This is a genomic window from Lentzea pudingi (assembly GCF_014646255.1).
In the GTDB taxonomy this organism is placed as follows: Bacteria; Actinomycetota; Actinomycetes; order Mycobacteriales; family Pseudonocardiaceae; genus Lentzea; species Lentzea pudingi.
In genome coordinates this window covers 1-230,686 of the sequence record NZ_BMNC01000008.1, presented here as the reverse complement: position 1 = coordinate 230,686, position 230,686 = coordinate 1, and the positions used below count along the sequence as shown (strand labels likewise).

General features: G+C 70.0%; 183 protein-coding genes and 1 pseudogene (1 of these 184 cut by a window edge). 93 read left to right on the top strand and 91 right to left on the bottom strand.

Going from position 1 to position 230,686, the window contains the following annotated elements:
* The 6 genes in view from IEY88_RS27495 to IEY88_RS27470 are tightly spaced (at most 8 nt apart) and all read left to right on the top strand, a layout consistent with a single transcriptional unit that may run on beyond the window.
* Positions 1-450, top strand: the 3' end of a protein-coding gene (locus IEY88_RS27495; RefSeq protein ID WP_189157739.1) for a hypothetical protein. 666 nt of this gene lie to the left of the window's left edge; the window shows 450 of its 1,116 coding nt (coding positions 667-1,116); the start codon falls outside the window, past its left edge; the stop codon is at positions 448-450.
* Positions 447-749 carry a hypothetical protein gene (locus tag IEY88_RS27490; protein ID WP_189157738.1) on the top strand — a complete coding sequence of 101 codons (303 nt, stop codon included), beginning with the start codon at positions 447-449 and terminating at the stop codon, positions 747-749. Before IEY88_RS27495 ends, IEY88_RS27490 begins: the two co-directional genes overlap by 4 nt.
* Complete coding sequence (locus IEY88_RS27485) at positions 746-1,369, top strand: ESX secretion-associated protein EspG (RefSeq protein WP_308426017.1); 624 nt, start codon at positions 746-748, stop codon at positions 1,367-1,369. The genes IEY88_RS27490 and IEY88_RS27485 overlap by 4 nt, the downstream gene beginning before the upstream one ends.
* Before the next feature lie 8 nt (positions 1,370-1,377).
* Positions 1,378-1,722 (top strand): YbaB/EbfC family nucleoid-associated protein, encoded by a 345-nt coding sequence (locus IEY88_RS27480; protein WP_189157737.1) that lies wholly within the window; start codon positions 1,378-1,380, stop codon positions 1,720-1,722.
* The gene (locus IEY88_RS27475; RefSeq protein ID WP_189157736.1) at positions 1,719-2,018 is read left to right on the top strand and encodes a type VII secretion target; all 300 of its coding nucleotides are present in this window, start codon (positions 1,719-1,721) and stop codon (positions 2,016-2,018) included. Before IEY88_RS27480 ends, IEY88_RS27475 begins: the two co-directional genes overlap by 4 nt.
* Positions 2,015-2,830 carry a hypothetical protein gene (locus tag IEY88_RS27470; protein WP_189157735.1) on the top strand — a complete coding sequence of 272 codons (816 nt, stop codon included), beginning with the start codon at positions 2,015-2,017 and terminating at the stop codon, positions 2,828-2,830. Before IEY88_RS27475 ends, IEY88_RS27470 begins: the two co-directional genes overlap by 4 nt.
* On the opposite strand, the gene sucD is transcribed toward IEY88_RS27470, so the two are convergent.
* Both sucD and sucC read right to left on the bottom strand, forming a co-directional pair.
* Positions 2,831-3,709: a succinate--CoA ligase subunit alpha gene (sucD, locus tag IEY88_RS27465; protein WP_189157734.1), complete on the bottom strand. Its 879-nt coding sequence runs from the start codon at positions 3,707-3,709 to the stop codon at positions 2,831-2,833.
* On the bottom strand, positions 3,709-4,809 hold the full coding sequence (sucC, locus tag IEY88_RS27460) for an ADP-forming succinate--CoA ligase subunit beta (protein WP_189157733.1): 1,101 nt from the start codon (positions 4,807-4,809) through the stop codon (positions 3,709-3,711). Before sucC ends, sucD begins: the two co-directional genes overlap by 1 nt.
* Positions 4,810-4,935: 126 nt before the next feature.
* Between sucC and IEY88_RS27455 the strand changes: the two genes are divergently transcribed.
* The 6 genes from IEY88_RS27455 (at position 4,936) to IEY88_RS27430 (ending at position 13,181) form a co-directional block, all read left to right on the top strand.
* The gene (locus tag IEY88_RS27455) at positions 4,936-6,633 is read left to right on the top strand and encodes a thiamine pyrophosphate-binding protein (RefSeq protein ID WP_189157732.1); all 1,698 of its coding nucleotides are present in this window, start codon (positions 4,936-4,938) and stop codon (positions 6,631-6,633) included.
* Positions 6,634-6,643: 10 nt separating this feature from the next.
* Positions 6,644-7,873, top strand: a complete 1,230-nt coding sequence (gene frc, locus IEY88_RS27450; RefSeq protein WP_189157731.1) for a formyl-CoA transferase — start codon at positions 6,644-6,646, stop codon at positions 7,871-7,873.
* A 21-nt stretch (positions 7,874-7,894) separates the two neighbouring features.
* Positions 7,895-10,042: an acetate--CoA ligase family protein gene (locus IEY88_RS27445; protein ID WP_189157730.1), complete on the top strand. Its 2,148-nt coding sequence runs from the start codon at positions 7,895-7,897 to the stop codon at positions 10,040-10,042.
* 155 nt (positions 10,043-10,197) lie between these two features.
* On the top strand, positions 10,198-11,691 hold the full coding sequence (locus tag IEY88_RS27440) for an Nramp family divalent metal transporter (RefSeq protein ID WP_229693813.1): 1,494 nt from the start codon (positions 10,198-10,200) through the stop codon (positions 11,689-11,691).
* 1 nt (position 11,692) lies between these two features.
* Entirely contained in the window at positions 11,693-12,139 is a 447-nt protein-coding gene (locus IEY88_RS27435) for a hypothetical protein (RefSeq protein WP_189157728.1), read from the top strand.
* Between the two features lie 25 nt (positions 12,140-12,164).
* Positions 12,165-13,181 (top strand): TerC family protein, encoded by a 1,017-nt coding sequence (locus IEY88_RS27430; RefSeq protein ID WP_229693828.1) that lies wholly within the window; start codon positions 12,165-12,167, stop codon positions 13,179-13,181.
* On the opposite strand, the gene IEY88_RS27425 is transcribed toward IEY88_RS27430, so the two are convergent.
* Together IEY88_RS27425 and IEY88_RS27420 are read right to left on the bottom strand one after the other, a co-directional pair.
* Positions 13,172-13,357 carry a hypothetical protein gene (locus IEY88_RS27425; RefSeq protein WP_189157726.1) on the bottom strand — a complete coding sequence of 62 codons (186 nt, stop codon included), beginning with the start codon at positions 13,355-13,357 and terminating at the stop codon, positions 13,172-13,174. The genes IEY88_RS27430 and IEY88_RS27425 overlap by 10 nt on opposite strands.
* 258 nt (positions 13,358-13,615) lie before the next feature.
* Positions 13,616-14,341 carry a GntR family transcriptional regulator gene (locus IEY88_RS27420; RefSeq protein ID WP_189157725.1) on the bottom strand — a complete coding sequence of 242 codons (726 nt, stop codon included), beginning with the start codon at positions 14,339-14,341 and terminating at the stop codon, positions 13,616-13,618.
* A gap of 111 nt (positions 14,342-14,452) precedes the next feature.
* Between IEY88_RS27420 and IEY88_RS27415 the strand changes: the two genes are divergently transcribed.
* The gene (locus IEY88_RS27415; RefSeq protein WP_189157724.1) at positions 14,453-15,430 is read left to right on the top strand and encodes a 2-dehydropantoate 2-reductase; all 978 of its coding nucleotides are present in this window, start codon (positions 14,453-14,455) and stop codon (positions 15,428-15,430) included.
* Between the two features lie 151 nt (positions 15,431-15,581).
* Here IEY88_RS27415 and IEY88_RS27410 read toward each other — a convergent pair whose 3' ends face one another.
* Positions 15,582-16,226 (bottom strand): hypothetical protein, encoded by a 645-nt coding sequence (locus IEY88_RS27410; RefSeq protein WP_189157723.1) that lies wholly within the window; start codon positions 16,224-16,226, stop codon positions 15,582-15,584.
* Positions 16,227-16,371: 145 nt separating this feature from the next.
* Between IEY88_RS27410 and IEY88_RS27405 the strand changes: the two genes are divergently transcribed.
* The 5 genes from IEY88_RS27405 to IEY88_RS27385 are packed head-to-tail and all read left to right on the top strand — an operon-like array spanning position 16,372 to position 23,534.
* A complete protein-coding gene (locus IEY88_RS27405; RefSeq protein WP_189157722.1) occupies positions 16,372-18,297 on the top strand; it encodes a molybdopterin oxidoreductase family protein in 1,926 nt (641 codons plus the stop codon).
* Positions 18,298-20,067, top strand: coding sequence for an NAD(P)H-dependent oxidoreductase subunit E (locus IEY88_RS27400; RefSeq protein ID WP_189157721.1), 1,770 nt, complete (start codon positions 18,298-18,300; stop codon positions 20,065-20,067).
* On the top strand, positions 20,064-20,987 hold the full coding sequence (locus IEY88_RS27395; RefSeq protein WP_189157720.1) for a 2Fe-2S iron-sulfur cluster-binding protein: 924 nt from the start codon (positions 20,064-20,066) through the stop codon (positions 20,985-20,987). Before IEY88_RS27400 ends, IEY88_RS27395 begins: the two co-directional genes overlap by 4 nt.
* Before the next feature lie 22 nt (positions 20,988-21,009).
* On the top strand, positions 21,010-22,551 hold the full coding sequence (locus IEY88_RS27390) for an aldehyde dehydrogenase family protein (protein ID WP_189157719.1): 1,542 nt from the start codon (positions 21,010-21,012) through the stop codon (positions 22,549-22,551).
* Positions 22,548-23,534: an acyl-CoA dehydrogenase family protein gene (locus tag IEY88_RS27385; protein WP_189157718.1), complete on the top strand. Its 987-nt coding sequence runs from the start codon at positions 22,548-22,550 to the stop codon at positions 23,532-23,534. Before IEY88_RS27390 ends, IEY88_RS27385 begins: the two co-directional genes overlap by 4 nt.
* Here IEY88_RS27385 and IEY88_RS27380 read toward each other — a convergent pair.
* The 9 genes from IEY88_RS27380 to IEY88_RS27340 form a co-directional block, all read right to left on the bottom strand.
* Positions 23,520-25,019, bottom strand: coding sequence for a thiopeptide-type bacteriocin biosynthesis protein (locus IEY88_RS27380; protein ID WP_189157717.1), 1,500 nt, complete (start codon positions 25,017-25,019; stop codon positions 23,520-23,522). The genes IEY88_RS27385 and IEY88_RS27380 overlap by 15 nt on opposite strands.
* Before the next feature lie 18 nt (positions 25,020-25,037).
* On the bottom strand, positions 25,038-26,540 hold the full coding sequence (locus IEY88_RS27375) for a YcaO-like family protein (RefSeq protein WP_189157716.1): 1,503 nt from the start codon (positions 26,538-26,540) through the stop codon (positions 25,038-25,040).
* Positions 26,537-28,093 carry a hypothetical protein gene (locus IEY88_RS27370; RefSeq protein WP_189157715.1) on the bottom strand — a complete coding sequence of 519 codons (1,557 nt, stop codon included), beginning with the start codon at positions 28,091-28,093 and terminating at the stop codon, positions 26,537-26,539. Before IEY88_RS27370 ends, IEY88_RS27375 begins: the two co-directional genes overlap by 4 nt.
* Positions 28,090-29,169 (bottom strand): lantibiotic dehydratase C-terminal domain-containing protein, encoded by a 1,080-nt coding sequence (locus tag IEY88_RS27365; RefSeq protein ID WP_189157714.1) that lies wholly within the window; start codon positions 29,167-29,169, stop codon positions 28,090-28,092. The genes IEY88_RS27370 and IEY88_RS27365 overlap by 4 nt, the downstream gene beginning before the upstream one ends.
* Positions 29,166-31,583: a lantibiotic dehydratase gene (locus IEY88_RS27360; RefSeq protein WP_189157713.1), complete on the bottom strand. Its 2,418-nt coding sequence runs from the start codon at positions 31,581-31,583 to the stop codon at positions 29,166-29,168. The genes IEY88_RS27365 and IEY88_RS27360 overlap by 4 nt, the downstream gene beginning before the upstream one ends.
* On the bottom strand, positions 31,580-31,753 hold the full coding sequence (locus IEY88_RS27355) for a thiazolylpeptide-type bacteriocin (RefSeq protein WP_189157712.1): 174 nt from the start codon (positions 31,751-31,753) through the stop codon (positions 31,580-31,582). The genes IEY88_RS27360 and IEY88_RS27355 overlap by 4 nt, the downstream gene beginning before the upstream one ends.
* A 105-nt stretch (positions 31,754-31,858) precedes the next feature.
* Positions 31,859-34,543: an AfsR/SARP family transcriptional regulator gene (locus IEY88_RS27350; protein ID WP_189157711.1), complete on the bottom strand. Its 2,685-nt coding sequence runs from the start codon at positions 34,541-34,543 to the stop codon at positions 31,859-31,861.
* 302 nt (positions 34,544-34,845) lie between these two features.
* Entirely contained in the window at positions 34,846-35,469 is a 624-nt protein-coding gene (locus IEY88_RS27345) for a TetR/AcrR family transcriptional regulator (RefSeq protein WP_189157710.1), read from the bottom strand.
* Positions 35,470-35,478: 9 nt separating this feature from the next.
* A complete protein-coding gene (locus IEY88_RS27340; protein WP_189157709.1) occupies positions 35,479-37,800 on the bottom strand; it encodes a glycoside hydrolase family 3 protein in 2,322 nt (773 codons plus the stop codon).
* A 134-nt stretch (positions 37,801-37,934) separates the two neighbouring features.
* On the opposite strand from IEY88_RS27340, the gene IEY88_RS27335 reads away from it, so the two are divergent.
* Positions 37,935-38,642 (top strand): AfsR/SARP family transcriptional regulator, encoded by a 708-nt coding sequence (locus IEY88_RS27335; protein ID WP_189157708.1) that lies wholly within the window; start codon positions 37,935-37,937, stop codon positions 38,640-38,642.
* A 214-nt stretch (positions 38,643-38,856) separates the two neighbouring features.
* On the opposite strand, the gene IEY88_RS27330 is transcribed toward IEY88_RS27335, so the two are convergent.
* The 5 genes from IEY88_RS27330 to IEY88_RS27310 form a co-directional block, all read right to left on the bottom strand.
* Entirely contained in the window at positions 38,857-41,100 is a 2,244-nt protein-coding gene (locus IEY88_RS27330) for a hypothetical protein (protein ID WP_189157707.1), read from the bottom strand.
* A 136-nt stretch (positions 41,101-41,236) separates the two neighbouring features.
* On the bottom strand, positions 41,237-41,809 hold the full coding sequence (locus IEY88_RS27325) for a hypothetical protein (RefSeq protein ID WP_308426016.1): 573 nt from the start codon (positions 41,807-41,809) through the stop codon (positions 41,237-41,239).
* A complete protein-coding gene (locus IEY88_RS27320) occupies positions 41,796-43,391 on the bottom strand; it encodes a VWA domain-containing protein (RefSeq protein WP_189157706.1) in 1,596 nt (531 codons plus the stop codon). The genes IEY88_RS27325 and IEY88_RS27320 overlap by 14 nt, the downstream gene beginning before the upstream one ends.
* 31 nt (positions 43,392-43,422) lie before the next feature.
* Positions 43,423-44,553 carry a toxic anion resistance protein gene (locus tag IEY88_RS27315; RefSeq protein ID WP_189157705.1) on the bottom strand — a complete coding sequence of 377 codons (1,131 nt, stop codon included), beginning with the start codon at positions 44,551-44,553 and terminating at the stop codon, positions 43,423-43,425.
* A gap of 1 nt (position 44,554) precedes the next feature.
* Positions 44,555-45,622 (bottom strand): hypothetical protein, encoded by a 1,068-nt coding sequence (locus IEY88_RS27310; protein ID WP_189157704.1) that lies wholly within the window; start codon positions 45,620-45,622, stop codon positions 44,555-44,557.
* A gap of 170 nt (positions 45,623-45,792) precedes the next feature.
* Between IEY88_RS27310 and IEY88_RS27305 the strand changes: the two genes are divergently transcribed.
* Entirely contained in the window at positions 45,793-46,125 is a 333-nt protein-coding gene (locus IEY88_RS27305) for a YciI family protein (protein ID WP_189157703.1), read from the top strand.
* 111 nt (positions 46,126-46,236) lie between these two features.
* Here IEY88_RS27305 and IEY88_RS27300 read toward each other — a convergent pair whose 3' ends face one another.
* The 9 genes from IEY88_RS27300 to IEY88_RS27260 all read right to left on the bottom strand — a co-directional run bounded on the left by IEY88_RS27300 (position 46,237) and on the right by IEY88_RS27260 (position 57,511).
* Complete coding sequence (locus IEY88_RS27300) at positions 46,237-47,928, bottom strand: ABC transporter ATP-binding protein (protein ID WP_229693812.1); 1,692 nt, start codon at positions 47,926-47,928, stop codon at positions 46,237-46,239.
* Entirely contained in the window at positions 47,925-49,727 is a 1,803-nt protein-coding gene (locus tag IEY88_RS27295) for an ABC transporter ATP-binding protein (protein WP_189157702.1), read from the bottom strand. The genes IEY88_RS27300 and IEY88_RS27295 overlap by 4 nt, the downstream gene beginning before the upstream one ends.
* A gap of 43 nt (positions 49,728-49,770) precedes the next feature.
* On the bottom strand, positions 49,771-50,799 hold the full coding sequence (locus tag IEY88_RS27290; protein WP_189157701.1) for an iron-siderophore ABC transporter substrate-binding protein: 1,029 nt from the start codon (positions 50,797-50,799) through the stop codon (positions 49,771-49,773).
* A gap of 88 nt (positions 50,800-50,887) precedes the next feature.
* Positions 50,888-51,721 (bottom strand): ABC transporter ATP-binding protein, encoded by an 834-nt coding sequence (locus IEY88_RS27285; RefSeq protein ID WP_189157700.1) that lies wholly within the window; start codon positions 51,719-51,721, stop codon positions 50,888-50,890.
* A gap of 29 nt (positions 51,722-51,750) precedes the next feature.
* On the bottom strand, positions 51,751-52,806 hold the full coding sequence (locus tag IEY88_RS27280; RefSeq protein ID WP_189157699.1) for a FecCD family ABC transporter permease: 1,056 nt from the start codon (positions 52,804-52,806) through the stop codon (positions 51,751-51,753).
* Complete coding sequence (locus IEY88_RS27275) at positions 52,803-53,852, bottom strand: FecCD family ABC transporter permease (protein ID WP_189157827.1); 1,050 nt, start codon at positions 53,850-53,852, stop codon at positions 52,803-52,805. Before IEY88_RS27275 ends, IEY88_RS27280 begins: the two co-directional genes overlap by 4 nt.
* A 52-nt stretch (positions 53,853-53,904) precedes the next feature.
* Positions 53,905-54,348 carry a hypothetical protein gene (locus IEY88_RS27270; RefSeq protein WP_189157698.1) on the bottom strand — a complete coding sequence of 148 codons (444 nt, stop codon included), beginning with the start codon at positions 54,346-54,348 and terminating at the stop codon, positions 53,905-53,907.
* A gap of 78 nt (positions 54,349-54,426) precedes the next feature.
* Positions 54,427-57,111, bottom strand: coding sequence for an AfsR/SARP family transcriptional regulator (locus IEY88_RS27265; RefSeq protein WP_189157697.1), 2,685 nt, complete (start codon positions 57,109-57,111; stop codon positions 54,427-54,429).
* A 13-nt stretch (positions 57,112-57,124) separates the two neighbouring features.
* Positions 57,125-57,511 (bottom strand): hypothetical protein, encoded by a 387-nt coding sequence (locus tag IEY88_RS27260; RefSeq protein WP_189157696.1) that lies wholly within the window; start codon positions 57,509-57,511, stop codon positions 57,125-57,127.
* Positions 57,512-57,664: 153 nt separating this feature from the next.
* Here IEY88_RS27260 and IEY88_RS27255 point away from each other — a divergent pair, with 153 nt between their 5' ends.
* The 10 genes from IEY88_RS27255 (at position 57,665) to IEY88_RS27210 (ending at position 67,730) form a co-directional block, all read left to right on the top strand.
* Positions 57,665-58,357, top strand: coding sequence for a PH domain-containing protein (locus IEY88_RS27255; protein WP_189157695.1), 693 nt, complete (start codon positions 57,665-57,667; stop codon positions 58,355-58,357).
* Positions 58,358-58,584: 227 nt separating this feature from the next.
* Positions 58,585-59,466, top strand: coding sequence for a cellulose binding domain-containing protein (locus tag IEY88_RS27250; RefSeq protein WP_189157694.1), 882 nt, complete (start codon positions 58,585-58,587; stop codon positions 59,464-59,466).
* A 72-nt stretch (positions 59,467-59,538) separates the two neighbouring features.
* Positions 59,539-59,991, top strand: a complete 453-nt coding sequence (locus tag IEY88_RS27245; RefSeq protein WP_189157693.1) for a hypothetical protein — start codon at positions 59,539-59,541, stop codon at positions 59,989-59,991.
* 210 nt (positions 59,992-60,201) lie between these two features.
* Positions 60,202-61,125 carry a carbohydrate ABC transporter permease gene (locus IEY88_RS27240; RefSeq protein WP_189157692.1) on the top strand — a complete coding sequence of 308 codons (924 nt, stop codon included), beginning with the start codon at positions 60,202-60,204 and terminating at the stop codon, positions 61,123-61,125.
* Complete coding sequence (locus tag IEY88_RS27235) at positions 61,115-61,948, top strand: carbohydrate ABC transporter permease (RefSeq protein ID WP_189157691.1); 834 nt, start codon at positions 61,115-61,117, stop codon at positions 61,946-61,948. The genes IEY88_RS27240 and IEY88_RS27235 overlap by 11 nt, the downstream gene beginning before the upstream one ends.
* Positions 61,949-61,963: 15 nt before the next feature.
* The gene (locus IEY88_RS27230; protein ID WP_189157690.1) at positions 61,964-63,274 is read left to right on the top strand and encodes an ABC transporter substrate-binding protein; all 1,311 of its coding nucleotides are present in this window, start codon (positions 61,964-61,966) and stop codon (positions 63,272-63,274) included.
* Positions 63,271-64,353 (top strand): Gfo/Idh/MocA family protein, encoded by a 1,083-nt coding sequence (locus tag IEY88_RS27225; RefSeq protein WP_189157689.1) that lies wholly within the window; start codon positions 63,271-63,273, stop codon positions 64,351-64,353. The genes IEY88_RS27230 and IEY88_RS27225 overlap by 4 nt, the downstream gene beginning before the upstream one ends.
* Positions 64,335-65,216 carry a DUF6807 domain-containing protein gene (locus tag IEY88_RS27220; RefSeq protein ID WP_189157688.1) on the top strand — a complete coding sequence of 294 codons (882 nt, stop codon included), beginning with the start codon at positions 64,335-64,337 and terminating at the stop codon, positions 65,214-65,216. Before IEY88_RS27225 ends, IEY88_RS27220 begins: the two co-directional genes overlap by 19 nt.
* Positions 65,213-65,881: a cupin domain-containing protein gene (locus tag IEY88_RS27215; protein WP_189157687.1), complete on the top strand. Its 669-nt coding sequence runs from the start codon at positions 65,213-65,215 to the stop codon at positions 65,879-65,881. Before IEY88_RS27220 ends, IEY88_RS27215 begins: the two co-directional genes overlap by 4 nt.
* Before the next feature lie 64 nt (positions 65,882-65,945).
* Positions 65,946-67,730: a rhamnogalacturonan lyase gene (locus IEY88_RS27210; protein ID WP_189157686.1), complete on the top strand. Its 1,785-nt coding sequence runs from the start codon at positions 65,946-65,948 to the stop codon at positions 67,728-67,730.
* Between the two features lie 158 nt (positions 67,731-67,888).
* Here IEY88_RS27210 and IEY88_RS27205 read toward each other — a convergent pair whose 3' ends face one another.
* On the bottom strand, positions 67,889-70,915 hold the full coding sequence (locus IEY88_RS27205) for a ricin-type beta-trefoil lectin domain protein (RefSeq protein WP_229693811.1): 3,027 nt from the start codon (positions 70,913-70,915) through the stop codon (positions 67,889-67,891).
* On the opposite strand from IEY88_RS27205, the gene IEY88_RS44460 reads away from it, so the two are divergent.
* The 3 genes from IEY88_RS44460 (at position 70,878) to IEY88_RS27195 (ending at position 76,862) form a co-directional block, all read left to right on the top strand.
* A complete protein-coding gene (locus tag IEY88_RS44460) occupies positions 70,878-71,333 on the top strand; it encodes a hypothetical protein (RefSeq protein ID WP_229693810.1) in 456 nt (151 codons plus the stop codon). The genes IEY88_RS27205 and IEY88_RS44460 overlap by 38 nt on opposite strands.
* A gap of 30 nt (positions 71,334-71,363) precedes the next feature.
* Positions 71,364-73,631, top strand: a complete 2,268-nt coding sequence (locus IEY88_RS27200; RefSeq protein WP_189157684.1) for a cellulase family glycosylhydrolase — start codon at positions 71,364-71,366, stop codon at positions 73,629-73,631.
* A 138-nt stretch (positions 73,632-73,769) separates the two neighbouring features.
* Positions 73,770-76,862 carry a family 78 glycoside hydrolase catalytic domain gene (locus IEY88_RS27195; protein ID WP_229693809.1) on the top strand — a complete coding sequence of 1,031 codons (3,093 nt, stop codon included), beginning with the start codon at positions 73,770-73,772 and terminating at the stop codon, positions 76,860-76,862.
* 42 nt (positions 76,863-76,904) lie between these two features.
* Here IEY88_RS27195 and IEY88_RS27190 read toward each other — a convergent pair whose 3' ends face one another.
* The 10 genes from IEY88_RS27190 to IEY88_RS27145 form a co-directional block, all read right to left on the bottom strand.
* Positions 76,905-78,383 carry a family 43 glycosylhydrolase gene (locus IEY88_RS27190; protein WP_229693808.1) on the bottom strand — a complete coding sequence of 493 codons (1,479 nt, stop codon included), beginning with the start codon at positions 78,381-78,383 and terminating at the stop codon, positions 76,905-76,907.
* Positions 78,384-78,552: 169 nt separating this feature from the next.
* Positions 78,553-79,773, bottom strand: a complete 1,221-nt coding sequence (locus tag IEY88_RS27185; protein ID WP_189157683.1) for an SGNH/GDSL hydrolase family protein — start codon at positions 79,771-79,773, stop codon at positions 78,553-78,555.
* A 104-nt stretch (positions 79,774-79,877) separates the two neighbouring features.
* A complete protein-coding gene (locus IEY88_RS27180; RefSeq protein ID WP_189157682.1) occupies positions 79,878-81,176 on the bottom strand; it encodes a rhamnulokinase in 1,299 nt (432 codons plus the stop codon).
* Complete coding sequence (locus IEY88_RS27175; RefSeq protein ID WP_229693807.1) at positions 81,173-83,197, bottom strand: bifunctional aldolase/short-chain dehydrogenase; 2,025 nt, start codon at positions 83,195-83,197, stop codon at positions 81,173-81,175. Before IEY88_RS27175 ends, IEY88_RS27180 begins: the two co-directional genes overlap by 4 nt.
* Positions 83,197-84,351, bottom strand: a complete 1,155-nt coding sequence (rhaI, locus tag IEY88_RS27170) for an L-rhamnose isomerase (RefSeq protein WP_189157680.1) — start codon at positions 84,349-84,351, stop codon at positions 83,197-83,199. The genes IEY88_RS27175 and rhaI overlap by 1 nt, the downstream gene beginning before the upstream one ends.
* A gap of 17 nt (positions 84,352-84,368) precedes the next feature.
* Positions 84,369-84,680: an L-rhamnose mutarotase gene (locus IEY88_RS27165; protein ID WP_189157679.1), complete on the bottom strand. Its 312-nt coding sequence runs from the start codon at positions 84,678-84,680 to the stop codon at positions 84,369-84,371.
* A gap of 1 nt (position 84,681) precedes the next feature.
* A complete protein-coding gene (rhaS, locus tag IEY88_RS27160; RefSeq protein ID WP_229693806.1) occupies positions 84,682-85,743 on the bottom strand; it encodes a rhamnose ABC transporter substrate-binding protein in 1,062 nt (353 codons plus the stop codon).
* The gene (locus IEY88_RS27155) at positions 85,740-86,699 is read right to left on the bottom strand and encodes an ABC transporter permease (RefSeq protein ID WP_189157678.1); all 960 of its coding nucleotides are present in this window, start codon (positions 86,697-86,699) and stop codon (positions 85,740-85,742) included. Before IEY88_RS27155 ends, rhaS begins: the two co-directional genes overlap by 4 nt.
* Positions 86,692-87,726 (bottom strand): ABC transporter permease, encoded by a 1,035-nt coding sequence (locus IEY88_RS27150; protein WP_189157677.1) that lies wholly within the window; start codon positions 87,724-87,726, stop codon positions 86,692-86,694. Before IEY88_RS27150 ends, IEY88_RS27155 begins: the two co-directional genes overlap by 8 nt.
* 130 nt (positions 87,727-87,856) lie before the next feature.
* On the bottom strand, positions 87,857-89,374 hold the full coding sequence (locus IEY88_RS27145) for a sugar ABC transporter ATP-binding protein (RefSeq protein ID WP_189157823.1): 1,518 nt from the start codon (positions 89,372-89,374) through the stop codon (positions 87,857-87,859).
* Between the two features lie 108 nt (positions 89,375-89,482).
* On the opposite strand from IEY88_RS27145, the gene IEY88_RS27140 reads away from it, so the two are divergent.
* Complete coding sequence (locus IEY88_RS27140) at positions 89,483-90,496, top strand: LacI family DNA-binding transcriptional regulator (RefSeq protein WP_229693804.1); 1,014 nt, start codon at positions 89,483-89,485, stop codon at positions 90,494-90,496.
* Here IEY88_RS27140 and IEY88_RS27135 read toward each other — a convergent pair whose 3' ends face one another.
* Together IEY88_RS27135 and IEY88_RS27130 are read right to left on the bottom strand one after the other, a co-directional pair.
* Positions 90,497-90,907, bottom strand: a complete 411-nt coding sequence (locus tag IEY88_RS27135; protein ID WP_189157676.1) for a hypothetical protein — start codon at positions 90,905-90,907, stop codon at positions 90,497-90,499.
* A 51-nt stretch (positions 90,908-90,958) separates the two neighbouring features.
* Positions 90,959-91,777, bottom strand: a complete 819-nt coding sequence (locus IEY88_RS27130) for a S1 family peptidase (protein WP_189157675.1) — start codon at positions 91,775-91,777, stop codon at positions 90,959-90,961.
* Positions 91,778-91,942: 165 nt separating this feature from the next.
* Between IEY88_RS27130 and IEY88_RS27125 the strand changes: the two genes are divergently transcribed.
* The gene (locus tag IEY88_RS27125) at positions 91,943-93,112 is read left to right on the top strand and encodes a serine/threonine-protein kinase (protein ID WP_189157674.1); all 1,170 of its coding nucleotides are present in this window, start codon (positions 91,943-91,945) and stop codon (positions 93,110-93,112) included.
* 3 nt (positions 93,113-93,115) lie between these two features.
* Here IEY88_RS27125 and IEY88_RS27120 read toward each other — a convergent pair whose 3' ends face one another.
* The 3 genes from IEY88_RS27120 to IEY88_RS27110 all read right to left on the bottom strand — a co-directional run bounded on the left by IEY88_RS27120 (position 93,116) and on the right by IEY88_RS27110 (position 97,501).
* Positions 93,116-94,111: a TerC family protein gene (locus IEY88_RS27120; protein WP_189157673.1), complete on the bottom strand. Its 996-nt coding sequence runs from the start codon at positions 94,109-94,111 to the stop codon at positions 93,116-93,118.
* Between the two features lie 65 nt (positions 94,112-94,176).
* Entirely contained in the window at positions 94,177-96,477 is a 2,301-nt protein-coding gene (locus tag IEY88_RS27115; protein ID WP_189157672.1) for a beta-glucosidase family protein, read from the bottom strand.
* Positions 96,478-96,487: 10 nt separating this feature from the next.
* Positions 96,488-97,501 (bottom strand): LacI family DNA-binding transcriptional regulator, encoded by a 1,014-nt coding sequence (locus IEY88_RS27110; protein ID WP_189157671.1) that lies wholly within the window; start codon positions 97,499-97,501, stop codon positions 96,488-96,490.
* Positions 97,502-97,624: 123 nt separating this feature from the next.
* On the opposite strand from IEY88_RS27110, the gene IEY88_RS27105 reads away from it, so the two are divergent.
* From IEY88_RS27105 to IEY88_RS27085, 5 genes are read left to right on the top strand one after another with little or no spacing between them, the layout of a single operon-like run.
* Positions 97,625-98,902: an ABC transporter substrate-binding protein gene (locus tag IEY88_RS27105; protein WP_189157670.1), complete on the top strand. Its 1,278-nt coding sequence runs from the start codon at positions 97,625-97,627 to the stop codon at positions 98,900-98,902.
* The gene (locus IEY88_RS27100; protein WP_189157669.1) at positions 98,902-99,873 is read left to right on the top strand and encodes a carbohydrate ABC transporter permease; all 972 of its coding nucleotides are present in this window, start codon (positions 98,902-98,904) and stop codon (positions 99,871-99,873) included. Before IEY88_RS27105 ends, IEY88_RS27100 begins: the two co-directional genes overlap by 1 nt.
* Before the next feature lies 1 nt (position 99,874).
* Positions 99,875-100,690 (top strand): carbohydrate ABC transporter permease, encoded by an 816-nt coding sequence (locus IEY88_RS27095; RefSeq protein WP_189157668.1) that lies wholly within the window; start codon positions 99,875-99,877, stop codon positions 100,688-100,690.
* On the top strand, positions 100,687-101,688 hold the full coding sequence (locus tag IEY88_RS27090; RefSeq protein ID WP_189157667.1) for an endo-1,4-beta-xylanase: 1,002 nt from the start codon (positions 100,687-100,689) through the stop codon (positions 101,686-101,688). Before IEY88_RS27095 ends, IEY88_RS27090 begins: the two co-directional genes overlap by 4 nt.
* A 13-nt stretch (positions 101,689-101,701) precedes the next feature.
* Positions 101,702-103,246 (top strand): glycoside hydrolase family 43 protein, encoded by a 1,545-nt coding sequence (locus IEY88_RS27085; protein ID WP_189157666.1) that lies wholly within the window; start codon positions 101,702-101,704, stop codon positions 103,244-103,246.
* 72 nt (positions 103,247-103,318) lie between these two features.
* Here IEY88_RS27085 and IEY88_RS27080 read toward each other — a convergent pair whose 3' ends face one another.
* From IEY88_RS27080 to IEY88_RS27065, 4 genes are all read right to left on the bottom strand, one after another.
* Positions 103,319-103,807, bottom strand: a complete 489-nt coding sequence (locus tag IEY88_RS27080; RefSeq protein WP_189157665.1) for a roadblock/LC7 domain-containing protein — start codon at positions 103,805-103,807, stop codon at positions 103,319-103,321.
* A gap of 5 nt (positions 103,808-103,812) precedes the next feature.
* On the bottom strand, positions 103,813-104,187 hold the full coding sequence (locus IEY88_RS27075) for a hypothetical protein (protein WP_189157664.1): 375 nt from the start codon (positions 104,185-104,187) through the stop codon (positions 103,813-103,815).
* A gap of 385 nt (positions 104,188-104,572) precedes the next feature.
* Entirely contained in the window at positions 104,573-105,463 is an 891-nt protein-coding gene (locus IEY88_RS27070; protein ID WP_189157663.1) for a cellulose-binding domain-containing protein, read from the bottom strand.
* Between the two features lie 180 nt (positions 105,464-105,643).
* Positions 105,644-106,645 (bottom strand): LacI family DNA-binding transcriptional regulator, encoded by a 1,002-nt coding sequence (locus IEY88_RS27065; RefSeq protein ID WP_189157662.1) that lies wholly within the window; start codon positions 106,643-106,645, stop codon positions 105,644-105,646.
* Between the two features lie 202 nt (positions 106,646-106,847).
* Here IEY88_RS27065 and IEY88_RS27060 point away from each other — a divergent pair, with 202 nt between their 5' ends.
* Together IEY88_RS27060 and IEY88_RS27055 are read left to right on the top strand one after the other, a co-directional pair.
* A complete protein-coding gene (locus IEY88_RS27060) occupies positions 106,848-107,870 on the top strand; it encodes a LacI family DNA-binding transcriptional regulator (RefSeq protein ID WP_189157661.1) in 1,023 nt (340 codons plus the stop codon).
* 19 nt (positions 107,871-107,889) lie between these two features.
* Entirely contained in the window at positions 107,890-108,582 is a 693-nt protein-coding gene (locus tag IEY88_RS27055; protein WP_189157660.1) for a glycoside hydrolase family 12 protein, read from the top strand.
* On the opposite strand, the gene IEY88_RS27050 is transcribed toward IEY88_RS27055, so the two are convergent.
* Both IEY88_RS27050 and IEY88_RS27045 read right to left on the bottom strand, forming a co-directional pair.
* Positions 108,579-109,538: an acetylxylan esterase gene (locus tag IEY88_RS27050; RefSeq protein ID WP_189157659.1), complete on the bottom strand. Its 960-nt coding sequence runs from the start codon at positions 109,536-109,538 to the stop codon at positions 108,579-108,581. The genes IEY88_RS27055 and IEY88_RS27050 overlap by 4 nt on opposite strands.
* Before the next feature lie 11 nt (positions 109,539-109,549).
* Positions 109,550-112,315, bottom strand: coding sequence for a glycoside hydrolase family 3 protein (locus IEY88_RS27045; RefSeq protein WP_229693803.1), 2,766 nt, complete (start codon positions 112,313-112,315; stop codon positions 109,550-109,552).
* Positions 112,316-112,475: 160 nt separating this feature from the next.
* On the opposite strand from IEY88_RS27045, the gene IEY88_RS27040 reads away from it, so the two are divergent.
* The 8 genes from IEY88_RS27040 to IEY88_RS27005 are packed head-to-tail and all read left to right on the top strand — an operon-like array spanning position 112,476 to position 123,620.
* On the top strand, positions 112,476-114,158 hold the full coding sequence (locus IEY88_RS27040) for a type 2 periplasmic-binding domain-containing protein (RefSeq protein ID WP_189157657.1): 1,683 nt from the start codon (positions 112,476-112,478) through the stop codon (positions 114,156-114,158).
* Entirely contained in the window at positions 114,155-115,111 is a 957-nt protein-coding gene (locus IEY88_RS27035; protein WP_229693802.1) for an ABC transporter permease, read from the top strand. Before IEY88_RS27040 ends, IEY88_RS27035 begins: the two co-directional genes overlap by 4 nt.
* A complete protein-coding gene (locus tag IEY88_RS27030) occupies positions 115,108-116,079 on the top strand; it encodes a carbohydrate ABC transporter permease (RefSeq protein ID WP_189157656.1) in 972 nt (323 codons plus the stop codon). Before IEY88_RS27035 ends, IEY88_RS27030 begins: the two co-directional genes overlap by 4 nt.
* A 4-nt stretch (positions 116,080-116,083) precedes the next feature.
* On the top strand, positions 116,084-117,106 hold the full coding sequence (locus IEY88_RS27025; protein WP_189157655.1) for a LacI family DNA-binding transcriptional regulator: 1,023 nt from the start codon (positions 116,084-116,086) through the stop codon (positions 117,104-117,106).
* A gap of 15 nt (positions 117,107-117,121) precedes the next feature.
* Positions 117,122-119,155 (top strand): glycoside hydrolase family 31 protein, encoded by a 2,034-nt coding sequence (locus tag IEY88_RS27020; RefSeq protein ID WP_189157654.1) that lies wholly within the window; start codon positions 117,122-117,124, stop codon positions 119,153-119,155.
* A complete protein-coding gene (locus IEY88_RS27015) occupies positions 119,152-121,104 on the top strand; it encodes a beta-galactosidase (RefSeq protein ID WP_229693801.1) in 1,953 nt (650 codons plus the stop codon). The genes IEY88_RS27020 and IEY88_RS27015 overlap by 4 nt, the downstream gene beginning before the upstream one ends.
* Positions 121,101-122,540 (top strand): glycoside hydrolase family 43 protein, encoded by a 1,440-nt coding sequence (locus tag IEY88_RS27010; protein WP_189157653.1) that lies wholly within the window; start codon positions 121,101-121,103, stop codon positions 122,538-122,540. The genes IEY88_RS27015 and IEY88_RS27010 overlap by 4 nt, the downstream gene beginning before the upstream one ends.
* Before the next feature lie 12 nt (positions 122,541-122,552).
* Positions 122,553-123,620 (top strand): SGNH/GDSL hydrolase family protein, encoded by a 1,068-nt coding sequence (locus IEY88_RS27005; RefSeq protein ID WP_189157652.1) that lies wholly within the window; start codon positions 122,553-122,555, stop codon positions 123,618-123,620.
* Between the two features lies 1 nt (position 123,621).
* On the opposite strand, the gene IEY88_RS27000 is transcribed toward IEY88_RS27005, so the two are convergent.
* Positions 123,622-124,047 carry a nitroreductase family deazaflavin-dependent oxidoreductase gene (locus IEY88_RS27000; RefSeq protein WP_189157819.1) on the bottom strand — a complete coding sequence of 142 codons (426 nt, stop codon included), beginning with the start codon at positions 124,045-124,047 and terminating at the stop codon, positions 123,622-123,624.
* Between the two features lie 224 nt (positions 124,048-124,271).
* Here IEY88_RS27000 and IEY88_RS26995 point away from each other — a divergent pair, with 224 nt between their 5' ends.
* Genes IEY88_RS26995 through IEY88_RS26985 form a run of 3 tightly spaced genes read left to right on the top strand, consistent with a single transcriptional unit; the run spans position 124,272 to position 126,534 of the window.
* On the top strand, positions 124,272-124,724 hold the full coding sequence (locus IEY88_RS26995) for a hypothetical protein (protein WP_189157651.1): 453 nt from the start codon (positions 124,272-124,274) through the stop codon (positions 124,722-124,724).
* A gap of 32 nt (positions 124,725-124,756) precedes the next feature.
* A complete protein-coding gene (locus tag IEY88_RS26990; RefSeq protein WP_189157650.1) occupies positions 124,757-125,893 on the top strand; it encodes a sensor histidine kinase in 1,137 nt (378 codons plus the stop codon).
* Positions 125,893-126,534 (top strand): response regulator, encoded by a 642-nt coding sequence (locus IEY88_RS26985; RefSeq protein WP_189157649.1) that lies wholly within the window; start codon positions 125,893-125,895, stop codon positions 126,532-126,534. The genes IEY88_RS26990 and IEY88_RS26985 overlap by 1 nt, the downstream gene beginning before the upstream one ends.
* Here the strand turns inward: IEY88_RS26985 and IEY88_RS26980 are convergent.
* From IEY88_RS26980 to IEY88_RS26955, 6 genes are all read right to left on the bottom strand, one after another.
* Entirely contained in the window at positions 126,527-126,976 is a 450-nt protein-coding gene (locus tag IEY88_RS26980; protein WP_189157648.1) for an RDD family protein, read from the bottom strand. The genes IEY88_RS26985 and IEY88_RS26980 overlap by 8 nt on opposite strands.
* Positions 126,977-127,069: 93 nt before the next feature.
* Positions 127,070-127,891 carry an expansin EXLX1 family cellulose-binding protein gene (locus IEY88_RS26975; protein WP_189157647.1) on the bottom strand — a complete coding sequence of 274 codons (822 nt, stop codon included), beginning with the start codon at positions 127,889-127,891 and terminating at the stop codon, positions 127,070-127,072.
* A complete protein-coding gene (gene yjfF / locus IEY88_RS26970) occupies positions 127,888-128,850 on the bottom strand; it encodes a galactofuranose ABC transporter, permease protein YjfF (protein WP_189157646.1) in 963 nt (320 codons plus the stop codon). Before yjfF ends, IEY88_RS26975 begins: the two co-directional genes overlap by 4 nt.
* Positions 128,847-129,827, bottom strand: a complete 981-nt coding sequence (locus IEY88_RS26965; RefSeq protein WP_189157645.1) for an ABC transporter permease — start codon at positions 129,825-129,827, stop codon at positions 128,847-128,849. The genes yjfF and IEY88_RS26965 overlap by 4 nt, the downstream gene beginning before the upstream one ends.
* Positions 129,824-131,359 carry a sugar ABC transporter ATP-binding protein gene (locus tag IEY88_RS26960; protein WP_189157644.1) on the bottom strand — a complete coding sequence of 512 codons (1,536 nt, stop codon included), beginning with the start codon at positions 131,357-131,359 and terminating at the stop codon, positions 129,824-129,826. The genes IEY88_RS26965 and IEY88_RS26960 overlap by 4 nt, the downstream gene beginning before the upstream one ends.
* A 146-nt stretch (positions 131,360-131,505) precedes the next feature.
* Positions 131,506-132,480: an ABC transporter substrate-binding protein gene (locus IEY88_RS26955; protein WP_373294196.1), complete on the bottom strand. Its 975-nt coding sequence runs from the start codon at positions 132,478-132,480 to the stop codon at positions 131,506-131,508.
* A 155-nt stretch (positions 132,481-132,635) separates the two neighbouring features.
* Here IEY88_RS26955 and IEY88_RS26950 point away from each other — a divergent pair, with 155 nt between their 5' ends.
* From IEY88_RS26950 to araA, 6 genes are all read left to right on the top strand, one after another.
* Positions 132,636-135,104 (top strand): alpha-L-arabinofuranosidase family protein, encoded by a 2,469-nt coding sequence (locus IEY88_RS26950; protein WP_229693800.1) that lies wholly within the window; start codon positions 132,636-132,638, stop codon positions 135,102-135,104.
* Positions 135,101-136,537 carry a family 43 glycosylhydrolase gene (locus tag IEY88_RS26945; protein ID WP_189157642.1) on the top strand — a complete coding sequence of 479 codons (1,437 nt, stop codon included), beginning with the start codon at positions 135,101-135,103 and terminating at the stop codon, positions 136,535-136,537. Before IEY88_RS26950 ends, IEY88_RS26945 begins: the two co-directional genes overlap by 4 nt.
* 108 nt (positions 136,538-136,645) lie before the next feature.
* Positions 136,646-137,632 carry a LacI family DNA-binding transcriptional regulator gene (locus IEY88_RS26940; RefSeq protein WP_189157817.1) on the top strand — a complete coding sequence of 329 codons (987 nt, stop codon included), beginning with the start codon at positions 136,646-136,648 and terminating at the stop codon, positions 137,630-137,632.
* Between the two features lie 1,006 nt (positions 137,633-138,638).
* Positions 138,639-140,312 carry a ribulokinase gene (gene araB, locus IEY88_RS26935; RefSeq protein WP_189157816.1) on the top strand — a complete coding sequence of 558 codons (1,674 nt, stop codon included), beginning with the start codon at positions 138,639-138,641 and terminating at the stop codon, positions 140,310-140,312.
* Complete coding sequence (locus tag IEY88_RS26930; protein ID WP_189157641.1) at positions 140,312-140,965, top strand: L-ribulose-5-phosphate 4-epimerase; 654 nt, start codon at positions 140,312-140,314, stop codon at positions 140,963-140,965. Before araB ends, IEY88_RS26930 begins: the two co-directional genes overlap by 1 nt.
* A 17-nt stretch (positions 140,966-140,982) precedes the next feature.
* Positions 140,983-142,485 (top strand): L-arabinose isomerase, encoded by a 1,503-nt coding sequence (gene araA, locus IEY88_RS26925; protein ID WP_189157640.1) that lies wholly within the window; start codon positions 140,983-140,985, stop codon positions 142,483-142,485.
* Here the strand turns inward: araA and IEY88_RS26920 are convergent.
* Positions 142,455-143,282 carry an alpha/beta fold hydrolase gene (locus tag IEY88_RS26920; RefSeq protein ID WP_189157639.1) on the bottom strand — a complete coding sequence of 276 codons (828 nt, stop codon included), beginning with the start codon at positions 143,280-143,282 and terminating at the stop codon, positions 142,455-142,457. The two genes, araA and IEY88_RS26920, sit on opposite strands and share 31 nt — an antisense overlap.
* A gap of 193 nt (positions 143,283-143,475) precedes the next feature.
* On the opposite strand from IEY88_RS26920, the gene IEY88_RS26915 reads away from it, so the two are divergent.
* The 3 genes from IEY88_RS26915 to IEY88_RS26905 all read left to right on the top strand — a co-directional run bounded on the left by IEY88_RS26915 (position 143,476) and on the right by IEY88_RS26905 (position 147,242).
* On the top strand, positions 143,476-144,207 hold the full coding sequence (locus IEY88_RS26915; protein WP_229693799.1) for a hypothetical protein: 732 nt from the start codon (positions 143,476-143,478) through the stop codon (positions 144,205-144,207).
* Positions 144,208-144,362: 155 nt separating this feature from the next.
* On the top strand, positions 144,363-146,324 hold the full coding sequence (locus IEY88_RS26910) for an RICIN domain-containing protein (RefSeq protein ID WP_189157637.1): 1,962 nt from the start codon (positions 144,363-144,365) through the stop codon (positions 146,322-146,324).
* Positions 146,325-146,330: 6 nt separating this feature from the next.
* Complete coding sequence (locus IEY88_RS26905) at positions 146,331-147,242, top strand: cellulose binding domain-containing protein (RefSeq protein WP_189157636.1); 912 nt, start codon at positions 146,331-146,333, stop codon at positions 147,240-147,242.
* On the opposite strand, the gene IEY88_RS26900 is transcribed toward IEY88_RS26905, so the two are convergent.
* Positions 147,243-148,226, bottom strand: a complete 984-nt coding sequence (locus IEY88_RS26900) for a LacI family DNA-binding transcriptional regulator (protein WP_189157635.1) — start codon at positions 148,224-148,226, stop codon at positions 147,243-147,245.
* Positions 148,227-148,300: 74 nt separating this feature from the next.
* Between IEY88_RS26900 and IEY88_RS26895 the strand changes: the two genes are divergently transcribed.
* The 6 genes from IEY88_RS26895 to IEY88_RS26865 all read left to right on the top strand — a co-directional run bounded on the left by IEY88_RS26895 (position 148,301) and on the right by IEY88_RS26865 (position 156,226).
* Positions 148,301-149,473, top strand: coding sequence for an MFS transporter (locus tag IEY88_RS26895; protein ID WP_189157634.1), 1,173 nt, complete (start codon positions 148,301-148,303; stop codon positions 149,471-149,473).
* 406 nt (positions 149,474-149,879) lie between these two features.
* Positions 149,880-152,057: a pectinesterase family protein gene (locus tag IEY88_RS44455; protein ID WP_229693798.1), complete on the top strand. Its 2,178-nt coding sequence runs from the start codon at positions 149,880-149,882 to the stop codon at positions 152,055-152,057.
* Positions 152,054-152,929, top strand: coding sequence for a carbohydrate ABC transporter permease (locus tag IEY88_RS26880; RefSeq protein WP_229693797.1), 876 nt, complete (start codon positions 152,054-152,056; stop codon positions 152,927-152,929). The genes IEY88_RS44455 and IEY88_RS26880 overlap by 4 nt, the downstream gene beginning before the upstream one ends.
* Positions 152,926-153,807, top strand: a complete 882-nt coding sequence (locus IEY88_RS26875; RefSeq protein ID WP_189157633.1) for a carbohydrate ABC transporter permease — start codon at positions 152,926-152,928, stop codon at positions 153,805-153,807. Before IEY88_RS26880 ends, IEY88_RS26875 begins: the two co-directional genes overlap by 4 nt.
* A gap of 8 nt (positions 153,808-153,815) precedes the next feature.
* Positions 153,816-155,084 (top strand): ABC transporter substrate-binding protein, encoded by a 1,269-nt coding sequence (locus IEY88_RS26870; RefSeq protein WP_189157632.1) that lies wholly within the window; start codon positions 153,816-153,818, stop codon positions 155,082-155,084.
* The gene (locus IEY88_RS26865; protein WP_189157631.1) at positions 155,081-156,226 is read left to right on the top strand and encodes an enolase C-terminal domain-like protein; all 1,146 of its coding nucleotides are present in this window, start codon (positions 155,081-155,083) and stop codon (positions 156,224-156,226) included. The genes IEY88_RS26870 and IEY88_RS26865 overlap by 4 nt, the downstream gene beginning before the upstream one ends.
* Before the next feature lie 33 nt (positions 156,227-156,259).
* Here IEY88_RS26865 and IEY88_RS26860 read toward each other — a convergent pair whose 3' ends face one another.
* The gene (locus IEY88_RS26860; protein WP_189157630.1) at positions 156,260-157,024 is read right to left on the bottom strand and encodes a pectate lyase; all 765 of its coding nucleotides are present in this window, start codon (positions 157,022-157,024) and stop codon (positions 156,260-156,262) included.
* A 194-nt stretch (positions 157,025-157,218) separates the two neighbouring features.
* On the opposite strand from IEY88_RS26860, the gene IEY88_RS26855 reads away from it, so the two are divergent.
* The 7 genes from IEY88_RS26855 (at position 157,219) to mmuM (ending at position 167,052) form a co-directional block, all read left to right on the top strand.
* On the top strand, positions 157,219-158,130 hold the full coding sequence (locus IEY88_RS26855) for a pectate lyase family protein (RefSeq protein ID WP_229693796.1): 912 nt from the start codon (positions 157,219-157,221) through the stop codon (positions 158,128-158,130).
* Positions 158,131-158,373: 243 nt separating this feature from the next.
* Entirely contained in the window at positions 158,374-161,250 is a 2,877-nt protein-coding gene (locus tag IEY88_RS26850) for a glycoside hydrolase family 48 protein (RefSeq protein WP_189157628.1), read from the top strand.
* An 11-nt stretch (positions 161,251-161,261) separates the two neighbouring features.
* Positions 161,262-162,536: a lytic polysaccharide monooxygenase gene (locus tag IEY88_RS26845; RefSeq protein WP_189157627.1), complete on the top strand. Its 1,275-nt coding sequence runs from the start codon at positions 161,262-161,264 to the stop codon at positions 162,534-162,536.
* Entirely contained in the window at positions 162,521-162,988 is a 468-nt protein-coding gene (locus tag IEY88_RS26840; RefSeq protein WP_189157626.1) for a hypothetical protein, read from the top strand. Before IEY88_RS26845 ends, IEY88_RS26840 begins: the two co-directional genes overlap by 16 nt.
* Before the next feature lie 20 nt (positions 162,989-163,008).
* Positions 163,009-164,745 (top strand): glycoside hydrolase family 6 protein, encoded by a 1,737-nt coding sequence (locus tag IEY88_RS26835; protein WP_189157625.1) that lies wholly within the window; start codon positions 163,009-163,011, stop codon positions 164,743-164,745.
* 233 nt (positions 164,746-164,978) lie between these two features.
* Positions 164,979-166,001 (top strand): LacI family DNA-binding transcriptional regulator, encoded by a 1,023-nt coding sequence (locus IEY88_RS26830; RefSeq protein WP_229693795.1) that lies wholly within the window; start codon positions 164,979-164,981, stop codon positions 165,999-166,001.
* A gap of 142 nt (positions 166,002-166,143) precedes the next feature.
* Entirely contained in the window at positions 166,144-167,052 is a 909-nt protein-coding gene (mmuM, locus tag IEY88_RS26825) for a homocysteine S-methyltransferase (protein ID WP_268241267.1), read from the top strand.
* Positions 167,053-167,224: 172 nt separating this feature from the next.
* Here the strand turns inward: mmuM and IEY88_RS26820 are convergent, their stop codons facing one another.
* The 3 genes from IEY88_RS26820 to IEY88_RS26810 all read right to left on the bottom strand — a co-directional run bounded on the left by IEY88_RS26820 (position 167,225) and on the right by IEY88_RS26810 (position 171,341).
* Positions 167,225-168,493: a CE1 family esterase gene (locus IEY88_RS26820; RefSeq protein ID WP_189157623.1), complete on the bottom strand. Its 1,269-nt coding sequence runs from the start codon at positions 168,491-168,493 to the stop codon at positions 167,225-167,227.
* A gap of 35 nt (positions 168,494-168,528) precedes the next feature.
* A complete protein-coding gene (locus tag IEY88_RS26815; RefSeq protein WP_229693794.1) occupies positions 168,529-169,854 on the bottom strand; it encodes an extracellular catalytic domain type 1 short-chain-length polyhydroxyalkanoate depolymerase in 1,326 nt (441 codons plus the stop codon).
* Between the two features lie 116 nt (positions 169,855-169,970).
* Positions 169,971-171,341 (bottom strand): endo-1,4-beta-xylanase, encoded by a 1,371-nt coding sequence (locus IEY88_RS26810; protein WP_189157622.1) that lies wholly within the window; start codon positions 171,339-171,341, stop codon positions 169,971-169,973.
* A gap of 473 nt (positions 171,342-171,814) precedes the next feature.
* On the opposite strand from IEY88_RS26810, the gene IEY88_RS26805 reads away from it, so the two are divergent.
* The 5 genes from IEY88_RS26805 to IEY88_RS26785 all read left to right on the top strand — a co-directional run bounded on the left by IEY88_RS26805 (position 171,815) and on the right by IEY88_RS26785 (position 179,543).
* Complete coding sequence (locus IEY88_RS26805) at positions 171,815-173,143, top strand: glycoside hydrolase family 6 protein (RefSeq protein WP_189157621.1); 1,329 nt, start codon at positions 171,815-171,817, stop codon at positions 173,141-173,143.
* A gap of 159 nt (positions 173,144-173,302) precedes the next feature.
* Positions 173,303-174,307, top strand: coding sequence for a LacI family DNA-binding transcriptional regulator (locus tag IEY88_RS26800; RefSeq protein WP_189157620.1), 1,005 nt, complete (start codon positions 173,303-173,305; stop codon positions 174,305-174,307).
* 176 nt (positions 174,308-174,483) lie between these two features.
* Positions 174,484-175,923 (top strand): glycoside hydrolase family 62 protein, encoded by a 1,440-nt coding sequence (locus IEY88_RS26795; RefSeq protein ID WP_189157619.1) that lies wholly within the window; start codon positions 174,484-174,486, stop codon positions 175,921-175,923.
* Between the two features lie 63 nt (positions 175,924-175,986).
* The gene (locus IEY88_RS26790) at positions 175,987-177,612 is read left to right on the top strand and encodes a glycoside hydrolase family 27 protein (RefSeq protein WP_189157618.1); all 1,626 of its coding nucleotides are present in this window, start codon (positions 175,987-175,989) and stop codon (positions 177,610-177,612) included.
* On the top strand, positions 177,609-179,543 hold the full coding sequence (locus IEY88_RS26785) for a family 43 glycosylhydrolase (protein ID WP_189157617.1): 1,935 nt from the start codon (positions 177,609-177,611) through the stop codon (positions 179,541-179,543). The genes IEY88_RS26790 and IEY88_RS26785 overlap by 4 nt, the downstream gene beginning before the upstream one ends.
* Here IEY88_RS26785 and IEY88_RS26780 read toward each other — a convergent pair.
* The 10 genes from IEY88_RS26780 to IEY88_RS26735 form a co-directional block, all read right to left on the bottom strand.
* The gene (locus IEY88_RS26780; protein WP_189157616.1) at positions 179,530-179,736 is read right to left on the bottom strand and encodes a sigma factor-like helix-turn-helix DNA-binding protein; all 207 of its coding nucleotides are present in this window, start codon (positions 179,734-179,736) and stop codon (positions 179,530-179,532) included. The two genes, IEY88_RS26785 and IEY88_RS26780, sit on opposite strands and share 14 nt — an antisense overlap.
* Positions 179,733-181,244 carry an AMP-binding protein gene (locus tag IEY88_RS26775; protein WP_189157615.1) on the bottom strand — a complete coding sequence of 504 codons (1,512 nt, stop codon included), beginning with the start codon at positions 181,242-181,244 and terminating at the stop codon, positions 179,733-179,735. Before IEY88_RS26775 ends, IEY88_RS26780 begins: the two co-directional genes overlap by 4 nt.
* Before the next feature lie 241 nt (positions 181,245-181,485).
* The gene (locus IEY88_RS45565) at positions 181,486-181,638 is read right to left on the bottom strand and encodes a hypothetical protein (protein ID WP_189157614.1); all 153 of its coding nucleotides are present in this window, start codon (positions 181,636-181,638) and stop codon (positions 181,486-181,488) included.
* 151 nt (positions 181,639-181,789) lie between these two features.
* Positions 181,790-182,875 (bottom strand): aldose epimerase family protein, encoded by a 1,086-nt coding sequence (locus IEY88_RS26765; protein ID WP_189157613.1) that lies wholly within the window; start codon positions 182,873-182,875, stop codon positions 181,790-181,792.
* 13 nt (positions 182,876-182,888) lie between these two features.
* Entirely contained in the window at positions 182,889-185,963 is a 3,075-nt protein-coding gene (locus tag IEY88_RS26760; RefSeq protein ID WP_189157612.1) for a family 43 glycosylhydrolase, read from the bottom strand.
* Between the two features lie 37 nt (positions 185,964-186,000).
* Positions 186,001-187,215, bottom strand: a complete 1,215-nt coding sequence (gene mmsB, locus IEY88_RS26755) for a multiple monosaccharide ABC transporter permease (RefSeq protein ID WP_189157611.1) — start codon at positions 187,213-187,215, stop codon at positions 186,001-186,003.
* Entirely contained in the window at positions 187,212-188,717 is a 1,506-nt protein-coding gene (gene mmsA / locus IEY88_RS26750) for a multiple monosaccharide ABC transporter ATP-binding protein (RefSeq protein WP_308426018.1), read from the bottom strand. Before mmsA ends, mmsB begins: the two co-directional genes overlap by 4 nt.
* Positions 188,718-188,744: 27 nt before the next feature.
* Positions 188,745-189,830, bottom strand: a complete 1,086-nt coding sequence (gene chvE / locus IEY88_RS26745; protein ID WP_189157609.1) for a multiple monosaccharide ABC transporter substrate-binding protein — start codon at positions 189,828-189,830, stop codon at positions 188,745-188,747.
* Between the two features lie 598 nt (positions 189,831-190,428).
* Complete coding sequence (locus IEY88_RS26740) at positions 190,429-192,996, bottom strand: glycoside hydrolase family 9 protein (RefSeq protein ID WP_189157608.1); 2,568 nt, start codon at positions 192,994-192,996, stop codon at positions 190,429-190,431.
* Positions 192,997-193,129: 133 nt separating this feature from the next.
* On the bottom strand, positions 193,130-193,729 hold the full coding sequence (locus IEY88_RS26735; protein WP_229693792.1) for a TetR/AcrR family transcriptional regulator: 600 nt from the start codon (positions 193,727-193,729) through the stop codon (positions 193,130-193,132).
* A gap of 86 nt (positions 193,730-193,815) precedes the next feature.
* On the opposite strand from IEY88_RS26735, the gene IEY88_RS26730 reads away from it, so the two are divergent.
* Complete coding sequence (locus IEY88_RS26730) at positions 193,816-194,373, top strand: NAD(P)H-dependent oxidoreductase (RefSeq protein ID WP_189157607.1); 558 nt, start codon at positions 193,816-193,818, stop codon at positions 194,371-194,373.
* A gap of 15 nt (positions 194,374-194,388) precedes the next feature.
* Here IEY88_RS26730 and IEY88_RS26725 read toward each other — a convergent pair whose 3' ends face one another.
* From IEY88_RS26725 to IEY88_RS26690, 8 genes are all read right to left on the bottom strand, one after another.
* Complete coding sequence (locus IEY88_RS26725) at positions 194,389-194,700, bottom strand: hypothetical protein (protein ID WP_189157606.1); 312 nt, start codon at positions 194,698-194,700, stop codon at positions 194,389-194,391.
* A gap of 96 nt (positions 194,701-194,796) precedes the next feature.
* A complete protein-coding gene (locus IEY88_RS26720; protein WP_189157605.1) occupies positions 194,797-195,819 on the bottom strand; it encodes a LacI family DNA-binding transcriptional regulator in 1,023 nt (340 codons plus the stop codon).
* Complete coding sequence (locus IEY88_RS26715) at positions 195,816-197,192, bottom strand: GH1 family beta-glucosidase (protein WP_189157604.1); 1,377 nt, start codon at positions 197,190-197,192, stop codon at positions 195,816-195,818. Before IEY88_RS26715 ends, IEY88_RS26720 begins: the two co-directional genes overlap by 4 nt.
* Positions 197,193-197,194: 2 nt before the next feature.
* A complete protein-coding gene (locus IEY88_RS26710) occupies positions 197,195-198,010 on the bottom strand; it encodes a carbohydrate ABC transporter permease (protein ID WP_189157603.1) in 816 nt (271 codons plus the stop codon).
* Positions 198,007-198,891 carry a carbohydrate ABC transporter permease gene (locus tag IEY88_RS26705; RefSeq protein WP_189157810.1) on the bottom strand — a complete coding sequence of 295 codons (885 nt, stop codon included), beginning with the start codon at positions 198,889-198,891 and terminating at the stop codon, positions 198,007-198,009. Before IEY88_RS26705 ends, IEY88_RS26710 begins: the two co-directional genes overlap by 4 nt.
* Positions 198,892-198,965: 74 nt before the next feature.
* Positions 198,966-200,246 carry an ABC transporter substrate-binding protein gene (locus IEY88_RS26700; RefSeq protein WP_189157602.1) on the bottom strand — a complete coding sequence of 427 codons (1,281 nt, stop codon included), beginning with the start codon at positions 200,244-200,246 and terminating at the stop codon, positions 198,966-198,968.
* Between the two features lie 504 nt (positions 200,247-200,750).
* Complete coding sequence (locus IEY88_RS26695) at positions 200,751-201,773, bottom strand: LacI family DNA-binding transcriptional regulator (protein WP_229693791.1); 1,023 nt, start codon at positions 201,771-201,773, stop codon at positions 200,751-200,753.
* A 137-nt stretch (positions 201,774-201,910) separates the two neighbouring features.
* Positions 201,911-204,562: a glycoside hydrolase family 9 protein gene (locus IEY88_RS26690; protein ID WP_229693790.1), complete on the bottom strand. Its 2,652-nt coding sequence runs from the start codon at positions 204,560-204,562 to the stop codon at positions 201,911-201,913.
* Between the two features lie 192 nt (positions 204,563-204,754).
* On the opposite strand from IEY88_RS26690, the gene IEY88_RS26685 reads away from it, so the two are divergent.
* A complete protein-coding gene (locus IEY88_RS26685) occupies positions 204,755-206,806 on the top strand; it encodes a cellulase family glycosylhydrolase (RefSeq protein ID WP_189157600.1) in 2,052 nt (683 codons plus the stop codon).
* Here the strand turns inward: IEY88_RS26685 and IEY88_RS26680 are convergent.
* Complete coding sequence (locus IEY88_RS26680; RefSeq protein ID WP_189157599.1) at positions 206,790-207,752, bottom strand: alpha/beta hydrolase; 963 nt, start codon at positions 207,750-207,752, stop codon at positions 206,790-206,792. The two genes, IEY88_RS26685 and IEY88_RS26680, sit on opposite strands and share 17 nt — an antisense overlap.
* A 98-nt stretch (positions 207,753-207,850) precedes the next feature.
* Between IEY88_RS26680 and IEY88_RS26675 the strand changes: the two genes are divergently transcribed.
* Positions 207,851-208,837: a helix-turn-helix domain-containing protein gene (locus tag IEY88_RS26675; protein ID WP_189157598.1), complete on the top strand. Its 987-nt coding sequence runs from the start codon at positions 207,851-207,853 to the stop codon at positions 208,835-208,837.
* A complete protein-coding gene (locus IEY88_RS26670; protein WP_189157597.1) occupies positions 208,834-209,619 on the top strand; it encodes a GNAT family N-acetyltransferase in 786 nt (261 codons plus the stop codon). Before IEY88_RS26675 ends, IEY88_RS26670 begins: the two co-directional genes overlap by 4 nt.
* Here the strand turns inward: IEY88_RS26670 and IEY88_RS26665 are convergent.
* Positions 209,609-210,280 carry a TetR/AcrR family transcriptional regulator gene (locus IEY88_RS26665; RefSeq protein ID WP_229693789.1) on the bottom strand — a complete coding sequence of 224 codons (672 nt, stop codon included), beginning with the start codon at positions 210,278-210,280 and terminating at the stop codon, positions 209,609-209,611. The two genes, IEY88_RS26670 and IEY88_RS26665, sit on opposite strands and share 11 nt — an antisense overlap.
* 118 nt (positions 210,281-210,398) lie before the next feature.
* Here IEY88_RS26665 and IEY88_RS26660 point away from each other — a divergent pair, with 118 nt between their 5' ends.
* On the top strand, positions 210,399-211,709 hold the full coding sequence (locus IEY88_RS26660; RefSeq protein ID WP_189157807.1) for an MFS transporter: 1,311 nt from the start codon (positions 210,399-210,401) through the stop codon (positions 211,707-211,709).
* Here the strand turns inward: IEY88_RS26660 and IEY88_RS26655 are convergent.
* The 3 genes from IEY88_RS26655 to IEY88_RS26645 form a co-directional block, all read right to left on the bottom strand.
* The gene (locus tag IEY88_RS26655; RefSeq protein WP_189157596.1) at positions 211,702-212,649 is read right to left on the bottom strand and encodes an alpha/beta fold hydrolase; all 948 of its coding nucleotides are present in this window, start codon (positions 212,647-212,649) and stop codon (positions 211,702-211,704) included. The two genes, IEY88_RS26660 and IEY88_RS26655, sit on opposite strands and share 8 nt — an antisense overlap.
* Positions 212,650-212,718: 69 nt before the next feature.
* Positions 212,719-213,192 (bottom strand): GNAT family N-acetyltransferase, encoded by a 474-nt coding sequence (locus IEY88_RS26650; protein WP_189157595.1) that lies wholly within the window; start codon positions 213,190-213,192, stop codon positions 212,719-212,721.
* A complete protein-coding gene (locus IEY88_RS26645) occupies positions 213,189-214,040 on the bottom strand; it encodes an NAD(+)/NADH kinase (protein ID WP_189157594.1) in 852 nt (283 codons plus the stop codon). The genes IEY88_RS26650 and IEY88_RS26645 overlap by 4 nt, the downstream gene beginning before the upstream one ends.
* Before the next feature lie 167 nt (positions 214,041-214,207).
* Between IEY88_RS26645 and IEY88_RS26640 the strand changes: the two genes are divergently transcribed.
* Genes IEY88_RS26640 through IEY88_RS26625 form a run of 4 tightly spaced genes read left to right on the top strand, consistent with a single transcriptional unit; the run spans position 214,208 to position 217,852 of the window.
* Entirely contained in the window at positions 214,208-214,825 is a 618-nt protein-coding gene (locus IEY88_RS26640; RefSeq protein WP_189157593.1) for a M15 family metallopeptidase, read from the top strand.
* Positions 214,810-215,913 (top strand): alanine racemase, encoded by a 1,104-nt coding sequence (gene alr, locus IEY88_RS26635; RefSeq protein WP_229693788.1) that lies wholly within the window; start codon positions 214,810-214,812, stop codon positions 215,911-215,913. The genes IEY88_RS26640 and alr overlap by 16 nt, the downstream gene beginning before the upstream one ends.
* Entirely contained in the window at positions 215,910-216,863 is a 954-nt protein-coding gene (locus IEY88_RS26630) for a D-alanine--D-alanine ligase family protein (protein WP_189157592.1), read from the top strand. Before alr ends, IEY88_RS26630 begins: the two co-directional genes overlap by 4 nt.
* On the top strand, positions 216,860-217,852 hold the full coding sequence (locus IEY88_RS26625; RefSeq protein ID WP_189157591.1) for an acyltransferase family protein: 993 nt from the start codon (positions 216,860-216,862) through the stop codon (positions 217,850-217,852). The genes IEY88_RS26630 and IEY88_RS26625 overlap by 4 nt, the downstream gene beginning before the upstream one ends.
* A 151-nt stretch (positions 217,853-218,003) precedes the next feature.
* Here the strand turns inward: IEY88_RS26625 and IEY88_RS26620 are convergent, their stop codons facing one another.
* From IEY88_RS26620 to IEY88_RS26610, 3 genes are read right to left on the bottom strand one after another with little or no spacing between them, the layout of a single operon-like run.
* Entirely contained in the window at positions 218,004-221,534 is a 3,531-nt protein-coding gene (locus IEY88_RS26620) for an nSTAND1 domain-containing NTPase (protein WP_189157590.1), read from the bottom strand.
* Positions 221,535-221,569: 35 nt separating this feature from the next.
* On the bottom strand, positions 221,570-222,691 hold the full coding sequence (locus IEY88_RS26615; RefSeq protein ID WP_189157589.1) for an ArgE/DapE family deacylase: 1,122 nt from the start codon (positions 222,689-222,691) through the stop codon (positions 221,570-221,572).
* Positions 222,688-223,665, bottom strand: a complete 978-nt coding sequence (locus IEY88_RS26610; protein WP_229693787.1) for a pyridoxal-phosphate dependent enzyme — start codon at positions 223,663-223,665, stop codon at positions 222,688-222,690. The genes IEY88_RS26615 and IEY88_RS26610 overlap by 4 nt, the downstream gene beginning before the upstream one ends.
* A gap of 88 nt (positions 223,666-223,753) precedes the next feature.
* On the opposite strand from IEY88_RS26610, the gene IEY88_RS26605 reads away from it, so the two are divergent.
* The 4 genes and pseudogenes from IEY88_RS26605 to IEY88_RS26590 form a co-directional block, all read left to right on the top strand.
* Positions 223,754-223,984 carry a hypothetical protein gene (locus IEY88_RS26605; protein ID WP_189157587.1) on the top strand — a complete coding sequence of 77 codons (231 nt, stop codon included), beginning with the start codon at positions 223,754-223,756 and terminating at the stop codon, positions 223,982-223,984.
* A 217-nt stretch (positions 223,985-224,201) separates the two neighbouring features.
* Complete coding sequence (locus IEY88_RS26600) at positions 224,202-225,308, top strand: hypothetical protein (RefSeq protein ID WP_189157586.1); 1,107 nt, start codon at positions 224,202-224,204, stop codon at positions 225,306-225,308.
* A gap of 75 nt (positions 225,309-225,383) precedes the next feature.
* On the top strand, positions 225,384-227,378 hold the full coding sequence (ligA, locus tag IEY88_RS26595; RefSeq protein WP_189157585.1) for an NAD-dependent DNA ligase LigA: 1,995 nt from the start codon (positions 225,384-225,386) through the stop codon (positions 227,376-227,378).
* Positions 227,379-229,159: 1,781 nt separating this feature from the next.
* A pseudogene (locus tag IEY88_RS26590) lies at positions 229,160-229,411 on the top strand (glycoside hydrolase family 88 protein); the annotation flags it as partial.
* A gap of 139 nt (positions 229,412-229,550) precedes the next feature.
* On the opposite strand, the gene IEY88_RS26585 reads toward IEY88_RS26590, so the two are convergent.
* Together IEY88_RS26585 and IEY88_RS26580 are read right to left on the bottom strand one after the other, a co-directional pair.
* The gene (locus IEY88_RS26585) at positions 229,551-230,474 is read right to left on the bottom strand and encodes a peptidoglycan-binding protein (protein WP_229693785.1); all 924 of its coding nucleotides are present in this window, start codon (positions 230,472-230,474) and stop codon (positions 229,551-229,553) included.
* Positions 230,475-230,484: 10 nt separating this feature from the next.
* A complete protein-coding gene (locus IEY88_RS26580; protein WP_308426014.1) occupies positions 230,485-230,604 on the bottom strand; it encodes a LuxR C-terminal-related transcriptional regulator in 120 nt (39 codons plus the stop codon).
* Positions 230,605-230,686: the final 82 nt, after the last annotated feature.

Below are 230,686 nucleotides of genomic sequence, written 5' to 3'. Positions count from 1 at the left end.
GGCCGGATCATCGACGACGCCCGCGGCGCCGTCCCGCAGGCTGCCGCACCGCGCGGCGCCACCTCGCAGGCGGCTGTCGCACCCCGCGCCACCTCGGCGACGGTGAAGACACCCAGCTCGGGTGGCGTGCCCTGGCAACGACTCGTGAGCGGCGGCTCCACATCCACGCGTGGCCCGGTGGCCAGCACGACCGCCCCGGTGAGCCAGCAGCTCACGCCAGGGATGCGTGCCGGGGTGATGTTCGGCCAGCACGGCGCAATCACCGCGACCGGCTCCCTCACCGCAGAAGGCCGTCCCTCGGCCCAGAACAACGCGATGGGCGCACCACCGGCGAGTGGCGCGCGCAAGGACGAGGACCAGGAGCACGAGAACCAGATGCCCACGCTCGACCACGACCTGTTCGCGGTGACCGAGCGGGTGTCTCCGGCCGTGATCGGGGAGGAGCAGTGACCGGCTACGAGGTGTCGCCCGACGGGTTGCGGGAGCGGGTCAGGTCCCTGAGCAGGCTCGCCGAGCAGACCGCCGCCCTGGTGGCGACGGCGAGCAGGCTGGCGGAGCGGCAGCCGTTGCTCGGCACCGCGCCGCCCGCCCAGGACCTGTCGCGGCGGCTCAAGGACGCCGGGTCGGGGCTCGCCGGTGAGGTGGGTGCCGCCGAACGTGAGGTGCGCGAGTTCCGGCAGTTGCTCGCGGAGATCGAGTCGACCTACACCGAGACCGACGCCGAGCAGGCGCGGAAGGTGGGCCGGTGATCGCCTTCGACCTGGTGGAGATGGACCTGCTCGCCACGCACGCCGGGGTGCGCTGGCCGTTCCCGCTGCGGGTGCCGTCGTTCGGCAAGCGCGCGGACGAACGCGCGGCGCTGCTCTCCGAGGCGGGCCACGGGTTGCAGGCGCGGGGACTCGCGGCATCGCACGGGCCGACCGGCATGGCCGCCGCACTGGTCACGGCGCTGCACGAGCACACCGTCGTGGTCGACCTCGTCGTGCCCGGAACGGGCGCGGTCGCGATGGTCTACGGCGACGACGCGCTCGTGTGCACGCAGACCGGGAGCACGGTACGGGTCGCGCACGTCGAGGCGGAGACGCTCGGCGACGAGTTGGCGGCGTTGGTGCCGCAGGTCAGGGCCGCGCAGCTGATGCCGATCACCCTGCCGCCCGGCGCCGGGCTCGACCTGGAGGTCACCGGGCAGGGGCAGGCGGGCGTGGTCAGGGGCGGGCGGCGACAGGAAGTGTCCTGGTTGGACAGTGCGGGCGGACGGGTCAGGGTCGACGTCGGGGAGGACGGCTGGGTCAGCGTCAACCCGGTGCGGCACCACGACCTGGTCCGTGCGATCGGTGAGCTCGCCGCGGTCGCGCGAGCCTGGAGGTAGGGGGAGAAGTGGATCCAGCACAGTGGCTGGCGGACTACCAGGAACGACTGGAGCGCGTCGCGTACAGCGCGCGGTCGGCGAGCGCGAGCCTGGCCGAGGTGGGCGCGACGGCGACCTCGCCGCGCGGTGAGGTGACCGTGACGGTGAACGCGGGCGGCGTGCTCGGCGACGTCGCGCTGACGCCGGCGGCGCGCAGGCTCGACGTCGACACGCTCGCGATGCTGATCGTCAGCACCGCGCGGGAGGCGCAACGGCTGGCGAGCGCCCGCATGACCGAGGTGATGGCCGACTACCTCGGCGAGAGCGACGCGCTGCACCAGATCACGAGGCACCTGCCGGAGGCCGTGCGATGAGCTTCACCGCCGACCACGAGCAGTTGCGCCGGCACGCGAAGACCCTGACCGGGTACGCCGACCGGTTGTCCGGCACCGGGTCCCGGCTGCCCGACCAGGTGGGCGAGAGGTCGCTCGGCTCGTTCGCCCAGTTCCTCAGTTCCGGCCTGAGCGGCCCGATGGGCGAGACGATGGGCGCGTTCGCCCACATCGCGTCCACGATGGACAAAGTAGGTGAGGGCATGCGGCAGACGGCCGAGAACTACCAGCGCACCGACGAGCGCAACGCCGAGGACATCACGGGAGCGGGCCGATGACCGCCGCGTTGCTCGACCAGCTCCGCGCCACGACGAATGCCATCACGAACGGTGAGTGGCTGTCGCCGGACCTGGCCCAGACCCCGAAGGCGCCGCTGGGCGAGCTGGGTTCGAACGGGAAACCGTTGCAGGCCCTGGACAGTGCGGGCGTCGGCTTCCTCACGCCCATGATCTCGTTCCTGGAAGAGCCGCTGAACCAGCTCAAGGGCGATCCGGACGGCGTCCAGCGGGGCGCGGGGGAGTTCCGCGACGCGAGCACGGCCGCGACCGCCCTCGCCGGTGAGTACGGCGAGAAGGCGGGCAGCGAGACCGACGGCTGGACCGGCGACAGCGCGGCCGAGTACGCCAAGACCGGCAAGGAGCTCGTCGACGGCGTGCTGTCGGTCGCCGAGACCGCGCTGACCAACGCCACCGCGCTGATCAAGGCGGGCGAGGTCGTCGCCCAGGTCGTCGCCGAGGTGACGCGGCTGATCACCGAGGCGGTCGGCAAGATCGTGCCGATCATGACCCAGGCGATCGCGACGGCGGCCGCCACGTTCGGGCAGAGCATCGCCGTGGCGATCCCGCAGTGCGTCCAGCTCGCCGTCGAGTGCGGTGCCCAGATCGCGGCCAAGCTCGGCGAACTGCTGGCGAGCGGCGAGAACCTGATCAAACTGGTCGAGGGCGCGCAGGCCGTGCTGAAGATCGTGAAGCAGGCCATGTCGATGATCGGCGACAAGGCTTCGGGCAACGCCGAACTGCCGACCGTCTCGGCCCGCACGGACACGGGCCGAGACAGCGAGGCGTTGCCGACCCTCACACCGGCCGGCTGACTAGCTGGTCAGGATCGCCCTGGCCAGGGCCGCGGTCTCCGACGGCGTCTTGCCGACCCTGATCCCGACCGCCTCCATGGCCTGCTTCTTGGCCTCCGCCGTGCCCGAGGACCCCGAGACGATGGCGCCCGCGTGGCCCATCGTCTTGCCCTCGGGCGCGGTGAAGCCGGCGACGTAGCCGACCACGGGCTTGGACACGTTGTCCCGCACGAACTCCGCCGCGCGTTCCTCCGCGTCGCCGCCGATCTCGCCGATCATCACGATCAGCTCGGTCTCGGGGTCCGCCTCGAACGCCTCGATCGCGTCGATGTGCGTGGTGCCGACGATCGGGTCGCCGCCGATGCCGACGCACGTGGTGAAGCCGAAGTCCTTCAGCTCGTGCATCAGCTGGTACGTCAGCGTTCCCGACTTCGACACCAGGCCGATCGAGCCGGGCTTGGTGATGTCCGACGGGATGATGCCCGCGTTGGACTTGCCGGGGCTGATGATGCCGGGGCAGTTCGGTCCGATGATCCGGGTCTGCCTGCCCTGGGCGTGCGCCCAGAACCGTGCCGTGTCGTGGACCGGGACGCCTTCCGTGATCACCACGGCCAGGCCGATCGACGCGTCGATCGCCTCGATCACCGCGTCACCGGTGAAGGCGGGCGGGACGAAGAGCACCGACACGTTCGCGCCGGTCGCGTCCATCGCCTCGGTGACCGTGCCGAACACCGGCAGCGTCACGTCGTCGAAGTCCACGGACGTGCCCGCCTTGCGGGCGTTGACACCGCCGACGACCTGCGTGCCGGCCGCGAGCATGCGACGGGTGTGCTTGACACCCTCCGCTCCCGTCATGCCCTGCACGACCACGCGGCTGTTCTCGTCGAGGAAGATCGCCATCAGGACTCCTTGCCAGCGAGAGCGGCGGCACGGCCCGCCGCGTCGTCCATCGTGTGCGCCACGGTGATCAGCGGGTGTCGTGCCTCGTCGAGGATGCGGTGGCCCGCGTCGGCGTTGTTGCCGTCGAGCCGGACGACCAGCGGCTTGTCCGCGCGGTCACCCAGCATGCCAAGGGCCTGCACGATCCCGTTGGCCACCGCGTCGCACGCGGTGATGCCGCCGAAGACGTTCACGAACACGCTGCGCACCGACGGGTCCGACAGGATGACGTCGAGGCCGTCGGCCATCACCTGGGCCGAGGCGCCTCCGCCGATGTCGAGGAAGTTCGCGGGTGCGGCACCGGCCAGCGCGACGACGTCCAATGTGGACATGACGAGCCCAGCGCCGTTGCCGATGACACCGACGCTGCCGTCGAGCTTGACGTAGTTCAGTCCCTTCTCGGCGGCCCGCACCTCCAGCGGATCACCCGAAGCGTCGTCTGTGGGACGAGAGTGCCGGAACGACGCGTTGTCGTCCAGCGTCACTTTGCCGTCCAGCGCGACGATCCGGCCGTCCTTGGTGCGTGCCAACGGGTTGACCTCGACCAGCGTGGCGTCCTCGGAGACGAAGACCTTCCACAGGGCGGAAGCGATCTCGTTGACCTGTGCAGCAATTTCCGGTGGGAACACCGCTGATGCGTCGAAGGCCGAAGCTGGCATCCGGGTGATGGAGTCCGCCATCTCCTCGATCTCCATGCCGCCGGTGGCCGAGGCCATGCCGATGAACGTCCTGTTGGCACGGTCGAGCAGGAACGACAGGTAGTACTCCTCGGCGATCTCGCTCGCCTCGGTGACCAGGACCTTGTGCACGGTGTGGCCCTTGATGTCCATCCCCAGGATGGCCGTGGCGGCAGCGAAAGCTTCGTCGGGCGACGAAGCGAGCTTGATGCCACCGGCCTTGCCGCGCCCGCCGGTCTTCACCTGTGCCTTCACGACGACAGTGCCGCCGAGTTCCGCGGCTGCCTCGCGCGCGGACTCAGGAGTGTCCGCCACGAGACCACGCGGAACGGGCACCCCGTGCCGCTCGAAGAGGTCCCGCGCCTCGTGTTCGAAAAGATCCACCGTCTACGTCCTCTCGCCGAAAACTTGCGGCCATCTATGGACATCCGGTTGGTAGCGGAGTAACGATATGCCTACCTCATACGGTATGCAATCTACAGTCGAAGCGCCAAGGGGAGCTGATCGCCGATGACGAGTTCCGCGGAGCCGGAGTCGATTCCTGAGTCCATCTCTGGTGGCCACCTGGTGGCGAAGGCCCTCAAAGCCGAGGGCGTCGACACCATCTTCACGCTGTGCGGCGGGCACATCATCGACATCTACGACGGCTGCGTGGACGAGGGCATCGCCGTCATCGACGTCCGGCACGAACAGGTCGCGGCCCACGCGGCCGACGGCTACGCGCGGATCACCGGCAAACCCGGTTGTGCCGTCGTCACCGCCGGGCCGGGCACCACGGACGCCGTCACAGGCGTCGCGAACGCGTTCCGCGCGGAGAGCCCGATGCTGCTGATCGGCGGCCAGGGTGCGTTGAGCCAGCACAAGATGGGCTCACTGCAGGACCTCCCGCACGTCGACATGATGACGCCGATCACCAAGTTCGCGGCGAACGTCCCGCACACCGCCCGCATCGCGGACATGGTGTCGATGGCGTTCCGCGAGGCCAACGCCGGCGCGCCCGGCCCGTCGTTCCTGGAGATCCCGCGCGACGTCCTCGACGCCAAGGTGCCGGTGAGCACCGCCCGAGTACCGGAGGCGGGCCACTACCGCGCGTCCACGCGCAGCGTCGGTGACCCGGCGGACATCGAGAAGCTCGCGGACCTGCTGGTGCACGCCCGCAAGCCCGCGATCCTGCTCGGCAGCCAGGTGTGGACGACGCGGGCCACGGACTCCGCGATCGACCTCGTCCGAACCCTCAACATCCCCGCCTACATGAACGGCGCCGGCCGCGGCACCCTCCCGCCCGGCGACCCGCACCACTTCCAGCTGTCGCGCCGCTACGCCTTCGACAACGCCGACGTCATCGTGATCGTCGGTACCCCGTTCGACTTCCGGATGGGCTACGGGCGCAGGCTGTCCGCGAACGCGACCGTCGTCCAGATCGACCTCGACTACCGCACCGTCGGCAAGAACCGGGACGTCGACCTCGGCATCGTCGGTGACGCCGACCTGGTCCTGTCCAGCGTCGCGCAGGCCGCGTCGGGCCGCGAGGACAACGGCGCGATGGGCCGCAAGGTGTGGCTGGAGGAACTGCAGGCGGTCGAGGAGAAGGCCCGGCAGAAGCGCCTGGAGCACCTGCGCTCCGAGGACATGCCGATCCACCCGTACCGGCTGGTGAGCGAGATCAACGACTTCCTCACCGAGGACTCCATCTACATCGGCGACGGCGGCGACGTCGTCACGTTCTCCGGCCAGGTCGTGCAACCGAAGTCGCCGGGCCACTGGATGGACCCCGGTCCACTCGGGACGCTCGGCGTCGGCATCCCGTTCGTGCTGGCCGCGAAACTGGCCAGGCCGGACAAGGAGGTCGTGGCCCTGTTCGGTGACGGCGCGTTCTCCCTCACCGGCTGGGACTTCGAGACTTTGGTCCGTTACAACCTGCCGTTCGTCGGCATCGTCGGCAACAACTCGTCGATGAACCAGATCCGCTACGGCCAGGCCGCCAAGTACGGGCTGGAGCGCGAGCGCGTCGGCAACACGCTCGGCGACGTCAAGTACGACCAGTTCGCCAAGATGCTCGGCGGCTACGGCGAGGAAGTGCGCGACCCCAAGGACATCGGGCCGGCGCTGCGGCGCGCCCGCGAGTCCGGCAAGCCCTCGCTGATCAACGTGTGGATCGACCCCGACGTGTACGCGCCCGGAACCATGAACCAGACGATGTACAAGTAGGTGAGCTGAGATGGCCAAAGCCCTGGAGGGCGTCAAAGTCCTCGACATGACGCACGTGCAGTCCGGACCGTCGTCGACCCAGCTGCTCGCCTGGCTGGGCGCGGACGTCATCAAGCTGGAGACCCCCGGCAAGGGGGACATCACCCGCGGCCAGCTGCGTGATCTGCCCGAAGTGGACAGTCTCTACTTCACGATGCTCAACTGCAACAAGCGGAGCATCACCCTCAACATGAAGTCGCCCGAGGGCAAAGAGGTCTTCGAGAAGCTCATCGGCGACGTCGACGTCCTCGTCGAGAACTTCGGTCCCGGCGTGGTCGAGCGGTTCGGCTACCCGTGGGAGAAGCTGCAGGAGCTCAACGACCGGCTCGTCTACGCGTCGATCAAGGGCTTCGGGCCCGGCCGCTACGCCGACTTCAAGGCGTACGAGGTGATCGCGCAGGCGATGGGCGGCTCGATGAGCACCACCGGGTTCGAGGACGGTCCGCCGCTCGCCACGGGCGCGCAGATCGGCGACTCGGGCACCGGTATCCACCTGGTGGCCGCGATCCTGGCCGCGCTGTACCAACGGACCAACACCGGACGCGGGCAGCGCGTCCAGGTCGCGATGCAGGACGCGGTGCTCAACTTGTGCCGGGTGAAGCTGCGCGACCAGCAGCGCCTCACCCACGGGCCGCTGGGGGAGTACCCGAACGAGCAGTTCTCCGACGAGGTGCCCCGCTCCGGCAACGCGTCCGGTGGTGGCCAGCCCGGCTGGGCGGTGCGCTGCGCCCCCGGCGGCCCCAACGACTACATCTACGTGATCATCCAGCCCGTCGGCTGGGCCCCGCTGACCGAGCTGATCGGCAGGCCCGAACTCGCCGAGGACCCGGCGTGGGCCACGCCCGAGGTCCGGCTCTCCAAGCTGGACAAGGCGTTCGCCTTGATCGAGGAGTGGACGGAGAAGCACACCAAGTGGGAGGTAATGGACAAGCTCAACGCCCACAACATCCCGTGCGGACCCATCCTGTCCACCAAGGAGATCATCGAGGACGAGACGCTGGCCGAACTGGGCACCGTGGTCGAGGTCGAACACCCCGAGCGCGGCACGTTCAAGACGGTCGGCAACCCGCTCAAGCTCTCGGACAGCACCGTCCAGATCCAGCGTCCGCCGTTGCTCGGTGAGCACAACGACGAGGTTCTCGGAGCACTCGGCTACAGCGCGGACCGACTGGCCGGACTGCGCGCCGCCGGCGTCATCTAATCCTTAAGGGAGAAGAAACCAATGCCGGACAACGGCTACGACCGCGCCGCGGTCGAGAACGTACTCGCGAAGGTGCGGGCCGAGGGACGATCCTCCCTCACCGCACCGGAGGGCAAGCGGGTCTGCGACGCCTACGGGATCGCGACCCCGGCCGAGGCGCTGGCGAAGTCGTCGGAGGGCGCCGTCGCGTTCGCCGAGGAGATCGGCTACCCGGTCGTGCTCAAGATCGTCTCACCGGACATCCTGCACAAGACCGAGGCCGGCGGCGTGCTCGTGGGGCTGCGCAACGCCTCCGAGGTCGCCGAGGGCTACCGCACGATCATCCACAACGCCGGGAACTACAAGGCGGACGCGGACGTCACCGGCGTCCAGGTCCAGCAGCAGCTGCCGACCGGGAAAGAGGTCCACGAGGTCATCGTGGGCGCCACCACCGACGAGACGTTCGGCAAGATCGTCGCGTTCGGTCTCGGCGGCATCCTGGTCGAGGTGCTCAAGGACGTCACGTTCCGGCTGGCGCCCACCAGCGCGTCCGGGGCCCTCTCCATGGTCAACGGCATCGCGGCCGCGGAGATCCTGCACGGTGTGCGTGGCGCGCAGGGCGTCGACGCGGACAAGCTCGCCGACCTGATCCACCGCGTGTCGGACCTGGTCACGGACTTCCCGCAGCTCGCCGAGGTCGACCTCAACCCCGTGCTGGCCACACCACAAGGGGCTACCGCGGTCGACGTCCGCATCCTGGTGGACGAGGACGCCGCCAAGGAGCCGCACCGGTTCACGCAGGACGAGATCCTCGCCTCGATGAACCGGATCATGAAGCCGTCCGCCGTAGCCGTGATCGGTGCCTCGAACGAAGAGGGCAAGATCGGCAACTCGGTGATGAAGAACCTCGTCAACGGCGGCTACCAGGGCGAGATCTACCCGATCAACCCCAAGGCGGACGAGATCCTCGACCGCAAGGCGTTCGCGAGCATCGCCGACGTGCCGGGAGAGATCGACGTCGCCGTGTTCGCCATCCCGGCCAAGTTCGTGCCGGCCGCGCTGGAGGAGGTCGGCAAGAAGGGCGTCGGCGGCGCGATCATGATCCCGTCCGGCTTCGGCGAGACGGGCAACATCGAGCTGCAGAACGAGATCGTGGCGATCGCGCGCAAGCACGGCGTCCGCATCCTCGGACCGAACATCTACGGCTACTACTACACGCCCGAGAACCTGAGCGCGACGTTCTGCACGCCGTACGACGTCAAGGGCGGGGTTGCTCTCACGTCGCAAAGTGGCGGAATCGGCATGGCGATCCTCGGATTCAGCCGTTCCGCGGGCATGGGCGTCTCGTCCATCGTGGGTGTGGGCAACAAGGCCGACATCGACGAGGACGACCTGCTGACGTTCTTCGAGTCGGACCCGAACACCCAGCTCGTCGCGATGCACCTGGAGGACCTCAAGGACGGCCGGTCCTTCGCCGAGACCGCGAAACGCGTCTCGGCCAAGAAACCGGTCGTGGTGCTCAAGGCCGGGCGGACCGACCAGGGCGCCAAGGCCGCGAGCTCGCACACCGGCGCGCTCGCCGGCAACGACCGGGTCTACGACGACATCCTCAGGCAGAGCGGCGTGATCCGCGCACCCGGCCTGAACGACCTGCTGGAGTACGCGCGCGGAATCCCGCTGCTGGCAACGCCCCAGGGCGAGAACGTCGTGATCATCACGGGTGCGGGCGGCTCGGGCGTGCTGCTCTCGGACGCCTGTGTGGACAACGGGTTGTCGTTGATGAGCATCCCGGACGACCTGGACGCGGCGTTCCGGAAGTTCATCCCACCCTTCGGCGCGGCGGGCAACCCCGTCGACATCACCGGCGGCGAACCGCCCTCGACGTACCGGAACACGATCGCACTCGGTCTCGCCGACGAGCGCATCCACTCGTTGATCCTGGGCTACTGGCACACCATCGTCACGCCGCCGATGGTGTTCGCGAAGCTCGTGGTCGACGTCGTGGAGGAGTACCGGGCGAACGGCATCCACAAACCGGTCGTCGCCTCCCTCGCGGGTGACGTGCAGGTAGAGGAAGCGAGCGAATATCTCTACCGCCATGGGGTGGTTGCTTATCCGTACACAACGGAGAAGCCTGTCGCAGTACTGGGCGCGAAGTACCGGTGGGCCCGTGCTGCAGGCTTGCTGTAGTTGAGTCGTATTTGGTCGTGGCCTTGGGAGAGGCCACGACCATTTTGCGGCAGTACCAAGGAGAGATGGCCCGTCCGCGACCGTGCACACGCCCACGGTCGCGAACCCGCCAGGGAGGTCAACGAAGACAGCCGGTCCTCTGGAGGTTGTTAACCGTGGATGATCCAAATCTGGCCGCTCGCACGGAAACCAGTTCGCCCCCTGAGAAGGAGCGGTTCTGGCCCGCGGGCAAGCTGGAAGCGATGCCCATCAGGAAACTCCCCGACGCACCACCGTCGATCCACCTGCTCGGTCCCACGGTGTTCCTGGTGGCTCTTGGCGTGGGCATGGGCGAGTCCTACATGTGGCCCCGCCTGGTGCTGGTCTTCGGGCCGGACATCAGGTGGCTCTTCCTGATCGGCGTGACGCTGCAGGCCGTCGTCATGCTCGAGATGGCGCGGTACGCGATGGCGACGGGGGAGAGCATCTTCTTCGGCGCCGCACGCGTGTTCAAACCGATCATGTGGTTCTTCTTCGTGGTGGCCATCCTCGTCTACATCTGGCCAGGTCACCTGTCGGCAGGAGCGGCGGCTCTGGAGAAGATCACCGGCATACCCTGGACGGTGTCGGCCTGCGTGGGCCTGATCCTCGTCGGGGTGCTGTTCAGCCTCGCGAAGGTCATCTACAACCTGCTCGAGAACCTGCTGTCCATCCTCATCGGACTGCTGGTCGTCAGCACGGCCGTGGTGGCGGCGATGGTCGGCACCTGGGGCGACCTGACGAGCACGGTGTCCGGCATGTTCCAGTTCGGGTACTTCCCGGCCCAGGCCATGTCACCGGAGTGGTTCCCGATCATCGTCGGCTCGATCGCGTTCGCCGGCCCGTCCGGCATGCAGCAGATGTGGTACACGCTGCACCTGCGCGACAGCGGGGCCGGCATGGGCGCGCACATCCCGAAGGTCCGCGGGCTGCGGCACGCGGGCGACGAGGAGAAGATGCCCAGCCGCGGCTTCATGTTCGACACCGACGACAAGGCGGAGCTCGCGAAGTGGAAGGGCTGGCGGCGCTGGGTGACGTTCGACGCGCTGTTGCTCTTCTGGGGCATCACGATGCTCGTCACGGTTTCTTTCACGGTCCTCGCGCAGTCGGCTTCGAGGACCTCGCCGGACGTCAAGAACCTCATCGAGTCCGGTGAACGCGAGGCCGCGCTGAACGCCATGTCGGACGCCTTCGCGTCGGCCGGCGGTCCGGTGCTGGGCGGGGTGTTCCTCGGCTTCATCGCGTTGATCGGCCTCAACGCCACGCTCGGCCTGTTCGACTCGTTCTCGCGCGGCCAGGCGGACATGACCTACCACTTCGTCAAGGGCGCGAAGAAGTTCCGCATGTCGCACCTCTACGCGGGATTCCTCTGGGGTGTCATCACCTTCGGCATCCTGATCCTGCTGTTCGGACCGGCCGACGGACCGGGCGCGATCCTCGACGTGCTCGCGTTCCTGTCGACGTTCGCCATGGGCGCCTACTGCGTGGTGCTCCTGCTGGTGAACAACCGGATGCTGCCCAAACCCATCCGCCCCAAGCTGATCACGAACGTCATCATCGGCTTCGGCGCGGTGTTCTACCTGGGCATGCTGTTCTTCAGCCTCGTCAAGTTCGGCGTGGTGGTGGGCTGACATGCCGATCCGCGAAGGATTTCTGAAGGAAGCGGTCCCCGGCGCGTTCGTCGGGCTGGCCGCCGGGCTCATCGCGGGAGGGCTGGCCGCGCTCGTGGGCCAGCCGCTCGGGTGGGCGTTCGTCACGACCGTGGCGCTCGGACTGCCGCTGGGCGCGTTCGGCGGAGGTTTCAGCCTGCTGGTGGCAGCGGGCCGGCTCCCGGCCGGGCGGTTCGCTCCCGTCGCCCTCTATTGGCTCCTGGCGTTCCCACTGGCCAGGCTGATCCACGAGACCACCGTGGGCCTCGTGCTCGCCGGTCAGGTCCGGCTGCCCTCGGACCTGACCGGTTTCCTCGCCTACCAAGGGATCGTGAGCCTCGGCTGGGCCATCGGTTTCCTGTGGCTGCACGAGCGCATCGCGATGCGCCTGCGACTGCGACATCGCTTGGGAGCCACCGCCTCCCGCTGACCTTCCGCCGAAGGAGCCAAGGATGTTGGATCTTCCCGTCTGGGTGTGGATCGCGACGATGGGCGGTATCGCCGCCATCATCGCGTTCGACTTCTACCTGGTGGTGCGCAAGCCGCACGAACCGTCGTTCCGCGAGTCGTTGTACTGGGTGCTCTTCTACGTCGGCCTGGCCGTCCTGTTCGGACTCGGCGTCACGGTGTTCGCCGGGCCCGGCCACGGCGGTGAGTTCTTCGCCGGCTGGATCACCGAGTACTCGCTGAGCGTCGACAACCTGTTCGTGTTCGTGATCATCATGGCCCGGTTCGCGGTGCCGAGGGAGTACCGGCAGAAGGTGCTCATCGTCGGCATCGTCCTGGCGCTGTTCCTGCGGGCCATCTTCATCGCCGCCGGAGCACAGGCGATCGCGCGGTTCGACTGGCTGTTCTACTTCTTCGGCGCTTTCCTGATCTTCACCGCGTGGAAGCTGCTGAAGCAGGACGAGACCGAGGAGGCCGACGTCCCGGAGAACGCCGCGTTGCGCGCGGTGAAGAGGTTCCTGCCGGCGACGACGGTCTACCACGGTGCTTCGCTGACGACGCGCGTCGACGGCAAGCGGGTGGTCACGCCGATGCTCATCGTGATGGTCGCGGTGGGCACCACGGACCTGCTGTTCGCGGTCGACTCGATCCCGGCGATCTTCGGGCTCACCAAGGAGCCGTACCTGGTGCTGACCGCCAACGCGTTCGCGCTGATGGGCCTGCGCCAGCTCTTCTTCCTGGTGGGTGGTCTCCTGGACCGCCTGGTGCACCTGAGCAAGGGCCTCGCGGTGGTGCTCGCGTTCATCGGGTTCAAGCTCATCTTCGAGGCGATGCACCACCACGGTGTCTCGTGGGCCCCGGAGATCCCGATCGTGGTGTCCCTCGGGGTCATCGTCGTGACGCTCGCCGTCACGACGGTCTGGAGCCTGCACACCTCACGCCGGGCTGCCCTGTCCGCCGTGGAGGATGCCGAGAGTGCGCGCAGGAGCGAGGAAGACGCTCCGGTGAAGGACTCTCAGCCGTGAATCGTGTGGCCTTCGGCGTCCTTGCGGAGCGTCTTGGCCACGGCCGCCTGGGCCTCGGCGTCCTTGCGCTGTTCCGTCAGCGCGGTGGACAGCCCGAGGCCCAGCGCGCGGCCGTCCGCGGAGAAACCCTCGCGCGGCTGGGTGAGCGAGCGTGCGAAGTCCTTGAAGCGGGACATGGCTTTCCTTCTTTCGCGATCGATGGTGGCGCGCGGCTGCCCGGAAGGCTCTGCCGCGCGGGAGGAACAGGGTGCGGCCGGGGTCGTGTCCGGCGGATACCCATCAGGGCACCCACCGGGAAACCTCTCGCGGGTCTCCGTTGACCCCGCCCTGTCTCCATTCAGCATACTGCGTTTTGTATGCAATCAGCCGTCATCGTGTCGCGGATCACCCGTATGGTACCAAATGACCGATTTGGGTGATCTGAAGGTAAGGGGTCAGTCGCTCTCCGTGGTGCTTTCGGGCGTCTTGCGGTCGTGGTAGGTCTGGCGGGTCTGCTCCGCGTGGTTGTGCATGACCTCGCCGGCCCGCTCCACGTCGCCCTCGGCGATGGCCGTGACCAGCTCGGCGTGCTCGTTCCACGAGTCGCGGCTGCGCGGGCGGGCGATCGGCGTGTAGTACCAGCGCACTCGGCGGTCGACCAGGCCGATCATCTCGGACAGGACCTTGTTGCGGCCGATCGTCGCGACGGCCGCGTGCAGGTCGGCGTTCGCCTTGACCAGGCGCTCGACGTTCGCGGTGACCAGGGCCTCCTCGCCGGCCTTCTGCAGCTTCCTGAGAAGCTTCACGTCGGCCGCGGTGGCGTGTTCGGCGGCGAGCTTGGCCGAGTAGGTCTCCAGCACGCTGCGCACCGCGAGCAACTGGTCGGCCTCCTCCTCGGTCGGGGTGTGCACGAAGGCGCCCTGGGCGGGACGCAGGTCGACCCAGCCGTCGGTCTGCAGCCGCTGCAGTGCCTCGCGCACCGGTTGCCTGCTCACGCCCAGGTACTCGGCCAGCTCGGCCTCGACCAGGTGCTGGCCGGGGGCGAGGGTGCGGTTGACGATCAGCTCGAGCAAGGCGTCGTAGACGGCCTGTCGCAGCGGTGCGGGGCGTTCGACCCGGCGGGTCGCCGCGGCGCTGAGAGAGCCGCGGGGCGCCCGGCGGCCACTGGGCAAAGAGGTCATGCCGGACAGAATACAGCTTTTCGTATGCAAAAAGCACTTCTAGAGAATTATCCGTGTCGTACGTATACTGTATGCAATCTCTCCTCGGAGAGCGGCAGAGCGGGGCGTGCTATGAAGATCGCTGTTCTCGGAGCCGGGGCGATCGGTGCCTACGTCGGTGCGGCTTTGCACCGTGCGGGCGTGGAAGTCCACCTGATCGCGCGTGGAGCCCATCTCGCCGCACTGCGCGAGCACGGCGTGCGGGTGCTGAGCCCCCGCGGTGATTTCACCGCCCGTCCACATGCGACCTCCGATCCCGCCGAGGTGGGCGAGGTCGACTACGTTTTCCTCGGTCTGAAGGCGTACTCGTACGCGTCGGCAGGCGATCTGCTGGCACCGCTGACGGGCCCGGACACCGCGGTGATCGCGGCGCAGAACGGGATCCCGTGGTGGTACTTCCACGGCATGACCGGGCATCCCCTTGAAGGACAACGGATCGAGGCCGTGGACCCCGGCGGGTCCGTCACCGCCGTGCTGCCCATGGAACGGGCGATCGGCTGCGTCGTCTACTGCTCGACCGAGATCGAGTCACCGGGCGTGATCCGGCACCTGGAGGGCACGCGCTTCTCGATCGGCGAGCCCGACCGGTCGATCTCCCCGCGCTGCGTCGCGCTGAGCGAGGCGATGATCGCGGGCGGCCTGAAGTGCCCGGTGGAGAAGGACGTCCGCGAGGACATCTGGATCAAGCTCATGGGCAACGTCGCGTTCAACCCGCTGAGCGCGCTGACCCGCGCGACCATGGCCGAGATCTGCGACCACGACGACAGCCGCGACCTGGTGGCCCAGATGATGGCGGAGACCCTGACCATCGCACGGGCCGCGGGCTGCGACCCGAAGATCTCCATCGACAAGCGCATCGACGGCGCCCGCCGCGTCGGGCACCACAAGACGTCGATGCTGCAGGACCTCGAGGCCGGCAAGAGGCTGGAGATCGACGCGATCATCGCCGCGGTGGTGGAGATCGCGTCGCTGACCCGAGTGCCGGCACCGACGTTGCGGCACGTCTACGCGGCGATCGACCTGCTGTCGCGCACGTCGCTGGTGTCCTGAGCCGTTGCGGCGACGGCTGGAGGCCCGTGTCCCAGCCGTCGCTGTCGGCGGCGATCAGCAAGCTCGTACGCGAGCCTGGGCGCTTCCGGTGGGAGCACACCGGGATGCCGTCCTGCAGGCGACGCCGCGGTCGGTCGAAGAGCAGGTTCGATCAGGGGCGCGGCCACACCCGCACGGCCAAGACCACTGAACTGCTCGCGTCGTACGAGGCCAAGGATGAGCTCTTCACGCGCAGCCAGCCGATCTGACCGCTGGACGTGGCGAAGCAGAGCTGCTGCCCGATGGTCGACGGGATGGTCGGGCCGCCGGTGTTCTTCCCGCCGACGACGGCTTTGGTGCACCGCTCCTGGGCCTTGTCCTCGTGGCCGCTGTCCGCGGCGAACCCGCTTCCGCTCGGGTACAGCAGGTTGAACCGGGTCAGGTGGAGGTCGATCTCGCCGGTGGGGCCCTCGGCGTCCTTGGCCGAGGTGTCGTTCCCGTCGACGTCCACGCCGGTCTCGCGGGTCAGCGTGACCTCCTTGGTCCGCACGCCGTCCGGGGGAGTCCTGGTCCCGCTCGACGTGGGCGCCGCTGTTCCGGTCGGCTGCCCGTCCGTCGCGACGAGCTTCCACACCGCGAACCCGACGACCAGGGTCATCACCACGCCGAGGACGACGCCGAACGCGGGCAGGCTGATCGTGGTGGTGCGGGTGTTGCCCATGTTCGCGCCGCCGTGGATCTGACCGGCCTGGTAGACGGTTCCGGAGCCCTGCGCGCGTGCCTCGTTGGTGGACTGCGAGCCGTCTGGTCCGGTCATGTCCCGCCCTTGTCATCGCCTCTGCCTGATCAGAGTTGCGATCGCGGTTCGGGCCCGAAGCGTTTCACCGCCTTCGAAAGAACCCGCGTCAGGGACTAGCGCATACCGCAGATTGCATACAGTATGTAGCTAGGAGGTGCAGACGATGAGCAGGCGGAAGAAGACCGAGCCCTACGTGCGGCTGACCCAGCCACTGGTGCGTGACGCGGGAGTCCTGCGGCCGGCCACCTGGGACGAGGCGCTGGACAAGGCAGCAGAGGGCTTCCGCAGGAACGTGGCCAGCGGGGGCCCGGACGCGTTCGGCATGTTCTCCTGTGCGCGGGCCACCAACGAGATGAACTACATGGCCCAGAAGTTCACCAGGGCCGTGATCGGGACGAACAACGTCGACAGCTGCAACCGCACCTGTCACGCGCCGAGCGTGGCCGGGCTGGCCAAGGTGTTCGGCAGTGGTGGCGGAACCTCCTCCTATCAGGAGATCGAGGACGCCGACCTGATCGTCCTGTGGGGCTCGAACGCGCGGGAGGCGCACCCGATCTTCTTCCAGCACGTGCTGAAGGCGGTCAACAAGGGCGCGAAGCTGTACGTGGTCGACCCGCGGCTGACCAGCACGGGCAAGTGGGCGCACGGGTGGTTGCGGCTCAAGGTCGGCACGGACATCCCGCTGGCGCACGCCATCGCGCGGGAGATCATCGCCTCGAACCTCACGAACATGTCGTTCGTCGAGCGGGCGACCGAGGGCTTCCAGGAGTTCGTGAAGGCCGTCGAGCCGTGGACGCTGCCGGTCGCCGAGCTGGAGACCGGTGTGCCGGCCGAGCTGATCCGCGAGCTCGCGCACGCCTACGCCAAGGCGGACCGCGGTCAGCTCAGCTGGACGCTCGGCATCACCGAGCACCACAACGGCACGAACAACGTGCTGAGCCTCATCAACCTGTCGCTGCTGACCGGTCAGGTCGGGCGGTACGGCGCGGGGCTGAACCCGTTGCGCGGGCAGAACAACGTGCAGGGCGGCGGCGACATGGGCGCCATCCCCGACCGGTTGCCCGGTTTCCAGGACATCACCGATCCCGGCGTCGCCAAGAAGTTCAACGACGCGTGGGGCTCGAACTTCAAGGCCACCAAGGGCTGGAACCTCACCCAGATGCTCGAGGCGATGGAACGCGGTGACATGACCACCGTGTACATCATCGGCGAGAACCCGGTGCAGTCCGAGGCCGACTGCGAGCACACGATCAAACGACTGTCCAACTTGGACCACGTCGTGGTGCAGGACATCTTCCTCACCAAGACCGCGCAGCTCGCGCACGTCGTGCTGCCCGCGGCCGCGGCCTGGTGCGAGACCGACGGCACGTTCACGAACAGCGAGCGCCGGGTCCAGCGCGTCAGAAAAGCTCTCACCCCACCGGAGGGCGCACGCGACGACATCGAGATCATGGGAGAGATCGCGACCAGGCTCGGCGCGGACTGGCAGCACAAGACCGGCCAGGACGTGTGGGACGAGCTGCGCAGCCTGTCGCCGATCCACACCGGCATGACCTACGACCGGCTCGAGAAGCTCGGCGGCATCCAGTGGCCGTGCCCGGACGAGGACTCCCTCGAACCCAGCTTCCTGCACGGCAGGCTGTGGGAGGAGGACCCGGTCAAGCGCGGCATGCCCGCCACGTTCTCGCCGGTGCCGCACAGCCCGCCCGTCGACGAGCTGACCGAGGAGTTCCCGTTCCGCCTCACGACCGGGCGGCGGCTCGACTCCTACAACACCGGCGTGCAGTCGGCCGGGTTCGAGTCGCCGTTGCGCATCGGCGAGACGCTCGACCTGTGCCCGCAGGACGCCGAGGCGCTCGGGGTCGCCGCGGGTGAGGAAGTGCGGATCACGAGCAGGCGCGGGCAGATCCAGGCGCCGGTGCGGATCGACGACGGACTGACGCCGGGCCTGGTGTTCATGACGTTCCACTTCCCGGACGAGATCGACGTCAACGTGCTCACGATCGAGGCGACCTGCCCGATCGCGGGAACGGCGGAGTACAAGGCCGCGGCAATCCGCATCGAGAAGCTTCCGGTGAAGGTGGGCTGAGTGGATCTCAAACTGCTCGACGTCGAGCCGTCCGAGGCCGAACGCGTCGTCGTCGACCTGTTCACGGGGCTGGGGCGGGACCAGCTGCTGCCCGCCCTGCACGCGGTCAACGACAGGGTCGGCTGGATCAGCCAGGGCGCGCTGAACCACATCTGCCGCGTCCTGCACATCCCTCCGGCCGAGGCGTACGGGGTGGCGAGCTTCTACTCGCTGTTCTCGTTGTCCGAACGACCGGCGAAGGTCGTGCACGTCTGCGTCGACCTGGCCTGCCAGGTCAACGGCGCGAAGTCGTTGTGCGACAGGCTGACCAGCGAGCTCGGCCCGGCCGGCGCGAGGAGCGGGTGGTTGCGCAGCCCGTGTCTCGGGGTGTGTGAGAAGGCTCCTGTCGCGCTCGCGTTCGAGGCGGGGGAGGTGGCGAAGGAGCAGCTCCTGGCGCCCACCACCGCCGAGGAGGTGATCGCGGTGGCGGCCGCCGATCCCTCCCATGTGGACGGTGGGCGCGCGGAGGTGCCGCAGGCCGGTGCGGCCGGTCTGCGGTTGTTGAAACGGGTTGGTGCCGTCGACCCGGAGTCGCTCGACGACTACCGGGCGACGGGCGGCTACGCGGCGTTGCGGACGGCTCTCCTCCTGGGGCCCTCCGGGGTGATTCGCGAGGTCACCGACGCCAAGCTGATGGGCCGCGGCGGTGCGGCGTTCCCGACGGGACGCAAGTGGGACGCGGCCGCCCGCCAGCCCGTTCGACCGCATTACCTGGTGTGCAACGCGGACGAGAGCGAGCCCGGCACGTTCAAGGACCGCCTGCTCATGGAGGGCGACCCGTACGCGGTGATCGAGTCGATGACGATCGCCGGGTTCGCGGCCGGCTGCTCACGCGGCTACCTCTACCTGCGCGGCGAGTACCCGAGGGCACTGCACCTGCTGCGCAACGCCATCGCCCGCGCTCGTGAACGGAACTTCCTGGGCGACAACATCATGGGCCACGAGGGGTTCTCGTTCGAGATCGAGATCCGGCGCGGCGCGGGTGCCTACATCTGCGGCGAGGAAACGGCGATCTTCAACTCGATCGAGGGCTTCCGCGGTGAGCCGCGGTCGAAGCCGCCGTTCCCGGTGGAGTCGGGGCTCTTCGGCAAACCGACGGTGGTCAACAACGTGGAGACGCTGGTCAACGTGCCGGTCATCCTCACGGAGGGGTGCGAGGCCTACACCGGCATCGGCACCTCCGGTTCCACCGGCCCGAAGCTCTTCTGCCTGTCTGGCAACGTCAGTCGTCCGGGCGTGTACGAGGTGCCGTTCGGCACCACGCTCGGGGAGCTCCTCGACCTGGCGGGTGGCGTGCCTCCAGGCCGGGAGCTGCGAGCGGTACTGCTCGGCGGGGCGGCAGGCGGGTTCGTCCGCCCGGACGAGCTCGACCTGCCGCTCACCATGGAGGACGCGCGCGCCGCGAACACGACGCTCGGGTCCGGCGTGGTGCTGGTGCTCGACGACACGGCCGACCTCGGCGCCTTCCTGTTGCGCATCGCCGCGTTCTTCCGAGACGAGTCGTGCGGGCAGTGCGTGCCGTGCCGGATCGGCACCGTGCGCCAGGAGGAGGCGATGGCCCGCTTGGTGGGCAAGCGCCCGCTGAGCACCAGTGCCGAGGACCTCCAGCTGTTGAAGGAGGTCGGGCAGGTGATGCGGGACTCGTCCATCTGCGGTCTGGGCCAGACCGCTTGGAACGCCATCGAATCGGCCCTGTACCGGCTCGGCTACGCGGAGGAGGCGGCGTCATGACCATCGTCGAGATCGGCCTGCCGAAGCGTCTGGTCGAGCTGACGCTGGACGGCGAGTCCGTGCGCGTGCCGGAGGGTGCGACGATCCTGGACGCCTGTACGGCACAAGGTAAATCCATCCCGACGCTGTGCTACGGCGACACCCTGAAGCCCGCAAACGCTTGCCGCGTCTGCATGGTGGAGGTCGAGGGATCACGGACGCTCGTGCCCTCGTGCTCGCGCAAGGTCGAGCCGGGCATGGTCGTGAAGACGGCCTCCGAGCGCACGAACCACAGCCGCAAGCTGGTGCTGGAACTTCTCGGGTCCGCCACGGACCTCTCCACCACGCCGCACGTGGACGAGTGGATGTCCGCGTGCGGTGCCGACCCCTCCCGCTTCGGCCCGCCGGCACCGCCGTCGGCCGACCGGGACGACCGCCACCCCGGCGAGCACGAGGAACCGGACGGCCAGACGGCCGCCACCGTGCGGCAGCCGAACAAAGTGGACAATCCGCTCTACGTCCGCGACCTGGGCAAGTGCATCATGTGTTACAAGTGCGTGGACGCGTGTGGCGACCAGTGGCAGAACACCTTCGCGATCTCGGTGGCCGGCCGCGGCTTCGACTCGCGGATCTCCACGGAGTTCTCCACGCCGTTGCCCGAAAGCGCTTGCGTCTACTGCGGCAACTGCATCGAGGTTTGTCCCACGGGGGCGCTGAGCTTCAAGCGCGAGCACGACAAGCGCGAGGACGGCACCTGGGACGAAGAGGCCCAGACGCAGACCACGACCATCTGCACGTTCTGCGGTGTCGGGTGCAACCTCACCCTGCACGTGCAGGACAACGAGATCGTGAAGGTCACGTCTCCGCACGAGAGCACGGTCACGCACGGAAACCTGTGCATCAAGGGCCGCTTCGGCTGGCAGCACGTGCAGAACCGCTGATCGACAGGGAAGGGCGCTGGAGATGTCGCTGATCCTCAAGCCCGGCACGTCGTGGCACGACGTGTACTCGCAGTGCGTGAAGGCCGCACCCGAAGCGTTCCACGACGACCGGCTGCTCAACCACTTCGGTGGCGGGTGGAGCCGTTCCGGCGAGCCGATGCCCGCCACCAGCCCGGTCGACGGCTCCACCATCGCGGGCCCGCCCTTCCTCGACTTCGACGTCGCGGGACGGGCGGTGGTCGCGGCCGTCGACCAGCACATCGAGTGGGGCAACGTGCCCCTGGCGGAACGCAAGGCCCGTGTGTCGGAGGTCCTGGACGCCCTCACCGAACACCGCGACCTGCTGTCGTTGCTGCTGGTGTGGGAGATCGGCAAGCCGTGGCGGCTCGCCACGGCCGACGTCGACCGCTGCATCGAGGGTGTGCGCTGGTACGTCGAGGAGATCGACTCGATGCTGGCGGGCCGTGCGCCGCTGAACGGCCCGGTCAGCAACATCGCCTCCTGGAACTACCCGATGAGCGTGCTGATGCACGCGATGCTGGTGCAGGCGCTGGCGGGCAACGCGGTCATCGCCAAGGCACCGACGGACGGCGGCGTGAGCTGCCTGACGCTGGCGACCGCGCTGGCGGTGCGGTCGGGACTGCCGTTGACGCTCGTGTCCGGAAGCGGGTCGGAGCTCGCACCGGTGCTGGTCGGGTCCTCGTTCCTGGGGTGTGTGTCCTTTGTGGGCGGTCGTGACGTCGGCAGTTCCATTGCCACTCGCCTGGTCGACTCGAACCGCCGGCACGTCCTGGAGCAGGAGGGCCTGAACTGCTGGGGTGTCTGGGAGACCGACTCCTGGGACATGCTCGGCACGCAGATCCGCAAGGCGTTCGACTACGGCAAGCAGCGCTGCACCGCCTATCCGCGGTACGTCGTGCAGCGGTCGCTGTTCGACAGGTTCCTCAGCGTCTACCTGCCCGCCGTGCGCGAGGTGAGGTTCGGGCACCCGCTCGCCGTCGCCTCGCCCGGCGACGAACTGCCCGAGCTGGACTTCGGGCCGTTGATCAACGACGCGAAGGCCAAGGAGCTCGACGACGTCGTGGACGAGGCGATCCGGGCGGGCGGCGTGCCGCTGTACCGGGGATCGGTGGACTCGGGCCGGTTCCTGCCGGGCCAGCAGACCGCCGCCTACCTGGCGCCGGTCGCGATCCTCGACCCGCCGCGCTCGTCGGTGCTGCACCACGCCGAGCCGTTCGGGCCGGTCGACACGATCGTCCTGGTCGACACCGAGGCCGAGCTGCTGGCCGCGATGAACGCCTCGAACGGCGCCCTGGTCGCGTCCCTGGCGTGTGACGACGAGGCGACCGCGCGTCGGCTGAGCGAGGACGTGCAGGCGTTCAAGGTCGGCATCAACAAGCCTCGGTCGCGGGGTGACCGGGACGAGGTGTTCGGCGGCCGTGGTGCCTCGTGGCGCGGCGCGTTCGTGGGAGGTTCGTTGCTGGTGCACGCCGTCACCGAGGGCCCGCCGGACGAACGCCCGTACGGCAACTTCCCCTCCTATTCGCTCTACCCACCCACGTGACGTACCGGGCGGACCTGCTCCGCGTCGTGCAGACCGTGGTGGCGCCGAACGCCGCGGACGTCGACCAGCACTCCAGGTTCCCGCGCGCCGCCCTGAACGCCCTCGGCGCGCGCGGCCTGCTCGGCATGACGATCTCCCGCACTGTCGGCGGGGGAGGCCAGGACGTCCGGTCGGCCGGGCGCGTGGTCGAGGAGGTCGCTCGAGTGTGCGCCGCAACGGCTTCGGTGTTGCGGTCGCACTACTCCGCGGCCGCCGTGCTGGACCGCTCCGGCCCGCACTGGCTGCGGACGGAGATCGCGGCGGGCCGGCACCTGTCGACGCTCGCGGCCTTCGGGTCGTCCGGCGAGATGTCGTCCCACGGTGACGTCGTGCAGGTGCGGGCGCGCAAGAGCTGGGTGATCGCGGCCGGCGAGGCGGACAGCTACGTCTGGTCGTGCGGCTCGGCGCTGTGGCTCGTTCCCGCTGAGGCACCCGGGTTGCTCGTGCCGGCCGACCACGCCGGGATGGGTCTGCGGGGGACCGTCGCCACGTGTGTGGAGGCGGATCCCGTGCGGGTGCCGGCGTCCAACCGGCTGTGGTCGGAGGAGCTGGCGTTCCCGTGGTTCATGGTGCTGGGGGCCGCGGTGTCGCTGGGGCTGATGGAGGGCGCGGTGGCGGCGGCGGTCGGGCACCTCGGCGGCGGTGATCCGCGCACCCGGTCCGACCTGGCCCGGATGCGGTTGCGGACCGACGCGGTCAGGGTGCTGTACAACGACACGCTGTCCGCGGTGACGTGGCATCCGGAACGGTCCGCGGACCGGGTGCGGCTGCTCGCGGTCACCGCGACCGAGGCCGCCGTCGCGGTGACGGACCTGGCGATGAAGGTGTGCGGTGACGCGGCGTTCCGCCGTGACCTCGGCATCGAGCGCCGGTTCCGGGACGCGCGGGCGGCGGCCGCGATCGAGCCGACGGTCGAGGAGCTGCTGGAGTCAGTCGAGATTTGAGGCCAGCGGCAGGAAGTAGACGAGAGCGTCGTCCACGCCGTCGAGCCCGATGACGTCGTGGGCGATGTCGTCGTAGAACCCGCCGACCAGCCCGGTGCGGATGCCCAGGTTCGCCGCCGTCACGGTGAGGTTCTGGGCGAGATGTCCGGCCTCGGTGAACGCGAACCTGAGCGCGCGCAGGCCGTAGGTCTGCCGCAGTGAGCCGATCCTGATGTACAGGGCCAGGACGGCGGGGGTGCCGGAGAGTTCGGTCGTGCCGGGGCCGAACCACATCGAGGTCGCCTCCAGGTCCCCGATCGGCGGTGCCTCGCCGAACCAGGTGAGGGCGCGCTCGACCTCGTTGACCTCGTACCGGCCTCTCGCCAGGCCGTCGACGTTCAGCGCGATGAGCCTGATCCTGGCGCAGTACTGGGCACCGGCACTCGGGTACGGCCATCTGCCGTCCTTGGGGGACATCGAGTTCCACAGCAGGGTGCCGAGCTGTTCGGCGTTCAGGTCGCCGGTGAGATCACGGCTGGTCCTGCGAGCTCTCAGCGTATCCGTGTCCACTGTGGAGGGCAGCGAGGTGGTCGCGGGCCACTGCGGCCTGGCCGGTGCGTTCTTGCGGGGGAGCTGGTCGTCGAAGCCCGGCAGGAACTTGCTGGCCTCCAGGTAACGGCGGTCCGGCGCGGTCTCGCCGTCGTCGTGGAAGTCCGTCAGGCCGTGGGGGGACATGGCGGCGGCCGCGGTCGTCCAGCAGATCATGCGCTCTTCGTTGGGGGTGATGCCCATGCGGTTGAGCAGCATGTGCAGCTGCGAGGCCCAGACGTGCGGCAGCCAGACGTCCAGGTGCTGCTTGGCCTCGTTGATCGTGCTGCGCCAGTGGGCGACGGCGCCGCGCGGCTCGCGGTGCCAGCGGGCGGCGAGGTCGCGGCCGCGTTTGGCGAGCAGCTGGTTGGCGGCGTGCTGGGAGCCGATGGTGGGTACGGGTGCCTGCTCCTGGACGTTGCGCCAGCCGGAACCGAGGCTGCGCAACCAGCTCGCGGCCTGCGGCAGGTTCAGGTCGAGCGCCTTCGCCGTGGCGATCGTGAGGTCGATCGCGGCGGTCAGTCTCGCGCTGTCCGTGTGGGTCGCTTTGAGCACGGCGACGGCGACCTCTGTGCTGTGGCAGAAGACTTTCTCGGCGATCGGCAGAGCCTGCGGGCCGCCGTACCGTTCTGTCTCCGGGACGTACTCGACCTCGCGGACGTCGCCGTGCGGGAGCCAGTCCGGGTCGCCTTCCTCGTACTCGAAGTCCTGGGCCGTGATGAGTTCTCGCAGCTGCACTTCGAGCTTGTCGGCGTTCCGCGCGTTCTTGATCCTGACCCGCAGGTGGGGACCGGTTTCCCAGTAGCGCAGGAAGTACCACTCGTGGCCGGCCATCGCGGGGGCCAGCGACTCGGCGACGAACGTGTCGAGGTCCGCTCGGTTCCAGTTCACCCTGCAGTGCAGGCCGGTCCAGGTCACAGCTGCTCCAACGGTGGTTCAGGGGAACGGGTGGGGGTGCCCGGCCCGGAGGTTCAGGCGGGGCAGGCCGGTCCGGCGGTGCAGGTGGCCGAACGTCATGGGCAGCGTGCCCGGCACGACGACCTTGGCGGAGTGCAGGCCCAGGGTGTTCACCGTGTGCGGATCGGACTGGTCGACCGCGATGAGCTCCAGGTCCTTCGCGGCCAGGTCTTGGGTGTAGCGGTCGAGCAACTCGCGCAGGTCGGTGTGGGTTCGCTGGTCGGGCAGGGCCTGGAGTGGCTCTTCGCTGACCAGGTTCGCGTACCGCTCCCTCGCCTCCGGCAGGGTGTTGACCGCGACGTGGTCGTCCATGCTCCTGACCTGCGCCGGGTCTTCGAAGAGCTGGAGGAGGCGTTCTCTGCTGTAGTTCTCGGGGTTTTCCCTTGCACGGTCAGCGAAGGCCTCGACGTCCACAGCCACCTCGACCGCGGCCGACTGCAACGCCTTCGTCGGGTCCGGGCTGGCGCCGGCGGCGAAGAACGCCTGGGGCAGGCCGGGTCTGGTGGTCCTGGCCAGGGTCAGCACGGCGGGGATGCCCAGGTCGTTGGTGGCGTTGAGGAACAGCAGTTCGTAGCCGAGCTCCGCGAGCCGGTCGGCGAGGTGGTGCAGCAACCGGTCCGCTGGGAGCTTGATCCTGGTCAGCGGTGTCTGGCCGTACCAGGCCATCAGGAACGCGTCGCGCTCCGCCACCTCGAACAGGCCGTGCAGCACGGCCTCGGTCAGGCTGTTGCCGAGCCCGCAGCCGTTGGACGTCTCGTGGACGAACCGCTGTTCCGGAGGTGTGTACGCGGCCCAGTACGCGACCTGCTCCGGCACGAGGATCGGCTTTTCGCGGGTGTACGACCAGCCTTCCGCCCAGCGCATCCTCAGGCCCGGGTGGTAGGTGTCGCCGAAGTCGTTGAGGCCCAGGCGTTCCGGATCGAGAGCTTCCGGTCCCAGTTCGGCGAACGAGGCTTCGTGTGTCGCAGGGCGGCGTGGGCGCATGCCGTTGAGGCGTTCGATCGCCTCGAAGATGGCGACGCGCTCGGCCTGCTCGAACGACGTGGTGCGGCCGTAACCGGCGGTGTGGGAGTCGAGTTCGGCGGTGACCGTGGCGAGCGGCAGGTTTCCCGTGCGGTACAGCGCGGTGATCGGTCCGTGCCGGAAGTCGACCACGGCGTCCTTCAACGCCGCGGTCTTGTTCGGGGTGCGGAGTTCTCCGTTGGGGGTCTTGGTGTTCTCGTGGGGTTCCGCGGCCGGGGCGCAGCAGGTGCCGGGCCTGATCCGGTGGGTGGACACGAGGCCGAGATCGGTGCGGATCGCGATCACGGTGTCGTGCTCGTGGTTTTCGAGTGCGGCGACCAGGGGCCGGAAGGCCGGTGCTGTGAGGCCTTTCAGCTGTGCGTTCGGTGGCGCTTCGGCGAGCCGTGCGGTCTCCGCGCAGCCGACGCAGACGTTCGCGGCAGGACCGACGAGGGTGAGCCCGCCGTCGTGCCGGATCATCGGTACGCCCTGAGGCCGGCGGCGCGGAGTTCGGGGTCGAGTTCGACCGGCCTGATCCGGACGCCCGGCAGCCTCGTGATCGCTTGCTGGAACCGTTCTTCGCGGTCTCGCACGTCGGCGGGCCAATGCCACTGCCTGGTAACCCAGTCCGGCTGGGCGGTCCTCCGGTGCGGGACGGCGCCGTTGAGGTGGGCGGTGCCGGCGCGACCCGCCTGGGCGTACCCGGTGGCGGCGAGCGCGGCGAACGCCACCGCGTCGGCGGCCGTCGCCTCGACCGCCCACGCGAGCACACTCCGGCCGTTGCTGATCTCGGCCTTGTAGACGCCCTGGGCCAGGCGTTCGGTCCGGACCACCGCGGGGACGTCGAAGCGCGCGGTCAGCGCCTTCCACCACCTGTGGGCCGTGGGATCGCTGGTCCACTCGTGGGCGTCTGGTTCGCCCCGGTGATGCCGGGCGGCCAGACGCAGGGCGGCGCCGCGGGCGTGGGTGTCGTCGATGCCGATCACGCCGTCGGACTTGAGGGCGTTCAGCGCGGCGTTGAGGCGGGCGGTGTCCGCCGTGGTGCCGATGCCCAGGGCGTCGCCCGAGGTGGCGAGGTTGGCCGGGACCTGGGGGAGGGGGCCGAACTCCGGGGTGTCGACCGGGCCCAGTTCGGTGTCGGTGAGGGCGTCGAGGGCCTGCCACGGGTCTGCGGCTGGCTCGCCGTGCAGGAGCGGGTGGTAGGTGGCGCTCAACGGGGTGGGGCGGGCCACCAGGACCATCGGGTAGGTGGTCGTGAGTTCGGCGGCCGGGTCTGGCAGGTCCGCGACGGCGCACACGAGGCGGTGGACGGCGGCGGATCCGATGAGGGTGGCCAGGATGTCGGGTGGGTTGCCGGTGACGCCGAGCCGTGCGGCGGTGCGCGTAGTGACTTCAGTGTTGAGTGAAAGAAGAGATTGTGCCGGTGGGAGCACGAAGCCGACTTCCGTGCCGCAACCGGCTACGACGACCAGGTCGCCTGCGGAGACGAGGAGTTCCTGGTCGCGGGGGAGGAAGGCGCGCTCAGAGGGTGTCGGCGCCGCCGCAGCGCTCGGCCGCTTGACCGCCGGCCTTGCCGCCCCAGCGCTCGGCCGCTCGACCGCCAGCCCCACCGCTTCCGCCGCCCTGGCAGCCGCGTCTCCCAACACCCCGTGCCCCGACACCACAACGGCGGCCGCGCGCAACCGCCGCCACGCCTCCACCGGTTCCGCGGCCGCCGACTCCAACCAGGCAGCCACCTCCGGCGGCGGCGCGTCCTCACCCCACGCCGCCATCTCCACCAGCATGTCGTGCTCCCACAACTGCTCCAGGATCAACTCGACCGCCGCCCGCACCGCGTCAGGCGTCCCTTCCGGCACTCCCAGCGAGGCGCGCGGAACCCCTGCCTCCAACTGCGGCGCGAGCCGTTGCCACACCTTCCACAGGCCGGACCCGCCGGAGAACGTGCAGCTGGAAGCCCAGCCGCGCAGGTGCAGTCCGTCGGCGGTCCGGGTGGCCTGGACGACCGGGCGCAGCCGCACGAGCATGCGCGTCACCCGACCTTCGGCAGTGCGGCGAACTGGTCGGCCCACGTCGTGCCGAGGACCTGTTGTGCGGCGTTGGCCAGGAGGTGGGCTGCGGCGTAGCGCTCCATCGGGGTGACGTCGCAGATCGCTAGAAGTTGGTAGAGGACGTTGGTGCCGACGCGGTAGACGGCCATCGCCCTGGCGATCGCGGGGTCGGACAGGTCAACGGTCCACATGGCGTTGTGGAACTCGGAGAACTTCGTGCGTTCGCCGTAGTTGTAACGGCGGATCGCGCTCTCGTCGCCGATCTCGTAGGCGCGTTCGCCGTGGCGGGGGTTGGGGTCCGCAGTGAGCAGGCCGGCGTCGTAGCGTTCCTGGGCGGTGAGGCGCAGGGCGATGGTCCAGGTCTGCCAGGCCGCTTCGAGGTGGGTGGTGGGGTGGCCCTGGGCCACCCGTTCCACCAGGGTGCAGGCGGCGGAGGCGTTTGCGGTCCAGATCGAGTCCAGCTTGGACCGAACGACACCATCTGGATCGCTGGCCAGCAAGAAGTCTTCGACGTGCGAGACGAACGAGTGGTAACCGTACTGCAGGCCGCCTGGGTAGCGGCTGGCGTGGACGGCCATCGCGGTCAGGGCAAGGGTTGCTCGGGGCACCGAGAAGGAATGGCGCAACGCCGGAACGCCCAGGCGGAGACCCTCAGCGCGTACGGCGATGTGTGCCTCGGGCAGGAGCGAGGCCAACCGTGTGTCGTCGGTCGGCTCGATGCGCACGGAGTTGTTGGGGTGGAACGGGGTGAACGGCGGCAGGAGCAGCTCGGCCACGGCCGCAGACTCGGCGTGGGCGAGCAGCTCGGCGTTCGATAGTTCCACTGTGGACGGATGAGCGGCCAGGTAGGAGCGGAGCAACGTGGCCACCAGCAGCGCCGCTGTCGACGAGGACGCACCGGACAGCACGAGCCGGACGTGCGGGCCGTGCAGCCAGTGGCGTTCGACGTGGCCCACGACGTCGGGGAACGTGGCCTCGGCGGCGGCCAGCGCCGGGAGCACGCCGTCGCGCAGCAGCGGGGCCTTGATCGGGTCGTGGTAGTAGCAGACGACGTCGGTCATCCGGCCCTCCGGTAGGTCTCCGCCACGATCTCCAGCACCTGCCCGGACGGCACCGGCAGTGCCTCGGTGAGCCGGACGTGGTCGCCGTAGCGAGTCGTCAGGCGTGGCAGGCAACGCAGGTGCAGAGCATTGGTGAGGTCGGCGTACTGCGGTTTCGGGCCGTTCACGCGCGCCTCGAAGTCCTCGCGGGACGTGATCACGCCGCCCATGCCCGCGAACAGCGCCGCCGGCACGCCGTAGCGGGCGCGGAGTGCGGTCGCACCGGCCACCGAGGAGAACGCCTCCTGCAACACGGTCGCGGGGAAGTCCCAGTATCGCCGGCCGAGCACGACGTCGCGGTAGCGCAGCCGGTCGGCGATCCGCACGTCGCCGACGGACGAGACGGGTTGCAGCGGCGAGAGATCGGCCGCGCCGCAGGAGAGGTCGGCATGCAGGGCGGCGGAGCGGTCGGGCAGCGAGATCGGCATGAGGTAGCCGAGGTACAGCACGTCCAGCAGGGCTCCGCTGTCCCGGCGCCGCAGCCGCAGCTCGTCGTTCTCCTGGTCGTGGACCACTTCCAGCGCGTCGGGCGTGTAGTCGGCCCAGTGCGGGTCCTCGCCGATCTCCGCCCGCCCGAGCAGCGGGTGCAGGTTCGGGTTGAAGCCCTGCACCGGCCGGTACTCCGCGAACCCGCGTGGGAACACACCGTCCAAAGTGGCCCGGACGGTCGCGTAGGCCTCGGGTGGCAGCAGGTCGAGGAACCGGCCGGGGAAACGGCCGAACCCGTCGTAGACGTGGTTGACCACGAGACCGTCGGGCGACGGCTGGGCGAAGAACGAGTACGAGACCGGCCGGGTCTTCATCCACGCGGGCAGCAGATCCGCAGCCGCGGTGACCACCTCGTCGGTGATCACGCCGTCCTGCATCAGGTCGGCGACCTGCGCGCGGCTCGCCCCGAGACCACCGGTCGGCGCACCGGACATGGCCTCGTGCAACACCGGCGCGCACTCGGCGAGGCGGGCGGTCCCGCCGCGACCGAACGCCGTGACGAACAGGTCGCGCGAGTGCCGCCGGATCGCGAGGTGGCGGTCGAACAGCATCAGCAATGGGGTGAGCCCGGCCAGCGACCGCACGCCGTCGTACCCGTGTGCCCGGCCGAGCCGGACCGGTTGGGGCAGCACGACGTCCTCGCTCAACGGCGTCATGCCGCCCAGGTCCGTCCCGACGACGGAACCCAGCTCCTCCCACGCCGCGAACAGGGCGGCGAGCGCGGCAGGCCGGCCGGACGCGTCGATCTCGGCGAACGCCAGGGTGTCGCGGTGGATCGAGACGACCCGGTCGGCGAGCTCGGCACGTCCGGTGTCGCGCAGCCACGAAACCAGCGCGGGACAGGCCATGGGGTCCTGCGGGTCGACCGGCAGCACCGGTACGAGCAGCTTGATGTCGAGCAGCAACGCGACGTAGTGCTGCGCGCGGTCGGACTCGCCGTCGGGCAGCCGGGTCGCGAGCGCGCTGGCGAGCTCGGCGGGGCTGATGCCCTTGGGGTTGGCGCCGGTGAGGCCGACGAGGAACTGCAGCGGCGCGCTCGACGCCAGCTCCACGTCCTCCTGGATGCCGACATACGCGCGCAATGGCCCGCGGGCGGGGACGTCGCGGCGGAACTTCATCTGGCCGCCGTCTAGGTGCACGTCGGGCGCGAGACGGTGCGGGTGGTCGAAGAGGTGCGCGCGGTCGGCGAGCAGGGCCGCGATCAGCCGCGACAGCAACACCTGGTTGACGCGCGTGACGGCGACCGGTGTGCCCCAGTCGGGCGTGAGCGCGTCGGGGGACCAGGTGGCCCAGCCGACCGCCGCGTACCAGGACAGCGGACTGGTCTTCGACGTCGCGCGCAGGGCGTAGCGCAGCACGGTCGGTTCGGCCTTGCGGGAGCGCTTGTCCCCGGAGCCGGCCCGCGCGAGTCCCTGCCACAGATCGCGTCCGCTGAACACGGCCGCCTTCCGCACGGCCTCGGTGCCGCACAACGAGGAGAGCACCTCACGTTCGGCGGCCAGCGCCTCCGGCAGGAGCCGTTCGACCTCCGCGGTCAGGGCCTCCCGCTGGTCCATCGCGGACAGCCACTCGCCGAGTTGCGGGAACCGCCGCACCAGCGAGTCGGCCTCGGCACGCAGTGAAGGGCGGGGCGACCGTCCGTTGTGGACGTCGCGACGCAACGGCAGCACGACCGTGCGGTGGTAGGAGTCGGTGTGCGTGCCCGCGCTGTCGTGCAACAGGTCGGTCACCGGGCCGGTCAGCGTCACCAGCGAGGCCTCGACCGCCGCCAGCGCCTCCACCGCCCGCCGGAACGGCGCCGCCGTCGCAGCGCCGTCCGGGTGCGGCAGGGCCGCCAGGCGCACGAGTGCGTATGGCGCTGCTTCTCCCTGCACGCGACCGCTCATGCCTGCTGGACGGGAGGCTGGGTACAACTGCTGCACGACGAGCTGCCGCACGAGCACGACGAGGCGCCACCGGAAGCTCCGGACTCCGGCAACGCGACCGAGTCGCGCAGGGACGTGACCGCCAGGTCGCCGAGCTCGAGGTCGTCAGGGTCGAACGAGAGATCCTTCATGCCGTGTCCTCACGTCTTCAGTTGTCGTGAACTCGCCCGAGGGCTGTTCGAAACAGGCTGAACAAGCGCGATACGGCACGGATCGCGCTTTGCTTGATCGGACGGTCAGAGCCGTGAACGGACCTCGTCGGCCTTGGGCTCGCCCAGTTCCTCGAACAACGTCACCGACTCCAGCCAGCACTTCTCGGCTCCACGGCGGTCACCGAGCCCGTCCAGTGCCAGCCCCAGGTTGTCGAGCGACTCCGCCTGCCCGTAGAGGTCGCCGATCGCCCGGAACGTCTCCAGCGCCCGGTCGATGAACGACACGGCCTCGGGGAAGTCGAGCAGCCCCCGGTACACCTCGCCGATGTTGTTGAGCAGGATCGCCTCGCTGTACGGGTCCTTGATGTCCTTGCGGATCTCCAGCGACCGCAGGTACCGCGCCAGCGCGACGTCGAACCGGCCCGCGTCGGCGTGCAGCAGGGCGATGTTGTTCAGCGTCACGGCTTCCGTGTGCAGGTCGCCCAGTTCGCGCGCGATCTCGGCGCACTGCTCGTAGCACGCCAGCGCGTCCTCGGGCCGCCCCTGCGTCATGTGGACGATGCCGAGGTTGTTGAGGGCGGGGACCTGGCGCGACCTGTCCCCGGTCGCGCGGAAGATCGCGAGCGCCTGCCGGTTGCACTCGATCGACTCGTCGTGCCGCCGGACCTCGCGCAGCGCGATGCCGAGCGTGATCAGCATCCGGCCCTCGGCGCTGCGGTCACCGACCGATCGTGCGGCGGCCAGCGCGACGCCGTGGGTGTCGATCCAGTCGGCCCAGTGCTTGCGCAGGTTGAAGAAGTCCCACAGGCATTGAGCGAGGCTCCAGGACTGTTCCGGCAGGTCGTGCTCGGCGGCGTCGCGGATCGCGGCGACGAGGTTCGCGCGTTCGGTGTCGCACCACAGCAGGGCCGCGTCCCGATCGGCGAACTCGCGCGGGTGCACGGCCGGGTCCGCGGGACCGATCTCCAGTTTGCGCTGGGGATTGAGCTGTTGCGCGCTGCGCCACGACGTCTGCACGTACCAGTCGAGCACCCGGCGGCGCGCCAACGCGCGGGCCGGCGGCGGTTCGGCGGCCATGACCTGTTCGACGGCGTACGCGCGCAGCAGGTCGTGCAGGCCGTAGCGGCCGGGAGTGTGTTGCTGCAACAGGTGTTCGTCGAGCAGCGTCTCCAGGAGGTCGCCCGCCTCGTACGCGGTCAGCCCGGCGAGTGCGGCGGCCGAGTCGGCGGTGACGTCCTCCCCGGGGTGGAGTCCGAGGAGTCGAAACAGACGCCTCTGGTTGTCGGGCAACGCCTGGTACGAGAGGTCGAACACGCCCCGAGTGCCGAGACCGCCTCCCCGTTCGAGGCGGTCCACCAGGTCCTGTGTCGTCCACTGTGGACGGCGAGCCAGGCGTTTCGCGGCGAGTGCGACGGCGATCGGCAGGTGCCCGCACAGCTCCGCGATCCGGTGCGCGGCCGCACGGTCGGCCTTCACCCGGTCTTCACCGGCGATCCGGGCGAGCAACGCCAGTGCCTCGTCCGGCGTGAAGACGTCGAGGAACACCGACCTCACGCCGTCGAGCCGCAGCAGCGTGCGGCGGCTGGTGATCAGCACCATGCACGTGGAGCTGCCGGGCAGCAACGGCCGCACCTGGTCCTCGCCGGCGGCGTTGTCGAGCAGCACCAACGCGCGCGTGCCCGTCAGCCGGTCGCGGTAGAGCGCCGCCCGTTCCTCCAACGACTCCGGGATCTGCGCACCGGGCACGCCCAGCAGCCGCAGGAAGCTCTCCAGCACCGCGGACGGCTCCGCGGGCAGCTCGTCGGCGTCGAACCCGTGCAGATCGGCCCACAGTTGCACGTCCGGGTAACGCCGAACGAGCCGGTGCGCCGCTCTGACCGCCAGCTTCGTCTTGCCCACCCCGGCCATGCCCTCGATCGCGGAGATCACGACCGTGGTCTGCGGCCCCGGTTCGCACAGCTTGCGCAGCTCGGACTCGCGCCCGGTGAACTCGGCGATGTCCATCGGCAGCTGCCGGTGCGCGTTCAAAGCCGCGGGCGAGGGCACCCGGCTTTCGAGGATCACCTGCTGCAGCTGGCGCAACCGCGCGCCGGGCTCGACGCCGACCTGCTCGACCATGTGCCTGCGGGCCGTCGCGTAGGTCTCGAGCGCCTCGCCGCGGCGGCCGGAGCGGTCCAGCGCCAGCATCAGCTGCGCCCACAGCTCCTCGCGCAACGGGTGCAGCGCCGACTCCCGCCGCAACCGGTCGATCACGTCGTCGAACCGGCCGAGCTCCAGCGACGCCCTGGCGAACCGCTCGACGGCCGTGAGCCTGCGCTCCTGGATGCGGGTGAACTCCGCGCGCAGCAACGGTCCCGCGTTCAGCTCGGCCGTCGGGATGCCGTGCCACCGCGCCAGCGCCTGGCCGAACAGGTCGGCCGCGGCCTCCGTGTCACCGTCCGAGAGCGCGGTCTCGCCGTCGCGCACCAGCTGGTCGAACGAGTCGAGATCCAGTTCGCCGGGCTCGACCCGGAGCTGGTAGCCGTGGCCAGGACGGGTCATCAGCCGGTCGCCGAGCACCTTGCGCAACCCGGCGACGTACGTGCGGAGGTTCGACTCCGGCGACACCGGCGGTGAATCCCACACCGCCTCCGTCAGCTGTGCGACGCTGACCGCCTCGTTGGAGTGCAACAACAGCATGGTGAGCACCGCGCGCTGCCGGGGTCCGCCCAGCTCCAGCAATGTGCCCGTCCGCCGTACCGCCAGCGAGCCGAGCAGCAGGAACTCCACAGGTAGATCGCTCCTCGATGATCCAGGCATTGGGTGCACAGCCATACTCGCGCACTTCCTGACGGTCTGTGCACGGCCTGGGCGAAATCTGTGCACGCCCCCTGACATCTTTGTGGCAGATCCGGTACCTGCGCCGCTGGCCCGAGGAACTCACGGGAGTGGGGGTCGGCGCAGTTGCCGGATCTGGTTCCCCCAGAACCCGGCCGGCGTGTGAAAGTCACCGCACACGTCGGCCACCTTTCGCAAGACCGGTGGCCCGGGCGGGTCCCCCAGACTGATTCCCGGGCCACCACCTTGCGACCTCAGCGCCCCCAGCGGGCGCGCAGAACTTGGGTGAACACCTCGAACTCGGCCGTCATCGACACCTCGTCCGGTTGGAGCAGCCACTGCTGCTGCAACCCGTCGATCACCGCGATCGTCGTGCGCACCACCGAACCGACCGGGGCGTCCGCCGCGATCTCGCCTCGTTCCTGGCCCGTGCGCACCGCTTCGGTCAGCCACCGCCGCAGTCCGCTGTAGTGCTGGAGAACCCACGCGTGCGCGGGGTGGGCGGTCTCGGTGGCCTCCGCGGCCAGCCGCACGAACAGCCCGACCAGATGGGGACGGGCCGAGTTGCGCGCGATCAGGGCGGCCAGCGCGTCGAACGCCGCCCACCCCAGCGGCGGACCCCCGCCACCGGCCAGGAAGTCGCCGTCCTGCCGGTCGCGTTCCTCGAGCACCGCCGTCAGCAGGGCCGCCTTGCTGGGGAAGTGGTGCAGCAGACCGGACTGCGAGAGCCCGGTCCTGGCCGCCACGGCCGCGACCGACGTGCCCTTGAAGCCCGTCAGCGCGAACAGTTCCGTCGCGACGGCCACCGCTCTGGCCCTGGACTCCTCACCGGAGACGTCCACCCGCGACCTGGTCCGATACCTCGGCGGGACCGACACCGCGTCACCTCACTCCTGATCAGCGGGCAGGGTAACGCGGACGTCGCCGAGCCCGCGGGCGATCAGCACGTCACCGGTGACCGGGTGCCAGCCGTCCGACCACGAGCGTTGGGCCCGCGGGTCGCACCGGACCTCGACTCGCACGGTCTCGCCCGCGGGGACCTCGACGGTGGCCCAGCCGACGAGACGGACCGTCTCGTCTCGCGGCCGCAGGTAGACCTGGACGACCTCCTTGCCTGCCCGGCCGCCGGTGTTGGCGACCTCGACCGACACCGTGCCGATCACGCCGTCCGCGGAGGAACGCGTTGCGGCGCGGTACTCCCACGTCGTGTAGCCGAGGCCGTGACCGAACCAGAACAACGGCTCGGTCTGAGCGCGGTAACCGAAGGCGGTTCCCTCGGCGTACACCAGTTCACCGTTGGCGGGAACGAGGTTCAGCGCGTCGGCGTCGGCGCGCGGGAACGTCGTCACGAGGCGCCCGGCGGGTTCGATGTGGCCGAGCAGAGCGGCCGCCACGGCGTCACCGGCCTCCTGGCCCGGCAGCCCGGCCCACAGCACGGCGTCGACCTGCGCGAGCCACGGCATGAGGATCGGCGTCGCGGCGTTCACCACGACGACGGTGCGTTTCGCAGCCGCCGCCACTGCCGCGACCAGTGCGTCCTGCTCGCCGGGCAACGCGAGCGTGGTCTTGTCGAAGCCCTCGGTCTCCTGTTCCTCGGTGAGCCCGACGACCACGACCGCCACGTCGGCCTCGCGCGCGGCCCGGACCGCTCCGCCGATCGCGTCGGCGGGGGCGCGGGGGACCGGCTGGGTGATCAGGCCGACCAGCGCGCTGGCCTCGCGCACGCGGGCGGTGATCCGGTCGCCCGGCGACAGCAGCACCTCGGCCGTCCAGTGCGGCGGCTTGAGCAGAGCCTCCTCGACGATGCCGCCGGCCCAGGCCAGAAACGTGGCGTGCCGGCGCCCCGCGACGTCGATCGTCCAGTCCCCGAACCCGCGCACGCCGATCAGCACGCGCGCCGGTTCGTCCAGCACGACCTCGCCGGACACCTCGATCGAAGCGGCACCCTGCGCCCAGCCGCCGTACGCCGCGAGCTCGGCGATCTCCATGTCCCGCGTCGCCAGCACCTCGCCGTTGGCGTCGTACGTCGTGGCGCGGACGTCCTTCAGCACACCGGGGCCGGGTGCGGCGTACCGCAGCCGGACCTCCACACCGTCCACAACGGACACCGCGTCGCCCAGCTGCGAGGTCAGGCCGTCCGCGATGCTGATCACGTGCGGCGGGCGCACTCCTGCCGAACCACCGCCCTGCGCCACCGTGTCGATCGCGTGGCGGCCGATCAGGGCGATCTTCGAGTGCTGGAGGGGGAGGACTCCGGAGTTCTTCAGCACGGTCATACCGCCCGCCGCGAACCTCCGCAGCTGCTCGCGGCGAGCCGGGCTGTCCGGCGCGGGCAGGTCCCGAGGCCAGGCACGCTCGGGGAACGCCCCCGTCCGTGACGCGAGGAGCAGCAACCGGGCCAGGTGGTCGTCGATGGTCGACTCCGCGACCTCGCCCGCCCGCACGGCCGCGACCAGCCTGTCCTCCCACGGCCCACCGGGCCCGGGCATCGCCAGGTCGAGGCCGCCGTTCGCGCTCCCGGCCGTGGACTTCGTGGCGAACCAGTCCGACATGACCAGGCCGTCGAACCCCCACTCGCCCTTCAGCACGCTCTGGACCAGTTCGGTGTGCTCGGTCGCCGGGACGCCGTTGACGTTGTTGTAGGCAGCCATGATCGCCCACGGCGCGGAGTCCTCGACCACGATCTCGAACGGCAGCAGGTAGACCTCGCGCAAGGTCTTCTCGTCGACCACCATGCTCGCCGTACGTCGTTCGGTCTCGGACTCGTTGGCCACGTAGTGCTTCGGCGTGGCCGCGATCCCCTTGTCCTGCAGGCCCCGCACGTAGGCGGCCGCGATCACGCCGGTCAGCAGCGGATCCTCGCTGTAGGCCTCGAACAGCCGGCCACCGAATGCTGTGCGGTGCAGGTTGATCGTCGGGCCGAGCACGACGTGGACCTGTTGTGCCGCCGCCTCGTCCGCCAGCACCTCGCCGACCTCGCGGGCCAGCGCCGTGTTCCAGTGCTGGGCGAGCAACGTCGCGTTCGGCAGCACGCACGCGATCGTGCCGCCCCTGAGCTCGGCGCCGCGGACACCGGTCGGTCCGTCGGACAGCTTCAGCGACGCCAGCCCGATCTCCGGCTCCGGGTGCAGCGCGAACAGTGCGGAACCGGTCAGCAGCCGGACCTTCCGCGCGAGGTCCAGGCGGGCGATCGCCTTCTCGATGTCCATGTCTTCGAGCAGACCACACACCGACCAAGTACTCGGTCGGTATATCTCGCTGTTGCATTTCGGTTACCTGGCCGTGATGTGACGCCGCGTGGCACACCCGTGGCACGCCTCTTCTTGTGTCCAAGGGGAGGGGAATGGTGATGAAGATCGAGGTGCGGCTGCTGGGGCCGCTGGAGGTCCGCGGGCCGGACGGGCCGGTGCACTTCATGGGGGCGCGGCGGCGGGCCGTGTTCGCGTTGCTGGCGTTGAGAACCGGCCGTCTGGTGTCGAGATCGGCGCTCGTCGACGGCCTGTGGGGTGAGGACGTGCCGCCGACGGGCACCAAGACTCTGCAGGGCCACGTGGCGAAGGTCCGCCGGGCGCTGGAACTGGCCGGCGCGGACGGCGTCGTGCTGACCCGCGAACCCGGCTACCTGCTCGACGTCACGCAGGTCGTCGTCGACGTCGAGGAGTTCGACGAGCACCTGCGGCGCGGCCGGTACGCGGAGGCACTGGCGCTGCACCGCGGCGATCCGCTGGCGGACTGCCCGGTCGAGGGCTGGGCGGGCGCGGAGATCGCGCGGCTGCGGGAGGCGCTGGCGTTCGCGGAGGAGAACCACGCGGCCGGGCTGTGCCTGGACGGCCGCTACGCCGAGGCGATCGCGCAGCTCGAACGGCTCGTCGCGCTCTACCCGTTGCGGGAGTCGTTGTGGGAGCTGCTGATGGAGGCCCAGCACCGGGCGGGACGGGCCGGAGACGCGTTGCGGACGTATCGAAGGGTGCGGGCGTTGCTGGTGGAGGAGTTCGGGATGGAGCCGGGGTCCGCGTTGCGACGCAGGGAGGCGGCGGTGCTGGCGGGGTGACGTGGTGGTGGGGAGCACCGCGACCCGTGTCGGGGGTGCGCGCCGCGGTGCTTCCCGGTGTCCGGTCAGTGCGTCCCCCTCGGGCGCACTGACCAGGGGTGGGTCGTGGCTCGCCCTGGGGGGTGCGTGGCACGACCCGGTCTGGACTGGACTCCCCTTGCCCGCAATCCTGCGCGTCCGCGGTGGTGAAACGGCGGCCGTGCGGTGGTCAAGATCAGCCGGGCTTGTACGAACAGCGGTAGCCCGTCGTCACGGCGTCGCGCAGCGCGTCGGCGGTGGGCTGCTCGGTCGCCGCGATCGTGTCGATGGCGCGGCGGATCGCCTTGCGCACGGCGGTTCTGGCGCGTTCGGCAGGACCCGCGAAGTTCCGGCCGCGACCGCCCATGCCGGTCTCGCGTTCGAGGTGGCTGAGCAACGCCTCCAACTCCGCCTCCAGACGTGGCGTCGGGTTGTCGTCCAGCCGGGCGCGCAGGTCGCGGATGCGGGTGAGGTAGGCGGCACGGGCGACGGGGTCGAGCAGCGGCTGGTTGCCGCTGTCCTCGCCGCCGACGAGTTCCAGCGCGGGGATCTCGGTGCCCGGGGCGGCCACCAGCCGGGCCAGGTAGCGCATGCCGACCAGGTCCTCGACGCGGGTTTCCTTGCCGTGGTGGGAAACGACCCACCACACGTTCTCCTTGCGGATCAGGATCCGGCCCGCCAAGCCGTCGCGGGCCTGTGCCCACGTCGCCGCGCGTGCGGTCATGCCGATCGTGTTGGCGTCGTTGATGGCCACGTCGTACAGCGCCCTGCCGCGCTCACCGCCGGCCGTGGCCGCGAGGGTGGCGCGGGCGTAGGCGGTCATCGGCAGGTTGCCGAGCCGGATGTTGGTCGTGACGGCGCGTTCGAGGTGTCCGGTGGCGAGCGCGGCGTCGCCGAACGTCGTGGCGGCGATGCCCAGCAGCAGTTCGGTCGAGCCGAAGCAGACGATCGCGGTCGCGGGCACCACCGGCAGCGCGGCGAACGGTTCGAGCAGCCGGTAGGCCTCGCGGGCGATGTCCGCCTCGCCCAGCGCCGCGGCCACGTGCACCACGCAGAACATGCATGTGATCCAGGTGCTCGACAACGGCACGGCCGTGAGTCCGTTGATGGTCAGCCGGTGCAACGCCGACCGCGCGCGATCCCGTTGCCCCGCCTCGAGCGCCAGCAGCGCAAGCGCCGCCTCGAAGCTGAACTCCAGGTCCGGCAACGTGGGGGAGTGCGTGACCTGCTCGGCCAGGTCGACCAGTTCGCCGCCGCGGCCCTGCAGCCACCGGATCGCGAACAGGTGCGTGCTGTGGAACGTCTCCGCGTCCACGTCACCGGCTTCGAGCCCGATCCGCAGGCACGCCGACGACTTCTGCTCCGCCTCCGCGAACCGGCCCGCGCGGATCGTCCGCATCACGTCCATCGCGGCGTGGAAGAAGATCAGCCCCGGGTGGTTCGCGGCCCGTCTCGCCAGCTCCACCTGCGACCGTTCCGCGTGCGGGTCGCCCAGGCAGAACAGGTCCATCGTGCGACGGCACACACCGCTGAGCGCCAACAGGTCCAGCCCCGCCGCCGACGCCACGGAGATCAGCTCCTCGGCCAGGGCCAGCCGGAGTGCCGTGTGCTCCGGCGACCACAGGGCATGGTGCGCCAGCGACAGGGCCTCGGCCAGGGTCAGCTGGTCGCCGGTCTTCCTGGCCTGGCGCAAGGCTTCCAGCACGCTCTCGGTCTCGCGCCGGTCGTAGGCGTGCTCGGCCACGAGCCTCGTGGCCAGCCTGGTGCGCAACGGATCGGGCGGGTGCGCGGCCAGTGCCTCGCGGATGCGGGCGACGGCCAGCGCGCGGTCGGCCCGGCCCCGGTACTTGTTGACCCACATGCCAGGCAGGCCGAGCGCCGCTTCCGGGTCGCCTTCGCGTGCCGCCTGGTCGAGCAGGTCGCGCGCCTCGGTGATCCGGCCCTCGGTGAGGGCGGTGTGCGCCTGCGAGACGAGACGTCTCGTCTCACCTTGGTCCACATCCGGCTCAGGCGAGACGAGACGTCTCGTCTCGGCTGGATTCCTGCAGGTGACAACGATGACCACGGGGAGCCGGTGGGCGCGGGCAGCCACGGACCGGGTCAGCTGGAACGTGTCCTCGCCGGCCAGGTCCACGTCGTCGACCAGGATCAACGCGGGCGTCCCCGCCAGTGCGTCGGCGACCTTCTGCGCGCAGGCCTCCGGTTCGGCGTCGAGCGCCGACGCGTCCCCGCCCAGCCCGGCCAGGACCGCGTGCCAGGGCCAGTATGGCGGTGCGTCCGCGCGGCAGCCGACCCAGGTGACGGCGAACCCGTGCGCGCGGGCGAGTTCCGCCGCCCGGACCAGGTGTCGCGTCCGTTCGGCGCCCGGTGGCGCGGTGACCGCGACGAGTTGCCCAGAGCCCAGTTTCGCCTGCTCGAACGCCGACTCCGGCAACCGCACAGCTTCACCCTCGAATGCACTTCTCCAGCCAGGACTGGGAAAACCTAGCGGAGGGCGCAGACCGGCACGTACGCGGTCGACACGCATTTATGGGTGAAGGTTCGCGAACAGCGGATCGGGGTGGTCCGCTGGGGCATCAGGCCTGACCGCGGTCCTCCAGGTAACGGGTGTGGTCGGCCTGGCGTTGCGCGTCGGCCGCGTGGAACCGTTCCGCGGTGCGCACGGCGTCGGCGTGCAGCAAGTCCAGCTGCCGCACCAGTTCCGCGCCCGATCCCCGTGCGGCGGCGTACCACCACGGCAGGTTCAGGTAGGTCTGGACGGACAGCGGCAGGTCCGTGCCGACGAGCCTGGTGACGGCGTGCAACGCGTCCGGGTCGGCGCGCAGTGCGCGGGGGCGGTCCAGCATGCCGCGCAGGACCTCGGCGATGTCCGCGAACCTCGGCGCGACCTCGTCCGGGACGCGGAAACCCCGCACCCGTTCGACCAACGCGTCGAGCTCGGACCGCAGCGCGCCGGCCTCCTCCTCGGGGTCGGATACCAAAGTGATCCGCTCGGGTGGTGCGGCCAGGGCGCCTGCTGCGTAGAGGCCGACGACGACCACGATCCAGTACGACCCGGCCAGGCCGGCGAAGTGCAGACCCAGGCCGACCAGGCCGCCCGCGCACCCGGCCAGGTTCTTCCAGGAGGCCAGGTACCTACTGATAACCACGGATCTCCTTGAAGGCGGCGGAGAGCGAGCGGCTGCGGGCGTCGAACACCTTGCCGCCGCTCATCTTCGCGACCTGGTCCATCTCGGCGGTGGCGCTCTCGCCGAACAGCACCGGGAAGATCGGGATGCCCTTCAGGTTCGGCGGGAGTGACTGGTGGAACAGCTGGAAGTCGGTCACGTCCTCGCTACCGGTGTTCTCGCCGTCGGTCATCAGCACGATCGACGTGAACCGGTCGGGGTCGGCGTCGATCTGCTGGCGCAGCACGTCGTAGCCACCGCGCAGGCTGCTGTAGATGGCCGTGCCGCCGGCCGCGTCGAGTGACGTGGCGGTGGCGCGGATCTGGTCGAGCACCGGCTGCGGGTCGTCCTGCGGCACCTCGTACTTCAACGGTGGCCGCGCGCTGCTGTTGAACGGCAGCAACGTGACCTGCTCGCGGCCGTGGAACCGGCTGAACTTCCCGGCCAGGGAGGAGTCGGCGCCGGTGAGCCCGACCAGCGCCTGGCGCAGGCCGTCGATCCGGTCGCCCTGCATCGAGCCGGACGTGTCGAGCACGTAGAGCGTGCGGGACGGGCGGCGCAGCTGGTCGAAGTACGTGGTGATCAGACCGTCCACAGCGGACTGGCTGCCGGGGAACGGGAGTTCCACGAGGTCCTTCACCGCGAACTTGCCGTCAAGCGGCACCTGCGGCACGGCGGGGCGGCGGTGCGTGGTCTCCATGATCCTGCGCTGGACGTCCGCGCTCCTGAGGTGGTCGGAGAGCTTCTGGTGCGCCTCGCGGGCCTCCGAGGACGCCGACGTGAGCAGCGTGAGCGGGTAGTCCGCGGTCACCACGCCGTCGCTCGGGTAGACCAGTGTCAGCGGTTCGGGCGACGACAGCAGCACCGACTCGTAGTTGATCAGACCGTCCACTGTGGCGCCGGGGTCCCTGGCCCGTCGCTGGTAGGCCTCGGACAGCCACCCGGACGACCCCGCGGACAGCGTCTGGGCCGAGAAGAACTGCTTGAGCTGCGGCGCGACCGCGTCGATCCTGGCCGCGTCCAGTGCCGAGCCCGACCCGGACAACGCCGCCGCGACGCCGACCAGCGCGGAGAAGCCGGAGTTGGAGGCGGACGGGTCGGTCATGCCGTAGGTGAACCTCCGCGCGCCCGCGGCCTCGGCGATCTCCGCCCAGCCGACGCGCTTGGTGTCCCAGCCCAGTTCCTTCACCTTCGCGGCGGGCAGCCCGAGCACGACGGGGGAGGACATCACCTTCGTCGGTGTGCCGAGGCGTTTCTGGGCCTCCGGCACGAGTTCGAGGTAGCGGTTGGAGGAGAACCAGACGGCGTCGAAGCCCTGTTCGGCGGTGCCGCTCGCGACCTTCTCGGCACCCTCGATGGTGCCGGTGAAGCTGAACTTCACGGAGATGCCGGTGGCACGCGCGGCCTCGTCGAGGATCGGCTGCAGGTCGGCGAGCTCGCTGCCGGCGAGGACGCGGAGGGTGCCGGGCGTGGCGTCGCCGACCGGTCTGGCGGGGTCGGCTTCGTCGGAACATCCCGCCAGCAGTGCCAGAGCGGCGACCGCGGGGAGGAGGCGGCGGATCATGCGGGCTCCTTGGTGGGGCGGTGGCGGCGGTTCACGACTGCTCCCCGGTCTCCCGCACACGGCTCAGGTGGTCGTGAGCGCGGCGGATCTCGGCGTCCAGCGCGGACACCGTGCTGGACATGGAGTCGGCCGCGCGGGCCTTGAACGTGTCGACGGCGTCGATCGCCGCGTAGATCTGGTCGAACGAGGTCCGCACGGCGTCGATGCCGACGGCGGGTTCCGTAGCGAGGCGCTCGATGTCCTTGCCCTGCAACGACATCAGTGCGGCGTTCGAGCGAAGCAGGGAGTCGGTCAGGCCGCGCACGGCGTCGACCTGGTCGATCACCTCGCGTTGCCCGGCCAGTGCCGCCGCGACGGTCACGCCGATCCGCAACGCCGTGACGGTCGTGCTCACGGCCCGTTCGACGCCCTTGATCAGCTCGTCGTTGTTGCGGCGCACGACGTCCAGCGCCAGATAGCCCTGCGCGCACACCGCGAGCTGGGTCAGCAGGTCCTGATGCCGTTGCCGCAACGAGAAGAGCACGTCGGCGCGCAAAGCCCGGGCGCGCTCGGGTTCGGCCAGGTCGAGGATCGCGACCTGCCGTTCGACGGCCTCGTCCATCTCCGCGGCGAGCGCGGCGTCGCGGGACAGCGCCGTCATCACGTCCCACAGGCGCCGCCGCTCGCCCTTGATGGCGGCGTTGTCGCGCCTCAACGCGTCCTGGCCGGACCGCAGCTTCAGCACGATCCGGTTGAGCGGCTCGTCGGCCGCGCGCAGCCGGGCCAGCAGTCCGCGCGCCGCGTTGCCTCCCGGGAGGAACCCGAGGATCTTGCGGCCGGTCAGCCTGCTCAGGTCCTGCGGATCGAGTGCGCGCACCGACCGCCGCAGCTCGGTCAGGCTCGCCGAGACCGGGACGGGCGACGACACCGACGCGAGCGTGCGGTCGAGCAACCGGCCCGCGATCTGCGCGGCCACCCGCATCTCCGCCTCGCCGAGCACCAGGGCGTCGTCCACGATCCGGCCGAAGTCGGGCGAACGCGGGTCGACGGCACCCAGCGCGGCGACGAACTCCTCGGCGCGCGAGGACAACTCCGCCCTGTCGGTGACGGGAATCAGGCCGGCGGCGCGGTCGACCGGCACGGGCTCGACGGGGTCCGGTGGCGTCAGCACGAAGTCGGTCATGTCAGTACTGCTTCGCGATCGCCTCGAGCATCCGCTCCAGCGTCTCGTGCGCGGGCGGTTCGACCACGTCCACGATCGTCTGCGGCACAGGCAGGTTCTTCTCCCTGACGATGTCGTTGAAGTGCTTGGGATCGGCGGTGCGGAACCCGAACGTCGCCGCGAGCCGCCCGAGTTCGGCGTCGCTCTGCAGCAGCTGCCCGACCCGGTCTCCCGCCTCGCGCAACGGCACCAAGGTGTGCTTGGACAACACCGTCGGCGCCGGGTAGAGCAGCTTCATGTCCGGCCGGACCGACGAGTCGCCGCGCACCACCCGGTCCGCGAACTGCGCCTCGTACGCGAGCACCAGCGGCGTCTTGCCCATCCCCGCGGACAGGTAGTCCTCGAACGGTCCCTCGGTGCTGCTCTGCGTATAACCCTGGTCCAGGAACAACTTCGACACCGCGGGCAACACCTTGCCCTCGGCGTCCGGCGACGACACCACCCCGCCGTTGGCGACGAACGACGTGATCGCCAGGTACATCGCCGCCGAGTTCGAGTCACGCGGATCGGTCGTGGTGACGAGCAGGTTCTTGCGGGCGGGATAGGCCGTGTTGCCCGGCAGCTGGTCCCACCGCGTCCCCTTGGCCGCGAGCTCCAGGTACGCCTGCACGTCGAACGTCGGGTAACCCGGCCCGGACCTGACCACGCCGGCCTTCGTCAGCAGGTCGACGACCGGGTCGAACGTGGCGATCACCATCGGCGACGAGAACGGCGCGTACGTCCGCGCGGCCTTGCGGTCGCGCTGGATCTTCTCCGCCGCGGGAGCCGACGACGGGAACGCGAAGTCGTACGGGGTCAGGTCCGTCGCCGTCACGATCTGCCGCGACCCGGCCGGATCCACCTCGACCTCCACCCCGTGCCGCGCGAACACGTCCTTCACCCGCTGGTCGGCGAAGAAGGCGAGCTTCTCCGAGCCGATCACCCCGCGCACGGTCTGGAGCTGGGCCTGTTCGCCCTGCTCCAGGACGATCGCGGTCACCACGCCCACCAGGAGCACCACCGCCAGACCGATGCCGAGCGCTCTCTTCACTGTCCACCTCTGCCGGAAAACCTTGTCGAGGACCAGATCCTTCGTCACTTCGACGCCTTTTCCAGGCGGCTGGAAGCAAGCGCGAGGTGAACTCTCGGTGAACGCGCCGATGAGTTCCGGACGCGCCCGGAGTCGGTACCACGGCAAGGGCCGGACAGAGGAGGTTCGCGATGAAGTTCGTGACGATCGGCTACGGAGAACGTGCGGGCTACGACGCCACGGATCAGGCGGTTCGCGACGAAGCGCACGCCCACGACGCACGGTTGCGGGCCGCCGGCGTGGAGATGGGCATCGCGGGAGCGCCGGTGCAGGTGCGCAACACCGGAGGTGACGGAACGAAGGTGGAGGAAGGCGCGTTCATGACGTCCGCGCTGCCGGTCGCGGGGTTCGCGGTCGTCGAAGCCGAGTCGCTGGAGGAAGCCGTGCGCATGGTGGCCGGGACCCCGTGCGCGGTCGCGAACGGAGTCGTCGAGGTGTGGCCGCTTCAGTCAGCCCAGGGGTGACCGGTCGCCCGCGGACCACTTGTGGCCGAACGGATCCGTGAAGCCGTCCTGCCGGTGTGCCTTGGGCACCTCGTGCCGGATCAGCTCGCGGACCGCCACGCCACCCGAACCTCATCGGGCCACCGCCAGCTGGTAGGCGGCGTCACGGCCGAGCAGGTCGCGGTGCGTGCCCTCGGACGTGACCACGCCGCCGTCCAGCACGACCACCCGGTCGGCCACGTCGAGCAGCGCCGGGCTGCTGGTGATCACGATCGTCGTGCGGCCTCGCCGCAACGTGGTGATGTTGCGGGCGATGAGCTGTTCGGTGACGGCGTCGACGGCCGTCGTCGGGTCGTGCAGCACCAGGATCTCCGGGTCCGCGGCCAGAGCCCGTGCGAGGGACAAGCGCTGCCGCTGCCCGCCGGACAGGTTCGCGCCGCGGTCGCGCACGGCGTGGTCGAGGCCGTCGGAGTGCAGGGCGACCACGTCGGTCAGCATCGCGGCGGCCACGGCCTCGTCCACCAGCGAGCTGGTGCCCGCGGGATCGACGTTGTCCCGCAACGTTCCCGCGAACACCTCGTGGTGCGACGGGTTGACCAGCAGGTGGGTCCGCACGCTCTCGATCGCGAGCGACGCCACCTCCTGCTCGCCCACCCGGACGACGCCCTGGTACGAAGCCGGTGGCACCTCGACGGAGAGCACGGCGGCCAGGTCGGCGGCGGCCTGCGGCTGGTACGCGGCAACGGCCACGAACTCACCGGGCCGCACCGAGAACGTCAGGTCCCGCAACGTTCCGTGCGTGACACCGGAGACCTCGAGACCGCTCTCCGACACGACCCCGTCCGTGCCGGGCGTCATCCGCGCGGGCGCGGCCAGGACGAGCGCCATCCGTTCCGCGGAGGCCCGCGCGATCATCAAGTACTTGGGCATCTCCGAGAACAGCTTCAACGGCTCGATGAGGAACTGCGCCAGCCCGACCACCACCACGAGCTGGCCGATGGTGATCTCGCCCCGGAACGTCAGCAGGCCCGCCCACAACGTCACCGCCGCCGCCAGCACCGAGTTCAGCGCCAGCCCCAGCCCGGCGTAGACGCCGTTGACCCGCGCCACGACGATCGACTGCCGCTTCGCCTCGGTGCTCACCCGGCGGTAGGCCTGGAAGGCCGCGTGGCTGCCACCGAACCCGTGCAGCGGCCTCAGGCCGGCGATCAGGTCGGACACCTTCGCCCCGGCCCGCGCGACCATCGCCTGCTGCGCCTGGGTGTTCGCGCCGATCCGCCGGGACATCACGCCCAGCACGGTCAGGATCGCCGCGGTGCCGGCGAACACCAGCACACCCAGGGGCACGCTGATCACCGCCAGCACGACACCGGTGATGACCACCGACACCAGCGAGCTGACCAGCAGCGGCACCACCTCGACGACGTTCGCGGTCTGGTCGGCGTCCTCGGTGGCGATCGTGAGGACCTCTCCGGACTTCAGGCCGGTCTCGCGCGCCACCGGCTGCAGGCCGCGGTCCGCGACCTCGACCCGCCACCGGTGCGCCTCGGTCGTGGTCGCCTTCTGCAGGATGCGCCCGCCGAACCGCCACGAGTACGACACCGCGGCCATGACGAGCCCGAGCGCGAGCAACGCCAGCCCGAGCGAACTGAGCCGCCCGCCGCGCAGCGCGTACTCGACGATCACGCCGAGCAGGACCGGCACGGCGGTCTCGGCGGCCTGGTAGCACCCCAGCAGCAGGGTGCTGGCCGCCATGGCGCCGCGGTTGCGGCGCAAGGTGATCCGCAGGATCTCCCTGCCGGTGCGGACTTCGGTGTTCGTCACCGTGGCACGCAATCGGTGTGGGCGGTTCCGAACCGCCAAGCGGCCCACAGAGCGGCGTAACGCCCGCCCAGCGCCACCAGTTCCTCGTGGGTTCCCTGTTCCAGCACGCGACCCGAGTTGAGGACGGCGATCCGGTCCGCGGCGACCGCCTGGGTCAGGCGGTGTGCGACCAGCAGGGTGGTGCGGCCCCGGCAGGCCGCGAGCGCGGCTCGTTCCAGCGCGGCGGCACCCTGGCTGCCCGCCTCGGCCGTCGACTCGTCCAGCACGACGACGGGGGAGCGGCCGAGCACCAGGCGGGCCAGCGCGATCTGGGCGACCTTGGTCGCGTCGAGGCGCTCGCCACCCTCGCCGACCTCGGTCCGCAGGCCGGAGGGCAACGCCTCGACCCACGTGTCCGCGCCGACGGTGCGCAAGGCGTCCATCAACTCGTCGTCGGTCGCGTCCGGTGCGGCCAGGCGGAGGTCCTCGGCCAGCGGTCCGGCGAAGACGTGGGCCTCCTGGGTCAGGATGCTGACCAGCGCGCGGGCGCCCGCCTCGTCCAGGTCGGCGAGGTCGTGGGATCCGATGCGCACGGATCCGGTCAGCGGGGTGCCGGTGCCGGCGACCAGGGCCGCCAGCGTCGTCTTGCCCGCTCCGGTCGCGCCCACCAGCGCGAGGGACGTTCCGGCGGGGATCTCCAGGTCGACGTCCCGCAGCACGTCGTGCTCGGAATCGGGGTAGCGGAAGGAAAGCCCGCGCACCGAGACGGGAAGCGGTCGTGCGTCCGCGTCGACGGCCACCGCGCTGCGCACGAGTTCGTCGCCGCCGGACTCGGTGAGCACGCCGACCAGTCGCGTCACCCCGGCGCCGGACTTCTGCGCCTCGTCGAAGAACGCCATGATCAGCCCGAGCGGCACGAACAGCTTGTGGAACAGGAGCGCGGCGACGGACACCTGGCCCAGCGAGGACTGCCCGCCGGTCACCAGGAGGTAGCCGACGACGATGATGAGGCCGAGCCCGATGAACTCGGCGCGGTTCTCCCGGCCGATGAACCGGCCGAAGAAGTGGAAGACGTCGACGCCGATGTTGCGCACCCGCCACGATTCGGCGGTCACCCTGTCCCGGAACGCGTTCTCGAGCCGATAAGCGCGCACGGTCGCGATGCCATCGAGGCCGCTGATCAACGCCTGGGCGCGGTCGGCCTGCGCCTCGGAGCGGGCGCGGTAGAGAGGTTGCGACCGGGGCAGGTACCAGCGCAACGCCAGCCAGTACGCGGGGAGCGCGCAGGCACCGGCGAGCCCGAGCCGCCAGTCGAGACCGAACATCCCGGTGGTGGCGATGACGACGAGCACGACCGCCGAGAACATCGTCGGGACGGCCGTGCGGAAGCCCGCGGAGATGACGGCCACGTCGTCGCCGACGCGCGAGAGCACGTCACCGCGGCCGGCCTGCTCGACGCGGGCGCTGGGCATCCCGAGCACCGCGCGGACCGCGCCCTCCCGCAGGCGCGCCAGCAGTTCCGCGCCGAGCCGGCCGACGAGGTAGGTCGAGATCGCGGTCATGACCGCCCCGGCCAGCGCCGAGACGACCGTCGCGATGCCGGTCGTCCAGAGCATCGACGCGTCGCGCCCCTGTACGACCCCGTCCACGACGGTGCCCAGCAGGAAGACCGGGACGATCTGCAGCACCGCCCCCGCCACCGTCGCCACCGCGGTGGCGATCGGCAGGACGGGGGCGGAGCGGCAGTGGTCGAACACCCAGCGAGAAGCCTCCCGCCCGGACGCCGTGCGCAGGATCTTCGCCGGCGCGCTCGTGGTCACGAGGGGAGGCCTCTCGCTGGATCTCGGTGCTGTGCGGAGAAGGTCAGCCGACGGACTTGGCGGCCTTGACGAGCTCGTCGACCGCGTACGGCATGGACGCGAGCGTCGCCTGCGAGATCGCCGCGCCGACGGCCGGGCCCTCGCTGTCGAGGATGTGCTGGACCTTGCCGGCCTTGGCCGCGGGCAGGTTGGTGAAGAGCTCGAAACCCTTGAGCGCCTTCAGATCCGCCTCGTCGTTGATGATGAAGACGCGGTCGACGTCCATCACGTCGATGCGCTCGGGCGACAGCGCCACGAAGAACTTGCCGGCCGCGAGCTCGTCGACCTTCGTGTTGGGCTTGAAGCCGAGGCCGGTGAGGACCTGGGAGCGCACGTCGGTCGTGGCGAACGGCCCGATGGCGTCCTTGTACCAGGACGCGACGACCGCGGTCTCGTTCGCCCAGGCCGGGTTCGCCTTCCTGGCGTCGGAGATCTTGTCGTCGATCGCCTTGATGGCCTTGGCGCCCTCGTCGCCCTTGCCGACCGCCTTCGCGACCTGCAGCGCGTTGTCCTGCCACTTGGCGGAGAAGGGCTCCTTCTCCGCCTTGGTGCGGCCGACCACCGGCGCGATCCTGGTCAGCTTGTCGTACCAGGCCTGGTCGGCCTCGGAGTAGACCGCGACGATCAGGTCGGGGCGCAGCTGCGCGATCTTCTCGTAGTTCGGCTCGGTGTCACCGTTCTTCATGACGACCTCGGGCGTGGTCGAACCCCACTTGTCCTTCACCCACGGCCACTGGGTGTTGATGTCGGGCTTGGTGCCCTCGGGGCTCGGGTACTGGTCGACCATGCCGACCGGGACGACGCCCAGTGCGAGCAGCGTCTGGTCGTCGGTGTAGCCGAGGGAGACGACGCGCTTGGGCGCTTCCTTGATCTCCGTCGTGCCGAAGAAGTGCTCGACCGTCGTCGGGAACGTGCCCCCGGCGGCGTTGCCCGCGTCGGTGGTCGTGGCGGGCGTGGAGGAACCGCACCCCGCGAGGACGCCGGCACCGACCAGCGCGGCTGCCGCCATTGCGGTCAGCCGCTTCCAAGTCATGGTCGTGCTCCGGCCCATTCGGCACCTCTTCTACACTGCCCGCGAGGGTCATTAGGACAGCCGAACCTTATCACCCGGTTAGGGCAGCCTAACTACGGTGTCGGTCACTCTTGGACACCACGTGGGTCCGTCCGATCGGGACGATCAGCGGACGCTCGCTCACCGGGTCGTCGATGACCTTCGCCTGCAGCCCGAAGGTGTCGCGCAGCAGATCGCTCGTGATCACGTCGCTCGGATGCCCCTGCGCCACGATCGAGCCCGCCTTCATCACGATGAGGTTGTCGCTGTAGCGCACGGCGAGGTTCAGGTCGTGCAGCACCATGACGATCGTGCAGCCGCCCTCGTGCAGGTCGTCGACGAGGTCGATCACGTCGATCGCGTGCGCGAGGTCGAGGTAGGTCGTGGGTTCGTCCAGCAGCAACAGGTCCGTGCCCTGGGCGAGGGTCATGGAGATCCACACCCGCTGCCGCTGGCCGCCGGAGAGCGAGTCGACCGGGCGGTGGGCCAGGTCGGCGACACCGGTCATGTGCAACGCCTTGGCGACCACCTCCGCGTCGTCGCTCGACCACTGGCGCAGCCAGCTCTGGTGCGGGTGCCGGCCGCGGGCCACCAGGTCGGCGACCGTCAGGCCCTCCGGCGCGATCGGGGTCTGCGGCAGCAGGCCCAGCTTCTTCGCGACGTCCTTGGTCCGCAGCCGCGCGATGTCGCCGCCGTCGAGCAGCACCGTGCCCTGGCGCGGTTTGAGCAGCCGGGACAGCGTGCGCAGCAACGTCGACTTGCCGCAGCCGTTGGGGCCGATGACCGTGGTGATCACCCCGGTCGGGATGGCGACGTCCAGGTTGTCGAGCACGACCCGGTCGGCGTACCCGACCGTGACACCGTCGGTCCCCAGTCGGGTGGCATCGTTGCGCAGCGCGGTCATAGGGCAACCTTACTTAACGAAGGCTGTCCTCAGGCAGCGCGTCGCACGTTCGCCTGCACGAGCAGGTAGACGAGGAACGGTCCGCCGATGATCGCCGTGACGACGCCGACCGGCAGGTCGTTGGGCAGCACGGTCCGCGCGATCAGGTCCGACCCGATCAGCAGCAACGCGCCGAACACCCCGGACGCGACCACCGGCGGCACGGGGGAGCGCGTCAGCCGCATGGTGATCTGCGGCGCGACCAGGGCCACGAACGGCACGGGCCCCGCCGCGCTCACCCCGACACCGGCGAGCAGCACGGCGCTCAGCAGGAGCACCGCGCGCACGGCCGAGTAACGAACGCCGAGGCCCGCGGCGACGTCGTCACCGAAGTGCAGGGGCTGCATCTGGAACGACACCACCAGCACGACGACGATCAACACGGCCATGACCCACAGCGCCGCCCACACCTCGGGCCACGACCGCGAGTCGAGCGAACCGACGAGCCACCGCTGCGCGCGGGCCACGTCGCGGATGTCCGCCAGCACCAGCAGCCACGTCGTGATCGCCTGCGTCAGCGCGCTGACCGAGACCCCGATGAGGATCAGCCGGAAGCCGTCGATGCCCTTCTTCCACGCCAGGAAGTAGACGAGCAACCCGGTCAGCAGCCCGCCGGTGAGCGCGGCCGTCGACAGACCGGCGGCGCCGCCGATCGCCGCGCCACCGCCGGCCGTCACGACGAAGACGGCCGTGGCGCTGGCACCACCGGTGATGCCGAGGACGTCGGGGCTGGCGAGGGGGTTGCGCGCGATCGACTGGGTGAGCGCGCCGGAGATCCCGAGCGCGACGCCGGCGATGACCCCGACCAGGGCGCGTGGCATCCGCAGGTCCATGATCACGAACTCGTCGACGCGCTCGCCCTGCCCGACCAGCGTCCTGACCACCGCGGACAGCTCGACGGTGAAGTCGCCGATCGAGATGGACACGCAGAACACGAGGAACGTCAGCGCCGCCAGCGCGGCTGTGACGAGCACGTTCCACGGCCGCCAGACCCACGACCAGCCACCGACGCGGACGCCGCGGTGCATGTCCGGTGCCGTGGTCATGCCTGCCTGAACTTCCCGAGCCAGACCAGCGCCGCGAAGAACGGGGCGCCGAGGAGGGCGATGACGAGGCCTGCCTGCAGTTCGGCCGGACGCACGACGAGCCGGCCCGCGACGTCGCCGAGCAGCAGCACGGCCGCCCCGAGCAGCCCCGCGCACGGCACCAGCCAGCGGTAGTCCGGCCCCGTGAACCACCGCGCGATGTGCGCGACCATCAGGCCGAGGAACGCGATGGGCCCGCACGCCGCCGTGGCCGCGCCCGCGAGCAGTGTGATGGCCAGGACACCGACGGTCCGGCCGGCCGCGATGTTCACACCGAGGCCGCGCGCGACGTCGTCCCCGAGGTCGAGCAGGTTGATCACGGGCAGGTTGAGCACCGCGAGGAACAGGCCCACGCCGACGAAGACCGCCGCGACCCCGATCACGTCGAACCCGACGCCCTGCACCGAACCCGCGTTCCAGAACCGCAGCACGTCGAGCGTCTGCTCGTCGCCCAGCGCGACCGCGGTCGTCATCGCGGCCAGGAACAGCGTGACACCCTGCCCCGCCAGCGCGAGCGTGAGCGGGTTGCCCGCGCCGCGCCCGAGGCTCGACAGCCCGAACACCACCGCACCCGCCACCGCGGCCCCGAGGAACGCGAACCACATGTACTGGACCGGGTTCCGCAGGCCGAACAGGGAGACGGAGAGCACCACCGCGAACGACGCCCCGGAGTTGACCCCGAGCAGCCCGCTGTCCGCGATGGGGTTGCGGGTGTGCCCCTGGATCAACGCGCCCGCGACGCCGAGCCCGATGCCCGCCACGACCGCGAGCACCGTCCGCGGCACCCGCAACGTCTGCACGATCAACGTGATCTCGACGAGCCGCTGGTCGCCACCGGGATCACCGGACAACCCCTGCCACACCTCGGCCGGGGTGAGCGACCGCGTGCCGATCACCAGCGACAACACCGACGCCACGACCAGCAGCACCAGCAGACCCGCCAGCCCGAGCAGACGCCGCCGACGCGGGTCCGGCCCGGGTGGTGCGGCGCGTTGTTCCACGACCATGCTCACGTGGGGCCACGTTAGCTCCCGGCCGTCGCGTCCGGTCAGGGCACCCTTACCTGGACCTGGACTCGATGGCCCGGACGGTCTTCTCCAGCGCCCCGCCGAGCACCTTCTTGCCCAGCAGCCCCAGCGAGAGCCCGAGCAGCTTGCCCTTGAAGTTCTTGCCCTCGCGCACCACCTCGGCGTGCACGAGCGTCGTTCCGTCGGCCTGCTTCGTGAACGTGTAGGTGTGGCCGGACCGCCCGCCCCACACGTTGGAGTCCACGGTCCTCAGCACGACCCTGCCGAGGTCGGACCAGTCGTAGTGCAGGCGCTCCCAGATGCCGCCGGACCCCTCGGTGACGTCGGCGAACGTGTCGCCCCGGTCGTGCACCCGCAGGTCGGCCTCGGCGCTGTTGGGGAAGAGGTCCGCGCGGCCGGGACCGAAGTCGGTGAGCCCGGCGACGAACTCCTCGGGCGTCGCGGTGGTCTGCTGCGTCAGGGTGACGCTGGGCATGTTCTCGGCTCCTCGTAGTTCCTGTGTGCAGGAACTACGTTGCCGGGACCAGGGTGTCGCTCGCGCCCGTGAGACTCCCTAGTCGGCGAGTCGTCCGCGGAGTTCGTCCGCCTCTTCGTCGCGGCCCTGTTGCTCGAGCAGAGCGAGGGCCTGTCGCCAGATCTCCGCAGCCTGCCGCGCCTGCCCGGCCGCGACGTGCGTGTGCCCGAGCCGCATCAACGTGTTCGCGGTGGCGTAGTCGTCGTCCTCGGCCCGGTACAGCTCGACGGCATGTTCGTAGTGGAGGATCGCTTTCTCGTGGTTGCCGCTCTGGTGCTCGACGTGGGCGAGGGTGTCGAGGGCGGACGCCTCGCCGTGCCGGTCGCCGAGGTCGTGCAGCAGTTCGAGGGCGGTGACCGCGGACCGGCGGCCCTGTCCGGTGTCGCCGACCTCCGCCGCGCAGTGCCCGATGTTGCTGTGCGCCATGGCGATCAGCATCTTGTTGCCGCTCTTCTCGTAGTGCGGCAGCGCGGCCTTGGCGTGCTCGAACGCTCGTTCGTAGTCGGACCTGTTCGCCCACAGCCACGCGGCCGTGCCGTGCGCGGCGGCCAGCGGCAGTGCCTCGCCGACCTGTTCCGCGAGCTCGAGGGCCGCGTCCAGGTGGTGCTGGGCCTCGTCGTAGCGCTGGACCTGGCCGAGGCTGCTGCCCATGATCCGGTGCGCGAGGGTCAGGTCCGCCGGGTTCGTCGCCGCGTCGAGGGCGGTCTGCCACAGGGCCAGCTCGTCGTCGAGGTGGCCGCGCTGCTGGTGGTAGGCGTGCGCCACCCTGGCCAGCAGCACGACCTCGTCGTTCCAGCCGAGCCCGGCCGCCACCTGCTGCACGGCCGGGCGCGTGCCGCGTTCCGCGTCGAACCACGCCCGTGCGCCCGCCTTGTCGGTGGCGGGTGTGACGTGGGTGCCTTCCGCCGCCGCGGTGAGAGTGATCAACGGGCGGTGCGGGTCGATCAGGCGGTCGTTGGCGTGCGCGGTGTGAACGTGGTGGTCGACCAGACGCCGCAACGCCTCCTCGCGGCGCGCGTGGTCCGCCCGTCCGGCCGCGTAGGCCCGGACCAGGTCGTGCATCCTCGCCCGGAACCCGCTGCCCAGGGAGATCAGCGACGCCTGTTCCAACGCCAGCAACGTCTCTCGTGCGTTCTCAACGGACAGGTTCGCGAGGCTCGCCGCCGCGTTCAGGTCGATGTCCTCGCCGGGCGCGATCCCCAGCAGTGCGAACAGCTCCCGTTGCCGGTCGGTCAGCGCGCGGTACGACCACGAGAGCACGACCGGGACGCTCACGCTCGGGTCCGCGTCGAGCGCGCCGAGCCCGAGTTCCTCGAGCTGCCGGGCGATGGCGGCGAGTGACAGGTCGGGCTCGGTCAGGACGCGCGCGCCCACGATGCTCAGGGCGAGCGGGAGGCCGCCGCACAGGTCGATCAGCCTGGCCGCGGCGAGGGGTTCGAGGCTCAGCCTGGTCGTCCCGATGCGTGCGGTCAGCAGCGTGCCCGCGTCGTCATCGGCGAGCACGTCCAGGCCGACGGCGTGCGCGGTGACCAGGCCCTGCAACCTGTTGCGGCTGGTCACGAGCACGCGGCAGGTGTCGCCGCCGGGCAGGAGCGGGGTGATCTGGGAGGCGTCGGCGGCGTTGTCGGCGACCACGAGCATCCGGCGGCGCGCGGTGAGGCCGCGGAACATCGCCGCCCTGGCCCCGGGATCGGTGGGGACGGCGGCGGCGTCGACGCCGAGCGCGTGCAGGAAGCCGCGGATGGCGACGTCCGGTTCCATCGGGCGCTCGTCGGGGCTGAACCCGCGCAGGTCGACGAACAGCTGGCCGTCGGGGAACCGGTGCAGGTTGCGGTGCGCCCACTGCAGCGCGAGCCACGTCTTGCCCATGCCGCCCGCGCCCGCGATGGTCGCCACCCCGACCGCGCGCATCGCGTCGTCCAGCTCGGTCAGGTCCTGGTCGCGGCCGACGAACTGCGCGGGCGCGGACGGCAGCTGCCTCGGCACGACCTGCGCCGGTGCGGACGTGCCCAGCAGCTGTTCGTGCAGGTCGCGGAGCTCACGACCCGGTTCGGTGCCGAGCTCGCCGACCAGGCGGGTCCGGAAGGCACGGAACCCCTCGAGCGCCTCGGGGATCCGCCCGGCCTGCGCGAGAGCCTGCATGTGTTGTGCGGCAACGCGTTCGTCCAACGGCCTGTGCGCGGCACGCGCGGAGATCACGGCGAGCAGCTCAGGACCCTGGCCGAGCCGCAGCCGGGCGTCGAGGAGATCGAGCTCGGCGTCGAGGCGTTCGGCGGTGAGCCGGTCGCGGGTGAGACCGGCCCAGTCACCGCCGACACCGGTCAGCGGCTCACCCCGCCACAGCGCCGAGGCCTCGGTGAGAACGCGGGCGACGGCCTCGTCGCCGGTGAGGCCGCGGGCCTCGTCGCGGAGTTCCCGGAACCGCACGACGTCCACAGAGGACTGATCGACGAGCAGCGCGTACCCGTTGGGGCGGCTGGCGAACGTGACCGCCGCGCCGAAGGCCTGGCGCAACCGGGAGAGGTAGCTCTGCAGGGTCGCACGCGAGTGCCGGGGTGCGTCGGCGCCCCAGACGCGGTCGGTCAGCTGCGTCACGGTGACGACCTTGCCGACGTCGATCGCCAGCGCCGCCAGCACGCACCGCTGCCGCGCGGGACCCAGGTCGACGGGGCGCCCGCCGACACGGGCGCTCACCTCGCCGAGCAGCGCGATCTCGACCGCCACGACCGTTCTCCGCTCAGCTGTCCTTCTCGGCGGCGAGCAGCGACACGACGGCCAGCCCGGTGTTGACGGCGGAGATGATCGTGGTCAGCTTCGCCGCCCTGGCGGGCAGTTCGCCGCGCTTGCCCGCGTAGACGGCGGCGGCGGTGTCGGTGGCGTGGATGAGCACGGCCTGCCGCAGGACGCGCCGGGCGTTCGCGTCGCCGCTCTTCACCGTCAGCAGGTCGACGCCCAGGACGAGCGTGCGGATGCCGAACATGCGGGCCGGGTAGACGAACCTGCGGTCGTCACCCAGTTCGTCGCCCAGGCTCTTGGCCATCCTGTCGGCGGCGACCAGGCCCAGCGCGCCGTTGAAGATCCGGACGCAGGCCAGAGCGGTCCGCGTGACATCGCCCAGCTTCATGTCGCCACCTCGTGTTGATCTCCGGTCCGAGAGAGTCTAGGAGAGCCGTGCGGCGAGCCGGCGCCCGATGTCCCGCCGGGCCGCGCGGCTCGGGTCGCAGGTGCCGAACTGCGGGGCCCGGCCCCGCCGTGGCCGCGCAGCCGCAGCAGGGTGGTGACCGCGAGGGTCGCACCCGCCGGTCACGAGCCGGCCGGTGCCGAACCGCGCCTCGGCGTCGTCGAGGAGGCAGCGTCCGCCGCGAGCTTCGGATCGATGAAGGACGTCAGGTGCGTGGACAGGTCCTATCGTGGGGGCATGAGCCGAGGCAGGGCGGCAGCGGTGCTGCGCAGGAAGTTCGACAGCACCTTCAGCTGGGTCGTGACGCTGGCAGCGCTCGGCACGACCGCGTACGTGTTGCTCAACCCGTTCCCGGGCAACGGGTTCGGGCAGCAGCTGGAGTTCATCGCGATCATGGCGCCGCTCACGTGGTTCATGTGGATGGTCGGCGCGCACTCGGTGGTGAAGGTCTACGACTCGGGCGTGCTGGTCGTCAACTGGTTCCGCCGGTACTGGGTGCCGTGGGCCGACCTGGCGTCGGTCGAGGCGACGCGGGAGGTCACGCTAGTCACCACCTCGGGCGAGCGCATCGGCGTCGCCGTCGGGGCGTTCTCCGCGGCGAGCTCGCTGCGCGGCAGCCGGGTGCAGGCCTCCATCCGGGAGACGATCGAGCGGCACCGGCCGGCGTCAGCACCCTCCGGCGGCGGCGGGGTGCGCAAGGGGTTCGACCTGGTGCCGTGGCACTTCGCGGGGATGGTCGCGTTCCTGCTGCTCGTGGCCTGGCTGGGGCTCCTCCTCAACGGGGGCTGAACGAGACGGACGCCCGCCGTCTCCTCGGCGGCCAGCCGAACGGTCAGCTCGTCGTCAGGCCGACGACACGGAGGCGCCACCCGGCAGGCGAGCATCGCCGACGCTCCCCGGCACGTCGGCGTAACGCGCTGATCAACCAGGCCGACAGTCCTCGGCGAGGTTCGTGCGTCGTCCACTGCGGACGGTGACCGGACGTCGCTCCAGGGTGGACTGTCGGGGGAGTGATGGTGGCACGCAGGCACTTGCTGGTGATCTTGATGCTGCTCACCGCGTGCACGGCGGAACCGGTGGAGGAGCCGCCGGCACCCCGGATCTCGCTGCAGGCTCCGACGCTGGTCAACGAGGTGGTTCCGCCCCAGGACGTGCTCACCGTCGTGCGGGACGTGGAGGACGGGCGGACCGTCGAGTTCGTCGACGGCACGAAGATGCGCGTCGCGTCGCTCGCCGAGCCGAAGGACTGCTTCGCGGAGGCCGCGCTCACCTTCGCGAGGTCGACGCTGGTGGCGAGATCCGTCCGGTACACCGTGCTCTCGATCGGTGTGGTCGACCTGGAACTGGAGGACGGCACCGACTACGCGGTGCTCGCCGTGCGGCAGGGGGCGCTGCGGCCGGAAGGCATCGACAGCGGGCCGCTGATCAGCGCCAGGGACGAGGCGTCCGCGGCGAAGCGAGGGCTGTGGGGGCCGCCGTGCAAGGGCTCCGACACGTCCCCGCGTCCTCCCACCACCACGACCACCACGCCTCCACCACCTCCACCGCCCACGACCACGACCCCGCCCCGCCCGGCGAAGGCCTGCGCCGTCACCTACCGCGTCACCGGGCAGTGGTCCGGCGGGTTCCAGGCGAGCGTGACCGTGCGCAACACCGGCACCGCGCCGGTGAACGGCTGGTCGCTGCTCTGGTCCTTCGCGAACGACGAGACGGTCCGCGACATGTGGGACGCCTCCGGCAGGCAGTACGGACGGATCGTCACCGCAGCGAACGCGAGCTACAACCGGCAGATCGCGCCGGACGGGTCGGTGCAGTTCGGGTTCAACGGCAGCTCCCGCCGCAGTCACACCTCGCCGGCCGCGTTCACGTTCAACGGCGTGAAGTGCACGGTGGGGTAGCAGGGGGGCGAAGCTATTGCGCTGGGACGCAATAGCTTCTTCGGGCGCGGGTGGTGGCTGTTAACTGCCGCCATGGTTTCGAGAACCTTCAGCAAGATCGCCGGACGGCTCGCGGCCGCCGCAGTCGCGCTCTCCGCCGTCGTCGTGAACGCGCCCTCGGCCAGTGCCGCCGCGCAGGAGTTCATCTACTCGGGGCAGGACTACGGGTACGCCGGGGCGACGTTCGACTGGGCCGGCCGCAGCTCGGTCCGCAACATCGACCTGCTCGTGTCCGACTGGGGCTGCGACGCCAAGCCGGTCTACGCCTACTTCCTCTTCTACAACGGCTCGCTGCACCCCGACACGACGCCGACGCGCCGGTACGACCACTCCGGCTGCGACAAGGAGGACTACTCGTCGTACAACGACCTGACGTGGTCGATCAGCGGCGACTCGATCACCTACATGGGCGTCGTGGTCTGCCGTGACGCGGCCAACGGCCCGTGCAAGGTGGGCGGACTCTCCGGACGCAACCCCTACGCGTAAGGGGAACGGCCGGGAGACTCGGAGGGCGGCGGTCCCCTGCCCGGGGCCGCCGCCCTCACGTCACCCGGACAGTCCACAAAGGATCAGCGTCGAAACCACCCGCTCTCGTTCGACGGTTCCGTTCGACGGCATTCGACGGCTTGCTTGACGCTCACAGAGCACCGATGCAGACTCCGGAAAGCGTTTTCCAGACTACGGGGTCGGGGGTCGATGAGCGCTCTAGACGAACTGCGGCAGCTGCGCCGAGGTGGTGTCCAGGTCCGGAAAAGCGACAACAGGGCCGCGTTCTGGTTCCTCGCGCCCTGGTTCGCCGGACTGCTCTTCATCACGGTCGGCCCGGTGATCGCGTCCTTCGCACTGGGGTTCACGAAGTACAACCTCATCCAGCCGCCGAAACTCATCGGTTTCGACAACTTCGCGCGCATCCTCAGCGACTCCCGGCTGCACAACGCGTTGCGGGTCACGTTCACCTACGTGCTCGTGTCCGTGCCGCTTCAGCTGGCCTGCGCGCTGGGCGTCGCGCTGCTGCTCAACCGCGGCCTGCGCGGGCTCGCGTTCTACCGATCGGCGTTCTACCTGCCGTCGCTGCTCGGGTCGAGCGTGGCGATCGCGGTGCTGTGGACGCAGGTCTTCGGCACCGACGGACTGGTGAACCGCCTGCTGGGCTTCTTCGGCGTCGAGGGCAGGGGCTGGATCTCCGACCCCGACACCGCGCTGTCGACCCTGATCGTGCTGAACGTGTGGACGTTCGGCTCGCCGATGATCATCTTCCTGGCCGGGCTGAGACAGATCCCCGAGGTCTACTACGAGGCCGCCGCGATCGACGGAGCGAGCTGGTGGGACCGGTTCCGGCGGATCACCCTGCCGCTGCTCTCGCCGATCCTGTTCTTCAACCTGGTGCTGCAGATCATCCACGCGTTCCAGTCGTTCACGCAGGCCTTCGTGGTCTCCGGCGGCACCGGCGGACCGTCCGACTCGACCATGTTCTACACGCTCTACCTGTACCAGCAGGGTTTCAGCCGGTTCGACATGGGTTACGCGTCGGCGCTCGCGTGGTTCCTGCTGCTGATCATCGCCGCGTTCACCGCGATCAACTTCTGGGCGGCGAAGTACTGGGTGTTCTATGACGACTAGACGGATCTCCGCTCCCCTCAAGCACATCGGCCTGGTGCTCATCGGGTTCGTGATGCTGTACCCGGTGCTGTGGATGGTCGCGAGTTCGCTGCGGCCCGGTGACGAGATCTTCCGCAGCCCCGGACTGATCCTCGACAGCTTCCAGACCGAGAACTACACCGAGGGCTGGAACGCGCTCACGCCGTCGTTCGGCACCTACCTGCTGAACTCGGCGCTGCTGGTGCTCGGCTGCATCGTCGGCAACCTCGTGTCGTGCTCGATGGCCGCCTACGCGTTCGCCCGGCTGCAGTTCACCGGCAAGCGGTGGTGGTTCGGGATCATGCTCGGCACGATCATGCTGCCGATCCACGTGATCATCGTGCCGCAGTACGTGCTGTTCTCGAACATCGGCTGGATCAACACGTTCCTGCCGCTGATCGTGCCGAAGATCCTCGCCACCGACGCGTTCTTCGTCTTCCTGATGGTGCAGTTCATCCGAGGCCTTCCGCGCGAGCTCGACGAGGCGGCGCGCATCGACGGCTGCGGGCACCCGCGGATCTTCCTGCGGATCATCCTGCCGCTGATGACTCCGGCGCTCGCCACCACCACGATCTTCACGTTCATCTGGACCTGGAACGACTTCTTCAGCCAGTTGATCTACCTGACGGACCCGGACATGTACACGGTGCCCGTCGCCCTGCGCTCGTTCGTCGACTCGACGGTCGCCACGTCGTGGGGCTCGCAGTTCGCGATGAGCGTGGTGTCGCTCGTCCCGATCTTCCTCGCCTTCCTGATCGGTCAGCGGTACCTCGTCAAGGGGATCGCGACGACCGGGGGCAAGTAGCCGAAAGGACAGCTCATGCTCAGAGGTGTTCGCCGCGGGACCGCGTGGGCGGTCCTGCTGTCGCTGACCGCGTCCCTGCTCGCCGCGTGCGGGTCCGGCTCCGACGCGGGCGGTGACCTGACGACGGAGAAGGTCACGCTGCGCTTCACCTGGTGGGGCGCGGACGACCGGCACAAGCGCACTCAGCAGGTCATCGACATGTTCCAGAAGAAACATCCGAACATCACCGTCAAAGGTGAGTTCAAGGAGTGGAACGGCTACTGGGACAGCCTCGCCACCACCATGGCGGCCAACGACGCGCCGGACATCATGCAGATGGACGAGCTCTACATCGCCTCCTACGCGGAACGCGGCGCGTTGCTCGATCTGAACGAGGCCAAGAAGCACCTGGATACCGGCAACTTCGACCAGAAGGCGCTCGCCACCGGCGCGATCGCAGGCAAGCAGTACGGACTGCCGGTCGGCCTCGGCATGTACTCGATCATGGTCAACCTCGACCTGCTGGCGAAGTACGACATCCCCGTCCCCGACGACACCAAGTGGTCGTGGGACGACCTGCGCAAGATCGGCGAGCAGGTGTCGAAGGCCGGCGGTGGCCAGGTGTTCGGCGTGCAGTCGCCCGGCATCAACGACGCGGCGGGGCTGAGCATCCGGGCGCGGCAGCAGGGCAAGGCGATGTTCGACGCCGACGCCAAGGTCGTGCTGCCGCCGGAGATCGCGCGGGACTACTGGCAGTACATCCTCGACCTCGCGAAGTCCGGGATCGCGGCACCGCCGTCGGTGACGATCGAGAAGGCCTCCGCCGGGCTGAACCAGTCGGCCACCGCGACCGGCACCGCGGCGTTCGGGCTGTGGTGGAACACGCAGCTGACCGCGCTGACCGCCGCCAGCGGTGCCAAGCTGAAGCTGTTGCGGCTGCCGGGGGAGACCCAGGGCGCGGCACCCGGCGCCTACTACAAGCCGTCGATGTTCTGGTCGGTGTCCGCGCGGTCGAAGTACCCGGCCGAGGCCGCGGCGTTCGTGAGCTTCCTCGCCAACGACGAGGAGGCCGCCAAGGTCCTGCTGACCGAACGCGGTGTGCCCGCCAACCAGAAGATCCGCGAGGCGATCGCGGGTCAGCTCAAGGACACCGACAAGGCCGCCAAGGAGTACCTCGACACCGTCCCGGTCAGCGACCCGCCCCGGATCACGCCGAACGGGGCCAGCACCCTCGACACGATCCTCAAGCGGCACACCGAGGACGTGCTGTTCGGCCGGACCACGCCCGACGCAGCCGCCGCGTCGTTCATCAAGGAAGTCCAGTCCGAAGTGGACGCCGCCAAGTGAGGCGCGCGGCCATCGTCGGCACTGGCGGGATCGCGTCGGCGCACGCAGAGGCGTTGCGCGCGGCGGGGGACCGCGTCGAACTGGTGGCGGTGGTGGACGTCGACGCCGAGCGCGCCTCGGCGTTCGCCGAGGAGTGGGGTGTGCCGCGCGTGCACCCCACTTCGACCGCGTTGCTGGACGCGGAAGCCCTGGACGTGGTGCACGTGTGCACACCGCCGCGCCACCACGTGCCGCTCGCCCTCGAATGCCTCGCCGCCGACGTCCACGTGCTGGTGGAGAAGCCGCCGGCGATGTCGCTCAGCGAGATCGACGTGCTGATCGCGGCCGAACGCGCGTCGGCCGGCCGCGTCGCCACGGTGTTCCAGCACCGCTTCGGGCCCGCCGCGGTCCGGTTGCGGCGGCTGGTCTCCGAAGGGGCGTTCGGCCGGTCGTTCGTCGCCAAGTGCGACACGCTCTGGTACCGCGGCGACGCCTACTTCGACGTGCCGTGGCGCGGGACGTGGGACAGCGAGGGCGGCGGCCCGACGATGGGGCACGGCATCCACCAGTTCGACCTGCTGCTGTCGGTGCTGGGGCCGTGGCGGGAGATCCGGGCCGTGGCGGTGCGGCAGGCACGGGACGTGCAGACCGAGGACGTCTCGATGGCACTGGTGACGTTCGCCGACGGCACGGTCGCGTCGGTGGTGAATTCCCTGCTGTCGCCCAGGGAGACGTCGCAGCTGAGGTTCGACTTCGAACACGCCACCGTCGAGGTCGAGCACCTCTACGGCTACACCGACGCGCATTGGACCGTGACTCCGGCGCCCGGCCACGACGACGTCGTCACGCGCTGGCGGGCGGAACCGTCCGGGATCGTCAGCGGCCACCGGTGGCAGCTCGCGGCGTTCCTGGACGCGTTGGACAGCGGTGAGACACCGCCGGTGACCCTCGCGGACACCAGGCAGACGACGGAGTTCATCGCGGCCCTCTACGCCTCCGCGTTCACCGGCACGGTCGTCGAGGCCGGTCAGCTCGGTCCGGACAGCCCGTTCTACGCGACGATGGAAGGGATCGGTGCCCCGTGGGCGAACGCCCGGTGATCACGCGGCAGGACGACGAGGTGCTCGCCGTGTCGGTGGGCGACGTCGAGCTCTTCCGGTACGTGCACCGGCCGTCGACGCCCGCGTTCGAGGGGCCCAAGCCCTACCTGCACCCGGTCCGCACGCTCGCCGGCGACGTGGTGACGGCGTTCCGGCCGCACGACCACCGCTGGCACAAGGGCGTGCAGATGACCGCGACCGACGTGTCGGGCGAGAACTTCTGGGGCGGCGTCACGTACGTGCGCGACCAGGGTTACGTGGTGCTGCCGAACGTCGGCACCATGCGGCACGAGGAGTTCGAGGTCGACGGGGCCCGCATCGGCGAGCGGCTGTCGTGGTTCACCGAGGCGGGCGAGCGCTGGGTCGGCGAGACGCGCTCGTTCACCGTGCGCGACGTCGAGGACGACTCGTGGACGCTGGAGTTCGCCACCACGCTGACGAACCTGCGGCGGGAACCGCTGGTCTTCGGCAGTCCGACCACCAACGGGCGTGAGCTCGCGGGCTACACCGGGTTCTTCTGGCGCGGCCCGCGGTCGTTCACCGACGGGGACGTGATCGCCGCGGACGGCGGTACCGGGCAGGAGATGATGGGGAAGGCCGCGCGCTGGCTCGCGTTCGTCGGCCGGCACGACGAGGTCGACCGGTCGTCGACGCTGCTGTTCGTGGACCACCCGGACAACAAGAACACGCACTGGTTCGTGCGCAGCACGCCGTTCGCGGCCGTCAACCCGTCGTTCGCCTTCCACGACACCGTGGAGCTGGCTCCGGATGACGCGCTGACCTTGCGCTACCGGCTCGTCGTCGGCAACGGTGAGTGGGACGCGGACCGACTCGAATCCTTTGTGGAGGGACATCCGTGGTGACGCCGTTTCCCGGCGGGGTGGGCATCTCCGGCCTCCGGGTCTACGACTGGCCGGCGGTGGACGGGATGTGCGGCGGCTCTCCGCACGTCCACCTCGCGTGCTCGGAGTGCTACTACGTGATCGGCGGGCAGGGCAGCGTCCAGACCCTGACCCGCCGCGGGTTCACCGAGACGCCGCTGCGCGAGGGCACGGTCGCGTGGTTCACGCCCGGCACGATCCACCGGCTGGTCAACGACGGTGATCTGCGGATCATCGTGCTGATGCAGAACAGCGGCCTGCCCGAGGCGGGTGACGCGGTGTTCACCTTTCCGCTCGATGTGCTGGCCGATTCGGAGATCTATTCCGAGCGGGCACTGGCCGGTGACGAGGAATCGGCCAGGCGCCGTCGGGATCTCGCCCTGGAAGGCTTTCTGGAGTTGCGCCACGGCACCGAGGCCGAGTTGGAGGAGTTCTACCGCGCCGCCGTGAGGTTGAAGCAGGGAACGCTGGACGCCTGGGAGAAGCGCTGGCGGGAAGGGGCGCTGGCGTCGGCCGAACGCACCGGGGAGCAGCTCGAACGGTTGCGCGACGGGGACATCGGGCACCTGGAGGAGGCGGACGTGCACGTGACGCGGGCGCAGACCCCGCAGCGGTTCGGCATGTGCGGCTGGCTCGACGCGTTCTGATCGAATCGAGTCGAAAGAATTCGCGTTCCCGGCGTTCGACCTGTTCGACGCTAACGTTCTTCGTATGAAACGTTTCAATTCTTTGTGGATCTCTGCTGTGCTCGCGGTGGTGCTCACCGCGGGCAGCGTGCCGGCGTTCGCGGACGAGGCACCGGGGCGCGGGCTCGTCAGCATCCGGTCGGCGCAGGGCAACTTCGTGTCGTGGCAGCTTCTCGGTTCCGACGCGGCCGACGTGGCGTTCAACGTCTACCGGGACGGCGTGCGGGTCAACCGGGCACCTTTGACGACGGCCACGAGCTACCTCGACACGGGTGCGCCCCCGACGGCGACCTACTCGGTGCGACCGGTGAGCGGAGGCGTGGAACCGGCGGCGGCCACGCGATCCGTCGGCACCCTCGCGACGAGCAGGGACGTTCCACTCCAGATCCCTTCTGGCGGCACGACCCCGTCGGGCGAGGCGTACACCTACGTGGCGAACGACGTGTCGGCCGGCGACCTCGACGGCGACGGTGAGCAGGACCTGGTGCTCAAGTGGGATCCCACCAACGCCAAGGACAACTCGCAGTCCGGCTACACGGGCAACGTGTACCTGGACGCGTACAAGTTGAACGGCACCAGGTTGTGGCGGATCGACCTCGGCCGCAACATCAGGGCGGGTGCGCACTACACCCAGTTCCAGGTGTTCGACTACGACGGTGACGGCCGCGCCGAGGTCGCCGTGAAGACCGCGGACGGCACGAGGTCGGGCACCGGCCAGGTGATCGGCAACGCGGGCGCGGACCACCGCAACAGCAGCGGGTACGTCCTCGCCGGACCCGAGTACCTGTCGGTGTTCCGCGGCACGGACGGCGCGGTGCTGGACACGGAGAACTACGTGCCACCGCGTGGAAACGTGTCGTCGTGGGGTGACAACTACGGCAACCGGGCCGACCGGTTCCTGGCCGGAACGGCCTATGTGGACGGATCCCGGCCGAGCATCGTCATGGCGCGCGGCTACTACACCCGCAGCGTGATCTCGGTGTGGGACTTCCGGGGTGGACAGCTCACCCAGCGCTGGACGTTCGACTCGGCCACCCAGTCGAACCGTTCCGCCTGGGAGGGCAAGGGCAACCACCAGCTGTCCGTGGCCGACGTGGACGCCGACGGGCGTGACGAGATCATCTACGGCTCGATGGCGATCGACGACAACGGCCGCGGCCTGTGGCAGAACGGCACCCGCCACGGCGACGCGTTGCACGTAGGCGACTTCATCCCGTCGAGGGCCGGTCTCGAGGTGTTCAAGCCGTCCGAGTCGACCACCGACCTCACCCACTGGATGGGCGACGCCCGCACCGGCCAGATCATCTGGAGCGCGCCGTCGTGCGGCTGCGACAACGGCAGGGGAGTGGCCGCCGACGTGTGGGCGGGCAACCCCGGTGCCGAGGCGTGGTCGGCGTCGGTGGGCGGCCTGCGCAGCGCCACCACGGGCGCTCAGGTGTCCGCGCGCAAACCGGGGTCGATCAACTTCGTGATCTGGTGGGACGGCGACGCCCAGCGCGAGCTGTTGAACGGCACCACGATCGACAAATACGGCCCCAACGGTGACACGCGGCTGCTCACCGGTTCCGGTGTGGCCTCGAACAACGGCACCAAGTCCACGCCCGCGCTGGCCGCGGACATCTACGGGGACTGGCGCGAGGAGGTCATCTGGCGGACCTCGGACAACCGGGCGTTGCGCATCTACTCGACGACCGAGCCGACCTCGATCCGGCGGGTGTCCCTGTTGCAGGACCGGCAGTACCGGGTGGCGGTGGCGTTCCAGAACACCGCGTACAACCAGCCCGCCCACCCGAGCTTCGCCTCGCCCTGACGAAGACGGGCCCTGACGAAGACGGGCCCCGCGCCCGGTGAGCGCGGGGCCCGTTCTCCTGGCCCTGTCCCGCAGGGTGATCCGACGAGAGTCGCGGTCGAGAGTTCCGCCGGGGCCCTCGGTCGCACCTCTCGCCGGTGAGACCTGCGGGACAGTGCCTAGGCGGGTGCGAAGATCGCCCCCAGTCGGTCGACCTCCCCACCCGCCCGGCCGGTGAAGCCCGCGATCCGCCACCCCGCGGGCGCGTTGACGGTGGTCGTCTCGCCGGTCTCCTGTCCGGCCGAGACCACCCGTCCCCGGTTCGTGGTGAGAGCGGCGGAGAACACCCGCGTGCGGCCGTTGTGCTTGCCCTGGCTCAGTTTCGCGGCCACGAAGTGCTCACCGGCGTCGAGCGTGAGCGTGCCGGCCGTGCCACCGCTGCCGCCGTGGGTGAGCGTCGTGCCGTCCGCGAAGGTGGCCGAGACCTGGTCCAGCCGGCTGCCGCCGCGCAGGGTCAGCGTCCGGATCGGACCGAGGTCGACGGCGGCGAGATCCGTGAACGGCGTGCCGTGCGGCCCGCCGAACTCGGCGGACAGCCGGATGCCGTCGTCCGCGCTCCAGTCGAACCTCGTCGCGATCGGGTAGTGGTCGGACAGCGGCTTGCCCCGGGCGTCGAGGAAGGCCGCGTTGTCGTTGCGGTAGTCCCGCGCGGTCAGGGTGATCTGCCGGTTGCCGCGGTAGAGGATCTTGTCGACCACCTCGCAGGAGTCGGTGAGCGCGGCAGGGTCGCACACGAGCGCCGGGCTGCCCGCCGCCGGTGCCTGGCCGCCGCGTTCGAGCTGGACCCACGCGTCGGTGAGGCCGTTGGTGGTGACGAGCTCGCGGATGTTGTCGTCGACACGGGTGTAGCGGGTGTTGGTGTCACCCATGACGATGACGGCGTTGCCCGCCGAGTTCGCCGCGATCTGACGGGAGAGCTGGGTGATGTTCGACCGGCGCGCGGCCAGGTCCGCGGTCTCCGTGCCCGCGTTGGGGTGCAGGTTGTACAGGTCGACGTGCACGCCGTCCGCCAGCGTGATCCGCTGGAAGGTGAACCCCTTGGGCGTGAGGCAGTCCGTGCCGTTGCAGGACGACCACTTCGTGCGTTCCAGGTCGCTGTACGGCTTGTGCGACAGGGTGTTCAGGACGCTGCCGAACGGCACTCCGCCGCTCGTGGGCGTGCGGTGGGCGTGGTTGTCACCGGCGTACAGGGCCGCGTGGTAGTTGAAGTCCTCCTGGACGGTGACGACGTCGTAGGGCGCCAGGCGCGGGCTGATCAACGGGGTGTTCACGGCGGGGTCGCCGGACGAGAGAGGTTCCGGCAGGCCGGCCACGTTGTACGTCAGCACCTCGAAGCTGCCACCGGTGGCCAGGGCGCCGGCGTGGTTCCACTTCTGGTTGGCGGCCCCGTTGCACGTCCACAGCACGAGGGGCGTGCCGTTGGCCGTCCCCGCGTTGTAGGCGTCGAGGCACAGGCCGGACTGCACGCCTGTGATCGTGCCGTCGGGGTTGAGGTTCCACTGCTGGTTGGTGCCGCCGGTGCAGTCGTAGATGGTGACCTTCGTGCCGTTGGTGGTGCCGTGGTCCCACGCGTCGAGGCACTTGTTGCCGTAGACCACCAGTTCCTTGCGGGCGGTGTGCGTGAACGTCTGCTGTTCACCGCCGTTGCAGTCCCAGAGCTGGGCCTGCGTGCCGTTCGTCGCCGTGTTGCGGTTGATGTCGGCGCAACGGCCGGACTGCGTTCCGGCGAGCTGGGTCCCCGCGGTGCCGGGCAGCGCGCGCACCTCGACCGCAGTCACGCCGGATCCCCGCACCGTCAGGGAGTTGGTCCCCTTCGCCAGCGACACGATCGCGGACACGGTGCCGCGGGCAGTGGGCGGGAGGGCGAGGGCGGTGGGCATCTGGCTGCCGTTGACCTGCAGGGTGGCCTGACGGGCGGTGCGGTCGCCGTTCGTGTAGTCGAACGTCGCCACGGCCAGCCCGGCGGTCGTGGCCGTGATGCCGGAGGCCCGCGAGTTCTCGACCGCGTAGGTGGCGGCAGCCGCCTCGGTGCCCGCGATCGTCAGCATCACCGCGTCACCGGCCGGAACCGAGACGCGGTGGCTGCCGGTCGTGATCGGGGTGGACGTGCCGGTCCACAGGTCGCGTGCCGCCGCCGTCCGGCCGGACAGGCCGAGATCGGCCAGCCTGACCGTCATCGTGGCCGCCGCCGACGTGCGGTTGAGCAGGACCACGGCCCTGCGTCCGTTGCCGGACAGCACCTTCGCGTAGACCTGCTGGTCCCGGACGTCCTCCGCGACCTCGACCGCGGGCAGGCCGCGCGGGTCCTGGCCCACGGCGAGCACCTCGCGGTTGGTGAGCACCGAGATCGCCCGGTCGTCGACCTTGGTCAGGTCGTTGCCGAGCAGCATCGGTGAACCGCCGGCCGCCCACAGGCTCATGTGCACCCGGCTCGCCGCGGCGGACAGGCCCGGCATGCCGATCATCATCATGTCCGGGTCGTTGTAGTAGCCGGTGTGCTGCGCGGTCGGCCGCTGGTTCTTGTCGAAGTTCTCGTACACCATGCCGATCGACGGCGTCTCGTGCGCGAAGATGATGTCCGTGCCGGTGCGCCACAACGGGGCCATGCCCGGCGCCCAGTTCCACGGGTCGTTCTTGCCCCACTCGCAGATCGACAGCACCAGCTCACGGCCGGTGGTCGCGCTCGCCTTGGTCACGGCGTCGCTGAGCGCGCGGTAGGTGCTCGGGGCGTCGAGCTTCTCGACGTCGGCGCCGCACCAGTCGACCTTGACGTAGTCGAAGCCCCAGCGCGAGAACTTCAGCATGTCCTGCTCGTAGTGGCCCTCGCTGCCGGTGCCGGCGTGCGGCGGGCCGGGGGTGGGGAAGTAGTACCCGCAGCCGTTCTTGCCGGCGTCGGTGTAGATCCCGGCCTTGAGCCCCTTGCCGTGGATGTAGTCGGCGATCGCCTTCATGCCGCCGGGCCACTGGGCCTCGTCGACGGTGATCTCGCCCGCGCTGTCGCGGGTCCCCTTCCACCAGCCCGAGTCGATGTTGACGTACCTGTAGCCGGCGGCCGCGAGCCCAGACGACACGAGCGCGTCAGCCTGGGCCTTGATCACGTTGTGGTCGATGTTCTCGAAGAAGGTGTTCCAGGAAGCCCAGCCCATCGGCGCGGCGGGCACCTTCACCTGGTTCTGGCTGATGACGGGCGCGGCGGAGGCAGTCGGCGCGCCGATCGCGGTGACGGAGCTCAGGAAGAGCGCGGCGATGAGCAGTCTTGTGAACGTTAACATCGTTGTCGTCGGTTCACTTTCCAGTTGGCAGGGGGTTTTTTGGAAAGATGGGCCAAGATATGTGAGCGCTGCCATCTTGGAGCGGCGACGCGGGGTCGTCAATGACCTGAAAGAAATTCGCGAATCGTTCGACCACGCGTTCGACGGCGATCTGCGAACTTGTCCGGTCGGACAAGTCGAGGTGGGTAGGGGCGCCTGCGCCGGACAGGCGCAGGTGGTGGACCAAGCGGCGGTGCCACGGGAAGTCCGGCTGACTAGGGTCCGTTTCTGGGAGCGCTCCCAGAATCCGTGAGAACCAGCCGACGATTCCCTGGAGGTCGTTGTGACCTTGAGACTTCTCCGAGCGGTGGTGACAGGCCTGCTGCTGGCGGCCTGCGTGGTCATCGCTCCTGCCGCCACGGCGAACGCCGCCGCGCCCACCCGGATCATGGCGCTCGGCGACTCCATCACCGGCAACCCGGGGTGCTGGCGGGCGCTCCTCTGGAAGCACCTGCAGGACACCGGGCACACCAACGTCGACTTCGTCGGCTCGCAGCCGTCGCAGGGCTGCGGCTTCACCCACGACGGCGAGAACGAGGGCCACGGCGGGTTTCTCGCGACGAACATCGCCAGGGACAACCTCCTCCCGGGCTGGCTCTCCTCGGCGCGGCCGGACGTGGTGCTCATGCACCTGGGCACCAACGACGTGTGGAGCAACATCCCCGCGAGCACGATCCTGGGCGCCTTCAGCACGTTGCTCGGCCAGATGCGGGCGAGCAACCCGGCGATGAAGCTGGTCGTGGCCCAGATCATCCCGATGAACCCGTCGAACTGCTCCGCCTGCGGGCAGCGCGTCGTCGACCTCAACAGCGCGATCCCCGGCTGGGCGCGGGCCAACAGCACGGCGGCCTCCCCGATCACCGTGGTGGACCAGTGGACCGGGTTCGACACCGCCGCCGACACCGGTGACGGCGTGCACCCCAACTCCACCACGGGGATCCAGAAGATCGAGAGCCGCTGGTACCCGGCGGTCGTGGCCGCCCTGGGGGCCGAACCCCCGGCCGCGGCGGGCCTCCGGGTCGACGGCACGCGGGTCGTCGAGGCCAACGGCACGCCGTTCGTGATGCGGGGCGTGAACCACGCGCACGTCTGGTACCAGTCGCAGACCAGGGCGTTCGCGGACATCAAGTCCTTCGGTGCCAACACGGTCCGCGTCGTGCTCGGCAGCGGCCAGCGGTGGGGCCCGACCCCGGCGGCGGAGGTCGGGACCGTCATCGGGCTGTGCAAGCAGTCCAAGCTGATCTGCGTGCTGGAGGTGCACGACACCACCGGGTACGGCGAGCAGAGCGGGGCCGCGACCCTCGACCAGGCGGCGAGCTACTGGATCAGCGTGGCCAGTGCGTTGAAGGGGCAGGAGAACTACGTCGTCATCAACCTCGGCAACGAGCCGTTCGGCAACAACGCCCAGGTCAGTGCCACGTGGGCGAGCGCGACGAGCAGTGCGATAAGCCGCCTGCGCGGTGCCGGGCTGCAACACCTGCTGATGGCCGACGCGCCGATGTGGGGCCAGGACTGGGGCAACATCATGCGCGACAACGCGGCCTCGGTGCTGAACGCCGACCCGCAGCGCAACACCGTGTTCTCCATCCACATGTACGGCGTCTACAACACCGCGGACAAGGTCAACGCCTACTTCGACTCGTTCCGGACGGCGGGGCTGCCGCTGGTGGTCGGGGAGTTCGGGCACAACCACAGCGACGGCGACCCGGACGAGGACACGATCCTCGCCCAGGCGCAGGCTCGCGGTCTCGGGTACCTCGGCTGGTCGTGGAGCGGCAACAGCAGCGACGTCGCGTACCTCGACATGGTCAACTCGTTCAACCCGGCGAGCCTCACGTCGTGGGGTGAGCGGATCCTCAACGGCGCCAACGGGATCCGGCAGACCTCGAAGGAGGCCACGATCTACGGCGGGGGCAACCCCGGCGACACCCAGCCGCCGTCCACGCCGGGCACCCCGGTGGCGTCCGGCGTGACGTCCAGTGGTCTCACGCTGACCTGGACGGCGTCGACGGACAACGTCGGCGTCACGGGTTACGACGTGTACCGGGCCGTGGGCAGTGGTTCGTTCGCCTTGGTCGGCTCGGCGGCCGGTGCGTCGTTCGCGGACAGCGGCCTGACGCCGTCGACCACCTACCGGTACCAGGTGCGGGCCAAGGACGCCGCCGGCAACGTGTCGGCGACCTCGGGCATCGGGTCGGCGACGACCGGCGCCGGTGGCGGCACCGGGGCCTGCAAGGTCGGCTACTCCGGCCAGAACTGGGGCGGTGGCAACGGTTTCACCGCGAGCGTGACCATCACGAACACGGGCACGAGCGCGCTGAACGGCTGGACCTTGGCGTTCAGCTTCGCGAACGGCCAGCGCGTGACGCTGCCGGGGTGGGGTGCGACGTTCGCCCAGTCCGGGGCGGCCGTGACGGCGACCAACCTGAGCTGGAACGGCAGTCTCGCGCCGAACGCGTCGACGAACATCGGGTTCAACGGCACGTTCAGCGGGTCGAACCCGGCGCCGTCATCGTTCACGCTGAACGGGAGCACCTGCACGATCGCCTGATCCTTCACACGATTCAACAGGCTGTCCGTTAGCGGACAGCCTGTTGTCGTGCGCCTTGACACACCTCCATCTACGCAACACCCTGGACCCGCCGCCGCGATTGAAACGTTTCATGCCAGCGACGAAGGTGGAGTCGACGTGCGCAGACGGATGTTCCTCACGACGTCGGCGGTTGGGCTGACCGCCACCGCACTGCCGGTCGGGGTGGCACATGCCGCGCCGGAGGAGCGCGACGGTGGGTTGCGGGTGGTGCGCACGACCGTCGAGTACGCGGAAACGTTGCTGGGCACGGACGTCACCGTGCCCCGGCTGGCCTGGGTGCTCGCGGCCGGTGGCACGGGCGCCCGGCAGACCGCCTACCAGGTCGAGGTCGGCACCGCGCCCGGACGCGCGGACGTCTGGCAGTCCGGCCGGGTCGCCTCCGACCGCACCACGGGAATCGCGTTCGGTGGCAAGGAACTGCGGCCGCGCACCCGTTACCACTGGCGGGTCCGGGTGTGGGACGGCGCCGGGCGGCCGTCGGCGTGGAGCACCACGAACTGGTGGGAGACGGCGCTGCTCGGCACGCTGTGGCAAGCGCGGTGGATCGGCGCCGAGGACACGTCGATCGGCCTCGCCGGCGCGCGGTGGATCTGGTCGGAGACGACCCCGGCCGCGACCCGGTGGTTCCGCACGTCGGTCGACTTGCCGGCGGACGCGGTCCGCGCCCGGCTCGTCGCGACCGCCGACGACGACTTCACGTTGTACGTCAACGGTTCTGAAGTGGTGCACGTGCCGGAGCAGGTCGACGTGTGGAAGGTCGGGCAGCGTGCCGGCGTGACCCGCCTGGCAGGCCGGCGGATCGTGCTGGCCGCGCGAGCGACGAACCGTTCCGCCGGCCCTGCCGGACTGCTGCTGCGGTTGCTCGTCGAGCTTCCCGGCGGTGAGCGCGAGATCGTCACCGGACCCGGCTGGAAGGTCACGTCGAGCGAGCAACCAGGCTGGCAGGCACCGGACTTCGACGACTCGGCGTGGGTTCCCGCGACCGTGCTCGACCCGTACGGCTCCGGCCCGTGGGGAGCGAACGTCACGGTGGAGGAACAGCCCGCGCCGTTGCTGCGCAGGGAGTTCGCGGTGACCAAGCCGGTGAGGCGCGCCCGCCTGTACGTCAGCGGCCTTGCCTACCACGAGACGGAGATCAACGGTCGCCGCGTCGGCGACCGCGTGCTCGATCCCGGCTTCACCGACTACGACAAGACCGTCCTGTACGCGACGCACGACGTCACGAACCTGGTTCGCAAGGGCCGCAACGCGATCGGTGTGACGCTGGGCCGCGGTTTCTACGGCATGAAGACCCCGAACGTGTGGCGGTGGGAGCGCCCGCCGTGGCACGACGAGCCGAAACTGCTGGCGCAGCTGGAGATCGACCACCCGGACGGCACCCGCACGGTGATCGCGTCGGACGAGCAGTGGCGCCTGACCGACGGTCCCACCGTGTCGAACTCGCTCTACACCGGCGAGACCTACGACGCCCGCCTCGCCCCGCGCGACTGGACCCGTCCGGGTTTCGACGACGGCTCGTGGCAGCGCACGTCAGTACGCCCAGCGCCCCGCGGTTCATTGCGGGCCCAGGAACACGAGCCGATCCGGGTGATCGAGTCGGTGACGCCGACTGTGAGCGTGCTCGAGCCCGGCGTGTTCGTGGCCGACATGGGCCGCACGATGTCGGGCTGGACGAAGCTCACCGTGAACGCTCCCGCGGGCACGGTGGTGCGGCTCAAGCACGGGGAGACGCTGAACTCGGATGGCAGCGTTCACATCGAGAACGGCCACGTCAGCGGCGGCCGCATCCAACTCGACGAGTACGTCTGCGCAGACGGCACCGGCACGTGGGAACCGAAGTTCTCCTACAAGGGCTTCCGCTACGTCGAGGTGACGGGCCTGACCACGGCACCGCAGCTCGTCGGCCGCCTCGTACACTCCGACGTCCCACGGGTCAGCACGTTCCGCTGCTCCGAGCCGTTGTTCGAGCAGTACGACGCCGCGATGCGCCGCACCGTCGCGAACAACCTGCACGGCATCCCCACCGACACCCCGACCTACGAGAAGAACGGCTGGACGGGCGACGCCCAGGTGGGCGCACCGTCGATGCTCGCCGAGTTCGGCATGGCGAAGTTCTTCACCAAGTGGCTCGGCGACCTCGCGGACAGCCAGGACGCGGCGGGCCAGCTCCCGGTGATCGTGCCGAGCGGGGGCTGGGGCTACCGCGAACTGGCGCCCGCCCCCGAGTGGACGACCGTGTACCCGTTCGTGCTGCGGGAGATGTACCGCGTCTACGGCGACTCGAGGCTGCCCGAGCAGCACTGGCCGGTGCTCACCCGCTACCTGGACTGGGAGATCGGCAGACTCCGCGACGGCCTCGCCGTCACCGCGCTGGGCGACTTCCTCCCGCCGGACTCCGGCGGCATCCCGCCCGAGGACACCCGCCTCACCGCGACCGCGTACCTCTACCGAGCCCTGCTGCACACCGCCGAACTGGGTGACGTGATCGGCAAGCCCGTGCCGCGCTACCGCGAGGTGGCCGCTGGTTTGCTGGCAGCGTTCAACAAGGCCTTTCTGGACGGTTACTACCGAACTTCACGCGATCCTGACTACCGGCAGACGTCCAACGCGATCCCGCTGGCGTTCGGCATGGTGCCCGCCGGTTCCGTCCAGGCGGTCGCGGACAAGCTCGCTTCGGAGGTCCGGGCCAACGGCAACCACGTCAACGTGGGCTGCCTCGGCGCCAGCGTGCTGCTGCAGGCGTTGAGCGACAACGGACACGCCGATGTCGCCTTTGCCATGGCCACCGAACGTTCCTACCCGAGCTGGGGCCACTGGTTCTCGAACGGCGCCGACTCCATGTGGGAGATGTGGGACACCGGCACCCGCTCGCGCAACCACTACTTCAAGGGCACGCTCGTCCAGTGGCTGTACGAGCACGTCGCCGGGTTGCGACCGGGGGACGAGGGCTACCGGACGTTCGTGGTCCGGCCCTCCGTGACCACGCTGTCCTGGGCGCGGTTCGAGTTCGAGAGCGTGCGGGGCCGGATCGTCGTTGCCTGGGCGAAGGTGGACGGGGTGGTGCGGCTGACCGTCGAGGTGCCGGTGGGGGCCACTGCTGAGGTGCACGTGCCTGGGGCGGGCGCGGTGAAGGTGCCGCACGGGCGTTGGACGTTCGACGGACGGGGCGCGGCGGTGCCGGCTTCGTGATGACAGGTGGGGGTGGGTGTCGTGCCCACCCCCACCCGCAGATCAGCGGTGGGACACGGCGAAGTTGTCGAAGGCCGCGCCGGTGTTGAACACGCGCACACCGTTGGCCCCGCTGGAGAAGCTGGTGTCGGTCACCGTGATCTTCGGCGTGGCCATGTCACCGACGTACACCTTGATGGCCGAGCCGATCGCCTCCACCCGCAGGTGGTGCCGGACGTTCGGCCGGACGCTCACCGGGGCCGACGCGAGCTGCGTCCAGTTGTTGTCGGCCTTGCCGAGCAGGACCCGTCCGCTACCGGTGATCCCGGCGTAGTAACCGCGATAGGCGTCCGTGCCGGTCGTCGCCTGCGTCGCGCGGAACACGAGCCCGCTGTCGCCGTTCGCTGAACTGGGCGTGATGTCGGCGTCCTGCACGAAATTGGAGAAGTTCGTGTCCAGCAAGGACTTCCCGCCGAACGACGCCCCGGTCTGGTACCTGCCACCACTCGCCGACCAGCTGCCGCCGTGTGCAGTCCAGCCGATGGCGTTGTTGTCGTCGAAGTTGTCCTTGACCCGCATGGTCACCGGCTGGATGGTGCCGTCGGCGTTGAAGGTCATCCGGTCGTAGGCGAGCTGCCGGTCGTTGGCGCCGGTGCGGCTGAGCGGGCGCCGGTGGTAGACGATGTACCAGATGTCCGTGCCGGGCACGTTGATCACCGAGTTGTGGCCGGATCCCCTTGCCACTGCGGCGTCCTGGGCGAGGACGCGGCTGAGTTTCGTGAACGGGCCGGTGGGGGAGTCGGAGATGGCGTAGGACACGGCGTAGTTCGGGCCGGTCCAGCCGTCCTCGGACCACATGAAGTAGTACTTGCCGTTGCGCTTGAACATCTGCGAACCCTCGGTGAAGTTCGCCGGGGTGATCTCCTTGTAAGTGCTGCCGTCGGGGAACTGGCCGAGACTCGTCATGTCCTCGTTCAGCTTCACCACGTTCGCATGACCCCAGCCGCCGTAGTACATGTACGCCTGACCGTCGTCGTCAACGAACACGTCCTGGTCGATGGGCTGCGCGCCGTTGACGAACTGGCTGATCAACGGCTTGCCGATCGCGTCCCGGTACGGCCCCTCCGGCCGGTCGGCGACCGCGACACCGATGCCGCCCAGCTCGGAGTTGCTCTGGATGTCGTTGGCGCCGAAGTACAGGTAGTACTTGCCGTTGCGCTGCACGGGAGCGGGCGCCCAGACCGCCCGGCGCGCCCACGAGACGTTCGCGGTGGTGAGGACGTTGGGGTGCTTGGTCCAGCTGACGAGGTCGGCCGAGGAGAAGGCGTCGAGGTACGTCTGCTGGTCGTAGGGCCGCGACGAGGTGGGGAAGACCCAGTACCTGTTGCCGTAGACGGCGACGTCCGGGTCCGCGTACCACCCGTCCACGAAGGGGTTGCCGGCCTCGGCCGTCGAGAAGTCAGGCGCGGCGGACGAGGCCACAGCGGGCACGCCGCCGAGCAGGGAGAGGGCCAGGGCCGCCAGGACGATCTTTGACGTCACGTCTCGTCCAATCTGCAGGGCGTATTTACAACGTTGTAAACACGGTGTGCATCGATCCAAACACCCGCCGCGCACACCTGTCCAGATCGGCGATGCGTTCGTGCAGGTCAGCGGATCCGTGCCGGGAGCGCGGAGTAGCTGCGCGCGGCCCGGAAGAGGCGGTGGACGGTCAACGGAAGAGCTTGAGCGGTACCGCCTCCGCGAGCATGCGGTAGCCGGTGGGGTTGAGGTGCAGGTGATCGCCGACGTCCGCGGCCGGGAGCAGCCTCTGCGGACTCGCCGGATCGCGGACGGCGGCGTCGAAGTCGAGGACGGCGTCGAAGTGGTTCGCGCGGACCCAGCTGTTCACCGTTCGCCTGGCGTCCTCGCGGAAGCCGGCGTCGTAACCGCTGCCGCCGAACGGCAGCAGCGTCGCGCCGTACACCTTGATGTCGTGCGCATGGGCGCGGTCGAGGATCTGCTGGTAGGCGGCGATGAGGTCGTCGGCGACCGTTTTCTGTGCCGGTTCGGCGGAGTCGGCCGTGCCGATGTCGTTGACGCCCTCGAACAGGATCAGCCACCGGACTCCGCTCTGCGCCAGCAGGTCGCGGTCGAGCCGGGCCAGCACGCTGGGGCCGAGGCCGTCGGCGAGCACCCGGTTGCCGCCGGCGGCCTGGTTCAGCACGGCGACCCGGCCCTTCAGGCGGTCGGCGAGGCGGTCGGGCCAGCGGTCGTTGCCGTTGGTGGTGGAGCCGCGGCCGTCGCTCAGCGAGTCGCCGATCACCACGACACCGGACGCGGTCGACAGCACTTCGACGCCGCTGAGGAAGTACCAGTGGTCGGTGGGGGTCGCGCCGGGCAGATCGGCGGCCTCGGTGTGGTTGCCTGCCAGCAGGTGGGACGTGGTGCGGGAGCCGGGGTGCGAGGTGATCTCGCTGGACGCCTGCCCCTGCGCGAGATAGGCGGTCACGGTGAGGTTGGTGCCTGGAGCCAGGGTGAGGTCCAGCGGGTCTGAGACGATCAGCGCGCCCCTCGCGACGTCCACAGAGGACCGGCCGTTGAAGGTCACCCGGTGCACCGTGCCGGTCTGGATCGCACTGGCGCCCGCGCGGCCGTCCTCCGGGAGGGCGACGGTGACCGCGGTGAGCGGCAGGATCGCGCCGCCGAACGCGTTGCTGAACCGCAGCCGCAGCCGTCGCCCGCCGAGGGTGACCCGGACGGTCTGGCGCAGTGTCGCGTCGGCCATGACCAGGTCTGGTCGTGTGAACGGCGGGGGCGGCATGTTGCCTGGTTCGGTGAGCTGCGGCATGGACGTCCAGGCGTGGACCCAGCGCGTGCGGCCCGAGGCCTGTGCGGTGGCGGGAACGAGCACGCCGGTGGCGGCGAGACCGAGGAACGAGCGCCTGCGCATCCTCCCAAGCTACCGGCTAGAACCGGAAGTCGGCGGGGTGATTCACGCTCACGGGAAGAGACAGCCGCTGACCGCGTCGAATCGGAATTCGACATTCGACATCGTCAGCGGGGGAGATGGCGCCGCAACGGCTGCGACTCCCGCACCAGCTTCCTCAGGTCTCGCAGGGTGCCCTGCGCCGCGCCGACCGCGCGTGCCTGCACCAGGACGTTGCCCAATGCGGTGGCCTCGGCGGGGCCGGCGATCACCGGCAATCCGCACGCGTCCGCGGTGAGCTGGCACAGCAACTCGTTGCGCGAGCCGCCGCCGACGATGTGCACGACCTCGACTTCCTTGCCGGACAACCGCTGGGCGTCCGCGACCGCATCGCGGTGTGCAGCTGCGAGACTGTCCAAAACGGACCGGACGATCTCCGGCCTGGTCATCGTTCGCCCGCACGCGCGCTCGATCCGCGCCGGCATGTCGCCGGGCGGGAGGAACACGGGGTCGTTGGGGTCGAACACCGAACCGGTCGCCGCACCAGCCTCCTGCAGCAACGGCTCCAGGGCGGCGTCCCAGGTTCGCAGGCACTCCTGCAGCAGCCACAGGCCCATCACGTTGCGGAGGTAGCGGATCGTGCCGTCGACGCCGCCCTCGTTGGTGAAGTTGGCGGCCCGGCTCTCGGCGGTGAGGACCGGGAAGTCGAGCTCGACGCCGACCAACGACCAGGTGCCGCAAGAGATGTAGGCGAACCGGTCGTGGGAGGCGGGTACGGCGACGACGGCGGACGCGGTGTCGTGTGAGCCGACCGCGGTGACGGGGATGCCCTTGAAGGTGCCCGCGGGGTCGCCGGGACGACGTAGGTCGGTGAGCAGGCCGGGTGGGAGGTCGCGGGTCAGTTCGGGTGACCACTGTCCTGTTCGGACGTCGATCAGGCCGGTCGTGGTGGCGTTGGTGTACTCAGTGCCGCACCGGCCGGTCAGCCAGTACGAGAGCAGGTCTGGGATCAGCAGGAGGCGGGACGCCTGGGGGAGCAGCGGTTCGGCCATGAGCTGGAACATCGTGTTGAACGGCTGGAACTGCAGGCCGTTCAGCTCGTAGAGGCCTTCCCGAGGTTCAGCACCGGCCGTGCGGGAGTCGCGGTAGTGCACCGGGTTGCCGAGCAGTTCGCCGGACTCGTCGAGCAGGCCGTAGTCGACCGCCCAGCTGTCGATGCCGATGCTCGACACGGGTCCGGCGAGCCTCAGGCCGGTGAGGACCTCATGGTAGAGCGCGGGCAGGTCCCAGTGCAGAGAGCCGTCCACGTGCACCGGGCCGTTGGCGAACCGGTGCACGTCCTCGATGTGAACGTTGCCATCGGCTACGACCCCGCGCACCACCCGGCCGCTGGACGCGCCGAGGTCGACGGCCGCTACGGCTGTCATCGCAGGAACGCCGCTGCCACACCGGCGTCGACCGGCACGTGCAGGCCGGTCGTCAGTGACAGATCGCCTGCTGTCAAAGCGAACACTGCCGCTGCCACGTGCGAGGGCAGCACTTCGCGCTTGAGCAGTGTGCGCTGGGCGTAGAACTCGCCGAGCTTGTCCTCGGGCACGCCGTAGACGGCGGCGCGCTGGGCGCCCCAGCCGCCCGCGAAGATGCCCGAGCCGCGGACCACGCCGTCCGGGTTGACGCCGTTGACGCGGATGCCGTCCTCGCCCAGTTCGGCCGCCAGCAACCGGACCTGGTGCGCCTGGTTCGCCTTGGCCGCCCCGTACGCGACGTTGTTCGGGCCGGCGAAGACCGCGTTCTTGCTGGAGATGTAGACGATGTCGCCGCCGATGCCCTGGGCGCGCATGACCTTGGCGGCCTGCTGCGAGACCAGGAACGAGCCCTTGGCCATCACGTCGTGCTGCAGGTCCCAGTCGGCCTCGGTGGTGTCCGCGAGAGGCTTGGAGATCGACAGCCCGGCGTTGTTCACCACCAGGTCTACGCCCCCGAACGCGAGCACCGCCGCGCGGAACGCCTCGGCGATGCCCGGCCCGTCCGTGACGTCGACGGTCACCGGCACGGCCACGTCGGACGAACCGATGCCTTCGGCGACCGCACGTGCCGCGTCACCGTCGCGGTCGGCGACCACCACGCACGCGCCCTCGGCGGCCAGCCGTTCGGCGACCGCCCGGCCGATGCCCGATCCGCCACCGGTGACGAGCGCGACGCGGGTCGCCAAGGGCTTCGGCTTCGGCATCCGTTGCAGCTTGGCCTCTTCCAAGGCCCAGTACTCGATGCCGAACTTCTCGCCCTCGTCGATCGGCGCATACCGCGAGACCGATTCGGCGCCCCGCATCACGTTGATGGCGTTCACGTAGAACTCGCCGGCCACGCGGGCGGTCTGCTTGTCGCGGCCGAAGCTGAACATGCCCACGCCCGGCACGAGGACGATCGCCGGGTCGGCGCCGCGCATCGCTGGGCTGTCCGGGGAAGCGTGCCGTTCGTAGTAGGAGCGGTAGTCCTCGCGGTACGCCTCGTGCAGCTCCTTCAACCGCTCCACGACATCAGCCAGCGGTGCACCAACCGGCAGGTCGAGCACGAGCGGCCGGACCTTCGTGCGCAGGAAGTGGTCGGGGCACGACGTGCCGAGCGCCGCCAGTTCCGGATGCCGTTCCCGTGCAAGGAAGTCGAGCACGACTTCGGAGTCGGTGAAGTGGCCGACCTGCGGGCTGTCGGTGGACGCCAGGCCGCGGATCACCGGCGCGAGCTCGGCGGCGCGAACGCGGCGATCCTCAGCAGGCAGAGCGGAGTGCACGACCGGCCCGAACGGCTCGGCGCGGCCGTGTTCGTCGAGGTAGCGTTGCGCGGTCTCGATGATCTCCAGCGAGTGAGCCTCGCACTCGTCGCTCGTCGCACCCCACGCCGTGATGCCGTGCCCGCCCAGGATCACGCCGATCGCCTGCGGGTTGTCCCGCTTCACCGCGGCGATGTCCAGTCCCAGCTGGAAACCGGGCCGCCGCCACGGCACCCACACCACGCGCTCGCCGAAGCACGCCTTGACCAGTGCCTCGCCGTCCGCCGCCGTGGCGAACGCGATGCCGGCGTCCGGGTGCAGGTGGTCGACGTGACTCGCGTCGACCAGGCCGTGCATGGCCGTGTCGATCGACGGCGCCGCGCCACCCCTGCCGTGCAGGCAGTAGTCGAACGCGGCGACCATCTCGTCCTCGCGCTCGACTCCCGGATACACCTCGGTCAGCGCGTGCAGCCGGTCCAGGCGCAGCACGGCGAGCCCGGACTCCTTCAGCGTGCCCAGGTCACCACCGGATCCCTTGACCCATATCACTTCCGCGGGCCGCCCGGTGGCGGGGTCGGTCACGGACCCCTTGGCCGAGGTGTTGCCACCGGCGTAGTTGGTGTTGCGCGGATCGGCGCCGAGCCGGTTGCTCCGGCCCAGCAGCGCTTCGACTTCGCTCATCACGCACCCCACCCGGCGGCGTCGCCACCGACTCGTTCCGCGACGATGCGCTCGGCGTACCCGGACCGCCGGTACGCGCCCATCGGGTCGGGGTCGAGCCCCATGTCCTCGCGCAGTTCCCGCAGCAGCGGCCGCACGTCGGTGTTGTAGGCGTCCATCAACGCCGCGTTCGCCTCCAGCACGTCACCGGCCCGCTGCGCCGCGTCCAACGCGCTGTGGTCGACCAGGAGCGCCTTCGCCGTGGCCTCCTGGACGTTGAGCACCGAGCGGATGATCGCCGGGATCTTCGGTTCCAGGTTGTGGCACTGGTCGAGCATGAACGCGATGCCGGCCGCGGGCTTCAGCGCGTCGGCCAGCACGATCTCGTGCATGATCCGGAACAGCTGGAACGGGTCGGCAGCCCCGGCCATCAGGTCGTCGTCGGCGTAGAAGCGCGAGTTGAAGTCGAACGCGCCGAGCTTGCCCGCCCGCAACAGGAACGCCACGATGAACTCGATGTTCGTGCCCGGCGCGTGGTGCCCGGTGTCGATCACGACCTGCGCCCGGTCGCCCAGCTGCTCGCAGTGCGCGTACGCCGTGCCCCAGTCCGGCACGTCCGTGGCGTAGAACGCGGGCTCGAAGAGCTTGTACTCCAGCAACATCCGCTGATCCGAGCCGAGTCGCGCATAGGTCTCCCGCAACGCGTCGGCAAGCCGGTCCTGGCGGGCGCGGACGTTGTCCTGGCCCGGGTAGTTCAGGCCGTCGGCGAACCAGAGCTTGAGATCGCGCGACCCCGTCTGGTCCATGATGTCGACGCACTCGAGCAGGTGCCCGATCGCCTTGCGCCGCACCAGCGGGTCCGGGTGGCAGACGCTGCCGAGCTTGTAGTCGTCGTCCTGGAAGACGTTGGAGTTGATGGCCCCCAACGCGATGCCGCGGTCCTGTGCGTACTCGGCCAGCTTCCCGAAGTCGTCCACGCGGTCCCACGGGATGTGCAACGCGACGGTCGGCGCCACACCGGTGAGCTTGTGCACCACCGCGGCGTCGTCGATCTTCTCGTACGGCGTGCGCGGAACTCCTTGCTGTGCGAACACCTTGAACCGGGTGCCGGAGTTGCCGTACGCCCACGACGGCGTCTCGATGCGCTGCTCGCGCAACGCGTCCTTCACGCTCATGTGTTCTCCCCAAAAGCTCAGTCGAGGTGGAAGACCTCGTCGAGGGGCCGCATCCGTTCGTCGGCGTTGCCGTCACCGACGAAGAACTCCGCCATCTCGGTCTGCCACCGCGCGTTCACCTCGGTGCGAGCCATCTCCGCGAGCGCCGCGTCGAAGTCGTCGCACTCCAGGTAGCCGACGAGCAGGCCGTCCTCGGCGAGGAAGAGTGAGTAGTTGTGCCAACCCGCCTCGCTGAGGGCAGCCCGCATCTCCGGCCACACCTCGCGGTGCCGCGCCCGGTAGGAGTCCAGACGGTCGGCGCGGACCCGCAAGGTGAAGCAGACGCGCATGTCAGAAGTCGAACTTGTCGATGTTGTCCTTGGTGAACACGGTCGGCGGGCCGAGCACGACCTCGCCCTTGGCGCCGATCGTGTAGTCACCGAGGTCGCCGGCCTTGTACTTCTCGCCCTCCGCACCGGTGATCTGCCCGGACACGAGCGCGGCTGCGGTGTAGGTGGCGAGGTAGCCGAGCTTCGCCGGGTCCCACAGCGAGAACGACTTCACGGTGCCGTCCTGGACGAACTTGCGCATCTGGTTCGGCGTGCCGAGACCGGTGAGCTGGACCTTGCCCTTGTACTCCGACGAGCTGAGGTAGCGGGCGGCGGCCGCGACACCCACGGTGGTCGGCGAGATGATGCCTTTGAGGTTCGGGTGCGCCTGCAGCAGACCCTGGGTCTTCTGGAACGACGTCTGGTCGTCGTCGTTGCCGTACGCGGTCTCCACGAGCTTGAGCCCCGCGAACTCGGGCTTCGCGAGCTCGGTCTTCATGACCTCGATCCACGCGTTCTGGTTGGTGGCGTTGGGGGTCGCGGACAGGATCGCGATCTCACCGCTGCCGCCGACCGCCTCGGAGATCAGCTTCACCTGGCCCGCCGCGATCTCGTTCGAGGTGGCCTGGTTGATGAACACGTCACGGGCGTCCGGCGCGGCGTCGGAGTCGAACGTGACGACCTTGAGTCCTTGTGAGCGTGCGCTCTTCAACGCGGGCGCCACGGCGTTGACGTCGTTCGCGGAGATCACCAGCGCGTCCTGCTTCTGCTGCGCGGCGGTGTTGATGTAGGTGACCTGCGAGGACGCGGCCGCGTCGGACGGCCCGGTCGGCTTGACCTCGGCCTTGATCGCCGTGCCCGCCTGCTCGGCGCCCTTCTGCGCCACCGTGAAGTACGGGTTGTTGACCTGCTTGGGCAGGAAGGTGATCTTCAGGCCCTCCTTGAGGGCCGCGCCGGGATCAGCCTTCGCGCCGTTGGTGGCGCCGCCGGTCTGGTCCGTCGCGCTGTCCTTGGTGGTGCCACCGCAGGCAGTGAGGGCGACGGCCCCGGACATCACCAGGGCGAGCACAAGCCGTGTTTTCATGGCGCGGCCTTTCGTAGGGTTCCGACGCGACGGGTGACGGATGGGGCTAGAACGCTCACCAGCAACAGCAGTCCGGTGACGATGGTGAGGACCTCGGTCGAGGTGTCCTGCAGGATCAGGAGGTTGCGCAGGCCGCCCAGCAGCAGCACGCCCGCGAGCACCCCGAAGAGCGTGCCCTTGCCGCCGAAGATGGACACGCCGCCGAGCAGCACGGCGGCGACGACGGCCAGTTCGAGCCCGAGGCCGTTGTCCGCGCGGGCGCTCGAGAAGCGGAACGTGTAGACGATGCCCGCGATCGCGGCCACGGCTCCGGCGAGCACGAAGAGCGACAGCTTCACGCGCTTGACCCGGATGCCGGAGAACCGCGCGCCTTCCTCGTTCGCGCCGATCGCGTAGACGGACCGGCCGAACGAGCTGGCGTGCAGGGCGACTCCGAACAGGACCGCGAGGACCGCGGCCAGCACGATCGGGTACGGGATGTCGGTGCCGGGCACCGGGGTCGTGCCGAACGACGTGTAGCTGGCCGGAAAGTCGGCGACCGCCGTGTCGCCGAGGACGACCAGCGCGAGACCGCGGTAGAGCGCCAAAGTACCGATGGTGACGGCCAGCGAGGGCAACCCGAGCCGCGTCACCAGCAGTCCGTTGACCGCCCCGCACACCGCGCCCGCCAGGATCACGGTCGGCAGGATGGTCTCGAGCGACCAGCCCGCGTTCCACAGCCAGCCGATCAACGCGCTGGACAGGCCGAGCACCGACGCGACGGACAGGTCGATCTCGCCCGCGACGATCACGAGCGTCAGCGGGAGGGCGATCAGCGCGATCTCGCCGATGTCGAGTCCGAGGTAGAAGAGGTTGCCACCGGACAGGAACGACCCGTCCGTGCTGACCTGTCCGGTCAGCGCCACCACGACCAGGAGGAACACCAGCGCGGTCTCCCACCGCAGGAGGTTACGCATGGCTGGTCCCTTCGGAGGTGCGCAGCGCCTTGGCCAGCCGCAGCGCCAGGAGCCGGTCGACGGTGATCGCGCTGAGCAGCAACGCGCCCGCGATCGCCTGCTGCCAGAAAGCGGGGATCTGCAGCACCACCAGGCAACTCGTGATCGTGCCCAGCAGCAACGCGCCGAGCGCCGCGCCTGTCACCGACCCGGATCCACCGAAGATCGCGACACCGCCGACCACGACCGCGGCGACCACCTGGAGTTCGAGGCCGGTGCCCGCCGCCGCGTCGACCGTGCCGTAGCGGGCCACCCACAGCGCGCCCGCGAGACCGGCGATCAGTCCGGAAAGGACGAACGTGGTGAGCGTGCGCCTGGCGACCGGGATGCCCGCGAGCGTCGCGGCCTCCGGGTTCGAGCCGATCGCGTACAACTCGCGGCCGGACCGGTACGAGCGCAGGTAGACGGCGGCGACCGCGACGACCACCAGGGTGATCAGCACGAGGATCGGGATGCCGAGGACGCGGGCGCTGCCGAGGTCCAGCAGGGCGTCGGGGAGGTTGGAGGCGTTGACCTGCTTGCCTTGGGCCAGCGCGAAGTCGACGCCGCGGAAGACGTACAGCGTGCCCAGTGTGACCACGAGGCTCGGGACGTTGCCCAGCGCGACCAGCAGGCCGTTGAGCAGTCCGCAGGCGAAGCCGACCGCGATGCCGAAGCCGATGCCCAGCAGCAGCGGGGTGCCGGGGTTGCCGGCGAAGTGCTGGGCGGTGAGGAAAGCCGACAGTCCCAGGACCGAGCCGACGGACAGGTCGACGTTGCGGGTGACGACCACCAGGGTCTGGCCCACCGCCAGGAGGGCGACGATGGAGGCGTTGAGGAGGAGGTCGCGCAGGCTTTGGGGCTGGATGAACCTCGGGTTCACGATCGCCGTCGGGATGACGACGAGGGCCAGGGCGACGACGATGCCGAGTTCGCGCACCCGGCCCACTCGGGTGGAGAGGCGGCGGGCGGCGGTTCGGCGGGACGGTGCCACCGCGGTCGTGGTCATCGAGTCACCTCCGCCCAGTCGCGGGAGGTGCGGGACGGCTCGGCCGTCTTGTCGCCACCGCCGGTCCGAGTGGTGGCGGGGCGGTGTCGCGGCCATTCCGCCGCCTGGCCGGGTGCGGGGTGCGGTGCCGTCACTTCGCCACCGCCTGTCCGGCCGCCGCCAGCGCCACCCGTTCCTCCGTGGCCTCGTCCCGCGACAACTCCTCCACCAGCCGCCCTTCGTGCATCACCAGCACGCGGTCGGCCATGCCGAGCACCTCCGGCAGTTCCGACGAGATCATCAGCACCGCGACGCCCTGCCCGGCCAGTTCCGACAGCAGCCGGTGCACCTCGGCCTTCGTGCCGACGTCGATGCCGCGCGTCGGTTCGTCGACGATCAGCACGGACGGTTGCCGCGCCAGCCACTTCGCCAGCACGACCTTCTGCTGGTTGCCGCCGGAGAGCACGCCGACGGGGTCGCTCAGCCGGGAGAACTTCAGCCGCAGCTTCACCGCCCAGTCCTGGGCCAGCGCGCGTTCGGAACGGCGGCGCAGCAGGCCGAACGTCGACAGCCGGCCCAGTGAGGCCAGCGCGGTGTTGCGTTCGATGGACGCGTCCATCACGAGTCCCTGCTGGCGGCGGTCCTCCGGGACGAACCCGACGCCCGCGGCCATCGCGGCGGTGGGGGAGCCGTGCTTCAGGCGCTTGCCCCGCACCGAGGCGAAGCCGGCGTCGGGGCGGTCGATGCCGAAGATCGCCCGCGCGACCTCGCTGCGGCCCGCGCCCACCAGTCCGGACAAGGCGACGATCTCACCCGCGCGGACGTCGAACGACACGTCGGTGAACACGCCCTCGCGGGTCAGCCGCTGCACCGAGAGCAGCACCTCGCCCGCCGTCGTGTCCTGCTTGGGGAAGAGCTGGGAGAGCTCGCGGCCGACCATGCGGCGCACCAGGGAGTCCGGGGTCTCGTCGTCGAGCGTGCCGGACCAGACGAACTCGCCGTCGCGCAGCACCGTGGCGCGACGGCACAGTTCGAACACCTCGCCGAGCCGGTGCGAGACGAACAGCACGGCCGCGTCCTGCTCGCGCAACGCCCGCACCACACCGAAAAGCCGCTGGACCTCGTGCGCGGACAGGGCCGCGGTCGGTTCGTCCATCACGATCACGCGGGCGTCGAACGAGAGCGCCTTGGCGATCTCGACGAGCTGCTGGTCCGCAATGGACAGTCCGCGGGCCGGGCGGGCCGGGTCGAGCCTGACTCCCAGGCGGGAGAACAACTCCGAGGTGCGGGCGTGCATCCGCGCCACGTCGATGCGGCGGCCGAGGCCGAGCGGCTGGCGGCCCATGAACACGTTCTCGGCCACCGACAGGTCGCCGAACAGCGTCGGCTCCTGGTAGATGATCGCGATGCCGGCGGCCAGGGCGTCGGCGGGACCGGAGAACCGTTGCGGCACGCCGTCGACCAGCACCTGGCCGGAGTCCGGGCGGTGGACTCCGGCGAGCGTCTTGATCAGCGTCGACTTGCCCGCGCCGTTCTCCCCGAGCAGCGCGTGGGCCTCGCCGGGGAGCAGGCGCAGCGACACCCCGGACAACGCCCGGACGGCGCCGAAGGACTTGCTCACCTCGTCCAGCGTCACCACGGGAGGTCGGTCCACGTCCGTCTCCTCGATGTTGAAACGTTTTAACGCCTGAGTTACGAGCACTCTGGGTGTGTTACGTCACCGTGTCAAGGGTTGCGGGGTACGATTCGTTGTCACGTTTCAACAAAGGAGTCGCCGGTGAAGCCGTCAGTGGGCATCCGCGACGTCGCGCAGCACGCCGGCGTGTCCAACGCGACCGTCTCGAACGTGCTGAACCGGCCCGACGTCGTCGCCCCGGCCACCCGGCAACGGGTGCTGGCCGCGATCGACGAGCTCGGCTTCGTGCGCAACGAGTCCGCGCGCCAGCTCCGCGCGGGTCGCAGCCGGGTGCTCGCCTACGTCGTGCTCGACGCGGCGAACCCGTTCTTCACCGACGTGGCGCGCGGCGTGGAGGACGCGGCGCGGGAGGCGGGCCTCGCGTTGTTCCTGTGCAACAGCGCTTCGGACGGCGGCCGTGAACGCGAATACCTGGAGCTGCTGCACGAACAACGCGTCGAGGGCATCCTGATCACCCCGGTCGACGCGGAGAGCGCGCGGATCGCCGAACGCGGCACGCCCGTCGTGCTGGTCGACCGCGAGGCGCCGGACGGTGCGCGCTGCTCGGTCGCCGTGGACGACGTGCTCGGCGGCGAGCTGGCGGTGACCCACCTGATCGAGAACGGCCACACGCGCATCGCGATGGTCGGCGGCCCGCTGTCCATCCAGCAGGTGCGCGACCGGCGTGCGGGCGCGATGCGAGCGCTCACAACCGCAGGCCTGCCCGCGGACGCGCTCACGTTCCTCGAGACCAGGGGGCTGCAGGTGGCGGAGGGCCGGAACGCGGGGGAGCGGCTGGTAGGCCTGCCCGCGTCCCGACGTCCCACGGCGGCGTTCTGCGCGAACGACCTGCTCGCGCTCGGCCTGCTGCAGTCGATGACGCAGCAGGGCCTGCGCGTGCCGGACGACCTGGCCGTCGTGGGTTACGACGACATCGAGTTCGCCGCAGCCGCCGCCGTGCCGCTGACGTCGGTGCGCCAGCCGCGCGAACAGCTGGGTCGCACCGCCGCCCAGCTGCTGCTGACGGAGAACGAACCGGACCACGAGCACCGGCACGTGAAGTTCCAGCCGGAGCTCGTGGTCCGTGCGTCCACCGCGATCAAACGGCGGGCGTGACTATCGGACGAGCGTCATTTCGCCGTCCTTTTCGACAATGCTCGAACCGTCCGGCGGAAGGTAGACGTTCAGCGCGGCGGAAGTGAATGCGACCCCCGGCCGGAACGCCTTCGTGCGGGACACCACGGTCACGTCGATCCGGTGGTGGTCGCCGGTGCACGGAACGTTTGCCGTGTATTTGTCGCCGGTCGCGAGGTCACCGCGCACGTTCTGCGTGACCTGCACCCACAACGACCCGGTGGCGCCGTTCTGGCACATCACCCGCACCGGCACGACGACAGCGGCACCCCGTGCCTCCAGCCTGGCCTGCGACTGCAGGGCCACCGCGGCGTCGACCCCGGCAGCCGACGCCGGCAATGCGGTGGCCAGTATCGCCGCCGCGGTCAGCACGAACGCCGAAATTGCACGCACGATTTTCACCTCGTTCTCGTGGAAGAAGCGGAATGCGGCCGCGAACCGACATTAGCCACGAGGTGCGGAACCGTGCGAGGGGCCATTGATCGTGGCGCGAATCCACGACGCGTGGATCGGCACGTTGGTGTACAAACCCGGCCCGTTCGCACACAGCAGATCGGTGTCGCCGGGACCTGATGTCGTGCCGATCAGTTCCCACCGGCCGTGCTTCCCGCGCTGGACCTGAGGACCGCCCGAGTCGCCGACGCACGCCATGGCCCGAGGCTTGCGGCTGATCGTGCACAACCGCGTCGCGTCGGCGTAGCCCGGCGAGCACTCGGACACCGCGCCACGCCGGGTGTCGAGCTCCTGGAGCCGTTCGGGGAACACGGCCTCGGTGATGTCGACCGTGTCCACCGTCGTGCCGAACCCGAGCAGCCGCGTCGGGGTGCCGGGCGCACCAGGCCGGGCGGCGATGCGGATCGGGCGTTCCCGCACCGGGCGGTCGAGCCGGACCAGCGCGATGTCGTGCTGGTTGGGCTGCCCGAGCCGATAACCGGGATGCCGCACCACGCGGTCGATGGCGCGGACGGTCCCGCCGGACGTCCTGCGGTCGCTGCCGATCCGGACGGTCCCGTCCGGCACCGCGCCCGTCCCCTCCGGATCCACGCAGTGCGCCGCCGTCACCACCCACCGCGGGTGGATCAACGACGCCCCGCACACGCCCTTCGCGCCACCCGCGGCCGGCACGGACTCCGGGATCGACGCCATGAACTCGTAGTGCCCGGTGGAGTCGTTCCCGTTCACCACCGCACCCGCCGTGCCGGTCATCGCCATGGCGCACACGGCACCGGTCAGCAGGACGAGGGCCGGTTTCACTCTTGACATTGTCTTCTCTCCGTCGGCGAACGTCTTACCAGCTCAGACTGGTCGCTCGGCGCGTGAAGATCGATCCGGGCAGCAGGTGTCGTCGGGTAGAGCCTGCTCCACGGTTGGATCAACGGCCGGGTGGGCACCCCTGAGTCGTCCCGCCCGAACGGAAAGGTCCAACCCATGCCGCCGGACAGTGTTCTTCTCGCCGACCGGTACCGGCTGGGCGCGGTGCTCGGCACGGGTGGGGTGGCGCAGGTGCGCCGCGCCACGGACGTCCTCCTGGCCCGCGACGTCGCCGTCAAGCTGTTCCGGCCGGGGGACGACCTCGCGGACGCGCGCCGCATCGAGAACGAGATCTGCGCGCTCGCGGGACTGTCCCATCCCGGTCTCGTCAAGGTCTACGACGCGGATCCCAGCGGCGAGACGCCGTACCTGGTGCTGGAACTCATCGAGGGCAGGACGCTGCGCGACCGCGTCACCGACGGGCCCATGGCCGTCGAGGACGTGCGCCGGGTCGGTGCGGCGCTCGCCGACGCGCTGGATCACGTGCACGCCCGCGGGTTCGTGCACCGCGACGTCAAGCCCGCCAACGTCCTGCTCGACGAAGACGAGATCCCTCGTCTCTCCGACTTCGGCCTGGTGTGCTCGGCGGACGGCGCCGGACTCACCAAGACCGGCCAGGTCGTCGGCACGGCCGCCTACCTCGCGCCGGAACAGGTCCGCGGCGAGGAGATCACCTCCACCACCGACGTCTACGCGCTGGGGCTGGTGCTGCTGGAGTGCCTGACCGGGCACCGGGAGTACGAGGGGTCGGAGGTCGAGGCCGCCGTCGCCCGCCTGCACCGGCCGCCGGTGATGCCGGAGGGCCTGTCGTTCGACCTCGTCCGGCTGCTGTCCAGGATGACGGCCCTGAACCCGGCCCGGCGCCCGTCCGCGAGCGAGTGCGCCGAGGCCCTGCGCACGCCGGTGGCCGACCCGCCGACCCTCGTCACGGTTCCTCCGCAACCCAGGTCGCGAGGCCTGCTCGCGGCCGCGTCGGCCGTGGTGCTGATCTCGCTCATCGGCACGGGACTCAGCACGTGGAACAGCATCACCGCGACGAGCTCCGAGCCGGGGACCACCGCGCCCGCCACGAACGCGCCCGCCACGAACGCGCCCGCCACGAACGCGCCCGCCACGAACGAGCCGGTGTCGAACCCGGCGCGCACCGAGGACTTCGAGCCCACCCCCGTCGTGGTGCAGCCGACGGCCCCGATCATCGCACCGGCCCCGGTCCAGGTCGTGGACCACGGCAAGCAGGCCGGTGGCAAGGGCAAGCCCGACAAGGGGAAGGGCAAGAAGGGCGGCTGACCCCTACCGCTCCTCCTCGCGGTGACCGCGCAGTGAACCGGCGTGGGCCTTGGCCGACGGGTCGTTGCGCGTCTTGACCAGGCTGGCGACTGTGACGATCACCAGGATGCCGAGGATGACGCCGAGGCTCAGCGGCGTCGGGATCTCGGGCACGCTCGCGGAGATGTCGACGTGCGCCCAGTGCAGGATCAGCTTGACGCCGATGAACGCGAGGATGACCGCGAGCCCGGCCGACAGGTACACCAGCCGGTCCAGCAGGCCCTTGACGAGGAAGAACAACGCGCGCAGGCCGAGCAGCGCGAACGCGTTGGCGGTGAAGACGATGTAGGGCTGCTCGGTCACGCCGAACACCGCGGGAATCGAGTCGAGCGCGAACAGCAGGTCGACGCCGCCGATCGCGACCAGCACCACGAACAACGGGGTGGCCAGGCGCTTGCCGTCGACGCGGGTGAAGATCTTGCCGCCGACGTAGTCGTCCGTCACGGGCAGCAGCTTGCGGGCGGTCTTCACCACGACGTTGTTCTCGACGTCGGGATCCTCGTTGCGGTGCCGGAACAGCTGCACGGCCGTGAAGATCAGCAGCAGCCCGAACAGCAGGAACATGAACGAGAACAACGACAGCAGCGTCGCGCCGACCGCGATGAAGATGGCGCGCATGATCAACGCCAGCACGATGCCGAACGTGAGCACCTTGTGCTGGTGCTCCTCCGGCACGAGGAACGTGGTCATGATGATCACGAAGACGAAGAGGTTGTCGACCGACAGGCTCTTCTCCACGATGTAGCCCGCGAAGTACTCCGCGCCGAACGTGCCGCCGTGCACGCTGGTGAACCACACGCCGAAGCCGATGGCGACGGCGATGTAGAACACCGACCAGAGGCCGGCCTCGCGGAAGCCGATCCGGTGCGGCCGCCACGCCGCCAGCACGAGGTCGACCGCCAGCAGCGCGACGATCACCCCGATCGTCAAGGCCCACGTCAGTCCGCTGATCTCCAGCACAGAAAACCCCTCAGGCAGCCCGGTCCGTCCGCAGTGGACGTTACCGGGCTCGCCAGGGGAACCCGCTAGGGACTCGTCGTGAACTCCGGTGTCATCACCCGGTCGAAGCCGGCCCGCCGCGCCGGCCCGGTCATCGAGAGCTTCAAAGCGGTGTGGATGTTCGCGCTCGACGTGCCGACGTGCAGTTCCACGTCACCGGCGTCGACCTGGCGATGTCCCGCCCGGCCGGTGTAGGAGGTGAGGTCCGCGTGCAGCCGCGCGGTGACGGTGCGGGTCTGGCCGGGCGCGAGGTCGACCTTCACCGCGCCGACCAGCGATCGGACGGGCCGGGCGACCTCCGCGACCGGGTCGTGCAGGTAGATCTGGACGACCTCGGTGGCCGGGCTGTCCGTTTCGTTGCGCAGGACGACGTGCACGGCGCAGGTGCCGTCGGTCGGCCACTCGCGGTCCTCGCACCCCGCCGTCACCCACGTCACGGGGACGTAGGAGAGCCCGTGGCCGAACGGGAACAGCGGGGTCGGGTCGACCGTGCTGACCTCGCTGCGGGTGCCGAGGGGAGCGCTGAGGTAGGTCGACGGCTGGGTGGAGCCGGAGCCGGGGAAGCTGACGGGGAGCCTGCCGGTCGGGTTGACCCGTCCACTCAGGACACCCGAGAGCGCCTCCGCGCCCTCCTGGCCGGGGTAGAAGCCGCAGACGACGGCGGCGAGGCGGTTCGCCTGCCGGGACAGGTCGTACGGCCTGCCCGAGAGCAGCACCAGGACCACGGGCATGCCGGTGTCGAGCACCGCCTCCAGCAGTTCCTCCTGGCGGCCGGGCAGCCTCAGGTCCGCGACGTCGCAACCCTCACCGGACGTGCCCTTGCCGAACAACCCCGCCTGGTCGCCCAGGACCACGACGCAGACCTCGGCCTGCCGGGCGGCCGCCACGGCCTCGGCGATCTCGTCGTCGGTTCCGCCGAGCACGGGACATCCGCGGGCGAACACGACGTCGTGCTCCTCGCGCAGCGCCTCCAGCACGGTGGAGACCTCGATGCCCATGTCCGCGTCCGGGTGGTGGACGCCGACGTGCAACGGGAACGAGTAGCAGCCCATCATCGCGCCCGGCTCGTCGGCGCGCGGGCCCACGACGGCCAGGCGCTTGCCGGCCAGCGGCAGCACGCCGTCGTTGTGCAGCAGGACGATCGAGCGCTCGGCCACCTCGCGGGCGAGGGCCTGGGACTCGGCGTCGTCCAGGTCGAGGTTCGCGTCGGGCGCGGGGGAGTAGCCGGGGTCGAGCAGGCCCAGGTCGAACTTCTGCGTCAGCACGCGGGTCAGCGCCCGGTCGACGAGCGCCACGTCGACCCGGTCGAAGTAGAGGCCCTCGAGCAGCGGCTCTCCGTAGCAGTCCACGGTGGGAAGTTCGACGTCGATGCCTGCCGCGAGCGCTTGTGCGGCCGCGTCCTCCCGGCCGGCGGCGACACCGTGCAGCTTGTGCAGGAACGCCACCGAGAAGTAGTCGGCGACCACGGTCCCGGTGAACCCGTACTCGTCGCGCAGCAGCTCGGTGAGCATCCGCGGATCCGCGGCGACCGGCACGCCGTCGTTGTCGGAGTAGGAGTTCATCACCGACCGGGCACCGGCGCGCAGTGCCATCTCGAACGGCGGCAGGATCACGTCCGCGAGCTCGCGAGGGCCGATCGACACCGGCGCGAGGTTGCGCCCCGCCCGGGAGGCCGAGTAGCCGGCGAAGTGCTTGAGCGTGGCCACGATCCCCGCGGCCTCGAGGCCCTCGACGTAGGCGGCGCCGATCGTGCCGACGAGGTGCGGGTCCTCGCCGATGGTCTCCTCGACCCGGCCCCACCGCAGGTCGCGCGCCACGTCGAGGACGGGCGCGAGGCCCTGGTGGATCCCCAGCCGGCGCATCGAGCCACCGAACTGCTCGGCCATGCGCCGCACCAGGTCCGGTTCGAACGTCGCGCCCCAGCACAGCGGTGACGGGTACACCGTCGCCTGCCACGCGGCCAGCCCGGTCAGGCACTCCTCGTGCGCCAGCGCGGGAATCCCGAACCGGCTCGACTCGACGATCTGCCGCTGGGTGCGCGCGAGCGTGCGCGCGCCCACTTCCGGCGCGATCGGCCGGGTGCCGAAGACGCGGGTGAGCTGGCCGATGCCGTGCTTGGTCAGCTCGTCGAAGTCCTGCGGTGCCACGGCGAACTCGTGCTGGTGCGGGGCCATGTCGCCGACGGCGTCGATGCCGACCCAGATGCCCTGCAGCTGCGCGATCTTCTCCTGCGGCGTCATGCGCGCAACCAGGTCGCGCACGCGGTCGGCCACGGATGCGTGCGGGTCGCGCCAGACCTCGTCCGGCGCGGTGGCTTCTGTCGTCACGAGAACAACCTCACGAGGTCAGTGGGCGGGTCGACTGCCGGACGACCAGTTCGGTGCCCAGGGTGATGTGGGTGTCGGCGGGCTCGTCGCCGTTGATGAGCCGCACCAGCAGTTCGAGGGCGCGGTGGCCCATCTCGCGGATCGGCTGCTGCACCGTCGTGATCGGCGGCGTGCACAGCGCGGACTCGGGGATGTTGTCGAAGCCGACCACCGAGAGGTCCTCCGGCACGCGCAGGCCGAGGTCGAGCGCGGCCTCGATGGCCGCGATGGCCGTGGTGTCGTTGGCGGCGAAGATCGCGGTCGGCCGGTCGGGACCGGTCAGCAGGGCGCGGGCCGACGCGGCCGCCACGTCCGGGTCGTAGTCACCGCGGCGGACGAGGTCCTCGTCGACCGGCACCCCGGCGCTGGCGAGCGCGCCGCGGTAGCCGGTTTCGCGCTGCTGGGCCGATTTCAGGTCCTCGCGGCCGGTGAGCATGGCGATGCGGCGGTGGCCGAGCGCGAGCAGGTGCTCCGTCGCGAGCCGGCCGCCGTGCAGGTTGTCGGAGTCGACGGTGGGCAGTGCCGCGCGGCCGGTGTGGGGGTCGACGGCGACCACGGGCGTGCCGGGGATGCCTTCGAGGTCGACGGCGGGGGTGACCAGCACGGCGCCGTCGACGAGCGTGCCGCTCAACCTCGTGAGGTAGCGCTGTTCCCAGCCGTGCGGATCGCCCGTGCGACCGCCCGCCGAGTACACGACGAGCTCGAAACCGGTGCCGCGGATGGCATCCGCCGCGCCCTTGAGCAGTTCGGTGCTGAACGGCTCGATGTCGGCGACGAGGATCCCGATGACGTTCGTGCGGTGGTTGCGCAGGCTCTGCGCGACGAGGCTCGCCTCGTACCCGAGGTCCTTGATCACGGCGGTGACCCGCGCGAACGTGTCGGCCGAGACGCCGTAGCGGTTGTTGAGGACCTTGGAGACGGTGGCTACCGAGACGCCGGCCTGAGCGGCGACGTCCTTGATCGTGACGCGAGAGCGTGGAGGCACCGGGTCAGGCTAGCCGTGTAAAACGTTATCGACAACGATTGACACGGGACCGGTTCACACGGGAGTCTCTGGCCCCAACACAGGCAGTCCAACTCGGCCGACGTCGTCAGGAGTGGACCCCCAATGCGTTCCAGGAAGCCCCTTGCCCTCTTCGCCGCCGCGGCGATCGTGCTGGCCGGGTGCAGTAGTGGCGGCTCAGACGCCTCCACCGAAGGCCCAGTCACGCTCACCTGGTGGCACAACCGCACCACCGAGCCGATGAAGTCGAAGTGGCAGCAGATCGCCGACGACTTCCACAAGACCCACCCGAACACGTCGTTCACGATCGAACCGCTGCAGAACGAGCAGTTCCAGACCAAGGTGCCGCTCGCCCTGCAGGGCAACACCCCGCCCGACCTGTTCCAGCAGTGGGGCGGCGGTGCGCTCGCCGACCAGCTGAAGTCCGGCAAGATCGCGGACATCACCCAGGCCTCGTCGGGCTGGATCGGCCCGCTGGCCAAGAACGCCGACGGCTGGAAGGTCGGCGGCAAGCAGTACGGCGCGCCGTACCTGATGCACGCCGTCGGGTTCTGGTACCGCAAGGACGTCTTCGCCAGCGCGGGGATCACCTCGCCGCCGGCCACCCTGGACGATCTCAACGCCGCCGTCGCGAAGCTGAAGACCGCGGGCGTCACGCCGATCGCGATCGGCGGCAAGGACCGCTGGCCGGACGCCTTCTACTGGGCGTACTTCGCGGTGCGGCAGTGCTCGGTCGACACGCTGAAGAAGGCGGTCGAGAAGACCGAGCTCACGGACCCGTGCTTCCTCAAGGCGGGCGAGAACCTCAAGAGCTTCCTGGACACGAAACCGTTCCAGGACGGGTTCGTCGGGACGCCCGCTCAGCAGGGGGCGGGCAGCTCGGCGGGCCTGGTGGCCAACGGCAAGGCCGCCATGGAGTTGCAGGGCGACTGGAACCCCGACGTGATGCAGGCGCTCACCGAGGACAAGGAGCTCGGCTCGAAGATCGGCTGGTTCCCGTTCCCGACCGTGCCGGGCGGACAGGGCGATCCGAGCGTGATGGTCGGCGGCGGTGACGGGTTCTCCTGCACCACCCGCGCGGCCAAGGCGTGCGCGGAGTTCCTCGGCCACCTGGTCGGCGACGACGTGCAGAAGATCCTCGCCGAGACCAACTCCGGTCTGCCGGTCACCCCGGCCGGTGTGGCCGCGCTGAAGAGCGAACCGCACAAGGCGATCGCCGAGACCATGGGCAAGGCGTCGCACGTGCAGCTCTACTTCGACACCGCGTTCCCGACGAAGGTCGGCCAGGCCCTGAACGACGCCATCGCGAACTTCTTCGCGGGGCAGGGCGGGCCCGACACCATCGTCAAGTCGGTGAGTGAAGCGGCTGCCGGGAACAAATGATGAGTGCCGCGATCACCACGCGGCCGCCGACCGCCCCCGTGCCGCACGCGCCAGCGGCCGGGGGCACCCGGCGGCGGTCCAGAGTCCGCACCCGTCTCGAGCTCGCGCTCCTGCTGATCCCGGCACTGCTGCTGTTCACCGGGTTCGTGCTGGTGCCGATCGGTGTCGCGGCGTACTACAGCCTCTTCTCGTGGAACGGCTTCGGCCCGCTCACGGACTTCGTCGGGCTCGACAACTACGTCGACGCCTTCTCCGGTGACGTCTTCCAGGGCGCCATCGGGCACAACCTGATCATCGCCACGCTGTCCGTCGTCGTGCAGCTGCCGTTGAGCATCGGCCTCGCGTTGCTGCTCAACAGGAAACTGCGCGGCCGGACGTTCCTGCGGATGGTGGTGTTCGCGCCGTACGTGCTGTCGGAGGCCGTCACCGCGGTCATCTGGCTGCTCATGTTGCAGCCGGGCGGGTTCATCGACGAGATCCTGCGCGCGATCGGTCTCGGTGGACTGGTGCAGCTGTGGCTCGCCGACTCGTCGATCGTGCTCTACACGCTCTTCGTGGTGATCACGTGGAAGTACATCGGGTTCGGCGTGATCCTGCTGCTGGCGGGGCTCCAGGGCGTTCCGCCCGAGCTGCGGGAGGCCGCCGCGCTGGACGGCGCGAGCGCCTGGCAGACCACCCGGCACGTCGTGCTCCCGTTGCTGGGGCCGACGATCAGGATCTGGGTGTTCCTGTCGGTGATCGGGTCGCTGCAGCTCTTCGACCTGGTCTGGATCATGACGCTCGGCGGTCCAGCCAACGCGTCCTCGACGATGGCGACCTACCTGGTCGACCACGGCTTCAAGCGGTACGAGTTCGGGTTCGGCAGCGCGGTCGCGGTGATCCTCTTCATCATCTGCTTCGTGTTCGCGTTGTTCTACCAGCGGTTCGCCTTGCGCCGTGACACCGCCGGCGCGATGACGGGAGTGCGCTGAGATGGCACGTCGCAACATGGTCGGCTATCTCGCCGCGTTCGCCGTCATCGGCATGACGGTGGTGCCGCTGTTGTTCGTGATCCTGGGCGGCTTCCGCACGACGGCGCAGATCAACACTGCGCCGGCGGGCCTGCCCGGACCGTTCGTGTGGGACAACTACGCCGAGGTGGCCACGTCCCCGCAGTTCTGGCGGCTGCTCGGCAACAGCGCGCTGATCGCGGTGATCGCGACGACGCTCGCGGTCGTGCTCGGGTCGATGGCGGCGTTCGCGTTGTCCCGCTACGCCTTCAAGGGCCGCGAGGCGTTCTACACGTTGTTCACGCTCGGCTTGCTGTTCCCGCTCGGCGTGGCGACGCTGCCGTTGTACCTGTGGCTGCGTCAGCTGGGGCTGCTGGAGAACCCGCTCGGCGTCGCGATCCCGGAGGCGGCGTTCTCGCTGCCGGTCACGATCGTCATCCTGCGGCCGTTCATGCACGCCATCCCCAACGAGCTGGAGGACGCCGCGTTGCTCGACGGCGCGGCGAAGCTCGGCTTCTTCTGGCGGATCCTGCTGCCGCTCTCGCGCCCGGCGCTGATCACGGTGTCGGTGCTCGCGTTCGTCACCAGCTGGAACTTCTACCTGTTGCCGTTGCTGGTGTTCAGCGACTCCACGAACTTCACGCTCCCGCTCGGCGTGGCGATGTTCCAGTCCGAGCACACCCAGGACACCGCGAAGGTGCTCGCCTTCACCGCGCTGTCCATGATCCCCGCGCTCACGTTCTTCGTCCTCGCCGAACGCCGCATGGTCGGCGGTCTGACCGGCTCAGTGAAGGGATGATCGTGCGAACCCGATTAGCAGTTGGTGCGGCCCTGCTCCTGGTGTTCACGCAGGCAGTGCCTGCGTCCGCGGCAGGACCGTTGAAGCACAACACGAACAGGTACGTGGGCAGCGCGGTGGCCGTCCAGCACCTGAACGCCGAAGCGGACTACAAGAAGGTGCTGACGCGGGAGTTCGACAGCGTCACGCCCGAGAACGAGATGAAGTGGGGCGTCGTCGAGGCGGTGCGCGGCCAGTACGACTGGTCCGGCGCGGACGCGATCGTCGACTACGCCCGCAGGACCGGCAAGACCGTGCGGGGCCACACGCTGGTGTGGCACAGCCAGCTGCCCGACTGGGTGGGTGGACTGGAAGCCGCCGAGCTGCGCCGTGTCGTCAAGGACCACATCAGGACCGAGGCCGGCCGGTACCGCGGCAAGATCCGCGCGTGGGACGTCGTCAACGAGGCGTTCAACGAGGACGGCACGCGCCGACAGACGGTGTTCCAGGAGAAGCTCGGCGACCGCTACATCGCCGACGCGTTCCGCTGGGCCCACGCGGCCGACCCGAAGGCCAAGCTCTACATCAACGACTACAACATCGAGGGCCTCAACCCCAAGAGCGACGCGACGTACGAACTGGTGAAGTCGTTGAAGCGGCAGGGAGTGCCGATCCACGGCGTCGGCATCCAGGCCCACCTGTCGCTGATGTACGGGTTCCCGTCGGGCATGAAGGAGAACATCGCGCGGTTCGCCGCGCTCGGCCTGGACGTCGCGATCACCGAGGCCGACGTGCGGATCCCGTTGCCCGTCACGCCGGAGAAGCTCGTCTCGCAGGCGGACTACTTCGAGCAGGTCTGGGACGCGTGCCACGCCGTGCGGCGGTGCGTCGAGTTCACCACGTGGGGCTTCACCGACCGGCACTCGTGGGTGCCGGACGTGTTCCCCGGTGAGGGCGCGGCCTGCCTGTTCGACGAGAACCTGAGGCCGAAGCCCGCCTACACGCGGCTCAACCCGTAACGGGCGCCGCACCGTGGCTCAGTACCAGAACCCGGTCCTGCCCGGCTCGCACCCCGATCCGTCGGTGTGCCGGGCGGGATCGGACCACTACCTGGTCACCTCGACGTTCGAGTACTTCCCGGGCCTGCCGATCTACCACAGCAAGGACCTGGTGCACTGGCGGTTGCTCGGCCACGTGCTGGACCGGCCGTCGCAGCTGCCGTTGCGGGGCGTGCGTGCGTCCGGCGGCCTGTACGCGCCGACGATCCGCCACCACGAAGGCGTGTTCTACGTGGTGTGCACGCTGGTCGACGGCACGGAGCAGAGCGGCAACTTCGTGGTGATCGCCACGGATCCGGCCGGCGAGTGGTCGGAACCGGTGTGGCTGCCGGAGGCGGACGGGTTCGACCCGTCGCTGCTCTTCGGCGGCGACGGCAGGGCGTGGTGGACGGCGACCCGCGAGGTGCCCGGTGGCCCGCCCGGCCGGACCGAGGTGTACCTGCGGGAGTTCGACCCCGAGGCGCTGAAGCTGGTCGGGGAGGAGCACGTGCTGTGGAGCGGCACGTCCCACGAGTCGGTGTGGCTCGAAGCGCCACATCTGTACGAAGTGGACGGACGCTTCGTGCTGCTGTGCGCGGAGGGCGGGACCGACTTCGAGCACTCGGTGGTCGTCGCGACGGCGGACGAGGTCACCGGCCCGTACCGTGGTTCACCGCTCAACCCCGTGCTGACCCACCGCCACCTCGGCCGCGACCACCCGATCGCGGCGACCGGGCACGCGGACCTCGTGCGCACGCAACGAGGTCAGTGGTTCGCGGTGCTGCTCGCGACCAGGCCGTACGGCGGTTACGTCTACAACCTCGGCCGCGAGACGTTCCTCGTGCCGGTGACGTGGGAGGCGGGCGGACCCGTGTTCAGCCCCGGCACCGGCCGCGTCGAGGCCGCGTACGACGTTCCCGACCTGCCACCGCGCCCCTGGCCAGAGCCTGCGGCGACCGACGACTTCGACGCGTTCGACCCCGCCTGGATGTTCCTGCGCACGCCGGACGAGGTGTTCTGGTCGGTGACGGACCGCCCCGGCCACCTCCGGCTCCTGCTGCGCCCGGAGTCGATCACCGAGCAGGTCACGCCGAGCGCGGTCCTGCGCCGCCAGCAGCACCAGGACTTCCACGCGTCGTGCGAGCTCGACTTCACCCCGGCGGGACCGACCGAGGCCGCGGGACTGGTGCTGCTGCAGAACAACGACAACCACGTCCGGCTCCTGCTCGGCGCCGGCCGCGAGGTCACCCTGGTGCGCCGCGCCGCCGGGCGCGAGGACCTGCTGGCGCGGACGCGGCTGGGGGAGGGCGTGGCACGGCTGCGCTTCGAGGCGATCGGGCAGGAACACCGGGCCCTGGTCGCCGAGGGGGAGCAGGACTGGCGGCCGCTGGGGGAACCGTTCGACGGACGTGTGCTGAGCACGCAGGCGGCGGGCGGTTTCACCGGTGTCCACATCGGACTGTACGCGACCAGCGACGGCGCGCCGAGCACGTCGTGGGCCGACTTCGGCAGCTTCACCTACGGCGGTGGGAGAGGCTGACCGTCCGATGGAGGTGGCCCTGGGCGCGGGGCCACCTCCCCTGACATCGTCGCCCGTCGGCAGGACGGGTGTTCACCGTCGTTTGGCGACGGCCTGCTGCAGCATCGCCAGCGTCTGCTTGGCGACCACGTTGAACATGCCCATGGTGGTGTCGCGTTCCCCGAGCACCACCAGCAGCGTGTCGTCGTCGACCCCGAACACGCCCACCTGCCCGGAGTCGCCCTCGAAGAACACCGCGCGCGGGCTGCCGACCCCGGCCTGCGAGGTGAACTGGGTCGCGAGGCCCGCGGCGGCCGCGGCCATCGCCGCGACGCCGTCGTCCTCGACGCCGCGCGTGACACCGCACAGCACGAGGCCGTCCCGCGTCGCGACGAGGACACCGTTGATCGACACGGAGTCGATGTCGTCGTGGATCTCGCGCAGTGCTTCGGTCATCGTCTTCGCGTTGACGCCTTCGGCGGGCCGCACCGTCGAAGACGTGGTGTCCGGAAGTGTCGAACCACGCCTGCGCAGCGGCAGCGCCTCAGGTGCCGGCGCCGCGTGGAGGGAGAACTCGGCCATCCAGGTCACACCGTCAGATCGGCTTCGATGGCCTTGAGGCTGTGCCTCGCGAGCGCGAGGTTGGCCCGTTCCCGGTCCAGCACGAGGTAGAGGAACAGCTTCGACTCGCCGCGCGCGCTGGGCGTCAGCAGGCGGATCAGGTGGTACTGGCGCTTGAGGGTGATCAGGATGTCCTCGATCTCGTCGTTCAGCTTGAGAGCCGAGATCACGCGCTGCTTGGACCGCACGACCTCGGTGTTGCCGGCCGCGGCCACCTCGAGGTTGAGCCAGTCACCGCCACCGATCGCGCCGAGCGACATCCCGCTGTCGTAGTCGACGAGCGCGGCACCCACGGCACCGGTGATGGTCATTGCCTCTTTCAAGGCCGTTTCGATGTTCATCCTGAGACTTCTCCTCGTGCGCGCCCGGTCACACGCGGCGACTGTTCCCCTTGGACTCGCCCAGGAATCCGCTGGAGGACCACGTGATTCGATCACCCTACGTCGCCGTGGCGCGTCCGGGACAAGTCCGTTCGGAGCAACATCTGGGCCAAATGAGTCCGTTGAGGACCGAACGGAGAACGGCGCGCGAACCGGGGACGAACGGGACGTTCCGCCGCGCGTTCGACGGTCGTCCGACTCGAACCGGGTCGAAATTCCTCGCACGCGCGCCGGGACAGGAGCCTCTACAAAGGACGTCTCTCGCGACTGCGGGCTGACTCGAACGACTGGTCGCTGGAGCAGGCCGGCACCACGTGTCGCAACGCAGCTGCGGATCTCGTTCCGGTCACGCCACTGCGCAGGCGAGTCCGTTGAGGCTGAAGGACTTCGGCGCGGTGTTGGCGGAGCCGCTCGACCCCGTGAAGCCCATCAGCAACGACTCGCCCGCGGGGATGGCCTGGTTGTAGGAGACGGCGGTGGCGGAAATTTCCGAGCCGGACTGCTTCGGCGTCGCGTTCCACATCTCCGTCACCTTCTGCCCGTTGGCGAACTTCCACTGCAACGACCACCCGTTGACCGCGGTGTTGCCGGTGTTGCGGATCGTGACGTCCGTGCGGAACCCGCCGGGCCACGTGTGCGTGACGCGATAGGCCACCGAACAGCCCGCCACGGGTTTCGGCGCCGCCGTGGTGGTCGCCGCCGGAGGGGGTGTGGTGGTGCTCGGCTTCACGCAGGGCGGGCCCCAGCGGCCGAGGTGCTTGGCGGAGGCGGTGGTCTCCGCCTCCCGCATCGCGCGGTCGTCGGCGGCCTCGTTGCGCACCATGCCGAGCTCGACGGCGAGCAGCCCGTAGTCGGTGCCGTCGGCCAGTCGCAGCGACACCTCCGCCGCCCCGTCCGGGGTGGGTTCCACCGGCTTCTCCAGCAGCATCGACCTCGCGAACGTGGTGGCGGCGTCGGTCCAGCACGCGTCCGGCGCGGCGAGCCCCTTGACCTTGACCTCCACGCCGTCGGAGAGCTTCACCGTGCGCACGTCGACGACCTGGTGCACGGTCACCGTCAACGCCGACTTCCGCGGCGGTTCGATGATCGACGGCACCCACGGCGGTGTCGTCGGAGCTTGTGACGACTGCGGCTCACCGTCGCCCCCGCAGGCGGTGGCCGCGCTCGTCGCCAGCACGGCGGCGACCAGGAGCCATCGGACGGGGATCGGTTTCAGAACACCCAGCAGTCGTCTCATCGGTCCTCTGCGGCAAGGGATGTCGGCGATCGAACCAAGGGAGGTTCCGCCGAACGGCTGATCTTGCGGGCAGGCTACGACCGTGCGGCCGGTTGTGGAAGGCGTTCGGTGAAACTGCAACTACTGGCTCTTTCGACGCCGTTCGAGTCGAATTCCGTCGAACGGCGAGGAAGGATCGTTTCAGCGAGCTGCCGTGCTGCCGCGCTCGGTGAGCCTGGGCTGGAGGAGGCGGACCTCCGGCGCGTGGTCCTGGGTGATGCGGGTCACCACCATCTGGACGGCGATCGCGCCCAGTTCCCGTGCCGGCACGGAGATCGACGTGAGCGGCACCGGCAGGCTCTGCGCCACGTCGTCGGGGCACAGCGCGATCACCGACAGGTCGCGCGGTACGTCGAGCGAACGGCGCCGCAGTTCGAGCAGCAGCTGCCCCAGGACGGCCTCGTTGTGCACGACCAGTCCGGTGATCCCGCGGTCCTGGTGCAGCACCGTGTCGAGGCAGGCGGAGACCGAGTCGTAGCCGGGGGCGCACGAGTGCACCGAGACCGGCATGTTCCTCCTCGCGGTTTCCTGCTGGAACCCGGCCAGCAGGCGTGCGGCGTAGCTGGTGCCGCGTTCGTACACGGCGGGAGGCGAGCCGATCAGCGCGATGGACCGGTGTCCCAGGTCGGCCAGGTGACTCACCATCCGTCTGCCCGCGGCGGCGAAGTCGAGGTCGACGCAGCTCAGGCCCTCGTGGTCGTCGGGGACGCCCAGCAGGACCACCGGTGCGTCGACGGTCCGCAGTTCGGGGACGCGCGGATCGGCGCTCTCCACGTCCATCACGATGATCGCGTCCGCCATGGACCCGGCGGTCACGCGGTGGGCCTCGCCCGGCCCGGCCTCCTTGGTCAGCAGCAGCACGTCGTGGTCGTGGTCGCGGGCCGAGGTCACGATCGACGAGACGAACTGCATGACGACGGGGACGTTCTGATCCGACCGCAGCGGCACGACCAGGCCGAGCACGCGCGACCGGTTCGAGGCGAGGGCACGCGCACCGGCGTTCGGGTGGTACCCCAGGGCCGCGATGCTCTGCTCGACCCGGCGCTTGGTCTCCTCGGAGATGCTGCGCTTCCCGCTGAGCACGTAGGAGACCGTGCTGATCGACACGCCGGCGTGACGGGCGACCTCCTTGATCGTGATCATGCCCGTCTCCCGCTCGTCCGATGGTGGCGATCATCGTAGTGCCGGGCGGTGGTCCCGAGGTCGAACGTGCTGGCGGGCATCGACGCGGTGATCGTCGAAATCATCGAACGCGAGGCGATTCCTTGACGGCGAGTATCGCCCGTGCCACATTCTGAAATCACGATCGAAGCGCTTCGATTCGTTGCGGTCCGGAGGTGTCGGCGTGGTCACCATCGTGGACGTGGCAAAACATGCGGGTGTTGCTCCCAGCACGGTTTCGTACGTGTTGACAGGAAAACGCCCCGTTTCCGCGGACACCCGCGTAAGAGTGCGGGAAAGCATTCAGCTGCTGGGTTACCGGCCGCACGCGGGCCTCTCGGCGCGGGCCAGGACGAACGTGCTGGCGCTGGTGCTGCCGCTCAGGGAGGGCGTGCACCTGCCGGTCGCCATGCGGTTCGTGACCTCGGTGGTCACCTCCGCCCGCGGGCACGACATGGACGTCCTGCTGGTGACCGCGGACCAGGGCGCGGCGGGGCTGCGCGCGCTGGCGGAGAGCGGCAGGGTGGACGGGTTCCTCGTGATGGACGTGGAGCTCGACGACGAACGGGTGCCGGTCCTGCGTCAGCTCGGGCTGCCCTCGGTGCTCCTCGGTCATCCCGCGGCGGTGAAGGGCCTGACCTGCATCGACCTGGACTTCGAGGCGGCCGGTGCGCGCTGCGTCGACCACCTCGCCGACCTGGGGCACCGCAACATCGGCTTCCTCGGCGCCCCGAGCGTCGTCTACGAGCGCAACACCGGGTTCGCGCAACGGACCCTCGCGGGGTTCAGCGCCGCCGCCATGCGCCGGGGCGTCACGTCGACCGCCGTGCCGGGCGAGCACGGGCACGACTGGGTGCTCGCCGTGGTCGCCTCGCTGCTGCGGGAACTGCCGCGGATGTCGGCGCTGGTCGTGCAGAACGAGGCGGTGCTGGGCCAGGTGGTGGACTGCCTGCGCGCCGAGGGCAGGCGGGTCCCCGACGACGTGGCCGTGGTCGCGATCTGCCCGGACGAGCTCGCCGAACGACTCCGGCTCACGTCGGTCCAGCTGCCGGTCGAGGTGCTGGGCAGGTGGGCGGTCGACCTGTTGATGGCCAAGCTCAAGGGCCACCAGCCGCCGGCGCTGACGTTGCTCCCGCCGAAGCTCGCCAGCCGGACCGGCTCGAAATCGCCGGAGCCGAGGCTCCGGGTGACGAATGGTGTCGGATGATTTCGCGGGAAGGAGTGCGATGAACAAGGTGATGCGTGCGCTGATTGTCGCGGTGGTGACCGCACTCGTGGTTCCACTCGGCTCGGGCAGCGCTCTGGCGGCGGCCTGGAATTCCTCGGACCGGTGGGGAACGTGGTCGAACGGCGGTTACACGGTGCGCAACAACATCTGGGGCGGCGGTGCCGGGCCGCAGTCCATCTGGGCCAACTCCTACAGCAACTGGGGTGTCTGGTCCAACCAGCCCAACACCGGCGGAGTGAAGTCCTACCCGCACTCGGAGAAGATGGTGAACCGCAGGCTCAGCTCGATCGGCAGCCTGCGCAGCAGCTTCAACGTCACGTACCCCAACGCCGGCGCGTACACCACCGCATACGACATCTGGGCGGACAACAACGCCTACGAGGTCATGCTGTGGATGAACAAGGTCGGTGCCGTCGGCCCGATCGGCTCGTGGCAGGCGTCCGCGACCGTGGGCGGCCACAGCTGGAACGTCTACCGCGGCTCGAACGGCGCGAACGCGGTGTTCTCGTTCGTGCGCACCTCGAACACCGGCTCCGGCACCGTCGACGTCAAGGCGGTGCTGAACTGGATCCGCGCCCGCGGCTGGTTCGGTGACGTCACGGTGGGCGCGGTGCAGTTCGGCTACGAGATCACGTCGTCCAGCGGTGGCCTGAACTTCACGACGAACAGCTACTCGGTCTCCGCGAGCTAGGCCCCGAGGCCTCGGTCGCGCAACCACTCCAGCTGCGCGACCGGGTTGGAGCCGTGCCCGCCGCCGTGGTCGGCGAACTGCCACACGGTCATGGTCCGGTCCTCGCCCGCGTACCGGTTGTACGCGGCGTACACAGTGGACGGTGGGCAGACCGGGTCCATCAGGCCGACGCTGAACAACGCCGGCGCCGTCGCCCGTCGCGCGAAGTGCACGCCGTCGAAGTAGGAGAGGGTGGCGAAGGCCGGTTCGACGCCGTGCCTGCTGTGCCAGCGCAGGTACTCGGCGAGCTCCGGGTACGGGCCTTCGGCGCAGATCTCCGCCGCCCGGCGGTAGTGGCACAGGAACGGCACGTCCGGCATGACCGCGGCGACACCCGTCAGGCCCGCCACGGCGAGCGCCAGCCCGCCTCCCTGGCTGATGCCCGTGGCGACCACGCGGTCCGGGTCGAGTCCCGGCAGCTGGGCCACCGCGTCCACGGCCCGGACGCAGTCGGTGATCAGGCGCCGGTAGTAGTACGTCTCGGGAGATTCGATGCCCCGGGTCAGGAAACCCTTGGCCCACTGGACTCCGCCGCCCGTGTCCGGGGTGTCGTGGCCCTGGCCGCGGCTGTCGACGACGAGCTGCGCGTACCCGGCCGCGGACCACAGCAGGTGGTCGGTGGGCAGGCCACGCCCGCCCGTGTAGCCGATGTACGTGACGACGACGGGCAACGGGCCTTCCGCTCCGCGCGGCCGCAGCAGCCAGGCGGCCACCGGTTCGCCGTTCCAGCCGGGGAACCGGACGTCGTCGACCTCGACCGTGCGCAGGAGGTGCGGCACCCGCTCGGTGCTCACCCCGCCTCCGCACGCGCGTGCCTCGGCCAGGGTGGTGTCCCAGAACGCGTCGAAGTCCTGTGGTGCCACCAGGTCCGGGCGGTAGTCGGTGAGTTCGTCGAGGGACAGGTCCGTCAACGGCATCGGGTGCTCCTTCAGTCGGCCGCGGTGAAGGCGGCGAGGCGGGCACCGCCGTGCAGCGTCACCTCGACATCGTGCACACCGTCCAGCGGTGCCGGCAGAGCGGCCCGCCCGGTGGTCCACACGTACGGATCATCGTTGGATGGCACGGGAATCTCCACCAGCAGTCCGCCGCACCGGAACTCCACGCGCCCACCCGAGCCGGCGACCTCGGCCTCGATCGACACCGCATCGGCGAGATCCACCGAACGGAACCACAGCGTCGCCGGCACGGCCGGGTCGGCGGCGGTCACCGCGTCACCGGCGGCACGGGTGGCGTCGACGAGGACCACACCGTCGTGGTCGTCGAAGTCGGCGGCCCGCAGAAGTCCGGCGCGGAGCGCGGGAACCGGTCCGGCGACGGTGAGCGGCGCGGTGAGCACGACGTCCCGCGCGGACCTGGCCACGAGCACCTCGTACCCGCCAGGATCCACGGCGAACGCATCAGTGCCGACGTCCCAGTGCGCCAGCTGGTCGCCCGCGAGGCGGAAGGTCAGCACCCGGATCTCGCCGGGCGCGAGCGAGACCTTGCGGAAGTCGGCGAGCCGGATCAGGGGCGCCTCGTACCGGGCGTCCAGCGCGCGGACGTAGAGCTGGACGACCTCGCTGCCGGTCCGGCCGCCGGTGTTGGTCAGCGTCACCGACAGGTCCACCGCGCTGTTCGCCGTGATGGTGCCGGCGGACAGGATCAGGTCCCGGTAGGCGAAACCCGTGTAGGACATGCCATGTCCGAACGGGTAGAGAGGCTCGGTCCGGTGGTACTGGTACGTCCAGCCCGCCTTGATCACGTCGTAGTCGAGCGGGTCCGGCAGCTCGTCGTCACCGCGGTACCAGGTCTGCGGCAACCTCCCGGCGGGGTCGGCCTCGCCGAGCAGCACGGCGGCCAGCGCCCGGCCCGTCTCCTGCCCGCCGTGGGAGGTCCACACGATGGCGGGCAGGTGCTCGTCCGCCCAGTCGAGGGCGTAGGGGTAGCTGCTCATCACCACCAGCACGGTGTCCTTGCGGACGTCCGCGACCGCACGCAGCAGCGCGTCCTGGGAGCTGGGCAACGAGAGCCCGGTGCGGTCCTCGGTCTCCCGGCCGTGGATGAGCGGGTGGTTGCCCAGGACGACCACCGCGACGTCGGCCGCCAGAGCCGCGGCGAGCGCGTCGGCCGTGCCGTCGCGCAGCAGCTCGCGATCCCAGCGGTCGGCGGCCTCGGGGCTCTCGGCGGTGACCCTGGTGCCGGACGGGTCGACGACGGCGTACCGGCCAGTCAGGACGTTCTGCAGCACGAAGGAGTTTTCGACGGGCACGAGCCGGAACGTCTCGCGCACCTCCCAGCTCTTGATCACCTCCTGGTCCGCCACGAGTGACGTGCCGTCGAGCCTGAGGTACCGCCCGGTCTCCGCCGACCGCAACGTCAGCACGCCGTCGCCCCAGTCGGTGACGTCGAACGCGGTGCCGCCCAGCAGTTCGCCACTCGTGCGCGACCGCAACGCCACCCGGTCCGCGCCGTCCGCGACGCTCACGTCCTCCCCGAGCACCGCGGTGAGTCCATCCGCGACGGTGACGGCGTACGGCAACGTGCCGCTGTACCAGTCCTCGAGCACGGCGTCGGCGAGCGGCCCGATCACGGCGATCTTCGGGGTGCGCAGAGGCAGCAACCCGTTGTTGCGCAGCAGTACCACCGACTCGGTCGCCGCCTTCAGCGCGAGCGCCCGGTGTTCCTGGCAGTCGAGGGCGTCGGGGCCGATGCTCGCGTACGGGTCGAGCTCGGGGTCGAACTCGCCGAGTCGGAAGCGGATCCAGAGCTGCCGCCGCACCGCGCGGTCCACATCGGACTCGTCGATCAGGCCCCGGTCGAACGCCTCCCGCAGCCTGCCGACCGGGATCGCGCTGTCCGCGCCGTGGTCGGTGAAGCTGTCGATGCCCGCCTTCAACGCGGCGGCGTGCGACTCGGCGTGGTCGTCGAAGTAGTGCTCCGGATCGACCAGGTTGGACGGTGCCTCCGCGTCGCTCACCACGAACAGCTCGCGGCCGGTCGCCTCGGCCCAGCGGCGCAGCTCCGTCCCGATCAGCGGGGTGACGTGGCACGGCCGTCCGTTGACCAGGTTGTAGGCGGCCATCGCACCGGTCGCGGCACCGGACGTGACCACGGGCCGGAACGCGGCGAGGTCGTACTCGTGCAGCACCCGCGGGCGCACGCTCGACGACGTGACGCAGCGGTCGTTCTCGTTGTTGTAGGCCAGGAAGTGCTTGAGCACCGGGGCCGCGCGCAGGAACCGGGGGTGGTCGCCCGCGAGCCCGCGGCAGAACGCCGTGCCGAGCCGCGCGGTGTGCACCGGGTCCTCGGAGTAGCCCTCCTCGTTGCGGCCCCAGCGCGGGTCGCGCAACAGGTTCAGCACCGGCGCCCACGCCTGCAGGCTCATGTCGGGCGAGCGGTGGCGCATCGCCCGCAGTTCGACCGAGGTGGCCTCGGCGACGGCGTGCACGAGGTCCTCGTCCCAGGTCGCCCCCAGTCCGACGGCCTGCGGGAACACGGTCGCGGTGCCGAGCCAGGCGACGCCGTGCAGCGCCTCCGTCCCGGTGCGGAACGCGCCGAGGCCGAGCCGCTCCACCGCCGGTGAGTACTGGTGCAGCATCGCGATCCGTTCGTCGAGCGTGAGCCGCCCGAGCAGGTCGTCGATGCGCTTGCGCGTCGGCAGCGCCGGATCGAGGAACAGCGGCCGATCGGCGACGGGGAGGTACTCGGAAACCACGGGACAACCCCTCGGGTCGGAGCTGGAAGCGAAGCGCTTCGACATTGGCAGGACCAGGTTTCCGCTGTCAAAGCCCTTGTCTTGAGAGACCTGCGTCACTAGCCTCGCCGACATCTGTTTAAGCGCTTCGACACTTCGACGATGAAGGATCGGTTCCGTCATGGGCCTCGAGTTGAACCGCAGAAGCTTCCTGAACGCCGCCGTCGCCGCCGCGGGACTCGCCGCGGCCGGGCCACTGCTGTCCGCGTGCGGCGGGGGAGGGGCGCAGCGGGCCGGGGTGGGGTCCGAAGCCGCCCTCAGGGCCGTCTTACCGGCCTACGTGCCGAACACGTCGATCAAACCGGACATCCCGTCCGTCACGGGCGGCCCCGACGTGCTGACGAACCCCGGCTTCCTGAGCTACCCGGCGGACCGCGTCGCCACCGTGTCCGGCGTTCCCGGCAAGAACGGCAAGTACTCGGCGGTCACTCCGCTCTGGGGGACCATCCCGCCCGCCGGCAACGCGTTCTACGAGGCCATGAACAAGGCCCTGGGCGCCCAGCTGGAGATGAAACCGGCGGACGGCAACACCTACAACACGATCATCCCGACGATGACCGCCTCCAAGAGGCTGCCCGACTGGATCCAGCTGCCGACCTGGTGGAACTCCCAGATGAACGTCGGCGGCCTGGTGGGGAACCAGCTCGCGGACCTGACGCCGTTCCTGTCCGGCGACAACATCAAGAAGTACCCCAACCTCGCGGCGATCCCGACCGCCGCGTGGCGAACCGGTGCCTGGGGCGAGAAGCTCTACGGGATCCCCTCCTTCGCCACCGGCTTCCAGATCGCGGGCGCCCTCTACTACCGCCGTGACGTCTTCGACGCCAAGGGCATCTCCGCCGACCAGGTGAAGTCCGCCGACGACCTGATGAGGCTCGGCAAGGAGCTGACCGACGCCAAGAGCGGCGTGTGGGCCTTCGACGACGTCTACCGCTACGTCTACACCGCCTTCGGCGCGCCGCTGAAGTGGCGGGTGGACAACGGGAAGCTCGTCCACCTGTACGAGACCGAGGAGTTCTACGCGGCGCTCGACTGGACCAACCGGCTGGCGACCGCGGGCTACGTGCACCCCGACGCACTGGCGGGCGACAACGCCAACGGCAACACCCGGTTCTACGGCGGGAAGACGCTGATCTCGAGCGGCGGGACGGGGGCGTGGAACCTCGCCGACCTGCAGTCCGGCAGGGCCGCCAACCCGGCCTACCGGCGCGGGGGCCTGAACTTCTTCGCCGCCGACGGCAAGAGCGAACCGCGGGTCTACATGGGCGCGGGCGCCAGCATCATGAGCTACCTCAACATCAACCTGAAGCCGGAGCAGATCGAGGAGTGCCTGGCCATCGCGAACTACCTCGCCGCGCCGTTCGGCTCGGCCGAGTACACGATGGTCAACTTCGGGGTCGAGGGCACCCACTTCACCATGGCCGACGGCGTGCCGACCGCGACCGAGGCCGGCAAGAAGGAGGTGCAGGCGCAGACCTACCCGTTCCTCGCGTCGCCGGCCTCGGCGGTCAGCAGCCCCGGCGGGGACGTCGTCACCAAGGACTACTGCGCCTGGCAGACCGCCAACGTGAAAGCACTGGCGAAGCCGGTCTTCTGGAACATGAACATCAGCATGCCCCAGGCGCAGGCCACCGCGGACGCCGGGCAGCAGGTCGAGGACGCGATCAAGGACTGCTACCACGGCAAGAAGAAGGTGGCCGAGGTCAGGGAGGCCGTCGCGAGCTGGAAGACCAGTGGCGGCGGGGACAAGCTGATCCAGTGGACGAACGACAACGTCCTGCAGAAGCACGGCACCGGGCAGTGACCACGACGACCGCGGCGCGGCCGGACCGCACGGCGCGACCGGCGCGGCAGAACTGGCGGGTTCGGCTGCGCCGCGACCGGTCGCTGGTCCTGATGACGCTGCCCGCCGTCGTCCTGCTGGTGGTCTTCAACTACGTTCCGCTCTTCGGGCTCGTCACCGCGTTCCAGGAGTACGACCCGCTGGCGGGGGTCTGGCACAGCACGTGGGCGGGGCTCGACCAGTTCCAGCGGCTGTTCGGCGACCCGCTGTTCTGGAACGCGGTGAGCAACACGCTGTACCTGAGCTTCGTCCAGCTGATCCTGTTCTTCCCCATCCCGATCGCGTTGGCGCTGCTGCTCAACTCGGTGCTGAGCAGCCGGGTGCGCAACCTCGTCCAGTCCGTCGTCTACCTGCCGCACTTCTTCTCGTGGGTGCTGGCGATCACGATCTTCCAGCAGATGCTCGGCGGCGCGGGGGCGCTGAACCACCTCCTGCGCAACAACGACATCGGTACCTGGGACGTCATGACGAACCCGGACACCTTCGCGCTGCTGGTCTCCTCCCAGGTGATCTGGAAGGAGGCCGGCTGGGGGATCATCGTCTTCCTGGCCGCGCTCGCCGCGATCAACACCGACCTCTACGAGGCGGCGGCGGCCGACGGCGCCGGGCGGTGGCGGCGGCTGTGGCACATCACCCTGCCCGGCCTGCGCGGCGTCATCGTGCTGATGCTGGTGCTGCGCCTGGGAAACGCGCTGACGGTCGGCTTCGAACAGTTCCTCATCCAGCGGGACGCGGTGGGCTTCGACACCGCGGACGTGCTGGACACCTTCTCGTTCTACTACGGCATCGCCACCGGCGACTACAGCTACGGCGCGGCGGCGGGTCTGTTCAAGAGCGTGATCTCGCTGCTGCTCATCTGGGGTGCGAACAAGCTGGCGCACGCCTTCGGCGAAGACGGGTTGTACCGCACATGACCGACACGCTCACGGTTGTCGAACGCGCGATCGCGGACACGTCCAAGCCGGTCGTCCCACGCAGGCGGCGCGGCCACCGTCCGGCGTGGGAGGAACCGCCGACGGTGGCCGGCGAGACGGCCAAGGGCATCACCCTCGGCGTGGTGCTGCTCGTCGTGCTGGTGCCGCTGTGGATCATCGTGATCACCAGCCTGTCCACCCAGGGCGCGGTCAACCGCGCCGGTGGTCTCGTCCTCTGGCCGGACGGACTCACCCTGGAGGCCTACCGGGTGATGCTGCAGGACACCACCGTGCGCACCGCGCTGCTGGTGAGCCTCGGCATCACCGCTGTCGGCACCGTCGTGTCCATGGCGGTCTCGGTCATGTGCGCCTACGGCCTGTCCCGTTCGCGTTCGTTCGCGCACCGCTTCCTGCTGATCCTGTTGATCGTCACCATGTTCGTCAACGGTGGCCTGATCCCCACCTTCCTGGTCGTCACGGGCCTCGGCGGCTACGGCCAGTGGTGGGCGCTGATCCTGCCGAGCGCGGTCTCCGTCTTCAACATCCTGATCCTGCGGTCGTTCTACTCGAGCACCTCGGCCGACCTGATCGAGGCCGCCCGGATCGACGGCGCGGGGGACTGGCGGATCCTGTGGTCGATCGTCCTGCCGACCTCGCGCGCGGTGACCGCGGTGATGGCGCTCTTCTACGGCGTCAGCTACTGGAACTCGTTCTTCAACGTGATGCTGTACCTGCCGACGGACAGCGAGAAGTGGCCGTTGCAGTACGTGCTCTACACCTACGTCAACCGGGGCAACGGCATGCCGGGGTCGGTCAACTCGGGCTTCGGCACGGCGGTCTCGCAGACGGCGCCGCTGTCGTTGCAGATGGCCGTGGTGGTGCTGACGCTCGTGCCCCTGCTCATCGTCTACCCGTTCGTGCAGAAGCACTTCCGCACGGGCGTCCTGACCGGCGCGATCAAGGGCTGAACACATGGTGACCATTGCCGACGTGGCCAGGCACGCGGGCGTGTCGTCCAGCACGGTGAGCTACGTGCTCAGCGGCAAGCGCGCGATCTCGGAGGAAACGCGGCGCCGGGTGCGCAGTTCCGTGCAGGCACTGGGATATCACCCCAACGCCGGCGCACGGGCGTTGGCGGCCAAGCGGTCGCACATCATCGCGTTGATGGTGCCGTTGCGCACGGACGTCTACGTGCCGGTGATGATGGAGATCGCGATCTCGGTGACGACGGCGGCCCGGCAGCACGGCTTCGACGTCCTGCTGATCACCAGCGACGAGGGTCCCGGCGGGGTCCGCAGGATCGCCGCCAGCGGCCTGGCCGACGGAGTGGTCCTGATGGACGTCGAACTGGACGACGAGCGCATTCCCGTGCTGCGGGCCCAGGGCACCCAGGCCGCGCTCATCGGACTGGCCGACGACGCCCGTGGACTGTCCTGTGTGGACCACGACTTCGCGGCCGCCGGGGCGTTGTGCGCGGACCACCTCGCCGACCTCGGCCACCGCGAGATCGCGTTCATCGGTTACGGCTCCGGCGTCTACCACCGGCACGCGGGGTACGCCGAGCGCACGCTCGCCGGTTTCCGGGACAGGGCGGGACAACGCGGTCTGCGCTTCCTTCACCGGACCTGCGAGGGCACGTACGAGAGCACTGCGGGAACGTTGGCGCGCGTCCTCGCGGACCGGCCGGGTACCACCGGTTTCGTGGTGCAGAACGAGGGCGCGATCGGCCCGTTGCTCAGCCTGCTGCGCTCCGGCGGCCGGACCGTGCCCGAGGACGCCTCGGTGGTCGCGCTCTGCCAGGACCAGCTGGCCGAGCAGTTCGCGCCCCGGCTCACGGCGGTGACCGGCTCGGCGCAGGACCTCGGCCGGGTCGCCGTCGACCAGATCATGCGCCGGCTCGCCGCCGTGCACGACGGTGGCCGCCCGGCCGACGAACGGGTGCTGCTCACGCCCGTCCTGACCGTGCGCGACAGCACGGGACCCGCACCGCACTGACCCGAGGAGTCCCGCATGTCCCCGTACTTCCGAGACCTCGGCACCGCGCTGGAATGGCGTGCGAAGGGGGAGACCCTGCGCGTGGAGGCCTGGGGACCGGACGCCGTGCGCGTCCGGGCGACCCCCGCCGGTCCGGTGCTCGACGACCTCCCCGGCGCCCTGCTCGACACCCCGCCGCGGAGCGAGGTGGAGATCAAGGTCGGCGACCACCACGCGACCCTCGTCACCGGCGGGCTGACCGTCCGGATCGACGCCGGCACCGAGGGCGCGCTGACCCCCGACCTGGCGTCGTCCGCGGGACGGCTGACGTTCAGCAGGACCGAGGACGGCACCGAACTGCTCGCCGAGGAGCCCGCCCACTTCTGGTGGCCGGGGCCGCGCCTCGCCACCGCGACCGGCAACGGCCACCACCGCCTCGAACAACGTTTCCGGGCGTACCAAGGGGAAAAGCTCTACGGCCTCGGCCAGCACACCCACGGCATGCTGGACCAGAAGGGCGCGGTCATCGACCTCGTCCAGCGCAACGCCGAGGTCACCATCCCGTTGCTGATCTCCGACCGCGGCTACGGGCTGCTGTGGAACTCGCCCGCCATCGGCCGCGTGGAACTGGCGGAGACCGGCACCCGCTGGGTGGCCGACAGCGCCCGCCAGATCGACTACTGGATCACGGCGGGCACACCGGCCGACGTGCTGCGCCGCTATGCCGGCGTGACGGGGCACTCACCGCTGCTGCCGGAGTGGGCGTCGGGCTTCTGGCAGTGCAAGCTGCGCTACCGCACCCAGGACGAGCTGCTGGAGGTCGCCCGCGAGTACCGGCGGCGCGGGCTGCCGCTGTCCGTGATCGTCTGCGACTTCTTCCACTGGACCCACCTGGGCGATTGGAAGTTCGACCCTGCGGAGTGGCCCGACCCCGCGGCGATGGTGCGCGAGCTCGACGAGATGGGCGTCCGGCTGATGGTCTCGGTCTGGCCCTCGGTCAGCCCGGCCAGCGAGAACTACCACCCGATGCTGAACCAGGGCCTGTTGATCGGCACCGAGTTCGGCCCGATGGCGCACGCCGACTGGCCGGACAAGGGACTCGGCGCCTACTCCGCCCAGGTCGCCTTCTACGACGCCACCAACCCGTCCGCGCGCGAGTACGTCTGGGAACGGCTCCAGCGCGGCTACCACGACCTCGGCGTCACGGTGTTCTGGCTGGACGCGGGCGAACCCGAGCTGAAGCCCGGTCACCAGTACAACCTGCGCTACCACGCGGGACCCGGCCTGGAGGTCGGCAACCTCTACCCCCGCGAGAACGCCCGCACCGTCCACGACGGACTCCGCGCGGCCGGGGAGACCGAGATCATCTCGCTCAACCGCTCCTCGTGGGCGGGCGCGCAACGGTACGGCGCCGCGCTGTGGTCCGGTGACATCGGCACGGACTTCGCCACCCTGCGCGTGCAGATCAAGGCCGGGCTCAACGTCATGCTGTCCGGCATTCCCTGGTGGACGACGGACATCGGTGGTTTCCACGGCGGCGACCCCGATGATCCCGCCTACCGCGAAGTACTCGTGCGCTGGTTCCAGTACGGCACCTTCTGCCCGTTGTTCCGCCTGCACGGTTTCCGCGGCGCCGAACAGGTGCTGGAGCCCGGCATGACCGGCCTGGCCAACGAGGTCTGGTCGTACGGCGAGGAGGCGTACGAGATCCTCGCCGAGCATCTGCGTCTGCGCGAACGCTTGCGCCCGTACGTGATGGAGCAGATGCGCGTCACCTCCGAGACCGGCGTGCCACCGATGCGGCCGGTGTTCCTGGAGTTCCCGGACGACCCCTGGGCGTGGCAGATCGAGGACGCTTTCCTGCTCGGTCCCGACCTGCTCGTCGCCCCGGTGACCGAGGCGGGCGTCCGGGAACGGGAGGTCTGGCTGCCCGCCGGTGCGCGGTGGACCGACGCGTGGGCCGGCGAGGAGCACGAGGGCGGGCAGACCGTGGTGGTCGCGGCGCCGATCGAGCGCATCCCGTTGTTCCTGCGCGACGACGCCCGCCTGCCCGTGCGGGGTGAGCCGTGATCACGGAACGCCTGGGGGGCCTGGCTTTCGGCGGCGACTACAACCCCGAGCAGTGGGACGAGCAGGTGTGGGAGGAGGACGACGCGTTGATGCGCGCGGCCGGGGTCAACCTGGTCACGGTCGGCGTCTTCTCCTGGGCCCTGCTCGAACCCGAGGAAGGGCGGTACGACTTCGCGTGGCTCGACGCGCACGTGGATCGCCTGCACGCCAACGGCATCGCGATCGACCTGGCCACACCGACGGCCTCGCCGCCGCCGTGGTTCACGCTCGCGCACCCGGACGCCCTGCCGGTCAGGCCAGACGGCACCAAGCTGGTCCACGGCAGCCGGGACACCTACTGCCTGACCTCGCCCGCGTACCGCGACGCGGCCCGGCGCATCGCTTCGGCGCTGGCGGAACGGTACGGCGACCACCCGGCGGTGGCCCTGTGGCACGTGCACAACGAGTACGCGACGTTGTGCTGGTGCGACCACACGGCTTCCGCGTTCCGTGTGTGGTTGCAGGCCCGGTACGGCTCGCTCGACGTGCTCAACGAGGCGTGGGGGACGGCGTTCTGGAGCCAGCGGTACACCGCGTGGGAGCAGGTCCTGCCGCCGCGCGCGACCCAGTGGCACCGCAATCCCGGGCAGGCGCTGGACTTCAGCCGGTTCTTCTCCGACGAGGTGATCGCCGCCTACCGGGAGCAGCGGGACGCGATCCGGGCGTTCAGCGACCGCCCGGTGACGACCAACCTGATGATGCCCGGCTACCAGAACGTCGACCTGTGGGCGCTGGGCCGCGAGGTCGACGTGGTGGCGATCGACCACTACCCGGACGCACCCGGCCTCGACGCGGCGGCCGACGTCGCGTTCGCCGCGGACCGCGCTCGTTCGTTCGCGGGTGGCCGGCCGTGGCTGCTGATGGAACAGGGCACCAGCACCGTCTACGCCGGCGACCGGGTGCTGGCCAAGGAACCGGGGGAGGTGCTGCGCCACTCGCTCGGCCACGTCGCGCGCGGGTCGGAGGGAGCGCTGTTCTTCCAGTGGCGGCAGTCGAAGGCAGGCGCGGAGCAGTGGCACTCGGGGATGGTCCCGCACGCCGGGCCGGACAGCCGCGTCTTCCGCGAGGTGACGGAGACCGGTGCGGCCGTCGCCCGGCTGGCCGCGCTGGCGGGGTCGACGGTTACCGCGCAGGTGGCGGTGCTGCACGACTCCGATGCCTGGTGGGCGTTGAACTCCGACGGCCTGCCGTCCAGTGAACTCGGCTACCACTCGGCACTGCGCGCGGCGCACCGGGCGTTGTGGGACGGCGGGGTGGTGGCGGACTTCGCCCACCCCGCAACGGATCTGAGCCGCTACCGGCTCGTGCTGGCGCCGTCGCTGTACCTGCTGTCCGACGAGGGCGCGGAGAACCTCCGCCGCTACGCCCGCGACGGCGGGACGTTGCTCGTGCAGCACTTCAGCGGAGTCGTCGACAGCCGGGTGCACGCGCGGCTCGGCGGCTATCCCGTGGCGGCGTTGCGCGAAGCCCTCGGCATCAGGGTCGAGGAGCACCGGCCGTTGCGGCGCGACGAGCGGATCACGTTGTCCGACGGGTCCCACGGCGCGGCCTGGAGCGAGTCGATCCGGCTGGAGGGAGCTGAAGCCGTCGCCACCTACACCCACGGCATGCTCGCCGGACTTCCCGCGCTCACCCGCAACGGCACGGCCTGGTACCTCTCGACGCGCCTCGACACCGCGGACTACACGGCGCTGGTGTCCGCTCTGCTCGACTCCGCCGACGTGGCACGGCTGGGACTGCCGCCGGGTGTCGAGGCCGTCACCCGCGAGGGACCCGAGTGCCGCTGGCACTTCCTGCTCAACCACAGCGGTGATCCCGTGCCGCTGCCGCTACCTGTCCACGACCTGCTGACGGGCAGGCTCACGAGGGACGTGCCGGCGGGCGGCTGTGTTGTGCTGGAGGAGAGATGATCCCCGGAATGCACCCCGATCCGAGCGTCTGCCGGGTCGGGGAGGACTACTACCTGGTGTGCTCGAGTTTCGAGTACTTCCCGGGGATCCCGGTCTTCCACAGCACGGATCTGTTGCTGTGGAAGCAGATCGGCAACGCCCTCGACCGCCCGAGCCAGCTGCTCCTGACGGCCGCGACGCCGTCGTCGGCGGGGATCTACGCGCCGACGTTGCGCCACCACGACGGCCGTTTCTGGTTGATCGTCACGAGTGTGAGCCACGGCGGCGGGAACATGGTGTTCACCGCTGACGATCCGGCCGGGCCGTGGTCCGATCCGGTCCTGCTGCCCGAGGTCGAGGGCATCGACCCGGACCTTGCCTGGGACGACGAGGGCAACTGCTGGTGCACGGTCGCCGGGGTGCGGCAGTATCGCATCGACCCCACGACCGGGGAGACCTTCGGCCCGCCGCACCAGGTGTGGTCGGGTTCGCCCGGTGCCAAAGCCCCGGAGGCACCGCACCTGTACCGGATCGGCGACCACTGGTACCTGATGATCGCCGAGGGCGGCACCGAACGAGGGCACGCCGTCTCGATCGCGCGCGGGGGCTCGCCCAACGGCCCGTTCGAACCGTGTCCCGCCAACCCGGTCCTGTCCCACCGCGGCACCGACGAGCCCGTGCAGAACACCGGTCACGCCGACCTTGTGCAGTCCCCGGACGGGTCGTGGTGGATGGTGCTGCTCGGCGTGCGTCCCGGCGGCGGCACACCCGGCTGGCACGTGCTCGGCCGGGAGACCTTCCTGGCACCGGTGACCTGGACGGACGGCTGGCCCGTGGTCGGCGAGCTGGTGACCGGACCCGAACCCGCCGAACTCGAACGGGACGACTTCGACAGCGACCTGCTGGCGCCGAGTTGGATCTCCGTTCGCGACCGCTTCCCGCGGCACTGCACCACCACCGACCGCGCCGGGTGGCTCACGCTGACCGCCCGCGGGACCGGCATGGACGATCCCGCCGTCGTGTTCGCCGGGCAACGGCAACGACACAGGTCGTGCCTCGTGCGCACGCTGATCGATCCGGCGGACGGCATCGGTGGCCTGGCGGTCCGGCTGGACGAGCAGCACCACTACGAGATCGAGGTCGCGCCGTTCGTGGTGCGGGTGCTGGCCCGCATCGGCCCGTTGAGCGTGGTCGTCGCGTCCCGGGTCGCGCCCGACGGCCCGCTCGTGCTGGAGGTGAGGGTGCAGGCGCGGGAGCCGCAGGACGCGCGTTCCGGGCCGGACACCCTGACGTTCGGTGTCGAGGAACCGGACGGAAGTTTCTTCGTCCTGGCCGAGCTCGACGGCAAGTACCTGTCCACGGAGGTGGCCGGGGGCTTCACCGGTCGCGTCATCGGTCTGTACGCCGGAGCGGGCGTCGTCCGCTTCGACTGGTTCTCCTGTCAGCCGCTCATCTGATTGCGAGGGTTCATGAACGGATCACGAGCGACAGTTCTCGTTGCTGTGGCGGCCTTGGTGCTGACGGCCGCCCCGGCGACAGCGCGCGTCGGGTACCAGGCGCACACCGCGGGCCGCGTCACGAAGACCGGCCAGTACACCTGGCCCGGCGTCTACTTCGAGGGACGGTTCCGCGGCACCGGGATCGGTGTCGTGCTCAACGACTCCGTCAACGACTACGACGTGCAAATCGACGGCACGACCGTCGCGTCACTGGTGACGCCGGGCGCCACCACGCACTGGGTTCGCGGACTGAGTGACACCGCGCACCGCGTCCGCCTGGTCAAGCGGACCGAAAGCCCTTGGGCCGCAGGGGAGTTCGGCGGGTTCGTCGCCGCGGACGGTGGCTCCGTGCTCGCGAAACCCGCCGCACGCCAGCGGCAGATCGAGTTCATCGGCGACTCCCTGACCGCGGGCTACGGCAACCTCTCGACCACCCGCGACTGCTCCGCGAACGGCGGGGTCACCCGCAACACCAACACCGACGTGAGCTTCGGCGCGATCACCGCCCGCGCGCTGAACGCCGACTACCAGGTGAACGCGTTCTCCGGCATGGGCATGGTGCGCAACTACAACGGCCATTCCGCCGGTACCAGCTACCGCACCTACTACGACCGCGCGTTGCTGCACGTCGACGGCGACGTGTGGCGTGTTCCCGCCTCCTGGAGGCCGCAGCTGGTCGTCGTGGGGCTGGGCACCAACGACTTCTCGACGGCGCTCAACCCCGGTGAGCCGTGGGCGACGCCGGAAGCCCTGGTTAGCGACTACATGGCCGCGTACCAGGGCTTCCTGGACAAGCTGCGAGCGCGGTACGGCTCACGCACGACGATCGTGGTCGGTGTCCCCGAGGGCTCCGGGAGGTTCGCCGACGCCGCCCGGCAGGTCGTGCGGGACCGGGGTGACAGCCGCGTCCGCCTCTGGAACTACGACGACCCGGCGCTCGACCGGCTGGGCTGCGACTGGCACTTCTCGGCGCGCGACCACCGCTTGATCGCCGACAAGCTCAACGCCTACCTCGCCACGATTCCCCTGCGCTGGTAGCTCACTTCGGGTCGAGCACGAACAACGGGATCTGCCGTTCGGTCTTCTCCTGGTACTCGGCGTAGCTGGGGAAGGCCGCGACGGCCCGTTCCCACCACTGCGCCCGCTCGTCGCCGTCGACCTCACGGGCGGTGTACTCCTTCACCGCCGTGCCGTCCTGCAGGACGATCTCCGGGTGCGCCTTGATGTTGTGGTACCAGGTGGGGTGCTCGGGTGCGCCGCCCTTGGAGGCGACGACGGCGTAGCTGCCCTCGTGCTCCACGCGCATGACCGGGGTGTAGCGAAGAGCACCGGTCTTCGCGCCGCGCACCGTCAGCAGCACGATCGGCCGGCCGAGGACCTTGACCCCCTCGGTCGTGCCCGTCTCCAGGATCGTCTCGGTCTGCTTCTGCACCCATTCGGTCGGGCTGAGCTTCACGTCTGCCATGTCCACGATCAACGATTCTGCGGCACCTTTCATTCCCCCGCAGATCAGCGAACGGAGAACCGCACGTTCGTGGACTGCACGGCGTGCGCGGACCGCCGCCGTGACGGACGGGCCCGGCATGCTGGCGGTGGTGCCACTCCGCCGCAACCGGGCTCTCGTCCGAAAGTACGAGATGACAACCCGTTGTGGTGCAACGACTTCCCCGCGCTCCTACGGTCGTGATCATGACTACTGCAACAGGCAGGACCACGCCGCCGGGCACCGTCATCGCGGCGTTCACCGGGTTTCTCGTGTCGTGCGTCTTCGCGGCCACGTCCGTGGGTGTCCTGGTGGGCTCGCACGACGACCTCGTGGACGCGTTGAGGGCGTCGGGTACGACGATGACCGAAGAGCAGCTGCAGAGCGCCGCCACCTTCACGCAGGTGTTGTTCGCGAGCATCGCGGTGGTGATCGCGCTGGTGCAGCTGTGGCTCGCCTTCAAGCTCCGATCGGGACGCAACTGGGCCAGGGTGGTGCTGACCGTGTTCACGGTGTTCCAGGTGGCGTCGCTGTTCATCGGCGAGGGGACGGCGACGCTGGCCGCGTACGGCGGTGCGCTGGTGGCGGCGATGGCGGTGGTGGCGAGCTACCTGCCCGCCTCCAACGTCTACTTCGACACCGTGAAGAGGGCGGGGTAATCCGTCACGGGGGTGGGGGCGAGAATGCCCGCATGACCGGAACGCCGGCGCGGCGCAGCGTGTTCGTGGCCGAGGTCGGCGCGCTGCTCGTGGCGGTGGTCGTGGACGCGGTGCTCGCGGTCGACGGGGACGGCCCACGAGGCCTGCTGGGCCCGCTGCTCGCGATGGTCGTGCCGTACGCGGGGGAGGCCGCCGCGGTCCTCGCGGTGCTGCGGCGCAGGTTCCCCCGGCGGATCGAGCTGCTGGCGGGCGCGGTGATCGTGCTGTCGCTTGCGGGGACAGCGGTCGCGGGGCTCGTGGAACGGGCTCCCGTGCGACCGCCGGTGACGGAGGTGCTGGCGGTGCTGTTGCTGGCCGCCGCCGGATGCCGCCGGCTTCCTCCGGCGCGGGCGGCGGTGTTCGCCACCGCCGCCTGCGTCACCGTCGTGCTCGCTCCGATCGTGCGCTACGGCCTCGACTCGCTGTTCCCGGTGGCCGCCGCACTGGCCTGGGGTGCCGCGATGGTGCTGGGGCTGATCATGCGCGACGCCGACGCCCGGCACCGCCGTGAGCTGGAACGCGTCCGCAGCGACGACAGGCTGCAGCTCGCCCGCGACCTGCACGACCTGGTGGCGCACCACGTCACCGGCATCGTGGTGCGGACCCGCGCGGCCCAGGCCGTGCCCTCCCACGACCCCGCCGAGGTCTACGACGAGATCGAACAGGCGGCGGCCGAAGCTCTCACCGCCACCCGCGGACTGGTCGGCGTTCTGCGCAGCGACGACCCGCTGCCGTCCCCGAGCCTCGTGCTGGGGGACGTGGTGCGAGCGGCGGCAGGGGACGCGTCGGTGCACATCGCCGCCGACGTCGAGGCGTTTCCCTTGCCACCACAGGTCTCCGTCGCGCTGCACCGGGTGGTGATGGAGGCGCTGACCAACGCGCGCCGCCACTCGCGGGCCGCGGTCGTGCGAGTCTCGGCACGGTCCGAGCAGGGTGAACTCGTTCTGGAGGTCGACAACGACGGCGTGCTCCCCGGCGCTCCCGGTGGGGGCGGGCACGGCGTGACCGGCATGACCGAGCGGATCGCCGCGCTGGGCGGGGAGCTCACCGCGGGCCCGCACGGGGACGGTGGCTGGCGGGTGACCGCCCGGATCCCGGACGACTTCGACGGCCTGCCGAGGGGCATCTGATGACCATTCGCGTGCTTGTCGCCGACGACCAGACCCTGGTGCGCACCGGTTTCCGGCTGGTCCTCGACGCCGAACCCGGCATCGAGGTGATCAGTGAGGCCGCCGACGGCGAGGCGGCGGTGCGCCTGGCCCGGCAGCTCCGGCCGGACGTGACGCTGATGGACATCCGCATGCCGAAGCTGGACGGCCTGCGCGCCACCGAACTGCTGGCGGGACCCGGCGTCGCGGACCCGTTGCGGGTGCTGGTCGTCACCACCTACGACGTCGACGCGAACGTCTACGCCGCTCTGCTCGCCGGAGCCTGCGGGTTCCTGGTGAAGGACGCCCGGCCGCGGTTGCTGGTGGAGGCCGTGCACGCCGCGGTCAGGGGAGAGGCACTGGTCTCACCCGCCGTCACGGTGCGCCTGCTCGCCCACTTCACCGCGGGCGGGAGTCGCGGCCACGGCACCCCGCTGACCGGCCGCGAACTCGATGTGGTGCTCGCGGTGGGCCGCGGCCTGACCAACGCCGAGATCTCCCGGCACCTGACCATCTCGTTGTCCACGGTGAAGTCCCACGTGACCAACGCCGGTGCCAAGATCGGCGCCCGCAACCGGACCGAGATGGCGATCTGGGCCTGGCGCAACGGGTTGCTCAGGTGACGCGGCGGACCACGGTGCCGGCGACCATGTCACCGAGCCTCTGGTGGCGCGGCGTCACGGCGATCAGCACCGCGCCGACCAGTCCCAGCAGCAAGCCGTCCACCGCCATCAGCAACCACCGCACGAAGTAGTCCCGCAACGACGGCTCGCCGCCGCGCACGGTGGTGATCCTCAGCCCGAGCCATCGCATCGCCGGTGTCGAACCGCCGTGCCGGTACGGGTACCAGATCTCGACCCACAACACGCCGAGGAACGACACGGCGACCACCGTCGCCACCGGCATCCACGTGAACACCTCCTTCGGTGCTCCGAGCTTGATCAGCGGCAACGACAGCAGCACGCCGAGGACCAGGCTCAGGACGGCGGCGACGCACAAGAGCGCCAACTCGATGACGTGCTGCCAGTAGCGGCGGAGAACGATCGATCGGGCGTCATTGGCCACGGAGCCATCTAAGAGGCCGGAGCCACCGTCGCACCACGCGGTACAAACCTTGCCGCTGAGACCACCGCAGGGCGGCCTGTACCCATCACCGTCTCATTCCCCCGCACGACGGAACTGCAGCGTCGTGGGCTGGACGGTGTCGGGCTTCACCGACAGGGCGTTCACGACCAAGCGTTCGCCGTGGACGTCCGTGATCGCGATCGACCCGCCGCAGCCGGCGCCGTCCTCGGCGAGGAAGTAGTTGTACTCGGCGCGTTTCAGCTGCCGCCACCGTCCGCCCGCCTGCACTTCCAGCCGTGCCACGGGGTTGCGGTGGTCGAGGACCTGGATCCCGCACCAGTACTGGCTGGAGCCGGACTTGTAGCGGATCCCGATGGTCTTCGACGTCTCCGGGCTGATGATCGTCCAGGTGATCGGGATCTCGCCTTTCACAGGCGGTGCGAGCTGCGCGAACGCCTCCGCGCTGAGGTCCAGCTGGCCCGGCCGGCACGGCGCCGGGCACAGGTTCGTGATCCGGACGGTCAGGCTCTTCCCGCCTGCCTCGACCAGCACGAACGCGCCGCACGCCGCCGAGTTCCCGTAGTCCGCCTCGTTCATCGCGGCGGTCAGCGGGTCGGGGCCGGGGTCGTACGAGCACGCGCCGCCGCCGTCGGAGTCGTAGAACGTCGCGACGCCCGTTCGTCGCGCCGCCGCTGGTTTCGGAGCGGCGCTGGAAGTCTGAGGCGCGCTCGTGGTCGTGACCGGCGGTGACGTGGTGGTCGCGGGATGGGCGGCCGTGGTCGTGACTGTGGTCGTGGTGGTCGGGCCCGCCACGGCGGTGCCCGCGACGCCCTGCCGGTCGCGCAGCACCACCACACCGAAGACCGCCACCACCGCCGCGAGCAGGACGAGCAGGAGGGGGCGGGTGCGTCTCACCGCCGAACCATAGTCCTCTGCACCGCGATGAACACCAGCAGCAGCACACCGATCACGATCTTCGTCCACCACGAGCTGAGCGTGCCCTGGAACGAGATCAGCGTCTGGATCGTGCCGAGCACCAGCACTCCGGCCAGCCCGCCGAGCACGTACCCGACACCGCCCGCCAGCAGCGTCCCGCCGATCACGACGGCCGCGATGGCGTCGAGTTCCATGCCGACCGCGTGCAGTCCGTAGCCGGAGAGCATGTAGAGGCTGAACAGCAGTCCGGCCAGCGACGAGCAGAGGCCGCTGATGACGTACACACCGACCTTCACGCGGGTCGTCGGCAGGCCCATCAGCAGCGCGGACGACTCGTTGCCGCCCACCGCGTAGACCGAACGGCCGAAGCGGGTGCGGTGCAGCACGTACATCGCGGCGGCGACGACCAGCAGCGCGATCACGACGTTGTACGTGATCGTGACGCCGCCGGGAAGTTCGATCGCGGCGGTGGCGACGGCGCGGAACGTCTTGTCCTTGATGGACACCGACTCCACGCTGATCAGGAAGCACAGGCCGCGGGCCAGGAACATGCCGGCGAGGGTGACGATGAACGGCTGGATGTCGAACTTGTGGATCACCAGCCCCATCAGCAGCCCGAGCGTCGACCCGGTCAGCAGGACGACGACGATGACGAGCGGAACCGGCCACCCGGCCTTGAGACCCGACGCCGTGATCATCGTGGACAACGCCACGACCGAGCCGACGGACAGGTCGATGCCGCCGCTGAGGATCACGAACGTCATGCCCGCCGCGAGCACGATGAGGAAGGCGTTGTCGATGAACAGGTTCGCGATCACCTGGCCGGACGCGAAGCCGTCGTAGCGCGCCGAACCGACCCCGAACGCGAGGACGAACAGCGCGACGGTCGCCAGCACCGGCAGGAACCGCGTCGGCACCCGAGGGGCGAGAGCGGTCATGAGACGGCCACCTTCCGGAAGCTCAGTGCGGCACGGGCCTTGGGTGCCTGGACCAGGCACACGGCGATGACGACGACGGCCTTGAAGACCAGCGTCACCTCCGGGGCGACGCCGATCGTGTAGACGGTCGTGGTGAGGGTCTGGATGATCAGCGCGCCGATCAGCGTGCCGGTGAGCGAGTACCGCCCGCCCGCGAGCGACGTGCCGCCGATGACGACGGCGAGGATGGCGTCCATCTCGATCCACAACCCGGCGTTGTTCGCGTCGGCCGCGCTGACGTTGGAACTGATCATCAGCCCGGCGATGCCCGCGCACACCGCGGCGAACACGTAGACGGTCCAGATGATGGTCCGTGAGCGCACGCCGGCCAGCCGCGACGCCTCGGGGTTCACACCGACGGCCTCGATCAGCATACCCAGCGCGGTCTTGCGGGTCACGAACGCCACCAGCCCCAGCACGAGCAGGCTGATCAGGATCGAGACCGGCAGCACCACGAACCCGGCGCCGACCTGCCGGTACGCCGTGTTGTTGACCGTGACGATCTGGCCCTCGGTCACGAGCATCGCCACGCCGCGCCCGGCCGTCATCAGCACGAGCGTCGCGATGATGGGCTGGATGCCCATGCCCGCCACCAGGAACCCGTTCCACAGTCCGAGCACCGCGCAGAGCACGAGCGCGATCGCCATGCCTGCCAGTGCGGTACCGGTGCTGTCCGACGTTCCGATGTGGACACACGTCACCGCGCCCGCGATCGCGGCCACCGCGCCGACGGAGAGGTCGATGCCGCGGGTGGCGATCACGAGCGTCATGCCCAGTGCGATCAGGAGGGTCGGCGCGCCGTTCTTCAGCACGTCGACCAGACCGCCGTAGAGGTGGCCGTCCTGGATGCGCAGCGCGAAGAAGGACGGCGTGACGGCGAGGTTCAGCAGCAGGAGCGCGGCCAGTGCCAGCAAGGGCCACAACAGGCGGTTCTTCATGAGACCACTTCCTTGTCCGGCGCCGCGCCGCCCGCGATCAGTTCGACGACCTCGTCCACGCCGGTCGCCGAGCCGTCCAGCTCGGCGATCTTGCGCCGGTCGCGCAGCACCACGATCCGGTCCGCGATGCGCACGACCTCCTCCAGTTCCGCGGAGATGAACAGCACCGCGGTGCCCTCCGCCGCCAGCGTCGTGACGAGCTGCTGGATCTGGGCCTTGGCGCCGATGTCGATGCCGCGGGTCGGTTCGTCGAGGATCAGCAGGCGTGGTTCGGTGACGAGCCAGCGCGCCAGGAGGACCTTCTGCTGGTTGCCGCCCGACAGGGTGCGCACCAGCGCGTCCGGGTTGGCGGGCCTGATGTCCAGTGCCTTCAGGTACTTCTCGACCAGGTGGTCCTTGGTCCGGCGCGGCAGCGGGCGGGTCCAGCCGCGCGCCGCCTGCATCGCGAGCACCAGGTTGTCGCGGATCGAGAGGTCCGCGACCAGGCCCTCGCCCTTGCGGTCCTCCGAGCTGAACGCGATGCCCGCGGCGATCGCCGAGCGGGGGCCGCGCAGGCGCAGCGGTGCGCCGTCCACGAGCAGCCTGCCGGAGTCCGCGCGGTCGGCGCCGAAGAGCAACCGGGCCAGTTCCGTGCGCCCGGAGCCCAGCAGGCCCGCGAGGCCGACGACCTGACCCGCGCGGATCTCGAGGTCGAACGGCTCGATCGCGCCGCGCCTGCCGAGGCCCTCGGCCTGCACCAGCACCGGGCCCTGGGCCGTGCGCTTCTCGGCGGCGTCCTCGATCGCCTCCAGCGTGCCGAGGTCGCGACCGATCATCTGCGAGATGAGCGAGCGCCGGTCCACGTCCGCGGTGAGGTGCTCACCGACGAGCATTCCGTTGCGCAGCACCGTCATCCGGTCGGAGATCTCGTAGACCTGGTCGAGGAAATGCGACACGAACAGGATCGCCACGCCCTCGTCGCGCAGGACCCGCATGATCCGGAACAGTTCGGCGACCTCGCCCGCGTCCAGACTGGACGTCGGCTCGTCGAGGACGAGCACGCGGCAGTCGACCGCGATCGCACGGGCGATGGCGACCAGCTGCTGCACGGCGATCGGGTGTTCGCTGAGGCTCGACGCCGGGTCGATGTGCACGCCGATGCGCGCGAGCACCTCCGCGGCACGGCGCCGCATCGCCGGGAAGTCGATGCCGCCGAGGCGGCGGGGTTCCCGGCCCAGCAGGATGTTCTCCGCGACCGTGAGGTTCGCGCAGAGGTTGACCTCCTGGTAGACCGTGCTGATCCCGGCGTGCTGGGCCTCGCCGGGGGAGGAGAACGCCACGGCCTCGCCCGCCAGCACCGTCTCACCGGCGTCGGGACGGTGCACGCCGGTCAACGTCTTGATGAGGGTGGACTTCCCGGCGCCGTTCTCGCCCATGAGGGCGTGCACTTCACCGGGGAACAGCCGGAAGTCGACGTCCTGCAACGCCTTCACGCCGGGAAACGCGAGGCTGATGCCCCGCATCTCGACGACTGGCGGCGGTGACTCGGTCATGGGCGCTGGCCTTCGTCGCTGGGACCGCGGGGCCCGTCACGCGGATGCGCGCGTGTGACGGGCCCCCCGGGCTTGGGGAGTCGGTGGTCGCGGTCGCGGGCTGGTGCGACCACGACCACCGACAGTCTCTCGTGGAGCGGGCGGACTCAGTACTGGCGCTGCGGGAGCGCGGTCTTCGCCTGCTCCTGCGTGAACGTGCCCTCCTCGGTCACGACCCGCTCCGGCACCTGCTCACCGGCGACGACCTTCTTCGTGAGGTCCATCAGCTGCTTGCCCAGCAACGGGTTGCACTCGACGATGAAGTTGATCTCGCCGTTGGCCAGGGCCTGCATGCCGTCCTTCACCGCGTCCACGGTGATGATCTTGATGTCCTTGCCGGGCACCTTGCCGGCCGCCTTGATGGCCTCGATCGCGCCCAGGCCCATGTCGTCGTTGTGGGCGTACACCACGTCGATCTTCGGCTGGGACTTGAGGAACGCCTCCATGACCTGCTTGCCGCCCGACCTGGTGAAGTCACCGGTCTGCGACGCGACGACCTTGATGTCGGACTTGGAGGCGATCTTCTCCTCGAAGCCCTTCTTGCGGTCGATCGCGGGCGCCGCGCCCGTGGTGCCCTGCAGCTCCACCACGTTCGTCGGGCCGGAGGCGTTGGCCACCAGCCAGTCGCCGGCCTTGCGACCCTCCTCGACGAAGTCCGAACCGAGGAACGTCTTGTAGAGCGACGTGTCGTCGGAGTCGATCGAGCGGTCGGTGAGGATCACCGGGATGTTGGCGCGCTTGGCCTCCTGCAGCACGGTGTCCCAGCCGGTCTCGACGACGGGGCTGAACGCGATCACCGAGACCTTCTGCTGGATGTAGGAGCGGATCGCCTTGATCTGGTTCTCCTGCTTCTGCTGCGCGTCGGAGAACTTGAGCTCGATCCCGGCCGCCTTGGCCTCGTCCTGGATCGACTTGGTGTTGGCGGTGCGCCAGCCACTCTCCGCACCCACCTGGGCGAAGCCCATCGTGATGGTGCCGCTACCGGACGAACCGGTGCCCGCACCGTCTCCTGAACCGCACGCGGTGAGCGCGCTCAGCAGGACCACGCTGGCGACTGTCGTGATCTTCTTCAGCACTGGGATTCCTCCGGGGTGACGACGGTGTCGCGGAGCTCGACCGCGTGTCCGCGGTTGTCAGGTGGACAAGAGTGAACGCTCACAACTTTCGCGTCAAGGTCTTGCTCGTAACGAGTTGGCAGCCCTATGTTAACGCTCACTTCCGAGCTTGGAGGGAACCTGTGCCCCGCAAGCACGTCCTGTTGAGCGCCGCTCTCGCGGCCAGCCTGCTGGTCGCCGTTCCCGGATCCGGGGCGGCCGCCGAAACCGACTACACGCTGAAGATCGACACGGCCGGGAAGGGCCCGTCGATCGACGACTCGATGTACGGCGTGTTCTTCGAGGACATCAACCGCGCCGCCGACGGCGGCCTGTACGCCGAGCTGGTGCAGAACCGCTCGTTCGAGTACGACCCGGCGGACAACGCGAGCTACCACGGCCTCACCTCCTGGGCGCCGCACAGCGGCACCGTGGACGTCGCCGACGACAGCGGCCGCATGAACGAGCGCAACCGCCGCTACCTGAAGCTGGGCCTGCCCGCCGGGGTCATCAACTCCGGCTACAACAGCGGCATCGCCGTGCGGAGCGGCCAGCGCTACGACTTCTCCGTGTGGGCGCGTGCCGATCAGGCCGCGCAGCTCACCGCCACGATCACCGACCCCGCCGGCACCGCCCTGGGTGACCCGGTCGAGGTCCAGGTCCGCGGCGACGGCTGGACCCGGTACAGCGGCACGATCCGCGCGAAGAGCTCCACCACGACGGGCAGGCTCCTGGTGACCGGCGGCGGCACCGGCACCCTGCGCCTCGACATGATCTCGTTGCTGCCGCAGGACACCTTCAAGGGCCACGGCCTGCGCCGAGACCTCGCCGAGAAGATCGCCGCGCTGAAGCCCGGCTTCGTCCGCTTCCCCGGCGGCTGTCTGGTCAACACCGGCAGCCACTACGGCTACGACGCGCCGAACTTCGAGCGCCGCCGCTCGTACCAGTGGAAGGACACCATCGGCCCGGTCGAGCAGCGCGCGACGAACTGGAACTTCTGGGGCTACAACCAGTCCTACGGTCTCGGCTACTACGAGTACTTCCAGTTCTCCGAGGACGTCGGCGCCATGCCGCTGCCCGTCGTGCCGGCGCTCGTCACCGGCTGCGGGCAGAACCGCGCCACCGACGACCCCGCGCTGTTGCAGCGGCACATCCAGGACACGCTGGACCTGATCGAGTTCGCGAACGGTCCCGCCGACTCGGTCTGGGGCCGCAAGCGCGCCGAGATGGGGCACCCCAAGCCGTTCAAGCTCACCCACCTCGCGGTCGGCAACGAGGAGAACCTGCCCGACGAGTTCATGGCGCGCTTCACGAAGTTCCGCGACGCCATCAACGCGAAGTACCCGGCCATCACCGTCGTCAGCAACTCCGGCCCCGACGACACCGGCGGCACGTTCGACCGCCTGTGGCAGCTGAACAAGCAGGCCGGCGTGAAAATGATCGACGAGCACTACTACAACAGCCCGAGATGGTTCCTGGAGAACAACAACCGCTACGACTCCTACGACCGCAACGGTCCCAAGGTGTTCCTCGGCGAGTACGCCTCCCAGGACAACAAGTTCTCCAACGCGCTGAGCGAAGCGGCGTTCATGACCGGGCTCGAACGCAACGCCGACGTCGTGAAGCTCGCCTCCTACGCGCCGCTGCTGGCCAACGAGGACTACGTCCAGTGGCGCCCGGACATGATCTGGTTCAACAACCACGCGTCGTGGGGCTCGGCGAGCTACGAGGTGCAGAAGCTCTTCATGAACAACGTGGGCGACCACGTCGTGCCGAGCACCGCGTCCGCCACGCCGTCCACCCAGGCGCCCATCACGGGGGCGATCGGCCTCTCGACCTGGGCCACGGCCGCCAGCTACGACGATGTGAACGTGACCAACGCGTCCGGGCAGTCGCTGTTCAGCGACGACTTCTCCGGGACCGACGCCCGGTGGACGAAGTCCGGCCGTGGCGCGTGGAACGTCGTGAACGGCGCCTACGTCCAGTCCGACGCGGCCGCCGAGGACACGCTCGTCACGGCGGGGGACAAGACCTGGCGCGACTACACGCTGAACCTAAAGGCCACGAAGCAGTCCGGTCGTGAGGGCTTCCTCGTCGCGTTCGGCGTGCAGGACACCGGCAACTACTACTGGTGGAACCTCGGCGGCTGGAACAACACCCAGTCCGCGGTCGAGAAGGCCGTCGGCGGCGGCAAGAGCGTGCTCGTCAGCAACAACACCCGCATCGACACCGGCCGCACGTACGACGTGCGCGTCGAGGTCCGCGGCCGGCACGTCACGCTGTTCCTCGACGGCCAGAAGTGGGGCGAGTTCACCGACGACAAGCTGGCCGAGCCGTTCCGCCAGGTCGTCACGCGCGACCTCGCCACCGGTGAGCTGATCGTCAAGGTGGTCAACGCCCAGGACAACGCGGCACGCACGCGCGTCGACCTCGGCGTCCCGGTGTCCTCGACGGCGCGGGCGACCGTGCTGGAGGCCCGTCCCGACGACGTGAACACCGAGTTCGCCCAGCCCGTCCGCTCGCGCGCCGAGCAGGTCAAGGTCGCGAGCAGCTTCACCCACACGTTCCCGCCCCACTCCGTCACGTTCCTCCGGATCAGGAGCCGCTCGTGATCACCCGACGATCTCTGCTGGCCACGGGTGGTGTGCTCGCCGCGACCGGCGCGCTCACCTCCGCCACGCCCACCGCCACCGCCGCCGAACCCGTCGCGGAGGTGCCGACCGGCAACCCCCTCGTCGAGCAGCGCGCCGACCCGTTCATCACGCCGCCGACCGCCGGCATGTACTACCTGACCGGGTCCGTGCCCGAGTACGACCGGGTCGTCATCCGGGGCGCGTCCACTCTGGACGGTCTGACCGCCGCCCGTGAGCGCACCATCTGGCGGCGGCCCGCGTCGGGGAAGATGGGCGGGTACATCTGGGCGCCGGAACTGCACCGCATCGACGGCAAGTGGTACGTCTACTTCGCCGCGGGCGACAAGGACGAACCGTTCCGCATCCGCACCTACGTGCTGGAGTCGCCGAACGCCGACCCGCGCGAGGGCGGCTGGGTGCTGCGCGGGCAGATGGTGACGGCTTGGGACACGTTCACACTCGACGCGACCACTTTCGCGCACCGCGGCAAGCGCTACTTCCTGTGGGCGCAGAGCGAGCCCGGCATCGCCACCAACTCGAACCTCTACATCGCCGAGATGGCCTCACCGCTCGCGTTGAAGAGCGCGCCGGTGCGGATCGCGACGCCGACGCTGCCGTGGGAGGTGCAGGGCTTCAAGGTGAACGAGGGGCCGGCGGTGCTGATCCGCAACGGCCGCGTGTTCGTGACGTACTCGGCGAGCGCCACCGACGCCCGCTACTGCATGGGCCTGCTCACCGCCGATGAGAACGCGAACCTGCTGGACGCTCGGTCGTGGACGAAGTCGCCCTCGCCGGTGTTCACGACCAACGCCGCGACCTCGCAGTACGGGCCGGGGCACAACTCGTTCACCACGGTGGGGTCGGCCGACGTGCTCGTCTACCACGCGCGCGACTACCGCGACATCACCGGCGATCCGCTGTTCGACCCGAACCGGCACACCCGCGTCCAGCGGCTGCACTGGAACGCGGACGGCACCCCGTCGTTCGGCGTCCCGGTCGGCCGTGGCGGGCCGATCGTCCGGCTGTCGCCTTTGGACGCGCCGTCGCTGGTGGTGCGGCACTACGAGTACCGGCTGCGGGTCGACGGCAACGTCCGCGACGTCGCCGACTCGCAGTTCCGGTTCGTACCGGGATTTCTGGGTTCCGGCACGGTCGCGCTGCAGTCCGTGAACTTCCCCGACCGCTACGTGCGGGTGGACGGGGACCAGGTCCGCATCGACCCGTTCGAGGACACCGACGCGTACGGCCGTGCGGCGAGCTTCGTTCGTATACCAGGACTCTCGGACCGCACCGCGGTATCGCTGCGTGCCGGCGCGGACACATATCTCGCACATGACACCGGTCGTCTCGTGTTGTCCAGACCAAATAACAACCGCGACGCGCGCAGACGTGCCACATTCCGCCTGCAATGAGTGGACAATGAGCACTGCATCGATGCCGGCCTGGTGTTATCGCTAACATCACCGGCGCAGATCAAGGATCGGAGACCGCCAGTGGAGAAGACCTCGCGTGACCCCGCGATGACCGATGTCGCTCGACTCGCCGGGGTGTCGCACCAGACGGTCTCGCGTGTGCTCAACAACCACCCGAACGTCCGTGAGCAGACCAGGTTGCGCGTGCAGGCCGCCATCAAGGAGCTCGACTACCGCCCCAACCGGGCGGCCCGCGCGCTGGTCACCGGCAAGACGCAGCTCATCGGCGTCGTGGCGCAGAACTCGACCCTGTACGGCCCGGCCTCGCTCCTGTCCGCCTTCGAGGAGGCGGCGGGAGAGGCCGGGTTCGCGGTCAGCGTCGGCAGGGTCAAGGTGCTCGACCGCGACTCGATCGCCGCGGCCGTGGAACGCCACCGCGACCAGCGGGTGGCGGGCATCGTGGTGATCGCCCCGAACTCGTCCGCGGCCGACGCACTGGCCGACGTCCCGGCCGGCGTCCCGCTAGTGACCGTGGACGGCGACCCGGACCGCCCGACCCCGCTGGTCACCGTCGACCAGGGAACCGGAGCGTTCGAGGCCACGAAACACCTGATGGACGCGGGCCACGAAACCGTCTGGCACGTCTCGGGCCCCGCCGACTGGTTCGACGCGGCGGGCAGGGTGCAGGGCTGGCGCGCGGCCCTCGACGCGTGCGGCGCCGAGGTCCCGCCGGTGGTGGCGGCCGACTGGAGTGCCGCCTCCGGCTACCGGGCAGGACAGATGCTGGCCAGGATGCCCGAGGTCACGGCGGTGTTCTGCTCCAACGACCACCTCGCCCTCGGCGTGCTGCGGGCGATGAGCGAACGAGGCCGCAAGGTGCCGCACGACGTGAGTGTCGTCGGCTTCGACGACGTGCCGGAAGCGGCCTATTTCATCCCGCCACTCACGACCGTGCGCCCGGACTTCGCCGCCGTGGCACACGAGACGCTCGGCCTGCTGCTCGAGCAGATCAGCGACGGCGAGACGGCCCGGCCGCGCCGGCACGTGGCACCGAAGCTGGTGAAGCGGGAGAGCGTGGCGCCACCGCCCCGCTAGAGGAGCGTTCGGGGCCGTCCTCGCCGCGCCTGCGGGTGGTGCGGCGTGGCCTCGCCCCGAGGTGGCCCTGCGCTTGCGGGTGGTGCGGCGTGACGCGGCTCAACGAAGCGAGCGGCGCGGACGGCGGGACTTCGCCGCCATGCCGGCCATGCGGAAGTGCGGCGTGCGGGGGAGGGCTCGCCTGTCGCTGACGGGAGAGGCTCTCGGCCGCGACCCAGCGCGTGGGGCAGGTGGCACGCAGTCGCCCGCTGCCGCCGGTGGCCCACCCTTGCGGTGACCCGGCGAGTCCAGGCAAGCGGCGTCCCAGCGCACCGCCCGGATTCGTTGAACGCGGGCTTTCGACACCCCTGCCGGAGCTCGACGAGCGCGGGCTCCGGGTGCGCTCGCCCGGACTTCGATGAGCGCGAGCTCCCGCGCACCACTTCCGGACCTCCGCGAGTGCACGCTTCCGACGCACCCCGCCTGCGGCTCGGCGGCCGCAGCGCGGTTCCCCGGCGCACCCCGCCTGCGCTTCGGCGGCCGCAGCGCGGTTCCCCGGCGCATCCCGGCCCCAGCCTCGGCGGGGATTGTAGGCGGGTCCCAGGCACGGCACTCCTCCGCTCGCACTCGGTTTCGACCTCGCCGACGGTCTCGGCCATGCGTGGCGCTGCCCGCACCCGTCCCCGACCTCGCCGACGGTCTCGGCCATGCGTGGCGCTGCCCGCACCCCGTCCCCGACCTCGGAAGCCTCCTCGGACGCGCTGCCCGCACCCGTCCCGCACCTCGGCGGCGGTCCCAGGCGTGCGTGTTCGCACGGGCCCACACCCCACCTCCGACCTCGGCCGTCACCCCACCCCCACACGGCCAGCCCCGCCCCACCGCGCGCCCCATCCGAGCCGGTCCCGGCGCCGTCGCGTTGTCGTGCGCTCACCTCCCACCCATTTCCCCCACTCGCAGGGAAATCACGATGTATCAGGCACATCTTGACTCCCTGATTGTTAGCGATAACACTCAGCTGGTGACTGACATGACGATCGACCGCGACGCGTGCGTGGTGGGTGTCGACTTCGGCACGCTGTCCGGCCGCGCCGTGGTCGTGCGCGTCCGCGACGGCGCCGAGCTCGGCACCGCTGTGCACGACTACCGCCACGGAGTGGTGGACCAGGTCTTGCCCGCCACCGGCCGGCCGTTGCCGCCGGAGTGGGCACTGCAGGTCCCGGCCGACTACCTCGACGTCCTGCGCACCGCCGTCCCGCAGGCCGTCGAGGCGGCCGGGATCTCCGCGGACCAGGTGATCGGCATCGGGACCGACTTCACCGCCTGCACGATGGTGCCGGTCACCGGGGACGGCACGCCGTTGTGCGATCTGCCGGAGTTCGCGGAGAACCCGCACGCCTACATCAAGCTGTGGCGTCACCACGCCGCCCAGCCGCAGGCCGACCGGATCAACGAGCTGGCCCGTCAGCGCAAGGAGCCCTGGCTCGCGCGCTACGGCGGACTCATCTCCTCGGAGTGGGAGTTCGCCAAGGGGCTGCAGGTGCTCGAAGAGGCGCCCGAGGTCTACGCGGCCATGGAGCACTGGGTCGAGGCCGCGGACTGGATCGTCTGGCAGCTCACCGGCACCTACACGCGCAACGCCTGCACGGCCGGGTACAAGGGCATCCACCAGGACGGTGCTTACCCGGGCGAGGAGTTCCTGAAGAGCCTCAACCCCGAGTTCGCGGGCTTCGTCGCGGACAAGCTCGACCACCCGCTGTCCGCGCTGGGCGACAAGGCGGGCACGCTCACAACTCAAGCAGCGGAATGGACCGGCCTCAAGCAGGGCATCGCGGTGTCGGTCGGCAACGTCGACGCCCACGTCACCGCGCCCGCCGCGCAGGCCGTCGGGCCCGGCCAGATGGTCGCGATCATGGGCACCTCCACCTGCCACGTGATGAGCGGCGAGGAGCTGCACGAGGTCCCGGGCATGTGCGGCGTCGTCGACGGCGGCATCGTGCCGGGGCTGTGGGGGTACGAGGCCGGGCAGAGCGGCGTCGGGGACATCTTCGCGTGGTTCCTGCGCAACCAGGTGCCGCCGAGCTACCACGAGGAGGCCGCCGAACGCGGCATCAGCGTGCACGAGCTGCTCTCGGAACTGGCCGCACGGCAGGAGGTCGGCGAGCACGGGCTCGTCGCGCTCGACTGGCACAGCGGCAACAGGTCCGTGCTGGTCGACCACGAACTGTCCGGTGTGGTCGTCGGCCAGACGCTCGCCACGAAGGCCGAGGACGTCTACCGCGCCCTGCTCGAGGCCACGGCGTTCGGCACGCGCGTCATCGTCGACACCTTCACCGACTCCGGCGTCCCGGTCACGGAGCTCGTGATCGCCGGCGGGCTCACCAAGAACACGCTGCTGATGCAGATCTACGCCGACGTCGTGAACCTGCCGCTGTCGGTGATCGGCTCGGCGCAGGGGCCTGCCCTCGGCTCCGCGATGCACGCCGCCGTGGCCGCGGGCGCGCACAAAGACATCCGCGAGGCCGCCGCCGCGATGGGATCCGTACGGCGCAACGTCTTCACGCCCGTGCAGAAGAACGTCGAGGCGTACGAACGGCTCTTCCTCGACTACCAGGAGCTGCACGACTACTTCGGCCGCGGTGCCAACGATGTCATGCACCGGCTGCGCGAGTACCGCCGCGCCGCTCTGGAGGGGAAGAGCTGATGTCTCCCACCGCAGAGCTGCGCCGCACGGTCGCCGACCTGCACCGCGAGCTGACCCGCTACGAGCTGGTGAGCTGGACGGCAGGAAACGTGTCGGCCCGCGTGCCCGGCCACGAGCTGATGGTGATCAAGCCGTCCGGTGTGTCCTACGACGAGCTCGGTCCGCACGCGATGGTCGTGACCGACCTGCACGGCAACCTGAAGGAAGGCGAGCTGGCGCCGTCGAGCGACACGGCGGCGCACGCGTACGTCTACCGGCACATGCCCGACGTCGGCGGTGTCGTGCACACGCATTCTCCTTACGCCACAGCGTGGGCCGCGCGCGGGGAGCCCATCCCGTGCGTGCTGACGATGATCGCGGACGAGTTCGGCGGCGACGTGCCGGTCGGGCCGTTCGCGCTGATCGGCGACGACTCGATCGGCAAGGGCATCGTCGACACCCTGCGCACCAGCAGGTCCAAGGCCGTGCTGATGCGCAACCACGGCCCGTTCACCGTCGGCGCGACCGCGAAGGCGGCCGTGAAGGCCGCGGTGCTGCTGGAGGACGTCGCCCGCACCGTCCACTTCGCACTCCAGCTCGGCAAGCCCGACGTGATCGACAAGCGGGACGTCGACAAGCTCTACGAGCGCTACCAGAACGTTTACGGCCAGTGAGCCCAGAAGGAGAGCACATGGCGGACAAGCCCCAGATCTGGTTCCTCACCGGCAGCCAGCACCTCTACGGCCCCGAGACGCTCGACCAGGTCGCGGCGCAGTCCCAGCAGATCCAGCGGATGCTCGCCGACTCCCGCCGGATCAGCGCGGAGATCGTGTGGAAGCCGGTCCTGACGGACTCCGGCGCCATTCGCAAGGTCATGCAGGAGGCGAACAACGACCCGTCGTGCGTCGGCGTGATCGCGTGGATGCACACGTTCTCCCCGGCGAAGATGTGGATCACCGGGCTGGACCTGCTGCGCAAACCGCTGCTGCACCTGCACACCCAGCTCAACGAGGCGCTGCCGTGGTCCACGATCGACATGGACTTCATGAACCTCAACCAGGCCGCGCACGGCGACCGCGAGTTCGCCTACGTGCAGACGCGGATCGGGGTGGCGCGCAAGACGGTCGCGGGGCACGCGAGTGATCCCGTGGTGGCGGACCGGATCGACGGCTGGGCCCGCGCCGCCACCGGCGTGGCCCACCTGCGCGGGCTGAAGCTGGCCCGCTTCGGCGACAACATGCGCGACGTCGCCGTGACCGAGGGCGACAAGGTCGAGGCGGAGCTGCGGTTCGGCGTCTCGGTCAACACCTACGGCGTCAACGACCTCGTCGCCGTGGTCGACGCGGTGCCCGACGCCCGCATCGACCTCCTGGTGGCCGACTACGCCGAGGCCTACCGGCTGAGCCCGGAACTGGCGCGCGGGGGAGAGCGGCACGACTCGCTGCGCTACGCCGCCCGCATCGAGATCGGCCTGAGGTCGTTCCTGGACGACGGCGGGTTCGGCGCGTTCACGACGAACTTCCAGGACCTGGGCGGGTTGCGGCAGCTGCCGGGTCTCGCCGTGCAGCGGCTGATGGCGGACGGCTACGGCTTCGGCGGCGAGGGCGACTGGAAGACCTCGGCGTTGCTGGCCGCGGTGAAGGCCATGGGCACCGGCACCGGCCGCGGCACGTCGTTCATGGAGGACTACACCTACCACTTCGGACCGGGTGAACCGAAGATCCTCGGGGCGCACATGCTCGAGGTGTGCCCGACGATCGCCTCCGCCCAGCCGTCGTGCGAGATCCACCCGCTGGGCATCGGGGACCGGGAGGACCCGGTGCGGCTGGTGTTCGACGCCGCCTCCGGTCCCGCCGTCGTGGTGGGCCTGGCCGACATGGGCGACCGGTTCCGGTTGGTGGCCAACGAGGTCACGGTCGTGGAGCCGGACGAGCCGCTGCCGAAGCTGCCGGTCGCACGGGCCGTGTGGAAGCCGGAGCCGTCGCTTTCGACGTCAGCGGAGTGCTGGCTCACCGCGGGCGGACCGCACCACACGGTGATGACGCAGGCCGTCGGAGCCGAGGTGCTGCGGGACTTCGCGCAGATGGCCGCCACGGAGCTCGTGCTGATCGACTCCGCGACGACCCCGGCCTCCTTCGGTGACCGGCTGCGCTGGAACTCCGCCTACCACCGCCTGGCGCTGGGAATCAACTGACGGGCGTGGAACTCGGCGATCTGCCGCCACATCGCGACGGGGTTGGAGTACATGGGGAGTTGCCCGCTGTGCGGGATCTCCGCCAGCTCCACCCCGTTCGCGTCGAGCAGGGGCAGGTAGGACAGGCCCGCGCACTGCTCGCCGTAGAGGTACATCTTCGGGCAGGGCAGTGACAGGAACCCCTGCAGCAGGTTCTCGTGGTCGGCGAGCTCGACCATGGAACGGAACAGAGGGGGCATGGCGCCGCGGCGGACCTTGGAGGGAAGGTTCGCCGCGTAGAGCCCGCCTCCGTAGCAGGGGGTCTCGCGGCTGCGCTCGGCCAGCGCGAACACGTACGCGGCGGGGTCGCGGTGGCGCAACGCCTCCCGGCTCAGCACGCAGTCCTCGGGCGCGAGGACTCCCTTGATGTTCACGAAGCTCAGCAGCCGGCCCGGATCCCTGCGGGCCAGCAGGAGCACCGTGAGCGCGCCGGTGAGGTGCCCGACGGCGTGGAACCGTCCGATGCCCGCGTGGTCGAGCACCTCGTGCAGGGCGTCCGCGAGGAACGGCAGGTCCACCGCGGCGAGGTCGGCGCACTCCGTGGCACCCGCACCCGGCGCGTCGTAGGCGAGGAACGACCTCCCGGCGAAGTCGTGCCGCTGCAGGACGTCGAGGTAGTCCTCCTTGCTCGTGCCGAACCCGTGCAGGAAGACGACGGGGGCGTCGACGCCCTCCCTGCGCACCGACGCGACCCTGAGGTTCACTCCCCGAACTCGCAACGGGATCTGCTCGTGCACGACTCTGTCTGCTGAAGGCATGGCTGTTCCCTGGTTCTTCGCAGGTGCGGTACTGCGGAATGGATCGTGAGCATGCCAAAAGCTGTGAACGCTCACAAGTAGTTGAACCCTTCACTTTCCCGGTACGTATCCCGGTATGCCGGCAGAAAACGTCCCCTAGTCGTGAGGTTCGAACATGTCGAGAGCGCATGCACGACCGCAGCGGAGCAAGCGTGTGATCGTCGCCGGAGTGGCTGTCGCCGCGACGTTGACGGCGGTGACCGCGGCTGTCGCCTTCGCCGGTGGAGAGAGCGGGACCGGTGCGATCGCGTGCCCGCAGCCGGTCGTCCCGGCGGTGCCGGCCGCCGCGCAGGCGGAGGTGCAGCGGGAGCTCGCCAACCTGGACAAGCAGATGGCCGAGGCGAACAACCGGCTGCGCACGTCGGCCGGTGAAGGCGGGCCGAACTTCGTCCAGAACGCGATTCTCGGCCCGTTGAAGGACAAGCGGGTTGCGGCGCTGAACCGCATCGAGACCGCCATCGGCCGGGTTGCTGAGAAGCCGGAGGGCCTGGAGAGGTTCGCGACCTGCGGACTTGGTCAGGCGCCGCCCGTGGCCGCCCCACCGGCGACCTCGAAGCCGGCGTCGACCGGCTCCAACAATGGCACGGGCGGCACGGCGGCGGGCAGCTCGATCGCATGTCCCCAGCCGGTCGTTCCGGCGGCTCCGGCCGCCGCGCAGGCCGAGGTGCAGCGGGAGCTCGCCAACCTCGACAAGCAGATCGCCGAGGCGAACGAGAGGCTGCGCACCACGGTGGGTCAGGGCGGTCCGAACTTCGTGCAGAACGCGATTCTCGGTCCGTTGAAGGACAAGCGGGTTGCGGCGCTGAACCGCATCGAGACCGCCATCGGCCGCGTGGGGGCACGGCCCGAGGGACTGGAACGCTTCGCAACCTGCTCGCTCAAGTAGCTCTCCTCGGGGCTCGGGCGAGCGGGCCCGCCTCCTCGGGGGCGAGCGTCCCAGGGGTCCTGCCGGCGGTCGCGCCTCCGTCCGGCAGGACCTTGACTCCCCAGTAGGTTCTCGATAGATGTTAGCGTGAACATCGCGCGTTCAACGGAGAACCGATGACCAGACTTCTCGCTCTGCTCGCCGCTTCGGCGCTCACCCTCTCCACCGCGGCCCCTGCCACGGCCGCCGTCGAGGCCGTCACGGTGAGACCGGATCCGACCTACCAGCAGGAGCCGTTCCAGGGCTGGGGCACGAGCCTGGTGTGGTTCGCCAACGCCACCGGCGGTTACCCGGACGAGATCCGCGACCAGCTGGCGGAGCTGCTGTTCGGCGAGGAAGGGCTCAACCTCAACATCGCGCGGTACAACATCGGCGGCGGCAACGCGCCGGACGTTCCGCAGTACCTGCGCGCGGGCGCCGCGGTCCCCGGCTGGTGGAAGGCTCCGGCCGGCACCACCCGCGCGGACACCGACTGGTGGAAGCCGAACGACCCGCGCTTCTTCGACAAGGCGGCGGACCCGCGCCAGCGGTGGTGGGTGGACCGGATCAAGCAGGACGTGACCCGGTGGGAGTCGTTCAGCAACTCGCCGCCGTGGTTCCAGACCGTGAGCGGGTACGTGTCGGGCGGCTTCGACCCGAACGCGGACCAGCTGCGGGAGGACAGGATCGGCGACTTCGCCGCCTACCTCGCGCAGGCGACCGCGGAGCTGGAACGGGCCCACGGCATCAGGTTCGCCACGGTCGACCCGTTCAACGAGCCCAACACCTCGTACTGGCGCACGACCCTCGGCCCGGACGGCAACCCGACGGGCGGGCGGCAGGAAGGCGCTCACCTCGGCCCGGCCCTGCAGGCGAAGGTCGTGCCCGCGATGGCGCAGGCGTTGCGCGTCAACAAGCTCAAGGCCGCCGTCTCCGCGCCGGACGAGACCAACCCCGGCATCTTCGCCGACGACTGGGCGGGATACCCGGCCGCGGTGCGCGACCAGGTCGGCCAGTTGAACGTGCACACCTACGGCACGGGCCGGCGCACGTCCGCGCGGGACATCGCCAAGGGCTCGGACAAGCCGCTCTGGATGAGCGAGGTCGACGGGCACTGGGGCACCGGGCAGAGCTTCACCAGCATGGAACCCGGCCTCGGCATCGCCGAGCGCGTGATCGACGACCTGCGCGAGCTGGAACCCCGTGCCTGGCTGCTGTGGCAGGCCGTCGAGGACTACAACAACATGACGCCCGGCGCCGAGTCCCCGAACGGCATGAACTGGGGCGTCATCCAGATTCCGTTCAACTGCGGTGCCCAGGACACGCTCGCGACCTGTCCGGCGCGCGTCAACACGAAGTTCCACGCGCTGCGCAACTTCACGCACTTCGTGAAGCCCGGTGACCGTCTGATCAAGGTGAACACCACCACCGACGTGGCCGCGGTGCGCAACACCGAGCTGAAGTCGGTGGTGCACCTGAACAAGAGCGACCAGGCGCAGTCCGTGACGCTGGACCTGTCGTCGTTCGCCTCGGTGCGGCCGGGCGCGTCCGTCCGTCCGATCGTGACCGACCAGTACGGCGCGTTGATGAAGGGCGCGGCCGTGCGTGTGAAGGACCGCAAGGCAACGCTGTCCGTGCCGCCCAAGTCGGTCACCACGTTCGAGGTGAACGGCGTCAGCGGGGTGAACCGCGCGGCCGCCCTCGGCGGGGAGCACCGGCTCACCGGTGTGCAGAGCGGCAAGTCCCTCGCGCCCTCGGGCACCTCGCTCGTCCAGCGCACCACCGACCCGGCCGCGGCGAACCAGGTGTGGCGTCTGGAGCGCAGGACGGGTGGCTATGACAACCGCGCCCAGTTCTCCGTCGTGAACAAGGCCACCGGCCAGCGGATCGCGGCCGACGGCGGCAACGTCGTGCTGACCTCGTCCGACGGTCCGTCCGCGCGGTGGGTCCTGTCGTCCACCGGGGACGGCACGTGGACGTTCGTCAACGCGCGGAACGGAAGCTTGCTCGACGTCGCCGGAGAGTCGCGTGAGGACGGTGCCCGGATCGGGCTGTACCACGCGACTTCGGGCCCCAACCAACGCTGGTCCCTGGGATAGATGTTGATGCGCAAGCACTTGCTGGTGGCCCTGGTCCTGCTCACCGGAGCGTGCACGGCGGGGCCACCGGCGCCGGCACCCTCTCCCCGCACGCCCTGGAAACCGCCCTCCCTGATCAACCAGGAGGTGCGGTCCCAGGACGTGTTGCACTTCGTGCGCGACGTCGTCGACAGCAGGACCGTCGAGCTGGCCGACGGCACGAAGGCACGCATCGCCCAGCTGGCATCGCCGGGGGAGTGCTGGGCCGGGAGCGCGCTCACGTTCGCCAGGACGACCTTGCTGGCCAGCGCGGTCCGCATCAGCCCGGTCCTGTCCGGTGACGTGAACCTGGCGCTGGAGGACGGGACGGACTACGCGTTGCTCGCGGTGCGGCAGGGCGTGCTGCGGCCGGAAGGGGTCGACGGAGGGGCGCTCATCACCGCCGAGTCCGAGGCCGCGGCGGCGCGCAAGGGCCTGTGGGGTCCGCCGTGCGACGGTTCCGCCGCCGCACGCCCGACCACGACGACGATCGTGCCGGTGCCCACGACGGTTCCGCCGCCGCCGCCACCTCGCCCCACGACCACCGTGCCACCGCCGTCGGCACCGGCGCCGCCCACGCGGACCTGTGCCGTCGCCTACCGCGTCACCGGTCAGTGGCCGGGAGGCTTCCAGGCGAACGTGAGCGTGCGCAACACCGGTCCTACGGCCGTCGAGGGCTGGTCGTTGCGGTGGGGTTTCGCGAACGGGCAGACCGTCACGGAGATGTGGAACGCGAGGGTGCGGCAGTCCGGCGCGACCGTCACGGCCGTCAACGCCGACTACAACCCGCGAATCGCGCCCGGCGATTCGGTGACGATCGGTTTCAACGGCTCGGTGCGCGGTGCGAACTCCGTTCCCGGCGCGTTCACGTTCAACGGCCAGTCCTGTTCGATCGAATGATCAGGCGCTGTCGCGGACGACGAGCGCGGAGGGGTAGAAGGTCGCCCCGGAGGTGTCGCGACGGTCGAGGACCGCCCGCGCCGCCGCCGCGGCGATCTCCTCGACGGGGTGCGTGCTCGTCGTGAGCCCCGGCCGGCTCAGTCCCGCGAACGTGATGTCGTCGAACCCGGCGACCGCCACGTCGCCCGGCACCCGCACGCCCAGCGCGTGCAGTCCGTCGAGGACACCGAGCGCGGTGAGGTCGCTGAGCGCGAACACCGCGTCGGTGTCCGGCCACCGCGCCATGATCTCGATGGCGGCCTTGGCGCCCCTGATCGCCGTGAAGTCGCCTGGAACGACCCTGGGCTCGCCGCCGCTGTCGTGCAGGACCTTCCGGTAGGCCTCGACGGCCCGGTCGCCGCACGGCAGCCAGGACGGTCCGGTGACCATCGCGATGCGGCTCCGGCCGCTGCGCACGAGGTGCCGCACGACGCCGTCGGTGCCGGAGCGGTTGTCGACGTCGAACGACGGCACGTGCCTCGTGCCGACCCCGACCGCGGCGACCCGTCCGCGCAGGGAGCGCGGCACGGTGTCCAGCGCGGGACGCGTCGGGTTCACCACCACGAGGCCCCCGAGCCCGCGGCCGTCGGCGAGCCGGGCGAGTGAACCGGGATCGTGCAAGGGCAACCAGTGCAGGGAGACGCCGACCTCGCGTTCGGCCGCGACGTGCGCCGCCGAGGTCAGCACGCGGCCGACGTAGGGATCGTCGAGCACGGCGGCGGTGTGGCCGATGACGGCGATGGCGAGGCGCGTGCCGGTGCGGGTGACCAGCGCGCGGGCGGAGGCGTCCGGCACGTAGCCGAGCGCGGCCACCGCGGCGGTGACCCTGTCCCTGGAGTGTTGTGATGCCGGGCCCTGTCCCGTGACAACACGTGAGGCGGTGGCCCGGGACACGCCCGCGGCCCGTGCCACGTCGTCCAGCGTGGCGGTGTGTTCTGCCGTCATCACGACAGTATTGCGGTGGAAGCGCTTCCATGTGTGGGGTAAGACTTTCAGTATCGAGAAAGGGAGGGACCGGGATGTCGGTCACGGTGCCGCGCAGTCAGGTCCGAGCCGCCGCAGCGGGGGTCGCGGTGACCTTCGGACTGAACGGCGTGGCCGTGGCGACCTGGTTCGCCCGGGTCCCCGCCGCTCGCGACGCCCTCGGCCTGACACCGGGCGCGCTGGGGTTGCTGCTGTTGTCGATGTCGGCGGGCGCGTGCCTGGCGATGCTCACCGCGGGCGAGGTCACGCACCGCCTCAGGCCACGCCGGACGGTGGCCGTGTCCGCCGTGACCGTCGCGGTGGGACTCGCGGTCGCCGGTGTCGGCATCGGCGCGCACCCGTCGGCCGTGCTGACGGCGATCGGGATCTTCACGCTCGGCTACGGCTCCGGCCTGTGCGACGTGGCGATGAACGTCGAGGCCGCCGAGGTGGAACGCGCACTCGGCAAGACGGTGATGCCGCGCTTCCACGCCATGTGGAGCCTCGGCACCGTCGCCGCCGCGGGCCTCGCGTCCCTGGTGGCGTGGGCCGTGCTGCCGGTCACCGCACACCTGGGCGCGGTGGCAGCGGTGGTCGCCGTGGGCACGCTGTTCGCGTCCCGCACGTACCAGCTGGCGGGCGAGGCCGAACACGGTCGCGGCAGCGGCGTCATGGCCGCGTGGCGCGAGCCCCGCACGTTGCTGATCGGACTCCTCGTGCTCGTGCTGGCGTTCACCGAGGGCACCGCGAACGACTGGGTGGCGGTCGCGTTCATCGACGGCTACACCCTCGACCCGGCACTGGGCGCGATCGTGTTCGGCGTGTTCGTCACGACGATGACGTTCGGCCGCATCTTCGGCACCATCGCGCTCGACCGCTGGGGCCGCGTGCCGGCGATCCTCGTCTCGATGGTGCTCGCGGCGTCCGGCGTGACGCTGGCGGTGTTCGCCGGGTCTCCCGCGGTGGCGATCGCGGGCGTGGCGGTGTGGGGATTGGGGACGGCGCTCGGGTTCCCGGTCGGGATGAGCGCCGCCGCCGACGATCCCGCGAAGGCAGCGGCCCGGGTGAGCGTGGTGGCGGTCATCGGGTACACCGCGTTCCTCGCCGGGCCGCCGCTCGTGGGGTTCCTGGGGAACGAGGTGGGGGTGCTGCGGGCCCTGCTGGTCGTGCCGCTGTTGCTGCTGCCCGCGCTGGCGCTCGTGCCGATGCTGAAGCCGCCGAAGGGTTGAGCTTCGTGACTGGCCGGCTCGGTGCCGCGATAGCGCGGCACCGAGCCGGCTGGTCGCGAGCGTCGATCTGCTGTTCGGCTCCGCGACCCGGCAAGCGCGGCGCGGTCATCACCGCCTGACTGATTCCTGGCGTGGTCCACGCCGAACTGCAGCCGTAGTGGCTCGCCCCGGAGGAACTCGCGCCACGGTTGATGGCGCGACTGCGGGACCTGGGCGCCCGAACGATCTGACCGGCGATCTCCGGTTCCGCGCATTCGACGGTATTCGACTCGAATAGTCGTCGAATACCGTCGCGACTCATCGAATGAATTCACTTCGTTGACGCATGGCGAACACATTCGTATTCTCGGTTCACGATCGTGGACGGTGTTCAAGAATGTGAATCCTTTCTGAAGGGTATTCCGTCATGCGGCTTTTCGTTGGCGCGCTGGCTTTCGCCTGCGCGGTTACCGGGGCGGTCCCGGCTCACGCCGGTCACGACCCGGCGCGGCAGGTGCTGGCCGCGGGGGACGGCTGGGCGTCGGCCGGGCCCGGCACGACCGGGGGAGCGGCGGCGCCCGCCTCGCACGTGCACGAGGTGCGCACGCGGGCCGAGCTCGTCGCGGCGCTCGCGGCGCCGGGGCCGCGGATCGTCAAGGTCAGGGGTGTGATCGACGCGAACACCGGTGCGGACGGGAAACCGTTGCGCTGCAGCGACTACGCGGTCGACGGGTACACGCTGGAGGGCTATCTCGCGGCCTACGACCCCGCGGTGTGGGGGTGGGAGCGTGAACCAGAAGGTGCGCTCGAGGACGCTCGGGTGGCGTCGGCGAAGAAGCAGGAGGCGACGATCGCGCTCACCGTGCCGGCGGACACCACGATCATCGGCGTCGGGCGCGGGGCCGGGATCACCGGCGGCAGCCTGCGGATCCACAACAGCGGCAACGTGATCGTGCGCAACCTGACCTTCCGCGACACCCGCGACTGCTTCCCCCAGTGGGATCCCACGGACAACAGTCCCGGTTCGCCGCCCGGCAACTGGAACTCGCTCTACGACTCCGTGTCGGTCCAGCGGTCGGCGCACGTGTGGGTCGACCACAGCACGTTCACCGACGAGCCGAACGTCGACAGCACCCAGCCGCTCCACTTCGGACGGCCTTACCAGGTGCACGACGGCCAGCTCGACATCACGAACGGGTCCGACCTCGTCACGGTGTCCCGCAACGTCTTCGCCGAGCACGGCAAGACCATGCTGATCGGCTCGTCGAACAGCTCGACCACCGATCCCGGCAAGCTGCGGGTCTCGGTGCACCACAACGTCTTCCGCAACGTGCTCGAACGCGCGCCACGGGTGCGGTTCGGCCAGGTGCACGTCTACAACAACCTCTACGAGGGCACCCCCACCTACAGCTGGGGCGTGGGCGTCAAGTCGCAGATCTACGCCCAGAACAACTACATCAAGGGCATCGCGCCCGAGAAGATCGTCTACAACTGGGGCGGCACGGCGATCACCGACACCGGCAACCTGGTCGACGGCCGGCCGGTCAGCCTGGTGAACGCTCACAACGCGGCCAACCCCGGCAAGGAGCTCGGGACCGACGCCGGGTGGACACCGACGCTGAACCGGGGCCTGGAGCCCGCGCACCGCGTCAAGCACCTTGACGCAGGTGCACAACCGGCAGGGCGCCACCTCGTCGTGGGGCAGGGGTTCGCGACCGTGCAGGCCGCGATCGACGCTGCCTCGGCCGGAGCGGTGATCACGTTGCCCAAGGGCGTCTACCGGGAGGTCGTGAAGATCCCCCAGAGCAAGGCGAACCTCACGCTCAGGGGCGCCACCGGGCGTGCGCAGGACGTCGTGATCGACTACGACAACGCCAGCGGCACGAAGAAGCCCGACGGCACGACGTACGGCACGACGAGCAGCGCCACGGCCACCATCGCCGCGGACGGGTTCACCGCGCGCGACCTCACCTTCCGCAACTCCTTCGACCGCGCGCGGCACCCGGAGATCACGGCGACCCAGGCCGTCGCGGTGAAGGCCACCGGCGACAGGGCGTTCTTCGACCGCGTGCGGTTCGAAGGCCACCAGGACACCCTGTACGCCGACACGCCGTCCACCACGACGCGGTCACGTCAGTACTACCGGGACTGCGCCATCACTGGTGACGTCGACTTCCTCTTCGGCCGGGCGACGGCGGTCTTCGAACGGGCGACCATCACCGCGTTGAACCGCGGCCAGAACCCCAACGGGTACGTGACGGCGGCCAGCACCCGCAAGGACAACCCGCACGGCTTCCTCATCGTCGACTCGAAGATCCGCAGCGACGCTCCCGCGGGCACGTACTTCCTCGGCAGGCCGTGGCACCCCGGCGGCGACCCGGACGCGATCGCCCAGGTCGTCATCCGCGACACCGAGCTCCCGGCCGCGATCAAGAGCGCGCCGTGGACCGACATGTCCGGCTTCCCGTGGCGTGGCGCCAGGTTCGCGGAGTACCGCAACACCGGCCCCGGCGCGGGCACCGGGCCGGACCGTCCGCAGCTCACCGCGGACCAGGCGCGCAACCACACCAAGGCCGCCTACCTGAGCGGGTGGAACCCCGCGTGAGGACCCGCACCTGGGCGCCCTACGCCCTGATCGCCCCGACGCTCGTGCTGATGGGGGTGTTCCTGGTCTACCCGATCGCCAGCGTCGGGTGGTTCAGCCTCTGCCAGCACACCGTCACGCAACCGTGGAAGAACGGTTTCATCGGGTTCGAGAACTTCCGGCGGATGCTGTTCGAGGACGAGCTGTTCTGGCAGAGCCTCGCGTTCAGCGCCAAGTGGGTCGTGGTCGAGGTCGGACTGCAGCTGGTGCTGGGACTCGTCCTCGCGCTGATCGTCAACGAGACGTTCATCGGCCGCGCTTTGGCCAGGGCACTGGTCTTCTCGCCGTGGGCGGTGTCCGGCGTGCTCACCACCGGCATCTGGATCCTGCTCTACAACCCGTCGACGGGCATCTTCCAGCAGCTCGCCCAGTGGGGCATCGGCGATCCCGGCACGTCGGTGCTCGGCGACCCGGCGACGGTGTTCCCCGCGACCGTCGTCACCGAGCTGTGGCGAGGGGTGCCGTTCTTCGCGATCCTGCTGCTCGCCGACCTGCAGACCATCCCCGGCGACCTGTACGAGGCCGCGTCGGTCGACGGTGCCGGGCGGTGGCGCAGGTTCGTCAGCGTCACCCTGCCGCACCTGCGCGACGCGATCGTGCTGTCCACGTTGCTGCGAGCGGTGTGGGAGTTCAACAACGTCGACCTCATCTACACGCTCACCGGCGGCGGACCGGCGAACCAGACGACCACCCTGCCGTTGTACGTGGCGCGCAAAGCCGTGGACTCGCACGACTTCGGCTACGGATCCGCGCTGACGATGGCCGGCTTCGTGATCCTGCTGTTCTTCTCGATCCTCTACCTGAGGGTGTCCAAGTTCGGGAGCCGGGCATGACCCAGACGCTGACTCGCCCGAAGACGGTCGTGCCGCCACCTCCGGCACCACCTCGGCGCAAGAAGCACCGCGACCCGAGCCGGTACTTCCGGCTGCACCTCCCGCTGGTGCTCTACCTGCTGTTCACGCTGATCCCGTTCTACTGGATGGTCGTCTTCGCCGTCCGGCCCGCGGGGGAGACCTCGCTCGTGCCGTGGCCGATCACGTTCGAGCACTTCGACACCGTGTGGAACGGCGTCGGGTTCGGGTTGTTCTTCCAGAACAGCCTGATCATCGGGGTCGGCACGCTGATCACCGTCACCGTGTTCGCGCTCATGGGCGGCTACGCGCTGGCGCGCTTCAAGTTCCGCGGCCAGAAGGTCTTCCTGCTGGCGTTGCTGTGCACGCAGTTCATCCCCGGCGCGATGATGCTGATCCCGCTGTTCGTGATCTTCAAGTCCGCCGGGCTGCTGAACAGCCTGACCGGACTGGTGATCGCGGACACCGCGTTCCAGCTGCCGCTCGCGCTGATCCTGATGAGCGGGTTCGTGCGCAACGTCCCGATCGAGCTCGAAGAGGCCGCGATGGTCGACGGCTGCTCGCGGTTGCGCGCGTTCTTCGCCGTGACGCTGCCGCAGCTGGTTCCGGCGATCGTGGCCGTCGGGTCGTTCGCGTTCATCGGTGCCTGGAACAACTTCCTGTTCGCGCTGATGTTCGCGAGCAGGCAGGACAAGTTCACGCTGCCGGTCGGGCTGAGCTACGCGCTGGGGGAGTTCAACACCGACTTCGGGGCGCTCGCGGCGGGTGGCGTCATCGCCGCCGTGCCGGTCGTGCTGGTTTTCGCTGTCGTGCAGCGGTTCCTCGTGCAGGGACTGAGCGCGGGCGCTGTCAAGGGATGAGGGAGAGCATGAAGAGACTGCTGGTCGCGCTCGCACTGGTGGTGAGCGCGTGTTCCGCGACGCCGGACGGCCCGACGACGATCACGTTCTGGGACAACAACGGCGGCCCCGGCCGCACGCCGATCTACCAGGAGCTGATCAGGCGGTTCGAGGCGGCGAACCCCGACGTCAAGATCGCCTACGTGGGCGTTCCGAGCTCGTCGGTGCAGCAGAAGTACGACACGGCCATCGCCGGCGGGTCCACGCCGGACGTCGGTGGCGTGACGACGTCCTACCTCGCGCACCTCGTCGGGCAGGACGCTCTCGAACCGGCCGACGAGCGGGTCGAGAGCGGTGAGCTCAAGGGCAAGCTGCTCACCAGCCTGCTGGAGACCGTGCGGCAGACCGCGCCCGACGGCAAGCTCTACGCCGTTCCCGCGTCGGGCAACATGGACGTGATCTGGTACCGGTCCGACCGGTTCGAGGAGAACAAGATCCCGGAGCCGACGACCTGGGACGAACTGGCGCAGGCGGCCGCCAAGCTGACCAAGCCCGCGGCCAACCAGTACGGCTTCACGATCCGCGGCGGCGCCGGATCGGTCTTCCAGCTGCTGTCCGAGGCCTACTCCTACTCCGGCGTCGAGAAGTTCTACGACGGCGGCAAGAGCACCGTCGCCGACCCGCGCAACGCCGAGCTCGTGCGCAAGGTCGCGGAGCTGTACAAGAAGGCCACGCCCGAGGCCGACGTGAACAACAACTACACGCAGATGGTCGCGCAGTTCACCGGTGGCACGGTGGCGATGATGCACCACAACCTCGGCTCGACCGCGGACGTGATGAAGGCACTCGGCCCGGAACGCGTCAGCGCCATGCCGTTGCCCAAGGGCCCGTCCGGCAAGCGGGCCGTGGTGCCGAACCCGACCGACGGTTTCGCGGTGTTCAAGGGCTCGAAGAACCGGGACGCGGCCTGGAAGTTCGTCGACTTCCTGGTCTCGGCGGAGAGCAACGGCTACTGGAACGAGAAGGTCGGCCAGATCCCGGCGAACACCGACGTGCGCGGCGCCGAGTGGATCCAGAAGAACCCGGCCGTGAAGATGGCGCTCGGGGTGCTGGAGGACCCGGCCACCGTGCTGGTGCCCGCGCCGGTCTACCTGCCGGAGTACTCGTCGATCACCAAGACCGACACCGAACCGCTGTACCAGAAGGTGTTGCTGGGCCAGATGTCCGCGCAGGAGTTCCTCGACCAGCTCGCGGCCAAGCTCACCACCGCCCAGCAGGACTGGGAGAAGCGCAAATGATCGAACGGGTGGTGGTGCGGACGTTCAAGACCACGGCGGCCACGTCCGTCGACCCCGAGGGGCACCGGCACCCGGCGCCCGAGCACGAGGTGGTCGAGGCGCTGCTGGAGGTCACCGACACCGACGGCGTCACCGGGTACTGCCAGGTGCAGCCGGACCAGGTGCGACCGGCCGTGCTGGACAAGCACGTGCGGCCGGTGCTGCTCGGCCAGGACCCGTGGGACCGCGAACGGTTGTGGCGCCTGCTTGCCCGGCGCCAGCGCGGCTCGCAAGGCGGGTTCACCGACCGGGCGCTCGGGTTTGTTGACCAGGCGTTGTGGGACCTCGTGGCACGCCGCGTGGACCTGCCGGCTTGGAAACTCGCGGGTGGCGCTCGTGACCGGATTCCCGCTTATGCCAGCACGATGTGCGGTGACACCGACGGCCTCGCCACTCCGGCCGACTACGGGGACTTCGCGAAGCACCTCGTGTCGGTCGGCTACCGGGCGATCAAGCTCCACACGTGGATGCCGCCCATTCCTGGCGCGCCGAGCGTCTCCCGTGACATCGAAGCGTGCCGGGCGGTGCGGGAGGCGGTGGGGCCGGACGTCGCGCTGATGCTCGACGCGAGCCACTGGTACTCCCGCACCGAGGCCTTGCGGCTCGGCAGGGCGTTGCAGGAGCTGGACTTCTACTGGTTCGAGGAACCGATGGAGGAGGCGTCGATCAGCTCCTACCGGTGGCTCGCGGAGCAGCTGGACATCCCGGTGATCGGCCCGGAGGTCGCGTGGGGCAAGCACTTCACCCGCGCCGAGTGGATCACGTCCGGCGCGTGCGACGTCCTGCGGGCGGGACCTGCGGGCAGCGGTGGCATCACGCCGGTGCTCAAGACCGTGCACCTCGCGGAGTCGTTCAACATGGACTGCGAGATCCACGGCAACGGGTCGGCCAGCCTGACCGTGCTCGGCGCGACGGACGCGGGCCGGTGGTACGAACGAGGTCTGCTGCACCCGCACGTGGACTTCGACCGGGTTCCGCCACACCGGAACGCCATCGCCGATCCGCTGGACGAGAACGGGTTCGTGACGTTGCCGCGGATTCCCGGAATCGGGGACGACTGGAATTTCGAACACATCGGAGTTCACACTCTTGAAGTGTGGTGAGAAATGCCCCGGCCAGCGGCCGGGGCATTTCATCTACTTGTAGGTGATGTCCGAGGACTTGAACAGGCAGTTCGTGCTGTCCGCCCCGGAACCGATTTTCTTCGGTTCACCGCTGGTGACACCCTGGTACTTGTCGCACACGGAGATCTTCTTGCTGCTGTCCCCGACGATCGTGATCCTCGAGAAACGCGCCGTGTCGCCGTAGTTCGTGTTGATGCCGACCAGCGTCTTGCCGGGGGAGAACGCGGTGACGTTCTCCAGCACGACGTTCCTCTTGTGCTGCGTCTTGCAGTTGCCGCAGGACCGGTAGAGCTTGCCGAAGTCGTCCACCTGGAAGTTGCGGATGACCATCGTGCCGGGCCCGTTGTGCTGGAAGACCTTGTCCGACGCCTTGCGCGCGCCGCCACCGCTGATGGTCATGGTCTGCGACGACGACGTGCCCTTGAACGTGGCCGCGTCCTCGCCGACGTCCTCCCACCACACGTTGGTGAGCGTGCAGGTGCCGAGGCAGTGGACGCCGTCCGCGGCCGGCGAGCCGAGCACGACGTTCTTCAGCGTCGCGCCGTCGGCCAGCTGGAAGATCGGATCCTGGCCCTCGTTCTGGCCTCCGGAACCGAGGTTGCCGGTGCCGTAGAACCGTTGCATGCCGCCGTCGTAACCGCTCGATCCGACCTTGATGGTCGCACTGACCGGTTTCGATCCGGACGGGGTGGGAAAGGTGCTGCCCGCAGCCTGTGCCTGAGGTGCGAGAAAGGCGGCCAGTGCGGCGGCCAACACCAGTGGTGTCAGTTTCTTCATGTGCGCTCCGCTTGCAGGGGGATGCGCGGCGGTAATTCAATCGTAGAGCGGTGGTCTATTCTGTCAACTCGTTTCGATTGTTCGATTCGAATATCATCGAAATGGTTGACCGTTCTGTCCGGTCCTGGTTGTGTGAGACGTACCGCCGCTCACCGATTTTGGGAGAGCGAGTAATGATTCCAAAACGCGCAGCATTGATTTCTGCCGCCGCGCTGGTCCTCGGCGCGGTGTCCGTTCCCCAGGCGGCCGCGGCCCCGTTCGGGCTGGTCGGCTGGGCCACTCAGGGAGGTGGCACGACGGGTGGTGGTAGCGCCACGCCGGTCACGGTCACCACGGCGTCCGCGTTCGTCGCGGCCGCGAAGGCGTCGGGCGCGGCGGTGATCCGGGTGTCCGGCACCATCTCGCTGCCGAGCATGACGAAGGTCGCCTCGAACAAGACCATCGAGGGTGTCGGCTCGAGCTCGACGATCACCGGGCAGGGTCTCAACATCGCCAACGCCTCCAACGTGATCGTGCGCAACCTCAACTTCAGGAGTTGGGGCGACGACGCGGTCAACGTGCAGTACTCCACCCGTGTGTGGATCGACCACAACACCTTCTCCAACGGCTACGACGGTGCGCTCGACGTCAAGCGGGCCTCCGACTACGTCACGGTGTCGTGGAACAAGTTCACCAGCCACAACAAGACGATGCTGCTGGGCCACAGCGACGGCAACGGCTCGGAGGATCGCGGCAAGCTCCGGGTGACCTACCACCACAACTGGTTCGACGGAACGCAGCAGCGCCACCCGCGCGTGCGGTTCGGCAACCCGGTGCACGTCTACAACAACTATTACGGCGGTGTGACCGACTACGGCGTCGCGTCGACCGTCGAGGGCGGGGTCCTGGTCGAGGGCAACTACTTCGAGAACACCCAGGACCCGTTCCACCGCGGTGAGGGCAGTTCACCCGGTGGGTCGCTCGTGGCGCGTAACAACCACTTCGTCAACTCGGGAACGGGTGACCAGGGCGGCTCCGTGAAGAGCGTGCCCTACTCCTACCCGCTCGACAGCGCGAGCAGCGTGAAGAGCGTGGTCACCGCTGGTGCGGGCGCCGGCCGAGGCTGACGAGACCAGGGGGCGTCCGAAGTGGCGTGGGCGCCCCCATCCTCGTCTGGGACCGCTCCCAGGATTCCACTCGAAGAGAGCAGTAAGAGGAACCGGTAGCGCAACGCCCGTTGTGTCATCAGGCCTAGCGGGCAGGGCCACAAGGCACAACACCGGCTGCACCGGCGGCCACTTGGCCGATGTGGCCCACGTTACAGTGCCGTGAACTCTGGGAGCGCTCCCAGTTGTCGAGAGGGCGGCGGCATGACTCGACGAAAAGTGGCGTTGACGGTTGCGGCGGTGGTGTTGGTCGGCGGAACTCCCGCCGTCGCGGCACCGCTCGCGGTGGCCTGCACCGTCACCTACCAGATCACCAACGAGTGGAACACCGGATTCGGCGCGGCCGTGTCGATCCGCAACGACGGGGAGGCACTCAACGGCTGGAACCTGACCTGGACGTTCCCGGACGGCCAGCGCGTCACCCAGGGCTGGAGCGGCAACTTCACGCAGACCGGCGCGGCCGTGACCGTGACCAACCCGCCCTGGGCGCCTTCGCTGCCCTCCGGCGGCACGGCACAGGTCGGCTTCAACGGCAGCAAGGGCTCTGCGAACCGGCCCCCGACGGACTTCGCCGTCAACGGCGTGTCCTGCACCGGGCCCAACCAGTCGCCGTCCGTGGCACTGACGGCACCGACGAGCGGCAGCAGCTACACCCTGCCCGCGACAATCCCCCTGGCGGCGACCGCGCAGGACACCGACGGCACGGTGGCCAAGGTCGACTTCTACGCCGGTGACACGCTCGTCGCGACCGACACCAGCGCGCCGTACACCGGCACGTGGACGTCGGCTCCGGCGGGCGACCACAGCATCACCGCGCGGGCGACGGACAACCGCGGCGCCACCACGGCCTCGGCACCGGCCGCGGTCAAGGTGCTGTCCGGACCGGCGGTGGTGGCCTCGCCGAGCACGGTCTCGGTCAAGCAGGGCCAGTCGGCGACGTTCGACGTCTCCCTGGCCACGGCACCGAGCCAGCCCGTCACGGTCACGATCGGCCGCAGCGGCAGCACCGACCTGACCGCGACCCCGGCGACGCTCACGTTCTCCGGCACCGCGAAGCAGACGGTGACGGTGGCGTCGGCGAACAACGGCGGTGCGCTCGGCACGGCGACGTTCACGGCCTCGGCCACCGGGTACAGCCCGGCGAGCGTGACGGTCAACGAGATCGACCCGTCCACTTCGGACTTCAACAAGGCGTTCCTCGACCAGTACAACAAGATCAAGGATCCGGCGAGCGGCTACTTCCGCAAGTTCGGCGACCTGCTCGTGCCCTACCACTCGGTCGAGACGCTGATGGTGGAGGCACCGGACCACGGTCACCAGACCACGTCCGAGGCGTTCAGCTACTACCTGTGGCTGGAGGCGAGCTACGGCCGCGTCACCGGTGACTGGGCGCCGTTCAAGTCCGCGTTCGCGTCGATGGAGAAGTACATCATCCCCGCGAAGGCCGACCAGCCGACGAACGACAAGTACGACCCGTCGAAGCCGGCGACCTACGCACCGGAACACCCGAGGATGGACGCGTACCCGTCGACGTTGGACGGCACCGTCCCCGTGGGCCAGGACCCGATCGCGGCCGAGCTCAAGTCCGCGTACGGCAACTCGGACGTCTACGGCATGCACTGGCTGATCGACGTCGACAACACCTACGGCTTCGGCCGGTGCGGTGACGGCACGACGGCACCCGCGTACATCAACACCTACCAGCGCGGCTCGTCGGAGTCGGTGTGGGAGACCATCCCGCAGCCCTCGTGCGACACGTTCAAGCACGGCGGTCCCAACGGCTTCCTGGACCTGTTCACGAAGGACTCGTCCTACGCCAAGCAGTGGAAGTACACCAACGCGCCGGACGCGGACGCCCGCGTGGTGCAGGTGGCGCTGCTGGCCCAGCAGTGGGCGACGGCGCAGGGCAAGGCCGGTGACATCTCCAGCGAGATCGGCAAGTCCGCGAAGATGGGCGACTACCTGCGGTACGCCATGTTCGACAAGTACTTCAAGCGCATCGGCAACTGCAGCAGCCCGACGTCGTGCCCCGGCGCGACCGGCAAGAACAGCGCGCACTACCTGATGTCCTGGTACTACGCCTGGGGCGGCGCGACCGACACGTCGGCCGGCTGGGCGTGGCGCATCGGTGACGGTGCCTCGCACCAGGGCTACCAGAACCCGCTGGCAGCGCACGCTCTCGCGAACGTGCCCGCGCTCAAGCCGTTGTCCGCCACCGGGCAGCAGGACTGGGCCACGTCGCTGAACCGGCAGCTGGAGATGCTGCAGTGGCTGCAGTCGGCCGACGGCGGTCTCGCCGGCGGCGTGACGAACAGCTGGGAGGGCCAGTACGCGGCGCCTCCCTCGGGTACGCCGACGTTCTACGGCATGTACTACGACGCCCACCCGGTGTGGCGCGACCCGCCGAGCAACCGGTGGTTCGGCTTCCAGGTGTGGGGGATCGAGCGCACGGCCGCGCTGTACCGGCTGACCGGCGACGCGCGTGCCAAGAAGATCCTCGACAAGTGGGTGCCGTGGGCGATCGCGAACACCACGACCGGCACGAACTTCCAGATCCCCGCGGACCTCGAGTGGTCGGGAGCGCCGGACACGTGGAACGCCACCAACCCCGGCGCGAACGCGAACCTGCGGGTCCGGGTGCTCAACCGCAACCAGGACGTCGGCATCGCGGCGTCGTACGCCAAGGTGCTGCTGAACTACGCGGCCCGGTCGGGCAACGCCTCGGCCAAGACCACGGGTGAGGCACTGCTGACGTCCCTGCTGTCGCACCAGGACAGCCTCGGCATCGCGACCCCGGAGACCCGCGCGGACTACAACCGGTTCGACGACGTCTACAACACCTCCACCGCGGAAGGCCCGTACGTGCCACCGGGCTGGACCGGGAAGATGCCCAACGGTGACCAGATCGGTCAGGGCTCTTCGTTCCTGTCGATGCGCTCGATGTTCCGCAACGACCCGCAGTGGCCGAAGGTGCAGTCCTATCTGGACGGTGGGCCCGCACCGACGTTCACCTACCACCGGTTCTGGGCGCAAGCCGAGATCGCCACGGCGTTCTCCCTGCACGCCGAGATCTACGGGTGAGGAGTCCCGAGATGAAGAAACGCATAGCGCTCCTGGCTGTCGCAGCCGCGGTCGGTGCCGTTCTCGTGCACACCGGCGGCACGGCGGTCGCGCACGGGTCGATGGTCTGGCCCGGCAGCCGCACCTACCTCTGCTACGAGGACGGCCGCGCGGGCGGCGGTGGCGGCGACCTGAACCCGACCAACCCGGCGTGCGCCGCGGCCGTGGCCCAGGGCGGGAAGCAACCGCTGTGGGACTGGTTCGGCAACCTGATCAGCAACGCCGCCGGACGCCACCGGGAGATCATCCCGGACGGCAACCTGTGCGGTCCCACCACGAAGTACTCCGCCTACAACCTGACGCGCGCCGACTGGCCCACGACCCAGGTGCAGGCGAACAGCCAGGTCACGTTCCGGTACAACGCGTGGGCGCCGCACCCCGGCACGTGGGAGCAGTACGTCACCAAGGACGGCTTCGACGTGACGAAGCCGCTCAAGTGGTCCGACCTCGAGCCGGCACCGTTCGACAAGGTGACGAACCCGCCGCTGGCAGGCGGCGAGTACGCCTGGCAGGCCAGGCTGCCCAACAAGTCCGGCCGGCACGTCATCTACTCGCTGTGGCAGCGCTCGGACAGCCCCGAGGCGTTCTACAGCTGCTCGGACGTCGTGTTCGGGGGTGGCACCGGCACGCCGGACACCACCGCGCCGTCGGCGCCGGGCACCCCGGTCGCCTCGGGCGTCACCGGCAGTTCGGTGAAGCTCGACTGGAGTGCCTCCACGGACAACGTGGGCGTGTCGGCCTACCGCGTCTACAGCGGCGGCCAGGTCGTCGCCACGTCCTCCACGAACTCGGTGACGGTGACCGGCCTGAGCGCGGACACCTCGTACTCGTTCACGGTGGTGGCGGCGGACTCCGCGGGCAACGCCTCGGCGGCGTCGCCGGGCGTCACGGTCAGAACCTCGACCGGTGGCGGAACCCCCACGGGTTCCTGCACGGTGGCGTACACGAGGCCGAGCACGTGGAACGGCGGGTACACGGCGAACGTGTCGGTGTCGAACACGGGCACCAGTGCGATCAGCGCGTGGCAGCTCGTGTGGGCGTTCCCGTCCGGGCAGCAGCTGTCGCAGGCCTGGTCGTCGACCGTCACGGTCGCGAGCGGGCAGGCCACGGCGAAGGGCGTGTCGTACAACGCGGACATCCCGGCCGGCGGCTCGGTGTCGTTCGGGTTCAACGCCACGTCGACGTCGACGCCTCCGGCTGACCCGACGTCCTTCACGCTCAACGGATCCGCGTGCGCCATCCGGTGACGAGGGCCCTGGTCGCCCTCCTGGTGGTGGGTTCGGTCGCGTTCGCCCTCCTCGTCGGGCGCGCCGAACCCACCCCAGACCTCAGCAGGGGCGTCGACGGCATCGGCGCGTGGCTGCACGCGCTGACCGACGAGTGCGCGACCGTCGAGCGGGGTGACGACTTCACCGGTTTCGCCGGTCCGGTGCGGTCGAAGGTCTACGCGCCGTTCATCGCGGAGTGGGGGACCTGCGCCAAGCCGCCCTACGAGCGGCTCGGGCTGCTGGTCCTGAAGCCGGGCCTGGAACAGGCCTGGCGGACGGCGCTCGCGAACGGCGAGGTCCGGGGCGACCCGGACCTCGCCTTCGGGGACGGCTTCGCCCTCACCGGCTCGATCGGCATGGAGTACATCGGGCTGAAGAGACTCGAGTGCACGCCTGCGGCGTGTTCGCTCATTGAGATCAAGCACCATTGAGAGACAGGAGATCCGGAGCGATGAAGCTCAACGGACAGAGGCGGTGGGCTGCGGCGGGAGTCGTGGTCGCCACCGTCGTGGCGACGCTCGGGGTGGCCATGAGCGCACCCGCGGGCGCCGCACCCGGCTGCCGTGTGGACTACACGGCGAACCCTTGGGGCGGCGGCGGTTTCGGTGCCGCGGTGAAGGTCACCAACCTCGGTGACGCCATCTCGGGCGGCTGGACGCTGAAGTTCACCCTCTCCGGCAGCCAGCGCGTGGCACAGGGCTGGAGCGCGAACTGGACCCAGTCCGGCCAGAACGTGACCGCGACGAGCTTGTCGTGGAACGGCAACCTGGGCACCGGCGCGTCCACCGACCTCGGTTTCAACGGCAGCAACGCCGCGAGCGGTGACGCCAACCCGGCTTCGTTCACGTTGAACGGCACGGTCTGCACCGGTGGCACGGTGCCGACCAGCACGACGACGACCACCACGACCACGACGTCCAACGACCCCGGGCCGGGCAACCGCGTCGACAACCCGTACGTCGGCGCCAAGCAGTACGTCAACCCCGACTGGTCCGCGAAGGCGAGCGCGGAGGCCGGCGGCAGCCGCATCGCGAACCAGCCGACCGGCGTGTGGATGGACCGCATCGCGGCGATCACCGGGACCACGGGTGCCCGCGGACTGGCCGCGCACCTCGACGAGGCGGTGCGCCAGGCGGCGGGCTCACCACTCGTCATCCAGCTGGTGATCTACAACCTGCCCGGTCGCGACTGCTCGGCGCTCGCTTCCAACGGTGAGCTGAAGGCGACCGAGATCGACCGCTACAAGACCGAGTACATCGACCCGATCGCGGCGATTCTCGCCCGGCCGGCGTACTCGGGCCTGCGCATCGTCACCACGGTGGAGATCGACTCCCTGCCGAACCTGATCACGAACGTCTCACCGCGCCCGACCGCCGTGCCGGCGTGCGACGTGATGAAGGCGAACGGGAACTACGTCACCGGTGTCGGCTACGCGCTCGCGAAGCTGGGCGCCGTGCCGAACGTCTACAACTACCTGGACATCGGTCACCACGGCTGGATCGGCTGGGACGACAACTTCGGCGCGACGGCGGACCTGTTGTTCCAGGCGGCGAACGCGTCCGGCAGCACGAAGGCGAACGTGCAGGGCTTCATCGCCAACACGGCGAACTACGGCGCGTTGAAGGAGCCGTACTTCAAGATCGAGGACTCGGTGAACGGCACGTCGGTGCGCCAGTCGAAGTGGGTGGACTGGAACCGCTACGTCGACGAGCTGTCCTACGCCCAGGCGTTCCGGCAGCGGGCCGTCCAGGCGGGCTTCGACTCGAACGTCGGCATGCTGATCGACACCAGCCGCAACGGCTGGGGTGGCAGCGCCCGTCCGGCGGGTCCCGGCCCGACGACGAGCGTCGACGCCTACGTCAACGGCGGCAAGCTGGACCGGCGAATCCACCTCGGCAACTGGTGCAACCAGTCGGGAGCCGGTCTCGGCGAGCGCCCCAAGGCGGCGCCGGAGTCCGGGATCGACGCCTACGTCTGGATGAAGCCGCCGGGTGAGTCCGACGGCGCGAGCGAGGAGATCCCGAACAACGAGGGCAAGGGCGCGGACAAGATGTGCGACCCGACCTACACCGGCAACGTGCGCAACGGCAACAGCATGTCCGGTGCGCTCGGGGACGCCCCGTTGTCCGGGCACTGGTTCTCGGCACAGTTCCAGGAGCTCATGCGGAACGCCTACCCGGCGCTCTGACCTGAGGATGTGAACGTGCTCATGCGGCCGGTTCCTCGTTTGGGGCCGCGCCGCATGGGCACGCTCTTCCTGCCTGGTCTCATTTTCTGTCCGGCAAGCTTCCAGACGGTGCGGAATTCGTCTGGACCACCAGAAAAGCGCAATGTTAACGCACACATAACTCTTGATGTCATCAGAAGGTGCTCCCTATGGTGTCCACACGCTCACTGAGCGCAAGCGCGAGAGGAGGCTGTGTGGTCACCATCGCGGACGTCGCAAGGCACGCCGGGGTCGCCCCGAGCACGGTCTCCTACGTCCTCACGGGCAAGCGGTCGATCTCCGCGGACACGAAGTCGAGGGTCCGCGACAGCATCAGGGCGCTGGGCTACCAGCCGCACGCCTCCGACCGCGCCACGTCGGCGGGCCGGACGAACGTGATCGGGCTGGTCCTCCCGTTGCGCGCCGGAACCCACCTGCCCGCGGTGATGCGCTTCGTCACGGCGGCGGTGACGACCGCGCGCCGCTACGACATGGACCTGTTGCTGCTGACCGCGGACGACGGCGCGGCGGGTCTGCGCCGGGCCGCGAACAGCGCCCAGGTCGACGGGTTCCTCGTCATGGACGTGGAGATGGACGACGACCGCGTGCCGCTGCTGCGGCAGCTGACCAAGCCGTCCGTCCTCATCGGACACCCGGCGGCCGCGCGCGGCCTCACCTGCGTGGACCTCGACTTCGAGGCCGCGGGCGCGAAGTGCGTCGACCACCTGGCGGACCTCGGCCACCGCTCCATCGGTTTCCTGGGCGCGCCGAGCGCGGTCTACCGGCGCGGCACCGGTTTCGCCCACCGCACCATGAACGGGTTCAGCGCTGCCGCCATGCGCAGGGGAGTCGCCGCGACGGCGCTGTCCGTCGAGGGCGACCACGACTCGGTGCTCAGGGCGACCAAGGCCCTGATCCGCGCCCACCCGTCGCTGACGGCGCTGGTGGTGCACAACGAGGCCGCGCTCGGCTGGATCACCACCTGCCTGCGCGCGGCGGGCCGCCAGGTGCCCGGTGACGTCGCCGTGGTCGCGATCTGCCCGGACGAACTGGCCGAGCAGACCTCACCGCTGCTCACCTCGGTGCGGCTGCCGGCGGAGGAGCTCGGCCGGCACGCCGTCGACCTGCTCGTCGCGAAGCTCGAGGGGAAGCAGGCACCACCCCTGATGTTGTTGCCGCCCCGGCTGTCCCGCCGGGCGAGCACCCCGGACCCGGCCGCTCACCGCGGTACGGCCTGACCGGGCGGCCGCCGGGACCGCGTCCGCGCGTGTGGACATGCGGCGCACACACGCGGACGTCCCCGGCCGCCGTCCCTGGAGGAGTGCGCGATCTGTGACTGTCGCGCACTCCTCCTCCCTTTTCGGGCCATAGACTCGCCGGGTGGAACTGGCAGAAGCTCTGACGCGCGAGGTGGTCGTGCTCGACGGCGGGATGTCGACGGCTCTGGAACAGGCCGGGCACGACCTTTCTGACGAGCTGTGGTCCGCACGGTTGTTGCTCACCGACCCGGACGCCGTGCGCGCAGCCCACCTCGCCTTCTACCGCGCGGGGGCCTCGGTCGCCATCACCGCGAGCTACCAGGTGAGCTTCGCCGGCTTCGCGCGCCACGGCATCGGTGACGACGAGACCGCGCGCCTGTTGCGCGGAAGCGTCGAGCTCGCCCGCTCGGCTTCGTCCGAAGTGGAGGGACAGCGCTGGGTGGCGGCGTCGGTCGGACCGTACGGGGCCGTGCTGGCGGACGGCTCGGAGTACCGGGGCCGGTACGGCCTGCCGAGGCAGGACCTCGTGGACTTCCACCGCCGCCGGCTCGAGACCCTGTGCTCGGCCGATCCGGACGTGCTCGCCGTCGAGACGATCCCGGACGTCGACGAGGCCGAGGCGGTGCTGGACGTGGTGCGGGGCAGCGGCGTGCCCGCGTGGCTCTCCTACAGCATCCGAGGTGACCGGACCTGCGCGGGCCAGCCGCTGGAGGAGGCGTTCGCCGTCGTGTCCGGTGTGGACGAGGTGATCGCGGTCGGGGTGAACTGCTGTGCGCCGCAGGACGTGGCGCAGGCGGTCGCCGTGGCGCGCCGGGTGACCGGGCTGCCGGTCGTCGTGTACCCGAACAGCGGTGAGACCTGGGACGCGCGGCAGCGGTCGTGGACCGGGGACGGCATCGGGATCGCGGAGTCCGCGGGGGAGTGGGCCGACGCCGGTGCCCGGCTGGTGGGCGGGTGCTGCCGAACCGGTCCCGAGGCGATCGCGGTGCTGGCGAAGGGGCTGGAGAACCGTCCGTCCGGCGGTGTCTGAGCTTGTAGTGGCGTTGTGAAGGGTGCTGGAGAACCGGCCGTCCGCCGGGGTCTGAGCCCTTGGCGCCGTTGTGAAGGGTGCTGGAGAGCCGTCGCCCGCTGACGTCTGAGCCCTTGGCGCCGTTGCGCAGGCGCGGCCACAGCCCCAATGCGGGACCGTGACCGCACCTACGTCACACGATCTGGCACGTGCGCCCGTTGAGACTGAACCAGTCCGGCTTCCCGATGCCGCCCGTGTGCGTCGCCTGGAAGCCGAAGGTGACCGACGCGCCGGGTGCGATCTGCCCGTTGTAGGGGGCGTTCGTCGCGGTCACCTGGCCGGTGGAGGGGGAGTAGGTCGCACTCCACCCACCCCTGATCGTCTGCCCGCCGGGCAGGGAGAACACCAGCGACCACCCGTCGACGGGCGTCGTGCTGGTGTTGGTGAGGGTGATGTTCGACGTCAGGCCCTCGGCCCACGCGTTGATCGTGTCGCTCACCCGGCACGGCCACTGGGTGGGCAGGGGAGTGGACGGTGTCGTGCTCGGGGGAGTGCCGCCACCGCCGAACTGGGTGAGGAACTTCCAGGCCTCGCCGGAGGTCCAGGTCTGCCACCCGTCACCGCCGGAGTCGATCGGTCCCGGGGTGTGCCCGCCGTCGAACGCCGCCCACACCACGGGATAGCCGGCGCGGCAGCCGCTGTAGGTCGTGACCACGTGCCTCCGGCTGCCCGCTGACGGTTCGGGGGCGTTCTGCGCTGCGCACCCGTTGTTGCGCACGAACGTGTCGCGCAGCCCGCGGCCCAGGCCGATGCCCAGGACGTTGTCGCTGATGCCGTGGATGCCCATGTACCCGATGGGCTGGGTGCCGCCGTCGCACCCGCTGAGCTGCGCGCCCGCGTAGACGACCACCGCGCGGAAGACGTTGGCGCGTGCGCAGGCCACCGCGTACGACATGCCGCCGCCGTAGCTGAAACCGCCGGCGAAGCGCTGGGTCGTGTCGATGCACAGCCCGGCGTCGAGCAGTGCCACCAGGTCGTCGACGAACCTCAGGTCCTGGCCGCCGGGGTTGGCCCAGCCGTTGCCGTTGCCCTGCGGGGCCACGAAGATCGTGCCGTTGTTCGCGGCGTCGGAGAGCTTGCGCAGCCCGTAGTAGGACCAGTTGTAGCCGTCGGAACCGCCGGAGTCGACGTCGTTGGCGGTGCCTCCGCGCCAGTGGAAGCCCACGAAGAGCCGGTACTGGCGGTTGCTGTCGTAGTTGGGTGGCAGCCGCAGGACGTACGAACGGCTCTGGCCGCCGCTGCTGATGGTGTGCTGGCCGCTCGTCAACGCCGGTGCCTTGCCGCAGCCGGCCGTCGCCGCCGCCGTACCGGCCTCGGGGCCGCCGAGGGCGATCCCCGCCGCCCCCAGGAACACCACGGCGCTCGCGGCAGCCGCCGCGATCACGAACCTGGATCGGGACATGGCTCTCTGATGGAACATCGTCGTTCCTCCGATCGTCAGGCGACGGCGCACTGCACGCCGTTGAGCGTGAACCCGCCGGCCGCCGCGCTGTTGCCCGTGTGCGTGGCCTGGAAACCGATCGAGATCTGGGCGGAGGGCTGGATCTGCGGGTTGTAGGAGACGTTCGACGCCGTCACCTGCCCGGTGGAGGGGGAGTAGGTCGCACTCCAGCCACCCGTGATCGTCTGCCCGCCCGGCAACGTGAACTGCAGCTTCCAGCCGTTCACGGCCGTCGAGGACGTGTTGGTGATGGTGATCGTCTCGGTCAGGCCGGTGTTCCACGCGTTGACCGCGGCCTTGACCGAGCAGCCCTGGGACGGCGGCGGAGTGGTGGTGGTGGTCGTCGTGGTGGTGGTCGTGGGGTCCGTGGACGGGCGGTCCAGGCCGAGGAAGGTGATGGCGTGCCCCACCATTCCCGCGGTCGGCACGTCGTGGCCGGTGCCCTGGGCGCTGATGCCCTCGACGACGCCCGTCGCGCCGTACCGGGTGCGGGTCCAGTTCGCCTGAGGCTGGTCGGTGGACACCGGGGTCCTGCTCACGCCGTGCACGTTCGTCCACTGGTCGAGCGCCTCGCCGAAGTTCGGGTACGCCAGCGTTGTGTCGTTGGTGCCGTGGAACAGCTGCATCCGCGGGTAGCTCCCGGTGTAGCCGGGGAACATGGCCCGCGCCTGGTCACCCCACTGCTGCGGCGTCTTCAGCAGGTTCCCGCCCGAACACTGGCTGTTCCACAGCGACCCGTCGGTCGTCGCGAAGCACCCGGCGGGGACACCGGCGAAGGCCGAGCCGGCGCTGAACACGTCCGGGTACTCGGCGGCCAGCACGTTGGTCATCATCGCGCCGGACGAGATGCCGGCGACGACGATGCGCGACGGGTCGACGTTGTACCGCTGCCGTGCGTGCGTCACCATCGACATGATGCCGGTCGAGTCACTGCCTCCGTTGCGGCGCAACGCGTTCTGCGTCGACACGTCGAAGCAGCGGCCCTCCCGCGTCGCCTCCGGGTAGACGATCACGTACCCGTGGCGGTCCGCGGCGCTGACGAACTCCCGCCCGCCGCCGTTGTGCACCGCGCTCGCGGACCCGGTGCAGTAGTGCACCATCAGGAGCAGTGCGGGCCGGGCCGCGAGCCGGTCCGGTGCGTACACGTACATGTTCAGGCCGGTCGGGTTGGCGCCGAACCCGGTGACCGGCACCAGGGACGCGGCGTGTGCCTGCTGGGGCACGAGCGAGAAACCGACGGCGGCGAGCAGTGACAGCACCGCCGCGAGGACAGCGACGTGCCGTTTGGCCACGTGTCGCTGGATGGTGTTCCGGATGGTCACGACGACCTCGTTCTCTTGCTGAGGAAAGGGAGTTCGGGGGATCAGGCGCTGAACCGGGCCGGCTCCCGCAGAGGACGTCACGTCCGTTCTGCGGGAGCCAGCCCGGGTGTGGTGCGTCAGCGCGCGGCGCAGGACGGGTTCAGGCCCGACCCGTTGCCGCTGCCCTGGAAGCCGAACTCGGTGGACCCGCCCGCCGGCACGGCGGCGTTGTAGTCCACGTTGGTCCAGTTGACCGTTCCGCTGTTGCCGCTGCGGTTCGCGCTCCACGAGCCGGTGACCGTGGCGTTCGACAGCGTGGTCGTCACGGTCCAGCCGCTCAGCGCGCTGGAGCCCGCCGTGACCTTGATCGTGGCCACGAACCCCTCGTTCCACTGGTTCAGCGACACCGTCGCGGTGCAGCCGCCCGGACCGGGGCCGTTGCTCGTCGTCGTGGTGGTGGTCGTGGTGGTCGTCGTCGGGCCGGGACCACCGCCCGCGTTCAGCGCGTCCAAAGTGGAGTTGTACGCGGCCTTCTTGTTGCCACTGCCGTCGAACAGCAGCGGGGTGCCGGACGCACGCCACGAGTCGGTGTCGCGGATGCCCCACACCGTGATGCCGGTGCAGCGCGCGACGGCGAGGCAGGCCTGGGTGACCCGCTGGTAGTTCTGGGCCTGCGAGCTGCCGGAGCCCTCGATGTCCAGCTCGGTGATCTGCACGTCGACGCCGAGGTTGGCGAAGTTCTGCAGGGTGGTCTGGTAGTTGGACGGCACCGGGCTCTGGGGGTTGAAGTGCGACTGGAGACCGACGCAGTCGATCGGGACGCCGCGGGACTTGAAGTCCTGCACCATCCGGTACACGGCCTGTGTCTTGGCGTGCGACCAGTCGTCGGTGTTGTAGTCGTTGTAGCAGAGCTTCGCGCCGGGGTCGGCGGCACGGGCCGCGCGGAAGGCGGCCTCGATCCAGTCGTTGCCGGTGCGCTGCAGGTTGGAGTCACGGCGTCCGCCGCTGCTGCCGTCCGCGAACGCCTCGTTCACCACGTCCCAGGCGTAGATCTTGCCGCGGTAGTAGGTCGCGACCTGCGTCACGTGGTTGAGCATCGCGTTGCGCAACGCCGTGCCGGACATGTTCTGCATCCAGCCCGGCTGCTGCGAATGCCACGCCAACGCGTGTCCACGTACCCGCTTGCCCTGGTTGCGGGCATGGTTCACGATCCGGTCCGCGTTGCCGTAGCTGAACTGGTTCTGGTTCGGCTCGGTCGCGTCCATCTTCATCTCGTTCTCGGCCGTGACCATGTCGAACTCGCGGTTCAGGATCCCCACGTAGGTCGAGTCACCGAGCTTGTTCGCCGCCACGGCCGTGCCGAAGTACCGGCCGCTCTGCTGGGCCGCGGCACTGAGGGTGGTCGCGGCGTTCGCGACCGGCGGTGAGATCAGGGTGGCGCCGACAACCGCTGTCGCGACCGTGGCGATGATCGGGATCAGCGCCACTGACTTCGATGTCAGTTTCATCTTCCACACTTTCCGAGGTCAACCCGAATGCAGGGTGGTGATGGGCAGGACGGATGGCCGGACCCGGTGCGCCATTGCCGGATCTCGGTGGGCGGTGAGAATTGGCGGAGATGTTCCGTCGTCGCCCGCCGTTGCCGTTCCGGAGTGTCGCAGTCGTTCATCGACGCTCACAAGAAGTCGTTGTCGAATTCGACACCGATTGACCTGATCGGCCTACTCCTGATGAGGGAGCGCTCCCAACTACCACGTCACCGCCTTGATCGCATTTTCGTGGAAAGTTTCGAAACTTTCTGCGGCGGCGTCGGCCATTATCACTTCCGCCGTTGACGATTCAGGGTTCCGTGGTTACGTTGACCCGAACTCGCATTCGCTTCTCCGAAGTATGAGAGCGCTCCCGCGTCGCCGATTCACGTCCGGGCAGCACCGACGCTGCGAGAACCCGAATCACATCGACCGAGCGAACTGGAGACACGATGACACGGTGGAAGCGGGGCGCGAGCGCGAGTCTGCTCGCGGGCGCGGCGGTGACCGGGGTGGCGGCCCTGGTGATCAGCGGCGGCGCGACCGTCAGTGCCGCCGAGTCGGCGTTCTACGTCGACCCGTCGAGCTCGAGCGCGCGGTGGGTGGCGGCCAATCCCGGCGACTCGCGGGCGGCGGTCATCCGCGACCGCATCGCGTCGGTCCCGCAGGCGCGGTGGTACACGACGACCAACACGTCGACGGTGCGGTCGGAGGTCAGCTCCTTCGTGGGCGCGGCGGCCGCGGCCGGGAAGATCCCGATCCTGGTGGTCTACAACGTCCCGAACCGCGACTGCGGAGGCGCGAGCGGTGGCGGGGCGCCTTCCCACACGGCCTACCGGGCGTGGGTCGACGAGGTCGCGGCGGGCCTCGCCGGACGTCCGGCGACGATCGTGCTGGAACCGGACGTGCTGCCGTTGATGACCAACTGCCAGAGCACGGACCAGCAGAACCAGACCAAGGCGTCCATGGCCTACGCGGGCAAGAAGCTCAAGTCCGGTTCCGGGCAGGCCAAGGTCTACTTCGACATCGGCCACTCCTCGTGGCTGACCCCGGCGGAGGCGGCGAACCGGTTGCGCGGCGCGGACATCTCCAACAGCGCCGACGGCATCTCGACCAACGTGTCGAACTACCGCGCCACCTCCGACGAGGTGAACTTCGCGAAGAACGTGCTCAACGCCGTCGGCGACAGCCGCCTCAAGGCCGTGGTCGACACCAGCCGCAACGGCAACGGTCCCGCCGGCAGCGAGTGGTGCGACCCGGCCGGGCGCGCGATCGGCACGCCCAGCACGACGAACACGGGCGATTCGAGGATCGAGGCGTTCCTGTGGATCAAGCTGCCGGGCGAGTCGGACGGCTGCATCGCACCGGCCGGCCAGTTCGTGCCGCAGCGGGCCTATGAGCTCGCGATGGCGGCGGGGCCGATCACGACGACGACCACGACGACCACGACCACGTCGGGCGGCGGCAACCCCGGTGGCGGGTGCACCGCGACCCACCGCGTGACGAGCCAGTGGAACGGCGGCTACTCCGGTGAGATCGTGATCGTGAACCGCGGTGCGGCCATCAACGGCTGGACCTTCACGTTCTCGGCGCCGGGGGTCACGGTGACCCAGGGCTGGAACGGGACGTGGACCGACACGGGCGACCAGGTCCGGGTGGCGAACGCGGCCTGGAACGGCTCGATCGGGTCCGGGGCCCAGCTGAACATCGGGTACAACGCCAACTACAACGGCACGCCACCGTTCTCGTCTCCGGTGCTGAACGGCGTCGCCTGCTCCTGAGGCGGTGACGAAGGGGGTCCCCGGCCTGCACCGGCCGGGGACCTCTCCGTGTCCTGGACGGTGTCCCTCCGCCGGGGCCGTCCAAGCGTGTGACCCACGGAACCTCGAGCAGAGGTTCTCGGTGCGGCGGGAGGCGGATCTGCGGTGGGACGATCACGCGTGACCCTGGCCGACGTGGCGGCGGCGAGCGGGGTGTCGATCACCACGGCCTCGCTCGTCCTGACCGGACGCGCGCGGGAGCTGCGCATCTCCCCGGCGGCCGAACAGCGGGTGCGCTCCACCGCGCAGGAGCTGGGGTACCGGCGCGGCACCCACTCGGCGCGTCCCGGGTTGTCGCGGACGCTCGGGTTGGTGCTCGACACCGCCGAGGCGTCCGGTCCGGTCGGCGACGTCGTCAAGGGAGCGCTGGAGGCCGCGTGCCGGCGCGGGTTCATGCTGCTCGTCAGCGAGTCCGGTGGAGATCCGGCCGTGGAGCGCGCCCTGGTCGAGGCGATGCGCGACCGGCAGGCGGACGGCATCGTGTTCGCCGCGGCGCACACCCGGACGGTCGCCGTGCCGGACGGTCTGCGGCGCGGGCCCGCCGTCCTGCTCAACGCCACCGGGGCTCTTCCGTCGGTGGTGTCCGACGAGGTGCGGGGTGGTCACTCCGCCGCACGGCTCCTCCTCGAGGCCGGGCACGTTCGCGGCGTCCACCTGATCGGTGCCGGACCGGGATCACACGGCGGCGCGGCGGCGGAACGCCTCACCGGCCTGCGCGAGGTGTTCGCCGCGGCGGGAGTCTGGGTGGCTGACGCGGCTGAATGTCCGAAGTGGACGGCTGAAGAGGGCTACGCGGTGACCGCGGATCTGCTGCGCCACCACCGGCCGCAAGCGCTGGTGTGCCTCGACGACCGCCTCGCGTTCGGCGCGTACCAGGCCCTCGCCGACGCCGGGCTCTCCGTGCCGGGCGACGTGTCCGTGCTCGGGTTCGGCGACCACCCCGTCGCCTCCTGGATGCGTCCCCGGCTCACCACGCTCGCCCAGCCCCACCGCGAGCTCGGCGAGCGGGCGGTGGAGGTCCTGCTCGAGGTCGTGGAGGGGCGCGGCGCCCGGTCGCCGGTGGTCCACCGGCTGCCGATGCCGGTGCGCACGGGCGGTTCGGTGGCGCCCACTTGTTTGCGTTAACAGTCCGGCGATCCCAGCTTTGCAGGTCAACGAATTCGTGGCGAGGGCTGCTAAAAGTTAGCGCTCACATTTAGCTTTGACCGCTTCGTGAAAGCGTCGTTACATTGCTGGAAGCCGCTGTGCGGCACCTCGATGTCAGCACCTGGTCCCGCTCCCTCCAGCGACGAAGGGTGATCATGTTCCTCGCACGGATCCGCTCGTCCCGGCGCGCCCGGCTCACCGCCCTGGCCGCGGTCCCGCTCATCGCGGTGACCGCGCTGACCGCGCTGGCCGGGCAGCCAGCCTCGGCTGCGCCCGGCTGTTCGGTCGCGTACTCGGCACCGTCGCAATGGGACGGTGGGTTCACCGCCGCCGTCGCCGTGACGAACCTCGGTGACGCGGTCAACGGCTGGACGCTCACCTGGAGCTTCGGCGCCGGGCAGCAGGTGCAGCAGGCCTGGAACGCCCAGGTGGCGCAGTCCGGTGCCCAGGTGACCGCGCGCAACGTGTCCTACAACGCGACGATCCCCACCGGGGGCAAGGTCGAGTTCGGGTTCAACGGTTCCGCCTCCGGCACGAACAACCCGAACCCGGTGGCGTTCACGCTCAACGGCACCCTGTGCACCGGCGGCGTCGGCCCCACCACGACCACCACCACGGGCAACCCGCCGGTGGGTGGTCTGCCGTCGAGCTTCCGCTGGTCCTCCAGCGGCCAGCTGATCAGCCCGAAGCCGGACGCGACGCACGCCAACGTCGCGGTGAAGGACCCGAGCGTCGTCTACCACAACGGCAAGTACCACGTCTTCGCCTCGACCTACACCGACGGCTACAACCTGATGTACACCAGCTTCACCGACTGGTCCCAGGCGTCGGCGGCACCCCACTTCTACCTCGACCGCTCCGGCATCGGCACCGGCTACCGGGCGGCGCCGCAGGTGTTCTACTTCGCGCCGCAACGCCTCTGGTACCTCGTCTACCAGACCGGGTCGAACGCGTCGTACTCCACGACCTCCGACATCGCGAACCCGGCGTCGTGGTCCACGCCCAGGAACTTCTACGCGGGCGGCATGCCGCAGATCATCCGCGACAACATCGGCAACGGGTACTGGGTCGACTTCTGGACGGTGTGCGACACCGCGAAGTGCTACCTGTTCTCCTCCGACGACAACGGCCACCTCTACCGGTCGGAGACGAGCCTCGCGCAGTTCCCCAACGGCTTCACCAACACGGTGATCGCGATGCAGGACAGCGACCGCAACAGGTTGTTCGAGGCGTCGAACGTCTACAAGATCGCCGGGAAGGACCAGTGGCTGCTGGTGCACGAGGCGATCGGCACCGACGGCCGCCGCTGGTTCCGCTCCTGGACCGCGCCCTCGATCACCGGCCCGTGGACCGCTCTGGCCGACAGCGAGTCGAACCCGTTCGCCCGCGCGAACAACGTGACGTTCCCGAGTGGACAGTGGACCCGCGACATCAGCCACGGCGAGATGGTCCGCACGAACGTCGACCAGACGATGGAGATCAGCCCGTGCCGGCTCAGCTACCTCTACCAGGGCATGGATCCCAGCGCCGGGGGTGAGTACAACCGGCTGCCGTGGCGGCTCGGCCTGCTCACCCAGACCAACTCCACCTGCTGATCCCGGGGCCGGTGCCGCCGGTAGCGCCGCCGGCGGCACCGGCTCCGGGAGAAAGGGGCCACGATGCCCTCCCGGTTCAGGCCACTCGCACACCTCGCCGTCGCCGTGCTCACGGCACTGTCGGCCGTCAGCACCGCCTCGGCGGCTCCCGGCAGCCCTGCCCTGACCCCGCCCCTGGGCTGGAACAGCTGGAACAGCTTCGGCTGCGGCATCACCGAGGGCCAGGTCCGCCAAGCCGCCGACGCGATGGTGTCGTCGGGCATGCGCGACGCCGGTTACCAGTACGTCGTCGTGGACGACTGCTGGTTCGACCCGCAGCGCGACTCGGTGGGTGCCCTGCGCTCGCACCCGTCGAAGTTCCCCAGCGGCATGAAGGCGCTGGGCGACTACATCCACGCGCGGGGCCTGAAGTTCGGCATCTACCAGGTGCCGAACGAACGCACGTGTGCGCAGACCACCGGTGCCCATCCCGGTTCCACTGGCAGCAAAGGCCACGAGGTGCAGGACGCGCGCACGTTCGCGTCCTGGGGCGTGGACTACCTGAAGTACGACTGGTGCTCGGGCGCGGGCACCCGCGACGAGCAGGTCGCCCGGTTCTCGATCATGCGTGATGCCCTGCGCGCCACCGGCCGCCCGATCGTCTACAGCATCAACCCCAACAGCTTCCACGCCATCACCGGCGACCGGTACGACTGGGGCCAGGTCGCGGACCTGTGGCGCACCACGGAGGACCTGCTGGACATCTGGCAGAACGGCAACGTCAACAGCTACCCGATGGGCGTGGGCAACGTCGTCGACGTGACCGCCCCGCTCGCGGCCCAGTCCGGGCCGGGGCACTGGAACGACCCGGACATGCTGGTGGTCGGGCGTCCCGGGCTCACCCTCACCGAGTCCCGCTCGCACTTCGCGCTGTGGGCGTTGCTGGCGGCGCCGCTGATGGCCGGCAACGACATCCGCACCATGTCCGCCGACGTGAGCGCGGTCCTGCGCAACCAGCGCCTGCTCGCGGTGAACCAGGACGCGCTCGGTGCGGGAGGGCGGCGGGTGCGCGACGACGGCGCCACCGAGGTGTTCGCCAAACCCCTCGCGGACGGCTCGGTCGCGGTCGGCCTGTTCAACCGGGGCGGCGGCACCGCGACCGTCACCACCACGGCCGCCCAGATCGGCCTGTCGGGGAGCGCCTTCACGCTGACCGACCTGTGGACCGGTGGCACGTCCGGCACCTCGGGCGCGATCTCCGCCTCTGTTCCCGCGCACGGCGTCGCGGCGTACCGGGTGACGGGTGGGACGCCGGTGCAGAGCACCACGTCGCGCCTTCGCGGGGCGGGGTCGAACCGCTGCCTCGACGTCGAGAACGGGTCCACCGCCGCCGGGACCGCCGCCGTGGTCCAGGACTGCCTCACCCCTGCCTCGCAGCAGTGGACGTCGTGGCCGAACGGAGAGGTGCGGGTGTTCGGCGACAAGTGCCTCGACGCCTACGACCAGGGCACCGCGAACGGCACGAGGGTCATCACCTGGCCATGCAACGGTCAGGCGAACCAGCGCTGGACGCTCGGCTCGGACGGAACGCTCCGCAACACGAACGCCGGCCTGTGCCTCGACGTCGAACGGGCTGCGACGGCCAACGGCTCGAAGCTGGTGCTGTGGACCTGCAACGGCCAGTCCAACCAGAGGTGGGCGCGATCATGAGGTGGGTTCCGGTCACGCTGTCCGCGCTCACGCTGGTGGCGGCGGGGGTCGCCGCGAGCACGGCGGCACAGGCGGCTCCCGGTTGTGCCGTCACCTACGCGAAGAACTCCGAGTGGCAGGGCGGCTTCGGCGCGGCCGTGTCGATCACGAACACCGGGGACGCGATCGCCGGCTGGACGCTCGAGTGGACCTACGCCTCCGGGCAGCAGGTCGGGCAGCACTGGAACGCCGTGATCACGCAGAGCGGCGGCGCGGTCAGCGCGCGCAACGCCTCCTACAACGCGGCGATCCCGGCCGGCGGCAAGGTCGAGTTCGGGTTCAACGCCACGTCCGGCTCCAGCAACCCCGACCCGGTGTCGTTCCGCCTGAACGGCACCACCTGCGGCGACACCGGCGCACCCACGACGACCACCACCACGACCACGACCACGCCGAGACCGTCGTCCTTCACGAACCCGGTGCTGTGGCAGGACTTCGCGGACATCGACATCATCCGCGTCGGTGACGCTTACTACTACTCGGCGTCGACCATGCACTACTCGCCGGGCGCGCCGGTCCTGCGCTCCTACGACCTGGTCAACTGGGAGTTCGCCGGACACTCCGTGCCACGCCTCGACTTCGGCCCCAAGTACGACCTCAACGGCGGCAGGGGGTACGTGCGGGGCATCTGGGCCTCGTTCCTCAACCACCGCAAGAGCAACAACACGTTCTACTGGGGTGGCTGCGTCGACTTCGCCCAGACGCACATCTACACCGCGACCTCCGTGGACGCGCAGTGGTCCAAGCTCTCCACGATCAACAAGTGCTACTACGACGCGGGAATGCTGGTCGACGACAACGACACGATGTACGTCGCCTACGGCAACACCACGATCAGCGTCGCGCAGCTCTCGGCGGACGGGAAGTCCGAGGTGCGGTCGCAGCAGGTGTTCCAGACGCCCTCGAACATCGGAACCCTGGAGGGAGCGCGGTTCTACAAGCGCGGCGGCAGCTACTACATCTGGCTGACCCGGCCCGCGAACGGCCAGTACGTGCTCAAGGCGTCGAGCCCGTTCGGCCCCTACACCGTGCAGCAGGTGCTGCTCGACATGCCCGGCCCGATCCAGGGCGGGGGAGTGCCGCACCAGGGCGGCATGGTCCAGACGCAGAACGGCGACTGGTACTACATGGCGTTCGTCGACGCCTACCCCGGTGGCCGCGTGCCGGTGCTCGCGCCGATCACCTGGACCTCCGACGGCTGGCCGCGCATCACCACGGTCAACGGCGGCTGGGGTGCGAACTACCCGATGCCGAACCTGCCGTCACGCCCGGTGAAGCCCATGACCGGCGTCGACACCTTCGACGGGACGACGCTCAAACCCCAGTGGGAGTGGAACCACAACCCGGACACCACGAAGTACAGCGTGAACAACGGTTTGCGGCTGTCCACAGCGACTGTCACCAACGACCTGTACAACGCCCGCAACACCCTCACCCACCGCGTCCAGGGGCCGACGTCGACCGCCACCGTCACCCTCGACCTGGCCTCGATGCGCGACGGCGACCGCACCGGTCTCGCGATGCTGCGCGACTCGTCGGCGTGGATAGGCGTCAAACGCGACAACGGCCGCAACCGCGTCGTCATGGTCAACGGCCTGACCATGGACGGCAACTGGAACACCACCGGTACCGGTGCGGAGGTCGCGAGCGCGACCCTCGCCGGAACCCGGATCTGGTTGCGCGCCAACGCCGACATCCGTCCGGGCAGCGGACGGCAGGCCAGGTTCTCCTACAGCACCGACGGCGTGAACTTCACCTCGCTGGGCACCGGCTTCACGCTGAAGAACGAGTGGCAGTTCTTCATGGGCTACCGGTTCGGCATCTTCAACCACGCCACGCAGGCGCTGGGAGGTTCGGTCACGGTGCCGCGCTTCGAGCTCACGACTCCATGACCCCGTTGTCCCGCAACGCGCGTCTCAACGCGTGCAGGCCGTGGTGCAACCGAGTCTTCACGGTGCTTTCCGGCAGCTCCAGCGCGTTCGCCACGGCGGTGACGGACTCGCGGCGGTAGAAGGCACGCACGATCACCGCCCGGTGCTCGGGCTCCAGTGACGACAGCGCTTCGGCGACGAGCCGCGCGCTCACGAACGCCCCACGGGGGAGCGGCGCCCGTCCAGGCAGGACAGGAGTGCGCGCCGGTCGACCCTGCCGCGGTCGGTGGTCGGCAACGTGTCGAGCGGCACGATCAACGTGGGCACGCAGTAGTGCGGCAGCCGCTGCGAGACCGCGCGCCTGGCCACGTCCGGCGCCGCCGTGCCCGGGCTGATGAACCCGACGAGCCTGCCGTCGTGCACCAGGGTCGTGGCCCGCTCGCAGCCCGCCGCGCCCTCCAGCGCCTCGGTGACCGCGTTCAGCTCGAACCGGTACCCGAGCACCTCGACCTGGTCGCCGGCCCGTCCGTGGTGCTCCAGTTCGCCGTCCTCGGTCCACCGTCCGAGGTCGCCGGTGCGGAACATCAGGTGGTCCCCGCCGAGGAACGGGTCGGGCCGGTACCGGCGCGAGGTCAGGTCGAGGTCGCCCGCGTAGCCCGCGGTGACACCCGCGCCGCCCACCCACAGCTCCCCGATCCCGCCGATCGGCCGCGGGGACAGGTCCTCGTCGAGCACGTACGTGGTCGCGTTCGGCACCGGCCTGCCGATGGTGAGCCGCCCGCTGCCCGCGTCGCGGCGCTGCACGGTGGCGGCGATGGTGACCTCGGTGGGGCCGTACGCGTGGTGGAAGGCCACCCGGCTCGACCACGTGTCGGCCAGCGGCCGCGGGCACCGTTCACCGGCGACGGCGACCGTGCGGACCCGGTGACACGCTTCGGGGTTCAGTGACGACAGCACGTCCGGGGTGGCGATCACGACGTCCACCTCGCTCGCCGTCCGCTCGTCGCCGATCACCAGCGTGCCGCCGTTCGCGAGCGTGCCGAGCACCTCCCACATCGCGAGGTCGCAGGCGAGGTCCAGCAGTTGCGACACCCTCGTCCCCGGCGCGATGCCGAGCGATCCCGGAGTCGTGAGGAGCAGGTTGCACAGGTTGGTGTGGGAGACCCGCACGCCGGTGGCGCCGGTGAAGACGACCGCGGCGACGTCCGAGTCGGAGGTGATGGTGCGGCAGAACGTGTTCACGGCGGGCAGGGTGTCGATCGCGACGACCTCGGCGAGGTGGCCGGGCAGCACGTCCTCGCTCGTCGTGAGCACGACGTCGATGCGCGCGGTGCGGACGACGTGCCGCAGCTGGGCCTCGGACGTGGTGCCCGCGTCCTGGGGCACGTAGGCCGCCCCCGCCTTGAGCACCGCGAGGATGCCGGCCACCATGGAGATCGACCGCGTCAGGAACAGTCCCACGTGGTCACCGGGACGCACGCCGGCGCGGACCAGGAACTCGGCCAGCAGCCCGGCTCGGGCGTCGAGCTCCGCGTAGGTCAGCGACTCGCCGAGGTGTTCCACGGCGGTCAGGTGCGGACGCCGGGCCGCGTGCGTCTCGAAGGCGTGGTGGACGTGGTCGAACGGAGGCGTGCGGATCGGCCCCGCACCGAACGTCCGGAACAGCGCGCGATCGGAGAGGGACAGCTCCCGCAGGGCGGATTCCCGGAACTCGGCTGCCATGACAGGACCCCTTCCGCTGGTGCCGTCCTCTCAGCTTGAACGACACAGACGTCGGGAGCCGCATCAGTCGTCGAATCGACAGCGAATCGATCAAGATGTTGTGCCGCAACGGCTTGACGAGTGATGTGGCCCACGCCTGATCATCACCCGGAAGGCTGACTGACCACTCCTCCGTTTGTCATGGCCGTCTGCGCATATGAGCATCTGTCCTATGACGACTGTCGAACACGCCCCGGCGGAACTACACCGCCACACGCACGGTCCCGGCTGCGGCCACGACGCCGTCGTGCACCGCGACCACGTCGACTACCTGCACGACGGGCACGTGCACCGTGAACACGTGACGGATCGCGGAGTGCACTACGACGAGTGCGACAAGTGCAAGTGTGCGCACTGCGCGGACTCGTGCGCGCAGTGCGACTGCTCGGAATGCGATTGCCCGACCTGCAACCACGCCCAGTGCGCCTGTGAAGGGTGCTCCGACGCGTGCGCGAACTGCACGTGCGCGGAATGCTCCTGCCCCACGTGCAGTCACGCGGCGTGAGTCAGTCCGCAGTGGACAGTTGGAACACCGTCTCCTGGTGGTAGACCTCCCCGGGCCGCAGCACCGTGCTGGGGAAGTCCAGGCGGTTCGGCGAGTCCGGGAAGTGCTGCGCCTCGAGGGCGAAGCCGGCGTTGCGGCCGTACGGGCGCCCGCTGGTGCCGACCAGGTCCTCGGTCAGGAAGTTGCCCGAGTAGAACTGCAGGCCGGGCTCGGTGGTCCACATCGTCAGCAGACGCCCGGACGCCGGGTCGCACGCCTGCGCGGCGAAGGAGGCGCCGGAGGAGTCCAGCACCCAGTTGTGGTCGTAGCCCGACGCGACGCGCAGCTGGTCGTGCGACGCCTCGATGCGGGCGCCGATCGCGGTCGGCAGCCGGAAGTCGAACGGGCTCCCGTCGACCGGCACGGGAGCGCCGGCCGGGATCAGGTTCTCGTCGACCGCGCAGTAGTGGCTCGCGTTGAGCATCAGCGACTGGCGGCACACGTCACCGCTGCCTTCCCCGGCCAGGTTCCAGTAGCTGTGGTTGGTCATGTTGAGCACGGTCGGCGCGTCCGCCGTCGCGCGGTAGGTGATGCTCAGGCGGTTGTGCCGATCGAGCCGGTATGTCACCTGCGCCGCCACGGCGCCGGGGAAGCCGCCGTCGCCGTCCGGGCTCACCAGGTCGAGCTGCACGCCCACGCTGTCGGGTTCGTGCAGCTCGGTCGCGGACCACACCCGTGTGTCGAAGCCCGCCGGTCCGCCGTGCAGGCTGTTCGGGCCGTTGTTGAGCGGGAGCTGGTGCTGGACGTCGTCCAGGGTGAAGGCGCCGCGGGCGATCCGGTTGGCGTACCGGCCGATCACGGCGCCGAAGAACACCCTGGCCGCGTCCGGCCGGTTGTTCGCGACGTAGTCGTCGAGCGCGGGGAACCCGAGCACCACGTTGGCAGGCACTCCGTCGCGGTCCGGGGCCTCCAGCGACTGGATCACGCCGCCGTAGTCCAGGATCCGCACGGTGAGCCCGCCGGGCCACGCCAGGACGTACCGGTGCACGTCGGCGTCGCCGACCCGGCCGAACAGTTCCCGGCGGAGCTCGGGTTCCCGCTGCGACATCGAACTCCTCGTATCAGTTGATCAGGGCCCGGCAGTGCTGAGGCCGGATCCGTTGTGGTGCGACGCTTTCCAGGGTGGGCTTGACCGGGACGACGGAGCCGTCGCGGCCGAACCTCATCCTGTCGATCGTGGTCTCCCGGTGCGTGCCGTCCCCGCCGGGGATGGCGAAGCGGTGGTACACGAGGTACCAGTCGTCCGTGCCCGGCACCTGCAGCATCGAGCTGTGCCCGGTGCCCTTGACGCCGAGCTTGACGTCCTTGCTCAGGATCAGGCCGTGGTTCGTGAACGGGCCGGTGGGGCTGGGCGCGGTCGCGTAGGCGACGCGGTAGTCCTCGCTGCGCGTGTCGTCGACCGACCAGCTCAGGTAGTACGTGCCCTTGCGCTCCACCATGAACAGTCCCTCCCGGAAGTCCGTCAGCCCGGTGAGGCGGGTGATCTTGGCCGGGTCGTAGGAGATCATGTCACCGTTGAGCGGAACGACGTAGGCCTCACCGTTGCCCCAGTAGAGGTACGGCTGCCCGGAGCGGTCGACGAAGACGGCAGGGTCGATCGCCTGCCCGCCGCCGCTGGGGTTGCGCGCGACCAGCGGTGTCCCGGAGTCGACGAACGGGCCGGTGGGGGAGTCGCTCACCGCGACGCCGATCTTCGCCTCGGCGCAGAAGTAGAAGTAGTACTTCCCGTTCCGTTCGGCGATGGCCGGTGCCCAGGCGTTGCGGTCGGCCCAGCTCACGTCCGGGCCGAGGTCGAGGATGACCCCCTCGTCGGTCCAGTCCACGAGGTTCTTCGAGGACCAGGCGGAGAACTTCGTGCCGCTCCAGCCGTCGAAGCCGTCCGTGGTCGCGTAGATGTAGTAGGTGTCGCCGAACGCGACGATGTTCGGGTCGGCGTTGAGGCCCGGCAGCACGGGGCTGCGCATCTCGTGCGCCTCGACCGTCCACACCCGGCTCTCGCGTCCCGACCTCACCGTGAACTCGCGGGGCTTGCGCAGGTCGACCGGGCCGCTGGGCGAGATCGACGCACCGGGGGCGAGCCCGAAGTCGAGCTTGACCCTGCGCAGGTCGGTGCCCGGCTTGACCGGGAGCACGACGCTGCCCGGCTCGATGACCGCGGGCGCCTTGAGCGAGTCGTGCGCCACCGACCGGATCAGGGTCGCGTTGAACGGGAGCGCCGCGACCTCGTTGCCGGACAGCGCCCGGTTGTAGAGGCGGACGTCCTTCATCCGGCCCTGCAGCGTCCGGTCCGCCTCGTAGACCGAGCGGCCGAGGTAGTTGGCCGCGGTGATCCCGCCGCCGATGTCGGACGGCTTGGCCGTGACGCCGGTCCTGCGCCCGACCTCCACGCCGTCGAGGTAGAGCACCTCCACGCCGTCGCCGATCGTCAGCGTCACGTTCTTCCAGACGTCGCGGGGCAGTGCGCGGCCGGAGTTCACGCCCTGCTCGGTCGACCAGTTGCCGGTGGCGATCGCGCTGCGATAGGTGTCACCGGTGCTGAACAGGTAGCCGTTGCCGACGCCGTTCGACGCGGTGTTGCCGAAGCCGTAGAGGAAGTAGGGCGTCTGCTGGCCGCGGTCGACCAGCACGTCGGCGGAGATCGTGACGGCCGCGGCCCCGGTCAGCATGTTGTTGGGCAGCTGGACGTGCCCACCCTCGAGCGACAGCGAACCGTCGGAGAAGGAGGCGTTGCCGGCGAGCACACCGTCGTAGCCGTGACCGGTGGCGTCGGCGGCGGACCCGGTGAGCGGCCAGTGCGCCACGAGACCCTTGGCGTCGGCCTTGACCGGCGCCGGGGCAGCGGTGAGCCGGCTCAGCTCGGCCTGGGTCACCGGCAGCACCGTGCCGTGGCGCGGGGAGGCGGGCAGGCGGGCGCCGGTGGACATGGTCCACTTGCCGGAGGCGAGGTCGGTCGTCTCGAACGGCACGTAGCCGCGGCCGCCGTACTCGTCGATGAACAGGTACCACCTGTCCTCGGTGTTGGACTTGAAACCCGTCGGGCCCTCACCGGCGCTCAGGCCGGGGCTGGTCGGGGTGGCCTTGCCGATGCACTCGGAGACGAAGTCGTAGTCGAGGTCCAGCAGGTCCGTGGACTTCTCGGCGGTGATGTACTTGCTGCACGGCGAGGACGACGAGTTGTTCCGCTCGTCCTTCGTGTAGCGGTAGTAGGTGCCGCCGTGCTCGATGACGGTCGAGTCGATGACCGAGTAGCCGGGGTCGATCCACACCTTCGCCGGGCTGAACGTCACGAAGTCGCGCGTGGTCGCGTACATCATGCGGTTGTAGCTGTTGCCCGCGTGGCCGGGATCGTTCTCCGCGTACAGCTTCGAGGCCCAGTAGACGACGTAGTGGCCGCGCTTGGCGTCCCAGAACGCCTCCGGTGCCCAGGTGTTGCCCGCGGTCGGCGGCGACACCTCGACGCTGCGCTGGCGCGACCAGTTCCGCAGGTCGGTCGACTCCCACACCATGATCGACCGGCTGCCGGTGCGCTGGGCCGCGTCCCAGCCGCGCCCGCCGTTGATCTTCAGATCCGTTGCCAGCAGGTAGAACCTGTCGCCGTCGGGGGAGCGCATGATGAACGGGTCGCGCACGCCCAGTTCGCCGAGGCTCGACTTCAGGACCGGCTGGCCGCCGTTGACCTCGGAGAAGTCCAGCGGGTTGTTGCCGTTGCTGGCGGCGGCGTAGATCTGCTCGCCGATCGGGCTGCCCTCGCCCGTGAAGTAGAAGAAGCTGTAGCCCGCCAGCGGTTCCTTGACGGGCAACGGGACGACGGTGGCGGTGAGCGCGCGCGTGGTGCTCTGGCTGCCACGGCTCACCTTCGCCGTCAGCACGACCTTGGTGGGCCTGCTCCCCGCGGGAGGCCGGCTCACCTCACCGGTCGCGGTGATCACCTTGCTGTTGGCCGACCTCCACGTGACGGTCGTGCCGTTCTCGCCGGTGGTGGGCAGGGTGAGGTGGCCGCGGACGTCGTCGAGGTTCGGCACCGCCAGGGCGTTCGCCGCCGTCCGAACCATCGGTTCGGCGGCGGCCGGCGTGACGGGGAGCAGGGCGGCCGTCACGACCACGACGACTCCGAAATGGCGCAGGGAGGACAACATCGTTGTTGTTCGCCTTCCGGGGGAGGGAGGGGGTACTTCAGGCGCGTCGCTTGGTCCAGACGTCGTAGGCGACCGCGATGAGCAGGACGAGACCCTTCACGAGCATCACGCGCTCGCTGGGCGCGCCGATCAGCGACATGCCGTTGTTGATCACGCCCATGATCAGGCCGCCGGTGATGGCGCCGACCACCTTGCCGACACCGCCCTGCACCGCGGCGCCGCCGATGAACGCGGCCGCGATGGCGTCGAGCTCGAACGACATGCCCGCCGTCGGGCCCGCCTGGTTGAGTCGGCCGGCGAAGATCACGCCGGCGAGGGCCGCGAGCGCGCCCATGTTGACGAACACCCAGAACGTGACGGCCTTGACCTTCACACCGGACAGCGTGGCGGCCTGCAGGTTGCCGCCGATCGAGTAGATGTGGCGGCCGAACACGGAGTTGTTCGCCATCAGCGAGTAGCCGAGCGCGAGTGCGGCGAGCAGCACCAGCACCCACGGCAGGTTGCGGAACCGGGCGAGCTGGACGACGACGGCCATCACGACGACGGCCACGCCCACGATCTTGAGCACGAACACCGGCAACGGCTCGACGGCCTGGCCGTACCCGAGCCTGGCCGCGCGCTTGCGCCACTGCGACAACCCGAACCCGGCCACGCACGCGAGTCCGGCGAGCAGGCTCACCAGGTCGGCGCCGCCGAGCGGGCCGAGACCGACGTTGCCGAGGTACCCGCCGGTGAATCCGTTGGCCAGCGACCGGATCTCGTCGGGGAACGGCCCGATGCCCTGGTTGCCCAGCGTGGTCAGGGTGAGCGCGCGGAACACGAGCATGCCCGCCAGCGTCACGATGAACGCGGGAATGCCGAAGTACGCGATCCAGTAGCCCTGCGCCGCGCCGATGACCGCGCCCGAGAGCAGCGTCAGCAGCACCGCCACCGGCCAGGGAAGTCCCCATTGGACGGTCAGCACCGCGCAGATCGCGCCGGTCAGCGCCACGGTCGAGCCGACCGACAGGTCGATGTGCCCGCCGATGATCACCAGGATCATGCCGATCGCCAGGATCAGCACGTAGGAATTCTGCACGATGATGTTCGAGATGTTCTGCGGCTGCAGCAACGCGCCGTCGGTCAGCACGGTGAACAGCACGACGATCAACGCGAACGCGACGTAGATGCCCGACTGGCGCAGGTTGATCGAGAACCGGCGGGACGAGGCCGGCGGGGCGGCGGCCGGTGCGGGCGCGGTCTTGGTGGTCATGAGCTCTGTCCTCGTGTCATGTACTGCATCAGGCGTTCCTGCGTGGCCTCTTCGCGGCTCACCTCACCGGTGATGCGGCCCTCGGACAGCGCGTACACGCGGTCGCACAGGCCCAGCAGCTCCGGTAGTTCCGAGGAGATCACCAGCACCGCGCGGCCCTGGGCGGCGAGGTCGTTGATGATCGAGTAGATCTCGTACTTCGCGCCGACGTCGATGCCGCGCGTCGGTTCGTCGAGGATCAGCACGTCCGGGTCGGTGAACATCCACTTCGCCAGCACGACCTTCTGCTGGTTGCCGCCGGACAGCGTGCCGGTCGGGGTCGACACCGCGGCCGTCCTGATGCCCATGGACTTCCGGAACCGTTCCGCGACGGTGTACTCCTCGTTCTCGTTCACCCAGCCGCGGGTCGCGAGCTTGTCCAGCGCCGCCGCGGAGACGTTGCGCTGCACGCCCTCGATCAGGTTGAGCCCGTAGCGCTTGCGGTCCTCGCTCACGTACGCGAGGCCGTGGCGGATGGCGCCCCGGACCGTGCGGGTGTCGATCTCCTGGCCGTCCTTGACGACGCGTCCGGAGACACCGACGCCGTACGTGCGGCCGAAGACGCTCATCGCCAGTTCGGTGCGGCCCGCGCCCATCAGGCCGGCGAGACCCACGATCTCCCCGCGCCGCAACGACAGCGTGGCGTTGTCGACGACCACCCGGTCGGGCTGGGCCGGGCTGTGCACCGTCCAGTCCTCGATGCGCAGCACCTCCTCGCCGATGTCGGGGGTGCGCGGCGGGAACCGGTGCTCGAGGTCGCGGCCGACCATGCCGGCGATGATGCGTTCCTCGCTCAGTCCCTTGGCGGGCAACGTCTCGATGGTCCTGCCGTCGCGCAGCACGGTGACGGTGTCGGCGATCCGGGTGACCTCGCCCAGCTTGTGGGAGATGATCACGCTGGTGATGCCCTCCGCCCGCAGCCCGTCGAGCAGGTCGAGCAGGTGCTGCGAGTCGTCGTCGTTGAGCGCCGCCGTCGGCTCGTCCAGGATCAGCAGGCTGACCTCCTTGGACAGCGCCTTGGCGATCTCGACGAGCTGCTGCTTGCCGACGCCGAGGTCGTTGACCGGCGTCGTCGGGTTCTCCCGCAGGCCGACTCGGTCGAGCAGCGCCTGGGCCTCGTGGTTGGTGCGGTTCCAGTCGATGAGCCCGCGCCGGGACCTCTCGTTGCCCAGGAACAGGTTCTCCGCGACGGAGAGCTGACCGCACAGCGCCAGTTCCTGGTGGATGATCACAATGCCGCGGCGCTCGCTGTCGCGAACGCCGTGGAACGAGCACGACTCGCCCTCGAAGAGGATGTCGCCGTCGTACGTGCCGTGCGGGTGCACCCCGGACAGCACCTTCATCAGCGTGGACTTGCCCGCGCCGTTCTCACCGCAGATCGCGTGGATCTCACCGCGCCGCACGGTCAACGAGACCTCGTGCAGCGCGGTGACACCCGCGAACCTCTTGGTGATGCCGCGCATCACCAGGATGTCGTCGGACACGATGATCTACCTGAGCTGGTCGGCGGTGTAGTAGCCGGAGTCGATGAGCTCCTGCTTGTAGTTCGCCTTGTCCACGGGGACGGGCTGCAGCAGGAAGGAGGGCACGACCTTGTTGCCGTTGTCGTAGTCCTTGGTGTTGTTCACCTCGGGCTTGCCGCCCTTGAGCACGGCGTCGGCCATCTTCACCGTCACGTCGGCGAGCAGGCGGGTGTCCTTGTGGATCGTGGAGTACTGCTCACCGGCGATGATCGACTTCACCGAGGCGACCTCCGCGTCCTGACCGGTGACGATCGGGTACGCCTGCCCGGCGGTGCCGTAGCCGCCGCTCTTGAGCGCGGACAGGATGCCGATCGAGATGCCGTCGTACGGGGAGAGCACGCCGTCGACCTTGGCGCCGCCGTAGGTCGAGGTGAGCAGGTCCTCCATGCGCTTCTGCGCGGTGGCCGGGTCCCAGCGCAGGATCGCGACGGTCTTGAAGTCCTTCTGCGCGGACTTGACGCTGAGCTTGCCCTGGTCGATGAGCGGCTGGAGCACCGACATCGCACCGTTGAAGAAGAACGTGGCGTTGTTGTCGTCCGGCGAGCCCGCGAACAGCTCGATGTTGAACGGACCCTCGCCCTTGGTCTTCAGACCGGCGACGAGCGAGTTCGCCTGCTCCACGCCGACCTTGAAGTTGTCGAACGTCGCGTAGTAGTCGACGTTCGGGCTCTTGCGGATCAGGCGGTCGTACGCGATCACCGGAATCTTCGCGTCGGCGGCCTGCTGCAACTGCGAGGTGATCGCCGTGCCGTCGATCGAGGCGACGATCAGGAGCTTGGCGCCCTTGGTGATCTGGTTCTCGATCTGGTTGGCCTGGGTGGGGATGTCGTTCTCCGCGTACTGGAGGTCGACTTTGTACCCCTTGCCCTCCAGGGCCTTCTTGATGTTGTCGCCGTCGTGGATCCATCGTTCCGACGACCGCGTCGGCATGGTGACGCCCACCAGCGCACCCTCGCTGGAGCCGGTCTGCTGGTCGACCGTCTTCTCCGCCGAACCACAGGCGGCGAGGGTGACGGCGAGTGCGGTGGTGGCCGCGATCCGGGCAAGCCTCATCAGTTCTCCTCGATGTCACCGACAGGCAACAGTGCTGTAGGCGGCGAGTGTTATCGCTAACAACTTTACCGTCAAGTGACATCTGGATAACGCCAGGTCGTGCCTGTTAGCGCTCACAGGGGGCTGCCGGGTGGGTGCCGGAGGGCTCGGCCGGTCGGTTGCCCGGCGGGCGCTGGATGCAGGGGTGGCGGGCTGGCCCGCCTGGTGGAACGCGGTGGGCCTGGGAGTGTGGCCGACGCTGACGTGCGAGGAGGGCGCCGATGCCACTGCCTGGGCGAAGGTTGCGCGCGCTGTGCCTGACGTCGGCCCGCGACGGGGGCTGTGCGTCCGCCGCCTGACGCACTCAACCGGGTTGGCTCCCGTTTCACCAGTTGAGACGCCACCCGCCGCCACCTCGCCCGCCGGAACGCAGTGCCACCCGCCGCTGCTTCGCCCGCCGGAACGCGGTGCGCCCGCCCACCTCACCCGCCGGAACGCAGTGCTACCCGCCGCCACCTCGCCCGCTGCAACGCAGTGCCACCCACCGCCACCTCGCCCGCCGCAACGCAGCGCGCCCGCCGCCACCGGAGGTGACAGCGGGCGCACATCCCTGGTGCGGTCACGGGGTCTTGCAGGTCCTCCCGTTCACCACGAACACGGTGGGATCCGCCCCGGCCCCGGACCCGTTGAACCCGATGTGGACCGACTTGCCGGGCTTCACCGAGCCGTTCCACGACATGCTGGCCGCCGTCACGTCACGCCCGGTCTGGCTCCACTGCGCCGACCACCCCGAGGTGACCCGCTGCGTGCCGGGCAGGGAGAAGCCGAGCGTCCAGTCCGTCCACGCGGTCTTGCCGGTGTTGGTGATCTTCACCTGCGCGGACAGGCCGTCGGGCCACCTGCCCGCGGTGAACGAGACCTCGCAGTCCGCCGCGGGCGGCACGGGCGGCGTGGACTTCTCCGCCGCCCAGCCCGAGACCCAGGCGAGGGCGGAGTTCCAGTTGATCGCCACCTCGTTCACCGAGTAGGCGCCGATGTCGTCGACCCAGCACTTCTGCTGCGGGCAGCCGGTGAGCAGGCGCTGGGCCACCGGGTCCTGCAGAGCGCTGTTCGGGCCGCCGGACAGGGAACCGGGCGGTGCGATCGGGAGCGTCGGGTCGTTCTGGCGTGCCCAGAAGCGGTGGTGCGCGTTGGTCATCGCCTGGTCGCCGTAGCCCGCCACGTACGAGGTGCTCAGCGGGTTGCGGCCGAGGATGTAGTGCAGTGCCTCGAACACGCCCTCGCGGTACTTCGCGGCACCGGTGAAGTCGTGGGCGAGCGCGAGCACCTGGGCGTTGTTCAGGACCGTGGAGTTCGAGCCCCAGACGTAGCCGGCGGTGCTGTTGTCGTACGGCGCCGCGTAGCCCATGTCTGCCATGGCCGTCAGGTGCTGGTCCGCGACCGTGGCGAACGCCGACTTGATGGCCGCGACGTCCGCCGCGGGCAATTCCGTGGGGACGAGGGCGAGCGTGATGTCGCCCAGCGGCGCGGTGCCGCCCCAGTGGAAGCCGCCCCGGTTCAGGCTCGCCGCCTTGTAGTGCGGGGAGGCCGTCACGTCGGTCCGGTAGGCGGCGTCACCCGTGGTCGCGTACAACTCCGAGGCGGCCCAGTAGAACTCGTCGCTCACGGTGTCGTCGCTGTACGCGCCGCCGCCGGTGCCGTCGTTCGGTTCGGCGAGCTTGGCCGGGTTCGCCTTCGCCGCCGTGTAAGCCTTGCGCGCCGCCGCGAGCAGTTGAGCGGAGTACGCCGCGTCGATGGTCTTCCAGAGGCGCGCACCCTGTGCCGCCACGGCGGCGAGGTTCAGCGTCGCGGCGGTGCTGGTCGCGGACAGCCTGCGCGGCTGGTCGTCCAGTTCCGGACGGGTGGGCAGCGCGGTCCAGTTCGCGTCGTGGATCTTGTGGTGCGCCATGCCGTCGGGTGCCTGCATCTTCAGCAGGAAGTCGGCCTCCCAGCGCGCCTCGTCGAGGAGGTCCGGCACGCCGTTGGCCTTCTCCGGGATGTTCAGGGCGCCGTCGCGGTACGCGGACGCGTCGCCGACGCGGGTGGCCCGTTCGTAGGCGTTCAGCAGCTGCCAGGTCGCGATGCCGCCGTTGACCACGTACTTGCCGTGGTCACCCGCGTCGTACCAGCCGCCGCGCACGTCGAGCGTGTAGCCGCAGGCGAGATCGGCGCGACACGGCACGTTGTTGTCGCCCTGGTTGGGCGCGACGTTGATGTGACCGGCGGGGCGTGCGTACTCGTCACCGACGTACTGCGCCTCGATCGGCGTGCCGCTGCGCTGGTGGTAGAAGAACGCGAGCGAGTCGTAGCGCAGCCGCTTGACCGGGTCGGCGGAGATGTCGAACGGGAAGCTGCTGTCCTCGCCGACCGACAGCGTGTAGCCGGTGCCGGCCGTGTCGAACGACGAGAAGTCGATCAGGTGCACCGGGTCGCCGGACGTCGCGTCCGCGCCCTTCGGCGTGCTCTGGCCGGTCGCCACCGCCGTGCCCGCGGAGTCGCGGAGCGTCCAGGTCTGCGGCGTCGTGGCCGTGGAGACGAGGGTCGCGCGCTTGGGCAGCCCCGGCACGTACGCCACCAGGTCGACCTGGACCTTCTTGGCGGGGTTGGGGTTCACGCCACCGGGCGGCTTCACGCCGCCGATCACCGAGACGTTGTCCACGCAGATCGTGTTGTCCGCGGCCTGACCGCCCAGCTGGAACGCGACCTGGCCGTTGCCGGCATCCGGGAAGTCCAAAGTGGACGTGAAGGTGAACGAGAACCGTTGCTTGACAGGGGAGAGCGTGAACTGCTGGCTCGCGATCCCGCGGTACGGGCTGACGCTCTCGCCCGCGGCGGCCGTGACGGGCTGGGCCGTCGTGGCGTGCGCGTCGAACGAGAAGGTGTAGGACTGGCCGGTCTCGAACGGCACGCCGTTCTGGCCGACCAGGGCGTCCCAGGGGTTCGTCGTGCCACCGGTGACCGCGGCGCACAGCTCGCCGCCGGTGACCCGGTTGGTGACACCGGCGCTGCTCCACCAGGGATCGGGGGAGCCGGTCTCGAACGTTCCGTTGAGCACGCGTTCGTAGTCCGCCGCGGCGGCGGGGGCCGCGAGCGGGAACGCGGCCAGCGCCACGAGCAGGGTCGCGGTGAGCAGGCGTCGGGATCTCATGGTCGTGAGGGTCTCCGTCCACGTCGACGAAATTCTGGGAGCGCTCCCAGGGGGACCGTAGGCGGAGTGCGCCGACCGCTACAACCCCTGTGCCGCCACAGGTTTCGTTCGACCGTCGATTTCGACTCGAACCTCAGGCGAGGAGGCGGTCGAGCAGGTCGTGCCAGCCTGCCTCGACCTGCTCGGGCGACACGCCGCCGGCGCGGACGAGGTGGTCGACCAGCACGAGGTCCACCGACGCCAGCAGGGTGTGGGCGAGCAGGCCCGCGTCGGAGCCGGGCACGGCCTCGCGGACCAGGAGGGTCACATGGCGGTGCCGCAGCTGCCGCGCGGGGATCAGGAACCGGCGGCCGGGGGACGGCTCGGCCGCCAGGTACAGGTCGAGGTTGGCGCGTTCGTGGCGCAGCACGGCGGGCCCGAACGCCCGCAGCCGCGTCGCCGCGCCGGCGCCGGGGCCGAGCGGGGGCGGACCGCTGAGGAACGCCTCCTGGAACTGGATCTCCGAGCGGTCCAGCAGCGCCTGGAGCAGGCCGTTGCGGTCGCCGAAGCGCCGCGACACCGTGCCCTTGCCGACCCCTGCCGCGACGGCCACGTTCTCCATCGTGATCGCCGCCGCGCCGCGTTCGGCCGCCAGCCGGGCCGCCGCTTCCAGCAGCAGGGCGCGGTTGCGCACCGCGTCCGCGCGGAGGCCCGCCTCAGGTCCGGCGAGGGGCAGGGGTGTGCTGTCGATCACCTGTTCAGCCTAGCCGGAAGATAAACGGGACGCGTCCCGTTTAGGGTGTAGTCGTTCCACCACCGTCTGCACCTGGGAGTCACGTCATGGCCGTCCGCATCCTCACGCTCGTCGGCAGCCTCCGGTCGGGTTCGCACAACCGCAGGCTCGCCGAGGCCGCGGTCCAGATCGCGCCGGAGAACGTCGAGATCAGCGTGTTCGAGGGCCTGGGCACCGTGCCGTTCTACAACGAGGACATCGACGCCGAGGGCACCGTTCCCGCCGAGGCCGCGAAGCTGCGGGAGGCCGCCGCGCAGGCCGACGCGCTGCTGCTGGTCTCGCCCGAGTACAACGGCACCATCCCCGCGGTGCTCAAGAACGCCATCGACTGGCTGTCGCGCCCCTATGGCGCGGGCGCCCTGTCCGGCATGCCGGTCGCCGTCGTCGGCACCGCGTTCGGCCAGTACGGCGGCGTGTGGGCGCAGGACGAGGCCCGCAAGGCCGTCCGCATCGCCGGTGGTGTGCCCGCCGAGGACCTGACGCTGTCGATCCCCGGTTCCGTGGTGCGCTTCGCCGAGCTGCACCCGGTCGACGACCCCGAGGTCACCGAGAAGCTCACCGGTGTGATCGAGGGTCTGGCCGCGCGCACGGCCGCCACCGTCTGACGGGCAGGGCCGGCGTCAGCGCATCGTGACGGCGCGCCACACATGCGCGTTGTCGTCAGGACCGGTGCCGGGGCGGTTGTCCTGGTACCAGTCCATGATGCGGCGCCGGCCCGCGTCCGTGATGTGGTAGCCGAGGTGGTCCCCGACGGGCGCCCAGATCAGCTCGGCCTCGAGGGCGCGCTTGATCGCGTCCTTGCGGCACATGCTCTGCAGCAGCCACGGCCACACCATCCCCTGCGCGGTCATCCACAGCACGCGCAGGACCGCCGTCTCCGGTAGCTCCTGGTCGTCGTCCGGTGGTTCGTCGAAGAACCTGCCTGCCTGCATCCGGTACCCCCGTTGTCCTGGTACGACGTAATACGGGCTGGTCCTGGCGCTGGTTCAGGGATTCGGGCGAAAGCTTTCGAGGGCAATGCAAACGGTTCAGGCGCTGGCCCGGCGCACGAGAGACGTGGGCAGCAGCATCGACTGGGGCAGCTTCTCCTCGCCGGCGAGCTCCGCGAGCAGGCGCCAGGTCATGGTCCGGCCGAACCGCTCCACGTCCTGCCGCACGGTGGTGAGCGGCGGGACGGCCGTCGACGCGAGCACCGAGTCGTCGAACCCGACGACCGCCACGTCGTCGGGGATCCGGTAGCCCCGCTCCTGGAGCACCCGCAACGCGCCCAGCGCCATGATGTCCGCGGCCACGAAGACCGCGTCGAGGTCGGGTGCCCTGCGCAGCAGCTCCTCCATCGCGAGCGCACCGCACTCGGGCGAGAACTCGCTGCTGTGCGCCACCAGTTCCACGGGCATGCCGTGCTCGGCGAGCCCGCACCGCCAGCCGCTCAGGCGGTCCATGCCGACCGCCATGTCGTGCGGGCCGGCGATGGTCGCGATCTTCTCCCGCCCCAGCGAGATCAGCAAGCGCACGGCCCCCAGCGCGCCGTTGAAGTTGTCCGCGTCGACGAATGGGACGGAGCCACCCGCGAGCGGACGGCCGCCCACCACGATGGGCAGCCCCGTCTCGTGCAACGTCCTGGGCAACGGGTCCTCGCCGTGCAGGCTCACGACGAGCGCCCCGTCGACGTGCCCGCCGGTGAGGTACGCGATCTGGTCCTCACCGTCGAGCGGCTGGTTCATCATCAGCAGGAGCTGCACGTGCCGTCCCGCGAGCTCGGCGTGCACCCCGCGCAGCACTCCGGCGAAGAACGGGTCGGCGAGCACCCGGCTGCCCTGCTCGGAGATCACCAGTGCGATCGCGTTCGCCTTGCTGCCCGCCAAGGTTCTCGCGGCGTGGTTCGGGCTGTACCCGAGCAGCGCGATGGCGCGGTGCACCGCCTGGCGCGACCGCTCGCTCACGTACTTCTCGCCGTTGATCACCCTGGAGACGGTGGACTTCGACACCCCGGCCACGCGCGCGACCTCCTCGATGCGCGGGCCGGGGCGCCGACTCCTGCCTTCCGTCATGAGACGGCGACCAGCGCGTTGTCGCGGGCCACCCTGCTGTACCACCTCGCACTCATCTTGGGAGTGCGGATCTGGGTGTCGTAGTCGACGTGGACGATGCCGAACCGCTTCGCGTACCCCTCGGCCCACTCGAAGTTGTCCAGCAGCGACCAGCAGAAGTAGCCGCGCAGGTCGACCCCCGCGTCGATCGCCGCGTGGGCGGCGCGCAGGTGGGAGGCGATGAAACCGGTGCGGTCCACGTCGTCGATCGCACCGTTGCCGGAGAAGTCGTCGCGGAACGCGGCGCCGTTCTCGGTGATGTAGAGCGGAAGCCGCGGGTAGTCGTTGTGCACCCGCATCAGCACGGTGGTGAGCCCGTCCGGCCTGACCTCCCAGCCCATGTCCGTGGTGGGGGCGTCGCGGGGCGGGAACGAGGCGTGCTGCACACCGACCCAAGGAGACGGACCGGCTTCACCGTTGGGAGTCGAGCTGACGTAGTGCTCGGTGTAGTAGTTGACACCGAGCATGTCCAGCGGTGCCGAGATCACGCCGAGGTCGCCGTCGTGCACGTGCTCGCTGAACCCGAACGGTTCCAGGTCCTCGACGATGTCGGCGGGGTACTCGCCGCGCAGCAACGGGTCCAGGAAGATCCGCTGCTGCAGGCCGTCAAGCCTGCGTGCGACGTCGAGGTCCGCCGGGTTGTCCGGGTCCACCGGGATGATCGGATACATGTTGAGCGTGATGCCCACCTTGGCGTCCGGCTGGGCGGCGCGGATCGTGTCCGTCGCGAGCCCGTGCGCGAGCAGCAGGTGGTGCACCGCGGCGACGGCGGCCTTCGGCTCGGTGCGGCCGGGCGCGTGGATTCCTCCCGCGTACCCGAGGAACGCCGAGCACCACGGCTCGTTCATCGTCGTCCAGGTGCCGACCCGGTCACCGAGCGCCTCGACGGTGGCCGCCGCGTAGTCGGCGAACCGGAACGCGGTGTCGCGGTTGGCCCAGCCGCCGGCCTCCTCCAGCTTCTGCGGCAGGTCCCAGTGGTAGAGCGTCGGCCACGGCGCGATGTCGTGCGCCAGCAACGAGTCGATCAGCCGCTGGTAGAAGTCGAGCCCCGCCTGGTTGACCTTCCCGCCGTCCGGCCGCACGCGCGGCCAGGCGATCGAGAACCGGTAGGCCTTGAGGCCCAGGTCCGCCATCATGGCGACGTCCTGCTCGAACCGCCGGTAGTGGTCGGCGGCGGGTTCACCGCAGTCACCGCCGACGACCTTGCCGGGTTGCCGGCAGAACTCGTCCCAGATGGAGTCGGTGCGACCGTCCACGTCGGTCGCGCCCTCCACCTGGAACGCGGCGGTCGCGGCTCCCCACAGGAAACCCTGTGGGAAAAGAATGTTCTCCATTTTCACCCCTTGACGGCGCCCTGCATCACACCGGCGACGATCTGCCGCCCGAGCACGAGGAAGACGATGAGCACCGGAACCGTCGCGAGCGTGGTCCCGGCGAGTACGAGCGAGTAGTCGACGTAATAACCGCTCTGCAGCTTCTCGAGCGCGACCTGCAGCGTCGGGTTGTCCGCGTTCAGGACCACCAACGGCCACAGGAAGTCGTTCCAGGACTGCATGAACGTGAACACACCCAGCATGGCGGCGGCCGGCCGGGCGGCGGGGAGGGCGACGTGCCAGAACGCGCGCCACAGGCTGCAGCCGTCCATCCGCGCCGCCTCGACGAGTTCGTCGGGGATGGCGTCGAGGAGGTACTGCCGCATCCAGAACACGCCGAACGCGGTGACGAGGTTCGGCACGATCACGGCTTCGAGCTCACCGGCCCAGCCGAACTCGGCCATCGCCATGTACAGCGGGATGATGCCGAGCTGGGTCGGTACCGCGAGCGTCGCCACGACGAACAGGAACAGCACGCCCCGGCCGCGGAACTTCAGCTTGGCGAACGCGAAACCGGCCAGTGTGGACAGCAGCACGACCGAGAACGTCACGGTGCCGGACACGAGGAAGCTGTTGCCCAGGGCCTTCCAGAACGGGACCGTGTCGAACACGCGCACGGCGTTGGTCCAAAAGTTGCCGCCGGGGATCAGCGTGAAGTCCCCGGTCAGCACCGAGTTGTCGCGGCTCGCCACGAGAAACGACCAGTAGAACGGGAAGGCGGAGCCGAGCACGAACGCGCCGAGGATCCCGTAGATCGCGAAGGACGGTCGTTTCATCATTTGACGGCCCTCCTGGTGAGGAAGAAGTTGAGGCCGGCGACGGCGATGACGACCATGAACAGCACCCAGGCGATCGCGGAGGCGTACCCGAGGTCGAAGCCCTGGAACGCGGATTGGTACAGGTAGAGCACGACGGTCTGGTACTGGTGCTCCGCGCCGCCGCCGCTGCCACCGGAAGGCTCGAACAGCTTCGGCTCGGTGAAGATCTGCAGACCACCGATGGTCGAGGTGACGACCACGAAGATCAGCGTCGGCTTCAGCAACGGGAGCGTGATGCTGAAGAACCGCCGCAGCGCGCTCGCGCCGTCCACCAGCGCGGCCTCGTAGACGTCCTTCGGGATCGCCTGCATCGCGGCGAGGATGATCAGCGCGTTGTAGCCCGTCCACCGCCAGTTGACCATCGACGCGATGGCGACGTGGCTGCCGAACGTGCTTGCCTGCCAGTCGATCGGGCTTATGCCGATCAGCCCGAGCACGTCGTTCACGAGGCCGTACTGCGGGCCGAAGAGGTTGCCGAAGATGATCGTCAACGCCACGAGGCTCGCCACGTAGGGGAGCAGCACGCCCATCCGCCACCCGGTGCGGGCCCGCAGGTTCGCGTTCAGCAGTGCCGCGATCACGATCGCGACGACGATCTGCGGGGCGCTCGACAGCAGGAAGATGCTGAAGGTGTTGAACAGCGCGTTCCAGAACTGGTCGTCCTGGAAAAGCGTGCTGTAGTTCTCGAAGCCGATGAACAGCGGGTCGTCGTCGCCGATCTCCCAGTCGAACAGGGAGACGTAGGCCGTGTAGAGCAGCGGGAACAGCCCGATGGCGATGAAGAGCACGAAGAAGGGTGCGACGAACAGGTACGGCGACACCTTGGCGTCCAGATTGGACATCCGGTACCGCCGCGGAGGCCGCGGGAGAGAGGCCTGCTCTCGCCCGCGGTCCACCTTGGAGAGAGTGGCGGTCACTACTTGGCCGCCTTCTGAGCGCCTTCGACGGCGGTCTTCCAGGCCTCGTCGGCGTTCTTGCCCTGCTCGACCGACTGCAGCGCCGGGCTGAAGACCGTCTCCTGGATCTGACCGTCGGCCGGGCCCTTGTACTGCGCGGCCTTGATCTTCTTGGCCTGCGTGGCGAACAGCGCGCCGGCCTTGACGTCACCGAAGTAGGCGTTGGTCTGCTCCAGGAGCTCCGGAGCGTCGAGCGCCTTCGTCTGGCTCGGGAACGTGCCCTTGGCCTTGAACGCCTTGACCTGCTGCTCCGGCGCGGTCAGCCAGGCGGCGAGCTCGGCGGCCTTCTGGGCGTTCTTGCTCTGCTTCGGCACGGTCAGGTATGAGCCGCCCCAGTTGCCGCCACCGTTCGGGAACGCGTCGGTGACCGCCCACAGGCCCTTGTTCTCGGGGCCCGCCTGGGACTCCACCACGCCGAGCATCCACGACGGGCAGGTCTTGGTGGCGAACTTGCCGAGCTTGAAGCCGGTGTTCCACTCGTTGCTGAACGCGCCGAGCCGGGCCGACTGTCCCTTCGCGACAGCCGCGGTCACCGTGGTCCAGTTCGCCTTGATGGCGGCGTTGGTGTCGACGACCAGCTTGTCGGACTTGTCGTAGTAGCCGGTCTCCAGCTGGTTGTGCATCGCGTTGTAGACCTGTGCGGCGCTGTCGAACCAGGCGACGCCCGGGGCCTTGGCGATGAACTGGTCACCGGCGGCGAAGTAGCTGTCCCACGTGGCGAAGAGCGCCTTGACGCCCTCGGGGTCGGACGGCAGACCGGCCTTCTCGAACAGGTCCTTGCGGTAGCACATGGCGAGCGGGCCGATGTCCGTGCCGTAGCCCATGACCTTGCCGTCCTTGGTGGTGACCGCCTCGGTCTTCCACTTCAGCCAGCGGTCGTCCTCGACCTTCGGGCCGATCTCCTTGAGATCGTTGAACTGCCCGGCCTTCGACATGAACTGGCTCAGGTAGCCCTCTTCGACGCCCTCGATGTCCGCGAGGCCCGATCCCGCGCCGAGCTTCGTGAACAGGTTCTGGTGGTGGGGCTGGCCCTGACCGGTCTTGCGCTGCGTGATCTTGACGTCCGGGTGAGCCGCCTCGTACTCCTTGAACAGCTCCTCGTAGCCGAACTCGTTGAACGTGGCGATGGTCAGCTCGGTCTTTCCGTCTGCGGTCTGACTGGCCCCGCCTGTCCCGCACGCTGTGGTGGCGGCGGCGGACACGGCGGCACAGATCAGCACGCTGATCCAACGGTGTCGCACGGGAGAACTCCTCTGGTCTCGGCGGCGGGTTCTGGGAGCGCTCCCAGACGGGGCAGAGTGTCGTCCCGGCTTCGAACGTGTGTCAAGACACACTTCGGGCCGCACCAGGCGTTTCCGGCCCCGGCCGACGGGATGACCTCGTGGTTCATGGCTCAGGTCACAGTTGGGAAACCTGGGAGCGTTCCCGGAAAAGTGGCCGATGGGTTAACACTGCGTGCCGTTTCCGGCACGCACCGCGTTCCGCAGCTGGTGGCGACGGGTGCGGGCTCGCGGGGCGGAAAGGTTTTGCTGGCAATGGACCGGCTGCGCGGAACGGGTGAGCCGGGCGTGCGGCGTTCGGTCGCAGCGTCGAGGGAGGAACGTGGGGCGGCGGCAGCGCGCGCGGACGGCGTCAGGGGGTGCGGCGACGAGTGCGGGCGGCGTCAGCGGAGTGCCGTGCGGACCGGTTCGAGCGTCCGCTGCCGGACCACAGCGCGTGGCACCCGCGCGTCAGGCCGCCGCGCGTCAGGCGCTCGCGCGGCGCACCAGCGAGGTCGGCAGCAGCAGTGACGGCGGCAGACCGCTGTCGCCCGCCAGCTCGCCCAGCAGCCGCCACGTCATCGTGCGGCCGAGCTGCTCGACGTCCTGCCGGACGGTGGTGAGCGGGGGAGTCGCGGTCGAGGCGAGCAGCGAGTCGTCGAACCCGACCACCGCGACGTCCTCGGGGATGCGCCTGCCGCGGGCGTGCAGCACCTGCAGCACGCCCAGCGCGATGATGTCGGCGGCGACGAACACGGCGTCGATGTCGGGAGCGCGGTCGAGCAGTTCGGTCATGGCCTGGGCGCCGCTCTCCGGGGTGAAGTCGGCCTCCACGACGAGGTCCGCGGGCAACCGGGCCTCGCCCAGGCCCCGGCGCCAGCCGCTGAGCCGGTCGAGGCCCGCCGCCATGTCGCGCGGGCCCGCCACGGTCGCGATCCGGGTGCGTCCGAGTGAGACCAGGTGCCGGACCGCGTCGAGGCCGCCGGTGAAGTTGTCCGAGTCCACGAACGGGACGGAACCCGCGGCCAGCGGGCGGCCGCCCACGACGACCGGGAGGCCCATCTCCTGGAGCCGGTGCGGCAGCGGGTCGTCGCCGTGCAGGCTCACGAGGAGCGCGCCGTCGACGTGGCCGCCCGCCAGGTAGGCGAGGAGGTCGTCGTGGTCCTCCGGGCGGCTCATCATGAGCAGCAACTGGATGCGGCGGCCGGTCAGTTCGGCGTGCACGCCGCGCAGCACCCCGGCGAAGAACGGGTCGCCGAGGACCCGGCTGCCGTGTTCGGACACGATCAGCGCGAGGGCGTTCGCCTTGCTGCCCGCGAGGGAGCGGGCCGCCTGGTTCGGGCTGTACTTCAGATGGGTGATCGCGGTGTGCACGGCGTCGCGGGCCTTGGCGCTCACGTACTGCTCACCGTTGATCACTCTGGAGACCGTCGACTTGGACACGCCGGCGACGCGCGCGACCTCTTCGATCCGCGGTCCGGGCCTGCGTGTCCGGTCGATCTCCGTCATGGAGCACATCGTAGGAGTCCGCGGGCATCATTTCGAACGTGACGAAACGCCCGCGTGTCCACTTCGTGAGAGCGCGACCTCGGATGGGAACGGGGCGGGACGCCTGTGCCGCGCAGAACGTCCCGCCCCGAGGCTCGTCAGGGCTCGGTGCCCCACGTGAGGGAACCGCCGGTGTGGGCGGTCACCCGGTCGAAATCGGTGAGCGAGCCGCTGGTCCGGTAGCTGTGGTCGTCGGCCTGGTTGAAGGAGGACCAATCGGACTTCGCCACGCGAACCTGGATCTCGCCGGTGCTCGCTCCCGCGGCGAGGCTGCCGGAGGCGAACGAGACCTCGGCGTACGCGTCGGCGCCCGTGCGCGCGGCCGGTAGCTTGACCACCCGCACCTGGACTCCCGCGCACCCGATCTGCGCCCAGTCGCACCACACCTGGTACGTCGCCGACGGCGCGTCACCGGTGAACCAGTACCTGATCGTGGTAGTGGTGAGGCTGACCGGCGTGGTGCCGCGGTTCGTCAGCTGGAGCGTGGCGCCGATCTGGTTCGACGTGGCCGCGCCGGATCCCCTGTGCTGCACCGCCAGTGTGCTCGCGACGCCGGGCAGTGTGCGCGTGGTGACCGGGGAACTGGCGGCGGACACGTTGCCCGCCACGTCCCTCGCACGCACCGAGAACGAGTACGGCGTGTCCGGCGTGAGGCCGGTGACCAGCAGGCTGGTCGTGCCCGACGAGCCCGTGACGGTAGTGCCGTCGAGGACGTCGTACCCGGCGACCCCGACGTTGTCGGTCGAGGCCGTCCAGCTCAGCGTCACGCTGGTCGCGCCGGGAACGACGGTCAGTCCACTCGGGACAGACGGGGGAACGCTGTCGGAGACGCCGCCGCCAGGCTCGTTGCCCCACACCGTCCTGCCGTCCTGGCGCAGCACGATCCGGTCGGTCTGCGCGACGGTGTTGCCGCTGCCGAGGCCGGTGTGCGACCAGTCGTTGGCCGGGTCCCACGTGCCGGCGCTGGTGATGCGGAACTGGACCTCCTTGCGGTACGCGGACTGCCCGGCCGGAGCCACGCCGGGGCACGGGATCTCCACGTAGTACACCGAGCCGCTGTGCAGCGCCGGCGCACTCGGTGTGCCGCACTGGTTGTAGTTCGTGGTGACCGTGATCTGGTTCGGTGTGGTGGCGCCGTCGAGAGTGAAGTAGTAGCGCAGCGTGCCGTTGAACGTGCGCGCCGGCCACGCGCTCTTGTTGAGCACGAACGCCTTGATCTCGGTGAACTGGGCCGCGCTCTGGTTCACGGACGCCTGCACGGTCAGCTCGAGGCCGTCCGGGGTCTCGGCCACCGGGAACGACGCGAGCGGGGTGCCGCCGTACTCCCCGTACAGGCGGGCGAGCGCGCCGGTGAAGCCCGCGTTGTAGTCGAGCGCGACCTCGTTCATCACGTAGTCGCTGCGGCTGTCGGTGTAGGCGTCGTTGTTGGTGCTGGGGCCGCCGACCAACGCGCCGTACAGCACGTGACGGCTGGTGACGGGCTCCTGGATGCTGTCGGCCCACGAACCGTGCGCTCCCCGGTGGTGCGGGTTGCGCGGCGGGTTGGTGCCGAAGCCGACGACGTAACTCGCGCCGCGCGGGTTGTCGCCGAGGGCGTAGTTGATCTGTCGCACGCCGAAGTCGTGGTAGGTCCTGGCACGAGCACTGTCGCGAGTGGACAGCCAGTCGGAGTAGGTCAGGGCGGCGAACGCCGTGTTGGCGGCGTAGCGCAACGAACCCCAGCTGTCGAGCACGGCCTGGCCGCCGGGGGAGTAGCGCACGCGGTTGCCGTTGTACCCGGTGGTCCAGAAGTCCAGCCAGCGGTTGGCGTCGGTGATGTAGGCCTGCTCGCCGGTGAGCTTGGCCATCAGGACGTACGCGCCGTAGGACTTGTCGTCCCACGCGATGGTCCACTTGTAGGAGCGTTCGGAGCTCTGCTGCTCGGTGCCGAGCTTCAGGTACTCGGACTTCGCCTTCGTCAGGTAGCTCGCGTCACCGGTGGCGCGGTGCAGCCAGATCGCTCCCCACACGAGCTCGTCCTGGTAGCCGCTCCACGAGTTGTAGAAGCTCGCGGCGTCCGTGATGCACGAGCTGTACTTGCCGCGGTAGGTGTCCGCGAACGAGTAGAGCTGCTTGGCGTGCGTCACCAAGGTGGCCGCGTAGGCCGGATCGGTGTCCTTGAAGACCATCGAGGCCGACGCCATCGCCGCCGCGTACTCGCCCGCGAGGTCGGAGCCGGGGCACGAACTGTCCACTTTGTACGACGGCCGCGCCATCGGCATGACCTCGGCCGAGCCCCACCAGGCGTGGTCGGGGTTGCCCGCGCCGACCTGCCCGTAGACGACGTTGGGGGAGGGGTGCGCCTTGATGATCCAGTCGGTCCCGTGCCGCAGGTTCGCGAGGAGATGCGGCAACTGGCCGGAGCTCGTGTAGGCGGCCCGGTTCTCCACGGCGCCCCAGGCGAGCATCGACACGCTGAACGCGAAGGGCAGCCCGAACTTCACGTGGTCACCGGCGTCGTAGAAACCACCGGACAGGTCGAGCCCCACGTCGGAGCCGTCGCGCAACGCCGAGTCCGCCCGCCAGCTCACGCGGTTGCCCGCGGGCAGCGCGCCCGACCGCTGGGCGTCGTAGAACCAGACCGACTTCTGCAGCGCCTCCCCGTAGTTGAACGCCGGTGCGGCCACTGACGGCGACACCACCGGACCGGCCACCACCGCGAGCGCCGCGACGAGGACGGCTGCCGCGGCTCTGAACAGGCGACTGTGCACGTCAGCCTCCGATGACAGGGGACGAGACGGATCTGGGAGCGCTCCCAGGTCCGGGACTGTAACGGTCACGAAAGCGGTGCGACAGAGGCGTTTCCGCGTTCGACGTCGATTCGACGGGTCTCCTGTCCGCGTTCCACCCGGATGATTACAGTGCGGCCTTCTGGGAACGCTCCCAGATTCGGGAGGTGTGTCATGACCGGAAGGCGCGGTTTCGCGCTCACGGCGGCGTTCGTCTCGGTGGCCGCGAGCATCGGCCTGGCGGTCGTGGCCCCGGCCGCGGCGGCACCGGGGTGCAAGGTGGACTACACGGTGCCGAGCCAGTGGCAGGGCGGGTTCACCGCGAACGTGGCGGTGACCAACGTCGGTGACCGCGTCAACGGCTGGCGGCTGACCTGGACCTGGCCCTCGGGCCAGCAGGTGACCCAGGCCTGGAACGCCACCGTCACGTCGTCCGGCGCCCAGGCCACTGCCGCGGACGTGGGCTACAACGCGGTGATCGAACCGAACGCCAAGGTCTCGTTCGGCTTCAACGGCAGCTGGTCCGGCGCGAACACCGCGCCCACGTCGTTCGCCCTCAACGGCGTCACCTGCACCGGGAGCCCTGGCACACCGACGACCACAACCACGACCACGACGACCACCACCGGGAATCCGGTGCCGGGTGACGCGATGGCGCAGGTGGCGGCGATGCAGCCGGGGTGGAACCTCGGCAACACGCTGGACGCGACCGGCAGCGACGAGACGTCCTGGGGCAACCCGCGCGTCACGGAGGCCCTGCTGGAGAACGTGAAGGCGCAGGGCTTCAAGAGCATCCGCATCCCCGTCACGTGGGGCCAGCACCAGGCGCCGGACCACACGATCGAGGCGGCCTACCTCAACCGCGTCAAGGAGGTCGTCGGCTGGGCGCTGGAGGACGGCTTCCAGGTGATGATCAACATCCACCACGACTCGTGGCAGTGGATCTCGGCCATGCCGTCGAACCGCACCGGCGTGCTCACCCGGTACAACGCGATCTGGACCCAGCTGGCCGCCGCCTTCAAGGACTCTCCTGGCAGGCTGGTGTTCGAGAGCGTCAACGAACCGCAGTTCACCGGTAGTTCCGGCGACGCCCAGAACGCCGAGTTGCTGCACGAGCTGAACGCGTCGTTCCGCACCATCGTGCGGGGTTCCGGTGGCAACAACTCGAGCCGGCTCCTCGTGCTGCCGACCCTGCACACGTCATCGGACCAGGCGCGGCTCGACGAGCTGGCCACGTCGATCCGCGGGTTCAACGACCCGAACCTGATCGCGACCGTGCACTACTACGGCTACTGGCCGTTCAGCGTGAACGTCGCCGGCGGCACCCGGTACGACGCGACCGCGCAGAAGGACCTGACCGACTCGTTCGACCGCGTGTACAACACCTTCGTCTCGCGCGGTGTCCCGGTGATCCTCGGCGAGTACGGGCTGCTCGGGTTCGACCGGCACACCGGCACGATCGAGCAGGGCGAGAAGCTCAAGTTCTTCGAGCACCTCGGCTACTACGCACGCACCAAGAAGATCACGACGATGCTGTGGGACAACGGCCAGCACCTCGGCCGCACGTCGTTCCAGTGGAGCGACCCCGAACTGATCGCGCAGATCAAGTCGAGCTGGGCGACCCGCTCCGGCACGGCGTCGACCGACCAGGTCTTCAGCGCCCGCTCCAGCGCCGTCACCGCGAAGACGATCACGTTGAACACCAACGGGACCACGTTCAGCGGTCTGCGCCAGGGCAGCACGGAACTGGTGCGCGGCACCGACTACACGGTCTCGGGTGACCAGCTCACCCTGACGCAGGCGGCAATGACGAGGTTGAGCGGTTCGCGCGCCTACGGCACGAACGCCGTTCTCACCGCCCACTTCTCGGCGGGTGTGCCGTGGCGGGTCAACCTGATCACGCACGACACACCGGTGCTGTCCGCCGCGACCGGCACGACGGCCTCGTTCTCGATCCCGACCACGTTCCGCGGCGACCTGCTCGCCACGATGGAGGCGAAGTACGCCGACGGGTCGAACGCGGGACCGCACAACTGGACGTCCTACAAGGAGTTCGACAAGGCGTTCGCGCCGAACTACACCACCGGCGCGACGACGCTGACCCCGGAGTTCTTCGCCGAGGTCAACGACAACGCGCGGGTGACGCTGACGTTCCACTACTGGAGCGGCGCCACCGTCACCTACCACGTCACCAGGTCCGGCAGCTCGGTCACGGGGAGTCTGTGACCTTGAGGCCGCGGCGCAGCGCCTCCACCTCGTCCGCGAACATCCGGCGGGAGATCTCGGCGCTCTCGATGAGCGACGAGCCGTGGAACGTGGCGGGGTAGAGGCGCAGCTCGGTCGGCACACCCGCGTGCGCGAGCCGGCGTGCGTACTCGACGCCCTCGTCGCGCAGCGGGTCGTACTGGCAGGTGGTGACGAACGCGGGCGGCAGGCCGGTGAGGTCTGTCGCCCTGGCGGGGGCGGCGTACGGCGAGACGTCGTCGCCGCCCGGTTCGGTGCCCAGGTAGGCGGTCCAGCTGTAGATCGCGTTGGGACGGTTCCACAGCGGGGTGTCGACGTAGTCCCGCATCGACTCTGTGTCGAGCCGGTCGTCCAGCTCGGGGATGCCGAGCAGCTGGAACGCCAGCTCGGGGCCACCGCGGTCGCGCGCCAGCAGCACCGTTCCGGCGGTGAGCCCGCCACCCGCGCTCTCGCCGCCGACGCCGAGCCGCGCCGGGTCGATGCCCAGCTCGACGGCCTTGGCCGCGGTCCACGTCAGTGCCGCGTAGCAGTCCTCGACCGGCGCCGGGAACGGGTGCTCGGGCGCCAACCGGTAGCCCACGGACACGACGACGATGTTCAGTTCGTCCACGAGCTTCAGCACGTGCGACTCGAACATCTCGACGCTGCCGATGATGAACCCGCCGCCGTGGATGTAGACGAGTCCGGGCACGGGGTTCTCGCGGCCCGCACGGCCGTAGACCCGCACCCGCACGTCCGGGGCGCCGGACGGGCCGGGCACCGTCTCGTCGCGGACGTCGATCGGGTTCGCCGGCTCGTACGCCGGTATGAGGCCCGCCAGCTCCGACTGCTGGCCGCGGGCGCCTTGGAGCGCCTCGTGGTCGGTCATGGTCAGCTGCGGCAGCATGTCGAGCCAGGGCAGCAGTTCCGGGTCGATGTCGTAGCTCATGGGACCAATCCTCGACTTGACGCGGTGGTGCGGGCAGCCGACACGTGGCGGGCGATTCGGCCACCCGGCCAGCCACCTGTCGGGGATATGGTGACGGGATGAAGGGCCTGCTGCTGAGGTTGTCCGGGCTGGACGCCGACGCCGAGAGCGCGGTGAGGGTGATCGGGTTCTTCGATCGCCTGATCACCGAGCGCGCGGGCCTGGACGCGTTGGTGCGCAGCACGTCCGAACTCGCCGGCTGCCCGGTCGGCCTGCACGCGCCCGGCCAGGGCCTCTCGCTGCGGGCCGAGGCCGGCGGCGCGGTCGCGGCGGCCCCGGTGCCCGCGAAGGCCTCGGTGCGCGCACTCGAGGGCGGCGTGCAGGTCTGGGTCGCGCGGCCGGGCACGCCCGCGCCGCTCGACGACATGCTGCTGGAACGGTTCGCGATCGCCGCCGCCGTGCTGCTCGAGCACTCCAGCGTGCCGCTGCCGGAACTCGGTGATCCCGCGCTGGTCGAGCTGGTCCTCTCCGAAAGTGTTGGCACCGCGGAACGTTCGCGCGCTTTGCACCTGCTGGGCATCGCGGCCACGGCGCCGTTGCGGGTGCTGGCGGCGACCGGTGAGGTGCCCGGCCGGTCGGCGCTGGTCGGTGACGTGCGAGCGGTGCTCAGCGCCGAGGTGCCGCAGACGGGCGGGCGGCTCGGCGTCGGACCGCTCCTGCCCGCGATCGAGGCGGCTCGGTCCTGGCACGCCGCGCGCACCGCGTTGAAGTACACATCGGACGGTGAACCGGTGGTGTGGTGGGAGAAGCTCGGCGGTCTCGCGCTGCTGGCCGAACAGCTCGACCCGGCCGACATCGCGGCGCTGCCGGACGTCCGTGCGCTCGGCGTGCTGGCCGCCGAACCCGGGATGATCACGATGCTCGACGCGCTGTGCACGACGGGTTCGGTTCGCAAGGCGGCAGGGGTGCTGCACCGCCACCACAGCACGATGACCGCGCGGCTGGCCCGTGCCGAGACGGCGCTCGGGTTCGAGCTCGACTCGGCGTCGGGGCGGTTCCGGCTCCACCTCGCGTTGATGCTGAGGCGGCTAATCTCAAGCGCATGATCGACTTGACGGAAGAGTCCGTGGAGCAGCTGGTCGTGGGCTGGCGTGCGATGGTGCTGGACCGGAACCCGGACGCCGACGTGCGCGACCTCCCCGGTATCGTGGTGCGGTGGGCGGACAGCCGCTTCCCGTTCTGGAACTGCGTGACCCTCACCGAGCCCGGCATCGGCGCCGACCTGCTCGCCCAGCGCTTCACCGAGGCCGCGGACGTCATGCGCGCCAAGGAGAACTTCGGTTTCCTGTGGGTGTTCGAGGGCTTGGCGGAAGGCGCCGACCTCGACGCGCTGGCCGGCCGGGCCGGGTTCGAGTACGCGTTTCCCGGCACCGGGATGGCGGGTGACCTGCTGCCGATCGAGGAGCCTTCCCACACCGAGCTGACGTTCGAGCGGGTGACCACCGACGAGCAGCTGCTGGCGTACGCGGACATCAACTCCCGTGCCTACGGGTTCGACCTGGAGGCCGGACGGGACGGCATCGCGGCCTCGGCGCTGTGGAAGAGCGGGGTGCACGCGTACCTGGGCCTGAAGGACGGCGTGCCGGTGACATGTGCGGGCGCGGTCGAGACGGCCGGGCGGTTGTTCGTGGTGCTGGTCGCGACCGATCCCGGGCACGAGCGCCGGGGTTACGGCGAGGCGGTGACGCGCAAGGCGTTGCACGAGGCGTGGCGGGCGACCGGGATCACCCGCGCCACGCTGCACGCCACGGCGGCCGGAGCGCCGGTCTACCCGCGGATCGGGTTCGAGCCGGCGGCGCCGATGCGGTTCTACGCGCTCAAGGGCTGACGGGCGCGGCCCACAGGCCGACGAGCGCGTCCACCAGGCCCGTCGCGGCGTCCGGCCAGCTCGCGCGCGGCGTCGGGGTGCCGTCGGAGAGGGCGCGCTCGCGTTCGGCGATCATGTGCACGAGCAGCTGGCGGGCCATGTCGTGGCGTTCGGCCCGGACGTCGGGCGGCAGGTCGGCGAGGCAGGCGTTCAGGCCCGCCAGGATGCGCATCTGCGACGGCGACGAGCGCGTCTCCTCGACGAGGATCGGCCGCAGCGTCGGGTCGGTCATCACCTGGGCGCCGAACCGCGCGAACCAGGTGGGGCTGCCGACCGCGTCCAGGTGTTCGGTGGCGGGGCGGACCAGGCAGTCGAGCCAGTCGCGCAGGCCGGGGGAGGGGCCGAGGCCCGCGACCATGCGCTGCCGGATCTCCTCGACGTGCGCCAGGTGCCTGCGCGCGATAGCCCGCACGAGGTCGGCCTTGGTGCCGAAGTGGTAGCCGACCGCGGTGTTGTTGCCCTGCCCGGCCGCCTCGCTGACCTGCCGGTTCGACACCGCCACCACGCCGTGCTCGGCGAACAGCCGCTCGGCCGCGGTCAGGATCAGCTCGCGGGTGGCGTGCGCGCGCTCCGCCCTGGACCGGGCGTCCACCTTGTTCATCGTCACTCCCGCTTCGGACATCCGCGACATCCTTGCACCGCTCGATCTTAAGTCAAGTGACTGACTTAGACTCGGTCGCGTGCTCCTCGAAGAAACGCGTCCGGTGGCGCGCCCGAACGTCGTCGTGGCCGTCCTCGCGATGGGCGGCATCGTCGTTTCGCTGATGCAGACCCTCGTCATCCCGCTCCTGCCGAGGTTTCCGCAGCTCCTGGGCTCGTCGCCGGGCGACACCACGTGGGTGATCACCTCCACGCTGCTCGCCGGCGCGGTCGCGACGCCCGTCATCGGCCGGCTCGGCGACATGTACGGCAAGCGCCGCATGCTCCTGATCAGCCTGGTCATGGTGGTCGTGGGCTCGGTGATCGCGGCGCTGAGCTACTCGCTGGTGCCGCTCGTCGTCGGCCGCGTGGTGCAGGGCATGGCGGTCGGCGTGATCCCGCTCGGCATCAGCATCATGCGCGACGAACTGCCACGCGAACGGCTGGCCGGGGCGACCGCGCTGATGAGCGCCTCGCTCGGCGTCGGCGGCGCGCTCGGCCTGCCCGCGGCGGCGATCCTGGTCGAGCAGAGCGACTGGCACATGCTGTTCTGGACGTCGGCGGGAGCGGGCGCCCTGGCCCTGGCGGCGGTGCTGGTCTGGGTGCCGGAGTCACCGGTCCGCAGCGGTGGCCGCTTCGACGTCCCCGGCGCGCTCGGGCTCTCGGTCGCGCTGATCTGCCTGCTGCTCGGCGTGTCCAAGGCGTCGGCGTGGAGCGGCGGCGCCGTCACGGGCCTGTTCGTCGTCTCCGCCGCCGTGCTGGGCCTGTGGGGCTGGTGGGAGCTGAGGTCGCCGCAGCCGCTGGTCGACCTGCGCACCACGGCCCGGCGCCAGGTGCTGCTGACCAACATCGCGTCGGTGTCGTTCGCGTTCGCCCTGTTCGCGCAGTCGCTGGTGCTGCCACAGGTCCTGCAGCTGCCGGTCGCCACCGGCCACGGCCTCGGGCAGTCGCTGCTCGTCACGGGCCTGGTGCTGGTGCCGTCCGGCCTGGTCATGATGGCGACGGCGCCGGTGTCCGCCCGCATCTCGAACGCGCGCGGCCCCCGCGTCACGCTGATCCTGGGCGCCCTGGTGGTCGCGTTCGGTTACGGCGCGGGCGTTTTCATGCTGACGGAGATCTGGCAGCTCGTCGTCGTCTCGGCGGTGATCGGCGCCGGCATCGGCCTGGGTTACGGCGCGATGCCCGCCCTGATCATGGGCGCCGTGCCGACATCGGAGACGGCCGCGGCCAACAGCCTCAACACCCTGATGCGCGCGATCGGCACGTCGGTGTCGAGCGCGGTGGCGGGCGTGGTGCTCACGCAGGTGGGTGCGCCGTTCAGCTTCCAGCTCATCATGGGCCTGGGCGCCGCGACCGCGCTGCTCGCAGTCGTGGTCGCGGCGTTCATCCCCCCGGCACGTCAGGTCAGCTGAAGAACCGCGTGATCTCCCCGGCCACGAACTCCGGCTGCTCCTCGGCGAGCCAGTGGCCGGACCCGTCGACCCGCACGACCTCGAACTGGTTCGCGACGTTCGGCAGCGCGCCCAGGAACTGGTCGTAGGACGAGATCGAGGCGAGGCCCAGCACCGGGGCCGCCAGCTTCGCGTACGTCTTGCCGTCCGCGATGTCCTGGTGGAACGCCTGGTACCAGCCGTTGCTCGCGCGGATGGCGTCCGGCGAGTTGTAGTTCTGGGCGTAGATCCGCCGTGACCGCTCGTCGATGGCGGACGGCGTGAACGCGGTGTTGGCGAACAGCCAGTCGATCAGGTAGCGGAACCGGCCGGCGAGCAGCTGCTCGGGCAGGCCCATGACCTGGTTGAACGCGAACCACCACACGCTGAAGCCGCCCGGCGGGGGCAGCAGCGGGATCTGGTAGAAGCTCTCGTCGGGGTGCAGCACGTCCATGAACGCGACCTTCTTCGTCGCGTCCGGGAAGTTGGCCGCGAAGGAGAACGCGACCATGCTGCCCAGGTCGTGCCCGACGACGTTGACCTTGCTGTACCCGAGCTTCTTCACGAGCTCGTGCAGGTCGGCCGCCATCGTCTTCTTGTCGTACCCGCCCGCGGGCTTGTCGGAGCTGCCCTGCCCGCGCATGTCGACCGCGATCACCCGGAACTTCGAGGCGAGTGCGGGCAGGATCTTGTTGTACAGCCACCAGGTCTGCGGCCACCCGGCCAGCAGGACCAGCGGCTCGCCCCGCCCGCCGGTGACGTAGTGCAGGCGCACCCCGTTGACCTGCGCGTAGTTGTGCTTGAAGCCGGGGAGGTTCGGCTCCGGTGCCGTCCTCTCCGCGTCGGCACCGGCGGTCCCCGTGCTCGCGGCGAGTGCGGCGCCCGCACCCAGCGCGAACATCTTGCGCCTGTTCAGTTCCATCGTCCCCTGCCCCCTCCGGTTTGCTCGGCGCGGACATCCGAACAAGCGCGGCTCGAGCCTGGGTGGAGATCAGGGAACGAGGTGGTAGGCGACCGTCGGCCAGACCTCGCCCTTGATCTCGCGGTCCTCGTCGCGGGCGGGATCGCGGACGAACCCGGCCCGTTCGGCGACCTTGCGCGAGCCGAGGTTGTCGCGGTGCGTCCACAGCCTCAGCTCGGTCACCGCGCGGTTCGTCAGGATCCACGCGACGAACTCGGTGAGCGCCTGGGACGCCAGCCCCCTGCCGCGCGCTTCGGGGGCCACGAGGTAGGACAGGTGGCCGATGCCGTCCGCGAGGTCGACGGCGACGTTGCCGCAGCGTTCACCCGCGTCCTCGATGCAGAACGAGGCGGTAGTCGGGTTGCCGGGCAGGGCCTCGATCGCGGCCGCGACCTGCTCGGCGGTGATCGTGGGCGGGTCGGTCGTGTAGCGCTGGACCTCCGGGTCCCTGGTGGTCTCCGCGTACCAGGCCGCGTCCTCGACGGTCCACTCGCGCAGCCTCATCCCAGTTCCGCCGAGTCCGTGAGCCGCAGCTTGCGCCGCGCCCGCTGGTAGAACGTCGTCATCCCGAGCCGCACCACCCGCGCGGCACCGGCCCGTCCGCGCAACGACACCCGCTGACCGGGTTCGACGTAGCCCGCGACGATGCCGTCCACCTCGACGGCGAGGCGGCCGCTCGACGGCAGCAGGTCGAGGTCGACCTCGTCGTTCACCGAGAGCACGACGCCGCGGCTGTACGCGGAGTGCGGGGCGGCCGGGGTGACGAGCAGAGCTTCGACGGACGGGCTGGTGATCGGGCCGCCCGCCGAGAAGCTGTAGGCGGTGGAACCGGTCGGGGTCGCGACGATGACGGCGTCGGCGGAGTAGCTGACGAACGGCTGGCCGGCCACGTGGACGGCGACGCGGGCGTTGCCCTCGCCGGGGATGCGGACGACGGCGACGTCGTTGAACGCGGTGACCTTCTGGCCGTTGAACACCGCGTCGACGGCCAGGCGGGGTTCGACGGTGAAGTCGTGGGCGTCGATGGCGGACAGGGCCGCGGGCAGGTCCGGGACGTCGACCTCGGCCAGGAAGCCGAGTTTGCCCAGGTTGACGCCCAGGACCGGGGCCTTCTCGCCGTCGGCCAGGCGCATGGCGCGCAGCATCGTGCCGTCGCCGCCGAGGCTCACGACCAGGTCGGCGCGGCGGCCCAGCTCCTCCGCGGTGACCGGGGTGGCCTCGCAGCGCAGGCGCTGGATCTCGTCGGAGATGCCGAGGATCTCGACACCGCGGTGGGTCGCCCAGCCGAGGACGGCCTCGACGGCGGCGGCGGAGTCTCGTCGCGGGTGCAGCACCAGGCCGGCGGCGTGCACGTCAGGTCGTCCTCTGTCGGGTCACCTCACCAGTCTGCCGAAATCCGGCGCGGTGTGCGGGTTCTCAGCCGTTCGGCCGATGTTCCCGGTCCTGAACCGGCCGTTCGGCGCACGGGGGTGGCCGGGAGGAGGAGTCCGGAGTGGACGCGGATTCCTAGGTTGGCTGCATGACCATCCTGCTAGCCGATCCGGTCGTGCGCACCGTCCGCGTGCTCGACAACGGGGATCCTTTGGTGCCATTGGACCACGCGCCCGGCGTGCTGGTGCGGGAAGGGCTCGCGCGGCGGCTCGACGTGGCTCGCGCGCTGCTTCCGTCCGGTGTGGACCTGCGGGTGGTCGAGGGGCACCGCACCGTCGCCGGCCAGAGCGCGATCATCGAGCGGTACACGGCCGAACTGGCGGAGCTCCACCCCGCGGCCGACGCCGTCGAGCTCAGCCGGTTGTCGAGCCGGTTCGTGGCACCGCTGGCCGTCGCGCCGCACGTCGCGGGCGCGGCGGTGGACCTGACGCTGGTCACGACGTCGGGCGCGGAACTGTGGATGGGCACGGCGATCGACGCCACGCCCGAGGAGAGCGACGGCGCGTGCTTCTTCGGCGCACCGGTCGACGACGAGGCCCGCCACAACCGAACAGTGCTGGCCGACGCCCTCGGGAGCGCCGGCCTGATCAACTACCCGACCGAGTGGTGGCACTGGTCCTACGGCGACCGCTACTGGGCGCTGCTGACCGGCGCCGACCACGCCGTCTACGGACCGGTGGAGGTGCCTGCGTGGGCGCGCTCGTGACGAGTGTCCGCCAGGTCTCGGCGGCGCCCGGGCTCTCGGTGGACCTCACTGCGGTGGCCGCCAACACGCGGCGGTTCGTCTCGTGGGCGCGCGGTGGCGTCATGGCGGTGGTGAAGGCGGACGGGTTCGGGCACGGCTTGGGGGACGTCGCGCGCACGGCCGTCGCGAGTGGAGCGACGTGGATCGGGGTCACGTCGCTGGCGGAGGCCGTGGCGGTGCGGGAGTCCGGTGTGGACGTTCCGGTGCTCAGCTGGCTCAACCCCGCCGATGTGGACGTGCGCACGGCCGTCCGGTACGGGATCGACCTGAGCGTGCCGGGCCTGGAGCACCTCGCGGCGCTGGACGGCGGGGTGCGGGTGCACCTGCAGCTGGACACGGGCATGGCGCGGGACGGGGCCGCGCCGGAGTCGTGGCTGTCGCTGATGTCGGCCGCACGCCGTGCGGAACTGGCCGGGAGGGTCTCGGTCGTCGGAGTGATGGGACATCTGCCCTGTGCCGACATGCCTGGAGCGAGTGAGCCCGGCAAGCGCGCGTTCACCAGAGGAGTCGAGATGGCGCGCCAAGCGGGCCTGCGGCCCTCGGTGCGGCACCTCGCGGCCACGAGCGCAGCGCTGACCGACCCCGGCACCCACCTGGACGTCGTCCGGATCGGGGCAGGGCTGGTGGGGATCGACCCGTCCGGGACCACCCGGCTGCGTTCCGCCCTGCGGTTCACGGCGCCGGTGGTCCAGGTGCGGCGGGTCGCGGCGGGAACGGGGGTCGGGTACGGGCACTCGTACGTCACCGACCGCGAGACGACGCTGGCGCTGCTGCCGGTGGGCTATGCGGATGGCTTGCCGCGCACCGCTTCCGGCCGTGCCGAGGTGTGGCTGGCGGGAAGACGCCGGTCGGTCGCCGGGGTGATCTCGATGGACCAGGTCGTGGTCGACGCCGGGGACGACGCGGTGATGCCCGGAGACGAGGCAGTGGTGTTCGGACCGGGGGAGAACGGCGAGCCGACCGTGGGGGACTGGGCGCGGTGGGCGGGGACGATCCCGCACGAGATCGTGACGGGCATCGGGGCGAGGGTGCGGAGGAGCGTTCGATGAGGGGCATCCGCGTCGCCGTGATCGGCGGCGGGCAGAACTGCGAGCACGACGTCTCGGTGGCGTCGGCGGCGTCGGTGCGGGCGGCGCTCGACCCGGCGCGGTACGAGGCCGTGTCGCTCACGATCGGCCGCGATGGCCGGTGGCACGGGCAGGACGGCCAGGTGCTCGACACGCTGACGTCCGGCAGCCTGGCCGCCGCGCTCGACGTGCTGGCGACCTGCGACGTGGTGCTGCCGCTGGTCCACGGGCCGTTGGGGGAGGACGGCACGCTGGCGGGCCTGTGCGAACTGGCCGGTGTGCCGTACGTCGGTTCACCGCTGAGGGCCGGCGCGCTCGCGATGGACAAGTGGGCCACCAAGCTCGTCGCCGAGGCCGTCGGGGTCCGCACGGCGAGGGGATCGCTGGTCACCAACGCGTCCACTGTGGACTTCACCGGGCCGGTCGTGGTGAAGCCGGTGGCAGCGGGATCGAGCTTCGGGGTGGCGCTCGTCGAGCGCGAGGAGGACCTCGGACCCGCTGTGCGCCGGGCGCTGGAACTGGACGACCGCGTGCTGGTCGAGGAGGTCCTGGCCGGCCGGGAGATCGACGTCGCGGTCCTCGACGACCCGGACGAGGGCCGCCGGACCGGTCCGCCGCTGGAGATCCGGGTCCCCGGGCTCTTCGACACGACCGTGAAGTACGACGGCAGCGCCCAGTTCGTGATCCCGGCCCCGCTGGACGACACCGAGCTGAAGGCGCTGGAGGACGCGGCGCTCAGGGTCTACGAGGCGCTCGGCTGCCGCGGGCTCGCGCGGGTCGACTTCTTCCTGACCCGGGACGGGTTCGTGCTGAACGAGGTCAACACCATGCCGGGCATGACGGCGGAATCGCAGGTGCCCAAGATGTTCGCGGTCACCGGACTGTCCTATCCGGACCTGCTGGACAAGCTGGTCCGGGGAGCGGTGCGGTGAGGCGCATCGCCGGACTGGACGTGCTGCGAGGTATCGCGATCCTCCTCGTGATGCTGCGCCACGCGTTCCCCGACGTGTTCCCCGGTGCCGGTGTGGTCGGCGTGGTCGTGTTCTTCACGCTCAGCGGCTACCTGATCACCGGCGTCCTGCAACGGGAGCTGCAGGCGAAGGGACGTGTCGACTTCAAGCGGTTCTACCTGCGGCGGGCTCGCAGGCTGCTGCCCGCGTTGATAGCGCTCACAGTGGTCTTCGCCGTCGTCACGCTGGTGTTCGACCCGTTGGGAGAACGCGACAAGCTGCTCAGGACCGTGATCGTCCTGGTCACGTTCACGGGCAATCTGCCGATCAGCGGCGTGAGCCCGGCGGCGTTCCACGGCTGGACGCTCGCGACCGAGGAGCAGTTCTACCTGCTGTGGCCGGCTCTGCTGGCCTTCGCCTGGGTCCGCGACCGGACGGGCGCGGCCCTCGTCGTCACGGCACTGGGAGCGCTCGCGGCCTGCACGGCCACGCTGGTCTGGCTGTGGCCGGACGCCGACAACGCCTACGCGCTGCCGACGTCGTGGTTCGTGTGCTTCGTGATCGGCGCCGCGACCAGGCTCAAGCTCACGAGCGCCCCGCGCTGGGCCGTGCCGATCGCACTGGCCGGCCTCGCCGTGCTCTCGGTCGTCCCGCTGCGGGGCCACGCGCTGACCTACCTCGTCGCGGGCCCGGCCATCGCGGCCTGCACGGCCGTGCTGCTGCTGGTCTGGTCGAAGTGGGAGCAGGTCGCGACGCCGATCAAGCCGCTCGTGGCGCTGGGCACCCTGTCCTATGGCGCCTACCTGTGGAACTACCCGCTGACGTTGTGGCTGCGGCCGGAACTGGGCGTCGCCGCCGGGCCGGTCGCGGCGGCGCTCACGATCGCGGCGGCGGCGCTCAGCTGGCGTTACGTCGAGGAACCGGTCATGCGACGAGGTAGCCGTTCACCAGAGCGAGCCACGCCTGCCTGAGGTTTCTTCCGGATCGCCGTTGTTCACCGTTGTTTCTTCACGCCGGCGCCTCGACCGTGAAGAACCTTCTCCCGCTACACAGGGCGGCGGGAGAAGGGGGAAGAGCATGAATGACGAGGTGGGCCTGCCGAGATCGTCCTGACGAAGGTCGTCACGGACAGGGCGGGGTGAGGTCGACGTCCGGGAAGTAGCGGTTCCAGTCGGGGGCGGACAGGGGCGGCGACACCGCGGCGCAGATGCGTCCGGCGGCGTGGCCGGCGTCGGCCTCCCACGCTCGTGCGGTCCGATCGCCGCCCGCGCTGAGCAGCGTGCGGCCGTCGGGGAGGAACGCGAGCGCGTAGACGCGTTCGGTGTGGCCGGACAGGGTGGCCAGCGGGGTGTGGTCGTCCGTCCGCCACAGCCGGACGTCGTGGTCGGCGCTCGCACTGGCCAGGGTCGTGCCGTCGGGGGAGAACGCCACGGCGTGCACGGTGTCGGTGTGGCCGGTGAGCTCGGAGCTGAGCTCACCGGTCGCGGCATCCCACACGCGGACGGCGAAGTCGGTGCCGCCGGTGGCGAGGAACCGGCCGTCCGGGCTGAACGCGACCGACTTGACGACGTGCGACCGGCCGCTGACGTGCGTGGTCACCCGGCGCAGGTCGAGGTCCCAGACGCGCACGCTGAAGTCGGCGGAGCCGCTGGCCAGCCGGTGGCCGTCGGGGCTGAAGGCGAGGGACTCCACGGAGTCCGAATGGCCGAGCAGGGTGCCGGTCGTGGCGCCCGTCCGCGCGTCCCACAGGACGATGGCGCGGTCTGTGCCCGCGGTGGCGATGGTCGAGCCGTCCGGGCTGATGGCGAGCGTGTTGACGGCGTCGGTGTGGCCCGCGAGGTCAGGAAGCTCCACGGGCGTGCCGCCGCTGACGTCCCAGCGGTGCACGCGGTGGTCGGCGCTGGCGGCGAGCAGGGTCCTGCCGTCGGGCGTGAACCTCACCGCGTTGACGGCGTCGGCGGGCCCTCTCAGGACGCTCAGGAGCATGCCGTCCTGCCACAGCTTCACGGTGCGGTCGTAGCTGCCGGTCGCGACGATCCTGCCGTTCGTGGCGACGGCGTAGACGGAGTCGCTGTGCGCCTGCAGGAGCTCACCGGGCAGGTCCCACAGGCGGACGGTGTGGTCGTCGCTCGCGGTCGCCAGCGTCGTCCCGGCGAACGTGGCCGCGACGACCCCGGCGGTGTGGCCCGCCAGCACGAGCGGGTCGGGGCGGTCCAGGTCCCAGACACGGGCCGTGCGGTCGACCGACGTGCTCGCGAGACGGCCGTCGGGGCTGAACGCCAGGCCGCGCACGACGTCGGTGTGGCCGGACAGCGTGCGCGGCTCGCCGCCGTTCGTCGGCCAGACCCGGACATCGCGGTCGTGGCTGATGGCGATGTTCTGACCGTCCAGGCTGATGGCGATCGCGTGGACCGGCCCCTTGCCCGGCAGCGTGTGCGCGGTGGTGTTCTTGAGGTCCCAGACCAGCGCTGTGCCGTCCCAGGTGCCGGTGACGAGCCGGTCCGGGCCGAACGCGAGTGAGATGACGGCTCCGGGATGGGGCAGTTCGGCGATCTTCTTCGGGCTGCGCAGGTCGGTGAGGTCCCACAGCCGGACGACCCCGTCGGTGCTCGCGGTGGCCAGCACCCGGTCGTCGCTGCTGAACGCCACGGCGTTGACCTGCTCGACGTGGCTGAGGGTGGCGAGTGCGGTGCCGGTGCTCGCGTCCCACAGACGGGCCGTGCGGTCCCATCCGGCCGTGGCCAGGATCGCGCCGTCGGAGTTGAACGCGACCTTCACGACGTTGTCCGTGTGGCCGGTGAGCTTCGAGACGTCGCGCGGGTGGTGCGGGTCGGCCACGTCGACGACCCCGACCGTGTGATCCCGGCTGGAGCTGGCGAGCAGCTTGCGCCGCGGCGAGTACGCGACGGAGTTGACGTTGTCGGTGTGGCCGGTCAGTCGGGTGGCGTAGAACGGCGTGAACGCGCTGAGCACGGCGCTGCGGGCGTCCGGCGTGGGGGAGAGCCGGTACGCGGCGAGCGCGAGCTGGGCGGCCAGCGCCGGATCGCTGCCGCGCAGGCGCTGGGCGTCCTGGGCGACCTTCTGGGAGAGCGCGCTGTTGCGCTGCCTGGTCGACTCCCCGGTGGCCTGCATCGCCGTGACGGTGATGCCGGTGACGATGATCAGCAACAGGGTCAGCAGGCCGACGAGGACCTGCAGCCGCCGCCGGTCCTTCCGGGTGCTCGCGAGCTCGGCGGACTCCGCGGTGACGCTGGCGGTGAGGAACTCGCGTTCGCGGGTGGTCAGCGGGTGCGGCGGCTCGGCCAGCCACGGGCGGAACGCGCCGAGGCGGGCGCCGCGGACCAGTGCGCCGGGATCGCGGTCGAGCGACTCCCACACCGTCGCCGACTCGGCCAGGTCGCGGTGGGCGCGCAGGCCGTCGCGGTCGGCCGCGAGCCACTCCCGCAGCCTCGGCCAGCAGCGGAGCAACGCCTCGTGCGTGATCTCGACCCGGTCGTGGTCGACGGTGATCAGCCGGTGGGTGGTCAGCGCCTCCAGCACCAGCGCGGTGTCCGGTTCGTCGTCGAGCTCGTCGCGGTGGACGCGGCGCTTGGTGTCCTCGGTGCCGTCGCCGATCGCGGTGAGCCGGAGGAACAACGACCGTACGACCTCCTGCTGCCGTTCGGTCAGCCCGGCGAACACCGACTCGGCCGTGCGGGTCAGCGCGCCCTCGAACCCGCCGGCGGCGCGGAACCCCTGCAGCGTCAGGGTGTTGCCCTTGCGGCGGCGCCACGTCTCCAGCAGGGCGTGCGAGAGCAACGGCAGCGCGCCCGCCTGTTCGACGCAGTTCGCGACGAGCTCGGCGACCAGTGCGGTCTCGACGGTGTGCCCGATGCGCCTGGCCGGTTGGACGATCGCGGCGCGCAGCTCGTCCGTGCTCATCGGGCCGACCGTGAGCTGGGCGCGTCCCATGGCCTCGACGAGGGCGGGGAAGTCCGTGCAGTGGCCGTAGAAGTCGGCGCGTACACCCAGCACGACCCGGTGCGCGGTGACGACGTCGACGAAGCGCCTGCGGGTGTCGCGGTCCTCGCAGAGGGTGAAGACCTCCTCGAACTGGTCGACCACGAGAACGGTGTCCTCGTCCCGACGCGCTTTGGAGCACTCCTCCACCGGACTCGGACCGGGCGTGAACAGCACGGCCCGGTCTCCGAGTCGAGGCATCAGACCGGCTCTGAGCAGCGACGACTTGCCCGCCCCTGACGCGCCGACGACCACGACGACGCGTTCTTCCGCGACCAGGCGGACGAGGCGGTCGATCAGGCGGTCGCGGCCGAAGAACCGTTCGGCGTCCTGCTGCCCGAACGCGGTCAGCCCGGCGTACGGCGAGCTGAGGTCCTGCTCCGGCGGCGCCTCGGTCGCGGCGGTGGCGTGCCAGCGGCGTTCCCACTCCTCCTCGGAACCGCCGCACGCCCGCACGTAGGCGAGCGTGACCTGCAGCGTCGGCAGCTTGCGCCCGGCGGCGGCCTGGGACAGCGCCGCCTCCGAGTAGTGCGTCACCGAACTGAGCTGGCGGTAGGTGGGGCTGCCCGCCCGCTCCCGCAACGACCTGAGCTCCCGCGCGAACGTGAGCACGGCCGAGTCACCCGCGTCGAGCGGCCGTTCCTTGCGTGGCATCCCCGGTTCCCCCTCGCACTCCCCGAGGAAGGAACCTAGCGGCAGAAGTCCGTGATCGTGCCGGTCAGGACGTCGGTGAGCCGGTCGAGCGACGCGAGGTCGACGTACTCGACCGCCGCGTGGGCGCCCGCGCCGTCGACGCCGAACAGCAGGCAGGGGATGCCGGCGCGGTCCAGCAGGGCGCAGTCGGTCCAGAACGGCTCGGCGCGGATGACCGGCGGCGCGCCGAGGTTGGCCACGAGCGTGCGGACGATCTCGGCGTCCGGGTCGGCCTCGAACGGGTCCCTGGCGAGGCCTCGGGTGAGCGTGGCCCGGAAGTCCGGGACCGTCGCGGTCAGGTGGCCGAGGATCGCGCGCAGCTCGTCCTCGGTCTGCTGCGGCGACTCTCCGGGGACCGTGCGGCGTTCGAGGGTGATCCGGCAGGCCGACGGGTAGGTCGAGGCCTCCTCGCCGCCGCTGATCAGCGAGGCGTGGACCGTGCCGGTGCCGAGCAGGGCGTGTCGCGGGCCTTCTTCGAGGTCTCGGGCGAGCTGTTCGAGCGCCACCAGGAAGTGCCCGGCCTTCGCGATGGCGTCGATGCCGAGCTCCGGCCGTGAGCCGTGGGCCGCCCTGCCCTCGATCTCGACGTCGAACCACACGAAACCCTTGTGCGCCAGCGTGATCTCGAGGTGGCTGGGCTCGGTGACGATGGCGGCGTCGGCGGTGAAGTGGTCGAGAACCTCCTCCGTGCCGAAGCTGCCGTGTTCCTCGTCGGCAACGCACGCGACGATGACATCGCCTCTGAGCGGGCTCTCGGTGGCTCGGGCGGCGGCGACCAGCATGGCCGCGATGCCGCCCTTCATGTCGAAGGTGCCCCGACCGAACATCTTGCCGTCCTTGATCTCCGGCTTCAGCGGGTCACCGTCGTAACCGGAGAGGCCGACCGTGTCGACGTGGCCGTTGAGCATCAACGACTTCCCGCCGCCGGTGCCCTTCCGGACGCCGACGAGCGACGGCCTGCCCGGGCGTTGCTCCAGGCGGTGGACCTCGAAGCCGTTGGCGCGGAACCAGGTGGTGAGGAAGCCGGCGATCTCGCGCTCGCCGTTGCCGCCGGGGACGAGGTCGGGGTTGACCGAGTCGATGGAGATCAGTTCGGCCAGCAGGTCACGTGGGTTCACTGGTGTCCTTCGGTGCTGATGAGCACGACGGTGTTGAGTGGGCCGAACTCGTCACGCATGGCACGGAGTCCGGCGAGAGGTGCGGCGCCGCACGGTCCTGAGTGGACGTTCTGCGCGTGGAGGTCCTGCATGGCCTTGGTGCATTCGGCTTCGGAGATCGAGACGGCGGCGTCCAGGCCGTTGTGCAGGTACGGCCAGGACGTGGTGGACGGTGTGCCGCAGTTGAGTCCGGCCATGATCGTGTCGCCGGTGGGGACGGTCCTGAGTTCGTCCGCTCTCAGGCTCTCGAGGACGCAGGCGGCGCCTTCGGGTTCGACGGCGAGGAGTCGCGTGCGGGAGTCGCGGCTGCGGTAGTGGGTGATCACGGCCTGCGCGAACGAGCCGACGCCGACCGGGACGACGACCAGGTCGGGATCTCCGTCGAGTTGCTCGTCGATCTCGTGGCAGAGCGTGCCGTAGCCCTCGACGATCCAGGCCGGGACCTCTTCGTAGCCGGGCCGTCCCATGTCCTGCACGAGGATCCCGTCCGCCTCCGAGGCTCGGGCGACTGCGTCGTCGTACGTGCCCTCCACCACCGTGACCTGGGCGTTCTCGGCCCGGATGGCCTCGATCGCGGGTGAGGGCACGGTGTGCGGCACGAAGATGTGGGCCCTGTGACCGCGAAGCCGGGCCATGCGGGCGACGGCGCGGCCGTGGTTGCCGTCGGTTGCCGTGGTGAGCGTGACCTGGCCCGATCGGTGCTCGAGCACGCGGTGAACGGCCCAGGAAGCGCCGAGAGCCTTGAAAGCGGGCAGCCCGAGCCGGGAGGATTCGTCCTTGACGAACAAGCGGCCGATTCCGAGTTCCGCGGCGAGGACCGGCAGTCCGGTCAGCGGCGTGGGAGCGTAGCCGGGTAGTCCCGCGTGGAACTCCCGCACCTCGGTGGGGGCGGGCGGGCAACGCCAGGTGCGGGCTCCTGGCCGCGAGAACTTCATGGGAGACAGCGTGCGGGTGGGTCGGATCATCGGTCCAGCGCATGTTTTCGACCTGTATCGGTGGAAGAACCCGACGAATGGGGACCGGATGAGTGATGAGGAGCTGATCGTCGAGTTCGCGCTGGCTCGTGTCGACAACCCGGGTCTCGACCTGGAGGAGGTCGCGGCGCTCGTGGTGCGGCGGGTCGGGCCGGAGCGCATGGTCGAGTTCGCCGGGCAGACCCTGGTGCACCGCGACGAGCTGCGGGGAGCGGTGTTCCCGGCGGCCGTCGAGCACGTGCTGCGAGTGGTGCTGACGTTGCGCGGGCCGCGCGACTAGAACTGGTCCGCGGTGCGTCTCCGCTGGTGCTGGGCTCGCACGACCTCCTGCGAGTGGTCTGGCCGTTGTTCGTGGACGCCCTTGTCACGCGTACGGGTGCATGACTTCGTCGCGGCTGGTCCGTTCGGCTGATCACCGGCTGCCGTTCATCGGCCCCAAACGACCTGTCGTCGTCCGCGGTCCTCGCCCGGCGTGGATGACTGATCGACTTGGTCTCGTGGGTAGGACGTTGGGTGACGCGGACGCCGTGGAGTTGATCGAGGACGGGCCGGAACGGTCGCCGGCTGCCGTCGTCGCGCGGTCGGTCTGGTGCGCGCTCCTGGACCTGCACGGTTCGCGGTCCGACGACTCGCTGTACGCGTTGTTGTCGTGGACCCCTCTGTCATCGAGCGCGGAGGTGCTCGCGCTGCTGGCGGAGCGGGCGGTCGAATCGGCTGACCGGGCCGATCTGGGGGAGTCGGTCGGGAAGGTGTTCGCGCGTCATCCCACCCGGTGTTCCGTTCCCCGGCGGCACGCGGTCTACAGCCTCAACCTCGTGCTCCTGCACGTCGTGCTGACACCGTTGTGCTCGTCGCGCGACATCGGTGTGGGCGACTGGCCGAGGCTGACGGCGTTCTGGAAGTCGCAACTGTCCGATGTGGAGTGGAGCGCGCTGGTCGATACGCTGCACGTGCGGTGGTCCGGCACGTCGGCCGTGCTCGGGATCGGTGTTCCGGCCACTGTGGAGTGCGGCGGTGCGGCCGGGCGGATCTCGTTGCGCGAGGCGGCGAGGGATGCCCGTTTCACCGGCGATCCGGTGGCCAACGAGTTCCTGCGCGCGTTCGAAGCTCTGCCGGACGACCGGTACGACGTGGACTACGCGCAGGCCCTGGTCCAGCTCGCGGCCTCGCCGGTCGACCCGGCCGAACGGGCGGCGCACTACCTGCGGTGGGCCGGCCGGTATCCGGACCTGGTGCTGGACCGCCTGCGCAGGGACGTCACCGTGAGCGTCGAGACCCTGCGGGAGCTGGCCGGGACCGAACTCGCCGCGAGCAGCGTGTTCGTCGTGCAGCTCTGCGACCGGATCGGCCGGGGCGGACCCGACGCGGACCTGCTCGACGTCGTCGACGGCCTCCGGCTGCCGCGCGTCGACGACGGTTGTGAGATCGCGTTGCTGGACGCGTGGCTGCGGCTGCACGAACAGGGCTACCGGCATCCTTCACACCGTCGGGTGGATCTGGCGGCGGTGTTGCGGTCGGTGGACTTCGAGATGATCGAGCGCCTCCGGCCTGACCTGGTCTACCGCTGCGGCACCGTGGCGCACGAGATCGGCCTGTTCGACTGAATTCGAGCGCGGTTCGAGCGGCGCTCCAGGCACGACCGTCCATTTTTGTCGGTGGTGGCCGGTAACGTCCCGTCCATGAGTGCTGCTGGGGATCGGATTCAGGAGCTCGCCGCCCGGATCGTCGAGCTGCGTGACGCGTACTACCAGGGTGAGCCGCTGGTGGCCGACGCGGAGTACGACGCGATCGAGGACGAGTTCCGCGCCCTGGTCGCGAAGCACCCGAAGCTCGCGCCGGCGGACAACCCCCTCGACCACGTGGGTGCGCCGTCGGTGCTGCACGCGCCCGTGCGCCACTCACGGCCGATGCTGTCGCTCGAGAAGGCGAACAAGCCGGAGCAGGTCGAGTCGTTCTTCGCGCGGTTCCCCGGTCAGCCCGTGGTCGTCATGCCGAAGCTCGACGGCCTGTCGCTGGCGCTGGTGTACGAGAACGGGCGGCTCGCGCGCGCTGTCACCCGTGGCGACGGCACGACCGGCGACGACGTCACGTTCCTCACGCGCGCGTTGTGCGACGGCGTGCCGGACAAGGTCGATGCGCCCGGGCGGGTCGAGGTGCGCGGCGAGTGCGTGATGCTGCGCTCGACGTTCGACAAGTACAACGCGGCGCACCCGGACAAGCCGTTGATCAACCCGCGCAACGCGGCCGCGGGCACGTTGCGCGCCAAGGATCCCAAGGCGGTCGAGGGGCGGCGCATGCAGTTCTTCGCGTTCGACCTGACGACCGAGCCGGAGAGCGCCGACGCCGACCTCGACGCGGGCCTGCGCAAGCTGGGGTTCAGCGTCGCGGAGATGGAGCACTGCTCCACCGCCGCGCAGGCGCAGGAGCTCATCAGCGGCATCGAGACGGCCCGCAACACGCTCGACTACGACCTCGACGGCGCCGTGCTGCGCCTGGCGAACCGCGACGCGTTCGCCGCCGCGGGCACCCGCTCGTCGTCCCCGCGCGGCGCGATCGCGTACAAGTTCGCGGCCGAGGAGAAGACGACGGTGCTCAAGGCCGTCGTGTGGGACGTGGGCAAGACCGGCAAGATCGCCCCGGTCGCGTGGCTGGAGCCCGTGTTCGTGGGCGGCACCACCGTCACCAGAGCGACGCTGGCCAACCAGGAGGTCATCCGCTCGCGCGGCATCAAGATCGGTGACACCGTGCTGGTCCGCCGCGCCGGTGACGTGATCCCGTTCGTCGCGGGCGTCCTCGACGAGTCGAAGCGCACCGGCGACGAGCAGGAGATCGTGCCGCCGTCGGAGTGCCCGTCCTGCGAGCAGCCGCTGACCGAGCAGGGCAACAGCCGTGAGCTGTTCTGCACGAACTCGGCCTGCCCTGCCCAGACCGTGCGCCGCCTGATCCACTGGTCGTCCCGCGCCGCCGCCGACATCGACGCCATCGGCCAGGTGTGGATCGAGCGCCTGGCCGAGACGGGCGACCTGGTGAACCCGTCCGACTTCTACACGCTCACCAAGGAACGCCTGCTGGAGTTCGACCGCGTCGGCGAGGTCTCCGCGACCCGCATGATCGAGTCCATCGACCGCAGCCGCTCCGTGGGCCTGCGCCGCGCCCTGATCGGCCTCTCGATCCCGATGGCGTCGGAGGGCACCGCGGCTCGCCTGTGCCGAGCGGGCTTCGAGTCCCTGGAAGCCGTAGCCGACGCGGGCGTCGAGAAGCTCGTCGCGGTCGAGGACATCGGCCAGAAGGTCGCCGAGTCCCTGAACGCCCACCTGGCCCGCCTGCGCCCGGAGATCGAACGCCTGCGGGACCGCGGCGTCTCCCTGGAGGTGCGCGACGAGGACCTGCCCCCGGTAGTGGTCGCGGGCGCACCCCTGGAGGGCAAGTCCGTGGTCATCACGGGCTCCATCAGCGACCCGCGCTCCGGCGAGAAGGTCACCCGCCCGACGTTCCAGAAGATGTGCGAACGCGCCGGCGCCACCGCGGCCTCGTCGGTCTCGGCCACCACCGACCTCCTCATCACGGGCGAGGGCGTGGGCGCGGGCAAGCTGACGAAGGCGGAGAAGCTCGGCGTCGAGGTGGTAGACCAGGGCGAGATCTGGAAGAAGCTGATCGCCGCCGGGGTCGCCTGACCCGCGCCCGTGGAGCTCGCCTCGCTGCCGGGCTTGGCTGGTCTCGTGGTTGGGGATGTTGCCGCGTTGCCAGGGTTGGCTGGTTTCGTGGCGGGGATGTTGCCGCGTTGCCAAGGGTGGCTGGTTCACGGTTGGGGACGCCGCCGCGCTGCTGAGGTTGGCGGGTTCACGGTTGGGGCGCTGCCGCGTCGCCAGGGTTGGCTGGTCTCGTGGTTGGGGATGTTGCTGCGTCGCCCAGGGTTGGCTGGTCTCGTGGTTGGGGATGTTGCCGCGTTGCCAGGGTTGGCTGGTCTTGTGGTGGGGGAAGCCGCCACGCTGTCGGGGGCGCGCCAGCTTCGTGGTTGCGGAAGTCCTCACGCTGTCGGGGTTGTCTGGCCTCGTAGGTGGGCCGTTGCCGGGTCGCCTGACCCGCGCTTGTGGAGCTCGCCTCGCTGTCGGGGTTGCCTGGCCCCGCAGTTGCGGAAGTCGCCATGCTGTCGAGGTTGCCTGGCCCCGTAGTTGCGGAAGTCGCCACGCTCTCGGAAGTTGCCTGCCCTCGTGGTTGCGGAAGTCCCCACGCCGCCGGAATCGCCTGACCTCACAGTCGGGGAGCCCCCATGCTGCCGGGGTTGCCTGACCCCGCAGTCGAAGAAGGTCGCCACGCCACCGGGGCCACCGGCCCCGCACATGAAAGAAGCCCCCATGCTGCCAGGGGGAGGACGGCAGCCTGGGGGCGGAAGGCCCTCGATCGTCTGGGGGGTGTAACGATTCGAGGGCGAAGCTGGTGGTCGGTGCGGCGGTCGCCTCTCGGCGGAGTGCACAACGCGGTTCCAGCAGAATCGGTATGCCGCGAAGGCTTTTGTGTTGGGGCCCGGGGACTCGTTCCGCGCCGACCGTTCTGTTCAACGGTGCGGGGTTCCGTTGTGTTCCAAGGTGATCTGTGTGCCCGGTCACCGTGGCCGTTCGTGTTTTTCTTGCCTTGCAAGGAGAAGGAGGCCCTCAAGCCGTCTGGGGGTGTCCGGCTTGAGGGCGTGGTCTGTGGTCGGTGCGGCGGTCGCCTCTCGGCGGTGTGCACGACGCGGTTCCAGCAGAATCGGTATCCCGCGAAGGCTGTTCAGTTGGGGCCCGGGGACTCGTTCCGCACCGACTGTCCTGTTCAACGGTGCGGGGTTCCGTTGTGTTCCAAGGTTACCTGTGTGCCCGGTCACCGGCTGTCGGACAAATTCCTGTCTGTGCACAGGATTCATGTCAAACAACTAATAGGACGCGCAAGGCATCCGTTGCGTTCCAACGTAAGTTGTGCGTCCGGTCACTCTCGAAGGCGCGCAATTCCATGTCATACAACAAGGTTTGAAGGTGGTCGGCGCGGCAGGAGAGGTCCGCGCCGACCTGGACGCCCTCGGGCCGTCTGTCGGGGAGAGTGACGGCCCGAGGGCGAGTTCGGAGAGGTCGATGCGATCGGTCGCCTCTCGGCGAGTGGCTCGACGCGGTACCAGCCGGACGGTCTTCCGCGAAGGTGATGAGGTGAGGCCCGGGGGACACGGACCGCACCGACCAACCTGTACAACGGCGGCACCGGTCGCGGTGTTTCCGGGAGGGCTGTGTGGTCGCTCACCGTGTACCGGATCTCGCCGAACCCTGGCTCACGGCCGGAATCCCGCTCTCAAGGGGAACCGGCGCCGCCCATGTCGCAGTTGGAGACCGGATGGTGAGGCGCGGCAACGGCTGGGCGATCGCGGCACTGGCCGAGGTGCTGCAGGTGCTCCTGCAGTCGTCGCCCTACCGCGCGGCTACGAGGCCGGCTTTCGGCAGTGGCGGCGAGGCTCGCATGGGTGCGACGCCAGGACGGGTTCTGGAACGTCAACTTCGGCGACCCGAACAACTGTCCGGGGCCGGAAACCAGCGGCACGGCGTTCTTCATCCACGGGCTGGCGTGGGGGCAGCAGCCGTCGGACCACCAGCCCGTCCGCACCGGCGACACCTCGAACTTCGCCGTGGGGCCTCCCTGCTCGCCACCTCGGACGTCGCCAAGCTGGGAGGTCGCCAGGCCGTGAGGACGCCAGATAACTAGGACGCCACGCTGCGAGGACGCGGTCGAGGCGGACCCCCTGACCGGAGGCCCGCCTCGACGCGGTCGTATCAGCGTTGTCACACCAGCGCTGTCGCGTCAGTTGTCACATCAGCGTTGGCACGTCAGTAGAAGCAGCCCGTCCGCGGCAGCGACGAAGGCGCCGGCGGCGTCCGCCCGTCGTATATCGCGAGCAGGAAGTTCTGCGGGCAGTAGGACGTGCCGCTGATCTTGATCGCGACGTGCAGGTGCGGGCCCGTCGAGTTGCCGGTGTTGCCGGTCGTGCCGACGCGGTCGCCTGCCTTGACGGCGGTGCCGTTCGAGACCGACCACGACGAGAAGTGGCAGTAGATGTAGTCGACGCCGCTCTTGACGATCCGCAGGCCGTTGCCGCAGCCGTTGGGCTCGTTGATGCGGTACGCGGTGCCGGTGACCATCGCGTAGGCCGGCTTGCTGTTCACCGGCAGGTCGATGGCGGGGTAGTCGTGGTGCGGGTCGTCGTACTCGCTGCGCGGCAGGGCGCTCTTGGCGAGCGGCAGGCTGAACGTGCCGCCGCCACCGCCGCCGGAGCCCGAGCCGCCGACGAGGGTCTGCCAGGTGTTCGGGCCGACGATGCCGTCCGCGGTGAGGCTCTTCGACCTTTGGAACGCCACGGCCGCGCTGTGCGTGCCGCCGCCGAAGTCGCCGTCCTCGTCCAGGCCGTAGCCGTAGCGGTTGAGCTGGACCTGGGCGGCGCGCACGGCGTTGCTGTTGTTGCCCTGCTTGACGCTGACGACCAGCTTCGGCCAGGTGTTCGGGCCGATCTGGCCGTCCGCGGACAGGCCGTTGGCACTCTGGAACTGCTTGACCGCCGCCTCGGTGGCCGGGCCGAAGTCGCCGTCGGCGCTGATGTTGTAGCCGCGGTGGCGCAGCAGGTGCTGGGCGGTCAGCACGGTGGCGCCGTTCTGGCCCTCCTTGACGTTCGGCCACGACGGCAGTGCCGCCTGCGCGGGGCTGACGACACCTATCAGGACCCCGAACGCGATCAGGGCGGCAACGAGGATTCTCATGGGCAGCACGCTAGGAACGCACCGCCAGCGGGCGCCCTAGTCGCGAGACCAGTTGTGTGCGGTCGCGGCAGCCGAACTTCCGCAGCAGGTTCGACACGTGGTACTTCACCGCGCTGACCGTGATGAACATGGCCGCGGCGATCTCCGCGTTCTGAACTGGTCCCCGGAAGTTGGACTGGCTAACTGAAGGTTAGGTCGCGAGGGTCTGGGCT

Excerpts from the sequence above, each read along its gene's own strand:
- IEY88_RS27230 (WP_189157690.1), top strand. The coding sequence starts at position 61,964 with ATGCTCAGAGGTGTTCGCCGCGGGACCGCGTGGGCGGTCCTGCTGTCG.
- IEY88_RS27065 (WP_189157662.1), bottom strand. The coding sequence starts at position 106,645 with ATGATCACGATCAAGGAGGTCGCCCGTCACGCCGGCGTGTCGATCAGC.
- IEY88_RS27280 (WP_189157699.1), bottom strand. The coding sequence starts at position 52,806 with ATGACCACGGCACCGGACATGCACCGCGGCGTCCGCGTCGGTGGCTGG.
- mmsB (WP_189157611.1), bottom strand. The coding sequence starts at position 187,215 with ATGACCACCAAGACCGCGCCCGCACCGGCCGCCGCCCCGCCGGCCTCG.
- IEY88_RS26810 (WP_189157622.1), bottom strand. The coding sequence starts at position 171,341 with ATGAAACTGACATCGAAGTCAGTGGCGCTGATCCCGATCATCGCCACG.
- IEY88_RS27020 (WP_189157654.1), top strand. The coding sequence starts at position 117,122 with ATGTCCCCGTACTTCCGAGACCTCGGCACCGCGCTGGAATGGCGTGCG.
- IEY88_RS26730 (WP_189157607.1), top strand. The coding sequence starts at position 193,816 with ATGGCCGTCCGCATCCTCACGCTCGTCGGCAGCCTCCGGTCGGGTTCG.
- IEY88_RS26705 (WP_189157810.1), bottom strand. The coding sequence starts at position 198,891 with ATGTCCAATCTGGACGCCAAGGTGTCGCCGTACCTGTTCGTCGCACCC.
- IEY88_RS26845 (WP_189157627.1), top strand. The coding sequence starts at position 161,262 with ATGAAGAAACGCATAGCGCTCCTGGCTGTCGCAGCCGCGGTCGGTGCC.
- IEY88_RS27100 (WP_189157669.1), top strand. The coding sequence starts at position 98,902 with ATGAGTGCCGCGATCACCACGCGGCCGCCGACCGCCCCCGTGCCGCAC.
- IEY88_RS27390 (WP_189157719.1), top strand. The coding sequence starts at position 21,010 with ATGTCGCTGATCCTCAAGCCCGGCACGTCGTGGCACGACGTGTACTCG.
- IEY88_RS27175 (WP_229693807.1), bottom strand. The coding sequence starts at position 83,197 with ATGAGCGAAGTCGAAGCGCTGCTGGGCCGGAGCAACCGGCTCGGCGCC.
- IEY88_RS27455 (WP_189157732.1), top strand. The coding sequence starts at position 4,936 with ATGACGAGTTCCGCGGAGCCGGAGTCGATTCCTGAGTCCATCTCTGGT.
- IEY88_RS44460 (WP_229693810.1), top strand. The coding sequence starts at position 70,878 with ATGTTCTCGAAGAAGGTGTTCCAGGAAGCCCAGCCCATCGGCGCGGCG.
- IEY88_RS26960 (WP_189157644.1), bottom strand. The coding sequence starts at position 131,359 with ATGACCGAGTCACCGCCGCCAGTCGTCGAGATGCGGGGCATCAGCCTC.
- IEY88_RS27130 (WP_189157675.1), bottom strand. The coding sequence starts at position 91,777 with ATGTCAAGAGTGAAACCGGCCCTCGTCCTGCTGACCGGTGCCGTGTGC.
- IEY88_RS27475 (WP_189157736.1), top strand. The coding sequence starts at position 1,719 with ATGAGCTTCACCGCCGACCACGAGCAGTTGCGCCGGCACGCGAAGACC.
- IEY88_RS26765 (WP_189157613.1), bottom strand. The coding sequence starts at position 182,875 with ATGTCGCAGCGGGAACCCGAGCTCCGCCGGGAACTGTTCGGCCGGGTC.
- IEY88_RS27445 (WP_189157730.1), top strand. The coding sequence starts at position 7,895 with ATGCCGGACAACGGCTACGACCGCGCCGCGGTCGAGAACGTACTCGCG.
- IEY88_RS26580 (WP_308426014.1), bottom strand. The coding sequence starts at position 230,604 with ATGTTCATCACGGTCAGCGCGGTGAAGTACCACGTGTCGAACCTGCTG.
- IEY88_RS27150 (WP_189157677.1), bottom strand. The coding sequence starts at position 87,726 with ATGACCACGACCGCGGTGGCACCGTCCCGCCGAACCGCCGCCCGCCGC.
- IEY88_RS27210 (WP_189157686.1), top strand. The coding sequence starts at position 65,946 with ATGAAACGTTTCAATTCTTTGTGGATCTCTGCTGTGCTCGCGGTGGTG.
- IEY88_RS27270 (WP_189157698.1), bottom strand. The coding sequence starts at position 54,348 with ATGCCCAGCGTCACCCTGACGCAGCAGACCACCGCGACGCCCGAGGAG.
- IEY88_RS26630 (WP_189157592.1), top strand. The coding sequence starts at position 215,910 with ATGAGGGGCATCCGCGTCGCCGTGATCGGCGGCGGGCAGAACTGCGAG.
- IEY88_RS26665 (WP_229693789.1), bottom strand. The coding sequence starts at position 210,280 with ATGTCCGAAGCGGGAGTGACGATGAACAAGGTGGACGCCCGGTCCAGG.
- IEY88_RS26720 (WP_189157605.1), bottom strand. The coding sequence starts at position 195,819 with ATGACGGAAGGCAGGAGTCGGCGCCCCGGCCCGCGCATCGAGGAGGTC.
- IEY88_RS26895 (WP_189157634.1), top strand. The coding sequence starts at position 148,301 with ATGTCGGTCACGGTGCCGCGCAGTCAGGTCCGAGCCGCCGCAGCGGGG.
- IEY88_RS26870 (WP_189157632.1), top strand. The coding sequence starts at position 153,816 with ATGAAGAGACTGCTGGTCGCGCTCGCACTGGTGGTGAGCGCGTGTTCC.
- IEY88_RS27365 (WP_189157714.1), bottom strand. The coding sequence starts at position 29,169 with ATGACCGACGTCGTCTGCTACTACCACGACCCGATCAAGGCCCCGCTG.
- IEY88_RS27240 (WP_189157692.1), top strand. The coding sequence starts at position 60,202 with ATGAGCGCTCTAGACGAACTGCGGCAGCTGCGCCGAGGTGGTGTCCAG.
- IEY88_RS26920 (WP_189157639.1), bottom strand. The coding sequence starts at position 143,282 with ATGCCTTCAGCAGACAGAGTCGTGCACGAGCAGATCCCGTTGCGAGTT.
- IEY88_RS26795 (WP_189157619.1), top strand. The coding sequence starts at position 174,484 with ATGTTCCTCGCACGGATCCGCTCGTCCCGGCGCGCCCGGCTCACCGCC.
- IEY88_RS27335 (WP_189157708.1), top strand. The coding sequence starts at position 37,935 with ATGGTGATGAAGATCGAGGTGCGGCTGCTGGGGCCGCTGGAGGTCCGC.
- IEY88_RS27290 (WP_189157701.1), bottom strand. The coding sequence starts at position 50,799 with ATGACTTGGAAGCGGCTGACCGCAATGGCGGCAGCCGCGCTGGTCGGT.
- IEY88_RS26710 (WP_189157603.1), bottom strand. The coding sequence starts at position 198,010 with ATGATGAAACGACCGTCCTTCGCGATCTACGGGATCCTCGGCGCGTTC.
- IEY88_RS27415 (WP_189157724.1), top strand. The coding sequence starts at position 14,453 with ATGAAGATCGCTGTTCTCGGAGCCGGGGCGATCGGTGCCTACGTCGGT.
- IEY88_RS26660 (WP_189157807.1), top strand. The coding sequence starts at position 210,399 with ATGGGCGGCATCGTCGTTTCGCTGATGCAGACCCTCGTCATCCCGCTC.
- IEY88_RS26740 (WP_189157608.1), bottom strand. The coding sequence starts at position 192,996 with ATGAGATCCCGACGCCTGCTCACCGCGACCCTGCTCGTGGCGCTGGCC.
- IEY88_RS27425 (WP_189157726.1), bottom strand. The coding sequence starts at position 13,357 with ATGTCCCGCTTCAAGGACTTCGCACGCTCGCTCACCCAGCCGCGCGAG.
- IEY88_RS26775 (WP_189157615.1), bottom strand. The coding sequence starts at position 181,244 with ATGGCAGCCGAGTTCCGGGAATCCGCCCTGCGGGAGCTGTCCCTCTCC.
- IEY88_RS27050 (WP_189157659.1), bottom strand. The coding sequence starts at position 109,538 with ATGCCGTTGACGGACCTGTCCCTCGACGAACTCACCGACTACCGCCCG.
- IEY88_RS26865 (WP_189157631.1), top strand. The coding sequence starts at position 155,081 with ATGATCGAACGGGTGGTGGTGCGGACGTTCAAGACCACGGCGGCCACG.
- IEY88_RS26930 (WP_189157641.1), top strand. The coding sequence starts at position 140,312 with ATGTCTCCCACCGCAGAGCTGCGCCGCACGGTCGCCGACCTGCACCGC.
- IEY88_RS27030 (WP_189157656.1), top strand. The coding sequence starts at position 115,108 with ATGACCGACACGCTCACGGTTGTCGAACGCGCGATCGCGGACACGTCC.
- IEY88_RS26835 (WP_189157625.1), top strand. The coding sequence starts at position 163,009 with ATGAAGCTCAACGGACAGAGGCGGTGGGCTGCGGCGGGAGTCGTGGTC.
- IEY88_RS27355 (WP_189157712.1), bottom strand. The coding sequence starts at position 31,753 with ATGAAGGATCTCTCGTTCGACCCTGACGACCTCGAGCTCGGCGACCTG.
- IEY88_RS27275 (WP_189157827.1), bottom strand. The coding sequence starts at position 53,852 with ATGGTCGTGGAACAACGCGCCGCACCACCCGGGCCGGACCCGCGTCGG.
- IEY88_RS27025 (WP_189157655.1), top strand. The coding sequence starts at position 116,084 with ATGGTGACCATTGCCGACGTGGCCAGGCACGCGGGCGTGTCGTCCAGC.
- mmsA (WP_308426018.1), bottom strand. The coding sequence starts at position 188,717 with ATGCGCGGCATCACCAAGAGGTTCGCGGGTGTCACCGCGCTGCACGAG.
- IEY88_RS27095 (WP_189157668.1), top strand. The coding sequence starts at position 99,875 with ATGGCACGTCGCAACATGGTCGGCTATCTCGCCGCGTTCGCCGTCATC.
- IEY88_RS26605 (WP_189157587.1), top strand. The coding sequence starts at position 223,754 with ATGAGTGATGAGGAGCTGATCGTCGAGTTCGCGCTGGCTCGTGTCGAC.
- IEY88_RS26940 (WP_189157817.1), top strand. The coding sequence starts at position 136,646 with ATGACCGATGTCGCTCGACTCGCCGGGGTGTCGCACCAGACGGTCTCG.
- IEY88_RS27090 (WP_189157667.1), top strand. The coding sequence starts at position 100,687 with ATGATCGTGCGAACCCGATTAGCAGTTGGTGCGGCCCTGCTCCTGGTG.
- IEY88_RS26905 (WP_189157636.1), top strand. The coding sequence starts at position 146,331 with ATGCGCAAGCACTTGCTGGTGGCCCTGGTCCTGCTCACCGGAGCGTGC.
- IEY88_RS26715 (WP_189157604.1), bottom strand. The coding sequence starts at position 197,192 with ATGGAGAACATTCTTTTCCCACAGGGTTTCCTGTGGGGAGCCGCGACC.
- rhaS (WP_229693806.1), bottom strand. The coding sequence starts at position 85,743 with ATGAAAACACGGCTTGTGCTCGCCCTGGTGATGTCCGGGGCCGTCGCC.
- IEY88_RS27340 (WP_189157709.1), bottom strand. The coding sequence starts at position 37,800 with ATGGACATCGAGAAGGCGATCGCCCGCCTGGACCTCGCGCGGAAGGTC.
- IEY88_RS44455 (WP_229693798.1), top strand. The coding sequence starts at position 149,880 with ATGCGGCTTTTCGTTGGCGCGCTGGCTTTCGCCTGCGCGGTTACCGGG.
- IEY88_RS27000 (WP_189157819.1), bottom strand. The coding sequence starts at position 124,047 with ATGGCAGACGTGAAGCTCAGCCCGACCGAATGGGTGCAGAAGCAGACC.
- ligA (WP_189157585.1), top strand. The coding sequence starts at position 225,384 with ATGAGTGCTGCTGGGGATCGGATTCAGGAGCTCGCCGCCCGGATCGTC.
- IEY88_RS27125 (WP_189157674.1), top strand. The coding sequence starts at position 91,943 with ATGCCGCCGGACAGTGTTCTTCTCGCCGACCGGTACCGGCTGGGCGCG.
- IEY88_RS26685 (WP_189157600.1), top strand. The coding sequence starts at position 204,755 with ATGACCGGAAGGCGCGGTTTCGCGCTCACGGCGGCGTTCGTCTCGGTG.
- chvE (WP_189157609.1), bottom strand. The coding sequence starts at position 189,830 with ATGAGGCTTGCCCGGATCGCGGCCACCACCGCACTCGCCGTCACCCTC.
- IEY88_RS27285 (WP_189157700.1), bottom strand. The coding sequence starts at position 51,721 with ATGACCGCGCTGCGCAACGATGCCACCCGACTGGGGACCGACGGTGTC.
- IEY88_RS27260 (WP_189157696.1), bottom strand. The coding sequence starts at position 57,511 with ATGAAGCTGGGCGATGTCACGCGGACCGCTCTGGCCTGCGTCCGGATC.
- IEY88_RS26965 (WP_189157645.1), bottom strand. The coding sequence starts at position 129,827 with ATGAAGAACCGCCTGTTGTGGCCCTTGCTGGCACTGGCCGCGCTCCTG.
- IEY88_RS26985 (WP_189157649.1), top strand. The coding sequence starts at position 125,893 with ATGACCATTCGCGTGCTTGTCGCCGACGACCAGACCCTGGTGCGCACC.
- IEY88_RS27305 (WP_189157703.1), top strand. The coding sequence starts at position 45,793 with ATGAAGTTCGTGACGATCGGCTACGGAGAACGTGCGGGCTACGACGCC.
- IEY88_RS26585 (WP_229693785.1), bottom strand. The coding sequence starts at position 230,474 with ATGAGAATCCTCGTTGCCGCCCTGATCGCGTTCGGGGTCCTGATAGGT.
- IEY88_RS27040 (WP_189157657.1), top strand. The coding sequence starts at position 112,476 with ATGGGCCTCGAGTTGAACCGCAGAAGCTTCCTGAACGCCGCCGTCGCC.
- IEY88_RS26680 (WP_189157599.1), bottom strand. The coding sequence starts at position 207,752 with ATGAGCTACGACATCGACCCGGAACTGCTGCCCTGGCTCGACATGCTG.
- IEY88_RS27315 (WP_189157705.1), bottom strand. The coding sequence starts at position 44,553 with ATGACCGACTTCGTGCTGACGCCACCGGACCCCGTCGAGCCCGTGCCG.
- IEY88_RS27075 (WP_189157664.1), bottom strand. The coding sequence starts at position 104,187 with ATGAACATCGAAACGGCCTTGAAAGAGGCAATGACCATCACCGGTGCC.
- yjfF (WP_189157646.1), bottom strand. The coding sequence starts at position 128,850 with ATGACCGCTCTCGCCCCTCGGGTGCCGACGCGGTTCCTGCCGGTGCTG.
- IEY88_RS26900 (WP_189157635.1), bottom strand. The coding sequence starts at position 148,226 with ATGACGGCAGAACACACCGCCACGCTGGACGACGTGGCACGGGCCGCG.
- araA (WP_189157640.1), top strand. The coding sequence starts at position 140,983 with ATGGCGGACAAGCCCCAGATCTGGTTCCTCACCGGCAGCCAGCACCTC.
- IEY88_RS27420 (WP_189157725.1), bottom strand. The coding sequence starts at position 14,341 with ATGACCTCTTTGCCCAGTGGCCGCCGGGCGCCCCGCGGCTCTCTCAGC.
- IEY88_RS26790 (WP_189157618.1), top strand. The coding sequence starts at position 175,987 with ATGCCCTCCCGGTTCAGGCCACTCGCACACCTCGCCGTCGCCGTGCTC.
- IEY88_RS27405 (WP_189157722.1), top strand. The coding sequence starts at position 16,372 with ATGAGCAGGCGGAAGAAGACCGAGCCCTACGTGCGGCTGACCCAGCCA.
- IEY88_RS27055 (WP_189157660.1), top strand. The coding sequence starts at position 107,890 with ATGAACAAGGTGATGCGTGCGCTGATTGTCGCGGTGGTGACCGCACTC.
- IEY88_RS27375 (WP_189157716.1), bottom strand. The coding sequence starts at position 26,540 with ATGATCCGGCACGACGGCGGGCTCACCCTCGTCGGTCCTGCCGCGAAC.
- IEY88_RS26675 (WP_189157598.1), top strand. The coding sequence starts at position 207,851 with ATGAAGGGCCTGCTGCTGAGGTTGTCCGGGCTGGACGCCGACGCCGAG.
- IEY88_RS27180 (WP_189157682.1), bottom strand. The coding sequence starts at position 81,176 with ATGACAGCCGTAGCGGCCGTCGACCTCGGCGCGTCCAGCGGCCGGGTG.
- IEY88_RS26725 (WP_189157606.1), bottom strand. The coding sequence starts at position 194,700 with ATGCAGGCAGGCAGGTTCTTCGACGAACCACCGGACGACGACCAGGAG.
- IEY88_RS26620 (WP_189157590.1), bottom strand. The coding sequence starts at position 221,534 with ATGCCACGCAAGGAACGGCCGCTCGACGCGGGTGACTCGGCCGTGCTC.
- araB (WP_189157816.1), top strand. The coding sequence starts at position 138,639 with ATGACGATCGACCGCGACGCGTGCGTGGTGGGTGTCGACTTCGGCACG.
- rhaI (WP_189157680.1), bottom strand. The coding sequence starts at position 84,351 with ATGAGCGTGAAGGACGCGTTGCGCGAGCAGCGCATCGAGACGCCGTCG.
- frc (WP_189157731.1), top strand. The coding sequence starts at position 6,644 with ATGGCCAAAGCCCTGGAGGGCGTCAAAGTCCTCGACATGACGCACGTG.
- IEY88_RS26995 (WP_189157651.1), top strand. The coding sequence starts at position 124,272 with ATGACTACTGCAACAGGCAGGACCACGCCGCCGGGCACCGTCATCGCG.
- IEY88_RS27435 (WP_189157728.1), top strand. The coding sequence starts at position 11,693 with ATGCCGATCCGCGAAGGATTTCTGAAGGAAGCGGTCCCCGGCGCGTTC.
- IEY88_RS27395 (WP_189157720.1), top strand. The coding sequence starts at position 20,064 with ATGACCATCGTCGAGATCGGCCTGCCGAAGCGTCTGGTCGAGCTGACG.
- IEY88_RS26610 (WP_229693787.1), bottom strand. The coding sequence starts at position 223,665 with ATGAAGTTCTCGCGGCCAGGAGCCCGCACCTGGCGTTGCCCGCCCGCC.
- IEY88_RS27105 (WP_189157670.1), top strand. The coding sequence starts at position 97,625 with ATGCGTTCCAGGAAGCCCCTTGCCCTCTTCGCCGCCGCGGCGATCGTG.
- IEY88_RS26760 (WP_189157612.1), bottom strand. The coding sequence starts at position 185,963 with ATGTTGTCCTCCCTGCGCCATTTCGGAGTCGTCGTGGTCGTGACGGCC.
- sucD (WP_189157734.1), bottom strand. The coding sequence starts at position 3,709 with ATGGCGATCTTCCTCGACGAGAACAGCCGCGTGGTCGTGCAGGGCATG.
- IEY88_RS26805 (WP_189157621.1), top strand. The coding sequence starts at position 171,815 with ATGACACGGTGGAAGCGGGGCGCGAGCGCGAGTCTGCTCGCGGGCGCG.
- IEY88_RS26820 (WP_189157623.1), bottom strand. The coding sequence starts at position 168,493 with ATGTCCCGATCCAGGTTCGTGATCGCGGCGGCTGCCGCGAGCGCCGTG.
- IEY88_RS26875 (WP_189157633.1), top strand. The coding sequence starts at position 152,926 with ATGACCCAGACGCTGACTCGCCCGAAGACGGTCGTGCCGCCACCTCCG.
- IEY88_RS27155 (WP_189157678.1), bottom strand. The coding sequence starts at position 86,699 with ATGCGTAACCTCCTGCGGTGGGAGACCGCGCTGGTGTTCCTCCTGGTC.
- IEY88_RS26695 (WP_229693791.1), bottom strand. The coding sequence starts at position 201,773 with ATGACGGAGATCGACCGGACACGCAGGCCCGGACCGCGGATCGAAGAG.
- IEY88_RS27410 (WP_189157723.1), bottom strand. The coding sequence starts at position 16,226 with ATGACCGGACCAGACGGCTCGCAGTCCACCAACGAGGCACGCGCGCAG.
- IEY88_RS27245 (WP_189157693.1), top strand. The coding sequence starts at position 59,539 with ATGGTTTCGAGAACCTTCAGCAAGATCGCCGGACGGCTCGCGGCCGCC.
- IEY88_RS26860 (WP_189157630.1), bottom strand. The coding sequence starts at position 157,024 with ATGAAGAAACTGACACCACTGGTGTTGGCCGCCGCACTGGCCGCCTTT.
- IEY88_RS26670 (WP_189157597.1), top strand. The coding sequence starts at position 208,834 with ATGATCGACTTGACGGAAGAGTCCGTGGAGCAGCTGGTCGTGGGCTGG.
- IEY88_RS26910 (WP_189157637.1), top strand. The coding sequence starts at position 144,363 with ATGACCAGACTTCTCGCTCTGCTCGCCGCTTCGGCGCTCACCCTCTCC.
- IEY88_RS27010 (WP_189157653.1), top strand. The coding sequence starts at position 121,101 with ATGATCCCCGGAATGCACCCCGATCCGAGCGTCTGCCGGGTCGGGGAG.
- IEY88_RS26655 (WP_189157596.1), bottom strand. The coding sequence starts at position 212,649 with ATGGAACTGAACAGGCGCAAGATGTTCGCGCTGGGTGCGGGCGCCGCA.
- IEY88_RS27185 (WP_189157683.1), bottom strand. The coding sequence starts at position 79,773 with ATGCGCAGGCGCTCGTTCCTCGGTCTCGCCGCCACCGGCGTGCTCGTT.
- IEY88_RS27235 (WP_189157691.1), top strand. The coding sequence starts at position 61,115 with ATGACGACTAGACGGATCTCCGCTCCCCTCAAGCACATCGGCCTGGTG.
- IEY88_RS26640 (WP_189157593.1), top strand. The coding sequence starts at position 214,208 with ATGACCATCCTGCTAGCCGATCCGGTCGTGCGCACCGTCCGCGTGCTC.
- IEY88_RS27320 (WP_189157706.1), bottom strand. The coding sequence starts at position 43,391 with ATGATCCGCCGCCTCCTCCCCGCGGTCGCCGCTCTGGCACTGCTGGCG.
- IEY88_RS27080 (WP_189157665.1), bottom strand. The coding sequence starts at position 103,807 with ATGGCCGAGTTCTCCCTCCACGCGGCGCCGGCACCTGAGGCGCTGCCG.
- IEY88_RS27470 (WP_189157735.1), top strand. The coding sequence starts at position 2,015 with ATGACCGCCGCGTTGCTCGACCAGCTCCGCGCCACGACGAATGCCATC.
- IEY88_RS27070 (WP_189157663.1), bottom strand. The coding sequence starts at position 105,463 with ATGAGACGACTGCTGGGTGTTCTGAAACCGATCCCCGTCCGATGGCTC.
- IEY88_RS27205 (WP_229693811.1), bottom strand. The coding sequence starts at position 70,915 with ATGGGCTGGGCTTCCTGGAACACCTTCTTCGAGAACATCGACCACAAC.
- IEY88_RS26850 (WP_189157628.1), top strand. The coding sequence starts at position 158,374 with ATGACTCGACGAAAAGTGGCGTTGACGGTTGCGGCGGTGGTGTTGGTC.
- IEY88_RS27165 (WP_189157679.1), bottom strand. The coding sequence starts at position 84,680 with ATGCGCGTCTGCTTCACCTTGCGGGTCCGCGCCGACCGTCTGGACTCC.
- IEY88_RS27360 (WP_189157713.1), bottom strand. The coding sequence starts at position 31,583 with ATGAGCGGTCGCGTGCAGGGAGAAGCAGCGCCATACGCACTCGTGCGC.
- IEY88_RS26785 (WP_189157617.1), top strand. The coding sequence starts at position 177,609 with ATGAGGTGGGTTCCGGTCACGCTGTCCGCGCTCACGCTGGTGGCGGCG.
- IEY88_RS27005 (WP_189157652.1), top strand. The coding sequence starts at position 122,553 with ATGAACGGATCACGAGCGACAGTTCTCGTTGCTGTGGCGGCCTTGGTG.
- IEY88_RS26650 (WP_189157595.1), bottom strand. The coding sequence starts at position 213,192 with ATGAGGCTGCGCGAGTGGACCGTCGAGGACGCGGCCTGGTACGCGGAG.
- IEY88_RS26990 (WP_189157650.1), top strand. The coding sequence starts at position 124,757 with ATGACCGGAACGCCGGCGCGGCGCAGCGTGTTCGTGGCCGAGGTCGGC.